This is a genomic window from Pseudomonas sp. (assembly GCF_035554175.1).
In the GTDB taxonomy this organism is placed as follows: domain Bacteria; phylum Pseudomonadota; class Gammaproteobacteria; order Pseudomonadales; family Pseudomonadaceae; genus Aquipseudomonas.
Map to the genome: position 1 here is coordinate 1 of NZ_DATMIV010000030.1, position 227515 is coordinate 227515.

General features: G+C 60.3%; 209 protein-coding genes, 2 tRNA genes, 1 rRNA gene, 4 pseudogenes and 1 riboswitch (1 of these 217 cut by a window edge). Of the genes and pseudogenes, 110 read left to right on the forward strand and 106 right to left on the reverse strand.

What is annotated here, in order from left to right:
• From rrf to VNV36_RS13665, 4 genes are all read left to right on the forward strand, one after another.
• A 5S ribosomal RNA gene (gene rrf, locus VNV36_RS13650) occupies positions 1–87 on the forward strand; the annotation flags it as partial.
• 147 nt (positions 88–234) lie between these two features.
• Positions 235–894, forward strand: a complete 660-nt coding sequence (locus tag VNV36_RS13655; RefSeq protein ID WP_325718237.1) for a paraquat-inducible protein A — start codon at positions 235–237, stop codon at positions 892–894.
• Positions 881–1504: a paraquat-inducible protein A gene (locus VNV36_RS13660; RefSeq protein WP_325718238.1), complete on the forward strand. Its 624-nt coding sequence runs from the start codon at positions 881–883 to the stop codon at positions 1502–1504. The genes VNV36_RS13655 and VNV36_RS13660 overlap by 14 nt, the downstream gene beginning before the upstream one ends.
• Positions 1497–3800 carry a PqiB family protein gene (locus tag VNV36_RS13665; RefSeq protein WP_325718239.1) on the forward strand — a complete coding sequence of 768 codons (2304 nt, stop codon included), beginning with the start codon at positions 1497–1499 and terminating at the stop codon, positions 3798–3800. Before VNV36_RS13660 ends, VNV36_RS13665 begins: the two co-directional genes overlap by 8 nt.
• Positions 3801–3976: 176 nt before the next feature.
• Here VNV36_RS13665 and mksF read toward each other — a convergent pair whose 3' ends face one another.
• The 3 genes from mksF to mksB are packed head-to-tail and all read right to left on the reverse strand — an operon-like array spanning position 3977 to position 8785.
• Complete coding sequence (gene mksF / locus VNV36_RS13670) at positions 3977–6817, reverse strand: Mks condensin complex protein MksF (RefSeq protein WP_325718240.1); 2841 nt, start codon at positions 6815–6817, stop codon at positions 3977–3979.
• Positions 6814–7515 (reverse strand): Mks condensin complex protein MksE, encoded by a 702-nt coding sequence (mksE, locus tag VNV36_RS13675; protein WP_325718241.1) that lies wholly within the window; start codon positions 7513–7515, stop codon positions 6814–6816. The genes mksF and mksE overlap by 4 nt, the downstream gene beginning before the upstream one ends.
• Positions 7505–8785 (reverse strand): Mks condensin complex protein MksB, encoded by a 1281-nt coding sequence (mksB, locus tag VNV36_RS13680; protein ID WP_325718242.1) that lies wholly within the window; start codon positions 8783–8785, stop codon positions 7505–7507. Before mksB ends, mksE begins: the two co-directional genes overlap by 11 nt.
• 242 nt (positions 8786–9027) lie before the next feature.
• On the opposite strand from mksB, the gene VNV36_RS13685 reads away from it, so the two are divergent.
• Both VNV36_RS13685 and rimI read left to right on the forward strand, forming a co-directional pair.
• A complete protein-coding gene (locus VNV36_RS13685; protein ID WP_325718453.1) occupies positions 9028–9774 on the forward strand; it encodes an energy transducer TonB in 747 nt (248 codons plus the stop codon).
• A complete protein-coding gene (gene rimI, locus VNV36_RS13690) occupies positions 9767–10219 on the forward strand; it encodes a ribosomal protein S18-alanine N-acetyltransferase (RefSeq protein WP_039761243.1) in 453 nt (150 codons plus the stop codon). Before VNV36_RS13685 ends, rimI begins: the two co-directional genes overlap by 8 nt.
• A gap of 121 nt (positions 10220–10340) precedes the next feature.
• Here the strand turns inward: rimI and VNV36_RS13695 are convergent, their stop codons facing one another.
• Complete coding sequence (locus tag VNV36_RS13695) at positions 10341–10745, reverse strand: serine kinase/phosphatase (protein WP_325718243.1); 405 nt, start codon at positions 10743–10745, stop codon at positions 10341–10343.
• A gap of 140 nt (positions 10746–10885) precedes the next feature.
• Here VNV36_RS13695 and can point away from each other — a divergent pair, with 140 nt between their 5' ends.
• Positions 10886–11530, forward strand: coding sequence for a carbonate dehydratase (gene can, locus VNV36_RS13700; RefSeq protein WP_325718244.1), 645 nt, complete (start codon positions 10886–10888; stop codon positions 11528–11530).
• Positions 11531–11538: 8 nt separating this feature from the next.
• On the opposite strand, the gene VNV36_RS13705 is transcribed toward can, so the two are convergent.
• Both VNV36_RS13705 and VNV36_RS13710 read right to left on the reverse strand, forming a co-directional pair.
• On the reverse strand, positions 11539–12063 hold the full coding sequence (locus VNV36_RS13705) for an SET domain-containing protein (RefSeq protein ID WP_325718245.1): 525 nt from the start codon (positions 12061–12063) through the stop codon (positions 11539–11541).
• Positions 12064–12237: 174 nt separating this feature from the next.
• Complete coding sequence (locus tag VNV36_RS13710; RefSeq protein WP_325718246.1) at positions 12238–13425, reverse strand: hypothetical protein; 1188 nt, start codon at positions 13423–13425, stop codon at positions 12238–12240.
• 218 nt (positions 13426–13643) lie between these two features.
• On the opposite strand from VNV36_RS13710, the gene VNV36_RS13715 reads away from it, so the two are divergent.
• Positions 13644–13934, forward strand: coding sequence for a nucleotidyltransferase family protein (locus tag VNV36_RS13715; RefSeq protein ID WP_253495902.1), 291 nt, complete (start codon positions 13644–13646; stop codon positions 13932–13934).
• Positions 13935–13996: 62 nt separating this feature from the next.
• Here the strand turns inward: VNV36_RS13715 and VNV36_RS13720 are convergent, their stop codons facing one another.
• Positions 13997–15415, reverse strand: coding sequence for a short-chain fatty acid transporter (locus tag VNV36_RS13720; protein WP_325718247.1), 1419 nt, complete (start codon positions 15413–15415; stop codon positions 13997–13999).
• A 353-nt stretch (positions 15416–15768) separates the two neighbouring features.
• Here VNV36_RS13720 and VNV36_RS13725 point away from each other — a divergent pair, with 353 nt between their 5' ends.
• The 5 genes and pseudogenes from VNV36_RS13725 (at position 15769) to VNV36_RS13740 (ending at position 19988) form a co-directional block, all read left to right on the forward strand.
• Positions 15769–17082, forward strand: coding sequence for an MFS transporter (locus VNV36_RS13725; RefSeq protein ID WP_325718248.1), 1314 nt, complete (start codon positions 15769–15771; stop codon positions 17080–17082).
• Between the two features lie 204 nt (positions 17083–17286).
• A pseudogene (locus tag VNV36_RS25795) lies at positions 17287–17973 on the forward strand (PAS domain-containing protein); the annotation flags it as partial.
• Positions 17974–18075: 102 nt separating this feature from the next.
• Positions 18076–18513 (forward strand): annotated as a pseudogene (locus VNV36_RS25800) (methyl-accepting chemotaxis protein); the annotation flags it as partial.
• A gap of 169 nt (positions 18514–18682) precedes the next feature.
• Positions 18683–19282, forward strand: a complete 600-nt coding sequence (locus VNV36_RS13735) for a flavin reductase family protein (RefSeq protein WP_325718250.1) — start codon at positions 18683–18685, stop codon at positions 19280–19282.
• A gap of 73 nt (positions 19283–19355) precedes the next feature.
• Positions 19356–19988: a LysE family translocator gene (locus tag VNV36_RS13740; RefSeq protein WP_325718251.1), complete on the forward strand. Its 633-nt coding sequence runs from the start codon at positions 19356–19358 to the stop codon at positions 19986–19988.
• A gap of 10 nt (positions 19989–19998) precedes the next feature.
• Here VNV36_RS13740 and VNV36_RS13745 read toward each other — a convergent pair whose 3' ends face one another.
• The 5 genes from VNV36_RS13745 to VNV36_RS13765 form a co-directional block, all read right to left on the reverse strand.
• Positions 19999–20370: a helix-turn-helix domain-containing protein gene (locus tag VNV36_RS13745; RefSeq protein WP_325718252.1), complete on the reverse strand. Its 372-nt coding sequence runs from the start codon at positions 20368–20370 to the stop codon at positions 19999–20001.
• A 3-nt stretch (positions 20371–20373) separates the two neighbouring features.
• Entirely contained in the window at positions 20374–20676 is a 303-nt protein-coding gene (locus VNV36_RS13750; RefSeq protein ID WP_325718253.1) for a type II toxin-antitoxin system HigB family toxin, read from the reverse strand.
• A 248-nt stretch (positions 20677–20924) separates the two neighbouring features.
• A complete protein-coding gene (ggt, locus tag VNV36_RS13755; RefSeq protein WP_325718254.1) occupies positions 20925–22757 on the reverse strand; it encodes a gamma-glutamyltransferase in 1833 nt (610 codons plus the stop codon).
• Between the two features lie 319 nt (positions 22758–23076).
• Positions 23077–23153: transfer RNA gene (locus VNV36_RS13760), tRNA-Met, on the reverse strand.
• Between the two features lie 115 nt (positions 23154–23268).
• On the reverse strand, positions 23269–25326 hold the full coding sequence (locus VNV36_RS13765) for a methyl-accepting chemotaxis protein (protein WP_325718255.1): 2058 nt from the start codon (positions 25324–25326) through the stop codon (positions 23269–23271).
• Between the two features lie 431 nt (positions 25327–25757).
• Between VNV36_RS13765 and VNV36_RS13770 the strand changes: the two genes are divergently transcribed.
• A complete protein-coding gene (locus VNV36_RS13770) occupies positions 25758–26975 on the forward strand; it encodes an MFS transporter (RefSeq protein ID WP_325718256.1) in 1218 nt (405 codons plus the stop codon).
• A 187-nt stretch (positions 26976–27162) separates the two neighbouring features.
• Here the strand turns inward: VNV36_RS13770 and ychF are convergent, their stop codons facing one another.
• The 8 genes from ychF to VNV36_RS13810 form a co-directional block, all read right to left on the reverse strand.
• A complete protein-coding gene (gene ychF / locus VNV36_RS13775; RefSeq protein WP_016773202.1) occupies positions 27163–28263 on the reverse strand; it encodes a redox-regulated ATPase YchF in 1101 nt (366 codons plus the stop codon).
• 22 nt (positions 28264–28285) lie between these two features.
• Positions 28286–28870, reverse strand: coding sequence for an aminoacyl-tRNA hydrolase (gene pth, locus VNV36_RS13780; RefSeq protein WP_126366351.1), 585 nt, complete (start codon positions 28868–28870; stop codon positions 28286–28288).
• Between the two features lie 171 nt (positions 28871–29041).
• A complete protein-coding gene (locus VNV36_RS13785) occupies positions 29042–29644 on the reverse strand; it encodes a 50S ribosomal protein L25/general stress protein Ctc (RefSeq protein ID WP_325718257.1) in 603 nt (200 codons plus the stop codon).
• A 141-nt stretch (positions 29645–29785) separates the two neighbouring features.
• The gene (locus VNV36_RS13790; protein ID WP_003171603.1) at positions 29786–30727 is read right to left on the reverse strand and encodes a ribose-phosphate pyrophosphokinase; all 942 of its coding nucleotides are present in this window, start codon (positions 30725–30727) and stop codon (positions 29786–29788) included.
• A 45-nt stretch (positions 30728–30772) separates the two neighbouring features.
• Positions 30773–30847: transfer RNA gene (locus tag VNV36_RS13795), tRNA-Gln, on the reverse strand.
• A 37-nt stretch (positions 30848–30884) separates the two neighbouring features.
• Positions 30885–31736, reverse strand: coding sequence for a 4-(cytidine 5'-diphospho)-2-C-methyl-D-erythritol kinase (gene ispE / locus VNV36_RS13800; protein ID WP_325718258.1), 852 nt, complete (start codon positions 31734–31736; stop codon positions 30885–30887).
• A 3-nt stretch (positions 31737–31739) separates the two neighbouring features.
• Positions 31740–32357 (reverse strand): lipoprotein insertase outer membrane protein LolB, encoded by a 618-nt coding sequence (gene lolB / locus VNV36_RS13805; protein WP_325718259.1) that lies wholly within the window; start codon positions 32355–32357, stop codon positions 31740–31742.
• Between the two features lie 3 nt (positions 32358–32360).
• The gene (locus VNV36_RS13810; protein ID WP_325718260.1) at positions 32361–34085 is read right to left on the reverse strand and encodes a tetratricopeptide repeat protein; all 1725 of its coding nucleotides are present in this window, start codon (positions 34083–34085) and stop codon (positions 32361–32363) included.
• 182 nt (positions 34086–34267) lie between these two features.
• On the opposite strand from VNV36_RS13810, the gene hemA reads away from it, so the two are divergent.
• The 6 genes from hemA to VNV36_RS13840 all read left to right on the forward strand — a co-directional run bounded on the left by hemA (position 34268) and on the right by VNV36_RS13840 (position 39625).
• Entirely contained in the window at positions 34268–35554 is a 1287-nt protein-coding gene (gene hemA / locus VNV36_RS13815) for a glutamyl-tRNA reductase (RefSeq protein ID WP_325718261.1), read from the forward strand.
• The gene (gene prfA, locus VNV36_RS13820; protein WP_325718262.1) at positions 35551–36633 is read left to right on the forward strand and encodes a peptide chain release factor 1; all 1083 of its coding nucleotides are present in this window, start codon (positions 35551–35553) and stop codon (positions 36631–36633) included. The genes hemA and prfA overlap by 4 nt, the downstream gene beginning before the upstream one ends.
• Positions 36634–37464: a peptide chain release factor N(5)-glutamine methyltransferase gene (gene prmC, locus VNV36_RS13825; RefSeq protein WP_325718263.1), complete on the forward strand. Its 831-nt coding sequence runs from the start codon at positions 36634–36636 to the stop codon at positions 37462–37464.
• Entirely contained in the window at positions 37458–38213 is a 756-nt protein-coding gene (locus VNV36_RS13830; protein ID WP_325718264.1) for a molybdopterin-synthase adenylyltransferase MoeB, read from the forward strand. Before prmC ends, VNV36_RS13830 begins: the two co-directional genes overlap by 7 nt.
• Entirely contained in the window at positions 38206–38997 is a 792-nt protein-coding gene (gene murI / locus VNV36_RS13835; RefSeq protein WP_325718265.1) for a glutamate racemase, read from the forward strand. Before VNV36_RS13830 ends, murI begins: the two co-directional genes overlap by 8 nt.
• Before the next feature lie 109 nt (positions 38998–39106).
• Positions 39107–39625, forward strand: coding sequence for an acyloxyacyl hydrolase (locus VNV36_RS13840; protein ID WP_024014291.1), 519 nt, complete (start codon positions 39107–39109; stop codon positions 39623–39625).
• Positions 39626–39718: 93 nt separating this feature from the next.
• Here VNV36_RS13840 and VNV36_RS13845 read toward each other — a convergent pair whose 3' ends face one another.
• The 12 genes from VNV36_RS13845 to VNV36_RS13900 all read right to left on the reverse strand — a co-directional run bounded on the left by VNV36_RS13845 (position 39719) and on the right by VNV36_RS13900 (position 49828).
• Positions 39719–40024, reverse strand: a complete 306-nt coding sequence (locus tag VNV36_RS13845) for a YkgJ family cysteine cluster protein (RefSeq protein WP_024014290.1) — start codon at positions 40022–40024, stop codon at positions 39719–39721.
• Positions 40025–40076: 52 nt separating this feature from the next.
• Positions 40077–40568, reverse strand: a complete 492-nt coding sequence (locus VNV36_RS13850) for a DUF2878 domain-containing protein (protein ID WP_325718266.1) — start codon at positions 40566–40568, stop codon at positions 40077–40079.
• Positions 40561–41826, reverse strand: a complete 1266-nt coding sequence (locus VNV36_RS13855) for a class I SAM-dependent methyltransferase (protein ID WP_325718267.1) — start codon at positions 41824–41826, stop codon at positions 40561–40563. Before VNV36_RS13855 ends, VNV36_RS13850 begins: the two co-directional genes overlap by 8 nt.
• A complete protein-coding gene (locus VNV36_RS13860; protein ID WP_325718268.1) occupies positions 41813–42628 on the reverse strand; it encodes a DUF1365 domain-containing protein in 816 nt (271 codons plus the stop codon). The genes VNV36_RS13855 and VNV36_RS13860 overlap by 14 nt, the downstream gene beginning before the upstream one ends.
• Positions 42625–43872, reverse strand: coding sequence for an NAD(P)/FAD-dependent oxidoreductase (locus VNV36_RS13865; RefSeq protein WP_325718269.1), 1248 nt, complete (start codon positions 43870–43872; stop codon positions 42625–42627). Before VNV36_RS13865 ends, VNV36_RS13860 begins: the two co-directional genes overlap by 4 nt.
• A complete protein-coding gene (locus VNV36_RS13870) occupies positions 43869–44651 on the reverse strand; it encodes an SDR family NAD(P)-dependent oxidoreductase (RefSeq protein ID WP_325718270.1) in 783 nt (260 codons plus the stop codon). The genes VNV36_RS13865 and VNV36_RS13870 overlap by 4 nt, the downstream gene beginning before the upstream one ends.
• Complete coding sequence (locus tag VNV36_RS13875) at positions 44648–45070, reverse strand: nuclear transport factor 2 family protein (RefSeq protein ID WP_325718271.1); 423 nt, start codon at positions 45068–45070, stop codon at positions 44648–44650. Before VNV36_RS13875 ends, VNV36_RS13870 begins: the two co-directional genes overlap by 4 nt.
• Positions 45063–46508 (reverse strand): deoxyribodipyrimidine photo-lyase, encoded by a 1446-nt coding sequence (gene phrB, locus VNV36_RS13880; protein ID WP_325718272.1) that lies wholly within the window; start codon positions 46506–46508, stop codon positions 45063–45065. The genes VNV36_RS13875 and phrB overlap by 8 nt, the downstream gene beginning before the upstream one ends.
• Positions 46509–46524: 16 nt before the next feature.
• Positions 46525–47466: a MerR family transcriptional regulator gene (locus VNV36_RS13885; protein WP_325718273.1), complete on the reverse strand. Its 942-nt coding sequence runs from the start codon at positions 47464–47466 to the stop codon at positions 46525–46527.
• Positions 47466–48428: a YbgA family protein gene (locus tag VNV36_RS13890; RefSeq protein WP_325718274.1), complete on the reverse strand. Its 963-nt coding sequence runs from the start codon at positions 48426–48428 to the stop codon at positions 47466–47468. The genes VNV36_RS13885 and VNV36_RS13890 overlap by 1 nt, the downstream gene beginning before the upstream one ends.
• 201 nt (positions 48429–48629) lie before the next feature.
• Positions 48630–48845 carry a TIGR02450 family Trp-rich protein gene (locus VNV36_RS13895; RefSeq protein WP_325718275.1) on the reverse strand — a complete coding sequence of 72 codons (216 nt, stop codon included), beginning with the start codon at positions 48843–48845 and terminating at the stop codon, positions 48630–48632.
• Positions 48842–49828 carry an NAD(P)/FAD-dependent oxidoreductase gene (locus tag VNV36_RS13900; protein ID WP_325718276.1) on the reverse strand — a complete coding sequence of 329 codons (987 nt, stop codon included), beginning with the start codon at positions 49826–49828 and terminating at the stop codon, positions 48842–48844. The genes VNV36_RS13895 and VNV36_RS13900 overlap by 4 nt, the downstream gene beginning before the upstream one ends.
• A 197-nt stretch (positions 49829–50025) precedes the next feature.
• Here VNV36_RS13900 and VNV36_RS13905 point away from each other — a divergent pair, with 197 nt between their 5' ends.
• Together VNV36_RS13905 and hemH are read left to right on the forward strand one after the other, a co-directional pair.
• The gene (locus VNV36_RS13905; protein WP_325718277.1) at positions 50026–50928 is read left to right on the forward strand and encodes a TIGR01777 family oxidoreductase; all 903 of its coding nucleotides are present in this window, start codon (positions 50026–50028) and stop codon (positions 50926–50928) included.
• Between the two features lie 13 nt (positions 50929–50941).
• Positions 50942–51967: a ferrochelatase gene (gene hemH / locus VNV36_RS13910; protein ID WP_325718278.1), complete on the forward strand. Its 1026-nt coding sequence runs from the start codon at positions 50942–50944 to the stop codon at positions 51965–51967.
• Positions 51968–52161: 194 nt separating this feature from the next.
• Here the strand turns inward: hemH and VNV36_RS13915 are convergent, their stop codons facing one another.
• Both VNV36_RS13915 and upp read right to left on the reverse strand, forming a co-directional pair.
• Positions 52162–53436, reverse strand: coding sequence for a uracil-xanthine permease family protein (locus VNV36_RS13915; RefSeq protein ID WP_325718279.1), 1275 nt, complete (start codon positions 53434–53436; stop codon positions 52162–52164).
• Between the two features lie 2 nt (positions 53437–53438).
• Positions 53439–54077 carry a uracil phosphoribosyltransferase gene (upp, locus tag VNV36_RS13920; RefSeq protein WP_325718280.1) on the reverse strand — a complete coding sequence of 213 codons (639 nt, stop codon included), beginning with the start codon at positions 54075–54077 and terminating at the stop codon, positions 53439–53441.
• Positions 54078–54241: 164 nt separating this feature from the next.
• Between upp and VNV36_RS13925 the strand changes: the two genes are divergently transcribed.
• The 3 genes from VNV36_RS13925 to VNV36_RS13935 all read left to right on the forward strand — a co-directional run bounded on the left by VNV36_RS13925 (position 54242) and on the right by VNV36_RS13935 (position 55765).
• Positions 54242–54799, forward strand: coding sequence for a hypoxanthine-guanine phosphoribosyltransferase (locus tag VNV36_RS13925; protein ID WP_016773231.1), 558 nt, complete (start codon positions 54242–54244; stop codon positions 54797–54799).
• Positions 54800–54934: 135 nt separating this feature from the next.
• Positions 54935–55414, forward strand: a complete 480-nt coding sequence (locus tag VNV36_RS13930; RefSeq protein ID WP_325718281.1) for a hypothetical protein — start codon at positions 54935–54937, stop codon at positions 55412–55414.
• A gap of 63 nt (positions 55415–55477) precedes the next feature.
• On the forward strand, positions 55478–55765 hold the full coding sequence (locus tag VNV36_RS13935; RefSeq protein ID WP_325718282.1) for a PA4642 family protein: 288 nt from the start codon (positions 55478–55480) through the stop codon (positions 55763–55765).
• 149 nt (positions 55766–55914) lie between these two features.
• On the opposite strand, the gene mqo is transcribed toward VNV36_RS13935, so the two are convergent.
• The gene (gene mqo / locus VNV36_RS13940; RefSeq protein ID WP_325718283.1) at positions 55915–57423 is read right to left on the reverse strand and encodes a malate dehydrogenase (quinone); all 1509 of its coding nucleotides are present in this window, start codon (positions 57421–57423) and stop codon (positions 55915–55917) included.
• 703 nt (positions 57424–58126) lie between these two features.
• The gene (locus VNV36_RS13945) at positions 58127–58360 is read right to left on the reverse strand and encodes a hypothetical protein (RefSeq protein WP_325718284.1); all 234 of its coding nucleotides are present in this window, start codon (positions 58358–58360) and stop codon (positions 58127–58129) included.
• Between the two features lie 205 nt (positions 58361–58565).
• Between VNV36_RS13945 and VNV36_RS13950 the strand changes: the two genes are divergently transcribed.
• Positions 58566–59150, forward strand: a complete 585-nt coding sequence (locus VNV36_RS13950; protein ID WP_042609724.1) for a YajG family lipoprotein — start codon at positions 58566–58568, stop codon at positions 59148–59150.
• 188 nt (positions 59151–59338) lie between these two features.
• Here VNV36_RS13950 and VNV36_RS13955 read toward each other — a convergent pair whose 3' ends face one another.
• On the reverse strand, positions 59339–59545 hold the full coding sequence (locus VNV36_RS13955) for a hypothetical protein (RefSeq protein WP_016770662.1): 207 nt from the start codon (positions 59543–59545) through the stop codon (positions 59339–59341).
• A 193-nt stretch (positions 59546–59738) separates the two neighbouring features.
• Between VNV36_RS13955 and VNV36_RS13960 the strand changes: the two genes are divergently transcribed.
• Complete coding sequence (locus tag VNV36_RS13960; protein WP_325718285.1) at positions 59739–60017, forward strand: hypothetical protein; 279 nt, start codon at positions 59739–59741, stop codon at positions 60015–60017.
• Positions 60018–60116: 99 nt separating this feature from the next.
• Here VNV36_RS13960 and VNV36_RS13965 read toward each other — a convergent pair whose 3' ends face one another.
• Positions 60117–61280, reverse strand: coding sequence for a 1-acyl-sn-glycerol-3-phosphate acyltransferase (locus VNV36_RS13965; protein WP_325718286.1), 1164 nt, complete (start codon positions 61278–61280; stop codon positions 60117–60119).
• A 141-nt stretch (positions 61281–61421) separates the two neighbouring features.
• On the opposite strand from VNV36_RS13965, the gene VNV36_RS13970 reads away from it, so the two are divergent.
• From VNV36_RS13970 to VNV36_RS13980, 3 genes are read left to right on the forward strand one after another with little or no spacing between them, the layout of a single operon-like run.
• Entirely contained in the window at positions 61422–61604 is a 183-nt protein-coding gene (locus tag VNV36_RS13970) for a CPXCG motif-containing cysteine-rich protein (protein ID WP_325718287.1), read from the forward strand.
• Between the two features lie 9 nt (positions 61605–61613).
• Positions 61614–61874 carry a putative signal transducing protein gene (locus VNV36_RS13975; RefSeq protein WP_042609728.1) on the forward strand — a complete coding sequence of 87 codons (261 nt, stop codon included), beginning with the start codon at positions 61614–61616 and terminating at the stop codon, positions 61872–61874.
• A gap of 35 nt (positions 61875–61909) precedes the next feature.
• Positions 61910–62533: an SOS response-associated peptidase gene (locus tag VNV36_RS13980; protein ID WP_325718288.1), complete on the forward strand. Its 624-nt coding sequence runs from the start codon at positions 61910–61912 to the stop codon at positions 62531–62533.
• A 99-nt stretch (positions 62534–62632) separates the two neighbouring features.
• On the opposite strand, the gene VNV36_RS25920 is transcribed toward VNV36_RS13980, so the two are convergent.
• Positions 62633–64774 (reverse strand): methyl-accepting chemotaxis protein, encoded by a 2142-nt coding sequence (locus VNV36_RS25920; protein ID WP_325718289.1) that lies wholly within the window; start codon positions 64772–64774, stop codon positions 62633–62635.
• A 250-nt stretch (positions 64775–65024) separates the two neighbouring features.
• On the opposite strand from VNV36_RS25920, the gene VNV36_RS13990 reads away from it, so the two are divergent.
• Complete coding sequence (locus VNV36_RS13990) at positions 65025–65843, forward strand: M48 family metallopeptidase (RefSeq protein WP_325718290.1); 819 nt, start codon at positions 65025–65027, stop codon at positions 65841–65843.
• Between the two features lie 110 nt (positions 65844–65953).
• On the opposite strand, the gene VNV36_RS13995 is transcribed toward VNV36_RS13990, so the two are convergent.
• From VNV36_RS13995 to VNV36_RS14005, 3 genes are all read right to left on the reverse strand, one after another.
• Entirely contained in the window at positions 65954–66538 is a 585-nt protein-coding gene (locus VNV36_RS13995) for a TMEM165/GDT1 family protein (RefSeq protein WP_325718291.1), read from the reverse strand.
• A gap of 88 nt (positions 66539–66626) precedes the next feature.
• Positions 66627–66751, reverse strand: a riboswitch (yybP-ykoY riboswitch).
• A gap of 39 nt (positions 66752–66790) precedes the next feature.
• Positions 66791–67789: a methyltransferase gene (locus tag VNV36_RS14000; RefSeq protein ID WP_325718292.1), complete on the reverse strand. Its 999-nt coding sequence runs from the start codon at positions 67787–67789 to the stop codon at positions 66791–66793.
• Between the two features lie 32 nt (positions 67790–67821).
• Entirely contained in the window at positions 67822–68787 is a 966-nt protein-coding gene (locus VNV36_RS14005; RefSeq protein WP_325718293.1) for a 2-hydroxyacid dehydrogenase, read from the reverse strand.
• Positions 68788–69059: 272 nt separating this feature from the next.
• Here VNV36_RS14005 and VNV36_RS14010 point away from each other — a divergent pair, with 272 nt between their 5' ends.
• From VNV36_RS14010 to VNV36_RS14030, 5 genes are all read left to right on the forward strand, one after another.
• Positions 69060–69689: a LysE family translocator gene (locus VNV36_RS14010; protein ID WP_325718294.1), complete on the forward strand. Its 630-nt coding sequence runs from the start codon at positions 69060–69062 to the stop codon at positions 69687–69689.
• Between the two features lie 256 nt (positions 69690–69945).
• The gene (locus tag VNV36_RS14015; protein ID WP_325718295.1) at positions 69946–71628 is read left to right on the forward strand and encodes a fatty acid--CoA ligase; all 1683 of its coding nucleotides are present in this window, start codon (positions 69946–69948) and stop codon (positions 71626–71628) included.
• Between the two features lie 337 nt (positions 71629–71965).
• The gene (locus tag VNV36_RS14020) at positions 71966–73855 is read left to right on the forward strand and encodes a DUF1302 domain-containing protein (protein ID WP_325718296.1); all 1890 of its coding nucleotides are present in this window, start codon (positions 71966–71968) and stop codon (positions 73853–73855) included.
• A 27-nt stretch (positions 73856–73882) separates the two neighbouring features.
• Positions 73883–75247, forward strand: coding sequence for a DUF1329 domain-containing protein (locus VNV36_RS14025; protein WP_325718297.1), 1365 nt, complete (start codon positions 73883–73885; stop codon positions 75245–75247).
• Between the two features lie 285 nt (positions 75248–75532).
• The gene (locus VNV36_RS14030) at positions 75533–78268 is read left to right on the forward strand and encodes a winged helix-turn-helix domain-containing protein (protein WP_325718298.1); all 2736 of its coding nucleotides are present in this window, start codon (positions 75533–75535) and stop codon (positions 78266–78268) included.
• A 51-nt stretch (positions 78269–78319) separates the two neighbouring features.
• Here the strand turns inward: VNV36_RS14030 and VNV36_RS14035 are convergent, their stop codons facing one another.
• Genes VNV36_RS14035 through VNV36_RS14045 form a run of 3 tightly spaced genes read right to left on the reverse strand, consistent with a single transcriptional unit; the run spans position 78320 to position 81767 of the window.
• Positions 78320–79129, reverse strand: coding sequence for a PP2C family serine/threonine-protein phosphatase (locus tag VNV36_RS14035; protein ID WP_325718299.1), 810 nt, complete (start codon positions 79127–79129; stop codon positions 78320–78322).
• Between the two features lie 3 nt (positions 79130–79132).
• Positions 79133–79807, reverse strand: a complete 675-nt coding sequence (locus VNV36_RS14040) for a vWA domain-containing protein (RefSeq protein ID WP_325718300.1) — start codon at positions 79805–79807, stop codon at positions 79133–79135.
• A 25-nt stretch (positions 79808–79832) separates the two neighbouring features.
• The gene (locus tag VNV36_RS14045; protein ID WP_325718301.1) at positions 79833–81767 is read right to left on the reverse strand and encodes a protein kinase domain-containing protein; all 1935 of its coding nucleotides are present in this window, start codon (positions 81765–81767) and stop codon (positions 79833–79835) included.
• A gap of 105 nt (positions 81768–81872) precedes the next feature.
• On the opposite strand from VNV36_RS14045, the gene VNV36_RS14050 reads away from it, so the two are divergent.
• The 5 genes and pseudogenes from VNV36_RS14050 (at position 81873) to VNV36_RS14070 (ending at position 85502) form a co-directional block, all read left to right on the forward strand.
• Entirely contained in the window at positions 81873–82517 is a 645-nt protein-coding gene (locus VNV36_RS14050) for an MBL fold metallo-hydrolase (RefSeq protein WP_325718302.1), read from the forward strand.
• 117 nt (positions 82518–82634) lie between these two features.
• Positions 82635–83369 (forward strand): YiaD family glycine zipper/OmpA-like lipoprotein, encoded by a 735-nt coding sequence (locus VNV36_RS14055; protein WP_186530452.1) that lies wholly within the window; start codon positions 82635–82637, stop codon positions 83367–83369.
• A 286-nt stretch (positions 83370–83655) separates the two neighbouring features.
• Positions 83656–84617, forward strand: a pseudogene (locus VNV36_RS14060) (IS110 family transposase).
• Between the two features lie 94 nt (positions 84618–84711).
• A complete protein-coding gene (locus tag VNV36_RS14065) occupies positions 84712–85053 on the forward strand; it encodes a zinc ribbon domain-containing protein YjdM (protein ID WP_016986200.1) in 342 nt (113 codons plus the stop codon).
• Positions 85054–85244: 191 nt separating this feature from the next.
• Positions 85245–85502 carry a PA4570 family protein gene (locus VNV36_RS14070; protein WP_016773118.1) on the forward strand — a complete coding sequence of 86 codons (258 nt, stop codon included), beginning with the start codon at positions 85245–85247 and terminating at the stop codon, positions 85500–85502.
• 130 nt (positions 85503–85632) lie between these two features.
• Here VNV36_RS14070 and bamJ read toward each other — a convergent pair whose 3' ends face one another.
• The 3 genes from bamJ to VNV36_RS14085 form a co-directional block, all read right to left on the reverse strand.
• Positions 85633–86250, reverse strand: coding sequence for a BamJ family beta-barrel-assembly machinery protein (bamJ, locus tag VNV36_RS14075; RefSeq protein WP_016773117.1), 618 nt, complete (start codon positions 86248–86250; stop codon positions 85633–85635).
• Between the two features lie 125 nt (positions 86251–86375).
• Positions 86376–86681, reverse strand: coding sequence for a DUF6482 family protein (locus VNV36_RS14080; RefSeq protein WP_325718303.1), 306 nt, complete (start codon positions 86679–86681; stop codon positions 86376–86378).
• Between the two features lie 133 nt (positions 86682–86814).
• Entirely contained in the window at positions 86815–87303 is a 489-nt protein-coding gene (locus VNV36_RS14085) for a TIGR00645 family protein (protein WP_016773116.1), read from the reverse strand.
• Between the two features lie 160 nt (positions 87304–87463).
• Here VNV36_RS14085 and VNV36_RS14090 point away from each other — a divergent pair, with 160 nt between their 5' ends.
• Positions 87464–89293: a hypothetical protein gene (locus VNV36_RS14090; RefSeq protein ID WP_325718304.1), complete on the forward strand. Its 1830-nt coding sequence runs from the start codon at positions 87464–87466 to the stop codon at positions 89291–89293.
• Here VNV36_RS14090 and VNV36_RS14095 read toward each other — a convergent pair.
• Both VNV36_RS14095 and VNV36_RS14100 read right to left on the reverse strand, forming a co-directional pair.
• Positions 89290–89610 (reverse strand): PA4575 family protein, encoded by a 321-nt coding sequence (locus tag VNV36_RS14095; protein ID WP_325718305.1) that lies wholly within the window; start codon positions 89608–89610, stop codon positions 89290–89292. The two genes, VNV36_RS14090 and VNV36_RS14095, sit on opposite strands and share 4 nt — an antisense overlap.
• 324 nt (positions 89611–89934) lie before the next feature.
• Complete coding sequence (locus VNV36_RS14100; RefSeq protein WP_325718306.1) at positions 89935–92373, reverse strand: Lon protease family protein; 2439 nt, start codon at positions 92371–92373, stop codon at positions 89935–89937.
• A gap of 301 nt (positions 92374–92674) precedes the next feature.
• On the opposite strand from VNV36_RS14100, the gene VNV36_RS14105 reads away from it, so the two are divergent.
• From VNV36_RS14105 to VNV36_RS14120, 4 genes are all read left to right on the forward strand, one after another.
• Positions 92675–93163 (forward strand): DUF3015 domain-containing protein, encoded by a 489-nt coding sequence (locus VNV36_RS14105; protein ID WP_016773112.1) that lies wholly within the window; start codon positions 92675–92677, stop codon positions 93161–93163.
• A gap of 193 nt (positions 93164–93356) precedes the next feature.
• Complete coding sequence (locus VNV36_RS14110) at positions 93357–95210, forward strand: Lnb N-terminal periplasmic domain-containing protein (RefSeq protein WP_325718307.1); 1854 nt, start codon at positions 93357–93359, stop codon at positions 95208–95210.
• A 155-nt stretch (positions 95211–95365) separates the two neighbouring features.
• The gene (locus tag VNV36_RS14115) at positions 95366–95722 is read left to right on the forward strand and encodes a hypothetical protein (RefSeq protein ID WP_325718308.1); all 357 of its coding nucleotides are present in this window, start codon (positions 95366–95368) and stop codon (positions 95720–95722) included.
• A gap of 69 nt (positions 95723–95791) precedes the next feature.
• Positions 95792–96286, forward strand: coding sequence for a GreA/GreB family elongation factor (locus tag VNV36_RS14120; RefSeq protein WP_325718309.1), 495 nt, complete (start codon positions 95792–95794; stop codon positions 96284–96286).
• On the opposite strand, the gene gdhA is transcribed toward VNV36_RS14120, so the two are convergent.
• Together gdhA and ettA are read right to left on the reverse strand one after the other, a co-directional pair.
• A complete protein-coding gene (gene gdhA, locus VNV36_RS14125; protein WP_325718310.1) occupies positions 96283–97620 on the reverse strand; it encodes an NADP-specific glutamate dehydrogenase in 1338 nt (445 codons plus the stop codon). The two genes, VNV36_RS14120 and gdhA, sit on opposite strands and share 4 nt — an antisense overlap.
• 351 nt (positions 97621–97971) lie before the next feature.
• On the reverse strand, positions 97972–99636 hold the full coding sequence (gene ettA / locus VNV36_RS14130) for an energy-dependent translational throttle protein EttA (protein WP_325718311.1): 1665 nt from the start codon (positions 99634–99636) through the stop codon (positions 97972–97974).
• A gap of 286 nt (positions 99637–99922) precedes the next feature.
• Here ettA and morA point away from each other — a divergent pair, with 286 nt between their 5' ends.
• The 5 genes from morA to VNV36_RS14155 all read left to right on the forward strand — a co-directional run bounded on the left by morA (position 99923) and on the right by VNV36_RS14155 (position 108354).
• Positions 99923–103771 (forward strand): cyclic di-GMP receptor MorA, encoded by a 3849-nt coding sequence (morA, locus tag VNV36_RS14135; RefSeq protein ID WP_325718312.1) that lies wholly within the window; start codon positions 99923–99925, stop codon positions 103769–103771.
• A 253-nt stretch (positions 103772–104024) separates the two neighbouring features.
• Positions 104025–105278 carry a serine hydroxymethyltransferase gene (gene glyA / locus VNV36_RS14140; RefSeq protein WP_325718313.1) on the forward strand — a complete coding sequence of 418 codons (1254 nt, stop codon included), beginning with the start codon at positions 104025–104027 and terminating at the stop codon, positions 105276–105278.
• 284 nt (positions 105279–105562) lie between these two features.
• On the forward strand, positions 105563–106876 hold the full coding sequence (locus VNV36_RS14145) for a C4-dicarboxylate transporter DctA (RefSeq protein ID WP_325718314.1): 1314 nt from the start codon (positions 105563–105565) through the stop codon (positions 106874–106876).
• A gap of 49 nt (positions 106877–106925) precedes the next feature.
• Entirely contained in the window at positions 106926–107630 is a 705-nt protein-coding gene (locus VNV36_RS14150) for a FadR/GntR family transcriptional regulator (protein ID WP_325718315.1), read from the forward strand.
• A 19-nt stretch (positions 107631–107649) separates the two neighbouring features.
• A complete protein-coding gene (locus tag VNV36_RS14155) occupies positions 107650–108354 on the forward strand; it encodes a GntR family transcriptional regulator (RefSeq protein WP_325718316.1) in 705 nt (234 codons plus the stop codon).
• A gap of 116 nt (positions 108355–108470) precedes the next feature.
• Here the strand turns inward: VNV36_RS14155 and yjiA are convergent, their stop codons facing one another.
• From yjiA to VNV36_RS14170, 3 genes are all read right to left on the reverse strand, one after another.
• Positions 108471–109442: a GTPase gene (gene yjiA, locus VNV36_RS14160; RefSeq protein WP_325718317.1), complete on the reverse strand. Its 972-nt coding sequence runs from the start codon at positions 109440–109442 to the stop codon at positions 108471–108473.
• 155 nt (positions 109443–109597) lie between these two features.
• Entirely contained in the window at positions 109598–109795 is a 198-nt protein-coding gene (locus VNV36_RS14165) for a YbdD/YjiX family protein (RefSeq protein ID WP_003228401.1), read from the reverse strand.
• A 15-nt stretch (positions 109796–109810) separates the two neighbouring features.
• Positions 109811–111877 (reverse strand): carbon starvation CstA family protein, encoded by a 2067-nt coding sequence (locus VNV36_RS14170; protein WP_325718318.1) that lies wholly within the window; start codon positions 111875–111877, stop codon positions 109811–109813.
• 159 nt (positions 111878–112036) lie between these two features.
• On the opposite strand from VNV36_RS14170, the gene VNV36_RS14175 reads away from it, so the two are divergent.
• The gene (locus VNV36_RS14175; RefSeq protein WP_325718319.1) at positions 112037–112405 is read left to right on the forward strand and encodes a PilZ domain-containing protein; all 369 of its coding nucleotides are present in this window, start codon (positions 112037–112039) and stop codon (positions 112403–112405) included.
• A 99-nt stretch (positions 112406–112504) separates the two neighbouring features.
• Here VNV36_RS14175 and radA read toward each other — a convergent pair whose 3' ends face one another.
• From radA to katB, 3 genes are read right to left on the reverse strand one after another with little or no spacing between them, the layout of a single operon-like run.
• Positions 112505–113872: a DNA repair protein RadA gene (gene radA, locus VNV36_RS14180; protein WP_134787373.1), complete on the reverse strand. Its 1368-nt coding sequence runs from the start codon at positions 113870–113872 to the stop codon at positions 112505–112507.
• 47 nt (positions 113873–113919) lie between these two features.
• Positions 113920–114465 carry an ankyrin repeat domain-containing protein gene (locus VNV36_RS14185; protein ID WP_325718320.1) on the reverse strand — a complete coding sequence of 182 codons (546 nt, stop codon included), beginning with the start codon at positions 114463–114465 and terminating at the stop codon, positions 113920–113922.
• A 59-nt stretch (positions 114466–114524) separates the two neighbouring features.
• Positions 114525–116066 (reverse strand): catalase KatB, encoded by a 1542-nt coding sequence (gene katB, locus VNV36_RS14190; RefSeq protein WP_325718321.1) that lies wholly within the window; start codon positions 116064–116066, stop codon positions 114525–114527.
• 285 nt (positions 116067–116351) lie between these two features.
• Here katB and mscL point away from each other — a divergent pair, with 285 nt between their 5' ends.
• The gene (gene mscL, locus VNV36_RS14195) at positions 116352–116765 is read left to right on the forward strand and encodes a large-conductance mechanosensitive channel protein MscL (protein ID WP_325718322.1); all 414 of its coding nucleotides are present in this window, start codon (positions 116352–116354) and stop codon (positions 116763–116765) included.
• A gap of 44 nt (positions 116766–116809) precedes the next feature.
• Here the strand turns inward: mscL and VNV36_RS14200 are convergent, their stop codons facing one another.
• Positions 116810–117586: a ferredoxin--NADP reductase gene (locus VNV36_RS14200; RefSeq protein WP_325718323.1), complete on the reverse strand. Its 777-nt coding sequence runs from the start codon at positions 117584–117586 to the stop codon at positions 116810–116812.
• Between the two features lie 311 nt (positions 117587–117897).
• Between VNV36_RS14200 and VNV36_RS14205 the strand changes: the two genes are divergently transcribed.
• On the forward strand, positions 117898–118608 hold the full coding sequence (locus VNV36_RS14205; protein ID WP_325718324.1) for an autoinducer binding domain-containing protein: 711 nt from the start codon (positions 117898–117900) through the stop codon (positions 118606–118608).
• Positions 118609–118782: 174 nt separating this feature from the next.
• Entirely contained in the window at positions 118783–119907 is a 1125-nt protein-coding gene (locus VNV36_RS14210; protein WP_325718325.1) for a methyltransferase, read from the forward strand.
• 70 nt (positions 119908–119977) lie between these two features.
• Here the strand turns inward: VNV36_RS14210 and VNV36_RS14215 are convergent, their stop codons facing one another.
• From VNV36_RS14215 to VNV36_RS14225, 3 genes are all read right to left on the reverse strand, one after another.
• The gene (locus VNV36_RS14215) at positions 119978–120145 is read right to left on the reverse strand and encodes a DUF2474 domain-containing protein (RefSeq protein WP_325718326.1); all 168 of its coding nucleotides are present in this window, start codon (positions 120143–120145) and stop codon (positions 119978–119980) included.
• 84 nt (positions 120146–120229) lie between these two features.
• Complete coding sequence (cydB, locus tag VNV36_RS14220; RefSeq protein ID WP_325718327.1) at positions 120230–121237, reverse strand: cytochrome d ubiquinol oxidase subunit II; 1008 nt, start codon at positions 121235–121237, stop codon at positions 120230–120232.
• Positions 121238–121240: 3 nt separating this feature from the next.
• Positions 121241–122686 carry a cytochrome ubiquinol oxidase subunit I gene (locus VNV36_RS14225; protein ID WP_325718328.1) on the reverse strand — a complete coding sequence of 482 codons (1446 nt, stop codon included), beginning with the start codon at positions 122684–122686 and terminating at the stop codon, positions 121241–121243.
• A 516-nt stretch (positions 122687–123202) separates the two neighbouring features.
• On the opposite strand from VNV36_RS14225, the gene VNV36_RS14230 reads away from it, so the two are divergent.
• The 3 genes and pseudogenes from VNV36_RS14230 to VNV36_RS14240 all read left to right on the forward strand — a co-directional run bounded on the left by VNV36_RS14230 (position 123203) and on the right by VNV36_RS14240 (position 125116).
• The gene (locus tag VNV36_RS14230) at positions 123203–124438 is read left to right on the forward strand and encodes an MFS transporter (RefSeq protein ID WP_325718329.1); all 1236 of its coding nucleotides are present in this window, start codon (positions 123203–123205) and stop codon (positions 124436–124438) included.
• Between the two features lie 98 nt (positions 124439–124536).
• A pseudogene (locus tag VNV36_RS14235) lies at positions 124537–124814 on the forward strand (type II toxin-antitoxin system RelE/ParE family toxin).
• A 14-nt stretch (positions 124815–124828) separates the two neighbouring features.
• Complete coding sequence (locus VNV36_RS14240; RefSeq protein ID WP_325718330.1) at positions 124829–125116, forward strand: HigA family addiction module antitoxin; 288 nt, start codon at positions 124829–124831, stop codon at positions 125114–125116.
• Positions 125117–125120: 4 nt separating this feature from the next.
• Here the strand turns inward: VNV36_RS14240 and VNV36_RS14245 are convergent, their stop codons facing one another.
• Entirely contained in the window at positions 125121–125672 is a 552-nt protein-coding gene (locus VNV36_RS14245; protein ID WP_325718331.1) for a DJ-1 family glyoxalase III, read from the reverse strand.
• A gap of 67 nt (positions 125673–125739) precedes the next feature.
• Positions 125740–126189: a DUF4879 domain-containing protein gene (locus VNV36_RS14250; protein ID WP_325718332.1), complete on the reverse strand. Its 450-nt coding sequence runs from the start codon at positions 126187–126189 to the stop codon at positions 125740–125742.
• 223 nt (positions 126190–126412) lie between these two features.
• On the opposite strand from VNV36_RS14250, the gene VNV36_RS14255 reads away from it, so the two are divergent.
• From VNV36_RS14255 to VNV36_RS14270, 4 genes are all read left to right on the forward strand, one after another.
• A complete protein-coding gene (locus VNV36_RS14255) occupies positions 126413–127708 on the forward strand; it encodes an NCS2 family permease (RefSeq protein ID WP_325718333.1) in 1296 nt (431 codons plus the stop codon).
• Positions 127705–128784 carry a tRNA (uridine(54)-C5)-methyltransferase TrmA gene (trmA, locus tag VNV36_RS14260; RefSeq protein WP_325718334.1) on the forward strand — a complete coding sequence of 360 codons (1080 nt, stop codon included), beginning with the start codon at positions 127705–127707 and terminating at the stop codon, positions 128782–128784. Before VNV36_RS14255 ends, trmA begins: the two co-directional genes overlap by 4 nt.
• Before the next feature lie 265 nt (positions 128785–129049).
• Entirely contained in the window at positions 129050–129490 is a 441-nt protein-coding gene (gene aroQ / locus VNV36_RS14265) for a type II 3-dehydroquinate dehydratase (protein ID WP_325718335.1), read from the forward strand.
• 5 nt (positions 129491–129495) lie between these two features.
• The gene (locus tag VNV36_RS14270) at positions 129496–130350 is read left to right on the forward strand and encodes a shikimate dehydrogenase (RefSeq protein ID WP_325718336.1); all 855 of its coding nucleotides are present in this window, start codon (positions 129496–129498) and stop codon (positions 130348–130350) included.
• 118 nt (positions 130351–130468) lie between these two features.
• On the opposite strand, the gene VNV36_RS14275 is transcribed toward VNV36_RS14270, so the two are convergent.
• Together VNV36_RS14275 and quiC are read right to left on the reverse strand one after the other, a co-directional pair.
• Entirely contained in the window at positions 130469–131146 is a 678-nt protein-coding gene (locus VNV36_RS14275; protein WP_325718337.1) for a TetR/AcrR family transcriptional regulator, read from the reverse strand.
• Between the two features lie 102 nt (positions 131147–131248).
• Positions 131249–133150 (reverse strand): 3-dehydroshikimate dehydratase QuiC, encoded by a 1902-nt coding sequence (quiC, locus tag VNV36_RS14280; RefSeq protein ID WP_325718338.1) that lies wholly within the window; start codon positions 133148–133150, stop codon positions 131249–131251.
• Between the two features lie 360 nt (positions 133151–133510).
• Here quiC and VNV36_RS14285 point away from each other — a divergent pair, with 360 nt between their 5' ends.
• Positions 133511–134848 (forward strand): MFS transporter, encoded by a 1338-nt coding sequence (locus VNV36_RS14285; RefSeq protein ID WP_325718339.1) that lies wholly within the window; start codon positions 133511–133513, stop codon positions 134846–134848.
• A 126-nt stretch (positions 134849–134974) separates the two neighbouring features.
• On the opposite strand, the gene VNV36_RS14290 is transcribed toward VNV36_RS14285, so the two are convergent.
• Entirely contained in the window at positions 134975–135853 is an 879-nt protein-coding gene (locus tag VNV36_RS14290) for a DMT family transporter (RefSeq protein ID WP_325718340.1), read from the reverse strand.
• 390 nt (positions 135854–136243) lie between these two features.
• Here VNV36_RS14290 and ypfJ point away from each other — a divergent pair, with 390 nt between their 5' ends.
• Both ypfJ and VNV36_RS14300 read left to right on the forward strand, forming a co-directional pair.
• Entirely contained in the window at positions 136244–137128 is an 885-nt protein-coding gene (gene ypfJ / locus VNV36_RS14295) for a KPN_02809 family neutral zinc metallopeptidase (protein WP_325718341.1), read from the forward strand.
• Positions 137129–138082, forward strand: a complete 954-nt coding sequence (locus tag VNV36_RS14300) for an alpha/beta fold hydrolase (RefSeq protein ID WP_325718342.1) — start codon at positions 137129–137131, stop codon at positions 138080–138082.
• Between the two features lie 142 nt (positions 138083–138224).
• Here the strand turns inward: VNV36_RS14300 and VNV36_RS14305 are convergent, their stop codons facing one another.
• The 3 genes from VNV36_RS14305 to VNV36_RS14315 form a co-directional block, all read right to left on the reverse strand.
• Complete coding sequence (locus VNV36_RS14305) at positions 138225–138818, reverse strand: HAD family hydrolase (RefSeq protein WP_325718343.1); 594 nt, start codon at positions 138816–138818, stop codon at positions 138225–138227.
• Positions 138815–139684 carry an acyl-CoA thioesterase II gene (gene tesB / locus VNV36_RS14310; RefSeq protein ID WP_042610543.1) on the reverse strand — a complete coding sequence of 290 codons (870 nt, stop codon included), beginning with the start codon at positions 139682–139684 and terminating at the stop codon, positions 138815–138817. The genes VNV36_RS14305 and tesB overlap by 4 nt, the downstream gene beginning before the upstream one ends.
• A 110-nt stretch (positions 139685–139794) precedes the next feature.
• A complete protein-coding gene (locus VNV36_RS14315; protein ID WP_325718344.1) occupies positions 139795–140364 on the reverse strand; it encodes a GNAT family N-acetyltransferase in 570 nt (189 codons plus the stop codon).
• Between the two features lie 82 nt (positions 140365–140446).
• On the opposite strand from VNV36_RS14315, the gene VNV36_RS14320 reads away from it, so the two are divergent.
• Complete coding sequence (locus tag VNV36_RS14320) at positions 140447–141367, forward strand: histone deacetylase family protein (RefSeq protein WP_325718345.1); 921 nt, start codon at positions 140447–140449, stop codon at positions 141365–141367.
• 294 nt (positions 141368–141661) lie between these two features.
• A complete protein-coding gene (locus tag VNV36_RS14325) occupies positions 141662–142906 on the forward strand; it encodes a TIGR03862 family flavoprotein (RefSeq protein WP_325718346.1) in 1245 nt (414 codons plus the stop codon).
• Positions 142907–143055: 149 nt separating this feature from the next.
• On the opposite strand, the gene rhlE1 is transcribed toward VNV36_RS14325, so the two are convergent.
• Entirely contained in the window at positions 143056–144396 is a 1341-nt protein-coding gene (rhlE1, locus tag VNV36_RS14330; protein WP_325718347.1) for an RNA helicase RhlE1, read from the reverse strand.
• A 52-nt stretch (positions 144397–144448) separates the two neighbouring features.
• Positions 144449–145384 carry a drug/metabolite exporter YedA gene (yedA, locus tag VNV36_RS14335; protein ID WP_325718348.1) on the reverse strand — a complete coding sequence of 312 codons (936 nt, stop codon included), beginning with the start codon at positions 145382–145384 and terminating at the stop codon, positions 144449–144451.
• 162 nt (positions 145385–145546) lie between these two features.
• Between yedA and VNV36_RS14340 the strand changes: the two genes are divergently transcribed.
• Positions 145547–145999 carry an Lrp/AsnC family transcriptional regulator gene (locus tag VNV36_RS14340; RefSeq protein WP_325718349.1) on the forward strand — a complete coding sequence of 151 codons (453 nt, stop codon included), beginning with the start codon at positions 145547–145549 and terminating at the stop codon, positions 145997–145999.
• Between the two features lie 136 nt (positions 146000–146135).
• On the opposite strand, the gene VNV36_RS14345 is transcribed toward VNV36_RS14340, so the two are convergent.
• The 3 genes from VNV36_RS14345 to VNV36_RS14355 form a co-directional block, all read right to left on the reverse strand.
• On the reverse strand, positions 146136–146741 hold the full coding sequence (locus tag VNV36_RS14345; RefSeq protein ID WP_325718350.1) for a 3'-5' exonuclease: 606 nt from the start codon (positions 146739–146741) through the stop codon (positions 146136–146138).
• 22 nt (positions 146742–146763) lie between these two features.
• Positions 146764–147243, reverse strand: coding sequence for a LabA-like NYN domain-containing protein (locus VNV36_RS14350; protein ID WP_325718351.1), 480 nt, complete (start codon positions 147241–147243; stop codon positions 146764–146766).
• A 204-nt stretch (positions 147244–147447) separates the two neighbouring features.
• On the reverse strand, positions 147448–148206 hold the full coding sequence (locus tag VNV36_RS14355; protein ID WP_325718454.1) for a DUF2076 domain-containing protein: 759 nt from the start codon (positions 148204–148206) through the stop codon (positions 147448–147450).
• Between the two features lie 177 nt (positions 148207–148383).
• Here VNV36_RS14355 and VNV36_RS14360 point away from each other — a divergent pair, with 177 nt between their 5' ends.
• The 3 genes from VNV36_RS14360 to VNV36_RS14370 all read left to right on the forward strand — a co-directional run bounded on the left by VNV36_RS14360 (position 148384) and on the right by VNV36_RS14370 (position 151201).
• Complete coding sequence (locus tag VNV36_RS14360) at positions 148384–149058, forward strand: YciC family protein (RefSeq protein WP_039761773.1); 675 nt, start codon at positions 148384–148386, stop codon at positions 149056–149058.
• Between the two features lie 75 nt (positions 149059–149133).
• A complete protein-coding gene (locus tag VNV36_RS14365; protein ID WP_325718352.1) occupies positions 149134–150213 on the forward strand; it encodes an endonuclease/exonuclease/phosphatase family protein in 1080 nt (359 codons plus the stop codon).
• 52 nt (positions 150214–150265) lie between these two features.
• Positions 150266–151201: a WaaS/CpsH family glycosyltransferase gene (locus tag VNV36_RS14370; protein ID WP_325718353.1), complete on the forward strand. Its 936-nt coding sequence runs from the start codon at positions 150266–150268 to the stop codon at positions 151199–151201.
• Here the strand turns inward: VNV36_RS14370 and VNV36_RS14375 are convergent.
• From VNV36_RS14375 to hrpB, 3 genes are all read right to left on the reverse strand, one after another.
• On the reverse strand, positions 151198–151623 hold the full coding sequence (locus VNV36_RS14375; protein WP_325718354.1) for a hypothetical protein: 426 nt from the start codon (positions 151621–151623) through the stop codon (positions 151198–151200). The genes VNV36_RS14370 and VNV36_RS14375 overlap by 4 nt on opposite strands.
• Before the next feature lie 13 nt (positions 151624–151636).
• On the reverse strand, positions 151637–152209 hold the full coding sequence (locus VNV36_RS14380) for a hypothetical protein (RefSeq protein WP_325718355.1): 573 nt from the start codon (positions 152207–152209) through the stop codon (positions 151637–151639).
• Between the two features lie 129 nt (positions 152210–152338).
• The gene (hrpB, locus tag VNV36_RS14385; RefSeq protein WP_325718356.1) at positions 152339–154858 is read right to left on the reverse strand and encodes an ATP-dependent helicase HrpB; all 2520 of its coding nucleotides are present in this window, start codon (positions 154856–154858) and stop codon (positions 152339–152341) included.
• A 365-nt stretch (positions 154859–155223) separates the two neighbouring features.
• On the opposite strand from hrpB, the gene pmcY reads away from it, so the two are divergent.
• Together pmcY and VNV36_RS14395 are read left to right on the forward strand one after the other, a co-directional pair.
• Positions 155224–155643 carry a periplasmic Zn2+ metallochaperone PmcY gene (pmcY, locus tag VNV36_RS14390; protein WP_325718357.1) on the forward strand — a complete coding sequence of 140 codons (420 nt, stop codon included), beginning with the start codon at positions 155224–155226 and terminating at the stop codon, positions 155641–155643.
• Between the two features lie 12 nt (positions 155644–155655).
• Positions 155656–156552, forward strand: a complete 897-nt coding sequence (locus tag VNV36_RS14395; RefSeq protein ID WP_325718358.1) for a cation diffusion facilitator family transporter — start codon at positions 155656–155658, stop codon at positions 156550–156552.
• Here VNV36_RS14395 and VNV36_RS14400 read toward each other — a convergent pair.
• Positions 156546–157478 carry a DUF6515 family protein gene (locus VNV36_RS14400; protein ID WP_325718359.1) on the reverse strand — a complete coding sequence of 311 codons (933 nt, stop codon included), beginning with the start codon at positions 157476–157478 and terminating at the stop codon, positions 156546–156548. The two genes, VNV36_RS14395 and VNV36_RS14400, sit on opposite strands and share 7 nt — an antisense overlap.
• A 451-nt stretch (positions 157479–157929) precedes the next feature.
• Here VNV36_RS14400 and VNV36_RS14405 point away from each other — a divergent pair, with 451 nt between their 5' ends.
• Both VNV36_RS14405 and VNV36_RS14410 read left to right on the forward strand, forming a co-directional pair.
• Positions 157930–158409 (forward strand): Lrp/AsnC family transcriptional regulator, encoded by a 480-nt coding sequence (locus VNV36_RS14405; protein WP_007909658.1) that lies wholly within the window; start codon positions 157930–157932, stop codon positions 158407–158409.
• 166 nt (positions 158410–158575) lie between these two features.
• On the forward strand, positions 158576–158785 hold the full coding sequence (locus VNV36_RS14410) for a DUF2788 domain-containing protein (RefSeq protein WP_325718360.1): 210 nt from the start codon (positions 158576–158578) through the stop codon (positions 158783–158785).
• Here the strand turns inward: VNV36_RS14410 and VNV36_RS14415 are convergent.
• From VNV36_RS14415 to VNV36_RS14430, 4 genes are all read right to left on the reverse strand, one after another.
• Entirely contained in the window at positions 158780–159415 is a 636-nt protein-coding gene (locus VNV36_RS14415; RefSeq protein WP_325718361.1) for a pseudouridine synthase, read from the reverse strand. The genes VNV36_RS14410 and VNV36_RS14415 overlap by 6 nt on opposite strands.
• Before the next feature lie 72 nt (positions 159416–159487).
• A complete protein-coding gene (gene amn, locus VNV36_RS14420; protein ID WP_325718455.1) occupies positions 159488–160987 on the reverse strand; it encodes an AMP nucleosidase in 1500 nt (499 codons plus the stop codon).
• 171 nt (positions 160988–161158) lie between these two features.
• A complete protein-coding gene (locus VNV36_RS14425) occupies positions 161159–162808 on the reverse strand; it encodes an acyl-CoA dehydrogenase family protein (protein ID WP_325718362.1) in 1650 nt (549 codons plus the stop codon).
• A 95-nt stretch (positions 162809–162903) separates the two neighbouring features.
• Positions 162904–165255, reverse strand: a complete 2352-nt coding sequence (locus tag VNV36_RS14430; RefSeq protein ID WP_325718363.1) for a 7TM diverse intracellular signaling domain-containing protein — start codon at positions 165253–165255, stop codon at positions 162904–162906.
• A gap of 280 nt (positions 165256–165535) precedes the next feature.
• Between VNV36_RS14430 and VNV36_RS14435 the strand changes: the two genes are divergently transcribed.
• The 4 genes from VNV36_RS14435 (at position 165536) to VNV36_RS14450 (ending at position 169055) form a co-directional block, all read left to right on the forward strand.
• A complete protein-coding gene (locus VNV36_RS14435; protein ID WP_325718364.1) occupies positions 165536–166333 on the forward strand; it encodes a hydroxymethylpyrimidine/phosphomethylpyrimidine kinase in 798 nt (265 codons plus the stop codon).
• 18 nt (positions 166334–166351) lie between these two features.
• Positions 166352–166975, forward strand: coding sequence for a thiamine phosphate synthase (thiE, locus tag VNV36_RS14440; protein WP_325718365.1), 624 nt, complete (start codon positions 166352–166354; stop codon positions 166973–166975).
• A gap of 17 nt (positions 166976–166992) precedes the next feature.
• Complete coding sequence (hemL, locus tag VNV36_RS14445) at positions 166993–168276, forward strand: glutamate-1-semialdehyde 2,1-aminomutase (protein ID WP_325718366.1); 1284 nt, start codon at positions 166993–166995, stop codon at positions 168274–168276.
• Between the two features lie 224 nt (positions 168277–168500).
• The gene (locus VNV36_RS14450; protein WP_325718367.1) at positions 168501–169055 is read left to right on the forward strand and encodes a tetratricopeptide repeat protein; all 555 of its coding nucleotides are present in this window, start codon (positions 168501–168503) and stop codon (positions 169053–169055) included.
• A 111-nt stretch (positions 169056–169166) separates the two neighbouring features.
• On the opposite strand, the gene VNV36_RS14455 is transcribed toward VNV36_RS14450, so the two are convergent.
• Positions 169167–169496, reverse strand: a complete 330-nt coding sequence (locus VNV36_RS14455) for a DUF1820 family protein (protein WP_003185742.1) — start codon at positions 169494–169496, stop codon at positions 169167–169169.
• A gap of 133 nt (positions 169497–169629) precedes the next feature.
• Between VNV36_RS14455 and miaB the strand changes: the two genes are divergently transcribed.
• The 5 genes from miaB (at position 169630) to lnt (ending at position 175014) form a co-directional block, all read left to right on the forward strand.
• Positions 169630–170958: a tRNA (N6-isopentenyl adenosine(37)-C2)-methylthiotransferase MiaB gene (miaB, locus tag VNV36_RS14460; RefSeq protein ID WP_007960557.1), complete on the forward strand. Its 1329-nt coding sequence runs from the start codon at positions 169630–169632 to the stop codon at positions 170956–170958.
• Positions 170959–171136: 178 nt separating this feature from the next.
• Entirely contained in the window at positions 171137–172135 is a 999-nt protein-coding gene (locus VNV36_RS14465) for a PhoH family protein (RefSeq protein ID WP_325718368.1), read from the forward strand.
• Positions 172128–172622 (forward strand): rRNA maturation RNase YbeY, encoded by a 495-nt coding sequence (gene ybeY / locus VNV36_RS14470; RefSeq protein ID WP_325718369.1) that lies wholly within the window; start codon positions 172128–172130, stop codon positions 172620–172622. Before VNV36_RS14465 ends, ybeY begins: the two co-directional genes overlap by 8 nt.
• Positions 172623–172627: 5 nt before the next feature.
• Positions 172628–173467 (forward strand): CorC family transporter, encoded by an 840-nt coding sequence (locus VNV36_RS14475; protein ID WP_007909641.1) that lies wholly within the window; start codon positions 172628–172630, stop codon positions 173465–173467.
• 23 nt (positions 173468–173490) lie between these two features.
• On the forward strand, positions 173491–175014 hold the full coding sequence (gene lnt / locus VNV36_RS14480) for an apolipoprotein N-acyltransferase (protein WP_325718370.1): 1524 nt from the start codon (positions 173491–173493) through the stop codon (positions 175012–175014).
• A gap of 87 nt (positions 175015–175101) precedes the next feature.
• Here the strand turns inward: lnt and VNV36_RS14485 are convergent, their stop codons facing one another.
• Entirely contained in the window at positions 175102–175863 is a 762-nt protein-coding gene (locus tag VNV36_RS14485; protein ID WP_325718371.1) for a YdcF family protein, read from the reverse strand.
• Between the two features lie 104 nt (positions 175864–175967).
• On the reverse strand, positions 175968–176291 hold the full coding sequence (locus VNV36_RS14490; RefSeq protein ID WP_325718372.1) for a hypothetical protein: 324 nt from the start codon (positions 176289–176291) through the stop codon (positions 175968–175970).
• Between the two features lie 255 nt (positions 176292–176546).
• On the opposite strand from VNV36_RS14490, the gene leuS reads away from it, so the two are divergent.
• The 5 genes from leuS to VNV36_RS14515 all read left to right on the forward strand — a co-directional run bounded on the left by leuS (position 176547) and on the right by VNV36_RS14515 (position 182607).
• Entirely contained in the window at positions 176547–179153 is a 2607-nt protein-coding gene (leuS, locus tag VNV36_RS14495; protein WP_325718373.1) for a leucine--tRNA ligase, read from the forward strand.
• An 88-nt stretch (positions 179154–179241) separates the two neighbouring features.
• On the forward strand, positions 179242–179847 hold the full coding sequence (locus VNV36_RS14500) for an LPS-assembly lipoprotein LptE (protein WP_325718374.1): 606 nt from the start codon (positions 179242–179244) through the stop codon (positions 179845–179847).
• Between the two features lie 39 nt (positions 179848–179886).
• Entirely contained in the window at positions 179887–180924 is a 1038-nt protein-coding gene (gene holA / locus VNV36_RS14505; RefSeq protein ID WP_325718375.1) for a DNA polymerase III subunit delta, read from the forward strand.
• Positions 180925–181058: 134 nt separating this feature from the next.
• Entirely contained in the window at positions 181059–181223 is a 165-nt protein-coding gene (arfA, locus tag VNV36_RS14510; RefSeq protein WP_016773035.1) for an alternative ribosome rescue factor ArfA, read from the forward strand.
• 61 nt (positions 181224–181284) lie between these two features.
• The gene (locus VNV36_RS14515) at positions 181285–182607 is read left to right on the forward strand and encodes a lytic murein transglycosylase (protein ID WP_325718376.1); all 1323 of its coding nucleotides are present in this window, start codon (positions 181285–181287) and stop codon (positions 182605–182607) included.
• Positions 182608–182707: 100 nt separating this feature from the next.
• On the opposite strand, the gene VNV36_RS14520 is transcribed toward VNV36_RS14515, so the two are convergent.
• The 13 genes from VNV36_RS14520 to VNV36_RS14580 all read right to left on the reverse strand — a co-directional run bounded on the left by VNV36_RS14520 (position 182708) and on the right by VNV36_RS14580 (position 195289).
• On the reverse strand, positions 182708–183655 hold the full coding sequence (locus tag VNV36_RS14520; protein ID WP_325718377.1) for a S66 peptidase family protein: 948 nt from the start codon (positions 183653–183655) through the stop codon (positions 182708–182710).
• Between the two features lie 171 nt (positions 183656–183826).
• Positions 183827–184825, reverse strand: coding sequence for a lipoyl synthase (lipA, locus tag VNV36_RS14525; RefSeq protein ID WP_325718456.1), 999 nt, complete (start codon positions 184823–184825; stop codon positions 183827–183829).
• A gap of 25 nt (positions 184826–184850) precedes the next feature.
• On the reverse strand, positions 184851–185498 hold the full coding sequence (gene lipB / locus VNV36_RS14530; RefSeq protein ID WP_325718378.1) for a lipoyl(octanoyl) transferase LipB: 648 nt from the start codon (positions 185496–185498) through the stop codon (positions 184851–184853).
• Positions 185498–185773, reverse strand: coding sequence for a DUF493 domain-containing protein (locus VNV36_RS14535; RefSeq protein ID WP_064589396.1), 276 nt, complete (start codon positions 185771–185773; stop codon positions 185498–185500). The genes lipB and VNV36_RS14535 overlap by 1 nt, the downstream gene beginning before the upstream one ends.
• An 85-nt stretch (positions 185774–185858) precedes the next feature.
• Complete coding sequence (locus VNV36_RS14540; protein WP_325718379.1) at positions 185859–187016, reverse strand: D-alanyl-D-alanine carboxypeptidase family protein; 1158 nt, start codon at positions 187014–187016, stop codon at positions 185859–185861.
• Positions 187017–187204: 188 nt separating this feature from the next.
• Positions 187205–188215 carry a septal ring lytic transglycosylase RlpA family protein gene (locus tag VNV36_RS14545; protein ID WP_325718380.1) on the reverse strand — a complete coding sequence of 337 codons (1011 nt, stop codon included), beginning with the start codon at positions 188213–188215 and terminating at the stop codon, positions 187205–187207.
• On the reverse strand, positions 188215–189225 hold the full coding sequence (gene mltB / locus VNV36_RS14550) for a lytic murein transglycosylase B (RefSeq protein WP_325718381.1): 1011 nt from the start codon (positions 189223–189225) through the stop codon (positions 188215–188217). Before mltB ends, VNV36_RS14545 begins: the two co-directional genes overlap by 1 nt.
• 17 nt (positions 189226–189242) lie before the next feature.
• Positions 189243–190346: a rod shape-determining protein RodA gene (gene rodA, locus VNV36_RS14555; protein WP_051600793.1), complete on the reverse strand. Its 1104-nt coding sequence runs from the start codon at positions 190344–190346 to the stop codon at positions 189243–189245.
• A gap of 31 nt (positions 190347–190377) precedes the next feature.
• Positions 190378–192273, reverse strand: a complete 1896-nt coding sequence (gene mrdA / locus VNV36_RS14560; RefSeq protein ID WP_325718382.1) for a penicillin-binding protein 2 — start codon at positions 192271–192273, stop codon at positions 190378–190380.
• A gap of 10 nt (positions 192274–192283) precedes the next feature.
• Complete coding sequence (gene rlmH, locus VNV36_RS14565) at positions 192284–192751, reverse strand: 23S rRNA (pseudouridine(1915)-N(3))-methyltransferase RlmH (protein WP_011063671.1); 468 nt, start codon at positions 192749–192751, stop codon at positions 192284–192286.
• A gap of 9 nt (positions 192752–192760) precedes the next feature.
• On the reverse strand, positions 192761–193255 hold the full coding sequence (gene rsfS / locus VNV36_RS14570) for a ribosome silencing factor (protein WP_325718383.1): 495 nt from the start codon (positions 193253–193255) through the stop codon (positions 192761–192763).
• A 71-nt stretch (positions 193256–193326) separates the two neighbouring features.
• Positions 193327–194049, reverse strand: a complete 723-nt coding sequence (gene nadD / locus VNV36_RS14575; RefSeq protein WP_414705516.1) for a nicotinate-nucleotide adenylyltransferase — start codon at positions 194047–194049, stop codon at positions 193327–193329.
• The gene (locus VNV36_RS14580; protein ID WP_325718385.1) at positions 194018–195289 is read right to left on the reverse strand and encodes a glutamate-5-semialdehyde dehydrogenase; all 1272 of its coding nucleotides are present in this window, start codon (positions 195287–195289) and stop codon (positions 194018–194020) included. Before VNV36_RS14580 ends, nadD begins: the two co-directional genes overlap by 32 nt.
• A 178-nt stretch (positions 195290–195467) precedes the next feature.
• Between VNV36_RS14580 and VNV36_RS14585 the strand changes: the two genes are divergently transcribed.
• The 5 genes from VNV36_RS14585 to VNV36_RS14605 all read left to right on the forward strand — a co-directional run bounded on the left by VNV36_RS14585 (position 195468) and on the right by VNV36_RS14605 (position 205570).
• The gene (locus VNV36_RS14585) at positions 195468–196163 is read left to right on the forward strand and encodes a DNA-3-methyladenine glycosylase (protein WP_325718386.1); all 696 of its coding nucleotides are present in this window, start codon (positions 195468–195470) and stop codon (positions 196161–196163) included.
• A 134-nt stretch (positions 196164–196297) separates the two neighbouring features.
• Positions 196298–197614, forward strand: coding sequence for a bifunctional DedA family/phosphatase PAP2 family protein (locus VNV36_RS14590; protein ID WP_325718387.1), 1317 nt, complete (start codon positions 196298–196300; stop codon positions 197612–197614).
• Positions 197615–198161: 547 nt separating this feature from the next.
• A complete protein-coding gene (locus tag VNV36_RS14595) occupies positions 198162–199937 on the forward strand; it encodes a hypothetical protein (protein ID WP_325718388.1) in 1776 nt (591 codons plus the stop codon).
• Between the two features lie 71 nt (positions 199938–200008).
• The gene (locus VNV36_RS14600) at positions 200009–203494 is read left to right on the forward strand and encodes a calcium-binding protein (protein ID WP_325718389.1); all 3486 of its coding nucleotides are present in this window, start codon (positions 200009–200011) and stop codon (positions 203492–203494) included.
• A gap of 327 nt (positions 203495–203821) precedes the next feature.
• A complete protein-coding gene (locus VNV36_RS14605) occupies positions 203822–205570 on the forward strand; it encodes a hypothetical protein (RefSeq protein ID WP_325718390.1) in 1749 nt (582 codons plus the stop codon).
• 69 nt (positions 205571–205639) lie between these two features.
• On the opposite strand, the gene VNV36_RS14610 is transcribed toward VNV36_RS14605, so the two are convergent.
• From VNV36_RS14610 to VNV36_RS14620, 3 genes are read right to left on the reverse strand one after another with little or no spacing between them, the layout of a single operon-like run.
• The gene (locus VNV36_RS14610; RefSeq protein WP_325718391.1) at positions 205640–206230 is read right to left on the reverse strand and encodes an LON peptidase substrate-binding domain-containing protein; all 591 of its coding nucleotides are present in this window, start codon (positions 206228–206230) and stop codon (positions 205640–205642) included.
• Positions 206231–206240: 10 nt separating this feature from the next.
• Positions 206241–206957 carry an LrgB family protein gene (locus VNV36_RS14615; RefSeq protein ID WP_325718392.1) on the reverse strand — a complete coding sequence of 239 codons (717 nt, stop codon included), beginning with the start codon at positions 206955–206957 and terminating at the stop codon, positions 206241–206243.
• Positions 206957–207319, reverse strand: coding sequence for a CidA/LrgA family protein (locus tag VNV36_RS14620; protein WP_325718393.1), 363 nt, complete (start codon positions 207317–207319; stop codon positions 206957–206959). Before VNV36_RS14620 ends, VNV36_RS14615 begins: the two co-directional genes overlap by 1 nt.
• Positions 207320–207512: 193 nt before the next feature.
• Between VNV36_RS14620 and VNV36_RS14625 the strand changes: the two genes are divergently transcribed.
• The 3 genes from VNV36_RS14625 to VNV36_RS14635 all read left to right on the forward strand — a co-directional run bounded on the left by VNV36_RS14625 (position 207513) and on the right by VNV36_RS14635 (position 210467).
• Entirely contained in the window at positions 207513–207968 is a 456-nt protein-coding gene (locus VNV36_RS14625; RefSeq protein ID WP_325718394.1) for a MaoC family dehydratase, read from the forward strand.
• Positions 207969–208070: 102 nt separating this feature from the next.
• Positions 208071–209798: a C13 family peptidase gene (locus VNV36_RS14630; protein WP_325718395.1), complete on the forward strand. Its 1728-nt coding sequence runs from the start codon at positions 208071–208073 to the stop codon at positions 209796–209798.
• A 27-nt stretch (positions 209799–209825) separates the two neighbouring features.
• Positions 209826–210467, forward strand: a complete 642-nt coding sequence (locus VNV36_RS14635; protein ID WP_325718396.1) for an oxidoreductase — start codon at positions 209826–209828, stop codon at positions 210465–210467.
• Positions 210468–210567: 100 nt separating this feature from the next.
• Here the strand turns inward: VNV36_RS14635 and VNV36_RS14640 are convergent, their stop codons facing one another.
• From VNV36_RS14640 to VNV36_RS14655, 4 genes are all read right to left on the reverse strand, one after another.
• Complete coding sequence (locus VNV36_RS14640) at positions 210568–210852, reverse strand: YceK/YidQ family lipoprotein (RefSeq protein ID WP_325718397.1); 285 nt, start codon at positions 210850–210852, stop codon at positions 210568–210570.
• Complete coding sequence (gene ubiX, locus VNV36_RS14645; protein WP_325718398.1) at positions 210845–211492, reverse strand: flavin prenyltransferase UbiX; 648 nt, start codon at positions 211490–211492, stop codon at positions 210845–210847. The genes VNV36_RS14640 and ubiX overlap by 8 nt, the downstream gene beginning before the upstream one ends.
• Positions 211489–212838 carry a UDP-N-acetylmuramate:L-alanyl-gamma-D-glutamyl-meso-diaminopimelate ligase gene (mpl, locus tag VNV36_RS14650; RefSeq protein ID WP_325718399.1) on the reverse strand — a complete coding sequence of 450 codons (1350 nt, stop codon included), beginning with the start codon at positions 212836–212838 and terminating at the stop codon, positions 211489–211491. Before mpl ends, ubiX begins: the two co-directional genes overlap by 4 nt.
• Before the next feature lie 226 nt (positions 212839–213064).
• Positions 213065–214975, reverse strand: a complete 1911-nt coding sequence (locus VNV36_RS14655) for a sigma-54-dependent Fis family transcriptional regulator (protein WP_325718400.1) — start codon at positions 214973–214975, stop codon at positions 213065–213067.
• A 402-nt stretch (positions 214976–215377) separates the two neighbouring features.
• Here VNV36_RS14655 and exaC point away from each other — a divergent pair, with 402 nt between their 5' ends.
• The 13 genes from exaC to darG form a co-directional block, all read left to right on the forward strand.
• The gene (gene exaC / locus VNV36_RS14660; RefSeq protein WP_325718401.1) at positions 215378–216898 is read left to right on the forward strand and encodes an acetaldehyde dehydrogenase ExaC; all 1521 of its coding nucleotides are present in this window, start codon (positions 215378–215380) and stop codon (positions 216896–216898) included.
• A 192-nt stretch (positions 216899–217090) separates the two neighbouring features.
• Complete coding sequence (gene eat / locus VNV36_RS14665; RefSeq protein WP_325718402.1) at positions 217091–218542, forward strand: ethanolamine permease; 1452 nt, start codon at positions 217091–217093, stop codon at positions 218540–218542.
• Positions 218543–218594: 52 nt separating this feature from the next.
• The gene (locus VNV36_RS14670; protein WP_325718403.1) at positions 218595–219989 is read left to right on the forward strand and encodes an ethanolamine ammonia-lyase subunit EutB; all 1395 of its coding nucleotides are present in this window, start codon (positions 218595–218597) and stop codon (positions 219987–219989) included.
• 5 nt (positions 219990–219994) lie between these two features.
• On the forward strand, positions 219995–220819 hold the full coding sequence (gene eutC, locus VNV36_RS14675) for an ethanolamine ammonia-lyase subunit EutC (protein ID WP_325718404.1): 825 nt from the start codon (positions 219995–219997) through the stop codon (positions 220817–220819).
• Between the two features lie 115 nt (positions 220820–220934).
• The gene (locus VNV36_RS14680) at positions 220935–221396 is read left to right on the forward strand and encodes a GNAT family N-acetyltransferase (RefSeq protein ID WP_007958617.1); all 462 of its coding nucleotides are present in this window, start codon (positions 220935–220937) and stop codon (positions 221394–221396) included.
• Between the two features lie 268 nt (positions 221397–221664).
• Positions 221665–222315 carry a DedA family protein gene (locus tag VNV36_RS14685; protein ID WP_325718405.1) on the forward strand — a complete coding sequence of 217 codons (651 nt, stop codon included), beginning with the start codon at positions 221665–221667 and terminating at the stop codon, positions 222313–222315.
• Between the two features lie 4 nt (positions 222316–222319).
• Entirely contained in the window at positions 222320–223132 is an 813-nt protein-coding gene (locus tag VNV36_RS14690) for a M90 family metallopeptidase (RefSeq protein ID WP_325718406.1), read from the forward strand.
• Between the two features lie 112 nt (positions 223133–223244).
• Positions 223245–223772, forward strand: coding sequence for an inorganic diphosphatase (ppa, locus tag VNV36_RS14695; protein ID WP_008052339.1), 528 nt, complete (start codon positions 223245–223247; stop codon positions 223770–223772).
• Positions 223773–223990: 218 nt separating this feature from the next.
• Positions 223991–224737: a S24 family peptidase gene (locus tag VNV36_RS14700; protein ID WP_325718407.1), complete on the forward strand. Its 747-nt coding sequence runs from the start codon at positions 223991–223993 to the stop codon at positions 224735–224737.
• A 495-nt stretch (positions 224738–225232) separates the two neighbouring features.
• Positions 225233–225577, forward strand: coding sequence for a hypothetical protein (locus tag VNV36_RS14705; protein WP_325718408.1), 345 nt, complete (start codon positions 225233–225235; stop codon positions 225575–225577).
• 177 nt (positions 225578–225754) lie between these two features.
• A complete protein-coding gene (locus VNV36_RS14710) occupies positions 225755–226330 on the forward strand; it encodes a DarT ssDNA thymidine ADP-ribosyltransferase family protein (protein WP_325718409.1) in 576 nt (191 codons plus the stop codon).
• The gene (gene darT, locus VNV36_RS14715) at positions 226331–226975 is read left to right on the forward strand and encodes a type II toxin-antitoxin system toxin DNA ADP-ribosyl transferase DarT (RefSeq protein WP_325718410.1); all 645 of its coding nucleotides are present in this window, start codon (positions 226331–226333) and stop codon (positions 226973–226975) included.
• Positions 226972–227515, forward strand: partial view of a type II toxin-antitoxin system antitoxin DNA ADP-ribosyl glycohydrolase DarG gene (gene darG, locus VNV36_RS14720; protein ID WP_325718411.1) — the 5' portion only. Its footprint extends 542 nt past the window's final position; 544 of the gene's 1086 nt are visible here — the first part of the coding sequence; its start codon is at positions 226972–226974; its stop codon lies beyond the right edge, outside the window. Before darT ends, darG begins: the two co-directional genes overlap by 4 nt.

Genomic DNA, 227515 nt, shown 5'->3' on the forward strand with positions numbered 1-227515 from the left:
TGATCCCATCCCGAACTCAGCAGTGAAACGATGCATCGCCGATGGTAGTGTGGGGTTTCCCCATGTGAGAGTAGGTCATCGTCAAGATTAAATTCCGAAACCCCAATTGCGAAAGCAGTTGGGGTTTTGTTTTGCCTGCGAAAAAGTTTTCCTCGCCATCGAGAACAAAATTGCACAGTTATTTTCGAATCAGAACACTAGAATAGCCCCATCTTTTTCGGAGCCAGAGCCTGTATGTCAGAATCGGTTGACGCCCCTGGGCTGTCAGATTTACCGCTGGAAGACCTGATGGCCTGCCACGAGTGCGACCTGCTGATGCGCAAACCGACACTTGCCCATGGTGAGAAGGCCCTCTGTCCGCGCTGCGGTTATGAGCTGTACGCTCACCGCCATAATGTGGTGCAGCGCAGCCTCGCCCTGGTAATTGCCGCGTTATTACTTTACGTACCGGCAAACTTTTTACCCATCATGCAACTCGATATCCTCGGGCAAACTTCGCAGGATACGGTCTGGAGTGGTGTGGTCGGTCTGTTCAATACCGATATGCAAGGTGTGTCGATTGTCGTCTTCCTCTGCAGCATGGCCATACCGTTGCTCAAATTGCTGTGCCAGCTGTTTGTATTACTGACGATTCGCTTCAATGTCGGCCGCAATTACGGTTTGCTGCTCTATCGTATTTACCACCACCTCAGAGACTGGGGCATGCTCGAGGTTTACCTCATGGGCGTCCTCGTCGCGATCGTGAAACTGGCCGATATGGCGGCCATCACAGTCGGGCTGGGGCTGGCGTGCTTCATCGGCTTGTTGTTGGTACAAGTCTGGCTGGAAGTGGTGATGTCACCGCATCAGATCTGGCAGGCATTATCAGGAGAGGATGCCCATGCGGGCGATTGATGCGGGCATTCTGGTGTGTACCGAATGCCATGAATTGAACAGGCAGGAAGCTGACGTCGATGAGCAGAGCTGCAGCCGCTGCGGTGCACAGGTGCATGCCCGCCGGCCCAACAGCTTGACCCGGACCTGGGCGCTGCTGATCACGGCGGCGATCATCTATATTCCGGCCAATGTCTTGCCGATCATGACGGTCAGTTCGCTGGGCCAGGGTGATCCAAGCACCATCATGTCCGGGGTGATTCAACTGGTGCAGCACGGCATGATTCCGATCGCGGCCGTGGTGTTCATCGCCAGTATTCTGGTGCCTACTTTCAAACTGGTCGGCATTGCGCTGCTGCTGTTTTCGGTGCAACGACGGCAGCCACTGTCGGCGCGTCAACGGATATGGATGTACCGCTTCATCGAGTTCATTGGCCGCTGGTCGATGCTCGATATTTTCGTGATTGCCATCCTCGTGGCGGTCGTCAACTTCGGCCGGATAGCCAGTGTCGAAGCCAATCTGGGCGCCGTCGCCTTCGCCTCTGTGGTGATTTTGACGATGCTCGCTGCAGTAACTTTCGATCCCCGACTGATTTGGGATAACACGGAGTCGGACGACGACCATGACTGATTTGCCCGTAGCGAAAACCCGACCGGCCTCGAACTGGTCGGCCATTTGGGTACTGCCTCTGATTGCGCTGATCATCGGCGGCTGGCTCGGCTGGCGTGCCTGGTCGGAAACCGGCATCGAGATTCAGGTGCGCTTTGAAAGTGGTGAAGGCATCCAGGCCAACAAGACCGAAGTTGTCTACAAGGGCATGTCGGTCGGTAAGGTCAAGACGCTCAAGCTCGACGATGAAGGCAACTCCAAAGGCGTGATCGCCACCATTGAGATGAACAAGGACGTCGAGCAGTACCTGAAGACCAGCACACGTTTCTGGCTGGTCAAACCGAGCGTGACCCTGGCCGGTATCACCGGTCTGGAAACCTTGGTTTCGGGCAACTATGTTGCGATCAGTCCCGGTGAAGGCGAGCCTGTACGCAAGTTCAAGGCACTGGCCGAAGAGCCGCCGCTGTCCGACGCCAAGCCCGGTCTGCACCTGACCATCAAGGCTGATCGCCTCGGCTCGTTGAATCGCGGCAGCCCGGTGTTCTACAAGCAGATCAAGGTCGGCCAGGTCAAAAGCTACGTGCTTTCCGAGGATCAGAGCACAGTCGAGCTCAAGGTATTCATCGAGCCGACTTACGCCAAACTGGTGCGCAAACACACACGTTTCTGGAATGCCAGCGGCATCAGCATCGACGCCAACCTGTCGGGGGTGAAAGTGCGCAGCGAATCCCTGGCCAGCATCGTCGCCGGGGGTATCGCGTTCGCGACGCCGGAGAATCGCAAGGACAGCCCGGCGACCGATCCGAGCCTGCCGTTCCGTCTCTACGAAGATTTCGACGCCGCCGCTGCCGGGATCCGGGTCAAGGTCAAACTCAGCGATTTCGAAGGCCTGCAGGCCGGTCGTACGCCGGTGATGTACAAAGGCATTCAGGTCGGCAACCTGAAAGCGCTGAAGGTTGATCCGGACCTCAACAGCGCAACGGCCGAGCTGACCCTGGATCCGTTGGCCGAAGACTATCTGGTTGAGGGCACGCAGTTCTGGGTGGTCAAACCGTCGATTTCCCTCGCTGGTATCACCGGCCTGGAAGCGCTGGTCAAAGGTAATTACATCGCTGTGCGCCCGGGTGACAAAGGCGCCGCGCCGAAACGCGAGTTCGAGGCACGGCCAAAAGCGCCGCCGCTGGATCTGCGTTCGCCGGGCCTGCATCTGGTGTTGTTTACCGATTCCCTGGGCTCGATCGATGTCGGCAGCCCGATTCTGTACAAGCAGGTCAAGGTCGGTTCGGTGCAGAGCTACCAGTTCTCCAGAACCAGGAAGCAACTGGTCATCGGCGTGCACATCGAGAAGGAGTACGAAAATCTGGTCAATGCCTCGACGCGCTTCTGGAATGTCAGCGGCATTACCCTCACGGGTGGCTTGACCGGCGGAATTCAGGTGAAGAGTGAATCCCTGCAAACCCTGATGGCCGGCGGTATCGCATTCGAAACGCCGCAAGCCAACGCGCCGTTGAAAAAGCGCATCCCACGCTTCCGTCTGTTCGCCGATCACGATGAGGCGAACAAGAAAGGCACCGTGGTGACGATCAAGGTTGATCGCGCCGACGGTTTGAGCAGCGGCACGCCGGTGCGCTTCAAGGGGCTGGATGTCGGCAAGATCGAAAGCGTGGATCTGACCGACGACATGCAGTCTGTGATCCTCACCGCTCGCATCACCGAAGTGCCGGAGAAGATCGCCCGAGTCGGCAGTCAGTTCTGGGTGGTCAAGCCGGAACTGGGCCTGATCAAGACGCAAAACCTAGAGACACTGGTCACCGGTAAATACATCGAAGTCCAACCCGCGTCGAAAAACCTTGGGCCACAGAAGAACTTTGTTGCCGTGGCTGACGCTCCGGAAGTCGCCAAGCAGGAAGCCGGTTTGAGTCTGGTATTGAGCGCGGCGCGCCGCGGCTCGCTGAAGCCCGGCGTGCCAGTTACCTACCGTGAAATCACCGTGGGCAAAGTCACCGGTTATGAGTTGGGCCAGACTGCCGACCGCGTGCTGGTGCACATCCTGATCGAGCCGAAATACGCGCCGCTGGTGCGCAGCGGCAGCCGCTTCTGGAACACCAGTGGTGTCGGCTTCGATTATGGTTTGTTCAAGGGGGTGACCGTGAGAACCGAGTCGCTGGAAACGCTGATTCAGGGGGGCATTGCCTTCGCCACGCCCGATGGCGAGCGCATGGGCAATCCGGCGCGGGCCGAGCAGACATTCCCGTTGTTCGACAAGTTCGAGGATGAATGGCTGACGTGGGCGCCGAAGATTCAGCTTGGTAAATAGCGGCGTCTGTTGAGATGCCTTCGCGAGCAGGCTCGCTCCCACAGGAGCGCATTCCCACTGTAGGAGTGAGCCTGCTCGCGAAGGGGCCAGGCAAATCAACACAAAATCCAAGCCATAAAAAAGGGCCGCGATCCCATCAGATCGCGGCCCTTTCTTTTGCCTTCAACTAAATCCGATCAAACCGCATCCAGCTCCGGCTCATCTGCCTGCACATTCAGCGTGGCCTTCACCACATCATGGCGACGGATGTACTTCCAGTCCGCTTCATCGATGTAGATCCCCGCCGGGCCGCTACCACCCTCCAGGTCGATCGCGACACTGGCGCAGACCTGCGGCTTCACACTCGCCAGAATCGGCACGAAGCCCAGTTGCAGGCTGGTTTCCAGCAAGGCCGCCTGGTTCTTCTCGTCGATGTCCGCCGCCTCGTCGAGGTAGTACGGCAAGCGCACGCGGCCGGCCAGATCGCGATCCATCAGGTGCAGCAACAAGTACATGTTGGTCAGCGCCTTGATGGTCATGGTGGTGCCGTTGGACGCCGCGCCGTCGATGTCGGTGTGGATGACTGGCTGACCGTTGACCTTGGTGATCTCGAAGGCCAGTTCGAACAAGTCTTTGAGGCCGAGCTGGTTGTGGTTGGCCGCTACCAGCCGCGCCAGGTATTCCTTGGCTTCTTCGTTTTTGTTGTCCTGCTCGGCGCTCTGGCTCAGGTCGAACACCGACAGGGTTTCGCCTTCTTCGTACTGCCCGGCGCTGTGGATGATCTGGTCGATGTGCTTGAGCGCTTCCTTGTTCGGCGCAAGGACGATGCGAAAGCTCTGCAGGTTGGAGACCTGACGCTTGTTGATCTCGCGGTTGAACAGCGCCAGTTGATGCTCGAGGCTGTCGTAGTCGCTGCGGATATTGCGCAGGGTGCGGGCGATGTCGGTGACCGCCGCCCGGCGCGCCTTGCCCAACGTCAGGGCTTCATCGGTGCGGTGCGCGTAAGCGTTGATCAGCAGCGACAGGCGACGTTCCATGTCGTCTTCGCTATCGAACTTGGCCACGCCTTTGAGACGCACCTGCGCGTACAGCGCTTCGATCTGGCCGTCGGCGCGCAGCAAACCTTGCCAACTGTCCTGATAGTCGTTGAGCAGCGGCAACAGGTTGTCCATCGAATCGTCGACCGGATCCATGAACGGCGTGCCGAACGGTAGATCCGCCGGCAGCAACTGACGGCGGCGCAGGGCGTCGTCGAGGGTGCGTTGCTTGGCTTCCATATCGGCGATCTGGCGACCGACCAGTTGCAGTTTGGCCGACAGTTGCTGGACGCGCTCGGTGAAGGCGTCGCTGGAACGTTTGAGCTCATCCTGCGCGGCTTCCATTTGCGCCAGCTGCTCGAGCTTGTCGCCTTCTTCGGCACTCAGGGTCTGGGTGCGACGGAAATCTTCCAGAGCTTTCTGCGCGTCCAGCACCTGCTGATACAGCGCTTCGGTCTGGGTCTTGCTCGCGGCGCGGTCGGCGGCCACGGCTTGCTGGGTTTTCAGTTGCTTGAGCTCTTTTTCCAGGCGCTCTTTCTGATCGCGCAGGGCGGCGCGGTCGGCCAGTGCTTGCAGGGCTGGTGGCTCGATGTGCGAAATGTCGATCGACAGGCCCGGCACTTCGAAACGCTCGCCCTTGAAGCCGTCGAGGATCAGCTCCACCGATTTGACCCACTGGCCGTCCTCGTCGAGGGTGATGCCGTGTTCGCCCAGCGGCAGGCTGAACAGCGCGCTGTTGAACAGACGCATCAGGCGCTCGACGTCCTGTTGCGAGAACTCTTCGCGCAGGCGGGCGTAGCTGTTGTTGTCGGCGTGATCGAGTTGCTGCTTCACCGACTTCAGGCGTTTTTCCAGATCGCGCAGACGCTCTTCCAGATCCTCGGCACTGAACTGACGCGACTGCGCCAGTGCACCGGCCAGTTCGTCGTGGGCGTCCTTGGCGGCGAGCAATTGTTGCTCGAGCACTTTGACGTCATCGACCAGAGCGAAGCGATTCTTCAGTACCGAGAGCTCGCCGAGCCAGCGCTGGATACCGGAAATTTCCCGCTCCAGACGCATCAGTTCCTGAGTGCCACCGCGCTGATCGTTCTGCAGATCGTCCTGCTCGCGACGATAGTGTTCGGCCTGAATGGTCAGCTCTTCTTTACGCGCAGTCGCGTAATCCGACCAGGTGCCGAGCAACGAATCGAGCAGCGGCGACAGGCGATGCAATTTGCCGCGCAGCACGTCACGCTCTTTCACGCCGTTGGCCAAGGCCTCGACCAATGGACCGGCGGCGACCAGCGAGTTGTAATCCTGCTCCATGCGCCGCACATCGCGGAAAGCTTCTTCGCACGCGGCGATGTAATCGACGCTGCCGGAACGCAGGCTGTGTTCGAAGGCATCGAGGAACAGTTGCTTGAGCTTGGCCGCAGTGATTTCGCGCATGTGCAGCAGGTTGATGAACAGCGCCCGGAAGGTCTTCAGGCTCTGCTCGCTGGTAGAGCGCAGCGGGATCAGGGTCAGGTCGAGCGGAATTGAAGTATGACCGCCGACGAGCAGACGGCGCAGTTCGTCCGGCTTGAGTTCGTAGGCCTTCAGGCCTTCTTTCTCAAGGTTGCTGAACAGTTCTTTCTGGCGCAGGCAGGTGTCGTTTTGCTGGTAGTGCGCCAGATCCAGTTTGCCGGCATAGGCGAAGAACTGGTGACCGAAACCACCGCCCGGGCCGCGGCCGACCACGCCGATCACGTGCGGGCCGTGGGGCAGATTGACTTCGACGAGGATGTAGCTGGTGTCGGAGGCGAAGTAGAAACGCCGCGATTGTTCGAGGCTGTACTTGCCGAAACTCATGTCCGACATGCGCGCAAGAATCGGGAACTGCAGAGCGTTGATCGACGCTGATTTACCGAGGTTGTTCGCGCCGTAGACCGACAGCGGTTCTTCCAGCGGAAACAGGCCGAGGCTGTAACCGGCGGTGTTCAAAAGGGCAAAGCGGCGGATGCCGTAGCGTTCCTGGCTCATGCGTCGGACTCCTGTTCTTCGGCAATGGCGCGGGCCAGTGCGTCTTCTTCGCTTTCTTCTTCAAACTCGCTCAAATCCAATGGATCGTCGGTGGCGAGGAATTTCGCTTCGGCTTCTGCGTCGATCAGCACCGGTGCCGGCAGCGGCAAGACGCTGTGCACGCTGGCCGCCAGATCGCGGTCCTGCTGCACTGACAGGCACACGTCGAGGAAACGATGCATTGGTGGCAGGAAGCGATAAACACCGTTCTCTTCGCCGGCAAAACCGAGCTGGGTCATGCGGCGCATGATCTTTTCTTCGAGTTCTTCGACAGTCTGCACTTCGGCCTGAATGAACAGGTCGCGGTATTTATCCAGCAGCGAGGGCAATTCTTCGCGGCCGAGGCTGCCGCCATCGAGCACGGCAATCGGGTCGCGGCCCTGATCGGCCAGGTGCTCGACCAGGATGAAGGTGAACAGCGCCAGACGCTGGGCGGTCTTGTTCACCGCGGCGGCGGCCATGTCCGGTACGAAGTAGTAGAAACCACGGGTGTCGCAGACCAGTTCAAAGCCCAGCGCCTTGAACAGCGTGCGGTACTGGTCCTGGAAATTCGACAGTTGGGCGTACAGCTCCGGGTCACGGCGGCTGACGTGGTAACCCTTGAACAACTCGCGGAAAATCGGCGCCAGTTGCGACAGTTCGGAAAGATCAAGATGCATTGGGGATGCTCGCAGAATCCTCGGCGGCGGGGTCGCGGGCCGAGAGCAGGGCGAAGGAGCGCAGGCTGACCTGATGCTCGTGAGTGTGGTATTCGCGGCGTTCCAGACGCTCGCGCTTGAAGCGTTTTTCCCGCGACAGGCGCGAGAACCAGTAAAGCAATTCGTCGGTCGCGCCGTCCGGTTCCTGCTCCAGCAACCAGGTCATCAGATCCGGCATCGGCAGGGATTCTTCGCAGCGGTCGACCATCTCGCGCACGGTACGTGGCGCGCGTGGAGCGTCGCCAGCCTTCTGGGTTTTGTGCGCCTTGGGGAAGCGCGCCGGCTTCGGCTCGAAGCGCGCCAGGGCGTAAACGTAGGCTTCGACCTGACTGGCGCTGCCGAGGAAGGTGCTTTGCGGACGGGTAAACAGCGGCATCGCCGCCTGCGGCACCGCGTCGATGCCTTTACGGCGAATCGCCGCCAGCGCCAGTGCGGCGCCACGGGTCACGGCGTTGTGTCGGCGTGCTTCTTCGCGCAACGGCAGCAGCAGTTCGCGGGCATGGCGCAGGGTCAGTTGCGCGCTGGTCTGCATTTCGAGGATGCGCGCGTGGGTGCGCAGGAGCATATCGTCATCGACCAGATGGCCGAGGCGCTGCTGTTCGCTGAGCATTTTCAGCAGCACGGTTTCGACCTTGCGTACGCCTTGTTCGAAGGCGCCGTCGGCGTTGACCAGATCGATCATCGGTTCGACGTATTCGTCCCAGGTCGCCAGCACTTCGGCGTAACGCTGACGCAGCGGAATCTGCCGGTCGCTGGTCTTGGCGCGCTCGGCGACGGCCACCAGTGCCTGTTCGTCGTTGTCGAGTTTCTTCAGTACGTCGCGCACGCGCATATCGAGCAAACGCAACTGGCGGGCCAGATCGTTGCCGTCACGAACCTCGAACGCGTCCTGGATGTAACCGGCCAGGCGTTCAAGGTGACGCAGGTAGGCTTCGATTTCCAGGCACAGGCCCAAGCGGTGTTCGCGACGCAGGTAGGCGAGGAAGTCGTGGATCTGCGCGTTGAGCTCGAAACGGTTCGGGCTTTTCGCCACGGGCACCAGGATATCGAGGCGGATCCACACGTCGAGCAGGCTGGTGATGTCCTGCGGCGTGCTGTCGAGTTGTTGGGCGGCCAGTTGCGTGCGCAGTTCGTTGAGGCTCAGGGTGCCTTGGTCGAAGTGCTCGCACAGTGGCTCCAGAAGTGCCCAGTGTTCAGCGAGGGCGCGCAAGACGCGCTTGGGTTCGATCATCGGAATGGCCGGCTGGTTGGCGATTAAAAGCGGCGATTGTACTGCATCGCAGGCGTGTCGATTCACTCTCGGGACGGGCTGTCGCATTCTTTGCATCAGGCGCAGTGGCCCGGCGCATCGCAGGCTATCGATCAACAGCAAGCGATCTTGAGCGAAGGGCGGTAGAATCAGCGCACTTTCCGTTATCCACAAGTGGCCGACCTTTGCTTATCGAGTCCCGCCGCCGCGCCTATTTGAACGCCATGCAGGTGGTCAACTGGCTGCCGCGTACCGAACTGCCTTTCGCCGCACCGTCGCGGCCCGAGCTGCTGGAGATGCCCGAGCCTGAGGTCGAGGTGCCGGTTGCGCCGGTGCCTCAGGCCCAGGCGCCGGTGCAGCCGGCCGCGCGCCCGGCCGAGCGGCCGAAAATCGAAGTGCCGCGTCCGTCGCTGGCCAGCACCCGCAATGGCGCGAAGCCGGTGGAAGAGGTCGACGACACGCCTGTGGTCGCCAGGCCAACGCCCGTGCCGCCGCCGCGGTTCGCCCTGCAGTTGCTGCGTGCCGGGCGGTGCCTGCTGCTGGTCGAGTTACCCACGGGCGAAGCGTTCCAAAGCCGCGATCCGGCTTACCTGTTGCTCAAGGACATGTTGCGCGCTGCCGGTCTGCCGGACGCGCCGCAGATCGTCGGCGAGCCGGTGCGCTGGCCTTGGCTCAATCGCGGCACGCTGGATCAAGGCCCGGAGGCGGCGCGCGACTTCGTCCAGGGTTTTCTCTCGGTACAAATGGAAGCGGCGCCGTGCGCCTGTCTTTGGCTGATCGGCCTGCCGGCGGTGAAATTTGCCGGGGAAGCGGGCGCCGAAGCGTTCAATCGTCAATGGCAGATCGAGGGGCTCGGCCTGGCCTGGGCCATTCCCGGTCTGGAACTGTTAATGGAAGAGCCACAGCGCAAGGCTGCTGTGTGGCAAGCCATGCGTCAGCTCATGGCGCGCTGGAAACAATCCGATGAGTGAGGCTGTAACCTTTCGCCCGATGACCGAAGCAGATCTGGACGCTGTGTTGAAGATCGAATACGCCGCGTACAGCCATCCGTGGACTCGGGGAATTTTTCTCGATGGCCTGGGCAAGTACCAGATCTGGCTGATGTTTGAAGGCCAGCAGCAGGTTGGCCACGGCGTGGTGCAGATCATTCTCGATGAGGCTCACCTGCTCAATATCACCGTGAAACCGGAAAATCAGGGACGTGGTTTGGGGCTGACCCTGCTCGAGCATTTGATGTCGCGTGCGTACGCGGCCGAGGCTCGGGAATGTTTCCTCGAAGTGCGTGACAGCAACACGGCGGCGTTCAAGTTATATGAACGGTATGGCTTCAATGAGATTGGCCGGCGTCGGGATTACTACCCGGCGGTGGGTGGGCGTGAGGATGCTGTGGTGATGGCTTGCACCCTTGTTGATTGAGGCCTTGCAGGAGCTGCCGAAGGCTGCGATCTTTTGATTTTGCTTTGGGTCCTGCAAAAACAAGATCAAAAGATCGCAGCCTTCGGCAGCTCCTACAAGAGGTGATTTTCAACTCAGCAGATCAGCGCTTGCCATCCAGCGGATCCAGATCTGCCAGTTCCGCCTCATCCAGCCCGTCACCGCCGCCGATGTCATTCTCACTGACCTCGCTCAAATCCCAATCCGCCGGATCGCCCTCGCCGAGTTCATCGGCATCGCGCGCACCATCCTCGCGAATCAGCGTTTCCGGGCTCAGGTCATCGTCAGTCGGCTGATGGTCATCCACCGAAGCCCCGGTCATCCCGGCTTCGCGCACCCGCTCCTCAGGCATCAGTTGCTCACGTTTACGCTCGGGCAGCTCATCACCGATCTTCGCGCTGGGCTCTTCGTCGTCAAAATCCAGCTCGTGCACCGAGCCCATGCGGTCTTCGTTATCGTCGATGGGTTCCGGTTGCACCGCATCATAAGGGCGTCGTGAATCAGTCATGGCAATTCCTCGTACTGTGGGCCTTACTGAGTGGACTCATCGGGCGCGCGAGAATTCCAACGGAATCACTTTGCGCTGGCGGCGTGACCCCGACCGGCGGTTGTCTGTCATACCAGCGCATCTTTCTTGAGGCCTTACCTATGCACGATCTACAAGACCTGATTGACAACAACGAGCGTTGGGCTGACGCGATCACCAAGGAAGACCCGGATTTCTTCGCCAAACTGGCGCGCCAGCAGACCCCGGAATACCTGTGGATCGGCTGCTCCGACGCGCGCGTCCCGGCCAATGAAATCGTCGGCATGCTGCCGGGCGATCTGTTTGTGCACCGCAACGTCGCCAATGTCGTGCTGCACACTGATCTCAACTGCCTGTCAGTGATCCAGTACGCGGTCGACGTGCTCAAGGTTAAACATATCCTCGTCACTGGCCATTACGGCTGCGGCGGCGTGCGTGCGTCGATGCAGGACCGTCAGTTCGGCCTGATCGACGGCTGGCTGCGTTCGATCCGCGATCTGTACTACGAAAAACGCGAAGAACTGGCCAAGTTGCCGACCGAGGAAGAACAGGTCGATCGCCTGTGCGAACTCAACGTGATCCAGCAAGTGGCCAACGTTGCGCACACCAGCATCGTCCAGAACGCCTGGCACCGCGGGCAGAGCCTGTCGATCCACGGTTGCATCTACGGCATCAAGGACGGCCGCTGGAAAAGTCTGAACACGACCATCAGTGGTTTCGAGCAGCTGCCGCCGCAATATCGCTTGCGCCCGGTCGGCGCGCCGTAACCGCTGCTTCAGCGCTGGCCCGGTTGACGCCAGCGCTGCAGGAACCGCTGACCTTCCAGCGTGGGTAGTTCATCGTATCCGGTGATCCACCCACGGCAGCGCGGTGAGCCGCAGTCGCAGGCGAACTGGCGCAGCAGTTTGTCTTCGGTCGAGGCGTAATCAATGCTCAGGCGTTCGCCACTGTGGATATCTTTCAGCGCCCACAGCCACAACTCGCTCATGTCCAGAAACACGTTCGGATCGCAGGCGTGTTCGAGCACCCCGCAAAAGCGCGGATCGTAAACGTGGATGCCGGTCTGCAGCTGACGGCTCTGTCGACTGCGATAGGGCAACAATTGCCCGGAAACCCGGCACATTCTGCTGATACGCAGAAACTCCCGGCGCGCGACCACGGCCGTGGCGATGCCTTGGTCGTCGTGAATGATCTGAAAGTCGTCGCAGGACGGAAAGCCCAGACGCACGGGAAGTCCGGCGAAAGGGTAGATGCCTTCGGTGTCGCGTGGCAGGTGCCGGCCCATGGCTTGATTGTTCATAACGATCCTTGTTGGTGGGAATTATCTCCGAGTTGTGCCCATGCTCGCTTGGCGACGCATGATTGGATCCAAGCGTCGCGCAATTGAACCGGCCGGTCTACTGTAAAACCTGACAGTCGAGATCATCGTTTTCCCGCGTCAGCATTGGCTGACACGGGACATACACAGTGCTGATTACAGCGTCGGCTCGGGCACGGCGGCCGTTGGCAAAGGCGCTTTCAGCTGCTGCAGCTGCGTCCTTACCGATGGCGTGGCGCACTTGGCAGCCGCCTGTTCAGCGGTGAAATCGCGGATCGAGGTGTAGAACAATTCACAGGTTTTGATTTTTTGCGTCACTTGCCAGGTCTGCGTACAGCTGTTCAACGTGGCCTGCGCATCGCTTCCCGGTTTGCTGCCCATCCCGGCCTGCCAGCAGGCGGCGCTCAGATCCTGGCCCATGACTTTCAGGCCGGCGGCGTCAGCCTTTGCCTGGGCATCGGCGCCGGTGTAGCTCTTCGGGTCGGCGGCGTACCAGATATAGCTCGGATGGTTGGAACCGAGCACCGGCACATTCACCCCCGCGCTCGGGCTGATGCTCGCCAGGCCCAGCACAGCCACCGTAGGTCCGTATTGCTCCTTGATCCAGTTGCGCACTGGCGCACCAAACGCGACCATCGGCAGCGTCGTGCCGCTGGCGGTCTGGCTGAACTGCTTGACCAGGGTGGTCTGATAATCCTTGAAGTAGTCATAGACATCTTCCAGATCACCGCCGGCATTGGACGGCGCGGCGATCGGCGCGATGTCGATGATGGTCTGGTAGGCCGGTGTCTGCGCGGCGGGGATGCCGTTGTCGGTCAGCAAGGTTGCCCAGCGATCGGTGGTGTTGGAGCGCAGGTAATCCTGCGCCTGGGTCAGCGAATAATCCGGCGGGAAGTGCAGCAGCTCGACGCTTTTGCGATTTTCCAGGGCCATGCCCAGCGGCAGGAACAGATACCAGCTGTAGGCCCACTTGCCATCGGCATTGAGCCTGCTGGCGCCGGCATAGGCCAGATCCCCGGCGTCGAGCAACGCTGCCAGCGGCTTGTCGTAGCCCTCGGGCACACCGGTGATCTCGGCATAGAGCTGATCGTTATCGGTTTTCACCACCACCTTGGCATCGGCATAGCCGTCGCGTTGCACGCTCTGGCTCAGGTAATGGGCGACGGTCTGCTCCAGCGTCCAGTTACGGAAGCAGATCACGCTGCAATTGTTGGGGTAGGCGAAGAGTCGCGTGACGCGCTCGGTGCTGCCCAGTTTCACGTCGACATCGGCGTGGGCGGCGGCGCTTAGCGTGAGCGCGGTGAGGGCCAGTGCGGTGGGGGTAAGTCCAGCGAGTTTGAACATGCTCAGATCCTTTTCAGCGTGGATTCCCCGCGAGTGTGGGGGCGCCTCATAGTGGATCAGCGGCGTTTGACAGAAAAGCGGTTGAGTGTGGATTCTTGCCTGAGTGCTGTATTACCCAAGCAGCGCACATATTGTTACGGCTGTGCCAACAAGCACGCTGCCTGGTGCGCGTCCGCACCGCTAGACTGCAGCGACAATGAATTTTCCACGGATGAGCCATGAAGCCTTCTACTGCTCTCGACATGCAAAGGTCCGCTGTCCGCGAAGTGATCGGGCGCTTTCGTGTGGCCAACCCGCGTGTATTTGGTTCTGCATTGCTGGGGACGGATCTGGACGGTAGCGATCTCGATCTGCTGGTTGACCCGCTGCCCGGCACGACGCTTTTTGATCTGGGCGGACTTCAGGTTGAGCTTGAAGACCTGTTGGGCGTTGCGGTCGAGGTGCTGACCCCCGGCGACCTGCCAGTGAAATTTCGTCAGCAGGTGCTTGATCAGGCGCGCCCCTTCTAATACAGCGATCAACTCTACGTTTTACAAGCACCTGCCCCTTGAGCAGGTGCTTTCTTATCACCCTACGGCATCACCGGCGGCGTATACGCCAGTGTCGTCCCCAGCGCCCACAGCAACAGCAGCACCAGTGGTGTGTGCACCAGCAGTTGCACGAACGAGAAGCCGATCAGGTCCCGCGCCTTCAGGCCGAGCACACCGAGCAGCGGCAGCATGTAGAACGGGTTGATCAGGTTCGGCAACGCTTCCGCCGCGTTGTAGATCTGCACCGCCCAGCCGAGGTGGTATTGCAGGTCGTTGGCAACTTGCATCACGTAGGGCGCTTCGATGATCCACTTGCCGCCGCCGGACGGGATGAAGAAACCGAGAATCGCCGAGTACACGCCCATCAACAGCGCATAGGTGTCATGCGACGCGATGCTGACGAAGAAGGTCGAGATGTGATGTGCGAGGGTTTGCGCATCGGCGCCTTTGACCGTGGTCATCAGCGCGGCGATCGAGCCATACAGCGGAAACTGGATCAACACACCGGTGGTGGTCGGCACCGCGCGGGCCACAGCGTCTAGGAAGCTGCGCGGGCGCCAGTGCAGAAGGGCGCCGAGCATGATGAACAGAAAGTTGTAGGTGTTCAGGCCGGAAATGGCGGTGATCGCCGGTTTGCTCGAAAATTCGTGGAACAGCCACCCCGCTGCCAGCAGCACCAGCACGATGATCAGCAAAGGGCTGTGTTCCAGCCATTCGCCGGGACGGGTGCGCGGTTGCAGCGGCGGCAGATTGAAAGCCGGGTCGATGCCGCAGGCCTTGGCGTCGCGTGCCGAATTCGGTCCGGGCGCGGTGGCGTAGGCGATGATGATCGAGATCACGATCAGTGCCAGCAGCATGACCCCGGACTGCCAGAGGAAAATGGTTTCGGTGAACGGGATCACGCCGGTGATCGACAGGATCGACGGCGGCAGGCTGGCGGGGTTGGCCTGCAACTGGGCGGCCGACGATGACAAACCCAGCGCCCACACCGCGCCGAGGCCCAGATACGCCGCAGCACCGGCCGCGCGGTAATCCATTTTCAGATCGGTGCGGCGGGCGAGGGCGCGCACCAGCAGCCCGCCGAACACCAGTGACAGACCCCAATTGAGCAAGGATGCGACCATCGAAATCAACGCCACCCAGGCCACGGCGGAGCGGCCGTTTTTCGGAATCCGCGCAAGCTTGTCGATCAGTTTGACTGCGGGTGGTGAGCTGGCGACGACGTAACCGCCGATCACCACGAACGCCATCTGCATGGTGAACGGGATCAGGCTCCAGAAGCCGTCGCCGAAGGCCATGGCCGCAGCGGTGGGTTTGGCGCCCATGGCCAGCGTGGCCAGCGCGACGATGATCACGGCCAATGCGGCGAAGACCCAGGAGTCGGGAAACCAGCGTTCGGCAAAACTGGAACAGCGCAGGGCAAAACGTGCGGAGCGGCTATCTTCGATATCAACGGCCACGGGATGTACCTCGGATTTTTTATGGTTATTTTGATCCGTGGGAGCAGTCGCCCAGCTCGACAGCCGCAGAGAGCCCCATGTGGGAGCGAGCCTGCTCGCGAAGACGTCGGCACATTCAACATCAGGGTTGTCTGAACTGGTGCATTCGCGAGCAGGCTCGCTCCCACAGGGAGTTCTCTGAAGCTTGTCGGTGTTGGCGTGCTCCCTTGGACAGGCCCTAACAGTAAATCAAGCGCCGCCCTTTTGTTGAGCAGGTTTTCGCAAACCGGGACTATGGTCTAACGGGTTGTCGTTCCGCCCATTTGCGTAGACCATGAGCGCCTTGGTTTTTGCCGATCCCTGAGTTCTTTGTCATGACTGCCAACTCCACAGCCCGACCGGCGCCGTTCAGCCGTTCCGACTACAAGACCCTCGGCCTTGCGGCGCTCGGCGGGGCGCTGGAAATCTACGATTTCATCATTTTCGTGTTCTTCGCACTGACCCTGAGCCAACTGTTTTTCCCCCCGGAAATGCCCGAGTGGCTGCGCCTGCTGCAGAGCTTCGGCATCTTCGTCACCGGTTATCTGGCACGGCCACTGGGCGGGATTCTGATGGCGCATTTCGCCGACCGCTTGGGCCGCAAGAAAGTCTTCAGCCTGAGCATCCTGATGATGGCGCTGCCGTGCCTGTTGATCGGGATCATGCCGACCTACTCACAGATCGGCTATTTCGCCCCGTTGTTGTTGCTGGCGCTGCGCATCCTGCAAGGCGCGGCGGTGGGCGGCGAAGTGCCGAGTGCCTGGGTATTCGTCGCCGAGCATGCGCCGACCGGCCATCGCGGTTACGCCCTCGGCTTTCTTCAGGCCGGCCTGACCTTCGGTTACTTGATCGGCGCACTCACTGCGACCTTCCTTGCACAGGTGTTCACTCCCGCCGAAATCCTCGATTACGCCTGGCGCTATCCGTTTCTGCTGGGTGGCGTGTTCGGTGTGGTGGGTGTTTATCTGCGTCGCTGGCTCAGCGAAACCCCGGTGTTCATGGCGATGGAGGCGCAGCGCGAGGCGTGGGTAGAGCTGCCGTTGCGCACGGTGTTGCGCGAACATCGTCTGGCCATGCTGCCGGCCATGCTGCTCACCTGCGTGCTGACCTCGGCGGTAGTGGTGTTCGTCGTCATCACGCCGACCATGATGCAGAAAACCTTCGGCATGACCGCCAGCCACACCTTCGGCCTCAGCGCCTTGGGCATCGTGTTCCTGAATATGGGCTGCGTGATCGCCGGGTTGCTGGTCGATCGCATCGGCGCCTGGCGCACGGTCATGCTCTACAGCCTGTTGCTGCCGGTGGGCATTGGCGTGTTGTATGGCTGTCTGATCATGGGCGCGGGCTCGATCGGCGTTGCCTATGCCGTGGCCGGTCTGGCCTGTGGGGTAGTGGGTGCGGTGCCTTCGGTAATGGTTGGGCTGTTTCCGGCGCGTATTCGCGTGTCAGGCATTTCCTTCACCTACAACATTGCCTACGCCGCCTGGGCAAGTATCACACCGCTGGTGCTGATAGGTCTGATGCCATGGAGCCCATGGATCTGCGTGATGTTCTGCGCGGTGATGGGGACGGTGGGCTTTTTGACGGCGGCGTATTTCGGCACTCGCATGCCTCGCACGGGACCGTGTCAGGCGGCAGGCGCTGCCTGAGCCGAAAGCACTGAACTATTTTCGGTTGACGGGTCTCGAGGTCGCCTTCAGAAAAACTCCCCAATGCCGATGGCAAGGTGTATCCGCTTACTACCTTGCCATCGGTGCTTCCCCATGTTCAATAAACGCTTGAAGCAAGAGCTGGCCGCTCTTCGTGAAGAACTCTCCAGCCTTGTACAAGTGAAGGAAAGCCTGGAAAGCGAGATGCTGGTGTTGACCCTGGAACCCGACGGGCGTATTCGATCGGTCAATCAGAACTTCCTCAATGAAATGTTCTACAGGAGCCAGGACCTGATTGGCCGGGCGATTGAAGACATCGTGCCGGCCCACGTCAAAACCGACGAATTCCACCTGCGCTTCAAAAAATCGATGAACCGTGGCGAGCATTTCGCCGGCGCCGTGCGCCTGTTGCGCGGCAACGGCGACGAAGCGTGGCTGCGTTCAATCGTGCAGCCAGTGCGCGCGTCCGATGGCCGGATCCGACACATTTCGCTCTACGCCAGCGACCTGACCCGCACCATCGAGGCTTCCCGCGAGCATGAAAACCTGATCGGCGCGCTGGTCCGCTCTACCGCCGTGATCGAGTTCGACCTCAACGGCAACGTGCTCAACGCCAATGATCGTTTCCTCAATGGCATGGGGTACAGCCTGGCGCAGATCAAAGGCAAACATCACCGTACGTTCTGCACGCCAGAGGAATACAACAGCGCCGAGTACCAGAACTTCTGGCGTCGCTTGAACAACGGCGAATTTGTCGCCGACCGTTTCAAGCGGATCGACAGCCATGGTCGTACGGTGTGGCTGGAGGCGTCCTACAACCCGGTGGTCGATGCCAACGACAAACTGTACAAAGTGGTGAAGTTCGCCACGGTGATTACCGATCAGGTCAACCGCGAGCAAGCGGTGGCCGACGCGGCCAACATCGCCTACAGCACCTCCCAGCAAACCGACAGCACCGCCCAGCGCGGCACGACCGTTGTGACCGAAGCGGTCAACGTCATGCGCGACCTGTCGCGTCATATGCAAACCGCCGGCGAAGGTATCGAAGCGCTGAACGACCAGTCGCTGGTGATCGGCAGCATCGTCAAAACCATCAGCGGCATTGCCGAACAGACAAACCTGCTGGCGCTCAATGCTGCGATCGAAGCTGCCCGGGCCGGCGAGCAGGGCCGCGGTTTTGCCGTGGTCGCCGACGAAGTCCGGCAACTGGCTTCGCGCACCAGCCAGGCGACGGATGAAATCGTCAGCGTGGTGCGGCAGAACCAGGACATGGCGCGCAACGCCGTGGCGCTGATGACCGACGGCAAGCTGCAAGCTGAACAAGGCCTGGCGCTGGCGGCAGAGGCGGGGACGGTGATTGTCGAGATCCAGGACGGTGCACAGAAAGTCGTGGATGCGGTAGGCCAGTTTGCCAATCAGCTATCCCACTGACCTGCACGCCGATCCCTGTAGGAGCTGACGAGTGAAACGAGGCTGCGATCTTTTGATTTTTCTTCAAGATTAAAAGATCGCAGCCTTCGGCAGCTCCTACAATTTTTCACCAGCAGATCTTTCGGGGCTGGCGCTACAATCGGCTCCTTTTCTTCCGGAGCAGATTCCCATGAGCGACTCCCACCGCCGTCCGGTGCCCCTGAACAAAGCCTACCGCCTGCTCAACCACGGGCCGACCGTACTGGTCAGCGCCGCCCATGACGGCCAGCGCAACATCATGGCAGCCGCCTGGGCGATGCCCCTGGATTTCGAACCACCGAAAGTCGCCGTCGTCCTTGATAAATCCACCTGGACACGCCAGTTGCTCGAAGCCTCCGGCACCTTTGTGCTGAACGTGCCTTGCGTCAATCAGGCCGATATCGTGCAAACCGTCGGCAACACGTCCGGCCTGGAAATCACCCGCAACCAGGGCCAGGACAAATTTCAGGCGTATGGCCTGCACACCTTCGCGGGCGAACACATTGAAGCGCCGCTGCTGGAAGGCTGTGTCGCCTGGCTCGAATGCCGCCTGCTGCCGGAGCCGCGCAATCATGAGCAATACGACCTGTTTCTCGCCGAAGTCATCGCCGCCCAGGCCGACGCGCGCGTGTTCAGCGATGGGCGCTGGCATTTCGAAGGGCACGATGGTTTGCGCACCTTGCACCACGTTGCGGGTGGGCATTTCCTGACGATTGGCGATGGGGTGGATGGCAAGACGCTTGCGGTTTAACTGACGTTGATGGAAAACCGTCAGCGGATGTAGCAAGGTAGACGTCTTATTTCACCTGACAGGCGCAACGCTCATGGACGTTTCTGTTGCCGGTTATCTTGCCCCGTTGCTGTCGCTGGCGCTGTTGTGGACGGTGGCGGTGGTCACGCCCGGGCCAAATTTCTTCAACATCGCGCAACTCGCGGCCAGTCACTCGCGCCGACATGGCGTGGTGGCCGCGCTGGGCGTGGCCACCGGTACGGTGCTGTGGGGCCTTGCCGGCGGCTTGGGAATCAAGACGCTGTTCAGCGCCGCGCCGACTCTCTATCTAGGCTTCAAGATTGCCGGCGGTTGCTACCTGATTTATCTGGGGCTGAAGCAATTCAAGCGCAAGGCTGCGATTGTCCCCGGTACGCCGGCTGCGCCCCGGCAGACTTATTTCGGCGTCTATGCTCGCGGTTTCCTCGGCAACATGACCAACCCGAAATCGGCACTGTTCGTCGCCACGATCTTCGCCACTGCCATGCCGGTCCACGTACCACCGCTGCTGCTGGCGCTGGCCGTGCTGACCATGGCCACGCTGTCGTTCAGTTGGTATTGCAGCGTCGCCCTGTTCTTCGCAAGCCGCCGGGTTGCTGGTGTCTATGAGCGGTCACGCCAGTGGCTGGATCGGTTGGCGGGTGGGTGCTATTTGTTGTTTGGGGTGCATCTGGTGGCGAATCGCTGAGTCTCCAGCCTCAACAGTGTTTCATCGGTTTGATCAGGCTTTCGGCAGGAATCCCAAATAACTCATGAAGCTTCCAGATCATAGGCAAGGTCAGTGCTCGCTTGCCGTTCAATACCTCATAGACCCTGTTCGTTCGACCGATAGCCGGAGCCAGATCAGCAGCCGACAGACCTGATTGTTCCATGCGGAATTTGATGGCATCGATCGGATTCGGCAAATCCAGCGGAAAGTTTTTGGATTCGTAGGCCTCGATGAGGGTAATCATGATGTCGAAGTAGTCACCTTCAGGGGTGCCCGGTTCTGGCTCGTTGTCGAAGAGCGCAGATATATTTTTGAGCGCGGCTCGGTAGTCTTCTTCGTTATGGATAGGACGTATGTTCATGGGTTACTCCATTTCGACGGTATCAGCATCGATCGCATCGTACTGCTTGTGAGTACCGACGAATTTTATATAAATCGCGCCGTAGCGATAGGCCACAGCTACGATCAGGCGAAAGTCGTTGCCCTTGATGTTGAACACAACTCTCCGACTTTTTAGAATGCTTGCAGAAGCAAAATGTGCCTTGATCTCCGAAGGAGTTGTCCAGCTCGCTTTTCTCGCTTCATCAACCCACGCCAACAACGGTTGTTCTGACTCGGGATACCGTTTCCAAAAATTTTTGAGCTGACTGACAGCAATAATTTTCATGACGTGATCCTAGTCCCGCTGTGGGACTGATGCAAGGCTGTTGGCGTTTGGTGGACATACGGTTCAAATATGTTTGCGTTCATATATGCCAGCAGACCCCGAAAATGGTCTTTCTTAAGGTCACTAACTGTATCTACGCCAGCTATTTTTCGGGGTAGGAAAAGGCGACGAGGGGCATATGAACAGCGCCTATCGCCGACAAAAAAGGCTTACCTCCCGGTAAGCCTTTTCTCCCCACTTCGTAATACTCAATCCCCCAACGCTTCTCCCTCACGCCGAGGATCGGCACCCCCTGTCAACATCGATTTGCCCTGCGCATCCTTCACCCGCACGATGGCTTGGGTGCCGCTGGTCATGTCGATTTCGCTGACCGTGTGGCCCTTGTCCTTGAGTGCCTGAATCAGCGCCGGGCTGAACTGTCCCTGTTCCAGTTCGGTCGGGCCGTTGCGGCTGCCGAAGTTGGGCAGGTTGATGGCGCTTTGTGCGTCGAGGTTCCAGTCGAGCAGACCGACGGTGGTTTTGGCCACGTATTCGATGATCTGCGAGCCACCGGGCGAGCCGACCGTGGCGACGAATTCGCCGCTGTCGCGATCAAAGATCAGTGTCGGCGCCATCGACGAGCGAGGGCGTTTGCCTGGTTCGACGCGGTTGGCGACCTTCTGGCCGTTCTCTTCGGGGATGAACGAGAAGTCGGTCATCTGGTTGTTCAGCAGAAAACCCTGAACCATCAGGTGCGAGCCGAACGCGGCTTCGATGGTGGTGGTCATCGACACCGCGCCGCCGAGGTCATCCACCGCCACCACTTGCGAGGTCGAGATGCGCAATGGCGAACGATCTGGCGCATACGCGACTTGCACGCCCGGCGGTATTCCCGGTTTGGCGCTGCCCATGCTGCGTTCGCCGATCAGGCTGGCGCGGCTGGCCAGGTAGGCCGCATCGAGCAGTCCTTCTACCGGCACCGGGACGAAGTCGCTGTCGGCCACGTATTGCGCACGGTCGGCATAGGCCAGACGTTCGGCCTCGGCGATCAGATGCACCGCTAGCGGCGCCGGTTCAAAGCCGGCCGGCTTATTGGTTTTCACTGGTTTGAGCGGGGTCAGCGACAGGCGTGGATCGCGAGTCTCCAGCGCTTGCAACGTGCCGAGAACCTGCGCCACGGCGATCCCCCCCGACGACGGTGGAGGCATGCCGCAGACCTGCCAGCGTTTGTAATCGGTACACAGCGGCGCGCGCTCCTTGGCCTGATAACGCTGTAAATCGTTCAGCGACAGGCTGCCGGGGTTGGCGTGGTTCTGCACCTTGGCAACGATCTCTTCGGCAATCGGGCCTTTGTACAGGGCGTCGGCACCTTCGTTGGCGATGCGTTTGAAAACTGCGGCCAGCTGCGGATTCTGCAGGCGCGTACCCACGGCTTTGACGCTGCCATCGTCATTGAGAAAATACGCCGCCATGTCTGGCGACTGGTGTATCACCGGGTCGGCAGCCAGCAGCGAATGCAGGCGCGGGGAAATCGCAAAGCCCTGCTCGGCCAGTTTGATCGCCGGATCAAACAGCTTCGCCCATGGCAGGCGACCGTGTTGCCGATGCGCCAGCTCCAGCGCGCGCAACACCCCGGGCGTACCGACCGAGCGTCCGCCGATTTGCGCTTGCGTGAAGGCCATCGGTTTACCGTCGGTATTCAAGAACAGCTTCTCATTGGCCCCGGCCGGCGCGGTTTCGCGGCCGTCATAGGTGCGCACCTGCTTGCCGTCCCACAACACAATCATCGCGCCGCCACCGATCCCGGACGACTGCGGCTCAACCAGCGTCAATACCGCCTGCATGGAAATCGCCGCATCGATCGCCGAACCACCCTGACGCAACATCTCCCGCCCGGCTGCGGCCGCGAGCGGATTGGCAGCGGCAGCCATGTGTTTAGCGGCGTGACGGGTTTGCAGATCGGTGCGGTAACCGGAAGCGGCTTCCGGTGCCAGCGGCAAGGAAGAAGAGGGTGGGGCGTTGCATGCGGTTAGGGTCAGCGCGCTGACAAGCAGTGTCAGGGCGGGCAGGCGAAAGCGGCTCAAGGGCTGGGTTGTAAACACGTGGGTTCTCCGTCCGTGGGGGGGGAAGTCCTGGGGGACTTTATCGAGCGGGCGGGCGGGGTGCAAACCGGGTGGGGATTTGATGCTTGGTCAATCGTCCTCGACGGTACGTTCTAAACCCGATTGGTTGCGACGGATTCAGTCTAATCAAAGGCGTATGTGGTTGTAGTTCTTCGCTCCGGCTGGGGTACTTTTGGTGCATTTCTCCTACACTGGTGAAGATGGCATCCATGATCCAGGACAGGAAGGAGCAATGCAGGCGAGGTTTTATTCAAGCATAAAAAAACGGCCTACCTTTCGGTAAGCCGTTTTTAGTACTTGGTGGCTACACAGGGACTTGAACCCCGGACCCCAGCATTATGAATGCTATGCTCTAACCAACTGAGCTATGTAGCCAAGTGGCGCGCATTATTCCCCTGAATTGGCAAAGCGTCAAGCGTAAATCAAAAATATTTCTTCCTGTTTTCAACCGCTTATCCTCCGGCCCCGAAAATCGGGGCCGGGGAGGGCGTCAGCGCAGCTGGAATCTGGCGGTATTGGCGCTCAGGGCCTGGCTGCCCTGACTCAGGGTGTCCGCCGCGAGGTTCACCGCCCGTGCACCTTCGAGCAAACGCACCGCCGCTTGATCGACCTGCTGGATACTGCCGCTGACCTCATCCGCCGTACTCGCCTGCTCTTCGACCGCCGTGGCGATCTGCGCGAGGGTGTCGGTGACGTTCTGCACGGCGCTGGCGATTTCCCCCAGACGTGCGCCCAGACCGGTGACCGCTTCGGCATCCGATTGCGCTTGTCCACAGGCTGCTTCCATCAAGCTCACGGCTTCGTTGACCGTGGCGCGCAGGCTGTCGACGGTGCCGGCGATTTGTGCGGTGGACGATTGCGTGCGTTGCGACAGACTGCGCACCTCATCGGCGACCACGGCAAAGCCGCGCCCCTGTTCACCAGCGCGGGCCGCTTCGATGGCGGCGTTGAGCGCGAGCAGGTTGGTTTGTTCGGCGACGCCGCGAATGGTGTCGACTACCAGTTGGATCTGCTGGCCTTGCTCACTGACCCGACCGAGCGCTGCGGCGGTATCGTTCAGGCGTTGATTGAGTTGCTGAATGCTGGCGGTGGTGCGCTGGCTGTCGCGGCTGCTGTCGGCAGCGATGCGCCGGGTGTGCTGGGCGCTGCCGGAGGCCTGTTCGCAACTCTGTGCTACGCCTTGCGAAGTGGCGGCCAATTGCGTGGCGGCAGCGGCGATCTGGCTGATCTGCAATTGTTGCGCTTCGACTTCGCCGAGGGCGCCGCTGGAGTGTTCGTTGAGGCTGCGCACAGCATTGCTCAGTTGCGAGGTCTCGTGGTCGACGCCGAGCATGCTGCTGCGCAGTTGCACCACGGCGACGTTGAGTGCGGTACTGATCGCCGCCAGCTCATCGCGCCCCACTATCGGCACTTGCAGACTCAGGTTGCCGTCACGCAAGGCTTCGGCGAGCAGGGTGATGCCGCTGGCGCTGCGACGTATCGACGCTTGCAGGCAGACGAACAGGTACAGCGCTGCCAGCAGCAAGCAGCCGAAGATCGCGGCGACGACGATGAACTGGCGGATCGCCGAGGCGTAATAGGCATCGAGCCGCTGATCCAGCGCCACCAGCGATTGCTGACGCAGTGCAGCGAGGTCGGTGAGCAGCGCATCGAGGCTGCGTTCAAAGTCTTCCGCTTTCAGATTGATGCTGCCGCCGAATACGCCGTCATCGAGGACTTTCAAGCCACTGTCGAGGTGTTTCAGGCTGTCGTGGTATTGACCGGCCCAGGCTTGCAGCTCGACTGGCAGACGCGCCTCCAGCAGGCCAGCGGTTTTCACCAGTTGCTCGCGGGCATCGCCAATGCGGCTGCGCAGGTCGCGCAATTGCAAGCGACTCTGCAAGGTGAACTGTCCGGAGACGACCGAAGCCTGTCCGACCGCGGCGAGGCGACCGATCCGCTCGATCAGGTTCGGCGCGTGTTGTGTGGCGATCTGCGTCAGCAGGTAGGTTTCCAGCCACGGTGCCAGGGTCAGGCGATTGTCCATGACGATCTGCTCGCGCAAGGCTTGCAGCGCGGCCAGGGCATTGGTGAAACGATCGTAACCGTCGGGCCACCAGCCAACACCGCTCAGGCTTTTCGAATCGAGGCCGTTGAGTGCGGCTTGCAGCGCCTGGTAACGCGCGAGGGTTGCGCCCTCGGCACCTTCCCGGTTCAGCGCATTGCCAAGGTCGGTGGTCGCTTGCTGCACCGCCGGTTGCACGCCGTCGAACGCGGCCATGGCGGCGAGTGTGGCCGGTGTCGGCTGGCGGTTCGTTTCGGTGGCGCGCCAACGGGCGGCGCGGTCGCGTTGAGCGGCGAGCAGGTTGTCCAGCGCATCCAGCGCGAGCAATTGACGTACCCCGGCACGTTCGCCGGAGATCAGATTGAGTTTCTCGCGATAGTCATGGCCGATCATCAACAGGCTGCCGGCCAACGGCAGAATGAACAGCAGAAACAACAACTGGAATTTACCCGCGAAGCCAAACCGCCCCAGCAATTTGATCCCCGGTGAAAGGAAAGCCTGCATGCCTCATGACTCCTCTGGACACCACGCACCATTGGCGTGCATCGCGAACGCTTCGGACGCGATCCGTGCCCGCTAAAAGGCCTCGAAAGTTCCCTCATGCCCGCTCTGTAGGCCGGCTCTGTAGCGAAACTTCCCATTGTCGAGCGCCTTTGTAAGGCGTTCGTGTTCAAGGGCGGAAACAAGGCAAGATTCAGACCATGGCGTTGCGCTATCACCTTCGCTGCCAACGATCCTCTGTAGGAGGTGCCGAAGGCTGCGATCTTTTGATCTTGTTCTAAAAGATAAAAAGATCGCAGCCTTCGGCAGCTCCTACAGGGGTGATCAGTCGCCAATAACTTAGTTAGCTGGCTAAGGGGATGGCGCTGACGCACCGAAAAATGGCACATTGACGCACCTGCCTGCGGGCACCCATCTGCTGTCCGGAATTTTCCATGGCTATCAGCAACGTTCAGACCGCCGCTGCCTCGGCGACCGCTGCTCCCCAAAGCAGTCCTCTGGTGATGCGCATCATCGGCGCGGTGGCGCTGGCGCATTTGATCAACGACCTGATCCAGTCGGTGCTGCCTTCGATCTACCCGATGCTCAAGGCCAACTATGGCCTGACGTTTACTCAGGTCGGCCTGATCACCTTGACCTTTCAGCTGACCGCATCGCTGTTGCAGCCATGGGTCGGCTATCACACCGATCGACACCCGAAACCATGGCTGTTGCCGGCGGGCACGGTGTGTACCTTGATCGGCATTCTGATGATGTCGGTGGTGGGCAGCTTCCCGTTGATTCTGCTGGCAGCGGCGTTGATCGGTATCGGCTCGTCGACCTTTCACCCGGAAGCGTCGCGTGTGGCGCGGCTGGCTTCGGGCGGGCGTTTTGGCCTGGCGCAATCGACGTTCCAGGTCGGCGGCAATGCCGGCTCCGCGTTCGGCCCGCTGCTGGCGGCCGCGATCATCATCCCGTTCGGGCAAGGTAACGTGGCGTGGTTCGGCCTGTTCGCGGTGTTTGCGCTGTTCGTGCTGTACCGCATCAGCCGCTGGTACGCCAATCACCTGAACCTGTTCAAGCTCAAGGCCGGCCAGGCGCCAACTCACGGCTTGTCGAAGGGCAGGGTGACCAGCGCTCTGGTGGTGCTGGGTTTGCTGGTGTTCTCCAAGTATTTCTACATGGCCAGTTTCACCAGTTACTTCACCTTCTACCTGATCGAGAAATTCGACCTGTCGGTGGCCAGTTCGCAGCTGCACCTGTTCCTGTTTCTCGGCGCGGTGGCGGCGGGGACGTTCTTCGGCGGGCCGATTGGCGACAAGATCGGGCGTAAGGCAGTGATCTGGTTTTCGATCCTTGGCGTTGCGCCATTCACCTTGATCCTGCCGCATGTCGATCTGTTCTGGACCAGTATTCTGAGCGTGGTGATCGGCTTCATTCTGGCCTCGGCGTTCTCGGCGATCGTGGTGTACGCGCAGGAATTGGTGCCGGGCAACGTCGGGATGATTGCCGGGATTTTCTTCGGTCTGATGTTTGGATTTGGCGGGATTGGTGCGGCGCTGCTCGGCCATCTGGCGGATGTGCACGGGATTGAGTATGTGTATTTCCTGTGCTCGTTCCTGCCGTTGTTTGGCGCGTTGGCGATCTTTTTGCCGCGTACCAAAAAGGCCTGACGCGACACCATTCCCCCCTGTGGGAGCGAGCCTGCTCGCGAAGAGGGCGTTTCAGTCGATAGATATTCAGCTGACACACCGCTTTCGCGAGCAGGCTCGCTCCCACAAGGGAATTGCGTACAGCCATAAATTCCATCAGGCACAAAAAAGCCGCGTATCAAACGCGGCTTTTTCTTGGGCGTAACGCTTACACGTTGAAGCGGAAGTGCATCACGTCGCCATCCTTGACGATGTAATCCTTACCTTCCAGGCGCCATTTGCCGGCTTCTTTGGCACCGGCTTCGCCCTTGTACTGGATGAAGTCGTTGTAGGCGATGACCTCGGCGCGGATGAAGCCTTTCTCGAAGTCAGTGTGGATTACACCAGCGGCTTGAGGGGCGGTGGCACCGACTTTGACGGTCCAGGCGCGGACTTCTTCGACACCGGCGGTGAAGTAGGTCTGCAGGTGGAGCATTTCGTAGCCGGCGCGGATCACGCGATTCAGGCCCGGCTCTTCCAGGCCCAGGGCCTCGAGGAACATGTCCTTCTCTTCGCCGTCATCGAGCTCGGCGATTTCCGCTTCGATCTTGTTGCAGACCGGAACGACCATGGCGCCTTCTTCCTCGGCGATGGCCTTGACCACGTCCAGGTGCGGGTTGTTCTCGAAACCGTCTTCAGCGACGTTGGCGATGTACATGACCGGTTTGGTGGTCAGCAGGTGGAAGCCCTTGATCACGGCTTTCTCGTCTGCGCTCATGTTTTTCATCAGGCTGCGCGCCGGTTTGGCTTCGGTGAAGTGCGCGATCAGTTGCTCGAGCAGAGCTTTTTGAACCACGGCGTCCTTGTCACCGCCCTTGGCGTTGCGCGCGACTTTCTGCAGTTGCTTCTCGCAGCTGTCGAGGTCGGCGAAGATCAGTTCCAGGTCGATGATTTCGATGTCGCGTTTCGGGTCAACGCTATTGGAGACGTGGATCACGTTGTCGTCTTCGAAGCAGCGCACGACGTGAGCGATGGCGTCGGTTTCGCGAATGTTGGCGAGGAACTTGTTGCCCAGGCCTTCACCTTTCGAAGCGCCGGCGACGAGGCCGGCAATGTCGACGAATTCCATGGTGGTCGGCAGGATGCGCTTCGGGTTGACGATGGCCGCCAATGCTTCCAGGCGCGGATCCGGCATCGGCACGATGCCGCTGTTCGGCTCGATGGTGCAGAAGGGGAAGTTCTCGGCCGCGATACCGGATTTGGTCAGGGCGTTGAACAGGGTGGACTTGCCGACGTTAGGCAGGCCGACGATGCCGCAATTGAATCCCATGGTGTTTCCCCTCGGGTAAAAGTCAGGCCTTCTGGCTGTGCAGGTTTTTCATCGCACGGTTCCATTCACCGGCGAGGATATCCGGCAGCACGCCGAGGGCAAAGTCGATGCTGGCATCGAGTTTTTCCTGTTCGGCGCGTGGCGCACGACCCAGGACGAAATTTGAAACCATACTGGCAACGCCCGGGTGGCCGATGCCAAGCCGCAGGCGGTAGAACGTGTTCTGATTGCCCAATTGCGCAATGATGTCGCGCAACCCGTTGTGACCGCCATGGCCGCCGCCCTGCTTGAGCTTGGCAACGCCCGGAGGCAGATCGAGTTCGTCATGCGCCACGAGGATTTCTTCAGGCTGGATGCGGAAGAAACCGGCGAGTGCCGCCACGGCCTGGCCGCTGCGGTTCATGTAGGTGGTGGGAATCAGCAGACGAACATCCTGACCCTGATGCGAGTAGCGCCCGGTCAGGCCGAAATATTTGCGATCGGCAACAAGGTTCACACCTTGCGCGGCCGCGATGCGCTCAACAAAAAGGGCCCCTGCGTTATGCCGGGTCTGGTCGTATTCAGCGCCTGGATTTCCCAGGCCAACGATCAGTTTGATGGCAGTCACGATAGGGGCCCTTCCTTTGAGTGGTGGATAACATCGCCGCGATCAGGGACAGCGGCGAAAGTGGACGAAAAATGCTCATTTACCATGGATGTAAACTCCGCGTTCTCGCCCGCTTTCTCGCTACGTTCCAGTCCGCGATGTTACTTGCTCACTCAGGCATGACAGAGTGAATTACTCTGCTGCGCCTTCTTCGGTAGCTTCTGGAGCAACACGTGGAGCGTGGACGTTGGCAACAGCCTTGTCATCGCCGTGTGCCAGAGCCACGAATTCAACGCCTTTCGGAGCTTTGAGGTCCGACAGGTGAATGATCGAACCGATTTCAGCGTCAGCCAGATCGACTTCGATGAACTCAGGCAGATCTTTTGGCAGGCAGGTCACTTCGATTTCAGCAACAACGTGCGAAATCTCGCCGCCTTTCTTCACTGGAGCAGCTTCGTTGATGAAGTGCACAGGAACGATGGCGGTCAGTTTCTGGCCGGCAACAACGCGTACGAAGTCAGCGTGCATCACGTGGCCTTTGGCCGGGTGACGCTGCAGGGCCTTGATGATGACGTTCTGCTTGGTGCCACCAACGTTCAGCTCGATGATGTGGCTGTAAGCCGCTTCGTTTTCGAGCAGTTTGGCAACTTCTTTGGCCAGCATGCTGATGGATTCAGGGGCTTTGTCGCCACCGTAAACTACAGCTGGAACCAGGCTTGCGAGACGACGCAGGCGGCGGCTCGCACCTTTCCCCAGGTCGGAACGCACTTCAGCATTCAGAGTAAAATCGTTCATTTTGTATCTCCAAAATAGCCATGACCGAGTGGCGTTTGCGACCAGCGCCGAACACGGTATGGGCAAAAAAGCCCCGCCCCGACAGGAATGCCGGGGCGGGGCGCTTTTCGTCAACGAGACATTTCGCGAAGGGCAAAGCCCTTAACGGAACATCGCGCTGATCGATTCTTCATTGCTGATGCGGCGAACCGCTTCGGCAACAACCGGTGCGATATCCAGTTGACGGATACGTGCACAGGCTTGTGCTGCAGCGGACAGCGGGATGGTGTTAGTGACCACCAGCTCGTCCAGCACGGAATTTTCGATATTCTCGATGGCCCGGCCCGACAGCACAGGGTGTGTGCAGTAGGCAAAGACCTTGGCTGCGCCATGCTCTTTCAAGGCCTTGGCCGCGTGGCACAGGGTGCCGGCGGTATCGACCATGTCATCGACGAGAATACAGGTGCGCCCTTCGACATCACCGATGATATGCATCACTTCAGAGTGATTGGCTTTCTCACGGCGTTTGTCGATGATCCCGAGATCGACGCCCAGCGACTTGGCAACAGCCCGTGCACGCACGACACCACCAATGTCCGGGGAAACGATCATCAGGTTTTCGAAGCGCTGATCTTCAATGTCATCCACCAGAACCGGGGAGCCGTAGATGTTATCTACCGGGATATCGAAGAAGCCCTGAATCTGGTCAGCATGCAAGTCGACCGTGAGAACACGGTCGATGCCGACTACGGTAAGCATGTCAGCGACGACTTTCGCGCTGATGGCCACACGTGCGGAACGCGGACGGCGATCCTGACGGGCATAACCAAAATAAGGAATAACAGCAGTGATACGAGTAGCCGAGGAGCGGCGGAAGGCATCAGCCATCACTACCAGTTCCATCAGGTTATCGTTGGTCGGAGCGCAAGTCGGCTGAATAATGAAAACGTCTTTACCGCGAACGTTTTCATTGATCTCGGCTGTAATTTCGCCGTCGGAAAACTTGCCGACAGAGATGTCACCGAGAGGGATATGCAGCTGACGTACGACACGCCGAGCCAGATCGGGGTTAGCATTCCCCGTAAAGACCATCATCTTGGACACGCGCAGTACCTAGAGGCTGAGGGTAACCTGGATGAGTAGAGAAAATGGCAGGGGCGGCTGGATTCGAACCAACGCATGGCAGGATCAAAACCTGCTGCCTTACCGCTTGGCGACGCCCCTGTATCTGTTGCTTTCAAGTGCCGGGCACTTGATTCCTTTAGAGCAGACTTTGCAGCTTGCGGTGCAACATCGAAACGTTGCTTCCTTTTGCTACAAACCCTGTAAGGGTCTCTGTCAGAAGGGCCGAGACTTTATCAGCTTCGGCTTTGCTTGGGAAGCCCCCAAACACACAACTTCCAGTTCCGGTGAGCTTTGCTTCGGTAAATTTACCTAACAAATCCAATGCGTTACGAACTTCCGGATAACGCCTTGCAACCACCGGCAAGCAGTCATTTCGACTGTTTCCCTCGGGAACGGGGCGCACTTTAATGGGCGGGGTGTTACGTGTCAACAAAGGATCGGAAAAAATTTCTGCCGTACTAACAGAGACTTGCGGCACGAGCACCAGATACCACGGTTCTTCAGGGTCGACCGGGGTCAGTTTCTCGCCGACACCCTCGGCAAACGCCGCGTGGCCACGGACGAAAACCGGTACGTCGGCACCCAGCGACAAGCCCAGTTCGGCCAGACGATCTTCCTCCCAGTCCAGTTGCCAGAGATGGTTGAGACCGAGCAAGGTCGTCGCCGCATTCGAACTGCCGCCACCGATGCCGCCGCCCATGGGCAGCACTTTGTCGATCCAGATGTCGATGCCGAGCGTGCAGCCGGATTGCTGTTGCAACATTTTCGCGGCGCGCACGATCAGGTTGCTGTCGTGGGGCACGCCGGCGAACTCGGTGTGCAACTGGATCACCCCGTCATCGCGCACGGCGAAGGTGATTTCATCGCCGTAATCGACGAACTGAAACAGCGTCTGCAACTCGTGGTAGCCGTCTGCACGGCGACCGAGAATATGCAGCATCAGATTCAGTTTGGCCGGCGAGGGCAGGGTCAGGCGTGCAGCGGTCATGCTTTATTGCCCCAGCTTGCGCGGTTGCCAGGTCTTGATCACCAGCGTCACGTCGAGGTCGGTGCCGTGCAGCTTGATGCGCTCGGGCAGCCAGTAACCATTCTGTTCGGTGTAGGCGGTGTATTCGACTTTCCAGCCATCCTGCTCAAGGCTGGCCAAACGACTGTCAGCGTCCAGGTTCAAGCGACTTTTGCTCTCGGGGGCCGGCAGACCACGGACCCACCAGGCCAGATTCGATACCGGCAATTTCCAGCCCAGCTGTTCTTCGAGCAGTGCTTCCGGCGACTGCGATTCATAGCGGCCCTGGTTGGCCACTTCCAGCGAAACTTTGCCCGGGCGCCCGGTCAGGCGTGCCGCGCCACGACCCAGCGGACCGGACAGGCGAATGTCGTAATAGTCCTGACGCTGCAGCCAGAACAGCGTGCCGCTGCCGGAATCCTTCGGTGCGCGGATGCCGATCTTGCCGTCGATCTGCCAGCCATCGAGGCCGGTCAGCTGTTGTTTGTTCGCCGCCCACTGGGCCGGGCTGCCGTGGCCCTCGACCGATTCGCGGGCGCCGAAACCCGCGCAACCGGCGAGCAGGGCGATGAAGCTGAAAACAATAACGTGGCGCAAAAACATGGGTTAAAGAGTCTCGGATCCGGTCAGGCGCTTGATGGTGCTGCGCAGAATGGTGCTGTCGGGCTGATCCTTGAGGAACTTGCCCCACACTTGTTTGGCTTCGCGTTGATTGCCTTTGGCCCAGAGCACTTCGCCCAGATGCGCGGCCACTTCGTGGTCAGGGAAACGCTCGAGCGCCTGACGCAGGTATTTCTCCGCGTCGTCCAGATTGCCCAGGCGGTAGTTGACCCAGCCGAGGCTGTCGAGAACGGCCGGGTCTTCCGGGTTGATCTGGTGCGCCTGCTCAATCAGCGTTTTCGCTTCAGCATAGCGAGTGGTGCGGTCGGACAAGGTATAGCCCAGCGCGTTGAGCGCCATGGCGTTGTCCGGGTCGCGCTTGATGATCAGGCGCAGGTCTTTTTCCATCTGTGCCAGGTCGTTGCGTTTCTCCGCGAGCATGGCGCGGGTGTAGAGCAGATTGAGATCGTCCGGGTATTTCTGCAGGGCTTGCTGCAAGACTTTCCAGGCCTTGTCGTCCTGTTTGTTGGCCGACAGGGTTTCCGATTCGATCAGATACAACTGAATGGCGTAATCCGGCTGCTCGTCACGCTCGGCCGCCAGTTTGCTCTGCGCTTCGGCGGCCTTGCCGTTGCTCATGAGAATATCGGCCTGACGCAGTTGCGCCGGCAGATAGTCGTTGCCGGGGCCGACCTGTGCGTACTCGATGAGCGCGCCTTGCGGATCGTTGCGCTCTTCGGCGATGCGCCCCAGGTTCAGGTGCGCCGAATCGACGTGGCTTTCGCGGGCGATCAGGTCTTCCAGATAGCCCTTGGCTTCTTCCCAGGCCTTGGCTTCCAGGCACACCAGCGCCAGTGAGTAACGCAGTTCATCGTCTTCCGGGTATTGCTGAACAAGGGTGGAGAACTCGACCTTGGCGTCGTCCATCCGGTCCTGTTCGACCAGCAGGCGCGCATAAGTCAGGCGCAGACGCTTGTCTTCCGGATACTTTTTGATGTTTTTCTGCAGCAGCGGCAGCGCTTCGTCGCCACGGTTGAGCAATTGAAGCAGGCGCGCACGCAGCAAAATCGGCGCGATCTCGCCGTCTTCCGGCGGATGGTCTTCAAGCAGGGTCAGCGCACCTTGGTTGTCGCCATCCTGCTGTAACAGCAGGGCCTTGCCGAAAATCAGCTGGTTGTTGTTCGGATGACGCTGCAGCAGACGGTCGAAGCTTTTCATCAGACCGTTGCGGGTTTCCTGATCGGTGTCGGCAGCCGACAGCGCGAGGAAGTCGAAATGGGTGTCGCCCTTGCCCTGCAGGACTTTCTCCATGTAGACCATGGAGTCGTCGTAACGCCCGGCCCGGGCCAGTTGCACGGCGGCGGCGCGTTGCGCTTCGAGATCGTCCGGGGCGTTGCGGGCCCAGATCAACGCGGTGTCGAGGGCCGGTTGATCGGCGCCCAGGTACTCGGCGATGCGAAAGGCACGCTCGGAAACGCCCGGATCCTGGGTGTTGATGGCCTGGGTCACGTAGTTGTCCAGGGCAATGTCGAAACGATTGCGCTGGCCGGCGAGTTCGGCGCTCAGCAGACTGAACACGGTTTCCTCGCTGAACGAGCTGTAAACCTTGGGCTTTTCAGGCGCGGGCGTGGTGTCCTCGACCGGCGGGGTGCCGTCCGGCGCAACGGGCGCCATGGCCTGGCAGCCGCTGAGGAAGACAAAAGCGAGGAGCAACGCGGAAGATCTATTCATATAGGAAGAGGACGACTAACCTGCGGTCGGATCATCATGACACAAGCCTTCGGCCAAACATAACCGAGACTCAATTGTGGCCATTATAGGGGCTGACGATTGGGACAATAGTCAGCGGTAGTTGTTCTGAATCTTTCGAAGTAGGACAATTGCCGGCTTCACGTCACCACCAGCGACCTTGAATGGCCTTCCTTGCACTCGGTATTAACCACAAGACTGCTTCAGTAGACGTCCGCGAGCGCGTGGCCTTTACCCCTGAGCAGCTGGTTGAGGCCTTGCAGCAGCTCTGCCGACTGACCGCCAGCCGCGAAGCCGCGATCCTCTCCACCTGCAACCGCAGTGAGCTTTATATAGAACAGGATCAGCTCTCGGCGGATGTCGTGCTGCGCTGGCTGGCCGACTATCACCATCTGAGCCTGGACGAGCTGCGCGCCAGTGCCTATGTGCATGAAGATGATGCGGCCGTTCGTCACATGATGCGTGTCGCCTCCGGGCTTGACTCGCTGGTGTTGGGCGAACCGCAGATTCTCGGCCAGATGAAATCGGCCTACGCCGTGGCCCGTGAGGCAGGCACCATCGGGCCGCTGCTGGGACGCTTGTTTCAAGCGACGTTCAATGCCGCCAAGCAGGTGCGCACCGATACCGCCATTGGCGAGAACCCGGTGTCGGTGGCGTTTGCCGCGGTCAGCCTGGCCAAACAGATTTTCAGCGATCTGCAACGCAGCCAGGCGTTGCTGATCGGCGCCGGCGAGACCATCACATTGGTCGCCCGCCATTTGCATGAGCTGGGGGTCAAGCGCATCGTCGTCGCCAACCGTACACTGGAGCGCGCCAGTCAGTTGGCCGAGCAGTTCGGCGCCCACGCGGTGCTGCTCTCGGACATCCCTGCGGAGCTGGTGCGCAGCGATATCGTCATCAGCTCGACCGCCAGCCAGCTGCCGATTCTCGGCAAGGGCGCTGTGGAAAGTGCGCTGAAGCTGCGCAAGCACAAGCCGATCTTCATGGTCGACATCGCCGTACCGCGGGACATCGAGCCGGAGGTCGGCGAACTCGACGATGTTTACCTGTACAGCGTCGACGATCTCCACGAAGTGGTCGCCGAGAACCTCAAAAGCCGCCAGGGCGCTGCGCAAGCGGCGGAGGAAATGGTTGCGGTCGGCGCCGACGATTTCATGGTGCGCCTGCGTGAACTGGCGGCGGTCGATGTGCTCAAGGCCTATCGTCAACAGAGCGAACGCCTGCGTGATGAAGAATTGCAGAAGGCCCTGCGTCTGCTGGCCAACGGCGGCAACGCCGAAGACGTGCTCGGGCAACTGGCCCGTGGTCTGACCAACAAACTCTTGCATGCGCCCAGCGTGCAGTTGAAAAAGCTGTCTGCCGAAGGCCGCCTCGATGCGCTGGCCATGGCCCAGGAACTCTTCGCCCTCGAGGGCTCACCGGATAGTTTTTCGGATAAAAAACCGCAATGAAAGCGTCACTGCTCAACAAGCTGGACATTCTCCAGGACCGTTTCGAGGAACTGACCGCGCTGCTCGGCGACGGCGAAGTCATTGCCGATCAGGCCAGATTCCGTGCGTATTCCAAGGAATACGCCGAACTCGAGCCTGTGGTGGCCGCCTATAAAAAGCTGCTCAGCGTGCAAAGCGATCTTGAAGGCGCCCAGGCCCTGCTCAAGGACAGCGACCCGGACATGCGCGAAATGGCCGTGGAAGAAGTTCGCGAAGCCAAGGAATTGCTGGTCACGCTGGAATCCGATCTGCAACGCATGCTGCTGCCTAAAGATCCGAACGACGGCCGCAACGTCTTTCTCGAGATCCGCGCCGGCACGGGCGGCGACGAAGCGGCGATCTTTTCCGGCGACTTGTTCCGCATGTATTCGCGGTATGCCGAGCGCCGCGGCTGGCGCGTCGAAATCCTTTCGGAAAACGAAGGCGAACACGGTGGCTATAAAGAAGTCATCGCCCGGATTGAAGGCGACAACGTCTACGGCAAGCTGAAATTCGAGTCTGGCGCGCACCGTGTCCAGCGTGTTCCTGCCACCGAATCCCAGGGCCGTATCCACACTTCGGCCTGCACCGTGGCAGTCTTGCCCGAGCCGGACGAGCGCGAAGCCATCGAGATCAACCCGGCGGATCTGCGCGTCGACACGTACCGCTCCTCCGGCGCTGGTGGCCAGCACGTCAACACCACCGACTCGGCGATCCGCATCACCCACATACCGACTGGCACCGTCGTCGAATGCCAGGAAGAGCGCTCCCAGCACAAGAACCGTGCCCGGGCGATGGCGTGGCTGTCGGCGAAACTCAACGATCAGCAAAACGCAGCGGCGGCCAACGCCATCGCCAGCGAGCGTAAATTGCTGGTCGGTTCCGGCGATCGCTCCGAGCGCATCCGCACCTACAACTACGCGCAGGGCCGGGTCACCGACCATCGCGTCAACCTGACCCTGTATTCGCTCGATGAAATTCTTGCCGGGGGCGTCGAAGCCGTGATCGAGCCATTGCTGGCCGAATATCAGGCTGATCAACTCGCAGCGATAGGTGAATAAATGACCATCATCGCCAGCCTGTTGCGCGCCGCGGATCTACCGGATTCACCGACGGCGCGTCTGGACGCTGAACTGCTGCTGGCCGCCGCGCTGGGCAAGTCGCGCAGTTTTCTCCACACCTGGCCGGAGCGCATCGTGCCGAGCGAGGCTGCGCTGACCTTTGCCGAGTACCTGCAACGTCGACGCAGCGGTGAGCCGGTGGCCTATATCCTCGGCCAACAAGGCTTCTGGAAACTCGATCTGGAAGTCGCACCGCACACGCTGATTCCGCGCCCCGACACTGAACTGCTGGTGGAGGCGGCGCTGGAGTTGCTGCCGCCAGCCCCGGCCAAGGTTCTCGATCTGGGCACTGGCAGCGGCGCTATTGCCCTGGCTCTGGCCAGCGAACGCCCGGCGTGGAAAGTCACTGCCGTGGATCGCGTACTTGAAGCCGTGGCCCTGGCCGAGCGCAATCGCCAGCGTCTGCACCTGAACAACGCCACGGTGTTGAGCAGCCATTGGTTCAGCGCACTTGCAGGCCAGCGCTTTCAACTGATCATCAGCAATCCGCCTTACATTGCCGCTGCCGATCCGCATCTGGTCGAGGGCGACGTGCGCTTCGAACCGGCCAGTGCGCTGGTCGCTGGTGAGGACGGCCTCGATGATTTGCGCCTGATTGTTGCGCAAGCCCCCGATCATCTGGAAAGCGGTGGTTGGCTGATGCTCGAGCACGGCTATGATCAGGCCGAAGCCGTGCGTGATCTGCTGCTGACCCGTGGCTTTGAAGAAGTCCACAGCCGCACCGACTTGGGCGGTCATCAACGCATCAGTCTGGGGCGTTTGCCGTGCTGAATGATCAGGAATTGCTGCGCTACAGCCGGCAGATTCTGCTGCAACACGTCGACATCGACGGGCAACTGAAGCTCAAGGCCAGCCGCGTGCTGATCGTCGGCCTCGGCGGTCTGGGCGCGCCGGTGGCGCTGTATCTGGCGGCAGCGGGCGTCGGCGAGCTGCACCTGGCGGATTTCGATACGGTCGACCTGACCAACCTGCAACGCCAGATCATTCACGACACCGACAGCATCGGCCTGAGCAAGGTCGACTCGGCGCTCAAGCGTCTGGGCGCCATCAATCCGGAGATTGAACTGATCGCCTACCGTCAGGCGCTGGACGAGGATTCGCTCGCGGCAGCCGTGGCGGCGGTGGATCTGGTGCTCGATTGCTCGGACAACTTCTCCACCCGTGAGGCGGTCAATGCTGCGTGCGTCGCCGCGCGCAAACCATTGGTCAGCGGCGCGGCGATTCGTCTGGAAGGGCAGTTGTCGGTGTTCGATTCACGGCGCGCCGAAAGTCCTTGTTATCACTGTCTGTACGGCCACGGCAGCGAAGCCGAACTGACGTGCAGTGAGGCCGGCGTGGTCGGGCCACTGGTCGGTCTGGTCGGTAGTCTGCAGGCGCTGGAAGCGTTGAAGGTGCTGGTGGGGTTTGGCGAACCGCTGGTGGGGCGTTTGTTGCTGATCGACGCCCTGGGTTCGCGTTTTCGCGAATTGCGCGTCAAGCGTGATCCTGGCTGCAGCGTCTGTGGTGCGCAGCATGCGTGAAGCGCCGATCGGCGTATTCGATTCCGGTGTCGGCGGTTTGTCGGTGCTCGCAGAAATCCAGCGTTTGTTGCCCAATGAATCGCTGTTGTACCTCGGCGACTGCGGGCACATTCCCTATGGCGAGAAGACCCCGGAATTCATCCGCCAGCGCTGCAGCGTGATGGCCGGGTTTTTCCGCGAACAGGGCGCCAAGGCTTTGGTGCTTGCGTGCAATACCGCGACCGTGGCGGGCGTCGCCGATCTGCGCCGCGATTTTCCCGACTGGCCGATTGTCGGCATGGAACCGGCGGTCAAACCCGCCGCAGCGGCCACGCGCAGCGGCGTGGTCGGCGTCCTTGCCACCACCGGGACTTTACAGAGCGCCAAGTTCGCTGCATTGCTCGATCGCTTTGCGGCCGACGTAAAAGTCATCACTCAGCCATGTCCGGGACTGGTCGAGCTGATTGAAAACGGTGATCTGCACAGCCCCGAATTGCGCACCTTGTTGCAAGGTTATGTCACACCGTTACTGGCTCAACGCTGTGACACGATCATTTTGGGCTGTACGCACTATCCCTTCCTCAAGCCGCTGTTAAGGTCGATGATCGGCACAGATATCAGCCTGATCGACACAGGCGCTGCTGTCGCGCGGCAGTTGCAACGTTTACTTGGCGAACGTGATTTGCTGGCGCAGGGCCCGAGTCTTCCGGTGAAATTCTGGACCAGCGCTGATGCGCAGTCCTTCAGAAAAATCCTGCCTCTGCTGGGCCAAACGGCATCGAATGTGCAAAACTTCGATTTGTAAAAAAAATGTGAAATAACTCGAAATACGCTGAACTTCTGACCAAGCGCGGATTTCTATAGCGACAGCAGCAACTAAAACCAAACGATCGTTCCGGAAAAGGAAGTTTCAAGTGAAGCGACTATTCTGCTTGGCCGCGATTGCGGCCGCACTGATGGGGCAAAGCATTTCTGCACAAGCCGCTGGCGTTGAATTCGCCGTCGGCGGTACCAGCGATTCGACAATGACGTATCGCTTAGGCATGAATTTCGACTGGGACAAGAGCTGGCTGCAGAGCGACGTGGGTCGCCTGACCGGCTACTGGAGCGGTGCTTACACGTATTGGGAAGGTGACAAGACTTCCAGCAACAACAGCCTGTCGTTCTCGCCTGTATTCGTTTACGAGTTTGCCGGCCAGTCGGTCAAACCGTACGTTGAAGCAGGTATCGGCGCGGCGTTCTTCTCTAACACCGAATACGAAAGCAACAAACTGGGGGGCTCCTTCCAGTTTGAAGACCGCATCGGTTTCGGCCTGCGCTTCAACGGCGGCCATGAAGTGGGCATCCGCGCAACGCACTACTCCAACGCCGGCCTGTCCAGCGATAACGACGGTGTAGAAAGCTACGCACTGCATTACACAATGCCGTTGTAAAACAGATCAAAAGATCGCAGCCTTCGGCAGCTCCTACATGGGAATGATGTCTCCTGTAGGAGCTGCCGAAGGCTGCGATCTTTTGCTTTTGAATCAGCGGTACGCGGTGGCAATACCCCGGCGCTCTTCGATGCACTCCGGCGCGCCCATTTCAAACTCGCGGCAGATCAACGGTCGCCGTTCGTAGATCGTGCACATCATGCTGTCGCGATCCAGCGCCGCGCACCAGCCGTCGTCCAGACGCAGCATCACTTCGCCGCCCCATTCATCGGTATCGATAAAGCGATCAGGCACGCCGGTGTCGGTGATCAGCATCACTTCCAGCTGACAACAGCACGCCGCGCAGGTCGAGCAGGTCACCGCCGGTTCAGCGATTTGCGTGTGGGGGATGGTTTTCATGGCGGCAGTGTAAGGCAGTGATCGCTGTGGGTGTGAACGCGCTGACGGACGCTCACAGCACCAAGCGTCGTGCCATCAAGTGCAGCAGCGGAAACAGCAGTGCCCAGAGCAAACCGATGACCATCAACGTCGGCACTTCGCCGTAGGGGAATTGCACCCCGGCCAGCCGGCCACCGCCGTAATACGATAATGCGCCGCCCACCGCACCAAGCGCACTGGCCAGCCACCAGGGCCGGGCGCTCCAGGCCAGGCAGTGGCGCAACGTGCTCCCGAGCAGTGCCCACAGCAGCATCAACCACAACGGAATCAGTGGCGCCGCATCTTCAAAGCGGAACACCCCGAGGTAACGCAAGACGCTGTCCACCGCCGTGCCGACGATCACAACGCACAAAATCAACCGACCCTCGGCCGACCAACTGCTGATCCAGCGCAGATGAATCACCAGTGCCGCCAGTGCCAGCAACAGCCACAGACTGTTGCCGCCCAGCACACAGGCCAGCCAGCCGAGCTGAAACAGCACGGCATTGGCGACACGCTCACGCATCGAAGCGCCCGAGCAGTGGCGCAGGGATTGCCGCCGGTTTCGCCAGCAACAATTGCGCGGTGCCGATACTGCGCTCGAGAAACCCGCCCTCGCAGTAGCACAGGTAGAACTCCCACAGGCGCAGGAAGTAATCGTCGTAGCCCAATTCGTTCAAGCGTCCGTGCGCCAGGCGGAAGTTCTCGTGCCACAGGCGCAACGTCCTGGCGTAGTGCAGGCCGAAATCTTCCATGTGCAGCAGATTCATATCGGTTTCGCGGCTGACCACATCGAGCATCTTGTGCACCGAGGGCAGGGCGCCGCCGGGGAAGATATAGCGCTGAATGAAATCGACGCTGCGTTTGGCCTGTTCATAACGTTGCTCGCGAATGGTGATCGCCTGCAGCAGCATCAGGCCGTTGCTCTTGAGCAGGTGCGCGCACTGCTTGAAATAGGTCGGCAGGAAACGATGGCCGACCGCTTCGATCATTTCGATCGACACCAGTTTGTCGTATTCGCCACTGAGGTCGCGGTAATCCTTGAGCAACAGGGTCACGCGATCCTGCAAGCCCAGTTGTTCAATACGCTTTGCCGTGAAGGCGTACTGCTCTTTCGACAGCGTTGTGGTGGTCACGCGGCAACCGTAATGCTGCGCTGCGTACAGCGCCATGCTGCCCCAGCCGGTGCCGATTTCCAGCAGATGGTCGCTGGGCTTGAGCGCGAGTTTCTGGCAGATCCGCTGCAGTTTGTTCAGTTGTGCCTGCTCCAGCGTGTCGCTTGGCGTGAGGAACTGGCCGGCGGAATACATCATGGTCGGGTCGAGAAACTGTTCGAACAGCTCATTGCCGAGGTCGTAATGCGCGGCGATGTTGCGCTGCGAGCCCTTGCGCGTGTTGCGATTGAGCCAGTGCAGGCCATGCACGAAGGGCCGGCCGAGACGCGCCAGACCGCCCTCCATGGCATCGAGCACCTCGAGGTTGCTGACGAACACGCGGACTACAGCGGTCAGGTCAGGTGAGCTCCAATAACCGTGGATAAACGCCTCGCCTGCACCAATCGAACCGTTGCCGGCGACCATGCCCCACAGGGCCGGATCGAGCACATGGACTTCGCCGAGCAAGGCGCTGCCCGGTGTGCCGAAAAGCAGGTGTTCGCCATCCTCGACAACCATTAATTGTCCGTGTTTGAGCTGCGCCAACTGGCGCAACACGCCACGGCGCAGCAGCGAGCCGGTCAAACCGTTGGTACTGAAGCGACCGAGCGGCAGGCTAGAGGATTTCATGGTGCGGCTCCTTCGGAGGCACAGTGGCGGTTTGAAAGCTGCCGTCGGCAGCCTGATGAGCGAAGATCGGCGCGCGCTTGAGCAGCAGGCGCAACGCTTGCCAGTAGATGGCCAACGCAGTTTTTGCGGTCATCCACGGGAAGCGCCGCAGATAGCGGTGCAGGCTGCGCCGATCGAGCGGTTCGCGGCGCAGATTGAGCGTGGCGTCGAACAGTTTTTCGCTGCCCTGCCAGTCGGCCATGTGCACGCCAAGGGTTTGCGCGGCAGGGCTGAAGCTCATGCGATATTCGAGATCGCGCGGCAGAAACGGCGAGACGTGAAACGCCTTGGCCACAGCAAAATGCTGATGGAAATCCACCAGGCTGGTCGGCGCCTGCGCCGGCAGCACATAGTGATAACGCTCGCGCCACGGCGTATTGGTGACTTCGCAGACGATCGCCGCCAGTTGTCCGTCGGCTTCATGGCAATAAAAGAAACTCACCGGATTGAACGACAGCCCCCAACTGCGGGGCTGGGTCAGCAGGCACACCGCGCCTTGTGGCTCATGGCCGATGGCCGCGCCGACCAGCCGGCGCACCGCGTCGATCAGGCGCATGCCGTTGCCGGTGAAGGCTTTCAGGTAATCGGTTTCGCGAAACGCAAACGGTGCGAAGCGGCTGCGCCCTGCCAGCGGCGAAAGGGCCAGCACTGCGTCCTGCTCGTTCAAGTCGAGATAAAGCAGGCCGATGCGATAGCGGAATTCATGTCGGCGCGGCGAAAAGCGTCGGTGGCCGATGACGCCGCTGTACAGAGCACTGTTCACAGGGTTTCACCAAACGCAGCGGCCACGCGCAAGCCGCTGACCACGCCATCTTCATGAAAACCGTTGGCCCAGTACGCGCCGCAATAATGGGTGTGCTGCTCGCCATCGAGTTCACCCCAACGGTTTTGCGCAGCCGCTGCGGCAAGGGTGTATTGCGGATGGGCGTAGGTGTAGCGGGCCAGCACTTTGTCGGGGCTGATGCCGGCGGTTTGATTGAGGCTCACGCAAAACGTGGTATCGCTTTCGATGCCTTGCAGGATGTTCATGTTGTAGGTGACCGCCGCGCGGATGTGACCGGCGCCGCCGAGTCGATAGTTCCAGCTGGCCCAGGCCAGTTTGCGCGTCGGCAGCAGCCGCGTGTCGGTGTGCAGCACCACGTCGTTGTCGGCGTAGGGCAGGGCGCCAAGAATCGAGCGCTCGGCCTCGCTCGGATTGGCCAGCAGTTTCAGGGCCTGATCGCTGTGGCAGGCAAACACCACTTTGTCGAAATGCTGGAGGCCGGCCGGGCTGTGGATAACCACCCCGTGCTGGTTGCGCTCCACGCGGCTGACCCGGCAATTGAGACGAATCCTGTCCCGGAATGCTGCGGTCAGCGGTGCGATATAAGCACTGGAGCCGCCTTCGATGACCTGCCACTGCGGGCGATCGTTGACCGAGAGCAGGCCGTGGTTTTTGAAGAAGCGCAGGAAGAACTGCAGTGGAAAATTGAGCATTTCCGCCATCGGCATCGACCAGATCGCCGCGCCCATCGGCACGATGTAATGCAGGATGAAGCGCTCACCGTAGCCGCCGGCCTTGAGGTAATCGTCAAGCGTAGTGTCAGCGGCAATGCTCAGTTCCAGCAGGTCGCGCTGGGCTTCTTTGTTGAAGCGCAGGATGTCGCGCAGCATGCCCCAGAACCCCGGCGACAGCAGATTGCTGCGCTGGGCAAACAGACTGTTGAGATTGTTGCCGTTGTACTCCACGCCGGTGTCCGGGTCGGTCACCGAAAAGCTCATCTCGGTCGGCTTGAAGGCTACGCCGAGCTGGTTGAGCAAGCGAATGAAGTTCGGGTAGGTCCAGTCATTGAACACGATGAAACCGGTGTCGATCGCGAACGATTGCCCTGCAACCGTCACTGGCACAGTGTGGGTGTGGCCGCCGACCCAGTCGCTGGCCTCGAAGACGGTGATGTCGTGGCGGCGGTTCAGCAGATAGGCGCAGGTGAGCCCGGCGATACCGCTGCCAATCACGGCGATTTTCATATCGGGTCCCGCAGCGGTGGAGTTTTGCGCACCATGCGTTTACCGATGGCAAGCTGGGCGCGCGCGGGCAGTTTCGAAAGCGGCCACAACGCCGCCATGAACAGCCCCGGGAAGGCGATTTCCAGCGGCCGATCCTTGAGTTTGGCGAAGATGTGCCGCGCTGCTTTGTCCGCCGGCCAGCTCAGCGGCATCGGGAAATCGTTCCGCTCGGTCAGCGGCGTTTCGACAAAGCCCGGGCTGATGATCGTCACCTCAATGCCTTCGTCCGCCAGATCGATGCGCAACGATTCGAACAGATAACGCAACCCGGCTTTCGACGCACCGTAGGCCTCGGCTCGCGGCAGGGGCAGGTAGGTCACGGAGCTGGCCATGCCGACAAGATGCGGCGCGGTGCCTTTGCGCAGCAGGGGCAGGGCGGCTTCGATGCAGTAGCTGCTGGCGAGCAGGTTGGTGCGTACCACGTGCTCGATGATCGACGAATCGAACTGGCGCGCATCGACATATTCACAGGTGCCGGCGTTGAGAATCACGCTGTCCAGCGCGCCCCAGGCTGCGGCAATCTGCTCACCGATTTCGCGAACGGTCTGACTGTTGGTCAAATCCCCGGGTACCACCAGCACCTGGCCCGGATAGCGCTGGGACAGGACCTTAAGCGGCGCGACCGAGCGCGAACTGACGGCCAGGTGTGCGCCGCTTTTCAGAATGTCCTCACACAAGGCTGCACCGATGCCACTGCTGGCGCCCGTCAACCAATAGCGACGTGGAGGTGTACGACTCATCCCATTCTCCTTTTCAGCCAGGCGATCACCCGGCCCAATATTGGCAAGTGTTCATACAGCAGCGCCCCGGCATCGAAATAATCCCGGTGGCGATAAACCTTGTCGCGCCAGAGCAGGTGCGAACAGCCGCCCACCCGGATTTCCCGGCCACTGGCCAGGCGCGGGTGGCGGTAACTCATGACCCAGCGCAAGTAACCTTCGCCTTCGCCGATCTGGTCATAACCATGAAAATCGAAGCGCAGCTCGCTGACATTGGCGTACAGCTCAGTGAAGTAGTCGTGCAGTTGCGGCAATCCCTGAACCTCGTGCAGCGGATCGGTGAAATGAATGTCACGGCTGTACAGCTCGCCCAGGCGATGCAGGTTGTCTTTGTTCAACCCGGAAAACTGCCGGGCGAAACTGCGCAGGAATTCACTCATCACTGGCTCCCACAGGCTGACGTGACGGCAGGTTCTTGAACGCCGTCAGCGCACGCTCGCGTGAGGCGCTGAGGTTGACGATCGGCGCCGGATAATCCGCCACGCCGAACAGGCCGCCAGCGCTGGCCGGGTTGTGCACTTGCTTCTTGTCGAGCCCGGCCAGTTCCGGCAACCAGTGCTTGATGAACACGCCCTCGGCATCGAACTTTTCCGACTGGCTCAGCGGGTTGAAAATGCGGAAATACGGCGCCGAGTCGGTGCCGGTCGACGAGCTCCACTGCCAGCCACCATTGTTCGCCGCCAGATCCCCATCAATCAGATGGCGCATGAAAAAACGTTCGCCTTCGCGCCAGTCGATCAGCAGGTTTTTGGTCAGGAACATCGCCACGACCATGCGCAGGCGATTGTGCATCCAGCCGGTTTCGAGCATTTGGCGCATAGCCGCGTCGATGATTGGCAGGCCGGTGCGCGCCTCTTGCCAGGCCTTGAGGTCCTCCGGCGCATTGCGCCAGGCCAGCGCTTCGGTCTCCGGGCGGAAGGCACGGTGTCGCGAGACGCGCGGATAGCCGACCAGAATGTGTTTGTAGAATTCGCGCCACAGCAGTTCGTTGATCCAGGTCACCGCGCCCACCTTGCCGCTTTCAAACTCGCCCTGATTGCTTTGCAACGCGGCGTGCAGGCACTGGCGCGGCGAAATCACCCCGGCGGCGAGATACGCCGACAGCTGACTGGTGCCGGGTTTGGCCGGGAAGTCGCGTTCGCTGCGGTAATAGTCGATGTGCGCATCGGTGAAGGTGTCGAGCCGGCGCCGGGCTTCTTGCTCACCGGCTGGCCACAATGTACGCAGGGATTCGCTGGGTGTGACGAAGCCTTTGACCGCTTCGGGAATTGCATCACTTTCGATATTCAGCGCAGCCTGCTTGCCCGGTGCTTGAACCAGCGGCGGCATCGAGCGGTGCAGGCGTTCGTAGCAGACTTTGCGGAACTGGCTGAACACCTGAAAGTAATTGCCGGTCCTGGTCAGCACGGTGCCGGGCTTGAACAGCAACTGGTCAAGATAGCTGTGGAATTCGATGCCTTCGGCCTGCAACGTTTCGGCGACAGCCGCATCACGACGGTTTTCGTGAACGCCGTATTCCTCGTTGACGTGCACCGCCCCGATCCGCAATTGCCGGCACAGCTTGAGCAGTTCTGCCGGCGCCTGATCCCAGTGCGGGGCGTTGCGAATCAACAATGGAATGTTCAGCGCGCCGAGGCTTTTGCTCAGCTCGCGCAGGTTGCGCAACCAGAAATCCACCTTGCACGGCGCATCGTCGTGTTCCAGCCATTGCTGCGGGCTCAACAGGTACAGCGCCACCGTCGGGCCGCGCGCTGCGGCAGCGGCGAGGGCGGTGTTGTCGTGTTGGCGCAAGTCGCTGCGCAGCCAGATCAGTTGCATGTCATGGAACCCATCGTCAAATCAAACCACGCTCAAGCAGCGCCTGGTGCGCTGCCAGCGGATCTTCAGCCAGGAACAAATCAGCGGTTTGGGAAGCGCGTGCGGACAACTCGGCGTGGTGGATATGCACCGTGGGCCCGGCAATCAACGTTGGGCAACTGACATTCGCCAGCAGTTTCGGTAACTGCGCCACTTGCATGGCTTTGCTGGAATACAGCAGCACGCCCCGGGCTTGCAGATGTTCCACAGTCAGCGCCAGTTCGCCGGCCGGCAGCGGCCAGTCGAACACCTGCACCGGGCAATCGGCACTGCTGATCAGCCACGCGCACAGCCACAGATGAGGCTCCAGTGGCAGGTCGGAATGATTGATCAGCAGCAACGGCGCCGAATGCAACTGGCGGTTGTTATGGTAGATGCGCGCGCCGAATTTACTGCGCAGCCAGGAAAAGAAGAACGTGCGCTCCATTTGGGCGCCGAACTGGCCTTGCCAGCGCTGTTCGAGTTCGGCCAGCAGCGGCATCAGCAATTGTTCGCACAGGGTGCGTGGCGGGTAGAGCGCGATGGCTTGGTTGACGCTGTCGTCCAGCGTGCGTTCATTGAGCGCGGTGACCGCCGAGAGCAATGTCTGGTGCAAACGCTGCCAGTCGTTTTCCAGGGTTTCGCTGAACGCTTGCGGGGTGTCGAGCAATGGCTTGACCTGACCGACGGCCACGCCTCGGTTGAGCCAGGTGAGAATGGTCATGATCCGCTGCACATGTTCAGCGCTATAGAGTCGGTGACCTTTGGGCGTGCGCTGTGGCACCACCAGCCCGTAGCGGCGTTCCCACGCACGCAGGGTGATGGCGTTGACGCCGGTCTGCCGCGCGACTTCGCGTATGGGCAACCAGCCTTCGTCGAGGGCTTTCTTGAAGTCGGCGCCGAGGTCTTCCTGGGCGCTGCTGTCGGTTTTATCGTTCATTAGATCGCATTTCGCAGACTGAGGTTTTCCGGGTGCGGTTGCAGATAAACCTGCTGCGCGATGTACGGATCCGGATGGAGTCGAAAGTGGTGCTTGAGCAACGTCAACGGCACCACCAAGGGCACGATGCCCTGACGGTACTGGCCGATGACCTGCTGCATTTCCTGTTTGTCTTCGGCGCTCAGCGATTGTTTCAAATATCCGCTGAGGTGCAGCAGCACGTTGCAATGGGTGCCGCGCGTTGCGCATTTCTTCAACGCGGCCATCAGTTCGCTGAAATAGCGCGGGCCGAGCTCGGCGGGATCGCTGTCGGCCATGTTGCCAAGCATTTTTCCCAGGGTTTTGTATTGCAGCGGGTTGTGCGCCATCAGCAGGTATTTGTAGCGCGAGTGAAATTCAGTGAGGGCGCGTCGGCTCAGGCCCTGAGCGAGCACTTGTTGCCAGGCGCTGTAGGCGAGCACGCGGGTGATGAAGTTTTCGCGCAACACCGGATCGTTCAGGCGTCCGGCTTCTTCCACCGGCAAATCCGGATGTTGCGCGCAGAATGCCTGCGCATAGATACCGCGACCGCCGCCGTTCACCGGCGCGCCGTTGGTGTGATAGACCTTGACCCGTTCCAGCCCGCAGGACGGCGACTGTTGCATGAAGATGTAGCCACACAGATCCTGCAGCTCGCCGGCCATTTTTTCGCCGTACGCGGCCAGCGGCCGGGTGACATTGATCGACGGATTGACGGTGCCCACCGCCTCGGGCTGCTGCGGGTCGCCAACCAGACGAATCGGCTCGCGGGGAATACCCATACCGATGGCGACTTCCGGGCACAGCGGTACGAAGTCGAAATATTCGGCGAGAGTGCGGCTGCACAGTCGTGATTCCTTGTGCCCACCGTTGTAGCGCACTTCTTCGCCCAACAGGCAGGCGCTGATGGCGATCTTCGGCTTGGACAGGGAAGCAGTAGACATGAGCACCTCGAATCTATACCTGTACAGAGTGTTATCTCTGTACAACTTTCGCTCAGCATAGATCGATGGATGTACAAGTCAAATGGTTTGTATAAGTTTTTTCTGTGTAGGAGTGAGCCTGCTCGCGATAGCGATGTGTCAGGTGGAAATGTTTTAACTGATACACCGCTATCGCGAGCAGGCTCACTCCTACAGGGAAATTTATTTCCAGCCCAGTATCCAGTGTTCGTTGTTCTGAAGCGTGCGCCAATCCAGTCGCTCGGTGCGCTGAGTCAGCACCGCCTGCAACTCGACTTCGAGCACCTTGCCCTCTTCATCGCGGATCAGTTCGGTGACCAGAAAATGCTTCTCGCGGTTTTGCGGCCGTGCTGCTGTCCATTTCGATAGCAGCAATTTGCGTGGATTGATGCGATTCATTGCAGGTGTTCGTGCAAGCGACGTGCAGCCTCCTGACCGCTGAGCCAGGCACCTTCGACGCGACCCGACAGACACCAGTCGCCGCAGACGTACAAACCCAGATCGGCGTCGGCCAGCGTGGTCCATTCGTGGCCGGTGGCCGGGCGGGCGTAGAGCCAGCGATGGGCGAGGCTGAAGGTCGGCGCAGGCATGGCGCTGTGCAGCAGTTCGGCGAAGGCACCGTGCAGATGCTCAATCACCGCTTCCTTGGACAGGTCGATGTGTTGCCGGCTCCACGCGCTGGTGGCATGCAACACCCAAGTGTCGAGCGTGGTGTCGCGCCCGGGTTTGCTGCGGTTGCGCGCCAGCCAGTCGAGCGGGCTGTCCTGCACGAAGCAACCTTCGATCGGCGTGTCCAGCGGGGTTTCGAAGGCGAGGGCGACGGCCCAGGTCGGTTCCATTTTCACCCCGGCAGCGACGCCAGCGAGTTTCGGTGCGGCTGCCAGCAGTGCGGTGGCTTGCGGTGCCGGCGTGGCGATGACTACGTGGCTGAAGGGGCCGTGGGTGTAGCCTTCTGCGTCTTGCAGATGCCAATGTTCCTCGCCGCGATACACCTCGGTGATACGGCAGGCAAACTGCACGTCGAGGCCATCGAGCAGACCACGGGTGATAGCGCTCATGCGCGGTGTACCGACCCAGCGGGTCTGCTCGTCCGGCGACATGTTCAGTTGCCCGCCCTGGAAGGTGTACAGCTGCGGCGTCCACTCGGCGGCCCAGCCGAGGCTTTGCCAGCGTTGCACTTCGGTGACGAAGCGGCGGTCGCGAGCGGTGAAGTATTGCGCGCCCATATCCAGCGAGCCAGCGTCGCTGCGCTTGCTCGACATGCGCCCGCCGCTGCCGCGGCTTTTATCGAACAATTGAACGGTATGCCCGGTCTCAGTCAGAGCCTGAGCGGCGGAGAGCCCGGCGATGCCGGTGCCGATGATTGCGATAGGTACAGTCATAGGGGCCTCGTTTACCTTTCTGTACAGACTACGCCGTGGATGAAACCTGTACAATTATGTTTTTTGGTATAACTTCTAGCGTTCTCGTTCTGACAGCTTGGCCTATTGTTAAACCATAGAGCCTGCCCGAGAGAAAAGATCCCTGCCTATAAAAATAGACTAGCGATCCGGGTTAAACGCCACGCGAGGAAGATGTCATGCACATATTGCTGACCGGCGGTACTGGTTTGATCGGACGTCAGCTCTGCCGGCACTGGCTGGAGCAGGGGCATCGCCTGACGGTATGGAGTCGCCGCACGGAAAAAGTCGCGCAGATCTGTGGTGCCCAGGTACGCGCAATTGCGCGTCTGGAAGAGCTCGACGAAGAGCCGCTGGACGCGATCGTCAATCTCGCCGGGGCGCCGATTGCCGATCGCCCCTGGACGCATCGACGCAAAGCGTTGCTGTGGAGCAGCCGCATCACGCTGACAGAAACGCTGTTAGCGTGGCTGGAAACTCGTGCGCAGAAACCGTCGCTACTGATTTCCGGCTCGGCGATCGGCTGGTACGGCGACGGTGGCGAACGTGAGTTGACAGAGGAGTCGCCGCCCGGCATCGACGACTTTGCCAGTCATTTGTGCATCGCCTGGGAAGAAACCGCGCTACGCGCCGAGAACCTCGGCATCCGCGTGGTGCTGGTGCGAACCGGTCTGGTGCTGTCGGCCGAGGGCGGCTTTTTGTCGCGGCTGTTGCTGCCGTTCAAGCTCGGGCTGGGTGGGCCTTTGGGCAATGGCCGGCAGTGGATGCCGTGGATTCACATCGACGATCAAATCGCCCTGATTGATTTTCTTCTGCACCGCAATCAGGCGAGCGGTCCTTATAATGCCTGCGCGCCGAAACCTGTGCGCAACCGCGAATTTGCCAAAACCCTGGGCAGCGTGCTGCACCGCCCGGCGTTCATGCCGATGCCGACCCTGGCGCTCAAGGTCATGCTCGGCGAGCTGTCCCTGTTATTGCTCGGCGGCCAGCGCGCCACGCCGACACGCTTGCTGGAAGCGGGTTTCACCTTCCGCTTTACGGATTTACGCGCGGCTCTGGATGATCTCTCCAGCCGCCTCTGAAATAGGACGTTGCATGACCGATCACGCTTTGCTTCTGGTCAATCTGGGTTCGCCGGCTTCCACTTCGGTAGCCGATGTGCGCCGCTACCTCAATCAATTTCTGATGGACCCGTACGTGATCGACCTGCCATGGCCGCTGCGGCGGTTGTTGGTGTCGCTGATCCTGATCAAGCGTCCTGAACAATCAGCACATGCCTACGCGTCGATCTGGTGGGAGGAGGGCTCGCCGCTGGTGGTGCTCAGCCGCCGCCTGCAGGAGCAGATGACCCGAACGTGGAAACACGGCCCGGTGGATCTGGCGATGCGTTATGGCGAGCCGTCGATCGAAACCTGTCTGCTGCGGCTGGTGCAGGCCGGGCACAAAAAGATCACCTTGGCGCCGCTGTATCCGCAGTTTGCCGACAGCACCACGACCACGGTGATTGAAGAAGCCCGGCGCGTGCTGCGCGAGAAGAAACTCGATGTGCAGTTGTCGATCCTGCAACCGTTCTACGATCAGCCGGAATACATCGAAGCATTGGTCGCCAGCGCTCGACCGCATTTGCAGCAGGACTACGATCATCTGTTGCTGAGCTTTCACGGCTTGCCGGAGCGGCATCTGACCAAACTTGATCCGACCGGCAAGCACTGCCTCAAGGGCGCCGATTGCTGCCAGACCGCCTCGCCGGCGGTATTGGCGACCTGTTATCGCGCGCAGTGCTTTCGCACCGCCGCCGCCTTCGCCAAAAGCATGGGCCTGGCGGACGGCAAATGGTCGGTGTCGTTTCAGTCGCGTCTGGGCCGGGCGAAATGGATCGAGCCGTACACCGAAGCGCGGCTGGATGAACTGGCCAAAAGCGGAGTGAAAAAGATTCTGGTGATGTGCCCGGCGTTCGTCGCTGACTGCATCGAGACACTGGAAGAGATCGGCGATCGCGGCAGGGAACAGTTCCGCGAAGCAGGGGGCGAGGAGCTGGTACTGGTGCCGTGCCTGAACGACGACCCGCAATGGGCCAAGGCGTTGGCGACGCTCTGCGAGCGCGCGCCGCTGGCCCTCTGAAACAGCCAGATATCAAAGAGCACAAACAAATTGTGGCGAGGGAGCTTGCTCCCGCTGGGCCGCGAAGCGATCCCAAAACCTGCTGATGCGGTTTCACAGGAAAATCGCATTTGCCGGATTTACGACTGCTGCGCAGCCGAGCGGGACGGTGCGACGATTCGACAAGCTCCCTCGCCACAGGTGTGAGCCGATCTTTAGATCAGCGGCTCATCCGCCTTTTTGTTCTTCCAGCCATCATTGCCCGGCAGGAGCAGGTTCAGCGCAATCGCCACCACCGCGCACAGTGCGATGCCTTTGAGACCGAAGTCATCCGGGCCGGTGCCGGTGCCGACCAGCACGCCGCCAATGCCGAACACCAGCGTCACCGAGACGATCACCAGATTGCGTGCTTCGCCCAGGTCGATCTTGTGGCGGATCAGGGTGTTCATGCCCACCGCGGCAATCGAGCCGAACAACAGGCACAGAATCCCGCCCATCACCGGTACCGGAATGCTCTGCAGCAGCGCGCCGAACTTGCCGATGAACGCCAGGGTGATAGCGAAGATGGCCGCCCAGGTCATGATTTTCGGGTTGTAGTTTTTGGTCAGCATCACTGCACCAGTCACTTCGGCGTAAGTGGTGTTGGGCGGGCCACCGAACAGGCCGGCGGCGGTCGTCGCGATGCCGTCGCCGAACAGGGTGCGATGCAAACCGGGCTTCTTCAGGTAGTCGCGACCCGTCACGCTGCCGACCGCAATCACACCGCCGATGTGCTCGATGGCCGGAGCCAGCGCCACCGGCACAATGAACAGAATCGCCTGCCAGTTGAACTCCGGCGCGGTGAAGTGCGGCAGGGCGAGCCATGGCGCCGCAGCAATTTTCGCCGTGTCGACCACGCCGAAATAGAACGACATGGCGAAGCCGACCAGCACGCCGGAAATGATCGGCACCAGACGGAAAATGCCCTTGCCGAACACCGCCACGATCAGCGTGGTCAGCAGCGCCGGCATGGAAATCATCATCGCGGTCTGGTAGTGAATGAGTTCAGTGCCGTCGCCAGCCTTGCCCATTGCCATGTTCGCGGCAATCGGCGCCATGGCCAGGCCGATGGAAATGATCACCGGACCGATCACCACCGGTGGTAGCAGCCGGTCAATGAACCCGGTGCCTTTGATCTTCACGGCAAGGCCCAGAAAGGTGTAGACGAAACCGGCCGCCATCACTCCACCCATGGTCGCGGCGAGGCCGAACTGGCCCTTGGCGAGAATGATCGGGGTGATGAAAGCGAAGCTCGACGCCAGGAACACCGGCACCTGCCGCCCGGTGACGATCTGGAACAGAATCGTCCCCAGACCCGCGGTAAACAGTGCCACGTTCGGGTCCAGGCCCGTGATCAGTGGCATCAGCACCAGCGCGCCGAACGCCACGAACAGCATCTGCGCGCCGGACAGTACCGTGCGCCAGAGCGGATCGTTGAACTCTTGCTGCATGGTTACGCGTCCTTCTGCTTGGTGCCGAAGATCTTGTCACCGGCGTCGCCAAGCCCAGGAATGATGTAACCGTGCTCGTTCAGGCGTTCATCGATGGACGCGGTGTAGATGGTCACGTCCGGGTGCGCCTGTTCTACGGCAGCGATGCCTTCCGGCGCGGCGACCAGCACCATGGCGCGGATGTCGCGGCAACCGGCCTTTTTCAGCAGTTCGATGGTCGCCACCATCGAACTGCCGGTGGCGAGCATCGGGTCGATGATCATGGCCAGGCGTTCGTCGATTTCCGGAACCAGTTTCTCCAGATAGGTGTGCGCTTGCAGGGTTTCTTCGTTGCGGGCAACGCCCACCGCGGACACCTTGGCCCCCGGGATCAGGCTCAGGACGCCTTCAAGCATGCCGATACCGGCACGCAGGATCGGCACGACGGTGATTTTCTTGCCGGCGATCTTCTCCACCGACACGGTGCCGCACCAGCCGGCAATGTCGTAGGATTCGAGCGGCAAATCTTTGGTGGCTTCATAGGTCAACAGGGCGCCGACTTCCTGAGCGAGCTCGCGGAAATTCTTGGTGCTGATGTCAGCGCGGCGCATCAGGCCGAGTTTATGACGGATCAGCGGATGGCGGATCTCGAGGATGGGCATGGGAAAGGCTCCGGCGGCGGGCAAAAAAACCGGCCTAGATTAATCTATCCGAGGGTGATGTCCTATAGGACATTCTGTACGTTAGTCCATAAGAGCTTGATTCGACCGGGCGGGATGCGTACCTTTGCCCGCTTTTCCAATTCCGCCAACCCCTGGAGAGCGCCATGTCCGCTGATCTCGAGCATATCCGTCAAATCATGCGAGAGGCTGACTGCCTGTACACCGAGTCTGAAGTCGAGGCGGCCATCGCTCGCGTCGGTGCACAAATCAACGAACAACTGGCTGACAGCAATCCGGTGGTGTTCTGCGTGATGAACGGCGGCCTGATCTTCTCCGGCAAACTGCTGACTCACCTGCAATTCCCGCTGGAAGCGTCTTACCTGCACGCCACCCGTTATCGCAACGAAACCAGCGGCGGCGACCTGTTCTGGAAGGCCAAGCCGGAAGTCTCGTTCATCGACCGCGACGTGCTGATCATCGACGACATCCTCGACGAAGGTCACACCCTGGGCGCGATCATCGACTTCTGCAAACACGCCGGCGCGCGCAAAGTGCACACCGCCGTGCTGATCGACAAGGATCACGACCGCAAGGCCCGCCCTGACCTGAAAGCCGATTTCGTTGGCCTGCCGTGCATCGACCGCTACATCTTCGGTTACGGCATGGACTACAAAGGCTACTGGCGCAACGCCAACGGGATTTACGCCGTTAAAGGCATGTAAGCAAGATCAAAAGATCGCAGCCTTCGGCAGCTCCTACATGGGATTGATGTACACCCTGTAGGAGCTGCGGAACGCTGCGGTCTTTTGCTTTTAATCCCATGCTAGAGTGCTCGGCCCCGCCCTCCGGAGCCTGTCATGCGCCTTTTGATCCGCCGCCTCGCCGCCCTGTTGCTGAGCTTCAGCCTGCCGCTATCCGCCGCGCCGATGCACAGCCAATTCCTGCCGCCCGACGATCTGACCCTGCGCGACGCCGAGCCCGAGCAGCAGCAACTGATGCAGGTCAGCGAGTATTCGGTGGTGGTCGGTGCGCAACGCCAATCCAATCAGCAGCCGATTCCAGTCACCTCGTCCTTGCTGATCCGCCTCAAGGGCAAGTCGCTGAACAAAGGTGCGACCATCGCGCAGGTACTGGTCAGTTTCGATGGCGAAAGCAAGAGCCTGAAGAAGCCGGTCTACGATGACAAAAGCAAAACCCTGACGCTGTTTTACCCGCTGGCGCAATACCGGGTGGTGATGGATCTGCTGCGCAATGACACGGTGTATGTGCAGTTCCTCAGTTACGCCAACGGCCACATCTGGGCGGATTTGCATACCGGGGTGATTCGTCCGCGTTGAGCCGGGCGACCGGGCAGGGGTAAACTGCCCGCCCCGTGTCATGTCTGCGAGCTGGAGTCGGCAATGCGTAAAGATAAGAAACAAGTGATTGGTGACGAGATCGGCGATGAGCAGATCAAGCTGTTCCTCGATTTTGAACCGGTCGACGCCACTTCGCCGTCGCTGCACAAACTGATCAAGGCTTATCGCGGCTTGCGCATTGATGATTTCGAGCGCTTTCTGGGCTTCTTCGTCGCTGCTGGTTATGACCTTGATGGCAAGGACGAGCAGGGCCAGACCTTCGTTGACCAGATCAAGGATCAGCGTAATGCCGCCGAGTACATCGAGTTGATCGAGAAGGCGCGCGGTTAAGGTCAAAAGACAAGATCAAAAGATCGCAGCCTTCGGCAGCTCCTACACGGGATTGATGTATACCCTTTAGGAGCTGCCGAAGGCTGCGATCTTTTGATTCTGGCAGGCAAAAAAAACGCCCCGAATGGGGCGTTTTTTATGCAAGGAGATCAAGCAAAGCTTGGCGTCTCGCTGCTTTCTTCAACCAGTTCCAGAGCAATGTTGTTCTGCGCGTTGATCTTGCGATACAGCGCCGCATCGGTTTCCAGAACCTTTTCACGGGCCGGGAAGATTTCCGCCAGTTTGGCTGCCCACTCGCCGGACGCCTTGGCCGGGAAGCACTTCTCGATCAGTTCCAGCATGATCGACACCGTCACCGACGCACCTGGCGAAGCGCCGAGCAGAGCGGCGAGGGAGCCGTCCTTCGCTGCAACCAGTTCGGTACCGAACTGCAGAACGCCACCCTTCTTCGGATCTTTCTTGATGATCTGCACCCGTTGGCCGGCCACTTCCAGGCGCCAGTCTTCGGCTTTCGCCTGCGGGTAGAAACGGCGCAGGGACTCCAGACGCTGTTCCATCGATTGCATCACTTCACTGACCAGGTACTTGGTCAGGTCCATGTTGTTTTTCGCCACCGCCAGCATCGGCCCGATGTTGCTGGCGCGCACCGACATTGGCAGATCCATGAAAGAGCCGTGCTTGAGGAACTTGGTGGTGAAACCGGCGTATGGCCCGAACAGCAGGGATTTCTTGCCGTCGACGACGCGGGTGTCGAGGTGCGGCACCGACATCGGTGGCGAACCCACGGCCGCCTGGCTGTAGACCTTGGCCTGGTGCTGCTTGACCACTTCCGGGTTATCGCATCGCAGCCACTGGCCACTGATCGGGAAGCCGCCGAAGCCTTTGCTTTCTTCAATCCCCGAAGCCTGCAGCAATGGCAGCGCCGCGCCACCGGCACCGAGGAAGACGAATTTGGCGTCGACTTCGCGAGTGTTGCCGTTGTTGACGTCCTTGATGCTGACGGTCCAGCCGGCGCCGTTACGCTTGAGGCCGGTGACGCGCTTGCAGTATTTGACCTGAGTGTCCGGAGCGCTGCTCAAGTGCTTGAGCAACTGGTTGGTCAGGGCGCCGAAGTTGACGTCGGTGCCGTTCATCACGCGGGTCGCGGCGAGGACTTCGTCGGGCGAGCGGCCCGGCATCATCAGCGGCATCCACTCGGCCATCTTGCCTTTGTCTTCGGTGTATTCCATGTCGGCGAACGCGTGGTGCCTGCTCAACACGTTGAAGCGTTCCTTGAGGAACGACACACCACTCTCGCCCTGAACGAAACTCAGGTGCGGCACCGGGCTGATGAAGGATTTGCACGAGCCGAACGTGCCTTTTTTGGTCAGGTACGACCAGAACTGCTTCGACACCTCGAACTGGGTGTTGATGTGCACGGCTTTCTTGATGTCGACGCTGCCGTCGGCGGCCTGCGGCGTGTAGTTCAGCTCACACAGCCCGGCGTGACCGGTACCGGCGTTGTTCCATGGATTGGAACTCTCCGCAGCACCGGAATCCATCAGCTCGACGACTTCCAGCTTGATCGCGGGGTCGAGCTCTTTGAGCAGCACGGCCAGGGTGGCACTCATGATGCCGGCCCCTACCAGAACTACGTCGACTGCTTCGTTATGCGCCATTTAACGCGTCTCCCAAATCTGCAGCACCAAATTGTCGGCATGGCTGCCAGGCGTTCCAGGGCAGGTCAGTGGGCCCGGGCTATCCGTGGTCAGGTTGGCCATGTCCGGATCTTCGCAATTTTTCGCAACTTCGACGGATGCATGCGGCCTGGTTTCAAGCGTTCAATGAACGCATTTTCGCGCAGGGCTGGCAATTCGACTTATGGTCGAGACATCCGTTTTCGTGCAACCAAATCCGTAGCGGACAGGCTTCAGGCTCCGGTATTCGAGGTATACCCGGTCCCGTGTCGTTGGGCTGTATCAGACGCTAATGGTGCATGTTCAGACGCAAAACTATTCATTTGCTCGCCACACTCTTGTGAAGTTGTGAAAACCCGTTTTTTTCACGCTCTTTTGAAGACGTGAACCTCAAAAAGGGCTGCCTTGGCCTGGCACCTGCCCGCGGGGGCAAAACAACGCGGTGGCCGAGCGGATGACAGCTCTGCAGATTCGCGAAAAGCGGAGTTTTGCCGGAAGAACAGGCAAGCGCGCCAACTTCACTCGATCTGTGTGGGCGGCTCTCTGTGGGCGATTTTGATGTCGATGCATGCGCATTGACGCTGTTGCGGGGCCCGATCAGGAGACGTCCTTATAATCGGGGGGAGATTGTAGCGAAGAAATGCGCGCAGTTGCTCGTGTTTAATGACTTTTATTAGGCATCCGGTCAGATGCTCAACAGCGCCTGTGCCCGTGGATGCGCCTGCGGCGCAATGACGCGGGCGCTGGCAGGCAATGGCTGGTGCAACCAGGTCAGGCGGATTTCGTCGATTTCCACCCAACCGTCACCCATCGGCTGCAGGCTGCACTGCTTGAAAGCCTGGCAGTGGCCGTTGCGGTCGAGCAAAGCAAAACTGCGATGCAGCGGGCGCGGGGCGAACAGCGAGATCAGATAACGCATGGCAGAGTTCCTTGAAGGAGGACTGCTTTGAAGCTTGCCTGCGAGCCGTGACGTCGCGGTGTATGGACGGTGAAGAATGTGTGACAGGAACCGCTTTGGGCGGGGTTTGTCAGACATTTGAGTATTCACTGTGCGGCGCTGGTTACGCGCAGTGGCCCACCGCTATACTGCCGGCCTGTTTGTGCCTGATTCTGGAGAGAAGAGCATGTTGCAACGCCTGTTGTTCGGTTTGATCACTGTCGCCGGTTTGACCCTGGCCGGCTGCGCCCACAGCCCGCAACAACTGAATCCGGAGCCGAAGCTGACCACGCAACTGCCAGCGGTCGGTCGTGGGCAGCCTGTAGTGGTGCGTGTCGTCGATGGCCGTCCGTCGCCAACCCTCGGTACCCGCGGCGGTCTGTACCCGGAAACCAGCGCCATCACCGTGCAGCGCGAGCAGATTCTGCCCAAGCTGCAGGCCCAGGCCGAAGCCGCCGTGCGTCTGCTCGGCTTCACCCCGACCACCAGCGCACCCAACGCGCCGCAGTTGACCGTGACTTTGGCCGAGCTGAAATACCAGTCGCCGAAAGAAGGCATGTACGTGACTGAAGCGACCATCGGCGCGACCTTCCGCTCTGACGTGCAGAACGCCAACCGCCGTTACAGCGGCCGTTATGGCGCTTCGCTGGACCAGCGCTTTGGCATGGCGCCGAACCAGGAAACCAACACCAAACTGGTCAGCGATGTGTTGAGTGATGCGCTGACGCGTCTGTTCAAGGATCCGACGGTGGGGCAGGTACTCGCCGAGTAAGCCTTTCAGCGGATGTGAAAAAGCCCGGGGCCAGTGATGGCTCCGGGCTTTTTCATGTCTATCGAATTCATACACCTAAACCCGTCTCCGTAGGAGCTGCCGAAGGCTGCGATCTTTTGATCTTGTTTTTGAAAATCAAAGTCAAAAGATCGCAGCCTGCGGCAGCTCCTACAGGACGGCGGTGTTGTTCAGGCAGCCTGGGAGTAGAAGTCGAGAACGCTTACGCCCGTCAGCAAATCGGTCTCGGGCAAATCCGCATGCTGATGCCCACCCAGCGCGCAATACACCAGCCAGTGTCGATCCTGCACATTGAAGGCGAGACTGCCGACCAGACTTTGCTGATCGTCGTAAGGGGTGATGAGGTACAGGCGATCCTGGTTTTCCGCGTGCAGCATTTGGCAATCCATTCGGGTTTCGAGGCGCGCAGGGTGAAGCATCCACATGACGATGCCATGACACAGGACAGCCATCGGTCGATTGCCAGGTTATTTATCGCAAAGACCGGGGCAGGGTGGGGCGGTTTCGGTAGAATCCGCGCCGCAGTCGTCGGTCTGGCGTCTGCCACACCGGTTTAGTTCGAGGTCTGTGATGTCGCTGCACTTGATGACGCTGTTTACCGCCCATCCCGCCAAATTGATCAACCTGTTGGCCTTGTTTCTGGCCTTCCCGGGCAGTTGGCTGTTGCACGCAACCCGCCGTCGTGAGCAGCGTGCGCAGGCCAGTCTGGCAGCCCAGCGCCAAGCGCAGCCGGATGTCGAGCCGATGCTCGACTGGGCAACGTTGCGCATGAACCGGTTTTTCTATCGTTTTGGTTTTGCCTGCCTCGGCCTGGCCCTGCTGGTGTCCTGGATCAGCACCCGCTTCTAAAAGCAGAAGATCGCAGCCTTCGGCAGCTCCTACAGGATGTACATCATTCCCATGCAGGAGCTGCCGAAGGCTGCGATCTTTTGATCTTGCTCTGAAAAATTACAACGGCAACCCAGCCTTGACTCGATACTGATTGCGCACCGGCGTCGCGTATTGCAGCACCAGGTACGGACGATGCTCGGCAGGGCAGGCATCCAGTCGGCTCTGCCACTCGTCCTGCGCCTTGGCCAGTTCGTCGGCCGGGAACACTTCGGCCGCAGTTGGCACGTTCAGTTGCGGATCGGCATCGGCCCACTGCGCGTACGCCAGGTAATGTACCGGGAACAGCCGATAGCCGCCGAGGATCTGCTTGTCCATTTCGATCGCCAATTGCTTGGTGTCTTCGAACAACTCGGTGATCGGCGCGGCAAAGTTCACGTGCACGCGGCCCTTGTAGCCGGTGATGCCCTTGGCGATGCTCACGTCATCCTCGCCCGGCGCTTTGGTGTAGGTGCCGGTGGTGGCGCGGATATACAACTCGCGGGCCTTGGCCTGATCGCACGGATCGTATTCGTAGCTGATCGACACCGGGCTGACGTTCAGCGAGCGGATCACCTCACCAAACGGCTCGTCCTTGCGGCTCATGTGGAACATCTTCAGGATCGCCGACTCGGTACGGTCGTCGCCATCCTTCGCCCGGCCTTCGGCCTGAGCGATCCAGATCGACGCGCAGTCGTTGCGGATCGAGTGGTTGATGTACGCTGACAACAGCTGATACGCGGCCATTTTCTCGCGTCGGCCGGTGATCGAACGGTGGACGATGAAGCTCTTGTTCAGGCGCATCAGGTCGCTGACAAACGGCTTCTGCAGCAGGTTGTCGCCGATGGCGATACGCGGCGTCGGCAGGCCGGCGTGGTACACCGCGTAGTTGACGAAGGCCGGATCCATGACGATATCGCGGTGGTTGGCGATGAACAGGTAGGCGCTGCCGGATTTGAATTGCTCGACACCGGTGTACGTCACGCCGTCGGTGGCGCGCTCGATGGTGTGGTCGACGTAAAACTCGACCTTGTCCTGTAAGGTAGCCACCGAGGTCACGTCGGCAAACTCGCGACGCAGCCGATGGGCCAGAAGAGGTTTGAGCATCCAGCCGAAGGCACCGGCAAAACGCGGGAAGCGGAAGTGGGTGAGGATATCTAGAAACGCCTTGTCGCCGAGCAGCCTTGCCAGTACCGCAGGTACTTCGCTGTCGTCGTAAGGTCGGATGGCATCGAATTCGCCCATCATGCTCTCTTGTTGGAAACGGCTAGGGTAAGTAAAGGGTTTGATCGAAAACCCGCGGGGCACGGTCTGAAAAGTAGTCAGACAAAAATAGCCCTGCAAATAGACCGGCGATTATACGCACAAGTCACCTGGGAGACCGCGATGCTGGAAAATGCACGGTATGAATGTCCGTATTGCGGTGAGGAAGTCGAGACCACGCTGGATTTGTCCGGCGGTGATCAAACCTATATCGAAGACTGCCAGGTGTGCTGTCGACCGATTACCTTTGTCCTGCAGGTGCATGGAGACGAATGGCATCTGGAAGTCTTCAGCGAAAACGAGTGAGGGCCGCGTATGCAGCGCATCTATGAACCGGCAAACCTGATGGAAGGCGAGATGCTCAAGGGCATGCTCGCCAATGAAGGTATCGAGGCGCACCTGATCGGACGCGACCTGGTGGGCGGCACCGGCGAATTGCCGATATTCGGCCTGCTCGGGCTGTCGGTCGATAACGATCAGGCCGAATACGCCCGCGAGCTGATCACCGCGTACAATGCCGCGCTGCCGCTGCCCGGCGACGAACCGGAAAGTTTCCCCGGGACGCTGGTCTGTTAGGCTGACGTTGGTTTTATTCAGAGTCGTGTTGCCCCATGTGTGGACGTTATGCCCTGTTTCGCTGGAACCGCGAGTTCGCGGCCCTGCCAGGTTTTCCCGCCGATCAGCAGGCGCAGTGGAACATTTCCCCCAATGATTCGGTGTTGATGCTGCGTGCCGACGAAGACGGCCAGCACACCCTGGCCCGCGCACGCTGGGGCCTGACGCCGCCGTGGCTGACCGATATGTCGCGCACTCCGGCGCATGCCCGCGCCGAAACCGTAGCGGAGCAGCCGATGTTTCGTGAGGCCTTGCGCGTGCGTCGCTGCCTGCTGCCGGCCAACGGGTTCTACGAATGGCGCGGCACCCAGCGCAAGCGGCCTTACTGGTTGACACCGGGGGAGGGCTCTTCGCTGTTTTTCGCGGCGATCTGGGAAGCGTATCCGGTGCAGGAGCAAGTCTGGTTGAGTACGGCGGTGATCACGCAACCGGCGGCCAGTCAGCGCAGACCGTTGATTCTTGATGAGGCGGGGCAGGCGGCCTGGCTTGATCCCGAAACGCCGCTGCATGTGTTGCAGGGTTTGCTCGCCAGCGAGCCGACGGCGCTGCGCGAGCGGGTGTTGGCAAATCTGGTGAATGATCCGAAATTGAATGGGCCGGAATGCCTGACCCCGGCTTGATGTGAAAAGCGAAAAGATCGCAGTCTTCGGCAGCTCCTACAGGAAAACGCACATCCCGATGTAGGAGCCGCCGAAGGCTGCGATCTTTTGATCTTGTCCCTAGACCTTGAACTGATTGATCAACCGCCGCTGCTGTTCCGCCAGTTTGGTCAGGCTCGCACTCGCAGAACTGGACTCATCCGCACCGCCCGCCACTTCATTGGCCACCTGACCGATATTGATCACATTGCGGTTGATGTCATCGGCCACCGCGCTCTGCTCCTCGGCCGCACTGGCAATCTGCGTGTTCATGTCGTTGATCACCGACACGGCCTGGGTAATCGTCTCCAGCGCCTCGGCCGCTTTCGCCGCGTGTTGCACGCTTTCATCGGTGCGGTTCTGGCTGTCTTCCATGACCCGCACTACATCGCGAGTGCCTTGTTGCAACTGCTGGATCATCGCCTGAATTTCTTCAGTGGCCTTCTGGGTTTTCTGCGCCAGATTGCGCACTTCGTCGGCGACCACGGCAAAACCGCGACCCTGCTCACCGGCGCGGGCGGCTTCGATCGCCGCGTTCAGGGCCAGCAGATTGGTCTGCTCGGCGATGCCGCGAATGGCCGTGAGAATCGCATTGATATTTTCGCTGTCCTTGGCCAGCGTCTGCACCACGTCGACCGCTTTGCCGATTTCCACGGCCAGCACGCCAATCGAATTCGAGGTATCGCGCACGATCTGCATGCCCTGGCTGGCGGCCTGATCGGCGTGGCTTGCCGCTTGTGCCGCTTGCGTGGCGTTGCGCGCCACATCCTGGGCAGTGGCGGTCATTTCCTGCACCGCTGTCGCCACTTGATCGATCTCGGCCATTTGTTTCTGCACACCGATGTTGGTGCGGATGGCGATGTCGGCGGTGTGTTCCGAAGAATCGCTGACGCTCTGCACCGATGTCACCACTTGCGTGATCATCGCCTGCAACTTGGCGAGGAAGGTATTGAAACCCTTGGCAATCGAGCCCAGTTCGTCGCTGCGATCACTGCTCAAACGACGGGTCAGATCGCCTTCGCCCTTGGCGATGTCATCGAGCATGGCGACCATTTGCTTGAGTGGCCGGGCAATGCCGTGACCCACCAGCCAGATCACCAGCAGGCCGATGCCAGCGATGATCAGACCGACCATGGCCATGCCGAAGGTGTCGGATTTGCGCTGGGCATCGAGGTCGGCCTGCAGGTTTTGCAGATCGGCCATCACCGCGTTGAGCGGCAGTTGCAGCATCAGCGTCCAGCGCGCATCGGTCTGGCCGATGCCGAATGGCAGGTACAACTCGATGCGGCCCTTGGCCTGGTTGACGGTATAGGTCACTTCATCGCGCTTGAGATTGGTCAGTTTGCTGGCCTGTTCGGCGTCGAGGATGTCGCTGACTTTTTCACCGAATTTGCTCGAGTCCTTGGTGTAGGCAACGATTCGCCCGTTGCCGCCGACCAGGGCCATTTCACCGGCGCCGCTATAAAGCTTCTGGTTGGCAGCGAGGAGCATGTCCTGAATGAAGTTGACCGACAGGTCGGCGCCGACGATGCCCTGGAACGCGCCGTTGACCATGATCGGTTCAATAAAGGAGGCGAGCATGACGATCTTGTCACCGACCTTGTAAGGCGCCGGGTCGATCACGCAGGGTTTTTTCGTTTCTTTCGAGCACAGGTAGTACTCGCTGGCGCGGACACCGGTGGACAGGGTTTTCTGATCGTCGACGTCGGCCAGTTTGTCCACGCCCAGGCTGCCATCGGTATTGCGGAACCACCACGGCAGGAAGCGACCGTTGGCAGGATCGATGCCGACTACAGAGCTGCCGACGTAGGCCGCGTCATTGTGATCCAGTGCGTTTTTTTCCCAGCCGATGTAGGTGCCGAGAATTTTCGGATTCTTTTCGACGTTTTCCTTGATCAGGCTGATCAACTGTTCGCGGCTGACGTTCAGGCGCGGCTGGCCATCGGCGTCCAGCGTACCGAGCAGGGCGTTGACCCGCACCAGACCGCCGGCAATCAGCAACGGCGCCTCGAGCTCGCGCTGGATCTGGCTGACTTGCGTTTGCGCCAGCGAGGTCAGGCGCTGTTCGATGACTTGCTCGAACTGCGCCTGGGTGCGCTGTTGCACCATTTCTTGAGTGCGGGCGCCGGAGAACAGCGCGTACAGCACCAGTGCCGCGACCACGCTGAGAACAATGGCGCCGGCCAGGGCGGCGACGGAAAACTGGATCGACTTGAACTTCATGGGAGCTCCGCACGCAAGAGGACAATCTGCGAGGGATTTATCGGCGGCCCCGGCAGCGCCATGAGCGGCGTTGGTCGGAATGGCCGCTGGATGTCGCAAATGGCTTGCTGCACGGCGGAATCAATGTGCCCGAGGAATTTCCGTCAAGACTTGCGGCCTTAGCTGAATGTACGCGCAACACGTCCGTTGTATCTGGCGCCGATACAATTAGCCGCCTAGGATACGCCTCAGGTTTTCAGGGAGCTTTTGAATGAACAAGACATTGGTTACAAGTGCACTGAGCGCAGCGCTGTTGCTGGCCGGTTGTCAGTCGGTCAACACCACCAGCGGCGGGGCCGTGGGTGTGGAGCGCAAGCAGTACATGTTCAGCATGCTGTCCTCGCAAGAGGTCGACCAGATGTACGCGCAGTCGTATCAGAAGACCGTCGGCGAGGCGTCGAGCAAGGGCGTGCTGGACAAGACCAGTCCGCAAGCCAAGCGCGTGCAGGCGATTGCCAACCGTTTGATCGCCCAGGCGCCAACCTTCCGCCCGGATGCGGCGCAGTGGCAATGGGAAGTCAATCTGATCAAGAGCGATGAGCTCAACGCCAACTGCGGCCCCGGCGGCAAGATCATTTTCTACACCGGGCTGATCGACAGCCTGAAACTCACCGACGATGAAATCGCTGCGGTCATGGGCCATGAAATCGCCCACGCCCTGCGCGAGCACGGTCGTGAGGCGATGTCCAAGGCTTATGGCATGGAGATGGCCAAGCAGGGCGCCGGCGCCTTGTTCGGCCTGGGTCAGGACAGCCTGGCGCTGGCCGACACCGTGGCCAACTACGGCATGACCTTGCCCAACAGCCGCGCCAACGAAAACGAAGCTGACCTGATCGGCCTGGAACTGGCTGCCCGTGCCGGCTACAACCCGAATGCGGCGCTCACGCTCTGGGACAAGATGAGCAAGGCTTCCGAAGGCGCGCCACCGGAATTCATGAGCACTCACCCGGCATCGAGCAGCCGGATCGCCGCGTTGCAGGCGGCGATTCCGAAGGTAATGCCGTTGTACGAAAAAGCGCCGAAATCCTGAATAAAGCAGCTGCAAGCTTCAAGTGACAAGCTGCAAGTCAAAGCAGATTCGCTTGGCTTGCAGCTTGAAGCTTGCAGCTAGAAGCTAGAAGCTAGAAGCTTGCAGCGGCTTCAAACCCATCCACTGCTCTGCATCGCTTTATAAACCGCAACAATCGCCAGAATCATGAACGCCGAAGCCGCCAGTCGGCGGATCAGGGTCAGTGGCAGTTTGTCCGCGGCAAAGTTACCCGCCAGTACCACCGGCACGTTGGCAATCAACATGCCCACGGTGGTGCCGATAATCACCAGCCACAACTCCGGATATTGCGCGGCCAGCATCACTGTGGCGATCTGGGTCTTGTCACCTATTTCGGCGAGGAAGAACGCAATCAGCGTGGTCAGGAATGGCCCGAACTTGCGCGCTGTGCTGGCTTCATCGTCATCCATTTTGTCCGGGACCAGGGTCCACAGCGCTGTGGCGGCGAAGCTCGCGGCGAGGATCCAGTGCAGGACCGAGTCGGAGAAGAAACTGCCGAACCAGGCGCCCACCGCACCGGCTGCTGCGTGGTTGGCCAGGGTCGCAGCGACAATACCGGCAATGATCGGCCAGGGTTTGCGAAAGCGAGCGGCAAGAATCAGCGCGAGCAGTTGCGTCTTGTCGCCGATTTCGGCCAAGGCAACGATAGCGGTGGGAACGAGTAACGAGTCCAGCATCAGGGATTTCCTAAGGGGCGGGTCGACACGGCTATGACACGTACAGCCTTCCCGCCCCGGGTAAGGTGTGCGTGTCATAGGTCTTGTCAAACCCTGCGATCCGTCTGCTGCGGACGCTGGGGTCGCATACGCCATGATCTGAGGATCAAGTATGTTGACGTATGCCGGACGAGCATGGCGCTCGTGGGAGACTACTCCCCTAGGACGGAGCGGATTCTGCCTTCGCAAAACCGATAGAGCAAGAACAAATTTTCAGCCGCGCTTGGCTCGGTAGATGCGGAAACCATTGCCCTCGGCCTTGATTGCACAGACTCCCAAGTGCTCCTCGATCAGCGGTTGATACTTGAGGAAGCTGTTGGCCACGAGACGAAGTTCGCCGCCGTTTTTCAGATGTTTCGCCGCTTTTCGCAGCAGGTTCTCTGTGGCGAAATAATCGGTGTGCACGCCGACATGGAACGGCGGATTGCTCAGAATCGCGCTCAAACCCATCGGCGCGGCGTCGATGCCATCACCGGTCAGCACTTCCGCTTCAAGGCCGTTGGCGGCCAGGGTGAGGCGGCTGCTGGCGGCGGCGAAGGCATCGACGTCCAGCAAGGTCACCTGATTGTGCGGATAGCGACGTTTGACCGCAGCTCCCAGCACGCCGGCGCCGCAACCGAAATCGAGCAGATGGCCGCTCGGCAGCTTGTCCAGATGCTCCAGCAGCAGAGCACTGCCGCGGTCCAGTCGACCGTGGCTGAACACGCCCGGCAGGCTGATGACTTTCAACGGGCCTTCAGCCAGTGGCAGTTCATAAGTCTGTGCGAGGCTTTCCAGCGATTGGGTTTCAGGCGCGGTGGCCACAGTGACCTGCCAGAGCTGACAGTGGCGGGCGCTGTCGAGTTTGCGCGGCTTGCCGAACGGGTTGAGCTGCTTGGACGCGCCTTCGATGCCACTGCGTTTTTCTCCGACCAGAAACACCTCGCGCCCGGCCAGACGCGAAGCCACCGCGTTGAGAATGTAATCGGTCAGGTCCTTGGACTTGGGCAGGAACACCACGGCGCTGTCGAAGCCGCGCTCCGGCACATTCACGCCGAACTGGCTGCGGCCCTCGAAGCGCGCGTCCAGTGCCGCTTGGTCGCCAGCGTGCCAGCACCAGCCGAACGCATTGGGCAGGCGCCCGAGCAAATCATCGGCGGGCAACCCGGCCAATAGCAGCGAACCCTGGAATAACTCGGCCTGACGAAGCAGTACTTCACTGCGCGGATCCATAACTGCTCCTTGAAAAAAAGTGCCGCAGTTTATCAACTGACGACCCGCAGCGCCTCACCGCCGAAGAACGCCCGGGCGTTTTCGCTCAGTTGGCCGACGATACGCTGGCGCGCTTCGCGGCTGCCCCAGGCGTTGTGCGGGGTGACGATCAGGCGTGGAATATCGGCGGCGAGCAACGGATTGCCCCGGGTCGGTGGCTCGACACTCAGCACGTCGGTCGCCGCGCCGCCGAGGTGACCGCTGCGCAGCGCATCGGCCAGCGCCTGTTCATCGATCAGGCCGCCACGGGCGGTGTTGACCACGAAGGCACCGGGCTTCATCGCGGCCAATTCACGGGCGCCGATGAAATGTAGGGTGTGCTCGTTAAGCGGGCAGTGCAGAGTCAGGGCGTCGATCTGCGGCAGCAGTTGCTCAAGTGGCAAACGATCCGGCCGAGCCGGGCGCCCGGGAATCTGCCCGAGCAACACGCGCATGCCGAACGCTTCGGCCAACCGCGCCACGGCACCACCGAGTTCGCCATGACCGAGCAGGCCGAGAATTTTTCCTTGCAGTTCGACGATCGGGTAGTCGAGCAGGCAGAACTGCTGCGCCTGCTGCCAGCGGCCTTCGCCCACGGCTTTCTGGTAATCAGCCAGGCGCGTGGCAAGGTTGAGTAGCAGCATGATCGTGTGTTGCGCCACCGACGGCGTGCCGTAGGCCTGGCAGTTGCACACGGTAATGCCATGGGCGCGGGCGGCAGCGAGGTCGACGTTGTTGGTGCCGGTGGCGCTGATCAGGATCAGTTTCAACTGCGGGTTGGCGGCCATGGCGGCGGCGTCGATCACGACTTTGTTGGTGATCGCCACACTGGCGCCTTGCAAGTGTTCCCTGACCTGTTCCGGCAAGGTCTGGGCGAACAGCTGCAGCTCGCTGAAGCAATCGCGCAACGGAGCGAGGTCGAGGTCACCGAGATCCAGCGAGGGGTGATCGAGGAATACGGCTCGGCGCGGGTTCGTCATCAACTGTACCTTTTGTGCTTGGGACGGAAGGCGTAATCTGCCGAGCCTACCAGATGAAACAACTGGTTACTCGACACCATAGGCCGGTGTAATACCTGTGGCGAGGGAGCTTGCTCCCGCTGGGCTGCGAAGCAGACCCAATTGAAGTTGTATCAGCGCTATCGGGTGTACCGGTTTTACGACTCTGCGCACCCGAGCGGGAGCAAGCTCCCTCGCCACAAATGGGTGGTGACTGCCGATTGGATGTTTACCCCTGAAAAATAGGAGCCCCCATGTACTGGACCGAATTCCTGACCGTTGCACTGATCCATCTGCTGGCCGTCGCCAGCCCCGGCCCGGACTTTGCCGTGGTGGTGCGCGAGAGCGTGACCCATGGGCGCCGCGCCGGTACCTGGACTGCGTTGGGCGTGGGCTCGGCGATTTTCCTGCATGTCGGTTATTCGCTGCTCGGCATCGGTCTGATCGTGTCGCAGTCGATCGTGCTGTTCAACGCACTGAAGTGGGCGGCAGCGGCCTATTTGCTATACATCGGTTTCAAGGCCCTGCGCGCGCAACCGGCAAAAACGGTCACCGATGATCTGCACAAAGAAGCCGGCGTACGCACCGCGCGTGGTGCCTTCACTTCAGGCTTCGTCACCAACGGCTTGAATCCGAAAGCCACACTGTTCTTTCTGTCGCTGTTCACCGTAGTGATCAACCCGCACACGCCATTGGCGGTGCAGGCGGGTTACGGGGTTTATCTGGCTGGCGCGACGGCTGTCTGGTTCTGTCTGGTGGCCATGCTGTTCAGCCAACAGCGAGTGCGCGCCGGTTTCGCCCGCATGGGCCACTGGTTCGACCGCACCATGGGCGCAGTGCTGATCGCTCTTGGCGTGAAGATCGCGTTTACCGAGATGCACTGACCGGGCCGCATTGTGCTCTTGTAGGAGCTGACGAGTGCAACGAGGCTGCGAGCTTTTGATCTTGTCTTTCCCAAGCAAAATCAAAAGATCGCAGCCTCGTTGCACTCGTCAGCTCCTACGGGGGCCTCGGATGCTGGCGCAAAGCTAGCATTTGTACGGTTCTGCAAATCATTCCTTTGGCTGATTTGACTGTCATGCAGGCGCACTAGAGTACGAATCTCTCCGCCAACACCGTGCAGTCAGAAAAGGGATTCTTATGTTGCAGACTCGGGTCATTCCACCGGCCGACGGGGCCTACCAGTATCCATTGCTGATCAAACGGCTGCTGATGTCCGGCGCCCGTTACGAGAAAACCCGCGAAATCATCTACCGCGACCAGCTGCGCTACAGCTATCCGACCCTGATCGAACGCGTTGCACGGTTGGCCAACGTTTTGAGCGCTGCCGGTGTGAAGGCTGGTGACACGGTGGCGGTGATGGACTGGGACAGCCACCGTTACCTGGAATGCATGTTCGCCATTCCGATGATCGGCGCGGTGATCCACACGATCAACGTACGGCTGTCGCCGGAGCAGATCCTCTACACCATGAACCACGCAGAGGATCGTTTCGTACTGGTCAACAGCGAGTTCGTCGGGCTGTATCAGGCCATCGCGCCGCAACTGACCACGGTCGAGAAAACCCTGCTGCTGACCGATCTCCCCGAGAAAACCGCAGAGCTGCCGAATCTGGTTGGCGAATACGAACAACTGCTGGCCGCTGCGAGTCCGCAGTACGACTTCGCGGACTTCGACGAAAACTCGGTCGCCACCACGTTCTACACCACCGGGACTACCGGCAACCCGAAAGGCGTGTATTTCACCCATCGGCAACTGGTGCTGCACACCATCGGCGTGGCGACGATCATGGGCTCTATCGACAGCGTACGCCTGCTCGGCACCAACGATGTGTACATGCCAATCACGCCGATGTTCCACGTTCACGCCTGGGGATTGCCGTACGTGGCGACCATGCTCGGGCTCAAACAGGTCTATCCGGGGCGTTATGACCCGGAATATCTGGTGGAGTTGTGGCGCAAGGAGAAGGTCACCTTTTCCCATTGCGTGCCGACCATTTTGCAGATGCTGCTCAACGCCAAAGCCGCGCAGGGTGCCGACTTCGGTGGCTGGAAAATCGTCATCGGCGGCAGCGCGCTCAACCGCAGTCTTTACGAAAACGCCAAGGCGCGCGGTATTCAGCTGACGGCCGCGTACGGCATGTCGGAAACCGGGCCGCTCGTCTCATGCGCGCATCTGAACGACGAACTGATGGCTGGCAGCGAAGACGAGCGCACAACTTACCGGATCAAGGCCGGCGTTCCCGGGCCACTGGTCGAAGCGGCGATTGTCGACAGCGAGGGCAACTTCCTCGCGGCCGACGGCGAAACCCAGGGTGAACTGGTGCTGCGCGCGCCGTGGCTGACCGAAGGCTATTTCAACGAGCCGCAAAAGGGCGCCGAGCTCTGGGCCGGCGGCTGGCTGCACACCGGTGACGTCGCCACACTCGACAGCATGGGCGTGATCGATATTCGTGACCGCATCAAGGACGTGATCAAGACCGGCGGCGAGTGGATCTCCTCGCTGGACCTCGAAGACCTGATCAGCCGGCATGCGGCGGTACGCGAAGTAGCAGTGGTGGGCATCGCCGATCCGCAGTGGGGCGAGCGCCCGTTTGCCTTGCTGGTGGTGCGCGAAGGGCAGACGATCGGCGCACGGGAACTGAAGGAACACCTCAAGCCGTTCGTCGAGCTGGGGCACCTGAGCAAGTGGGCGATCCCCAGTCAGATTGCCCTTGTTACCGAAATTCCCAAGACCAGCGTCGGCAAGCTCGACAAGAAGCGCATCCGCCTCGACATCACTGAATGGCAGGCCAACAACAGCACCTTCCTTTCGACACTTTGAGTGTCTGCTGGCGCGCCGAAAGCGGCGCGCCAGACCCCCCAAGCAAGCGCTTGGCTTGTGAAATCGAAAAAATCAGCCATCCTTGCCGTGCCGACTTGTGTCGGACTGGCGAAAGGACTGTTCCAGAGTGGTTGGCGGCTGCAAATCACACTTTAGAGGGATCTAGCACCACCACCCGCTGGCTATAGTCCGCTCAAGGACTTTTTGGAAACGCAGCACCCGCACTGATCGGGGCTGGCAACTCTGGAGCGATTTCGGGCAGCCCTGGCGCCCGGTCCTTCACAGCGTTTTCAGAAGTACTCACTGCCATAACAATAAAGCACATGGAGTAGCGTCGATGACCTCAGTAAACCAGTTCTGGCGCCGGGCGAAACTGCCTCTGGCGGTCAGTCTTGCCTCCTCGCTCGCCGGGCCTGCATTCGGCGTCAGTTTCAACGTCGGTGAAATCGAAGGCCAGTTCGACTCGTCCCTGTCGATCGGTGCCAGTTGGTCTACTCAGAGCCCGAACAAGAACCTCATCGGCGTCAACAACGGCGGCCATGGCCTGTCGCAGACCTCCGATGACGGTCACGCCAACTTCAAGAGCGGCGAAACCTTTTCGAAAATCTTCAAGGGCATCCATGACCTTGAACTGAAATACGGCGACACCGGCGTGTTCGTCCGTGGTAAATACTGGTACGACTTCGAACTGAAGGACGAGAGCCGTCAGTTCAAGGACATCAGCGACAGCAACCGCAAAGAGGGCGCCAAGTCCTCCGGCGGGCAGATCCTCGATGCGTTCGTCTACCACAACTACGCGATTGCCGATCAGCCGGGTTCCGTGCGTCTGGGCAAGCAGGTGGTGAGCTGGGGTGAAAGTACCTTCATCGGCGGCGGCATCAACTCGATCAACCCGATCGACGTGTCGGCGTTCCGTCGTCCGGGCGCCGAAATCAAGGAAGGCCTGATTCCGGTCAACATGTTCTACGTGTCCCAGAGCCTCACCGATAACCTCTCGGCCGAAGCGTTCTACCAACTGGAATGGGACCAGACTGTCGTCGACAACTGCGGCACGTTCTTCTCTCAGCCGGACATCGTGGCTGATGGTTGCGACAGCAATTTGCGCGTCCTGAACAAGCGTTCGCAAATCCCGGCCATCGCTTTGGGGCCGTTGGCGGCCAACGGTGTCAACGTCAACGACGAAGGCGTGCTGGTGCGCCGTGGTCCGGACCGTGACGCGCGCGACAGCGGTCAGTGGGGCGCATCCCTCAAGTACATGTTCGAGCCACTCGATACCGAGTTCGGCGCCTACTTCATGAACTACCACAGCCGTGCGCCGATCTTCAGCGCCACCGGTGCACCGCAATCGGTGTACAACACCGCCGCTGCGCTGCCGGGACCGTTCGCCGCGCTCGCACCGCTGCTGGTCGCGGGCAATTCGAATTACTTCATCGAATACCCGGAAGACATTCGTCTCTACGGCCTGAGCTTCTCCACCACCCTGCCTACCGGTACGGCGTGGAGCGGTGAGATCAGCTACCGTCCGAACGCGCCGGTGCAACTGAATTCGACCGACATCCTGTTTGCCGGCGTGCGACCACTGGGCGGCGCGCTGACCAACGCTTCGCTGCTCACCGGCGTGCCGGGTCAGGATCTGCACGGTTACGAGCGCAAGGAAATCACCCAGCTGCAAACGACCTTCACGCACTTCTTCGATCAGGTCATGGGCGCCAGCCGCATGACGCTCGTCGGTGAAGTGGGGGCGACCTATGTCGGCGGGCTGGAAAGCCGTTCCGACAAGCGTTATGGCCGCGATCCGGTATATGGCCCGGGTGAGCTGCCGGCCACAGGTGGTATCAACACCTGCGCCAACATCCTCAACGCCAGCACCATCAACGGCGCCGGACCGGGTTCGCCGCAGAACAACCGCAGCCGCAATTGCGACAACGATGGTTTCACCACCTCGATGTCGTGGGGCTATCGCGGTCGCGCCATCTGGGAATACAACGACGTGTTCGCCGGTGTGAACCTCAAGCCGAACGTGGCCTGGTCCCACGACGTCAGCGGTTACTCGCCAGGCCCTGGCGGCAACTTCGAGGAAGGTCGCAAAGCGGTCAGCCTGGGCGTTGATGCCGAATACCAGAACACCTACACCGCGAGCCTGGCCTACACCAACTTCTTCGACGGCAAGTACACCACCGTGGATGATCGCGACTTCGTGGCGCTCAGCTTCGGCGTGAACTTCTAAGCACAGCATTTGAGGACGAACGAATTTATGAAAATAACAAAGAGTCTGTTCCACGCCGGTGTTCTGGGCCTGTCGCTGCTGGCGACCAGCGTCATGGCGGCGGTGCCTGCTGCCGAAGCGGATAAACTGGGCAAGAGCCTGACGCCGATGGGCGCGGAAATGGCCGGTAATGCCGACGGTTCGATCCCGGCCTGGAAACCGCTGCCGAAGAATGCCGGCAGCGTTGACAGCAAAGGCTTCCTGTCCAACCCGTATGCCAGTGAGCAGCCGCTATTCACCATCACCGCCAAGGATGCCGACAAGTACAAGGACAAGCTTGCCCCGGGCCAGTACGCGATGTTCAAGCGCTACCCGGAAACCTTCAAGATGCCGGTTTATCCATCCCATCGCGGCGCCACCGTGCCGGATGAGGTGTTCGCGGCCATCAAGAAAAACGCCACCAGCACCAATCTGGTGTCCGGCGGCAACGGCCTGGAAAACTTCGATACCGCCGTGCCGTTCCCGATCCCGAAATCCGGTGTGGAAGTGATCTGGAACCACATCACCCGCTATCGCGGCGGCAGCGTGACCCGTCTGGTGACCCAAGCCACGCCGCAACCGAACGGCTCGTACAGCCTGGTGTATTTCCAGGATCAGTTCGTGTTCCGCGACAAGATGAAGGACTACGATCCGGCGAACCCGGGCAACATCCTGTTCTACTTCAAGCAGAAAGTGACCGCGCCGGCGCGTCTGGCCGGTGGCGTGCTGCTGGTGCACGAGACCCTCGACCAGGTGAAGGAGCCACGTTCGGCGTGGGTCTACAACGCCGGTCAGCGTCGAGTGCGCCGTGCACCGCAAGTGTCGTATGACGGCCCGGGTACCGCCGCCGACGGCCTGCGTACTTCCGACAACCTCGACATGTACAACGGCGCGCCGGATCGTTACGACTGGAAGCTCGAAGGCAAGAAAGAGATGTACATCGCCTCCGACAGCTACAAGCTCGACGATCCGAAGCTGAAGTATTCGGACATCATCAAGGCCGGCCACATCAACCAGGATCTGGCGCGTTATGAATTGCGTCGCGTCTGGCACGTGACGGCGACCCTGAAGGAAGGTCAGCGTCACATCTATGCCAAGCGTGATTTCTACATCGACGAAGACACCTGGCAGGCTGCCGTGATCGATCACTATGACGGTCGTGGTCAGCTGTGGCGCGTGGCTGAGGCGCATGCCGAGAACTACTATGACAAGCAAGTGCCTTGGTACGCCCTGGAAACCCTCTACGACCTGCAGTCCGGCCGTTATCTGGCACTGGGCATGAAGAACGAAGAGAAGCAGGCGTATGACTTCGGCTTCACTGCCACCACCAGCGACTTCACCCCGGCCGCGCTGCGTCAGGACGGTGTTCGCTAACGGCTGTAACCCGAGGCCGCATCCTCGTGAAAACGCCCCGACCGGTTCGGGGCGTTTTTTTGGCTTTCAGAATCGCTTTTCGTAGGAGCTGCCGAAGGCTGCGATCTTTTGATCTTGAAACAACATCAAAAGATCGCAGCCTTCGGCAGCTCCTACAGGGGAAGGGCGCAGGCGGTTATAGGCTTTTTGTAGCCATTTGTAGCAACGACCTTCATTACCTCTTCGTTTAAGGCTAGGCTGCGGACATCTGCAACGCCGCCAATCGCCTTCGAACAAGAGCCGGCCATGACTGATCTGTCCCCACTTCCGGGTCCCGCAAGCATTACTGTCGCAGCACTGGACGGGCGCTTTTTCCGCCCGCCGCTGCCTGATGGTCATGTTCTGCGGCCGCGCCTTTGCCAGCGTCTGCAGGCCGGGCTCGGTGGTCGGTTGCTGCTGGTCAGCGCCCCGGCCGGGTTCGGCAAGAGTTCGCTGGCGGTGGAGTTCTGTCAGAGCCTGCCGGCACACTGGCAAAGTCTGTGGCTGGGTTTGAGCCCGCGTGACAGCGATCCCGGGCGTTTTCTTGAACGCCTGCTTGAGGGGTTGCAGGACGACTTCCCGGCCTTGGGCGCCGGCGCCCTCGGCTTGTTGAAAATGCGTCAGCGTCATCAGCCGTTCGCGTTCGAAGAGTGGCTCGACGGCCTGCTCGATGAGCTGGCGCTGCATCTCGATCCTGCTGCGCCGTTGCTGCTGGTACTCGACGACTACCACCTCGCCCAAGGGCCGGTGCTGGATCGTTGCCTGCAATTTTTCCTCAATCATCTGCCAGATGGCTTGCTGGTGATGGTCACCAGCCGTCAGCGCCCGGACTGGCATCTGGCGCGTCTGCGCCTGTCGCGGCAGTTGCTCGAGCTGCACGAACAGGATTTGCGCCTGACCCACGACGAAGCCCTGACCCTGCTCGACCGTCACAGCAGTTCATTGCGCGGTGAAGCGCTGGAAAACCTGATCCAGCGCAGCGAGGGCTGGGTCGCCGGCCTGCGTTTCTGGCTGCTGGCAGTGGCCGAGGCGGGCAACGATGCCGCATTGCCGCAAGCGCTGAACGGCGGGGAAGGGCTGATCCGCGATTATCTGCTTGAAGAAGTCATCGATTGCCTGCCTACCGAAGTGCAATCCTTTCTCTACGAAACTGCCCCGCAGGAACGCTTTTGCAGCGAGCTGTGTGACGCTGTCCGCGAGGCCCATGACAGCGCCGAGATCCTGCGCTTTCTGCTCGCCCATCAGGTGTTTCTGGTGCCGCTGGACGAGCACGGCCACTGGTATCGCTATCACCATTTGTTCTCGGATCTGTTGCGCAGCCGGCCGATCGCCCAGGCGATGGTGCCCAACGCCACCCTGCATTTGCGCGCCTGTCGCTGGTTCAATGCGCAGGGTTTGCTCGACGAAGCGGTGGAGCAGGCCTTGCGCGCCGGGCATCTCGATGTAGCGGCGAACCTGGTGCAGAACCTGTCCGAGGAACAACTGCTCGCCGAGCAGAACGTCGGCATGCTGCTGCGCTGGAAAATGGACTTGCCCGACAGCCTGCTGATCAGCACGCCTCGGCTGATTGTTCTCTATAGCTGGGCGCTGGGACTGGCCTGTCAGCTCGATGCGGCCGAAGAGCTGGCCAGTCATCTGAGCCGCTTTCTGCCGGCACCTTCGGCCACGGCGCAGAAATCGATGCTGGCGCAATGGCTGGCACTGAGCGGGATCATCGCTCGCGGGCGCGGCCACCGCGAACTGACCCTGCGTTATTGCAGCGAAGCGCTGGAGAGCCTGCCGGCCAAGCGTTACGGCCAGCGGCTGATGTGCCTGTCGACCTTGTCCAATCTGGCGATCGCCGATGGTGATCTGTGGCGCGCCCGTGGGCTGAACCGTGAATCTCTCGAATTGGCGCAGCGGGTCGGCAATCCATTATTCGAAGCGTTGGCGCATTACGACAGGGCGCGGGTTCTGCAATCGCGAGGCGAGATTCTGCGTGCGCTGGATGAGGTGCATCAGGGGCTGGAACGCTTGCGTGGCCTGTCGCCGCAACGACTGTACGCCGTACGAGCGCGGCTGACGTTGTACGAAGGTTTTCTGCTGGCGATGCGTTTGCAGCCTCAGGCCGCACGCGTACGTCTGCTCGCCGGGATTGGTGAAGCACGCGCCTGTCGCGACATCAGCGTGCTGATCGGTCACTGCGTGGTCGCTCGCCTGGACGGTGCCAGCGGCCAATTCGCCAAGGCCTTCGCCGAACTCGCCGAAGCCGAACGCCTGATGCACATCTGGGACGTTCCACCGATCTACTATCTGGCGATGATCACTCTGGTCAAATGTGAACTGTGGTTGGCCCAGGGCCGCATCGATCTTGCCGAGGCGTGGCTCGCACGATTGGGCCAGACGTACACCGGCGAAAATGCTGCGGCACCACCGGAATTCCATCCGCAGCTGCCGCTGCATGTGGAACTGCAACAGGCGCTCCTCGATTTGATTCAGGGGCAGCCGATGCTCGCCGAGGGGCGGTTGAACGTGTTGCATGAGAATGGTCAGCGGACAGGGCGACAGTTGCTCAGTGTGATGGCGTTGACGCAGAAGGTGGCGCTTCTGCTGTCGACTGGACGAGAGCCCGAAGCGCGCAAAACCTTGAATCTGGCGCTTGAAGCCGCTGCCGGCGGCGCCTATCAACCTTTCGATGCACTGCTCAAAAGCCATTCCGACTGGTTGCGAGGGCAGTTGCAGACCATCACTTGCAACGTCGTCAGCCAGCAATTGCTCACGCACTTTCCAACAGCAGCGCCGCGCGCGACCGTGGAAAGCTCAGCTACCGAACAACTCAGCAGTCGTGAATTGGCGGTACTGCGGCTGATCGCGCAGGGCTGCTCCAATCAGGAAATCAGCGAGCAGTTGTTCATATCCCTGCATACCGTGAAAACCCATGCCAGCCATATCAACAGCAAGTTGGGGGTTGAGCGTCGTACACAAGCGGTAGCCAGGGCTAAAGCGATGGGTGTGTTGCAGTAATTTCGGGTAACGCCTCTGGAGCAAGGTTCACCCTGAACCAGAGGTTGAGGCCTAGATGGCTGCCACAGGATCGATGCCGCTTATGAAATGCTCCCGCTTCAGAATCGATATCAGACCCAAGGCACAGTCGTCGGACGTTTTGCGGGCGATGGATGTCTGCAGGTTTTCGTTCAACACAGCCTTGAATTTTTTTCCGGGCAGTGTTGCGTTCCAATCCAGCAATGTCCGGACTGCCTGTGCAGGCGCTGCGCTGGATTTCTGATAAAGGCTTTCTGCGGTGCCGTCGGACATGATCGCAAAACCCATTGGCGTTTCGACCTTTGCGCGATACAGCCTGAGTTTCGGTATCGCTTTTGGATCGGTCAGAAACCAGGTGGTATTGGCGAACTCACCATTTTCCGGGACGGAAAGCGTTTGCAGTCGACCGTCCGCGTCAACGCTGGCAATCACCCCGTCACCCAAATGACCTGCGATGTAACGACCTTGTGAATAGGCGACAAACAGCAGCGTGCACGCCAGGTCATCATTCTTGCACCCCAGTTTGGCGGATTTGCGTCTGAATGCATCGAGGCAGCGGTGAACCAGACGCTGAGCCGCCTTCGTGTTGTGCTTATCCATGTTCAGCCAGAGACTTTCGAAATTCTTGCACAGGTAAGCGAGTGTGGCAGTGACCGCGACTTGGGCACCGACCTCCGACCGGGCTCTTGAGCCTGCGCCGTCGGCCAGCGCAACGCAGGTCACGCCATTGGACGTCCTTGCAGCGACGTAGTCCTGGCAAGGCGTCGACGTTTTTGCGTGCGAGCGCCCTGTCACCGATGCGAACGCCGTCTTGCAAGTAAAATCTGCCGAGAGGTCTGCCATGAGTCAGACCTGGCCCCAGGCTTCGATACCTTTGAGGTCCAATGACACCGCATCACCCGGCGTGGACTGAGATGCGCGTGAAACGCTGTTGCTCAGCCAGGCAAAGAACTCGTTGAAGCGCAGCCCTCTAAGGCGCAATGGGGGGCGTGAGGGCGAAAAGCGAGCCAGCGACTGCACATTGGCAGCTTCACCGATTGCGATCGGGAATACCGTCAATTTGCGCTCACTGATCATGCTGGCGACACGTGTGGCTGCTTCGCCAATATCATCAGTCGGTTCACCGTCGGTCATGAGGACCATCCATGGCTGGAAATAATCGACTCCCGCCTGCTGATAATCTTCCTTGCGCGCTTCCAGCAGGTCGAGCGCGATGCTGACCGCATGGCCCATCGGTGTCATCCCAGAGGCCACAAGTGGTGGCACGTCCTGACGGCTGATAGAACCGAAGTCCATGACTTTTTGCGCTGTTCCACCGAACGTCACAATGCAGATTTCAGCAGCGTACTGCGCTATCTCATCATCACGGATTGCCTGAAAGAATTGTTGAACGCCTGAATGCAGTTCGGCGATGGGCTCGCCTTCCATTGATCCGCTGACATCCAGAACGAGGCAAACGGGCACGCGAGTAGTGGGGTTTTCAGCGAGCTCTTCCTGACTGAGTAGATAGTTGTCTGGCATGGAAAATGTCCTTATGAGATGAGCGTTATAGAAAACGCTTCAAGAGTCGTTTGAACCAGCGCACCAGAGGGCTTTGCTGTTTACCCAAGTGAGCTGGAGTGGGATGGCGAGGTTGCGGCCGTACGCGGGCCGGTTGCTGCTGCGGTGTTATCGGAGCGGGACGGGCAGCAGCGGGGGCGGGCGCAGGCTTGGGTGAAGGGGCTGGCCGAGGCGAGGGTGTCGGAGTTTTCGGTGTTGGAGGCGAAGTCGGTCGAGGCATGGCAGGCGCCGGAGGCGGCGCTCCACGCTGACCTGCTTGTTCGATTTTCTTTTGGCTTTCGATAGCCAGTTTTTTGAGTTTCGCGGCTTTTTGGCAGTCGGAGCAAATCGTCGGTTTGCCCACAGACTTCATTTTTTCAAACCATTTCCTGGAAACCCTGTGGCTTTTTTTGCAGCTGCCGCAGATGTCGTCGATGGGATCAGTGATATGAAATTCGGCAGGGAACAAGTCATCGCTATGTTTGCCTCTGCGCAGATCTGCGCCGTACTGCGTCAACAGCTTGAGCCAGTCACTGATAGGGCGTCGCTGATTATCTTCGAAAGTGTTGCTGAATGCCTGCTTGAGCGGATACGGCAAATGGCTCCAGATGTGCTGCCATACTCCCACCGGCGTAACGCTTGCTTTGCCGATACCACTACCTTTTTTGAACCGGTAGGGGAAATTCATGTTTTTGATGTTGTCGGCAGCCGTTCCCCCTCCCTGTTGGGAATAGGGTGGCTTACCGGGCAAGAGAATCATGAACAGCATAGTGGCGATGGCAAACAACTCGTGATTCTTGGTCCTCAGGTAGTCGCCATATTTTTCGTCCTGGATTTCCGGTGCAGTGAATGGCACCGTACCCACCTCACAGGGAAAATGACCAATCTGGAAGCTGTCTGTATCGACCATCCAGACCTTGTTGCTGTCAGCCGTCACGAGCAGGTTCATCGGGTTGATATCGCCAACAATGATGTTCAGCGAATGCAGATACTGCACCTGTTTCAGAAACGCGATCGCAATATTCACCAGGTCACGGCGCGTCCACTTCGTAAAGTTCTGCAGCAAAACCTGTTTGACGAACACCGAGCTTTGCAGGGTTTTCCCCTCTGCCCGGGGCATGACATAGCCGACGAACTCTTGTTGCGCATTGAACACCAGCTCGGTCGGCCAACAAATGCCGGGTTCATCAATTTTGCGCGTCACCATCAGGCGGACTTTTTCGAGCCGCCGGATAGTCAGCTTGTGCGAGTGATAGATCTTGCAGACTTCGGATGTGCCCGCCACAGCATGGATTGTTCCTTCACCACCGGAACTGATGGGCTTGCCCAATGCCAATTGGCGCTGACTTGAAGTCTTGACTATCGAGCCCTCAGTGACAGGGGCACCTTTGTTCCGGATCAGCCGGTCAGCAATGCTCAGTGGTTTATCGGGGAGGTCGAACGGCTTGGTTGATCGTACTGGCGCGACTGGCACTGCGGGTGCTACCGGGGCGGCCGGCGCGGGGCCCGTCCAGCGTTGCGCTCTGGCTGCAAGCGCTTTGCAGTGGGCAAGTTGTGACTCATCGCATGTCAGTAACAGCAAGTCATAATGTCGGCACAGATTGACGACCTCACCCGGCTCTTGCTCCGGCGCGGATGGCGTGCGCTTGAGCGCGAATATCGATTGCCCGTTGAAAGCATATTCGGCCAGCAGATCGTCAGGGTGCAGCGCCATACCTTTGGGGAGGGTACGGTGCGTTCTGGACTCGCCACTGAAATAACGAAAAAACTGTCGGGCGTTCTGGTGAACTTGCTCGGTCCCTTGAGTCAACGATTGAAGTTTGACAAGGTCGCAATGGGCTATAAAAGGTAAACCGCTTTTCGCGCGAATACGGTTAAAAATATCCGGATCGCGGAAAAGGACACTTTTATCGACGAGCACGTGTTCCATCGAAGGGGGCATTGGCATCCTGCCGTCTTGATTCAAAAATAGGCGCAGCGCGAGGATAACCTATCAAATTTGCGGATCTCAACCGCAGTACAACGCATTGCAATCAGGATCTGAACCATGCACGCCTCGAACACCTCGCTTATCCGCGAAACCTTCCCCGTCGGCCCGCTGCAGTGCAACTGCACGATCATCGGCGATCCGATCAGCAAAAAAGCCATCGTCGTCGATCCGGGCGGCAACCCTGACCTGATCATGGCGCGCCTCGGTGCCCATGGGCTGAAAGTCGTCAGCATCATCCACACCCATGCCCATCTTGATCACTTTCTCGCCTCCGGGCAGATGAAAGAAAAAACCGGGGCAACCCTGCATTTGCACAAGGAAGACCAGTTCCTCTGGGACAACCTCGAAATGCAATGCCAGATGTTCGGCGTGCCATACACACCCGTGCCATCGCCGGACCGCTGGTTGAGTGACGATGAAGAACTGGCCTGCGGCTGCGGCGTGGCACTGCACACACCGGGTCACACGCCCGGTTCCATGAGCTTCTGGTTTTCCGAGGCTAAGCTGTTGATAGCGGGCGACACGTTGTTTCGTCGCGGCGTAGGGCGCACGGATTTGTGGGGTGGCGACCAGGCGAGCATCGTGCGTTCGATCAGGCAGCGGCTATATACGCTGGACGAGGATGCGACCGTGGTGACCGGGCATGGCCCGGATACACGATTGGGCGATGAAATGCGCGAGAACCCTTTCGTACGGGCCTAAATATTTTGTCACGAGTGCCCGGCGGAATTTTTGTGCATTGTCATGATCCAACGCCCGCGCAGGTCCATTAACTCAGTGGCTGCTGCACCACAGAATGCGAAAAACCAGGAGCTCTCCATGTTCACCACGCGTCGTTTGATTATTGTCGCTACTGCCGTGGCCTTGCTGTCCGGCTGCGCCTCGCCTAACCCGTATGACAATCAGGGCCAGGCCGACGGTGGCTCGCAAGGCATGAGCAAAACCGCCAAATACGGTGGCCTCGGTGCGCTGGCCGGTGCACTCGCCGGTGCCGCCATCGGCCATGACAACCGTGGCAAAGGCGCTTTGATCGGTGCGGCGGTCGTCGGTGCATCCGCGGCCGGCTACGGCTACTATGCCGACCAGCAGGAAAAGAAGCTGCGCGCGAGCATGGCCAACACCGGTGTTGAAGTGCAGCGTCAGGGCGATCAGATCAAGCTGATCATGCCGGGCAACATCACCTTCGCCACCGATTCGGCGAATATTGCCTCAAGCTTTTACCAACCGTTGAACAACCTGGCCAACTCGCTGAAAGAGTTCAACCAGAACCAGATCGAAATCGTCGGCTACACCGACAGTACCGGTAGCCGCCAGCACAACATGGACCTGTCCCAGCGTCGTGCGCAGAGCGTGGCCACCTACCTGACCTCGCAAGGTGTCAGCGGCGCCAATCTGTCGGCCCGTGGCGCCGGACCGGACAATCCGATTGCCAGCAACGGTGATGTCAATGGCCGCGCGCAGAACCGCCGCGTCGAAGTCAACCTGAAGGCGATTCCGGGTCAGCAATATGGTGGTCAGCAGCAACAGCCGGGCACGGTTCAGCAGTATCCGTAAGCAAGTGCCTGAGTGAAGAAATGCCCGGTCCTGTGATCGGGCATTTTTGTGTGCCCTGTACGGACCATTTCGCGAGCAGGCTCGCTTGTATGTTTAGACTTGAAGGGGTGGGCGGGACTACAGACTCGATTCTGACTCTGACCAGTACAGACCGTGGGAGACTTCTCCTCCCGCCCCTTCTACCCAAAGCGCCGATAAGGAATTCATCGGTAAACCGACGATAGAGACAAGCCAGCGCAACGGTAGACCCCAACAAGCTCTTAAACCCTAGCTCCGAGGATTCGTCATGACAATCCTTACTTCGCAGACGGTTGTTGGTATCGATATCGCCAAGGCCGAAGTCGTTGTCTATCGTGCTGACCTGGAAACAATTGAGTCGGTCAAAAACGATCGAGCCTCCCTCAAACGTTGGCTCAAAACTTTGCCCGCGCAAAGCGCTATCGCGGTCGAAGCCACCAACATCTACCATCTAGAAACGGTTGATCTGGCTTATGCAATGGGGCATCAGGTCTATGTCGTGGATGCTTATCGAGTTAGCCACTATCGTCGCGGGGTCGGTCAACGAGCCAAAAATGACCCTTGCGATGCACGCGTGCTCGCTCGCTACCTGACCAATGAGCAGAGCAAACTTCGGCTTTGGAATCCGCCTCCCAAGGCCTACACCGTGCTTAAAAGCCTGCTGCACCGACGCGCGACTCTAATCCAGAACCATACGGGTCTGATGTTGAGCTGGGCCGATGAGCCCTTGCTGAAAAAAGAGCGTGCCGTGCAGCAGAAGGCATTCGAGAAATCGGATCAGGTCATTCAGAAACTTCTGCGCAAGGTCAGCAAAGAAGCGGGCATTGAAGACAATATTGACCGCTGCAAAGCGATCGAAGGCGTCGGAGAGCTGACTGCAACCGGGTTGGCAACGACCTACATGCGCGGTGACTTTGCCAATAGCGATGCCTTCATCGCTTTTTTGGGCATGGATCTGTCGGTGGACGATTCTGGAAAAAAAAATGGTCCGAGATTCCTGACCAAAAAAGGAGACCCAGAGATCCGCAGGTTGACCTACAACGCCGCTATGGCGGCGTGCCGCTCAACCAAGTGGAAACCATTTTACGAGTCACATCTAGCCAGAGGCTTCTCGAAAACACAGGCGTTGGTAGCTCTTGCTCGCAAGCTCTGTCGAGTGGCGTTCGCCCTGATGAAGAACCAGAGCGAATATCGCTTAACCTGAAATTGCGGGGTTGCTACGCAACATAGAATCTCCCACAGTTGTTTCTGCGCTATGCCCTTCGCAGCCTAAAACCCTATACAATGTGCGCCCTTTTGCCCTCCTGATACCCAAGGAACCTTAGTGAGCACGTTGCCACCCTGCCCGAAATGCAATTCCGAATACACCTACGAAGACGGCACCCAACTGGTGTGCCCTGAGTGCGCCCACGAGTGGTCTGCCAGCGGCGAAGCCGAAGTGGCGTCCGATGATGCCGTGAAGAAAGATTCGGTCGGCAACGTCCTGCAGGACGGCGACACCATCACCGTGATCAAGGACCTGAAAGTCAAAGGCACCTCGCTGGTCGTCAAGGTTGGCACCAAGGTCAAGAACATCCGCCTGTGCGATGGCGATCACGACATCGACTGCAAGATCGACGGCATCGGCCCGATGAAGCTCAAATCCGAATTCGTCAGAAAAGTCTGAGCTTTGTGTCATCCATCCTGCGCCAGCCGTGGGATGGAGCGTTGCCCTCCCACGTTTCAGCTCCAATGAGTCCTCAGGTTGCGCCTTCGCAAGCGGCTCGCTCCCACAGAAAAAATCACCATCCGCCAATAGGCACTTGCTATTTGATGAATAAGAATTATTCTCATTGAAACCTTTCAAGGAGATAAGACATGACTTATTTGATCGACGCCTGGCTGGATCGCCCACACCCTTACCTCAGAATCCTCCATCGGGAAACCGGCGAAGTCTGTGCGGTGCTTGAAGAAGAAGCCTTGCATGAGCTGCAGGATCAAGGCGATCTGGACGTCAGCAGCCTCAACTCCAGCGAGCCGCTGGTGCTCAAGGAGCTGGTGCGCAATCTGTTCCTGTTCTGCTACGCCCGGGCGTTGCGCCCGACCAATGAACTGCACAACAAGATCGAAATATGAAACGCGGTCAAAACTGTAGGAGTGAGCCTGCTCGCGATAGCGGTGTGTCAGATAGCCAATCAACAACTGACACACCGCGTTCGCGAGCAGGCTCACTCCTACATTGGCCTGCCATCAAGCAGGCTCGGAATTACAGAACGTCCAGCAGCTCGACGTCGAATACCAGAACACTGTGCGGCGGGATGCTGCCGACGCCTTGTGCGCCGTAAGCCAGTTCGCTCGGCACGTACAGACGCCATTTGCTGCCGGCATTCATCAGTTGCAGGGCTTCGGTCCAGCCTGCAATTACACCGCCGACCGGGAATTCTGCCGGCTGACCGCGCTCGTAGGAGCTGTCGAACACAGTGCCGTCGATCAGTGTGCCGTGGTAGTGCGTACGCACCTGGTCTTCACGGGTCGGCTTGGCGCCGTCGCCCTGAGTCAGCACTTCGAACTGCAGGCCGGAAGCCAGCGTGGTGATTCCGTCACGCTTGGCATTTTCGGCGAGGAAGGCCAGGCCTTCGCCAGCCGCGGCTTCAGCCTTGGCAGCCGCTTCGGCCTGCATGATTTCGCGGATCACCTTGAAGCTGGCGGACATTTCTTCCTGACCCACACGGCTTGGCTTGCCGGCGAAAGCGTCGGTCAAACCGGCCAGGATCGCGTCCAGGCTGACACCCGGTGGCGGGTTGTCGCGCAGCTGGTCGCCGAGTTGACGGCCGATACCGTAGCTGACGCGGGTTTCGTCGGTGGACAGATTGACTTCGGACATGACACTGCTCCGCTCTGGGGGCTTTTCGCAAAGGTAATAATTGTTACGGTACCTTCCGAAATGCCCTACGTAAAAAGGGCGAGCAGACTAGCACAGATGCCCGGAATTGATCAGGCCCACACGACCTACAGCGCAGAGCGCCAGGCGAGCTGCACTTTCAGGCTGTCGCCGGCACTGCTACCCAGGCCGCACATCTCATCATGAACCGAGGTGTGCACCAGGTTGAACGGCAGCACCGGAAAGTTATGCAGCAAGTCCCGCGCATGCTCCACCGAACGCACTGTCAGCATCTTGCCCTTGAGGTCACTCAACGGATACGCCGCCCCATGCATCCGTGCTTCGAGCAGATAGATTCCGCCCTCCATGGAGATCAGATTCAACTCATCGACTTTTTTGGCGATGGCAAAGGCATTCAACTCTTGCAGGTTCATGAACGCACCTCATGCTGTGGCGAGTCAGGACCTCTACAGGGATATGCCCGCAAGAGCCAAAGCACAAGCCACAAACGGCACCGCCCGTCTGTTTCGCAACAGACGGGCGGTTTTTTTTGCCTTGAACGGTCGATCAGTGTTTGGTGACCTTGTCCAGGTAACCCATGGCAAACGCGGAGACCACGAAGGTCATGTGAATGATCACGTACCACATCAAGTGCTCGGGATCGACATTCTTGGCGTCCATGAAAATGCGCAGCAAGTGGATCGAGGAGATCGCCACAATCGACGCCGCGACTTTCATTTTCAGCGATGACGAGTCCATCGTGCCAAGCCAGCTGAGCTTCTCTTTGCCTTCGTCGATGTCCAATTGCGAGACGAAGTTCTCGTAACCGGAAATCATCACCATCACCAGCAGACCGCCCACCAGCGCCATGTCGATCAGCGACAGCAACACCAGAATCAGGTCAGATTCGGCCATCGCGAAGACGTTGGGCAGGATATGGATGATTTCCTGGAAGAACTTCAATGCCAGTGCCAGCAGACCCAGGGACAGGCCGATGTAGATCGGCGCCAGCAGCCAGCGGGTGGCGTACATTGCATTTTCAATAAAGCGTTCCATTGAATCTCACACAAGGGGCTGGAAATGGCGGCGAGTATAACAGCCCGCTGTGACAGCCAGAAACCGTCGGAAAATCCGCCACCTGCGTGTGTGTGACAAAGTTTTTCTGCTAGTGTCCAAAGCATTGACAGCCCAGTGACAGTGGAAAGGACACGTGGAAATGGATGTGCGATCAGCCTTGACGACTGCCGGAATCTGCCTTGCCTTGCTCATGGGTGGCTGCTCGCCCGGCGATGAAAAGCACGTCGCCAACCTCGACGAAAAGACTGCCACCTTCGAACTGTCACTGGACGCGATCAGCGACCCGAAACTCAAGGACGCCGTCACCGAGCTCGGCGGTTCGCTGCTGTTGCTCGAACGGGCCCGACTCAAGCTCGACGACATCGCACCGCATACCGAATACGGCGCCGACGCCCTCGCCGTGCTCAAGCACTACCCTGACCCGCAGGCGCTGGTCGATACCTTCATCAACGGCCTGTTCGTGCTGCACAAGGATGCCAGCTCCGATTACCTCACCGACCTGCAACCGGTGTTTCCCTTCAACCTGAACATTCCCGGCGGCTTCCTGTTCCCACATGGCATCGAATGGCGTTCGGTGACGCTGAGCAACAAACGCGTGATCGCCTGGCAGCCGGAGTGGTCGGAAACCGATCCGGGCATTCAGCTCAGCCCTTCCAGTTCCAACGTGACCAACCCAGATGACCTGACGGTGACCTACCCGTTCATCGACGGCCTCAACGTGGACAAGAAAAGTCTGCCGCAACCGGTCAGCCTGCAAGGCCAGATCGAAGTCATCGCACCACGTCGCCTGTACAGCTTCGACCTCACCCGCAAAGACGTCGGCCAGACGCGCAGCAATGACAATCTCAGCGTCAAACTGCTCAAGCTGGAAAAGAACTACGCCGAGGTCGAAGTCAGCAACAGCCTGCCATTGGCTGCAGAAGTCGCCGAGACCCGCATCAATCCGCTGATCGTCCAGGCCCGCGACGCCAGCGGCCAATACCTGGTGCGCGCCGGCTCGATCAACGAAAGCCCCGAGCAGGTCGCGTTTTATCAAAAACAACTGGCGCAGCTGCAAAAGCAGCAGAGCTGGAGCGATACGCTGGAAAAACAGCTCAGCGATGACCAGCAAGCTTTTGAAAAAGACCATCCGCGTCGCTACAACAAGGTGTATTTCCACGGCCCGATCGACACACTGGAAGTCAGCGTGCTCGACTTCTCCTCGGCCACGGTCACACGCAAACAGCTGGATCTGCCGGTACGCACGTTCAATCCGCACACCACGGCAACAGCCGTTCAGCCGCTGGATCTGCCGGTTGTGGTTTATGACGATCTGGCCGCGAGCTGGCTCAAAGGTGCGGATCTGACCGAAGCACAACTGAAGGCCGGCGTGCGCATCCATCAATCGGTGGAAGAGCCGAGCGCGGCGCGCATCGAGTTTTCCCACCGCCGCACTTTCAATGACGAATTGCTTGGCGATGAGCTCAATCCCGGCGTCAGCCCGGTGACCTTTTTCACTGAAAAGCGCGGCGGCAAACTCGACGAGCCAATCGAACTGCCGCCCGAGGCGTACCAGGTCGATCCGCTGCAAGCGACGATTACTTATGATCTGAACCTGTTTCCGGAAACACCGGCGATTGCCGTGGGCTCGATGCCGTTGTTTCTGGCGACGGTGGCCAAGCAATCCTACGACGCGCAGTCATTGCCCAAAGGCCTGGCGATCAGAGACAACACGCTGGTGGTCGACCTGAAAACGTTCCCGCCCAACGAGTGGCGTTTCTTCGTCAAGGACGACAGCGGCCACTATCTCAAGCCGATTCTATCGGTCAGCCACGATGCGAGCGCAGAAGGCCCGGCGCTGCTTGGCGTGCATTATTTTTATGGTCACCCGACCCGCGTGGAAGCCTATCAGCGCACCGACCTTACCACCGTGCAGTACGGCTTCGAGGTCAAGCTCGACAGGGCGCCGATGGACGAGACGGCGCCTTAACCGTTGAGGCTGCGCCCACGGCCGCCGTTGATCTGCCGTAACTGAGCTTGCAGGTGCAGGCTCCAGATCTGCGGATCGTCGGCCAGCTCGTAGCCATGCAAAGTCAGACTTTCCACAATCGTATCGAGAATCGACTCGGCCGCTACCGGTCCGTGAAACGGGCCCTGGGCTTTGATCGCGGAAGGTTGTTCGCCGGCCATGCCGGCAGCAAAGAGCAATGTCCACATGCCGGTGTCGCCGGCCAGCGGTTTGACCGCGCATTCGATCCGGGTCACCAGACCCAGGCATTGACGGGTGAGACAGAGGTTGCGCGACATGGCGGCGACCCTCGGTAAAGCCGGTATTCAGTCCCACGGGGGGACTGGCTCGATCCAGTGATACTGTCGATATCCTTGACCTGAGAATAGAAGAAAAGTGTCCCGCGCAAGCCAAATGGAACCAGAAGGCGCCGAATGGTCATTGTGTGAATATTGGCGTCAGACTCGTGACACGTTCCCCGAGGATCCATGCAGAAGCTAATTTGAAAAACAACTGTGGGAGCGAGCCTGCTCGCGAAGACGATGGATCAGCCAACTCATTTCATCGACTGATGCACCGCTTTCGCGAGCAGGCTCGCTCCCACAGGGTCTGGCGTGAACTGATCAGGCCGGTTTGGCTTCGGCGAGGGCCTCCTGCGCCAGCTCCTTCTCGGCCTCTTTCAAGTCTTCTTCGCTGATCATCTCGGCAATATCGCGCAGGCGCTCTACCACTCGCGCATTGATGCTGCCTTCGGGGAATTCGCCATCGGCATTCGGCTCGCCCGCCGGCTCGCCTACCAGCAGGCTCAGCGCCTCGTCGGCCTGACGCACTGCGTAGACATGGAACTGCCCGGCGCGCACGGCCGCCAGCACTTTCTCATCAAGCATCAGCGTGGCGACGTTGGCCTGGGGAATGATTGCGCCCTGCTCCCCGGTCAGGCCGCGGGCTTCGCAGAGGCGGAAGAAGCCTTCGATCTTCTCGTTGACCCCGCCGACCGCCTGCACTTCGCCGAACTGGTTGATCGAACCGGTGATGGCAAAGCATTGCTTGAGCGGGGTTTTCGACAACGCCGAGATCAGCGTGCACGCCTCACCCAGCGATGCACTGTCGCCATCGACATAACCGTAGGATTGCTCGAGGGCGATGCTCGCAGAAATCGCCAGCGGGAATTCCTGCGCGTAACGACTGCCCAGATACCCGGTGAGGATCATCACACCCTTGGAGTGGATCGGCTGACCGAGGTTGACTTCACGCTCGATGTCGACGATGCCGCTGCCGCCCGGGTACACCGTGGCGGAAATCCGCGCCGGCACACCGAACGCCGAGTCGCCGACTTCCAGCACCGTCAGCCCGTTGCATTTGCCGACTGCCGCGCCGTCCGTGTCGATGAGGATGATCCCGGCGAGCATGTCATCGAGAATCCGCGCCGAGACGCGCCCGGTGCGGGTGGCCTTGGCTTTCAGGGCACGTTCGATGTGACCGGCATCGGTCATTTCATCGCCGGCCAGATGCCGGATGAAATCCGCCTCGCTGACCAGTTGGAACAAATCACCAATGCGCGCCGACAAGCGCCCCTGATGTTCGGCCAGCCGTGCGCTGTAAGTGGCCAGTCGCGCGACCGCGTCGGCGGTCAGCGGCGCCATGCCTTCTTCCGAAGTCCGGGTTTTCAAGAGTTGGGCGAACTGCTCCAGGCTCTCGTCGACCATCGGAATGTCTTCATCGAAGTCCACCAGGACGCGGAACATTTCCTGGAAGTCCGGATCGAGATCCTGCAGCGTGTAATACAACTGCCGCGCGCCAATGATGATGACTTTGACCTGCAAGGGAATGTGCTGCGGGTTGAGGGTCACGGTGGCGAAGCGGCCCATCTCGCCCAGTGGCGACTCCATTTTCAGCTTGCGCGATTGCAGGGCGCGTTTGAGCGCATCCCACACGAACGGCTCGCCGAGCATTTTCTCCGCTTCAAGAATCAGAAAACCGCCATTGGCGCGATGCAGCGCACCCGGACGCAACTGCCGATAGGTGGTGTAGAGCGCGCCCTGATCGGTGGTGTATTCGATGCGACCAAACAGGTTTTCGTAAGTCGGATGCGGCTCGAACACCACCGGCGCGCCGCCGCTGGCCGGATGCCCGACCACCAGGCTTGGCGCGTATTGTTCTTCCAGCAGTTTGCGCGCGACGGCGTCGGTCTTGCTGTCGTCGACCAGTTGCTCGACCACGGTTTTCAGCAGATTGACCTGCATCGCTTGCAGATAACCGCAGACGGCGGCGTTTTCCGCGTATTTCTCCGACAGCGGCGCCAGCAACGGTTGCAGGGCAAGGGTGATGGTTTCTTCGTTGAGCTGGCGCAGCTGGTTGTTCGATTCGCGCTTCCACTGCGGCAGGCTGGCGAGTTCTTCGTTCAAGCGCTCTTCGAGGCCGGAGATGTCATTGTGAAAACGCTCGCGCTCGGCTTCCGGCAACTGGGCGAATTCGGCTTCGTCCAGGGCCTTGCCGTCGAGCATCGGCGTGAAGGCGATGTTGCTGCTGTCGCGGTACAGGGCGACGTCTTTTTCCAGGGCCAGGCGCTCGATGATGTCCAGGGCTTTGTCGTAGCGCTGGTTGAAGGCGCGGTCGATGGCGCTTTTTTTCTGCTGGTAGGACGGGTGCTCGAACACCGCCGGAAACGTCGCCAGCAGGTTGTCGATCAAGCCGTTGATGTCACCGATGAACGAGGCCGCCGTGCCCGATGGCAGCTCCAGTGCGCGCGGTTCGCGCGGCTCATCGAAGTTGTTGACGTAGACCCAGTCCGCCGGGGTCTGCAGGCGCTTGCCTTCGGCCTTCAGGTAGCGTTTGACGAACGAGAAGCGACCGGTGCCCGGCTCGCCCATGACGAATACGTTGTAACCGGGGCGTGGCATGGCCACACCGAACTGCAAGGCTTCGACCGCGCGTTCCTGGCCGAGCACACCGCGAAAGGGCTCCAGATCATTGGTGGTAGTGAAGCTGAACTGTTCAGCGGAAAACGGACGAGTCAGCGCTTCAGGCGCAAGACGCAGGCTGGCAGCAACAGGATCAGGCATCGGGCTTCCTTAACAATCAGGCGGGGCAGGTAGCGGCATTCTGGCGCTGCCCGTGCCCTACTGGCAAGGCGCGCCACATGACAAAGCATAGACAAGCGCTCGGCTGGCCGATGCGTCCCGATAAATCAGAGGTTTATTCCAAATATTTTGCAAAAAGTCACGGAACCGCTGGAACGTGCCTAAACTCCAAACTGCGCGGCTGGAACTAATACCGGCCCACTGACACTTTCGCATCTGTCCTCGGGCAGACGCGAAGGGCCAGAACCCTGTCCATTGGTATGCACATAAAGAGAACAAAGCTATGAAACGGATTCTTCTCGGTACTCTCTTCACCGCTGTATCCATCAACGCAATGGCGCAAGCCCCGGGCGGCCCGGATTGCGGTTGGGGCAACATGCTGTTCGAAGGTCAGCGTGGCACCCCGGCGCACTTCCTTGCTTCCACCACCAACGGCACTTCCGGTAATGCCACCTTCGGTATGACCTCCGGCACCAACGGTTGCTCGACCAACGCGTCGCTGACCTACGGCGGCAAATCCTGGTTCGCCATGAATGGCATGATGAACGAGCTGTCCGAAGACATGGCCAAAGGCAACGGCGAAGCGCTGACGACTTATGCCGTGGTACTGGGCGTCGCACCGGAAGATCGCGCGCACTTCGCGCAAGTGACCCACGAGCACTTCCAGCAGATCTTCAGCAAGGCTGACGTGACCGCTGAAGACGTGCATACCAACACCCTGGCAGTACTGAAATCGGACCCACGTCTGGCCAAGTACGCAACTCAGGCTTAAGCTCGACCCCGCCCGCTTCTTCAGGGAAGCGGGTTTTTTATTTTTTGCCGAATGACGCGCTGCAGGAGCTGACGAGTGCATCGAGGCTGCGATCTTTTGATCTTCGAAAGCAAAGATCGCAGCCTCGTTGCACTCGTCAGCTTCTACAGTTCGATGGTATTGAATTTTTTCTTTTCGACTTAAGTTGCCGACTATGCTCAAACGCCTTGCCTGGCTGGCGCTCTGTGTCTGCGCCCCGCTATCCGCCGCGCCTCACATCGATCCTCAACGTTTGCAGCAACTGGCCAACGACCGCTTCTGGATTTCCCTGGGCCATTACGAAACCGCCAAGCTCGGCGGCTGGCGCAGCTATGTCAGCGACAAGAAATTCTTTCTCGCGCCCGACGGCAACGAACATCCGGACCGCGAACTGGCCGCCACCGTCCAGGCGCTGTACGCCCCGGCCAGCCTGGGTGAGCAACATGCGCAATGTGTTTATCCGGCGCGCACGCGCTGGCTCAAAGCACAACTGAACCTCACCGACCTGCCCACCCCGGAATGCGCTGAATACAAAAAATGGTTCAAGGACGTCTCGCCGCACAGTGCGGTGATGATTTTCCCGGCGGCGTATCTCAACAGTCCTTCGTCGATGTTCGGCCACACCTTGCTGCGCATCGATCAGGCGGACGTGCAGGCCGACAAGACCTCGCTGCTCAGCTACGCGATCAACTTCGGCGCCTACATCGAAGGCTCGGACAACAGCATCCTGTATGCCTGGAAAGGACTGATGGGCGGCTACCCGGGGCTGTTCGCGCTGGTACCGTATCAGGAAAAACTTTCGGAATACCGCAGCCTGGAAAACCGCGACCTGTGGGAATACCGGCTCAACCTGACCCAGGAAGAAACCGCGCGCATGGTCGAGCATGTGTGGGAGCTCAAGCAGATCCAGTTCGACTATTTCTTTTTTGACGAAAACTGCTCGTATCGCCTGCTGGAATTACTGCAGGTGGCGCGGCCAGGCCTGCGCCTGACCGAACAATTTCCGCTGACCGCGATCCCTACCGACACCGTCAAAGCGGTGAAAGAGGCCGGGCTGGTCGAACACATCGAATACCGCCCGTCCCGCGAACGTGAACTGCTCAGCCGCGCCGAGCCGTTGAGCGATGACGAACAGCAATGGGTGCTGAAAGTCAGTGCCGATCAGCAGGTGTTGCAGGAGCCAACGTTCAAGGCGCTGCCGCGTGCGCGTCAGGCATTGATCGTCGATGCCGCCTATCGCCTCGAACGCTACCGTGCCAACGGTCAGGAGCGCGACCCGAAACGCGCGCAGCGCAGCTTCGAACTGCTGCGGGCGATCAACAAGAATCCCGCGCCGGAGCTGGAAATTCCGCAACCGGGCCTGCCCGAAGACGGCCACGAATCACGCACCTGGCAGGCCGGTCTCGGAACTCGCGGCGATCGCGCGTTCGGCGAATACGGCCTGCGCATGGCCTACCACGACCTCAACGACAACGCCGAAAGCTTTCCCCTCGGCGCGCAGATCGAGATCCTGCAACTGAAGCTGCGCCAGTACGAAGGCAATGACTGGCAATTGCAACAACTGGACCTGGCAACGATTCGTTCGTTGACCCCGCGCAACGAGCTGCTGCAACCGTTGTCGTGGCAAGTCACCGGTGGCCTTGAGCGCGTGCCGGGCAAGCATGACGACGAAACGCTGGTCAGCCATGTCAACGGTGGCGGTGGCGGGACGTGGCAACTGGGCGAAGACGTGCTCGGCTTCGCCCTCGGCACCGTGCGGGTGGAGCACAACAATGACTTCGCCGAATTCGTCTCCCCTGCGGGTGGATTCAACACCGGTGTGCTGTGGAAAAATCCGCTGGGCAACCTGAGCCTGGAAGCCAAGGGCGATTACTTCTTCAACGGTGAAGTCCGCCGCAGTCTGAGCCTGAATCAGCAGTGGGAGCTGTCACGCAACCTCGGTTTGCGCTTGAGCGCGCAGCGCGAATTCAGCCAGCTCGCCAGCCCGGAAACGGAAGTCATGCTAGAAGTGAAGTGGTATCACTACTGAAAAGATCGCAGCCTTCGGCAGCTCCTACATTTGCAATGCATTCCCCCTGTAGGAGCTGCCGAAGGCCGCGATCTTTTGATCTTTCTTTCACACCATATCGACCAATCCCCTTCTAGACTTCCCCTATCAGCCGAAATCCGGCGCGGGAGAGTGCGATGTGGCGGTGCGTGGGGTTGTTGGGCGTTGTATTGGCGCTGGGCGGTTGCCAGACCACCCATGAAGACTTGATCGCCAAGGGTTATCCACCGGCCTTCGCCGACGGTTTCGATGACGGTTGCGTCAGCGGCCGGCAAGCGGCGGGGTCGATCAGCGGCGAGTTTCGCAAGAACGTGCCGCGCTATCTCAAGGACAAACAATACGCCGAAGGCTGGGTCGATGGCTTCCGCCAGTGTCAGGCGATGTTGGAAAACAGGGATCGCGAACAATATCGCAGTCAGCATTGGGACGAACGCGAGCGGGCCTGGCAGCAACAGAAAGACCAGGACGCCGGGCGGGCTTATCGCTCGCCATAGTCGCTTGCAGACATCCATTGAAACCAAATGCCGGCAACCATGGCCCAAATCCTTTAGGAGGAGGACATCATGAGTCGCGCATTCGTCAACGAAGACAACGCTGCAGCGCAGGCCGATCAGCCGGTTGAACGTCAGGTCAGCACGCAGCCCAATTACGTCACCCCGCAAGGTCTGGCGCAGCTGCAGGCGAAAGTCGCCGAACTGCAAAGCCTGCATGCCGAGCAAACGGCCAAGGGCGAACAGGCCGACAAACAGCGGCAGGCGGATCTGCAACGGGATCTGCGTTATTTCACCCAACGCCTGAGCACGGCCCAAGTGGCTGTCGCTGCGACTTCAACCGCCAAGGTGCAGATCGGCAGCTGGGTTACATTTGCCGATGAGCACGACGCTGAACAACGTGTGCAACTGGTCGGCGAAGATCAGGCCGATGCCAGTCAAGGCCTGATCAACTGGGCTTCACCGCTGGGCCGGGCCCTGCTCGGCGCCCGGCTCAACGACGAAGTGTTGTGGCAGCGTCCGGCCGGCGATCAACTGATCGAAGTGGTTCGCATAGAACCGGCTTAAACCACGCCTTGCGCCAGCATCGCATCGGCGACTTTGACGAAGCCTGCGATGTTCGCGCCTTTGACGTAATTGACCTGACCGTTCTCTTCGCCGTAATGCACGCAAGCGTGGTGGATCGACTGCATGATCGCGTGCAACTTGCTGTCCACTTCGCCCGCCGTCCACAGCAGGCGCATGGCGTTCTGCGACATCTCCAGACCGCTCACGGCCACGCCGCCGGCATTCGAGGCTTTGCCCGGCGCAAAGAGAATGCCGGCCTCGATAAAGATATCCACAGCCTCCAGCGTGGTCGGCATGTTCGCGCCTTCAGCCACACACACGCAGCCATTGCCCAGCAGCGTGCGCGCGGCCGCGGCGTCGAGTTCGTTCTGCGTGGCGCAAGGCAGCGCGATGTCGCAGGTCAGCGACCACGGGTGCTGGGCGGCGCGGAATTCCAGGCCATGGGCGCTCGCCAGCTCGCTGATGCGCCCGCGTTTGACGTTTTTGAGTTCCAGCAGCGCCAGCCACTGTTCTTCAGTCAATCCTGCCTCGCAATACAGCGTGCCTTCGGAATCGGACAGGGAAATCACCTTGCCGCCCAAGTCCATCACTTTGCGCGCCGCATACTGCGCGACGTTGCCGGAACCGGAAATTGCCACACGCTTGCCTTCCACGGTCTGCCCGCGACGCTTGAGCATTTCCTCAGCGAAGTACACGCAGCCAAAACCGGTGGCTTCCGGGCGAATCAGGCTGCCGCCGTAGGTCATGCCTTTGCCGGTCAGGACGCTGGTGAACTGGTTGCTCAGGCGTTTGTACTGGCCGAACAGGAAACCGATTTCCCGCGCACCGACACCGATATCACCCGCCGGCACATCTACGTCGGCGCCAATGTGGCGGTACAACTCGCTCATGAACGACTGGCAGAAACGCATGACTTCAGCGTCGCTCTTGCCCTTCGGATCGAAGTCCGAACCGCCCTTGCCGCCGCCCATGGGCAGGGAGGTCAGCGAATTTTTGAAGGTCTGCTCGAAGGCGAGGAACTTCAGCACCCCGAGGTTGACCGAAGGATGAAAGCGCAAGCCGCCCTTGTACGGGCCGATGGCGCTGTTCATCTGGATGCGGAAACCGCGATTGACCTGGATCTTGCCCTGATCATCGACCCACGACACGCGAAACACCACTGCCCGCTCCGGCTCGCAGATACGCTCGAGAATTCCCGAGGTCAGGTAATGCGGATGGGCTTCGAGAAATGGCCACAGACTGCGCAGGACTTCTTCGACGGCCTGGTGAAATTCGGGCTGGTCCGGGTCGCGTTTTTTCAGGCGCGCAAGGAAGGATTCGACGGATTCGATCATGGGCAAAGTCTCGGCAGATTTATTGTCGTTGGAGGAGATTGGGCCGGACTGTAACAAACGAGTTGCGCACAGGAACAGTTCAAAATGTCGCAGATATGAAATTAAATGGTGCACAGGACATAAATTCCAGGCGTTTTTGGTCCGTTTTTGCACCTGAGTAGGGAGTACAGATCCGAGAGTTGCACCAACAGTTACATCGTCTTCGCGAGCAGGCTCGCTCCCACAGGGAAACATGTCTCAAATGTGGGAGCGAGCCTGCTCGCGAATCGCCGCGCCTCGGCTCACCTGGAAAAACCAGGGCAAAAAAAAACGGAGCCCGAAGGCTCCGCTTTTTCATGCAACCAACCCGAATCAGGCCAGTTTCTTGTGACGTACCCGGTGTGGCTGTGCCGCTGCTTCGCCGAGGCGTTTCTTGCGATCGGCTTCGTACTCGGTGTAGTTGCCTTCGAAGAACACCGCTTGCGAGTCGTCTTCGTACGCCAGGATGTGCGTGGCGACACGGTCAAGGAACCACCGATCGTGGGAGATCACAATCGCCGCGCCAGGGAAGTCCAGCAGCGCTTCTTCCAGCGAACGCAAGGTTTCCACGTCGAGGTCGTTGGACGGTTCGTCGAGCAGAAGGACGTTGCCGCCCTCCTTCAGGGTCAGCGCCAGGTGCAGACGACCGCGTTCACCACCGGACAGATCCTTGACGAACTTCTGCTGATCGCCGCCCTTGAAGTTGAAGCGACCAACGTAGGTGCGCGACGGGATCTCGTAGTTGCCGATGCGGATCTGGTCGGAACCGTCGGAGATCTGCTGGAACACGGTCTTGCTGCCGTCGAGGTCTTCGCGGCTCTGATCGACGCAGGCCAGTTGCACGGTTTCACCGATTTCGATAGTGCCCGAATCCGGTGTTTCCTTGCCCATGAGCATGCGGAACAGCGTCGACTTACCGGCACCGTTACCGCCGATCACGCCGACGATGGCGCCCTTGGGCATGGAGAACGACAGATTGTCGATCAGCACGCGATCGCCGTAGCCCTTGGTGACGTTCTTGAACTCGATGACCTTGTCGCCCAGGCGCGGACCGGCCGGGATGTAGATCTCGTTGGTTTCCGAACGCTTCTGGAATTCCTGCGACTGCATCTCTTCGAAGCGTTGCAGACGGGCCTTGGATTTCGACTGGCGGGCCTTGGCGCCTTTGCGCACCCACTCCAGTTCTTCCTTCATGGCTTTTTCATGGGCCGACTGCTGCTTGGATTCCTGGGCCAGACGATCGGATTTGGCTTCCAGCCAGCCCGAGTAGTTGCCCTCGTAAGGAATGCCCGCGCCGCGGTCGAGTTCCAGAATCCAGCCGGCGACGTTGTCGAGGAAGTAACGGTCGTGCGTGATCGCAACCACAGTGCCCGGGAAGTCGTGAAGGAAATGCTCCAGCCACGCCACCGAATCGGCGTCCAGGTGGTTGGTCGGTTCGTCGAGCAGCAGCATGTCCGGGGCGGACAGCAGCAGACGGCACAGGGCGACACGACGTTTTTCACCACCGGACAGATGTTCTACTTTCGCGTCCCAGGCCGGCAGGCGCAGCGCATCGGCGGCGACTTCCAGTTGACGCTCAAGGTTGTGGCCGTCGCTGGCCTGCAGGATCGCTTCGAGCTTGGCCTGTTCAGCGGCGAGCTTGTCAAAGTCGGCGTCCGGATCGGCGTAGGCGGCGTAGACCTCGTCCAGGCGCGCTTGCGCATCCTTGATCACGCTGACCGCTTCCTCGACCACTTCACGCACGGTCTTGGCGGGGTCGAGCTGCGGCTCTTGCGGCAGGTAACCGATGTTCAGGTCCGGCATCGGACGGGCTTCGCCTTCGAACTCGGTGTCGACGCCGGCCATGATTTTCAGCAGCGTGGATTTACCCGAACCGTTGAGGCCGAGCACGCCGATCTTGGCGCCGGGGAAGAAGGACAGCGAAATGTTCTTGAGGATTTCCCGCTTCGGCGGAACAACTTTGCCCAGCCGATGCATAGTGAAGACGTATTGAGCCATGGAGAACCTTGGGTCAGTGACAGATGAATGATTGGAGCGCAGGCGATGCCTGGCCAGACTGTGCGCGTCGTTCACTTGATCACGATCAATGCGTGCGCGCTGGAAAAAGTCTGATTGTAGGGGCTGGAACGCCCCCGTCTAACCGGCAAAGCTACCTTAATGACGAAGGGCAGTCCAGCCGCGAGGGGCTGGCACTTCGCCACGAGTCAAGGCATGCTAGCCGCCCTTCGGGCGTCCGGCTTATAGTGCATGTCGCGCCAGTCCAGCCAAATCGCAGGATCACAGCTTGACCAATGTCACTCCGCCAGCCTCTGTGAGCAGCACCCCAACGGCGCCCGGCTCGCCCCTGCGCGGGACATTGAAGGGAGCGCTGGCCACCCTCGTGCTGTTATTGCTGGCCTTGCTGTTCTGGCAACTGCTCGACCAATTGCGCGAAACCCAGAAAAATCAACGCCAGTACACCATCGATTACACCGCCGACCTCGCCTCCCAGGTCAGCCTGAACATGGCGCTGAACGCGCAGATCGCCCTCAACCTGCTACCGATCGTCGAACAACCGCAAACCGCCGACGAACAGCAGATGCTGCTGCGCAAATTGCAGCGCTCGCTGCCCGACCTGCGCAGCATGGCCTTGCTCTCGCCCTCCGGCCGCATTATCAGTGACAGCGCCCCCGACAGCTCCGACGCCGATTACCTGACCGAACTGGTACGTCGCAGCCGCGCCCAGGCGCATTACTTCAGCAACGCCGATGACGGTTCGGTCGTGCATCTGTTGCTGCACCAGGCCAGCGGCAGCAGTCGTGGTTACTGGGCCTTGCGCCTGACGCCGACGTTCTTCGATACGCTCACCAAACAGGACGCAACCAGCCTGCGTCCATTGTGGCTGGTGGAAAACCGCCTCAACCATCAGATCATCAGCCGCGACGCTGGGCTGCCCTCGGCCAAGGCTGGCGTGCTGACTCCCGATGATGTGGCCAACACGGTGCTGACCGTGCCGCTGAGCAGCAGCGACTGGCAACTGCGCGGGCTGTTCGACCGCCAGCGCGTACTGGAAGAATTGCTGCCGGCGTTCATCGGCAAATGCCTGCTCGGCCTGGCGTTCTCGATGCTGCCGGTGATCGCCCTGCTGAACATGCGCCGTCGCCAGCGCCAGGTACATGAAGGCCGGCGCCGTTACCAGGATATTTTCGAAGGCACCGGCGTGGCCTTGTGCGTGCTTGACCTGTCCGGGCTAAAGCAGATGTTCGACAAGGCGCAGGTCCAGACCAGCGACCAGCTCAAGGCCTGGCTCGACCAGCCGCAGCAGCGCCAGCAGTTGCTGCAGGAAATGCGCGTCACCGAGGTCAATCAGGTGGCGCTGCAACTGCTCGATGTACATTCCTGCGAGGATGCCTGGCAGCTGCTGATAGACGGCCAGCGCCACCCGCAGTGCGCGATCGGCCAGGCAATCCTCGAGGCAGTCCTGCAGCAGCAGAAGCAGCTGGAACTGGAAATCAGACTGCCCAACAGCAGCGGTCGTGACCAGCACCTGTGGATGGTGCTGCGCCTGCCAAGCGAGCAGCACGACTATAAAGCGGTGATCCTCAGCATCAACGACATCACCAGCCGCAAACTGATCGAGCTGTCGCTGCTGGAACGTGAAGGCTTCTGGTCCGATGTGGTGCGCACCGTACCCGATCATCTGTATGTGCAGGACGTGATCAGCCAGCGGATGATTTTCAGCAACCACCACCTCGGCCAGACTCTCGGTTACAACCGCACCGAACTGCACCAGATGGGCGAGTACTTCTGGGAAATCCTCCTGCACCCGGAAGATGCCGACTATTACCATCGCTCACGGCAGTTGCAGCGCCACGCCGGTTACAGCCAGTTGCTGCAATGCCAGTTGCGCTTCCGCCATCGCGACGGCAAGTGGCGGCGCTTCGACATTCGCGAACAGGCCCTGGCGCGGGACAAGCACGATCAGGTTACGCGGATCATCGGCGTGGCCAAGGACATCACCGAACAGATCGAGGCCAGCGAATCGCTGCGTGACAGTGAGCAGCGTTACCGCATGCTCGCCGAAAGCATCAGCGACGTGATTTTCTCCACCGACAGCAAGCTCTCCTTGAACTACGTCAGCCCCTCGGTGCAGGCCGTGCTCGGTTACAACGCCGAGTGGATCTTCCAGAACGGCTGGCAATCGACGATCGCCAACCCCGGGCAACTGAACGGTATCTACGCGTTGATGGACCGGGTCAGTAAAGCGCTGGATAAACCCGACCAATTGGCACTGTTGCGCAGTCAGGTGCAAACGCAGCTGTTCCTCTTCGACTGCCTGCGCGCCGACGGCCGCAAGATTCCGATTGAACTGCGTCTGGTGCTGGTGTGGGACGAACACGGTGCGTTTGAAGGCGTGCTCGGTGTCGGTCGCGACATCAGTCAGCAGCGTCGTGCCGAGAAAGACCTGCGCATGGCCGCCACGGTATTCGAACACTCGACCTCGGCAATCCTGATCACCGACCCGGCCGGTTACATCGTTCAGGCCAACGAAGCCTTCAGCCGGGTCAGCGGTTACACCGTCGGCGAGGTTCTCGACCAGTTGCCGAACATGCTCACCGTCGACGAGCAGCAGGACGCGCACCTGCGTTACGTGCTCAAGCAATTGCACGAGCACAGCACCTGGGAAGGCGAAGTGTGGATGAAGCGCCGTAACGGCGAGCACTATCCGGCGTGGGTCGGCATTACCGCCGTGCTCGACGACGAGGGCGATCTGGCCAGTTACGTATGTTTCTTCAGCGACATCAGCGAGCGCAAGGCCAGCGAACAGCGCATCCACCGCCTCGCCTACTACGACGCCCTCACCCACCTGCCGAACCGCACGCTGTTTCAGGATCGTCTGCACACCGCGCTGCAAGCGGCGGAACGGCAGAAGTCGTGGGTGGTGCTGATGTTCCTCGACCTCGACCGTTTCAAACCGATCAACGACTCCCTGGGCCACGCCGCCGGCGACCGCATGCTCAAGGACATGGCCACGCGTTTGCTGGCCTGCGTCGACGACGACGACACCGTGGCGCGCATGGGCGGCGACGAATTCACCTTGCTCTTGCAGCATCGCTCCAGCCGTGAACTGGCGCTGAACCGGGCGATTCATGTGGCCGAGCAGATCCTCGCCAGCCTGGTGCGGCCGTTTGTGCTTGAGGGCCGCGAGTTCTTCGTTACCGCCAGTATCGGCATCGCCCTGAGCCCGCAGGACGGCAACGAACTCAGCCAGTTGATGAAGAACGCCGACACCGCGATGTACCACGCCAAGGAACGCGGCAAGAACAACTTCCAGTTCTATCAGGCCGACATGAACGCCAGTGCGCTGGAACGCCTGGAGCTGGAAAGCGACCTGCGCCATGCCCTGGAACAGAACGAATTCGTCCTGTATTACCAACCTCAGTTCAGCGGCGATGGCAAACGTTTGACCGGCGCCGAAGCCCTGCTGCGCTGGCGCCATCCGCGTCGCGGGCTGGTGCCGCCGGGGGATTTCATTCCGGTATTGGAAGAGCTCGGTCTGGTGGTGGACGTTGGCGACTGGGTGATCGGCGAGGCCTGTCGGCAGCTGAAAACCTGGCACCAGCAACGGGTGCGGGTGCCGAAGGTTTCGGTGAACATCTCGGCACGGCAGTTCTCCGACGGGCAACTGGGCACGCGGATCGCCACGATCCTGCGCGAAACCGGGCTGCCGCCGGCCTGCCTGGAACTGGAACTGACCGAAAGCATCCTGATGCGCGAAGTCAGCGAAGCGATGCAGATTCTTGCCGGGCTGAAAAACCTCGGTCTGAGCATTGCGGTCGATGACTTCGGCACCGGTTATTCATCGCTGAACTACCTCAAGCAATTTCCGATCGACGTGCTGAAGATCGACCGTACCTTCGTTGACGGCCTGCCGTCCGGCGAGCAGGACGCGCAGATTGCCCGGGCGATCATCGCCATGGCCCACAGCCTCAATCTGGCGGTGATCGCCGAGGGTGTGGAAACCCATGAGCAACTGGACTTCCTGCGTGAGCATGGCTGCGACGAGGTGCAGGGTTATCTGTTCGGGCGGCCGATGCCGGCGGGGCGGTTTGAAGCGCAGTTCAGTAATGACGCGCTCTTCATGTTCGACTGAAGAACTGCGGCGCGCCCGAAAAGATCGCAGCCTTCGGCAGCTCCTACAGGGATTGATGCAAGTCACAAGATTCAGGTTAAGCTCCGATTACTGTAGGAGCTGCCGAAGGCTGCGATCTTTGGAGGCCGGCACAAACGCCACCTGTCTGCGCATGAACGCCACTTGTCTGCGACATGATGTCGTTTCATATGTCATCCAAAAGCGGTTGAGTTAGAATGCCCCCCTTTTCTGCCCCCGATCCTTGAGGACCGCCATGTTCAGCCGTGATTTGACTATTGCCAAGTACGACGCCGACCTTTTTGCCGCCATGGAGCAAGAAGCTCAGCGTCAGGAAGAACACATTGAGCTGATCGCTTCGGAAAACTACACCAGCCCAGCGGTGATGGAAGCTCAAGGCTCGGTCCTGACCAACAAGTACGCCGAAGGCTATCCGGGCAAGCGTTACTACGGCGGTTGCGAATACGTTGACGTGGTTGAACAACTGGCCATCGACCGTGCCAAGGAACTGTTCGGCGCCGATTACGCCAACGTTCAGCCGCACGCAGGTTCCCAAGCCAACGCTGCGGTTTACCTGGCTCTGCTGTCGGCTGGCGACACCATTCTGGGCATGAGCCTGGCTCACGGCGGTCACCTGACCCACGGCGCCAGCGTTTCCTCCTCGGGCAAGCTGTACAACGCCATCCAGTACGGCATCGATGCCAACGGCCTGATCGACTACGACGAAGTCGAGCGCCTGGCGGTCGAGCACAAGCCGAAAATGATCGTCGCCGGTTTCTCTGCCTACTCGCAGATCCTCGACTTCCCGCGCTTCCGTGAAATCGCTGACAAGGTTGGCGCCTACCTGTTCGTCGACATGGCCCACGTCGCTGGTCTGGTTGCCGCCGGTGTCTACCCGAACCCGGTGCCGTTCGCCGATGTGGTGACCACCACTACCCACAAGACCCTGCGCGGTCCACGTGGCGGTCTGATCCTGGCCCGTGCCAACGCCGACATTGAGAAAAAGCTCAACTCCGCAGTATTCCCGGGCGCCCAGGGTGGCCCGCTGGAGCACGTGATCGCCGCCAAGGCGATCTGCTTCAAGGAAGCGCTGCAGCCTGAGTTCAAGGCCTACCAGCAACAAGTGGTGAAGAACGCCAAGGCCATGGCCGAAGTGTTCATCGCGCGCGGTTTCGACGTGGTCTCAGGCGGTACTGAAAACCACCTGTTCCTGCTGTCGCTGATCAAGCAGGACATCTCCGGCAAAGACGCCGACGCCGCACTGGGCAAAGCATTCATCACCGTGAACAAGAACTCCGTGCCTAACGATCCACGCTCGCCGTTCGTCACCTCCGGCCTGCGCTTCGGTACTCCGGCCGTGACCACTCGCGGCTTCAAAGAGGCCGAGTGCAAAGAGCTGGCCGGCTGGATCTGCGACATCCTGGCTGACCTGAACAACGAAGCGGTGATCGACGCCGTGCGTGAGAAAGTCAAAGCCATCTGCAAGAAACTGCCGGTATACGGCGCTTAAGTGCGACGCTAGACCCGCAGCAAGAAAACCGGCCAAGTGATTGGCCGGTTTTTTTTCGTCTGTTGAAAAGATCAAAAGATCGCAGCCTTCGGCAGCTCCTACACCCGGCTGTGGCCGCTGGTCAGACCGGTCATGCCAATTTCACGCTTCCCCCTTGTAATCAGGAAAAATTCAAGCCTAGACTGCGCCTGCACTGGACATACCGGTAAGACCACAATAATTAAGTCCTGAATCCGATACGCCAAGCGTGCGGCCGCCAGGACACCGACCCAGGATTTCCTCCCATGCTCAAATGGTGCTCGCGTTCAATCTTCCTTCAAGTGGTTCTCGGACTGATGCTCGGCATTGTCTGCGGGCTGACCCTCCCCGAATACTCCACCCAGCTCAAACCCCTCGGCGATGCCTTCATCAAACTGATCAAGATGCTGATCGGTCTGATCGTGTTCTGCGTGGTGGTCAGCGGCATCAGCGGTGCAGGCGACTTGAAGAAGGTCGGGCGTATCGGCCTCAAATCAGTTATCTATTTCGAAGTGCTGACCACCATAGCCCTGGTGATCGGCCTGGTGTTCGCCTTCACCACAGGCATCGGCAGCGGGGCGAATATTCATCTGGAGCAACTCTCCACCGCCGACATGGGCGACCTCGCCGAGCGCGGCCAGCACATGCACACCACCACACAGTTTCTGATGGATCTGATTCCGACCTCGGTGATCGGTGCGTTCGCTGACAACAACATTCTGCAAGTGCTGTTGTTCTCGGTGCTGTTTGGCAGTGCGCTGAATCTGGTCGGCGAAGCGGCCTCCGGGATCTCGCGGTTGATCAACGAACTGAGCCATGTGATCTTCCGCATCATGGGCATGATCGTACGTTTGGCGCCGATCGGCGTGTTCGGCGCCATCGCCTTCACCACCAGCAAATACGGCCTCGATTCACTGCAGCATCTGGGCAGTCTGGTCGGTTTGTTCTATCTGACCTGCATCGCTTTTGTCAGCGTGATTCTTGGTTTGGTCATGCGCGCTTCAGGCCTGCGCATGTGGCCGCTGCTCAAGTATTTGCGTGAAGAACTGCTGATCGTCATGGGCACCGCCTCTTCCGACGCCGTGCTGCCACAGATCATGCGCAAGCTCGAACACCTCGGCATCGGCAGCTCCACCGTCGGCCTGGTGATTCCGACCGGGTATTCGTTCAACCTTGACGGCTTTTCCATCTACCTGACCCTGGCCATTGTGTTCATCGCCAACGCCACCGGCACGCCGCTGGCCATGACCGACTTGCTGACGATTCTGCTGGTGTCGCTGATCACCTCCAAAGGTGCCCACGGCATTCCCGGTTCGGCGCTGGTGATTCTTGCGGCAACGCTGACGGCGATCCCGGCGATTCCCGTGGTCGGTCTGGTGCTGGTACTGGCGGTGGACTGGTTCATGGGCATCGGCCGGGCGCTGACCAATCTGATCGGCAACTGCGTCGCCACCGTGGCCATTGCCCGCTGGGAAAAGGACATCGACGTGCAGCGCGCGAACAAGGTGCTCAACGGCGAGCAGGGCTATAACTTTCAACCACGAAAATCCGTCGCCCAAGCCGCGGCCAAAGAATTTTGAATGAGTGCCGTGCCTGCCAGACCGCAGGCACGGCGCAGGGAGCCAATACATGATTACAACTTCAACCGTCGTCAACTCAGTGGTGGAAAAACTCCGCGCCGCGCTGGCCCGAGGGCAGTGGCGCTCCGGCGACATGCTGCCGGGTCAGCGCGAACTGGCCGAGCAACTGGGCATCAGTCGCCCTAGCCTGCGCGAGGCGGTGATCGTGCTGGAAACCCTCGGCCTCGTCCGCTCGATGCCGGGCAAAGGCGTGGTGGTGCTCGACGCGCAATCGAGCGACAACCAGAGCCATGACAGCGCGGTGGCGGGCGCCAGTCTCGAAGACGTTCTGCAACTGCGCTACACCCTGGAGCCGTTCATTGTCGGCCTGGTCGCACAATCGATCAGCAGCAAGGAAGTCGGCCAGTTGCGCCTGACCCTGATGGACATGCGCGAAGCCCTCGAGGCCGGTGACAGCGAAGCCGGGGTCAGCGCCTACATCGCCTTCCACGAAGAGCTGTTCACGCTGACCTCCAATCCGATCTTCCAGAGCGTAGTGCAGCAGACCAGCAACGCCCTCAGGCAAAGCGCCGAGGTGTTACGCAACTCTCCGCAACATCTGGCCGAGCGCCTGGAAGAAAACGAAGCCGTGGTCCGCGCGATCCGCGGCAAGAACAGCGCCCAGGCCAGCGCCGAAATGCGCCGGCACATTCTGCGCGAAGGTCAGCGCATGGGCATCGAGCTGAATATTCCGGAAGACAACTTGCCCAGCTGATTCGCCCTGGAGATCGGCCATGAACAGTTTTGCTGCAGCGTCGCGAACGCACTCGACAGCCCTGCCCTTCTCTCGCCTGCGCATGCCGGTGGAGGATCTGTATCGGCGACTGTTCGACGCGATTCTCGAGCAGCGTATCAATCAGAACAGCCGATTCACCGAGGACAGTCTGAGGGAGATGTTCAGTGTCAGCCGTGCCGATGTGCGGCGGGTGCTGATGCAGTTGTCCCATGAACAGATCGTGGTGTTGCGTGCCAATCATCGACCGCGAGTGGCGGCGCCGGATCGGGAGCTGATCCGGCAGACCCTGCATGCGCGGCGCCTGGCTGAGCGCACGTTGGTGCGGTTGGCGTGTCAGCGTGCGCAGGCAGATGATTTGCAGCGCTTGCGTAAACTTGTCGAGCACGAGAAGCGCGCCGTCAATGAGGATCGACGCGGGCCGGCGATTCGTTGGTCCGGGGAGTTTCATCTACAGTTGGCGCGGACGGCGGGGAATGCGCCGCTGGCGCATTTTCTTGCCAGTCTGGTGCCGCTGATGTCGCTGGCGATTGCGCGAAGTGAGTGCCAGACGCATAGCTGTTGCGCATGGCAGGAGCATTTGGCGCTGGTTGAGGCGGTGGAACGAGGCGATGTTTCCAGCGCAGGCATGCTGATGAATCAGCATCTGGATCATCTTGAGCAGACGCTGCTGGGTTCAGACCTTGAGCATTGTGCTGTCGGTTAGATCGCCTTCGCGAGCAAGCTCGCTCCCACAGTTGAGCGCATTTCTCTGGACGGAATACGGTCTCCTGTGGGAGCGAGCTTGCTCGCGAAGAGGCCATCACTGACAACCAAGATCCATCAGGCAGAAACCACCTTGGCAAACCCCGCCCGAATCTTCTCTTCCGGCAGGTCATCGGCAATAAACACGATCACACTTTCCCGCGATTCGCCCTCGGCCCATTCGGTGTCCCAGTCGAAGCCATAGAGCTTGAGCACACCCTGAAACACCAGGCGCCGATCCTCGCCGGCAATGTTCAGCACGCCTTTGTAACGCAGCAATTGCTTGCCGTGTTCTTCCAGCAGTTGATTCATGAACTCGCTGAGCTGATCGATATCCAGCGCCTGATCGGTGCGCAGCACCAGACTGGAAATGCGGTCAAGGGACGGCGCCTTGCCCACCGGGCGCAGACTCAAACCGCCGCCAAGATCGGCATTCAGGTTGAAGCCGCGCACATCCAGCAGTTCCGCCAGATCGATATTGCCATGCTCGACCACGCGGATCGGCGCGCGACGGTTGATCCGCGTCAGGCGCTCGCTCAGCGCGTCGAACGTCGCTTCGTCAACCAGGTCGGTTTTGCTCACCAGCAAGCGGTCGGCAAAACCGATCTGCGCCTGGGCGATGGTCTGGGTCAGGTGCACGTCGGCGTGGGCGGCGTCCACCAGGGTGATGATGCCGTCGAGCAGGTAGCGCTCGCGCAGTTCTTCGTCAATGAAAAAGGTCTGCGCCACAGGCGCCGGATCGGCCAGACCGGTGCACTCGATCACCAGACGGTCGAAGGCGATCTCGCCGCTGTCCAGGCGCGCGAGCAGCAGGTACAGCGCTTTGGTCAGATCGGTGTGAATGGTGCAGCAGACGCAGCCGTTGGCCAGGGTCATGACTTGCACCGGCTCGTCACCCAGCAGCTGAGTGTCAATGCCGGCGTCGCTGAATTCGTTCTCGATCACGGCGATTTTCAGGCCGTGCTCGGCTTTCAATAAATGACGCAGCAAGGTGGTCTTGCCAGCGCCGAGGAAACCGCTGAGTACCGTTACAGGTATGGGAGAAGACAAATCGATCCCCTTCACAAAATCAATGAACAACACAAAACAACTGTGGGAGCGAGCCTGCTCGCGAAAGCGGTCTGCCAGTCTCATTCATCAACTGACACGCCACTTCGCGAGCAGGCTCGCTCCCACAGGGATTACCTCAACCGAAGGCTGTCAGCTCAACAGCACTTCGGCCCACCCTTGCCACCGTAACGAGCTTCCTGACGTTCCCGGAAGAACATCTCGTAGCTCATCACCGGTTTGTCCGGGTGTTTGGTTTGCATGTGCTCGACGTAGGTGTCGTAGTCGGGCATGCCGACCATCAAGCGCGCGGCCTGACCGAGGTATTTACCGAGGCGACTCAGGTCATTGAACATCGTGCAATCCTCTGGTTACGCATCCGGCAAGGCCTGGAATGGCGATTCTTTATCCGTACGCTCTTTTTTGCCCCAGGCGGCGATGCCGACCTTGAGCGCATAGAACAGGATGCTGAAGACCACGAACAGGAACAGCGCTGTGAGCGTTGCGTTGGTGTAGGCGTTGAAGATCACGTGCTGCATCTGCTCGACGCTTTTTGCCGGCGCCAGCACCTGACCATTGGCCAGCGCATCGCTGTACTTCTTCGCCAGCGAGAGGAAGCCGATCGCCGGGTTGGCGTCAAACAGCTTGATGAAGCCAGCCGTGGTGGTGCAGATCAACAGCCATGTGGCCGGCAACAGGGTGACCCAGATGTAGCGCTGGCGCTTCATTTTGATCAGAACCACGGTGCCGAGCATCAGCGCGATACCGGCGAGCATCTGGTTGGAGATGCCGAACAGTGGCCACAAGGTGTTGATGCCGCCCAGTGGATCGATCACGCCCTGATACAGCAGCCAGCCCCACATCGCCACACAACCGGCGGTGGCGATCAGGTTGGCGGTCCACGACTCGGTACGTTTCAGCGCCGGCACGAAAGAGCCGAGCAGATCCTGCAGCATGAAGCGCCCGGCACGGGTGCCGGCGTCCACAGCGGTGAGGATGAACAGCGCTTCGAACAGGATCGCGAAGTGGTACCAGAACGCCATGGTGTTTTCACCCGGCAGGACACTGTGCAGGATCTGCGCGATACCGACCGCCAGCGTCGGTGCACCACCGGCACGGGCCAGAATGGTGGTTTCGCCGATGTCATGGGCAACGGCTTGCAGCGCTTCAGGCGTGATCGCAAAGCCCCAACTGCTGACCATCTGCGCGACCGAAGCGACGTCACCGCCAACCACTGCGGCCGGGCTGTTCATCGCGAAGTACACGCCCGGCTCGATCACCGATGCGGCAACCATGGCCATGATCGCCACGAACGACTCCATCAGCATGCCGCCGTAACCGATGTAACGGGCGTTGGTTTCGTTATCCAAGAGCTTCGGCGTGGTACCCGACGAGATCAGCGCGTGGAAACCCGACACTGCACCGCAGGCGATGGTGATAAACAGGAACGGAAACAGACCGCCCTTCCACACCGGCCCGGTGCCGTCGACGAACTGAGTCAGTGCCGGCATTTTCAGCTCGGGCATGGTGATCAGGATGCCGATCGCCAGGGCGATGATGGTGCCGATCTTGAGGAAGGTCGACAGGTAGTCACGCGGCGCGAGAATCAGCCACACCGGCAGAACCGCAGCGACGAAACCGTAACCGATGAGCATCCAGGTGATCTGCACGCCGGTGAAGGTGAACGCTTTGGCCCACACCGGATCCGCAGCGATCTGCCCGCCGAGCCAGATCGAACCGAGCAGCAGCAATACGCCGATTACCGAAATTTCGCCGATGCGGCCCGGGCGGATGTAGCGCATGTAGATGCCCATGAACATCGCGATCGGGATGGTCGCCATCACGGTAAAGATGCCCCACGGGCTTTCGGCCAGCGCCTTGACCACGATCAGGGCCAGCACCGCGAGGATGATGATCATGATCAGGAAGCAGCCGAACAGTGCGATGGTTCCGGGAATCCGGCCCATTTCTTCGCGCACCATGTCGCCCAGGGAACGACCGTTGCGCCGGGTCGACATGAACAGAACCATGAAGTCCTGCACCGCGCCCGCCAGCACCACACCGGCAATCAGCCAGAGCGTGCCGGGCAGATACCCCATCTGCGCCGCGAGCACCGGACCGACCAGCGGCCCCGCGCCAGCGATGGCCGCGAAGTGGTGACCGAAAAGAATGTGTTTGTTGGTCGGCACATAGTCCAGACCATCGTTGTTGAGCACGGCGGGGGTGGCCCGACGCGGATCCAGTTGCATCACGTGGTTGGCGATGAACAGACTGTAGTAACGGTACGCAACCAGATAAATGGCCACGGCGGCGACCACAATCCACAAGGCGTTGATCGCCTCGCCTCGGCGCAATGCCACTACGCCCAGGGCGCACGCTCCTACGATTGCCAGCACAAGCCAGGGTAAGTGGCGCAGCAGGCTATTATTATTTTTCATTTTATTATTCCAGCCAGGGTGGACAAGAAAGACAGCCACCCCGAGTTTAGCGCTTACGGCGCCAAAGGCCATACCCCGACATTGGTCTAGACGCTTTAGCGATTGGCTGGTGTCCGCATTCGCGGTCTATAGTCAGCGAACCTTCATGAGGATTGCGCCATGAGCGAGCACCCCGCCAATCGACGTCGCTTCAAACGTATTGCGTTCGATGCCCGAACCGAGCTGAGCCAGGGCGAGTACATCTGGCCGGTCAAGTTGATCGACCTGTCGCTCAAGGGCCTGCTGATCGAGCGACCGGAGCCGTGGCTTGGGGATAAAGAGCAAGACTTCCTAGTCGACATTCATTTGAGCGAAGACGTCGATATCGAAATGGACGTGCATCTGGCCCACGAGGAAAACGGCCACTTGGGGTTCATCTGCCGGCACATCAGCCTGGAATCGATCCAGCGCCTGCGCCGGTTGATCGAACTGAATCTGGCGGATGAGGCCGAGCTGGAGCGCGAACTGGGTGCGCTGATCGAAATCTGACTTGCCCCCTGTAGGAGCTGCCGAAGGCTGCGATCTTTTGATCTTGAAACAAAATCAAAAGATCGCAGCCTTCGGCAGCTCCTACACAGGGGATTGTGGTTATTCGAAGAGTGCGTCGAGGGCTTGTTCGAGGCGGGTCACGGCAATGATCTGCAACCCCGTCGGCGCTTCCTTCGGTGCGTTACCCTTTGGCACGATCGCGCGCTTGAAGCCGTGCTTGGCGGCTTCCTTCAAGCGCTCCTGGCCGCTCGGCACCGGGCGCACTTCGCCGGACAGACCGACTTCGCCGAACACCAGCAGATCATGCGGCAGCGGCCGGTTGCGCAAACTCGACATCACCGCCGCCATCAACGCCAGGTCAGACGCCGTCTCCAGCACCTTGACGCCACCGACCACGTTGAGGAACACGTCCTGATCGTGAGTCGGAATGCCGCCATGACGGTGCAGCACTGCGAGCAGCATTGCCAGACGGTTCTGATCCAGCCCCAGCGTCACCCGTCGCGGATTGGCCAAATGGCTGTCATCGACCAGCGCCTGCACCTCGACCAGCATCGGCCGCGTGCCCTCCCACGTCGCCATGACCACGCTGCCCGGGACTTCTTCCTGAGCACGCGTAAGAAAGATTGCCGACGGGTTGGAGACTTCTTTCAAACCCTTGTCGGTCATGCCAAACACGCCCAGTTCGTTGACCGCACCGAAACGGTTTTTCACCGCGCGCAGCAGACGCAGGCGGCCATCCGACTCGCCTTCGAAATACAACACGGTGTCGACCATGTGTTCCAAAACGCGCGGACCGGCCAGCGCGCCCTCTTTGGTGACGTGGCCAACGAGGAAGATCGCCGTGCCGCTCTGCTTGGCGTAACGCACCAGCAGCGCCGCACTCTCGCGCACTTGAGACACGCCGCCCGGCGCCGATTGCAGTTGCTCGGTGAAAATGGTCTGGATCGAGTCGATCACCATCACCTTGGGCTTTTCCTGACGGGCGGTGGCGATGATGGTTTCGATGCAGGTTTCGGTCATGACCCGCAGTTGATCCTGCGGCAGCCCGAGCCGGCGCGCACGCATCGCCACTTGCTGCTGGGATTCCTCACCGGTGACGTACAGCGCCGGCATGCTCTTGGCCAGATTGCACAAGGTCTGCAGCAGAATGGTCGACTTGCCGATCCCCGGATCCCCGCCGATCAGCACCACCGAACCGTCCACCAGACCGCCGCCGAGCACGCGATCAAGCTCACCGGACGCGGTGGAAAAACGTGGAATTTCTTCGATGCTGACTTCGGCCAGGGTCTTGATCTGTGCCTGCTGCCCGGCCCAACCGGTGCGCCCGGTAGGCGCCGTGGCACCGCCACTTTCGATCATGGTTTCGGTCAGGGTGTTCCAGGCACCGCATTCGCCGCACTGCCCTGCCCACTTGGGAAAGGTTGCGCCGCACTCGGTGCAGCCGTACATGCGCTTGGCCTTGGCCATCAGAACCCCCGAAGCAAAAGACGCGATGATAACGCAGCCACCGCCAATCAGCGCGGCGCAGCAGTGCGGATTTCGCCACTGGCCAGACGCGCGGCACTATTGCCCAGCGGGTCCTCGGCGTTGAGGTCGGCGCCCTTGGCCTGCAAGGCATCGAGCAATTCCAGACGCTTGAACAACCCGGCATACATCGCCGCTGTCTGCCCGGCGCCGTTACGCTGGTCGGGGCTGCAATCGGTGGCCATCAGGCGTCGCGCAATCTGCAGCTCGCCCTTGAAAATCGCCCCCATCAACGCCGTGTTGCCGCGTTGATCCTGGGCACAGGCGTCCGCGCCCGCTGCCAACAGTCGCTCAACCGCCGGCGCCTGACCGTGGTAGGCGGCCAGAATCAGCGCGGTGTAACCCTTACTGTCACGAGTGTCGAGCGAATAGCCAGACTCGATAAACGTCTCAAGCATCGGCACATCGCCCCGACGTGCGGCGTCGAAATAGTACGCCTGCAACTGAGCCTTGATCGCCTCAGGGCTTTGCTCGACCGGTGCCGCCCACGCTGTGAACGACAGACACCCGGCCAACCATAAAAGACCAATACGCATTGGCAGTCTCCTTGAACGCACGCGAGGCAGGACTCGCCCTCGCGTGCGCCGCATCGCTATCAGTCGGTCAGTTTCGCCGCCAGTGCTTTCACGCGGCTGAGGTCGCCCTTGGCCACTTCGGTCACACCGCTACCGTACTCAGGGTCGGCCTTGTACAGGAACGACAGGATGATGTGTTTGCTCTCGTCATCGGTGGTGGCCAGCGAGCCGCCGAAGCTGTCGATCAGGTCGCGACGTTCCTGCTTGCTGTACGAGCGATACAGATCACCGGCCTGCTTGAAGTTCTGCTCACGCTGGATCTTCGCCTGCTGGGTGCTGCCCGACAGCGCCGACTGGCTGTAACGCGCCGCTGGCGTCTCTTCACGCGGCTGCAAACGACTTGGCTGGTAGTTGACGCCGGACTGGCTGGCCCCGAAGTTCATCGCGCCATCCTGATTGCCATTGTTAACCGCGGTTTTCGGCGCGTTGATCGGCAATTGCAAAGCGTTGGCACCGAGGCGATACATCTGTGTATCGGCATAGGAGAACACACGCCCCTGTAACAAGCGATCTTCCGAAGGTTCGATACCCGGAACTACATTGGCCGGTGCCATGGCCACTTGTTCGGTTTCCTGGAATACATTGGCCGGATTACGGTTCAAGATCATTTGTCCAACTTTGCGCTCGGGAATACCCGGCCAGATCTTGGTTGCATCCAATGGGTCGAAATCAAACTTGGACAAATCTTGTGGTTTTAGAACTTGCACGTACAAGTCCCACTTCGGAAAGTTGCCTTTATTGATATTGCTGACCAAGTCATTGGTCATATGGCTGTAATCTTGCCCCTGAACTTTACCTACCTGTTTTGGCCGCAGGTTATTAATACCCTGCAAGCTCTTCCAGTGAAACTTCACATAGTGAACTTCATTCTTTGCATTGATCAGCTTATAGGCATGCACGCCATTGCCATCCATCTCGCGATAACTGGCTGGGGTGCCGTAGTTGGAATACAACTCGGTCAGCGTGCGGGTGGCTTCCGGTACATGGGAGAAGAAATCGAAGCGGCGCGAATCGTCGTCGAGATTGGTACGCGGATCGGGCTTGAAGGCGTGCACCATGTCCGGGAATTTGATCGCATCGCGGATGAAGAAGGTCGGGAAGTTGTTGCCGACCAGGTCCCAGTTGCCGTCAGCGGTGTAGAACTTGGTGGCGAAACCGCGCGGATCACGCAGGGTCTCCGGGGAATGGTTGCCGTGAACCACCGCCGAGAACCGCACGAATACCGGGGTGCTCTGGCCGGCGGCAAAGACCTTGGCCTTGCTCAGGTCGCTGAGGTCGTTGGTCACGGTGAAGGTGCCATGGGCGCCGGTACCGCGTGCGTGCACGACACGCTCGGGAATGCGTTCGCGGTCGAAACGCTGCAGCTTCTGGATCAGTTGCACATCCTGCAGCAGTACCGGGCCGTTGGCGCCGGCTGTTTGCGAGTTCTGATTGTCACCGACTGCGGCGCCGTTATCACGGGTCAGCGGAGCGGCGTTGACCGTAAAGGTCAGGAGGCTGGCGGTGAGAACACCGAGGGTACGGCGATGGGGAAAAGCCCCCGATCCAAGTGTGGAAGTCATATCAGGTTCCTCTGGTTTTATTGGGCGCATCCAGGTGCGCCACACCAAGGCTAGAGGCCTGTGCCGTCGAACATAAATAGAAAGAACGGAACACCATGATTGAAGAAATTGGCTTTCCCGTCAGCGGGTTAGCGCGTATTTCGCGCGCGATTGCTGGCACTTTGCAAACTAATCGTATATTGATGTGTCGATAAAAACGGGCTTTGTAAGAAGGTGTTGCGCGCAGGAGGCGTTTCACTGATTTACACTGCGTTCACCAAACTCATCTGTAACAAGGAAATAACTATGGGCGTGCTTAACGAGTTCAAGGCCTTCGCGGTCAAAGGCAATGTGGTCGATATGGCCGTCGGTATCATCATCGGCGCGGCCTTCGGCAAGATCGTTTCGTCGTTTGTCGGCGACGTGATCATGCCACCGATTGGCCTGCTGATCGGTGGGGTGGACTTCAGTGATCTGGCGGTCACGCTCAAAGCCGCCCAGGGCGATGCCCCGGCGGTGGTGCTGGCTTACGGCAAGTTCCTGCAGACCGTACTCGACTTCGTGATCGTCGCCTTCGCCATCTTCATGGGCGTCAAGGCCATCAACCGCCTCAAGCGCGAAGAAGCCGTGGCGCCCACCGCACCGCCGATCCCGAGCAAGGAAGAGCAATTGCTGGGCGAAATTCGCGACCTGCTCAAGGCGCAGAACGAGCGCCCCTGAGTCATTCGGCACGAAGAGAACGGCACCCATGGTGCCGTTTTTTGTTACCAGTAGTTCTCCACGGCAACCTGCCCCGGCCGCCGCGCAAGGCTCAGGCGCATGTCGCGCTGTTTCAGCAAGGCACGGGTGTCGTCGATCATCTGCGGGTTACCGCACAGCATGACGCGTGAATGCTCTGGCGAGAGCTGCGCGCCGGCCGTACGTTCCAGTTCGCCGTTTTCGATCAGCGTAGTGATGCGCCCCTGCAGCGAGCCGGGATGCGCTTCACGGGTCACGACGGGGATGAACTGCAACTTGTGCGCATGCTCGCTGAGGTATTCGCGATGCGCCAACCCGGCGATCAGCTCCTGATACGCCAGTTCCCGGGCCTCGCGCACACTGTAGACCAGAATGATGCGCTCGAATTTCTCCCAGACCTCGAAGTCCTGAAGGATCGACAGGAACGGCGCGACCCCGGTGCCTGTGGACAATAACCATAAATCGCGACCATCGACGAACCGGTCCAGGGTCAGATAGCCGAACGCCTGGCGCTCCACCATCAAGGTGTCGCCCACCTGTAGTCGGCTCAACTCACTGGTGAATTCGCCGTCAGGTACGACGATGGAAAAGAACTCGAGAAACTCATCGAATGGCGACGACACCATAGAATACGCCCGCCAGACGGTGCCACCGTCGGCCTTGGTGACACCCAGGCGGGCGAACTGCCCTGCGCGGAAACGAAAGCCGGGATCGCGGGTTGTGCGCAGCGTGAACAGGTTTGACGTCACCGGTTGCACATCGAGCAAAGTCTGGAGGGTGTACTTCTCGGCACTGGCAGTCATAGGAAACTCCTTGAAACGGTAGGTCTCAGTGTCCCGCAAAATCGGCCTGTCAAACACTCGTGTCTGGTAGTGACATTTGCGGTTCACCTCTGCCCATCGCATTTGCCGTCGAAGACGGCTCTAGAGTAATAACTTTAAGATGCCAATCAAAATATAACAGCATGTATTGCTAAGAACGCTTTATGAAAAAGCTCCAAGTATCAATCTCGAAATAATGTAAGGCGTTTCGCAGGAAAGATCCTACACTTCGATTCGTGCCGCACCTTTTGGATCCAAACGGCGCCCCAATATAGTAATGGAGACAAATGTTCATGGAAACGTGGAAGGAATCACAACTTAAACAGCTGACTTTTGCCAGAGGAATAGAGACGGCCTACCCGATAATGCTGAGATTCGCGGAAAATCTGGGCTTCAACTTCTGCGCAATAGCAGTCACCTCACAGCACCCTGAGGTGCATCTCAATGCCTTGCAAATCAATAATTACCCGAAACAATGGAACGTACAGTACAACAAAGAAAACTTCCGAAACATCGATCCAATAGTAGCTCATTGCAATCAGTCAATATTGCCGATCGTCTGGGAGGAGAGAGTCTTTGTCGAGACGCCAACGATTTGGCAAGCGCTGAAACAGAACGGTCTGCAGCATGGCTGGTCGCAAGCCTTTCATGACCAGGCCAGCGGTTTGTGCAGCATCATCAGTCTGGCCCGCACTCACTGCCCGATCAGTCCGCTCGAACTGTACGAGCATTATGGTTATATCTTTTACGCCAACAAGCACTTCAGCGAATTGTATGCCCGCACCGTAACCACACCGGCCAAACCCTGCGGGCCCAAGCTATCGTCCAGGGAACTGGAAATTCTGAAACTGTCCGCGATGGGCAAGACCGCGCATGACATTTCGAGAATCCTCAGCCTGAGCGAACGCACCGTTAACTACCACGTGCAGAACGTGATTGAAAAACTCAATGTCTGCAACAAGATATCCGCAGTAATCGCGGCGGCCCGCGCGGGAATCATCTGAACGGCCGAGCGCATCCCGATTCAATCCTGCGAGAATTTACGCGCAAAAAAACGTACCATTGCAGCCTTCTCCGAGTGACGACGCACACCGCTGCATCGCAGTCCACTCGGTCGGGTTCTGCTGCACGACACATCGGCAGCGGGACGCCTGCTGAATATCCTGAGTCCCCGCCCCATGCCTTTGCTCGAAACACCTTTCGCCCGGCTCGACCTGATCCGCCAGCCCGTACAGCAGAACGAACCGCTGCAAGCCTTCGACGCGGCGGACGAATACCTGCTCAATCATCTGGCTGCCCAACAACCGCAGAACAACACGCGCGTACTGATCCTCAACGACAGTTTCGGTGCATTGGCCATCAGTTTGCTGGGCAAGGTCACTGTCAGCAGCAGCGGCGATTCCTTTCTGGGGTTCGCAGGGCTGGAAAAGAACCTGCTGCGCAATGGCCAGGCGTTCGACGCCATTCGCCCGATCCCGGCCAGTGAACCTTTGCCCGGGCCGTTCGATCGGGTATTGATCCGCGTACCGAAAACCTTGGCGCTGCTTGAAGAACAACTGATTCGCCTGCACGGGCAACTCGCACCGGGCGCGCAAGTAATTGCGGCAGCCATGGTCAAGCACCTGCCGCGTGCCGCTGGCGACCTGCTCGAGCGCTACATCGGCCCGGTACAAGCTTCGCTCGCTGTAAAAAAGGCCCGATTACTGATCGCCACGCCGCAAGCGAAAGCCCCAGCCACTTCACCCTACCCGACCCGCTATCGCCTGGACGAGCCGGCAATCGAGTTGCTCAATCACGCCAACGTATTCTGCCGCGAGGGTCTGGATATCGGCACTCGCGCATTCCTGCCGCACCTGCCGAAAAACCTTGGCAACGCCCGGGTCGCCGACCTTGGCTGCGGCAACGGTGTACTGGCGATTGCCAACGCTCTGCAGAACCCGGACGCGCATTACACGCTGGTCGACGAATCGTTCATGGCCGTGCAATCGGCTGCCGAGAACTGGCGCGCCGCACTGGGTGATCGTGAAGTGGTCGTGCGCGCCGACGATGGTCTGGCCGGGCAGCCCCCCCAATCGCTGGACGTGGTGCTGTGCAATCCACCGTTCCATCAGCAACAGGTGGTCGGCGATTTTCTCGCCTGGCGGATGTTCCAGCAGGCGCGCGAAGCGCTGGTGGTCGGCGGGGCGTTGTACATCGTCGGCAATCGTCATCTGGGCTATCACAGCAAACTGGCGCGCTTGTTTCGCGGTGTCGAGCAAGTGGCGGCGACGCCGAAGTTCGTCATCCTCAAGGCCCGCAAGTAAATTCAAGGCATAAAAACCCTCCGCGAGGAGGGTTGGACCGCGGTGTCCGAAGACGCCGGGACAGAGTGCTTCAGTGGGTGGTCAGGCCGGCGGCATTCATGAACAGGCGCATCAGGCTGGCGGCGATGAACAGCACACCGACACTGCCTCCCCAGATCATGGCCAGCCAGGCGAGCCGCTGCCACAGCGGCTTTTTTTCCGCCTCTTCAATCTCGTGCAGGGAATGTTTGCCGGTCATTGCATCGGTCTCCGTTAAGCGAAGGCGTCACTGGGGATGCCTTCGCGAGCAGGCTCGCTCCCACAAGGGAAGCCCAGCATTGAATTAGTGGTAACCGTCCTCATGGGTAACCTTGCCGCGGAACACGTAGTAACTCCAGAAGGTGTAACCCAGGATGAACGGGATGATGAACAGCGTGCCCACCAGCATGAAGCCCTGACTTTGCGGCGGCGCGGCGGCGTCCCAGATCGAGATCGACGGCGGCACGATGTTCGGCCACAGGCTGATGCCCAGGCCGCTGTAACCGAGGAAGATCAGCACCAGGGTCAGCAGGAACGGCGTGTAGTTGGCGTTACGTGCCACTGCGCGGATCAGGCCATACAGGGTGACGAGTACCAGAATCGGCACCGGCATGAACCACAACAGGTTGGGCATGCTGAACCAGCGTGAAGCGATTTCCGGGTGCGACAGCGGCGTCCACAGGCTGACGATGCCAATAACAGCCAGCAGGACGAACGCCAGCGGTCGCGCCAGATCATGCATTTGTTCCTGCAGCTTGCCTTCGGTTTTCATGATCAACCAAGTGCAGCCGAGCAAGGCATACGCCACCACCAGCGCCGCGCCGCAGAACAGCGTGAACGGCGTCAACCAGTCCAGTGAACCGCCGGCGAACTGGCGGTTGACCACCGGCAGGCCGTCGATGAACGCGCCGAGCGCGACGCCCTGAAAGAACGTCGCCGCGATCGAACCACCGATAAATGCCTTGTCCCACAAGTGGCGTTTTTCATCTTTGGCCTTGAAACGGAATTCGAAGGCCACGCCGCGAAAAATCAGGCCCATCAGCATGAAGATCAGCGGCAGGTACAGCGCCGACAACACCACCGAATAGGCCAGCGGGAAGGCGCCAAACAACGCCGCGCCACCCAGCACCAGCCAGGTTTCGTTGCCGTCCCAGACTGGCGCAACCGTGTTCATCATCACGTCGCGGTCGGTCTTGCCGGGCACGAACGGGAAAAGAATCCCGATACCCAGATCGAAACCGTCCATGACCACGTACATCATGATGCCGAAGATGATGATCACGGCCCAGATCAGCGGAAGATCAATACCCATGAGTCAAATCTCCTTGGTCAAGCGAGTGTTGTCTTCGTGCTCGCCCTCGGCCGGATCGTCGGCTGCGGACAGCGGACGCGCCGGGGTGCGTTTCTTGCCTGGACCACCGTCCGGCGTTTCGCTGCCTTCGCTGATTTTCGGCCCCTTGCGCACCAGACGCATCATGTAGCCGAGCCCGGCACCGAACAGGGCGAAATAGATCACCACGAACATGATCAGGGTGATGCTCATCTGCATGAAACTGTGATTGGACGAAGCATCTGCCGTGCGCATCAAGCCGTACACCACCCATGGCTGACGGCCGATTTCCGTGGTGAACCAACCGGCGAGAATCGCGATCAGCCCGGACGGCCCCATCCACAAGGCCAGGTGCAGGAACGGCCGCGAGGTATAGAGCGAGTCGCGCTTGCGCAGCCACAGACTCCACAGACCGGTGAAAATCATCAGCAAACCGAGGCCAACCATGACCCGGAACGACCAGAACACGATGGTCGAATTCGGCCGATCTTCGGGCGGAAATTCCTTGAGCGCCGGTACCTGCTTGTCCAGCGAGTGGGTGAGGATCAAGCTGCCGAGGTACGGAATCTCCACGGCGAATTTGGTGCGCTCTTCTTTCATGTCCGGCCAGCCGAACAGAATCAATGGTGTCGCTTCGTCGCCATGGTTTTCCCAGTGGCCTTCGATCGCGGCAATTTTCGCCGGCTGATGCTTGAGCGTATTGAGGCCGTGGAAGTCGCCGATGACCGCTTGAATCGGCGCGACGATCAGCGCCATCCACATCGCCATCGAAAGCATCGTGCGGATCGCCGGGTTGTCCCTGCCGCGCAGCAGATGCCAGGCCGCCGACGAACCGACGAAGAATGCCGTGGCGACGAACGCGGCAGTGGCCATGTGCATCAGGCGATAGGGGAATGAGGGGTTGAAGACGATTGCCAGCCAGTCGGTCGGAATGACCTGACCGTTGACGATTTCGAAGCCTTGCGGGGTCTGCATCCAGCTGTTGGACGCGAGAATCCAGAAGGTCGAAATCAGCGTGCCGATCGCCACCATCACCGTCGAGAAGAAGTGCAGACCGCGCCCGACCTTGTTCCAGCCAAAGAGCATCACGCCGAGGAAACCGGCTTCGAGGAAGAATGCCGTGAGCACCTCATAGGTCAGCAACGGCCCGGTGACCGCACCTGCGAAGTCGGAGAAGCGACTCCAGTTGGTGCCGAACTGATAAGCCATGACCAGGCCCGAGACCACGCCCATGCCGAAGTTGACGGCAAAAATCTTCGACCAGAAATGGTAAAGGTCACGGTAGGTGTCGTTGCGGGTCTTCAGCCACAGGCCTTCGAGCACCGCCAGGTAACTCGCCAGGCCGATGGTGATGGCCGGGAACAGGATGTGGAACGAGATGGTGAACGCGAACTGAATTCGGGCGAGATCGAGAGCCTCTAAACCGAACATATGGCTTCCTCTGTCAGGTAGTACGGGTGGCAGACCCGGAGGCCTGCACCACTGCCCCCACGGATATGGAGTGCGGCGAATTCGGATTCGTTCTTTTTTTACAACCATCGCAACGCAGGGAGTCTGGCCAACTGGCCGTCAGATCAGTTCCGGTCGGGGTCTTGATCTGGATCAAGCAACGTTGAAAGAGTAGTCCCATTTTTGCCAATGAACGGCGTGGTCGTTTGCCGCGTGACAAGTTGTCTCATTCGCGCAGCGCGGTTCTGGCATGAATGAGTTGTGGCGAGGAAGCCTGCTCCCGCTCGGCGACGCAGTCGTCGTAAAACCTGCAACCCTGGCTCGTCGGGAGACCTGCCGGGGAGCGCTTCGCACTCCAGCGGGAGCAAGCTGCCTCGCCAGATTGTTGGTGAAAACTGAAAAGATCGTTACCCGGCTAACTGAATTTTTTCTCATAGCAACTTCCTGTTACAGACTGGTGATAATCTCGGGGTTCCCTTGCCCAAGACCTGCCTTCAGATGCCCATTCAAGAGCCCCTGCTGTTACGTCACCATCGTCCGTTCATGGCCTTCTGGCTGGCGCGGATCTTCACCGCCAGCGGTTTCCAGATGCTCACTGTGGCGATCGGCTGGAATCTGTATCAACTGACCGGCAACGTGCTCGATCTGGGCCTGGTCGGGCTGGTCGAGTTTGCCCCACGCGTGCTGTTCATGCTGCATACCGGACATGTCGCCGACCGTTATGACCGGCGCAAGGTCGCGGCGCTCTGTCAGTCGTTGCAGGCATTGATTGCCTTGGCGCTGGCCATCGGCAGCGCCACCGACAATGTCACTCGGGAGATGATTTTCATCCTCGCCTTTCTCCTGGGTGCGGCGCGTTCGTTCGAAATGCCGACGACTCAGGCGCTGCTGCCGAGCATCGTCCCCAGCGCGCTGTTCCCGCGCGCCGTCGCTGCCGCGCAATCGGCGCAGCAGTCGGCGACCATCGTCGCCCCGGCCCTTGGCGGCTTGCTTTACGCCTTCAGCAGCGTCTGGGTCTACGGCCCGACCGTGCTGCTGTATGTGATCGCCTGCTCGCTGATGCTCAACCTGCCGGCGCGCCAGACGCCGCTGAACAAAGGCAAGGCCACGCTGGACTCGTTGCTGGCCGGGATCCGCTTCATCCGCAGCCGCCCGGACATCCTCGGTGCGATTTCATTGGACCTGTTTGCGGTGTTGCTTGGCGGCGCCACCGCGTTGCTGCCGGTGTTCGCCAAGGACATTCTGCTGACCGGCCCGTGGGGCCTGGGCCTGTTGCGCTCGGCACCGGCGGTGGGCGCCTTGCTGATGTCACTGTTTCTGGCGCGATTTGCCGTGGAACGCAACGTCGGTCGGGTGATGTTCACGGCGGTTGGCGTATTCGGCGTCGCCACCATCGCCTTCGGCCTGTCGACTTCGTTCTGGTTCTCGCTGGCGGTACTGGTGGTACTCGGCGCAGCAGACATGATCAGCATGGTCATCCGTGCCTCGTTCGTGCAACTGGAAACCCCGGACGACATGCGCGGCCGGGTCAGCGCGGTGAACGGCCTGTTCATCGGCGCTTCGAACCAGTTGGGCGAATTCGAATCCGGCCTCACCGCCCACTGGTTCGGCACAGTGCCGGCGGTGGTGATGGGCGGGATCGGTACGCTGGTGGTGACGGGGACGTGGGTCAAACTGTTCCCGACCCTGGCGAATCGAGACCGGATGCATGTTTCGGCGGAGGAGAAGGTCTGAGTTTTTTGGAAAAACTCACCTGCAAGCACATATCAAGCGACAACGTGCGGTACATAGCTACCGCACTGGGTGTAATGTATCGCCTTACACTCGCAGCCATGATCAAATCCTTTCAGCACAAAGGCCTTCGTGGTTTCTATGAAACAGGTACGACTCGTGGAATTCGTACCGACCATGCAAATCGGCTGTCGCGCATGATGCAGTTCATGGATCGAGCGACGCTTCCCGGGACTTGGACTTGCCCGGCTGGCGCCTGCATCCCTTGAAAGGTGAGCTGAGCGAATATTGGTCGCTCAGCGTTTCAGGCAACTGGCGAGTGATCTTTCGTTTTGTCGGTTCGGATATCGAACTGGTCGATTATCTGGACTACCACTGACAGGAGGCAGGCTCATGCCCATGCACAACCCGCCACACCCTGGTGAAACCCTGCTGCTGGATGTCTTGCCCGAGCTTGGCATCAGCGTGAGCGAATTAGCCCGGCACCTTGGCTTTGCACGCCCGCACCTTTCGCGCGTACTGCACGGACACGCGCCAATCAGCCCTGATCTGGCAGTACGACTTGAGCGTGCAGGGATCGGCAAGGCGCGCGTGTGGCTAGGCGTTCACACCGACTATGATCTTTGGCAAGCGGAGCACCGTGAACAACCAATGATAGAACCCCTCGCAGCCCACGGCTGACCCTTCAGGCCATCAGCTCCGCCGCCACCCTCCCCCGCAGCGCCTTGCCACCAAGCTGCTCGACCAGCGCCAAGGCAAATTCCAGCGCCGCGCCCGAGCCTTGGGCGGTGATGCAATTGCCGTCGACCACCACCGGCTGGTCAACAAACGTACAGCCCGATAACTGGTGGCTGGCGCCCGGCAAACAGGTCATGCGTCGTTGACGCAGTACGCCTGCTGCTTGCAGGGCGACGGCAGGGGCTTCGCCGATGGCGGCGAACAGTCGCCCGGCGCTGGCTTGATCCTTGAGCAATTGCTGTAAAGGCTGATGCGCCGCCAGATGTTGTGAACCGACAGCACCGCCCGGCAGCACGATCAGGTCGAAGGTCTGCGCCAGCACATCGACCAGCATGCCATCAGCGGTCAGTCGGGTGCCGCGCGCGCAGGTCAGCATGCGCCGGCCTTCGATGCTCGCGGCGACCACTTCAATGCCGGCGCGGCGCAGTACGTCAATCAGGGTCACGCTTTGCAAATCGTCGATGCCCTCGGCGAGGGCAATCAGGGCTCTGGAAGTCATGGACGCTTTCCGCTGAGTAGTCTGTAAAGCGTAGTCAGCTTTGTCCCACCCTGTTCGAAGACAGCCGTTACTTGATGTAAAGCTGCGCCGTGAGCGTGTTGCGCGGGGCGTTGATTGAAGTGTTGCTGAAGCTGAACGTGCCTTCCTGCTTGCCCGCCAGTTCGAAGGTATACAGCGAGCCGACGGTTTTGCTGCCGGGGCTGCATTCGGTGAGGTTGCCGTTATCGAAGGCACACACCGGCGCCCGGGTGCCGTCGACTTCGAAGCCGTCCAGGGTGGCGTGCGGCTGGTTCTGGCCGTAGCCGATTTCCAGCACATAGACTTTGATGCTCGGCCCGTTGTGATTGCATTGGGTTTGCGGCTGGTTATCGGCAATATCTTCCAGGCCGCAGGCCGGCGACTGCACCTTGATCACTTTCACTTGACTCAACGGTGCCGCCGAAGCGGCCAGCGCCGCAGGCGCCGCGATCATCAGTGCTGCTATCCAACCCGAAACCCGTAACCAGCACCTGCTCATGCGTTGACCACCCGAAATAAAATCAGCGCGCAGTATGGCGCAGTTGTCCGCTGCGCAAAACTTCGCCGACGATCGACACCAACATCCGCCAAATTCCTCACGCGGCTGGTATGATGCGCGGCTTTTTCCGGCCCACCACAATTTTCCAGGCGCTTGCGACGGTCTGTGCTTTGCTGTTGAGGTCGATACATTCACGGCGCCACGCGCGCCACGGGGAGCAGACATGCTGGAAAGGCTGTTTCAACTCAAGGCACACAACACCAACGTGCGCACCGAAATTCTGGCGGGCGTCACGACTTTCCTGGCCATGGCTTACATTCTGTTCGTCAACCCGAGCATCCTCGGCGAGACCGGCATGGACAAAGGCGCGATCTTCGTCGCCACCTGTCTGGCGGCCGCGATCGGTTCGACCGTGATGGGCCTGATCGCCAACTACCCGATCGCCCTCGCCCCGGGCATGGGCCTGAATGCCTTCTTCACCTACACCGTGGTCTTGCACATGGGCCACACCTGGCAGGTGGCGCTGGGTGCGGTGTTCATCTCCGCCGTGCTGTTTTTCCTGCTGTCGATCTTCCGCATCCGTGAATGGATCATCAACGCCATCCCACTGCCTTTGCGCTCGGCGATCGCCGCCGGTATCGGTCTGTTCCTGGCGCTGATCGCCCTGCACAACGCCGGTATCGTGGTCGGCAACCCGGCGACCATGGTTGGCTTGGGCGACCTGACCAAACCGGCACCGATTCTCGCCACCGTCGGTTTCGCGGTGATCGTCGCCCTCGAAGCGCTGAAAGTGCGCGGCGCGGTGCTGATCGGCATTCTGGCGGTGACCATCGCCTCGATCGCACTGAACGTCACCAAGTTCGGCGGCATCCTCTCGATGCCACCGTCGCTGGCCCCGACCTTCCTGCAGCTGGACATCAAGGGCGCGCTGGACATCGGTCTGGTCAGCGTTATTTTCGCCTTCCTGTTCGTCGACCTGTTCGACAACTCCGGCACCCTGATCGGCGTCGCCAAGCGCGCCGGCCTGATGGGCAAGGACGGCCACATGCCAAAAATGGGGCGGGCGCTGATCGCCGACAGCACCGCCGCCATGGCCGGTTCGCTGCTCGGCACCTCGACCACCACCAGTTACATCGAATCCGCTGCCGGCGTCAGCGCCGGTGGCCGCACCGGCCTGACCGCCATCGTCGTGGCGATCCTGTTCCTGCTGGCGCTGTTCTTCTCGCCACTGGCGGCCAGCGTTCCGGCCTTCGCTACGGCGCCGGCGCTGCTGTTCGTCGCCGTGCTGATGACGTCGGGCCTGGCGGAAATTGACTGGGACGATATCACCGTGGCTGCGCCGGTCGTGATTACCGCGCTGGCCATGCCGTTTACCTATTCGATCGCCAACGGCATCGCCTTCGGTTTCATCGCCTGGACCGCCATCAAGCTGCTGTCCGGCCGTGCCCGTGAACTGAACCCGGCGCTGGTGATTCTGTCGATTCTGTTTGTGATCAAGTTGGGTTGGTTCAACGCATGACTTTCGACTCCCAAGCCTACGCCGAACAACTCGATGCCAAGGTCGCGCGCCTGCGTGACCTGCTGGCGCCATTCAATGCACCCGAGCCGACGGTGTTCGACTCGCCGCTGCAGAACTTCCGCCTGCGCGCCGAATTCCGCCTGTGGCGCGAGGGCGGCGAGCGGCATTACGCGATGTTCTCCCAGGACGACAAACGCACGCCGATCCTCATCGAAGAATTCCCGATTGCCAGCCTGCGCATCAACCAGTTGATGCCGCAGTTGAAGGCGGCGTGGCAGGCCAGCTCGGCGCTGAGCCACAAGTTGTTCCAGGTCGAATTCCTGACCACGCTGGCCGGCGATGCGATGATAACCCTGTGCTATCACCGTCCACTGGATGAGCATTGGCACGCGGCAGCGACCCAGCTGTCGGCGGATCTCGGTGTGAGCATCATTGGCCGCTCCAAGGGCAAGCGCGAAGTGCTCGGCCAGGATTATGTCGTCGAGAAACTCGAAGTCGGCGGTCGCACCTTCAGCTATCGCCAGCCGGAAGGCGCGTTCACCCAGCCCAACGGCACGGTGAACCAGAAGATGCTGAACTGGGCGTACGCCGCGCTGGGCGACCGCAGCGATGATCTGCTAGAGCTCTATTGCGGTAACGGCAACTTCACTCTGCCGCTGGCCACCCGCGTGCGCAAAGTGCTCGCCACCGAAATCAGCAAGACGTCGGTCAACGCAGCCTTGAGCAACCTCAGCGAAAACGTTGTGGATAACGTCACTCTGGTGCGCCTGTCCGCCGAAGAACTGACGGAAGCGCTCAACGAAGTGCGCCCGTTCCGCCGCCTGCACGGCATCGATCTGAAGAGCTACGAATTCGGCAGCGTCTTCGTCGATCCACCGCGCGCCGGCATGGATCCGGACACCTGCGAACTGACACGGCGCTTCGACAATATCCTCTACATCTCCTGTAACCCGGAAACTCTCGCGGCCAACATCGCTCAGTTGCATGACACCCACCGCATCACCCAATGCGCGATGTTTGACCAGTTCCCGTGGACGCATCACATGGAATCCGGTGTGTTGCTGACCCGATGCTGAGTGGATGCCAGGAATGGATAAGCCGTCGTGATTGACGGCTTTTTTGTGGGCTCTAAAAGATCGCGGCCTTCGGCAGCTCCTACAGGTAACCGCGTTCCCCCATAGGAGCTGCCGAGGCTGCGATCTTGTGATCTGTGCGATCACCGAACATAAAACGCCTTGGTCATTTCTGTTCAATTGACCGATGTAACCATCTAGTACATTTTATCTCCACAGGCTGAAACCCTCTCGGCCCATGCCAAAAACAATAAGTGGAGTTACCCCCATGCCCCCTATCGTTCTGGTGCTCAACGGCCCGAACCTGAACCTGCTCGGCACTCGCGAGCCGGCAACTTATGGTCATGAAACCCTGGCGGATATTTCGGCGTTATGTGGTCGCGCGGCTGACGAGTTCGGTCTGGCCGTGGAGTTTCGCCAGACCAATCATGAAGGCGAGCTGCTCGACTGGATTCACGCGGCGCGCGGTCGTTGCGCCGGGATCGTGATCAACCCGGCTGCGTGGACGCACACCTCGGTGGCGATTCGCGATGCCCTGGCGGCCAGTGAGCTGCCGGTGATCGAGGTGCACCTGTCCAACGTGCATGCCCGAGAGCCATTCCGTCATCATTCGTTCGTCTCAGGCATCGCCACGGCGGTGATGTGCGGGTTCGGCAGCCATGGCTATCGATTGGCGCTGGAACATTTCAGTCAGCGATTGCAGGGGTGAAAGCCATGTCGCGTTCCAAGGTGATACTCGCCGGGCTGATCGGCGCCGGCATTCAGGCTTCGCGCACTCCGGCACTGCATGAGCACGAAGGTGATGCACAGGGTCTGCGTTATCTGTATCAGCTCATTGATCTCGATCAATTGCGCCTCGACAGCACTGCTCTGCCAGAGCTGCTCAAGGCAGCAGAGCATATGAATTACACGGGGCTGAACATCACCTTCCCATGCAAGCAGGCAATCATCCCGCTGCTCGATGAATTGTCGCCGGAAGCCCGAGGTATCGGCGCGGTGAACACGGTGGTGCTAAAGGACGGCAAGCGCCTCGGCCACAACACCGATTGCCTGGGTTTCGCCGAAGGGTTTCGCCGAGGTCTGACAGACGTTGGCCGCGAACGTGTAGTCCAAATGGGCGCTGGCGGCGCCGGCGCGGCAGTGGCCCACGCGCTGCTCAGCGAAGGCGTACGGCAACTGACGATTTTTGACGTCGACCGCGAGCGCGCCGAAAGCCTGGCAAACAATCTCAATCAACATTTCGGCGCCGCTCGCGCGCAGGCCGGGCGGGATTTGCAGAACGCGCTGGCGCAGGCCGACGGTTTGGTGAACACCACGCCGATGGGCATGGCCAAGCTGCCGGGCTCACCGGTGCCGGCCGAGCTGCTGCGCAAGGCAATGTGGGTCGCGGAGATCGTGTATTTTCCGCTGGAAACCGAACTGCTGCGCGATGCCCGCGCTTTGGGTTGCCGTACGCTGGACGGCGGCAACATGGCGGTGTTTCAGGCCGTGAAAGCGTTTGAATTGTTCAGCGGCGTGGTGCCGGATGCGCAGCGGATGCTGGCGCATTTTCAGAGCATGAATGGTTAAACAACCCGGCAACCGTTGTGGGAGCGAGCCTGCTCGCGAAGGCGTCGGATCAGTCAATGAACATGGCGACTGACAGACCGCTTTCGCGAGCAGGCTCACTCCTACAAGGGAGATCGAGTCAGGCCTGCAGGTAGCGCAACACCGATTCGCAGATCATCTCGCGATGGCGCTGTTTGATGGTTTCGTCCGGCAGGTCGATCTGGAAGATTTCCCCCAGGGTGTGACGGTTCGACACGCGATAGAAGCAGAACGAACTGATCAGCAGGTGCACGTCCAGCGCATCGATCCCACGCCGAAACAGGCCCTCGTCCGCGCCACGTTGCAGGATCCCGCCCAAGGTATCGAGGATGGTGTTGTTCAGCGCCTTGATCGCATCGGAACGCTTCACGTACTCGGCGTTGTGGATGTTTTCGATGCTGACGATGCGCACAAAATCGACGTTGCGGTCGTGGTGATCGAAGGTGAACTCCACCAGTCGACGGATCGCCAGTTCAGGTGGCAGCTCATCCAGATGCAGGCGGTTTTCCGTGCTGCGGATATCGCCATAGAGCTTTTCCAGCACCTCGACGTACAACTGCTCCTTACTGCCGAAGTAGTAATAGATCATGCGCTTGGAGGTGTGGATGCGCTCGGCGATCGCGTCGACGCGCGCGCCGGACAGGCCCTGCTGGACGAACTCGACGATCGCCTCCTGCAGGATGTTTTCGCGGGTCTTTTCCGGGTTGTTCTTGCGACTCTTGCGCGGCACTGCGTCGGACTCGACAGCAGTGGCGGAAAGTTCTGGATTCATGGTCATCGCGGGCTCACGGCCATCACTGCACAAGCTGGCGATTATGGGCCGCGCGGGACAGTGAAGGAAGCCGCGCAGCCGCTGTTTAATCCCGCGTTTACGAATTCCCTACAACTTAGCCTGGCGCACCGCGCCGCTGCGTGATTTGGCCATCGCCGCCAGCCGCACCGCGACGTTGGCCGCGCCATAACCGGCATAGCCGTTCTTGCGCTGGATGATCTCAAAGAAGAAACGCCCTTCGAACGGCTCGGTGTAGACGTGAAACAACTCGCCGCCTTGGGCGTCACGGTCGTAGAGCACGTTGTAATAAGCCAGTTCGCTAAGGAATTCATCGTCGAAATCGAAACGTGCCGCCAGGTCATCGTAGTAGTTCAGCGGGATGTCCAGCAGCGGCACGCCGGCCTCTTTGGCGCGACTGACCTGAGCAAAGATGTCGTCACAATCGAAGGCGATGTGGTGCACACCGGAGCCGCGATAACTCGACAACGCGTGGGAGATCGCGGTGTTGCGGTTCTCGGAAATATTCAGCGGCAGCCGGATCGAACTGTCGCGGCTGCGCAGTGCGCGGCTCTTCACCAGACCGTACGGATCGGGCAGCACCACTTCGTCGTCGGCCTCGAAATCCAGCAGGCTTTTGTAGAACAGCACCCAGCTGTCCAGGCTGTCCGCCGGCAGCGCCATGGCCATGTGATCGATACGCTTGAGGCCGCCGCCGGTCTGCGCGCCCGGCAACAGATTGAAATCGGTGCCGTACACGTCGGCATCCTCATCGACCAGATAAATCAGGCTACCGTCCGGTGCGCGCACCGCCGCCAGCTCCAGTTCATTGGGGCCTACCAGCCCGCGATAGGGCTGACCTTTGTAAGCGACCGCGCGGGCCAGGGCACTGGCGCTGTCCTTGACCCGCACGGCAGTGGCGCACAGCGACGGGCCATGGGCTTCGAAAAAACTGTGAGCAAACGAATACGGTTCGGAGTTGAGGATCAGGTTGATATCGCCCTGACGCAACAGGCTTACGCTTTTCGAGCGATGCTGCCCGGCCTTGACGAAACCGAGGCGTTGCAGCCAGTGGCCAAGTTTCGCCCCCAGCGCTTCATCGACGGCAAACTCGAGAAATTCGATGCCGTTGTATTCACTGGCCGGCGGCGTCTCGAACAGGATGTCGCGATTGACCACGGGCGTCGCCTCCTGCTCGAGACGCTGACGGGTTTTCTCCTCCAGATACAGCAGCGAACGCAAACCGTCGGCGGCATTGGCCCTGGGCGGAGCGGCGCGGAAACCGTCGTTGAAGATCTCCAGCGAAAGCGGCCCGGTGTAGCCACTCTTGATGATCGGCGCAAGGAATCCCGGCAGATCGAATTCGCCCTGCCCCGGGAAGCAGCGGAAGTGCCGACTCCACTCCAGCACATCCATGGCCAGAATCGGTGCGTCAGCCATTTGCACAAAGAAGATCTTGTCGCCGGGAATATCGGCAATCGCGCTGGGATCTCCCTTCAGCGACAAGGTGTGGAAGCTGTCGAGCAGCACGCCCAGGCTCGGGTGATCGGCCTGACGGACGATGTCCCAGACCTGTTTATAAGTGTTGACGTGCCGCCCCCACGCCAACGCTTCGTAACCGATGCGCAAGCCACGGGCACCGGCGCGCTCGGCCAGCAGGCGCAGATCATCGACGAGGATTTGTTGATCGCCCAGGCTGTCGGCGGAGGCGTTGCTGCAGACCAGCACCAGATCAGTGCCGAGCTCCTGCATCAGCTCGAACTTGTGCTCGGCGCGCTCCAGGTTGCGCGCCAGGCGATCCCGGCGGCATCCTTCAAAGTCACGAAACGGCTGAAACAGGGTGATGGCGATGCCAAGATCGGCGCACATCTGCCTGATTTCGCGGGGGCTGCCGTCGTAGTACAAAAGGTCGTTTTCGAAAATCTCCACCCCGTCGAAACCGGCGGCAGCAATGGCTTCGAGCTTGTCCGGCAGGGTGCCGCTCAAGGAAACGGTGGCAATGGAACGCTGCATGTTTCAACTCCCGGACTGCGCCGCTTTATCTTTATGTAGGAGCTGCCGAAGGCTGCGATCGTTTGATCTTGATTACCAAAACAGCAAAATCAAAAGATCGCAGCCTTCGGCAGCTCCTACCGGGGAATGGGTTTTTATAGTGAGGGAAATTATTGGCTGCATCCCCGCGCGCAGCAATTTAAAGTGTACTACCCGGTTAGTTTTGCGTGCGATTATCGAACACTAAGGCGATTTGGCGAATTGACGATTTTTTGTTCACTGCCCAACATCGGTTGCACATCGAGTCCGGCCACTAACCACCGGGCAAGGTGTTCGACAGTAATGAACACCAAATAACAAATCCAAAAACGGGTGGAACACATGATTCCTTCACAGACTTCCCGCATGGCTCCGGCCATGAGCACTGCCACGGGTGGCATCGGCGACAAGATCCGCGGCGCCATGGCGGTCGGCAAGACCCGCTGGGGCATGCTGGCGCTGGTATTTTTTGCCACCACCCTGAACTACATCGACCGCGCCGCGCTCGGCGTCATGCAGCCGATCCTCGCCAAGGAAATGAGCTGGACGGCGATGGATTACGCCAACATCAACTTCTGGTTCCAGGTCGGCTACGCGATCGGTTTTGTCCTGCAGGGACGGCTGATCGACCGGGTCGGCGTCAAGCGCGTGTTCTTCTGCGCCGTACTGCTCTGGAGCCTGGCCACCGGCGCCCATGGCCTGGCGACCTCGGCAGTCGGTTTCATGGTCTGCCGCTTCATTCTCGGTCTGACCGAGGCGGCCAACTACCCGGCCTGCGTGAAAACCACGCGCCTGTGGTTCCCCGCCGGTGAACGTGCCGTCGCCACCGGCATCTTCAACGCCGGCACCAACGTCGGCGCGATGTTCACGCCCATGCTGCTGCCGCTGATCCTGCATGCCTGGGGCTGGCAGGCGGCGTTCCTGTGCATGGCGGCACTCGGCGGTATCTGGTTGTTGTGCTGGGGTCTGAAATACTTCAACCCGGAAGATCATCCACGGGTGAAGCAGTCGGAGCTCGAATACATCCAGCAGGAAGTCGAACCCGAGCAGGCCCGCGTGCCGTTCAGCAAGATCCTGCGGATGCGCGGCACCTGGGCCTTCGCCCTCGCCTACTCGCTCACCGCGCCGGTGTTCTGGTTCTATCTGTACTGGCTCCCGCCGTTTCTCAATCAGCAATACAACCTGGGCATCAACGTGACGCAGATGGGCATTCCGCTGATCATCATTTACGTCACGGCTGATTTCGGCAGTGTCGGGGGCGGGATTCTGTCTTCGTTCCTGATCGGTCGCGGGATGAACTCGATCAAGGCGCGGCTGCTGTCGATGTTGCTGTTTGCCTGCTGCATCATTGGCGTGGTCATGGCCGCCGGATCGGCCAATCTGTGGGTGGCGGTGGCGGCGATTTCTCTGGCGATCGGCGCGCACCAGGCCTGGACCGCGAACATCTGGAGCCTGGTGATGGACTACACGCCCAAGCACATGATGAGCACGGTGTTCGGCTTCGGCGGCATGTGCGCAGCCATCGGCGGAATGTTCATGACCCAGATCGTCGGCCACATCCTCACCGTCACCAACAACAACTACACGGTGCTGTTCACACTGATTCCGGCGATGTACTTCCTCGCGCTGACGTGGATGTACTTCATGGCCCCGCGCAAGATTCCGACTGTCACCGAATAACCTGCCTGCATCACTCCCGTAGGAGCTGACGAGTGAAACGAGGCTGCGATCTTTTGATCTTGTTTTTAAAGATCAACAGATCGCAGCCTCGTTTCACTCGTCAGCTCCTACGGGATTTGCGTTTCTTCAGCGGCGACTCTGCTGCCACGCTGCCGCCAGGCCGCTGCAGCAAATCACCGCAATGCCGATCACCGTCAATCCGCTCGGCGTGTGACTGAACAGCAGCCAGCCCAACAACCCGGCAAAGACGATCTGGCAATAGCCGAATGGCGCCAGCAAGGCCGGTGCCGCGAGCCGGAACGCCTGGGTGAGAAACAGGTGCGCGGTCATCCCGCAACTGCCCAGCGCCAGCATCAGCACGGCGTGAGTCAGGGTCGGCACTTGCCAGAAGAACGGCACCAGCGCACTCATCACCAGGGTGTTGCACAGGCCGGCGAAGAAGTTGCTGGTGGTCGGGCTATCCACTTCGGCGAGTTTGCGCGTCAGCAATTGATAGAAGCAGAAAAACAGTGCTGAACAGAACGGCAGCAGGATCGCCGGGGTGAACAGTTCGCCGCCCGGGTGGACGATGATCAGCACGCCGACGAAACCGCAGATCACCGCAACCCATTGCCCGCGCGTCACCCGCTCTTTAAGCAGCGGCACCGATAGCGCGGTAACCAATACCGGTGCAAGGAAGTTGACCGCCGTGGCTTCCGCCAGCGGGATGTACAGCAGCGCGGTGGTGAAAAACAGGCTGGTGCCGAGCAGGCACAGCGCGCGCGCCAGTTGCCACAATGGTTTTTTGGTACGCAGGACGCGCAACCCGGACTGCGGCAGAAAAATCCCCGCCATCAACAAGGTGTGCACCACATAACGCGCCCATACCACCATCACGATCGGATAAAAACCGGACAGGTATTTCGACAATGCGTCGTGACTGGAAAACAGGAACGTCGCCACGACAATCAACAGGATCCCCTTGAAGGGCTGGTTGACACCGGAGAGCGGAGTGCTGACGGTCATTGGCAATCTCTGAGAAAAATACGCAGGCGAACGTTTGCGCTGGCAGTAGTCGATTTGGCAATCATAGTCGGCTGAGCTTTCAACAACCGCACAGGACGCAATCTTCTGCGCCGACAAACCGCCGTTGATCCGATGTGAGAGGCAAGATTCCCGCCATGTCGGCGCAGCGAGTCCGCAACATCACAGACTGCTGTCGCGACAGTGCGTTCACGAATGTGCCTGGACAAATTTTTCTGGCAATTGAATTCGCCGCCCGGCCGACCGTCAATAACTAGCCCGCCCAGCGAGGGCGCGTGTGAATGGACGGATGATCGGACTGGCGCCACACTCACACAGCAGCAACACTCATCACCATCAGCCACTTCACCCGCAATAAAAGAGGATTCCCACATGCTATGGAAAAAAGGCCGACGCAGTGACAACGTCGTCGACGCCCGGGGTGATGACGCAGGCGGTGGCGGCGGCATGCGCTTCGGAGGTGGCAAGGGCCTGAGCCTGACCGCGGTCGTGCTGATCGTCGGCATCGGCTGGCTCACCGGCCAGGATCCGCTGCAGATCCTCGGTCAGCTGACCGGGCAGATGGAGCAACCGGCAGCCACTTCGCAAACCCGTCAGGCGCCGCCGGCCAACGATGAGCAGGCCGAGTTCGTCCGTTCGATCCTCGGCGATACCGAAGACACCTGGGGCCCGATCTTTCAGCAGGTCGGACGCCAATACAAAGATCCGACGCTGGTGCTGTTCAGCAACCGGGTCAATTCTGCGTGCGGCATGGCCACCTCTGCCACCGGGCCGTTCTATTGCCCGGCCGACCAGAAGGTCTATCTGGACATGGCGTTCTTCCAGGAAATGTCGCAACGCTTCAAAGCCGCCGGCGATTTTGCCCAGGCGTACGTGATCGCCCACGAAGTCGGCCACCATGTGCAGACCCTGCTCGGCGTCTCGGCGAAGATGCAGACGGCGCGTCAGCAAGGTCGGCAAATGGAGGGCGATGGCGGCCTGCTGGTCCGCCAGGAATTGCAGGCCGACTGCCTCGCGGGCGTCTGGGCCTATAACGCGCAGAAGCGCCTGAACTGGCTGGAACCGGGCGACATCGAAGAAGCCTTGAACGCCGCCAACGCCATCGGCGATGATCGCTTGCAGCAACAGGGTCAGGGCCGTGTGGTGCCGGACTCGTTTACCCACGGTACCTCAGCGCAAAGGGTGCGCTGGTTCAAAACCGGATTCGCGCAAGGCCAGGTAAGCCAGTGCGACACCTTCGCGGCGAAAACCCTGTAAATGCATAAATGGCTTGTGGCGTTACTGTTTATCGCCGGCACCGCGCAAGCGGCCGGCGTCGACGCGATCAGCCCCGGTCGCTTGCAGCTCAAGGCCGGGGAAATGGCGGTGGGCATCGGCCCGGCGCCGGAAAAGATCGAGCGTGTGCTGATCGTCATTCATGGTCGCTTGCGCAACGCCGAGACCTATCGCAAAAGCGCCGAAAGCGCTACCGAACTCGCCGGACAAACCGCACACACGCTGGTGATAGCCCCGCAGTTTCTCAATGAAAGCGACGTGACTCTGTATTCATTGCCGCCCACAGTACTGCGCTGGCAAGGCAACGAGTGGATGGGCGGCGGCTTGTCCACAGGGCCCAATCCGCTGAGCGCCTATGCCGCGCTGGACGAGATCGTAGCGCGGCTCAGCGATCGCAAACAGTTTCCGGACGTGAAGCAGATCGTGATCTTCGGCCACTCGGGTGGTGGGCAAGTGGTGCAGCGTTATGCCCTGCTCGCCAAGGAGCAGCCGGCGCTCAAGGCCAACGGCATTCGCTTGCGCTATGTGGTGGCCAATCCTTCCTCTTATGCGTACTTCAACGAGCAGCGGCCGGTGGCGTTCGACCATGCGCAATGTCCGGGCTTCAATCGGTGGAAGTACGGCTTGGCGGACATGCCGGTGTATGCCGGTGGGCAAACGCCGTTGCAGGTGGAAAGCCGTTATGTCAAACGCGAGGTGATTTATCTGCTCGGGCAGCAGGATGTCGATCCCGAGCATCCGGCACTGGACAAGAGCTGCGCGGCCGAAGCGCAAGGGGCGTACCGGTTGATGCGCGGGAAGCTTTATTTCGGCTATTTGCTGCGCCGCCATCCCGAGGGGGTCAATCAAAGGCTGATTGAAGTGCCTGGGGTTGGGCATGACGGGGATGGGATGTTGACGTCGGCGGAGGGTCAGAAAGCTTTGTTTGATCAGTGAGTTTTTTGCTGAATCGACCGGCCCCTTCGCGAGCAAGCTCGCTCCGACATTGGATCTTCGGTGCACACATATTTTGTGCATGTCATAGAGCTATGTGGGAGCGAGCTTGCTCGCGAAGGGGCCGGCTCAGGCGACGAAGGTGTCAGGCAAACAGCATCCGCCGCAACTCGACACAATCCCTTGCATGCCAATCGGTCAATTCCGGCCAGGGGTTATCCGGCAAGTTCACCAATACCGTCCGCGCCCCCGCCGCGCGGCCGCAATCCAGATCGAACCGGTAATCACCGACCATCACCATGTCACTGGCCGGCACGTTCCAGGCCTCGGCCAGTTTCAACAAACCGCCGGGATGCGGCTTGGGCGGCGCTTCATCGCGACCCAGCACATCCTCAACCGCGAAGCAGTCGGCGAGGCCGATCGCCTCCAGCGTGACATGCGCCAACTCCCGCGCATTACGGGTGAGGATGCCGAGGCGATAGCCACGCGCGTGCAGGTCACGCACCAGCTCCACCGCACCGGTGGCCGGGGTCGAACCCAGCGCAAGATCACGTTCGTGCTCGAGCAGCCAGGCGTGCTTGGCCGCCGCTTCATCCGCCGGCAGAGCGGCGAGATGGCTGAGGATGTCGTCCTCCGGTGCAATCGCCAGCGCCACGCGAATCGCCGCGAAGTCATGCACGGCGACGGTCAGCGTGCCGTCCATGTCGAACACCCAGTGACGAACGTCGGTGAGACTCATGCCCAATCCTTGCGATGGCGGATCAGGCCTTCTTGGGTCACCGAAGCGACCAGTTGCCCGGCGCGGTTGAACACGCTGCCACGGGAAAAGCCCCGGGAATTGCCGGCCCATGGACTGTCCATCGCATAGAGCAACCAGTCATCGGCACGCAGGTCATTGTGGAACCACAGCGCGTGATCGAGGCTGGCGACCTGCATGTCTTTCTGCCACACCGACTTGCCGTGGGGCAGCATCGAAGTGGTCAGCAGACCGAAGTCAGAGGCGTAGGCCAGCAGGTATTTGTGCAGCGCCGGGATGTCGGCCAACGCGCCGTCGGCGCGGAACCACACGTACTTCACCGGATCGGCCGGTTGCGGGTTGTACGGGTCTTTTTCGGTGACCGGGCGCACTTCGATCGGTTTCGGGCACAGCAGTTTTTCGCGCATGTGCTCGGGGATCAGGTGCGCGCGCTGCTGGGTCAGCTCCAGCTCGGACGGCAGGTTTTCCGGGCCGACCACCACGGGCATCTGGCCCTGATGCTCGAAGCCCTGTTCGTCGTACTGGAACGACGCGCTGCAGGTGAAGATCGGGTGGCCCTTCTGAATCGCCGTGACACGGCGGGTGCTGAAGCTGCCGCCATCGCGCACGCGATCAACCGAATACACCACCGGTAACTTGGCATCGCCCGGGCGCAGGAAATAACCGTGCAGCGAATGCACATGACGCGCTTCTTCCACCGTCTGACTGGCCGCCGACAGCGACTGGCCGAGCACCTGACCGCCGAACAGCTGGCGGAAGCCCAGATCCTGGCTGCGGCCACGGAACAGGTTTTCTTCGATCGGCTCCAGGGTCAGCAAATCGACCAGATCTTCCAGCACTTGGCTCATTCAGACTCTCCTCACACAAAGCAATGGCCGCGCAGTCTGGGCTGCGGCGGACGATTCAGGTTCTGGCACGGGCCAATACGATGGCGGCCATTGTAAACGTCCGTGTCGGCTTATTCATGCAAGGTTTGCAGCCATTGTTCGCGACTGATGCGATACAGAACGTGTCGCCGCAACGGGTGATCGAGCGCAAGCTTGGGGTGATCGAAATCATCCTGCGGGTCGTGATGCATGCCGATCGCCTGCATGACCTTTTCCGACGGGGCATTTTGCTCGGCAGTGAAGGAGACGATTTCTTCCAGCTTCAACCGATCGAATCCGGCGCGCAGAGCGGTCCATGCCGCTTCACTGGCGTAACCCAGGCCCCAATGTTCCCTGGCCAGGCGCCAGCCGATTTCCACTGCAGGAGTGAATGGCGCATCGAAGCAGACTACGCCGAGCCCGGTGAAACCGATGAATTCGCCGCTGTCCTTGCGTTCCAGCGCCCACAGGCCAAAACCATGCTCGGCAAAATGCCCGCGCACGCGGCCGATCAGCGCAGCGCTTTCCAGCCGGCTCAATGGCGCCGGAAAGTAGCGCATCACCTGCGGATCGGCGCACATCGCCGCGAATGCCGGCAAATCTTCGTCCTGCCACTGACGCATCAACAATCGCGCGCTTTGCAGCTCCAGTATCGGCTCCATCGTCCCCTCCATTTCCATGCCGTTGAGTCTACATCGCTGGTAGGATCCTTCACTTGTTCCTACGTTCTGCGCGAACCAAGCCATGCCTTTGCCGTTGATCTATCACGAAGACTACAGCCCCGAATTTCCGGCGGATCACCGTTTCCCCATGGACAAGTTTCGTTTGTTGCGCGATCACCTGGTCGACAGCGGCCTGACCCGCGACGCCGACCTGCTGCGCCCGCAGATCTGTCCCAACGACATACTCGCCCTCGCCCATGACCGCAGCTATATCGAACGCTACATGAGCGGCGAGTTGTCCCGCGAAGACCAACGGCGCCTCGGCCTGCCGTGGAACGAGGCACTGGCGCGGCGTACCGTGCGGGCGGTGGGCGGCTCGATCCTGGCGGCGGAAAAAGCCCTCGAACATGGTTTGGCCTGTCATCTGGCCGGCGGCACCCATCACGCCCATTACGATTACCCCGCCGGATTCTGCATCTTCAATGATCTGGCGATCATCAGCCAGTACCTGCTGCAGAGCGGTCGGGCCAATCGCGTGCTGATCTTCGATTGCGATGTGCATCAAGGCGACGGCACAGCGCGGATTCTCCATGACACTCCGCAAGCGATTACCGTTTCACTGCACTGCGAGAAGAACTTTCCCGCACGCAAAGCCGAAAGCGACTGGGACATCCCGCTGCCCAAGGGCATGGGCGATGCCGATTATTTAAAGGTCGTCGATGACACGCTCAACTACCTGCTGCCGCTGTATCAACCGGATCTGGTGCTCTACGACGCCGGCGTCGATGTGCACAAAGACGATGCCCTCGGTTATCTGCAACTGACCGACGAGGGCGTAGCCGAGCGCGATGAACGGGTGATGCGGCATTGCCTGGGCCGCGACATTCCGCTGGTCGGAGTGATCGGCGGCGGCTACAGCAAGGATCGCCACGCCCTCGCCCGGCGCCACGGCATCCTCCATCACAGCGCACAACGGGTCTGGGATTCACACGGCTGTCACTGAGTTGTGCTGCCTTACCCACAATGGCTGTGGAACTGCCTGTGGATAACCTGCGCGAAAGGGACTGCAGGCCATGCTGGGCGTGGCGTACAGCGCACTGTTTATTTTTTAACCAGTCTCGAAATACACCGCAGCCCCTGTGGGAGCGAGCCTGCTCGCGAAAGCTTCAGCACACACAACATCTAATTGACTGACAGACCGCGTTCGCGAGCAGGCTCGCTCCCACATGGGGTCTCCCACAGGGTTCAGCGCTGTTAGAATGCGCGCCCTTGTCCCGCCATTTCGCAGCGCATGCCCATGACCCAGAGTTCCGCCCCCGTCAATGCTCACGTCGCCATCATCGGCGGTGGCCCCGCCGGCCTGATGGCCGCCGAAGTGCTGAGCCAGGCCGGAATCCGCGTCGATCTTTACGACGGAATGCCCTCGGTCGGGCGCAAATTCCTGCTGGCCGGGGTCGGCGGCATGAACATCACCCACTCCGAAGCCTACCCGGCATTTCTCGCGCGCTATGCCGAACGCGCGCCGCACATCGCCCCGCTGCTGCGCGCGTTCGATGCCGATGCGCTGTGCCAATGGATTCATGGGCTGGGCATCGAAACCTTCGTCGGCAGCTCCGGTCGCGTGTTCCCCACCGACATGAAAGCCGCGCCGCTGCTGCGCGCCTGGCTCAAGCGCCTGCGCGACAGCGGCGTGGTTATCCACACCCGCCATCGTTGGCTCGGCTGGGATGAACACGGTGCCCTGCGCATCGCCAGCCCGGAAGGCGAAATCAGTCTGAAACCCGACGCCACCCTGCTTGCCTTGGGGGGCGGCAGTTGGTCACGCCTGGGCTCCGACGGAGCGTGGATGTTGCCGCTGGAACAACGTGGCGTGAGCCTCGCGCCGTTGCAGCCGAGCAACTGCGGCTTCGAGGTGCAGGCCTGGAGCGAACTGATGACGAGCAAATTCGCCGGCGCACCGCTGAAAAACATCGCCATCGGCTTGAATGACGATGCGCCGCGCCTGGGCGAATGTGTGATCACCGCGACCGGGGTTGAGGGCAGTCTGATCTACGCGCTGTCGGCGCCGATTCGCGAGGCGATCAATCAATACGGTGCAGCGGTTATCCACATTGATCTGCTGCCCGGCCGCCCTGTGGATAAATTGCAGGCGGCATTGAGCAAGCCACGTGGTTCGCGCTCGATGGCCAAGCATCTGCACAGTCAGGTCGGGATTGACGGAGTGAAAGCGGCGTTGTTGCGCGAGTTGACCGACGCCGGAACCTTCGCCGATCCGGCGCTACTGGCGCAAGCGATCAAAGCGTTGCCGTTGACTCTGGTGAAAACCCGCCCGCTGGATGAGGCGATCAGCAGTGCCGGTGGCGTTAGGTTCGAATCGATGGATGAGCAACTGATGCTCAAGACGTTGCCGGGGGTGTTTTGCGCAGGCGAGATGCTTGACTGGGAAGCGCCGACGGGTGGGTATTTGTTGACCGGGTGTTTTGCCAGCGGGCGGGCGGCGGGGTTTGGAATGCTGCAATGGCTTCAGCACGAGACCCTGTAGGAGCTGACGAGTGAAACGAGGCTGCGATCTTTCGATCTTCCAAATCCAGATCAAAAGATCGCAGCGTGCCGCAGCTCCTACAGGAAAACCCATTCCCAATGTGGGAGCGAGCCTGCTCGCGAAGGCGCCATTACAGACGCCACATCACATCAAGGCTTGCGCTTGCGCGGCCCGGTGTTGAACACCGGCACCTTGCGCACTGGCTTGATCGATGGCTCCGGCGCCTGCGTCTCGCCGCTGTCGACCCATTTGCCCAGATTGCGTTTACCGCCACCACCGCCCGACGCCTTCGGCTTCTTGGGTTTCTTCGGCTTCTTGATCACCTGGCCGCTGGCATCGGTATCCGGCACGCGGTGCTCAGGTTCGAAATCCGGCTCGTTCTGGCGCTTCAAGGTCTGGCGCGTCAGCATCTCGATCGCCGACAACATGTTCACCTCATCGGCACACACCAGCGAAATCGCCTCACCGGTGGCACCCGCGCGGCCGGTACGACCGATGCGGTGAATGTAGTCCTCGGCCACGATCGGCAGATCGAAGTTGACCACCAGCGGCAGATCTTCAATGTCCAGACCCCGGGCGGCAACATCCGTCGCCACCAGAATCTGCACTTCACTGAGTTTGAAACGATCCAGTGCGCGCTGACGGGTTGCCTGCGGTTTGTCGCCATGGATGCCGTCAGCGTTCACACCCAGGCCCTGGAGTTTTTCTACCAGCGCATCGACACCGTTACGGGTCTTGGCGAACACCAGCACCTGCTTCCACTTGTTCTTGCGCATCAGGTGCACGAACAGTTCGGCCTTGCGCTTCTTGTCCACCGTAACGATCCATTGTTTGACGGTGTTGGCAGCAACATTGCGCGGGCTGACTTCAACGCTCAGCGGATCGTTGAGCATCTGCCCGGCGAGCAGGCGGATGTCATCGGAAAAAGTCGCGGAAAACAGCAGGGTCTGGCGCTTTTTCGGCAGCATGCGATAAATATTCGCCAGTTCTTCGGAGAAGCCCAGGTCGAGCATTCGATCGGCTTCATCCAGCACCAGAGTTTGCAGCTGGTTCAGTTTCAGCGCGTTCTGCCGGAACAGGTCGATCAAGCGACCGGGCGTGGCGACCAGCACATCGACGCCGCCGCGCAGCTTCATCATCTGCGGGTTGATGCTGACGCCGCCGTAAACCGCATAAGTGCGCAGCGGCAAGTTTTCCGCGTACTGTCGCACGGCTTCATGAACCTGCTCGGCCAGCTCGCGGGTCGGCACCAGAATCAGCGCACGCGCCGCGTTGGCGGTGACTTTCGGCCCTTCCATGGCCAGCAACTGCAACAGCGGCAAGGCGAAACCGGCGGTCTTGCCGGTGCCGGTCTGGGCCGCTGCCATCAGGTCGCGACCGGCCAGCACGGCGGGAATGGCTTGCGCCTGCACCGGCGTCGGGGTCTGGTAGCCGAGCGTCTCGAGGGAGCGCAGCAAGGGTTCGATCAGGCCAAGGGAGGCGAAAGTCATGGGAGTACCGTAGGAAAAAATGACGCGGGGATGCAATGCCGCGCAGTTTACCCTAATTCGTACGCGCTTCCGTCGGAACGGCTCTCGCCTCCGTCACCGGCGGCCGCGCCTGCCGCCGCCACTGCGGCAGGCTGATCAGCAGCACGGCGCTGATGATTACCAGCATTGCCAGCGCTTCTTCGATGCCAATGGTCTCGCCGACAAACACCACGCCGAGCAATACCGCCACCGCCGGATTGACGTAGGCATAACTGGTCGCCGCCGCCGGGCGTACATGCTTGAGCAGATACATGTAGGCGTTGAAAGCAATGATCGAACCGAAACCGATCAGATAGGCCAGCGCCAGCCAGCCTTCGAGCGGCGGCATGGCCTGCAGGTGCTCGCCGCTCATCGCGCTGCCGATCAGCAGGACAACGCCGCCGACAAGCATCTCCACCGCGCTGGCCATCGCTCCCGCCGGCAGCGGCAGATGCTTGCTCCACACCGAACCGAACGCCCAGCTCGCTGCCGCGAAGATCAGCAACATCGCGCCGAGCGGACTCGATTGCAGGTTGGAGCCCATGTTGAGCATGGCGATGCCGATAATCCCCAGTGCGACCCCGGCCCATTCGAGACGGGTATTACGCGCGCCCCAGAAATAGCCGAACAACAAGGTGAACAACGGCACCGTCGCCACGGCCAGTGCCGCAACGCCCGAGGCCACACCGGTGTGCTCGGCCACGCTGACCGCGCCATTACCGAAACTGAGCAGCAAAATGCCGACGAGCCCCGCCGCTTTCCACTGCGCCCAAGTGGGGGCCGGAGCACCGCGCCAGCGCAGCCAGGCGTACATCAAGCTGCCAGCAATGACGAAGCGCACTCCGGCAAGCAACAGCGGCGGCCAATACTCCACACCAATGCGGATCACCAGGTAGGTCGAGCCCCAAATCACATACAACGCAAAAAACGCGGCGATCAACGGCAGGGAAAAACGGCGCAAGGCAGGCATGGGCAGCTCGACAGTCAGATTCGGTGGTCGGGTTATTCTAGAAAGGCTGTCGCGCAAAAATAAGTTACAAAACCTGTTTATCGCGCCGGTACACTTTGGAAATCACGGACATTGGACGGATAACCCGTGATTTCGAAAGTCTGGCCCTTTCAGGAGTCTGCCTTGGACAAATACGACCGCATGCTGCTCAGCGCCCTGTTGGAAAACGGCCGTGCGTCCTACGCCGATCTGGCGCGCAAGGTGAACCTCTCCGCCCCAGCCGTGGCCGAGCGCGTGGCCAAGCTCGAGGCGTCCGGAGTGATCACCGGGTATCAGGCCAAAATCGATCTGGCGAAAATCGGTCTGCCGGTCCAGTGCGTGATCGAATTGCGCCTGAACCAGCATGGCAACCAGAAGACTTACGACGAGTTGATCAAGATCCCACAGATCACCGAATGTCATCGGGTCACGGGCGACCCGTGCGTGATCATGCAGGCAGCGGTGGGCTCGATGCCGGAGCTGGAAGAGTTGATCAACCGCGTGGCGAAGTTCGGCTTCAGCAAGACCTCGATCGTACTGTCGAGCGCCGTCGAAAAGCGTGTGCCCTTGGGGCATATCGAAGGCAACGGCAAATAGTTCGGGTCAACACTAATCTACTGTAGGAGTGAGCCTGCTCGCGATGGCGGTGTATAAGCAGGCGTCAATGTTGAGCGAAGAACCGCTTTCGCGAGCAGGCTCGCTCCCACAGAGGGCTTTGCGTCGGGATTGGGGATCAGCGATAACGCTGCAAATGTTCGCCGACTTTCGCCGCCGGGACTTTCTGCAATTTGCACAGCAGGTCGTGATTCAACTCGCGCACCCCATGCTTGCCGCGCAACTCGTCGGCCAGATGCGCTATCAGGTTGGCCGCCATCTCGGCATCGGCCATGGCCCGGTGAGCCTGGCCGGTATGCGGCAATCGCGCAAAAGTGGTCAGCGTGCCGAGCTTGTGATTCGGCGCCGCCGGCATCAAGCGGCGCGCCAGCAACAACGAGCAGGCAAAGTTCTGCAACCGTGTTCTTTTGATTCGGCCCAGTTCGAAATCCCAGAATTTCTGGTCGAACGAAGCGTTATGCGCCAGCAGCGGCGTGCAGCCGACGAATTCGTTGACCTCTTCCATCACTCGCTCCGCCGGGGGCGCGGTGCGTAGCATGGCATTGCTGATGCCGGTCAGTTGTTCGATGAACGCCGGGACGCGGACACCGGCGTTCATCAGGCTCTGATAACGCTCGACGATGCGGCCGTTTTCCAGCATGACCACGGCGATTTCCGTCGCCCGGCAGCTGCTGTTCGGCGAGAGGCCGGTGGTTTCAAAGTCGATGACTGCAATGCGTTCCAAACCGGGTTCAACTCCGTTCAAATCAAGTCTTGAGCAGCAGCGCGCCTTCGATCGGCACGTAACGGCTGGCCGCGCGGATCAGCGAATTGGCGGTCAGGCCGGGCACGCCATAGGCCACCGCTTGCACCCCGTGTTTGCTGATGATGCGTTCGAGCAGCATGTCGAAATCGCCGTCACCGGAGGCCAGCACGACTTCGTCGACATGGTCGGCGGCGTCCATGATGTCGAGGGTGATGCCCACGTCCCAGTCGCCCTTGGCCGAGCCGTCGCTGCGCTGGATGTAGGGTTTGAGCTTCACGGTGAAACCGAGGTTGCGCAGGATCTGCTGAAACTGTTGCTGCTTGCTGTCGCCACGGTCGATCGCGTAGGCATAGGCCTCGACGATCTGCCCATCCTTACTGATGTCCGCCCACAGTGCGGCGTAGTTGAAATGACAACCATAGGCCTGACGCACGGTGTAGTAGAGGTTCTGCACATCGGCGAACACTGCGATTTTTTTCACCGGAGTTCCTGTGAGCGCGCAAGCGCACGAAGCGGGATCAGGCGATCAGGCCCGAAAAAGGCGCTCAGTATGCCAGTAAAAGGCAGTGTGGCGAGGGAGCTTGCTCCCGCAGGGGCGAGTGGCGGCCCTTCTTTACAAGAAGGCCTGCTGCGCAGTCCAGCGGGAGCAAGCTCCCTCGCCACAGGGGCGGGTGATAGCCGTTGGTCAGACGAAGGAGTCGTCGTCATCGAAGAACGACGAATTGTCACTGCTGTAATCGGCGTCGGTGAAGCCGCCCTGGTCGTTGCCGTAGGTGTCGTTACCAGCCACGTGCTGCTCACCACCCCAGTCGTTGTTGCTCTGATCGGCGACCTGAGCCGGTTCTTCCTTGATCACCTCGACGATTTCCTCCGGCTGCTGATTGTGGTGGAACAGGCTGCTGATGCCCTGCGCCAGCATCACACCACCGGCCACTCCGGCTGCGGTTTTCAGGGCGCCGCCGAGAAAGCTGTTGCCCGCCGCCGGGGATGCCTGTTGCGCAAAGCTGGACGACGCGGCGCCGACATTCTGTTGTGGCGCGGGAGCCTGGAAGCTCTGCTGCGGCGCGGGTTCGCGCCAGCCGCCGGTGGACGACGGTGCTGCGCTCTGGCCAGGCGCCGGACGCGCACTGCCGCCACCAAAAATGCTCGACAGAAACCCACCGCCACTCGATGCCGGCGCTGCACTCTGCGCCTTGGCCGATTGCAGTTCTGCCTGCAAACGCTGGACTTGCTGGGTCAGTTGCTTGTTCTGCTCATCGAGGCTCTTGAGCGCGGCCTCTTGCACCAGAATCGCCTGGGTCATGAAATAGCCTGCCGCCGGTTGGCGTGTCAGGTGTTCCTTGATCCGCGCCTCGGCCTGGGCGTCGCGCGGGGCTGCCTCCGTTTCGGCTTGTTGCAGCCGGGAAAACAGACCATCGATCAGGGTTTGCTCTTCGCTGTTCATGGCGACCTCGTAGATTGCCGGTAATAACATGCCCTCGCCCACCGCGGGCGTGGTGCTCTCCTGTAATGGAGACAGTGACAAAACGTTTCAATGACCTTTACCGAATGTTTACGTTTGTGCCGCCCCGCATTGCATCGGTTAAAGTGAGCCACTGTTTCCGACCTGCGATACCGACTGATGAATGCCCTCGAAGTACTGCGCGACTCTTTGTATTTTTTCAAACGCCATCTGGGCAGCATTGTGCAGTTGTGCCTGCCGTTGGTGATTGTCGAAGCATTTCTGCAACAGGCGGTCGATCACGCCACCGGGCCGGACACCTTTGCCGGAGTCAGCATCATCGTCGGTCTGCTGGTGTACCCGCTGTACACCGCCGCACTGATCCTGTTTCTCGATGCGCGCAGCCGGGGCGAAGCGCCGCGCAACCGCGACCTGCTGGCGATGGCGGCGACGCTGTGGCCGCGCTTCGCCGTACTGACCGCGCTCAACACTTTGCTGATCCTTCTGGGCCTGTCGCTGTACTTCCTGCCGGGCCTGATGCTGATGGTCATGCTCGCCTTTGCCGAGTATCTGCTGGTGCTGCGCGGCCTCGGGCCGTTGCAGGCGATGAAGGAAAGTCTGCGCCTGACTCGCGGGCACTTCTGGCGCATCCTGCTGTGCATTCTCTGTGTGATGACACCGTTGTGGTTGCTCAAGGGCGCGACGCTGGCGGTCTACCCAGAGCCGCAGAATCCGCTGATTGCCGGGCTGATCGACAGTGCTCACAGCTTCCTGCAACTGTTCACCAGCGTAGTGCTGTTCCGCCTGTTCATGCTGATCAGCGAATTGCCTGACAAACGTAACGGAGCGGTCTGACCGCGCCGTGCTTGGGCTTCGCCGCTGCCGTCAGGTATGCTCGGGGCCACTTTCTGTAACGCTATAAGCCGAGCCATGACCCGTCTGCTGCGCTACACCCTGTCACTCGTTGCCCTTGTCGTCGTCCTGCTCGGCGCATTGTTGTTCAGCCTGACCTGGCGCCCGGACGCCCGCGAAACCCTGGCGGTCAGTTGCAGCGCCACGGCACCGACACTGGTGCCCGGCCAGGCGCTGAAAGTCATGACCTGGAACGTGCAGTTCCTCGCCGGCAAGCGCTACGTGTTCTGGAATGATCTGGCTCAGGGCGACGACGACGCGCCGACGCTTGAAGACATGGCCTTCAGCCTTGATGAAGTGGCGCGGGTGATCCGCGACGAACAACCCGATGTGGTGCTGTTGCAGGAACTCGACGACGGCGCCAAGGCCAGCGACTACCAGAACCAGCTCAAACTGTTGCAGGAGCGTGTCGCCGACCTGTACCCGTGCAGCACCAGCGCGTTTGACTGGAAAGCCGACTTCGTTCCCGAACCGCATATCTACGGCAGTGTCGGCCGCCAACTGGCCACGTTGAGTCGTTATCGCATCGAACACGCCGAGCGCCTGCAGCTTCCGGTAACTCCGAGCAACTTCATCAGCCGCCAGTTCCAGCCCAGGGACGCTTTGCTCACAGTCAAACTGCCGCTCAGCGATGGCGGGCAACTGAGCGTGTTCAACACCCATCTGCAGCGCGCCAGCCAGCCGGACGGCACCTTGCAGGCGCAGGTAGCCGCCGTGGCCAAAGTCCTCGACAAATATGAAAGCCAGGGCCTGCCCTGGCTGATCGGTGGCGATTTCAATCTGTTGCCGCTGGGCCAGTACCGGCGCCTGCCCGCCGAACGACGCACACCCTACTCTGCCGACAGCGAACTGCATCTGCTGTGGGACAAGTACCCGATGATCCCGACCAACAACGAGGCCGGCGGCATCGACCGGGCCAAATGGCTGACGCATTACCCCAACGACCCCGGCCTCAATGGCCCGGATCGCACCGTCGATTATCTGTTCTACAGTCCAAGGCTAAAGCGCGTGGAAGCGCAGGTACGGCAGGACGACACCTTGCGCATCTCCGACCATTTGCCGGTGATTGCGCGGTTCCTGCTGCCAGCGGCACCCTGACCCGATCGGTAAATCAACGCCCGACCGCGCCCCATTCAAGACATGGAAAAGCATGAAGATCTTATTGGTATGCAAGGACATCGGCGGCTACGCGCGAAAACTGGCGGAGCACTTGGGCAGCGCTGATGAAGTTTGCTTCATCGATACCGCTGCGCTGGCAAAACCCTTCGACCGGGCGCCGAAGATCTGGCGGCGCCGGCTCAATCGCTGGTCGCAGTTGCGCCAGTTCAGCAAGGTTGTGGTGGCTGGCAGACCCTTCGACGTTGCTCTGATCATCAACCCGGCGCAAATCGATCCCAAGCAGCTGGCAATAGCTCTGAGCGCGAGCGAGCGCAAGATTGCCTACCTCTACGACAGTTTCAGTCGCTGGCCCATTAGCCGTGAGGCGTTGGCGGTGTACGACGAAGTGTTTTCCTTCGACCCGGAGAATGCCGAGCAATACGGCCTGAAAAAACTGCACAACTTCATTTACGACGACTACGTCGCCGATGGCGATGCCGGCGAATATTCAGCATTGGTGGTGATGGCGGGGAAAGATCGAGTGCCTGCACTGGAAGGCTTGGCCAGAGCATTCGATCAATTGGGTGTGACCGATTACAAGTTTCTGGTGCAGTGCAAACCGATTGCCGGCGCCCATCCGGGAATCACCTTTTTCGAGCAACGGATGTCACTCGAATCGGTTGGCGAACTGGTGAAACGCTCGCGGATCATTCTCGACATTTCCAAGCCCGGCCAGGCCGGTTTGAGCTTCCGTTTTTTCGAAGCCATGGCCGCGCGCAAGAAAGTCATAACCACCAACAGGCACGTGCAGGATTACGACTTCTATAACCCGGCGAACATACTGGTGATCGATGAGACTGAGCCGGTGATTCCGGCCTGGTTTATCTCTACTCCGTACGTCGACATCCCTGAGCAGATCTATCGCAAATACACTTTACAAGGCTGGATCGAGACTGTTTTCGCATCAAACAGTCATCGATCGCTTTAGAGCCCCGGTGGAACGTAACCCGGGACATAGCGGACGTTGGCGCATTTGCCATGCAGTATCCGCCCGTCCTCGATCAGGAACTGGGCGATTTTCTTCTGCTGATTGATCTTCGCCTGTAACTTGCAGGTAGAACTATGGCCGACCTGTTGGTAGTGCTCGGTGTACACCATGCCATTGCCGGTATGGGTCATCGAAGTGCCGGCCGCTTCGGTGGAGGTCCAGCTCGCAGACTTGTGCCACGTCAGCACGGCCAAGGGCTCGCCGTTCGGACCGGTTTCCTTTTGCATCGAATCAGGAGTGCCGAACAGATCCAGTGCTTCCTGGAGATCGCGGCCTTCCCAGCGGCTCTGCGCGATCGTGGAACAGCCGCTCAAGAGCAACCCTGCCAACAAGGTTGCCAGCAATAAACGTGTGTAAGTCATTGGATGCCCCGGCTTATTTTTTAAGTTCGAGCAGGCTGTCGATGTTGTCCATCATCTGGCTCTTTTGCTGAATTGGTGCGAGCTTGAAAAACATCTGCTGCAGCATTTCGATCATTTGCAGATACTCCATCTTGCCCACGGCGGCCATGTCGTTTTTGGCGCGACTGCCCGGCGCGCAGGCAAACTTCAGCGCTTGCTGGACCCAGAACTCTTTCGGGGTCTGCCATTGGCTGGCAACTTTCAGATGACGCATGGTGTAAGCGAGACGCTCGATGGACTGGCCATTGATAAAACGTACCTTGCCCGTAGAGCACTGGGCTTCGAGGTTGTAGACGTCGATCATCGGTTTGCCTGGTTCTTCATAAACCAGGGTCACCGCGACCATGGTCGCGCCTTTGGTTTTCTGCGAAGGCACCACCGACGTCGCATCCGCAACGTACATGATGTTTTTTTGCGCCACGCCGTTACCGTAGATAATCCACCAGTCGCCAATCGGATTGGGCTCTTCGGCCATGGCCGAACTGGAGGCGGCCAGCAGCGCAGCCGACAAGAAGATCAACTTCTTGAACTTGAAGAATGAGGTCATGGGCAGTTCCGTTCCTTGGGCGCAAGTTGCAGGCAGCAACACCTGTTATTGTTCAGGCGGCGATTTTGCGAGCCTGCACAATCAAGGGCAATTAGCACGGATGGGCTAATGGCGCGCTGCCACTGCGGGTCAGGTGCCCCGTGGTTTCGCCCGCGCCGTGGCTTCGGCGACCAAGGGGTCGTCCGGCCAATAATGCTTCGGATAACGCCCCTTCAAATCCTTCTTCACCTCGGCATAGGTGCTGCGCCAGAAGTTGGCCAGATCCTGAGTGACCTGCACCGGGCGCCGCGCTGGCGACAGCAGATGCAGCTTGACCACTTGCCGTCCGCCGGCAATCCGTGGCGTATCGGCCAGACCAAACAGCTCCTGCAGACGCACCGCGAGAATCGGCGGGTATTCGCTGTAATCCAGACGAATCGAAGACCCCGACGGCACGCTCAAATGATGCGGCGCCAGCTCATCGAGTTTCTGTGGCAGCGGCCACGGCAGCAGGTTGCGCACGATGCTCGACAGATCGAGGTTGGCGAAATGGCTGAGCCGCGAGACCTTGCCCAGATACGGCAGCAACCAGTCTTCCAGCGTATTCAGTAGCGCTGCGTCGCTGACATCCGGCCACTGGCTGTCGCCCTGAGTGCTCAGATCGAGCTGGCGCAACAGCGCCACCCGCGCCTGCCACTGGCGCAGTTCCGGCGTCCACGGCAGCAACTCCAGCCCCTTGCGCCGGACCAGATTGACCAAGGCCTGACTGCGCGCGTTTTCATCAAGACCCGTCAACGGTTCACGGCTGAGAACCAGCTCGCCGACCTTGCGCTGGCGCTCGGCGCGCAGCACGCCTTCGCGCTCGTCCCAATCCAGTTGATCGACGCTACGCACCTGCTCGGCGAGCACCGAATCGAACAGCGCCGGATCGAAATCCGCCGCCAGATAAATGCGTTCTTCGCGCTGGCCCTGACGGCTGCCGAGGTCGGCAATGACGATCCACTCGTGCTTCATCAGGCTGTCGGCCTCGGCGAACAGCGCCGCGCGTCCATTGGCCAAACGGTATTCGGCCCCGCCGGGACGCCGTTGCTGAGCGACGCGATCAGGGTAGGCCAGTGCCAATAACGCGCCGAGCCAGCGCGGATGATCGGGATCGCTGACCGGCTCGCTCGGTTTGCCGCGCAAGTAACCGCGATACTGTCGGGCCAATTGCCGGGCGCGTTGCACCCCGCCCTGCGCCCCACGACCGGCGCGCTCTTCGCCTGAAAGCAGCACCAGCCGGCTGTGCAGATCCGCGCCGGCGCCGCGCAAGATATCGCGCTCGCCGAGCAGTGCTGCCACCTCGCAGGCCATCGCCGCCAACCCTAGCGCCTGACCGCGCAACAGCAGATGCGCAATGCGCGGATGTGCCGGTAATTCAGCCATGGCCTGGCCGTGGGCGGTCAGCGTTTCGCCGTGCAGTGCGCCGAGCCGTTGCAGCAAATCCTGCGCCTGTGCGTAAGCGGCGGCTGGCGGCACGTCCAGCCAGACCAGTTCACCCGGACTCACGCCCCAGCGCCCCAGCTGCACGGCCAGACCGGCCAGATCCGCGGAGAGGATTTCGGCGCTGCCATAAGCGCCCAGTTGTTCATGCTGATCCTGCGACCACAGGCGATAACACACACCCGGCTCCAATCGCCCGGCACGGCCGGCACGCTGGGTAGCGCTGGCTTTGGATATTCGTTGGGTGTCGAGGCGGGTCATGCCGCTGCCCGGGTCGAAACGCGGCACCCGCGCCAGTCCGGCATCGATGACCACGCGCACGCCATTGATGGTGAGGCTGGTCTCGGCGATGTTGGTCGCCAGCACCACTTTGCGCTGCCCGGGCGGCGCCGGATCGATCGCCGCGCGTTGCGCATTGAGGTCGAGCTCACCGTGCAACGGGCACAGCAACACGTCTTTGCGTTCGCCGATGGCTTCAGCCAGTTTTTGATGCACACGGCGGATCTCTGCCTGCCCCGGCAGAAACACCAACAGGCTGCCGGTCTCATCGTGCAGCGCTTCGAGCACCGTCTGCGTAACGCGCTGATCGATGTATTCGCCCGGCTGAAACGGCCGGCCCCAGCGCATAGTCACCGGATACATGCGCCCTTCGCTGCGCAGGATCGGCGCGTCATCGAGCAAGCCTGCGAGCCGCTCGCCTTCGAGGGTGGCCGACATCAGCAAAATCTTCAGCGGCTGTTCAGCGCGAAACAGCTCGCGACCGTTCAGACTGAGAGCCAGCGCCAGATCGGCGTCGAGACTGCGCTCATGAAATTCGTCGAAGATCAGCAGGCCTACGCCTTCCAGCGCCGGATCGTCCTGCAAACGCCGGGTGAGAATGCCTTCGGTGACTACTTCAATGCGCGTTTTGGGGCCGACCTTGCTGTCGAGGCGGATGCGATAACCGACGGTTTCACCGACCTGCTCGCCCAGCTCACTGGCCAGACGCTCCGCCGCCGCCCGCGCGGCCAGACGCCGTGGCTCGAGCATGACGATGGTCTGCCCGGCCAGCCAGGCTTCATTGAGCAAGGCCAAGGGCACGCGGGTGGTTTTACCGGCGCCGGGCGGTGCTTCGAGCACGGCTTCGTGGCGAGACGCGAGGGCTTCACGCAGAGCGGGTAAAACATCGTCGATCGGCAAAGAAATCATGCTGGCTCCCCAGGGCGTGCCCACAGTAAATTGCGAGTCGCGTTAAAGCTGTGAGCGTGCCAGGCAAGGCGCGGGACGCAGGTAAGGGTCGTTTCCTTGCCAAGTCCCGCAACGCAGCATGGCGCGCTCACAGCTTTAGCCCGCAGGGCCGAACCCCGATAGAGTTCATAAGCCTTCACGCGGTGTCGACCTGGAGAAAACAACTTCAATCCTCAACGTATTTCCGTAGGGGTGAGACGAGGCCGCAATTTACTGTGGGCACGCCCTGCCAAGCCGCGAGTATAACGACGAACTGTCTGACGTTCGTCAGGGTCTTAACTTCACAAGACGAAGCTTCGTTATTTGATGACTCAGGAGACATTTCCATGCGCTTACCCTCTCGCCTGATCGGCGGTGTTCTGGTCGCCACGCTGCTCACGCAACTCTCGGCGTGCGGTTCGATTTTCTACCCGGACCGGCGCGGCCAGATCGACGGCAAGATCGACCCGGCGATTGCCGCGCTCGATGCCGTGGGCCTGTTGTTCTACATCATTCCCGGGCTTATCGCGTTTGCCGTCGACTTTGCTACCGGCGCGATCTATTTCGAACCGGGCCACACCGCGCAGATCGATCCGGCCAAGCTCAAGCAAGCCATCGGCCCGGATGGCCAGGTCGATAATCACAAGTTGCAGGCAATCCTCGAAAGCGAACTGGGCAAGGACTTTCCTCTCGATGATCCACGCCTGATTCAGCACAAGGGCAGCACTCAGCAACTGGCGATGTTCGGCCTGCAACCCGCCGCTTAAAAAGGAAGCTCAATGACATCCAGCCCCGAACACGCCCGCCTGCTGCGGCTGGCGACCCGCGCCTCGGTGGCGGTGGCGTGTACGTTGATCATCGCCAAGGCCATCGCCTGGTGGTTCAGCGGCTCGGTGAGCATGCTCGCCGGCCTTACCGACTCGGCGCTGGATGGCGTCACCTCGATGCTCAATCTGTTGGCGGTGCATTACGCCTTGCGCCCGGCGGATGACGATCACCGCTATGGCCACGGCAAAGCCGAATCGCTGGCGGGGATGGCACAGGCGCTGTTCATCGGTGGCAGTGCGGTGTTGATCGCGTTTCAGGCTTATACGCGGCTGAAAACGCCCGAGCCGCTCGGCGCGCCATGGCTGAGCATCGGCGTGATCGTGTTTTCCCTGCTGCTCACCGCGGCACTGCTGCTGTTGCAGCATCGGGTGATCAAGCAGACCGGCTCCAACGCCGTGCGCGCCGACTCGCTGCACTACCGCTCGGACCTGCTGCTCAACGCCAGCATTCTGCTTGCGTTGGTGTTGGCCGGGTTCGGTTATGCGCAACTGGATGCGTGGTTCGGCCTGGGGATCGCCGCGTATATTTTCTGGAGCGCGATTCAGATCGCTCGGGAAAGTTTTTCGGTGTTGATGGACGAGGAACTGCCGACCGATGTCAGCCAGCACATGCTCGAACTGGCGTGCAGCGTGCCGGGCGTGTTAGGCGCGCATGACCTGCGTACGCGGATTTCCGGCAACCACTGGTTTGTGCAATTGCATCTGGAATTGCCTGGCGAACTGACCCTGTCAGTCGCCCATGGCATCAGCGATCAAGCGGCGGCGGCGATTCACAAGGCTTATCCCAAAGCCGAAGTGCTGGTGCACGCCGACCCACAGGAAGTGGTGCTCGCCGCCCGCACTCAATAATTGACTTGGTAACCACGACTGCTCAAGCAGTTGCCCTGCGCCTGGCGGTACGCCTGAACCACTTCGGCTGCAGGTTGATAAGTTACGGTGCGCGGGTCGAAACCGCTTTGCTGCACGGCGTACTGATAGCACTGGTACCCGTCCTGCTGCACTTGCTGCGGCGACTGGCCGTTGGCCGGGTACGCTTCGACGTCATAGCCCTGCGCTTGCGGTTGCGGCTGTTGCGGCGGCTCGACCACCACGTAATCCTGCGTCGCCTCCTGATAGGCGTAATAAGAGCCAGCGGCGAGGAACAGCAGCGAACCACCGATCCAGACTTCACGGGCGTAATCCGGCAGATATTGAATGCGGATCCCGCGCGGTGGCTGCACGACGATGTAGCGCGGGCCTTGCGGGCGATACCAGTAGCCGCCGGAATAGAAGTAATCCTGACCGCGGTACGGCACGCGGTAATCGCGATCCGGGAAGCGGTCGATCACATGCCCCGGGCGATATTGCGGGCCGGGGCCCCAGCCATTGCCATGACCGTTCGGCCGTCCCGGCCAGCGGTTGTCATCGGGACGCGGCCGCGTCTGCCATTGCTGATTGTGATAACCGTTCTGCGGGCGCTCGTCGCGGTAGTAACCCTGACGCGGTTCCTGAGTCTGGCGCACGGCGTCGGGACGCGGCTGGATCGGCAGGTTGTTACCGGGCTGGCGAGGCGGCTCTGGCCGATCATCGGCACGGTTGCGGTTCTGCCACTGACCGTCGTTGCCATGAGGCTGGCCGTTGTGCTCGAACTGACGGCTGTTGTCGCCACGAATGATCTCGTTGTTCTGCGGTCCATTGCCGGGTCCACGATTCTGCGGCTCATCAGCCAGCGCTTGCGCACCGACACCCACACACAGCAAACCAACACCGGCCAGACGCCAGATGCGCGAATTCATGCTTTTCCTCATTGTGGGAGCCTGTCGTTGGAAGAGCCTGTTGCTAAGACTCGCAACAGGCCCAGCGGGTTCTGCAACAGGTTATCAGGCGCGCAACTTATTTATTGAGGCGCCAAGATGAAATCGCAGGCAAGAAAAAAGGGAGACCCGTCGGCCTCCCTTCTGGAGAACTTCGTCCTGGCTCGACGCTTTTGACGTCGGCTCACCTCACGCCGTCTTCTGGACAGTGTGCAGCTCGGGGGCCGGCACATCCCCGGTGGGGGTGGCGACCGCGGCGGGCCTGATTGGGCGGGCCGCTGTGGACTGTGTTACCGAGCAGTGATTCTGGTGATAAGAATAGGCTCGAAGCCGCGACAGATGATTGCGAAAATTGCTCAATTAAACACTGCTTGCGCAATTTTTAACCCTGGATAGATAATCCGCCGCAATAGTTACGACCAAGGACAGATTGATGAGCAAACTCGACCGTTATGACCTGAGTATTTTGGCGGAATTGCAGCGCGACGCCCGTATCTCCAACCAGGAACTGGCCGAGCGCATCGGTCTGTCGCCCTCGCCCTGCTCGCGGCGGGTCAAGCAGCTGGAAGACGACGGCTATATTTCGCGTCAGGTGGCGTTGCTCGATCGCAAGATGCTCGGCTTGAGCCTGACGGCCTACGTGCTGATCGGCATGGACCGGCACACGCCGGAGCGCTTCGAAAATTTCGAAGCGGCGATTCGCACGTTGCCGCAGGTGCTGGAGTGCAGCCTGGTGACGGGCGTGGACGCCGATTACCAGCTGAAGGTGGTGGTGCCGGATATGGATCACTACCAGAAGTTGTTGCTGGGGCACCTGACGCGGATCGAAGGGGTGACGAGTGTGCGTTCGAGTTTTGTGTTGAATCAGGTTTTGAACAGTACGGAATTGCCATTGACTCATTTGCGTAGCTGAAATCGCTTTCGCGAGCAGGCTCGCCCCCACAGGGAATGCGTCCAAAGTGGGAGCGAGCCTGCTCGCGAAGGGGCCAGCACAGGCGACGCAGATCAATGCCTCGCCATCCGCTCTTGGCGTATACTCGCCGCCGCCCTTTCAGCCCTGTCCGCGCCGGAGATCGCCAATGGATCCAGCACTGTTCGAAGAGTGGATGATGACCGCTCTGGTCAGCATCCTGATCATTTTCATGGGCTTCATCGTCTGGGATCTGGCGAAGAAGTCCAAGGCCGGGCGTTTCGGCTCGTTCATTCTGTTTTTCGTGCTGGGCCTGGGCGTGGCCGCGTTCATCATCAAAAGCGTGGTGATCGGCCTGATCGAATCCGGCGCCTTATAAGCGCGCGGGCACTTGCTGCCACTGGCCCTGATCGAGGCCGTCGATGGTCCAGTCGCCAATCCTGACCCGCACCAGACGCAACGTCGGCAGCCCGACCGCTGCGGTCATGCGCCGCACCTGCCGATTGCGCCCTTCGCGAATCACCAGTTCCAGCCAGCTCGTCGGCACGCTTTTGCGAAACCGTACCGGCGGATTGCGCGGCCACAAATCGGGTTCATCCAGTTGCCGCGCTTCGGCGGGCAGGGTCATGCCGTCATTCAGCTCCACGCCGTCGCGCAGGCGCTGCAACTGCTCGGCAGTCGGTTCGCCTTCCACCTGCACCCAATAGGTCTTCGCCAGTTTGTGTTTCGGATCGGCAATCCGCGCCTGCAACTGGCCGTCGTTGGTCAGCAACAACAGCCCTTCACTGTCGCGATCCAGACGCCCGGCCGGATAGATACCCGGCACATCGATGTAATCCTTGAGCGTCGCCCGCCCTTCACCGTCGCTGAACTGCGTCAGCACGTCGAAGGGTTTGTTGAACAGGATGAGCTTTGGTTCGGCCGGCGGCGCTTTTGCGACACGGCGTGGCGAGGGCGATTGCGCTTTCACACCGGGACGGCGCGAAGATGGACGGGGCGGACGGGACATAAGAGAGAGAACATTTAGCGATCGGGGCTGACAATGCTAGTGCCCCGACCGCCAAATGACCACGATTTACCGTTATCGGAACGGCGGCTCATCGAAGCTGCGCAGTTTGCGCGAGTGCAGCGAGTTGAGTTCGGTGCGCAGCAGATCCACTGCCTCGATGCCGATCTTCAAATGCTGGCTGACCGCACGCTCATAGAAGGCGTTGGCCGAACCCGGCAATTTGATTTCGCTGTGCAGCGGTTTGTCCGAGACGCAGAGCAGCGTGCCGTATGGCACCCGCAGGCGATAACCCTGCGCGGCGATGGTGCCGCTTTCCATGTCCACTGCCACGGCGCGGGACAGGTTGATCAGCGGCCGTTCCTGAGCCCAGCGCAATTCCCAGTTGCGGTCGTCGTAGGTCAGCACGGTGCCGGTGCGCAGGCGTTTCTTGAGATCGTCGCCCTTCTCACCGGTGACATTCGCTGCCGCCTGCTGAAGCGCCAGCTGCACTTCGGCCAGTGCCGGGATCGGAATGTTCGGCGGCACCACGCGGTCAAGAATGCCGTCGCGACGCATGTAGGCGTGGGCCAGCACGTAGTCGCCAATGGTCTGCGACTGCCGCAGGCCGCCGCAGTGACCGATCATCAGCCAGCAATGCGGACGCAGTACGGCCAAGTGGTCGGTGATGTTCTTGGCATTGGACGGGCCGACGCCGATGTTCACCAGGGTCACCCCGTGGCCGTCGTTGGCGATCAGGTGATAGGCCGGCATCTGGTAACGGTGCCAGACCACACCGGCGGCGATCGCCGAGGCTTCGCCGTGATCCATGCCCTTCTCGATGATCACATTGCCCGGCAGCACCATACGCACGAAACGCGGATCGCGGCGCAATTGCTCCAGGCCATGGACGATGAACTGGTCGACGTAGCGGTGATAGTTGGTCAGCAGAATCCACGGTTGCACATGACGCCAGTCGCTGCCGGTGTAATGCACCAGCCGGCGCAGGGAGAAGTCCACGCGCGCGGCATCAAACAGCGCCAGTGGCAGCGGATCGGTGTTTTCCCAGTCGTAGAGGCCGTCGGCGATGCCATCGGTAGCGGCGGACAGGTCGGTACTCGGGAACACCCGCGCCAGCACCGCCGCGGTAACGCCGGAACCGGCCAGTTCATCACCCTGCTCGACCACATACGGATACGGAATATTCTGCTGGCTGACGCCGACTTCGACAGTCACGGTGAAGTCGTGCATCAACGGCGTCAGTTGTTCGAGCAGGTATTTGCGAAACGCCGAAGGGTGAGTGACGGTAACGCTGTAAGTGCCCGGCAATTGCACCTTGGCGTAGGCGCGGGTGGTTTGCGGCACTTCGCCCTGGCAGTGATAGGTCAGACGCAGTTCGGGATAACGAAACAGGGCACGCTGTTCGGCGTCGGGCTCGACGCGATCCTTGAGGTAACGCTTGAGGGCTGAGTTCAACGCAGTGGTGGCCCGCTCATGCAGCTCGGCCAGACGATCCACAGCTTGTTCAGCGGTTTGAACGACAATAAACGCTTCGGTCACGATCAGCTTCCTGTGTTCTGACTTGCAGAGCTTCATCTTGCCTGCATCGTGGTCGCACGGGAACAGTGGCATGTTGGCAACCGCACAATATATGGGCCACCGCCGATCCTTGTAGGAGCTGCCGAAGGCTGCGATCTTTTGATCTTGCTGTTTATAAGATCAAAAGATCGCAGCCTGCGGCAGCTCCTACAGGGGGATTGTGTTGATTCAGAAAACTTGTGGGGTCGAGCGGGCGACGATGGCTTCGACATCCAGCCCGCGGGGCAATGCGCCGTAGACGCGGCCTCCACCGCTGAGGCGGCTTGCGATGAACGCATCACTGACCGCCGAGTTGCCCGCCTCCAGCAATAGTCTGGCCTGCAAACCAAGGGCAATGTCTTCCGTCAACTGCCGCGCCCGATACTGAATATCACTGGTGTCCTTGAATTGCGCCTGCAACCGCTGGATATGCGCGGCCAGGCGCTTGTCGCCGTGGCCGTCACCCAATTCGCTGAACAGCACATCGAGCACGCCCGGCTCTTTCGACAGTGCGCGCAGCACATCCAGACATTGCACATTCCCCGAACCTTCCCATGTCGAGTTCACCGGCGCTTCGCGGTACAGACGCGGCAAAATACTGTCCTCGACATAGCCGGCGCCGCCCATGCATTCGGCGGCTTCGTTGATCATCCCCGGTGCGCGTTTGCAGATCCAGTATTTGCCCACCGCCGTCACCAGCCGCGCAAATTGCGCTTCGTGGCGATCATCCAGGTGATCGAGTGCCTTGCCCATACGCAAACTCAGGGCAAGCGCCGCTTCGCTTTCCAGCGCCAGATCGGCCAGCACGTTCTGCATCAACGGCTGCTCGCTGAGCAATTTGCCGCCGACCGTGCGGTGCGCACAATGATGGCTGGCCTGAGTCAGCGCCTGGCGCATCAGCGAACTGGAACCGACCATGCAATCGAAACGGGTCATCGCCACCATTTCGATAATGGTCGGCACGCCGCGCCCTTCTTCGCCGACCATCCACGCCAGCGCACCACGGAATTCCACCTCGCTTGAAGCGTTGGACTGGTTGCCAAGTTTGTTTTTCAGACGCTGGATGTAGAACTGATTGCGTGTGTCGTCAGGGCGATGGCGTGGCAGCAGGAAGCAGCTCAAGCCCTTGTCGGTCTGCGCGAGGGTGAGGAAGGCGTCGCACATCGGCGCCGAACAGAACCACTTGTGCCCCACCAGTTCATACGCCTGGCCCGGGCCGCTGGCGCCAACCGGATAGGCCTTGGTGGTGTTGGCACGGACATCGGTGCCGCCCTGCTTCTCGGTCATCGCCATGCCGATGGTCACCCCGGCCTTGTGCGCCATGCCGACGTTGCGCGGGTCGTATTCGGTAGCGAGGACTTTCGGCAGCCATTGTTCGGCCAGGTCCGGTTGTAAACGCAGGGCCGGCACGCTGGCGAAAGTCATGGTCAACGGGCAACCGCTGCCGGCCTCGGCCTGGCTGTGCAGATAAGTCATCGAAGCGCGGGCGACATGCGCGCCGTCCTGAGGGTGAGCCCACGGCAGCGAGGTCAGGCCGTGTTCGATCGCGGTGCGCATCAGCTCGTGGTAAGCCGGGTGAAACTCGACCAGATCGATGCGATGGCCGTACCGGTCATGGCTGGCGAACAGCGGTTTGTTCTGGTTGGCGAGAAACCCCGCCTCCATCAGCGGCCCGCCGGCAAGTGCGCCATAGGCATCGATCCGCGACTCGGCCCAACCGGCGCCAAAGCGGCGCGACCACTCCTGCAACGGCAGGTCGATGCGATACAGATTGGTGCCGTCCAGCGATGGCGGCTGATTGGTGACTTCGTGGGTTTCGGCGAACTGATGCAGGTTCATGACGCAGCTCCTTGTTCAGCAATGGCACCAGTTAAGCACTGGTGCTTTTTTGAACAAAGTGTCATACGCGCCGTTTTTGCGGCGCTTTTACCCTGTCAGCAACTGAGCACGCGGCGCTGCAACGCAGCCTGCAGATCCTCGAATTTCACCGGTTTGGGCAGATAGTCGATTGCCGCGCCCGGCGCGCATTGCTCGCGATCCGCGCCCAGCGCCAACATGAATACCGGCAGGTGCGCACAGCCCGGCAATGCATGGATCTGGCAGCACAACGATGCGCCTTCGTGGCTGGGCAGCTGGCAATCGATCAGCACCGCATCGAAGCTTTCCCGTTGCAGGCAGTCCAGCGCGGCGGCGCCGTTGTCAGCGCTGCGCACGCGAAAACCGAGCTTGAGCAACATGCCGCGCATCACCAGTTGGTTGACGCTGTTGTCATCCACCAACAGCACCGTGCAATCCTGCGGCGCACGAATGCAATCGCGGGGCGGCTGATCCGCAGGCGCTTCGATCACCGGCAGTTCGAATTCGACATCGAGCTGGAAGCGGCTGCCGCGTCCGGGCTCGGAGCGATGGGTGAGTTTGCCGCCGAGCAGTTCAACCAATTGCCGGCAGATCGCCAGACCCACACCGAGGCCGCCGTATTCGCGGGTCATCGAACCGTCGAGCTGAAAGAAGCGCTGATACAGCGTGGCTTCGCCCAGATCGGTGAAACCGATGCCGGTGTCGATCACTGCAAACGACAACGCCATGCGGTTATCCGTCGACGGGCGCCCGGTGACGCGCAGCGCCAGGCCGCCGACACGGGTGAACTTGATCGCGTTGTCGAGCAGGCATTCCAAGCACTGCGCCAGTTTCGCGCTGTCGCCGTGCAGGCGATCCGGCAGGGTCGGCTGCACCTCGACCTTGAAATCCAGCGACTTGCTCGCCGCGTTGCCGTCGAACTGCACGCGCAGGGCCTCGACTACCGCGCGCAGGCTGAATGTGCCCGGCGTGGCCTTGAGCTTGCCGGCCTGCAATTCGGTCAGGGTGAGAATGCCGTTGACCATGCGCATCATATCGCGGGCGGACCCGGCGGCGGTCTGCTGATACTGCTCGAGCTCGGGATCGAGATTGACGGTCTGCATCAATTCCAGCGAGCCGATCACCCCGTTCATCGGCGTGCGCAGTTCATGGGTCAGGGTGGCGAGGAATTCGTCCTTGAGCTTGTTGCTATGGGCCAGTTGCTGGTTGAGCGCTTCGAGTTTCTGCCCGGCGTCGTACAGGGTCTGCGCCTGTTGTTCGCGCATGGCGTTGATGCGATCGGCCAGCGCCAGCGACAGCAGCGCGACCTCGATGGCCGAGCCGATCTGGCTGGCGTACATGGTCAGGAACACGTTGGGCAGCAGGCCCAGCACCATCAGCGTGTTGACGATGCCACCGAGCAAGAATGCCGACCAGGCGATGATGAAATAGCGCGCCACACGCAAGCCGCGCCACCAGGCGAGAATCCCGGCGGCAAAGATCACCACGGTGAAGATCAGCGCCAGCGTGGTCGCCAGGCGCAGAGCCAGGGCGTAACTGGTCAGCAGCGACAGACCGATCACCAGCGCACTGAAGGCAATCAGGCCGATCAGCAAACGATCCAGCCAAGGGCTGTGGGTTTTGGTCTGCAGAAAGCTGCGGGCGAACTGGCTGCCGAATAGACCGGCGCAGCCGATGAAGAACGGCGTCGCCGCGTTGGCCCACCAGGGGTTGTCCGGCCAGAAATACTCGACCGCCGCGCCGTTCACCGACAATTGATAGAGGCCGAACGATCCGATATAGAAGATGTAATAGAGGTAACTGGTGTCGCGCACGCTCAGGTAAATGAACAGGTTGTAGACCAGCATCCCCAGCAGCACGCCATAAATGATGCCAAGCACATACAGGCGCACCGGCTGATCTTCGAGGTAGGCGGTGCTCGACCACAGTGTCACCGGCGCCTGGATCGATCCTTGGCTGGCCAGTCGCAGGTACAGGGTCTGTTGTTGATCCGGTTTGAACGGCAGGTCGAACAGATAGTTGTTCTGGCGGATCTCGCGACTGGCGAAAGGCAAGGCATCGCCGGTCTGGCGCACCAATCGATATTCTCCACTGGCCTCAGGCAGATACAGATCGAGATGATCGAGCGGCGGATACGCCAGTTCCAGCAGCCAGGTACGCTGGGCGGTCGGATTGCTCGGGCGGTAATGCAGATCGATCTTCAGCCAGAACGCCGAACGCGAGTAGCCGGCATTGAGCGTGGCTTTATCGTGAGTTTTGAATTGACCGGCGGCGGCCTGAGCGCGGACGTCAGCAATGCTCGCTTGACCGCTCGGGTCTTCGAACACTTGCATCGATCGGCCCAGTGGCAGGCTTTGGGTGAATTCGTCGAATTCGACAGCGCTCGCCATGAGGGGCAAGCAGAACAACAACATCAGCAAATAGCGCATTGAAGCCCCAGCGTGGCTCGTCCGGTTGTGTCAGGAAGCCCCCCATTCCTTTTGAGCAGACGTAAAACCGGTATTACCTGTGATTGGTTTGGATCCAGACTAGCATAGCCGTTGATGGCCATTGAGCACCATGGAAATTTTTCCTACAACGGCTCTAGAACGGGCGTTCCAGGGCAAAGCGCCGAGCTAGAGCTGTTGGATTGGTCAGGAAGATCAAAAGATCGCAGCCTCCGGCAGCTCCTGCACCCGCAAATCAGCTTTGGTGGTAAGCTCGCGCACCATGAATATCTACAGCTCCCGCCCCGTTGTCCTCTGTCTCTCCGGCCACGACCCCAGTGGTGGCGCCGGCTTGCAGGCAGATATCGAAGCCTTGCTCGCGCAGGGTTGCCATGCGGCTCCGGCCGTCACCGCCCTGACCGTGCAAGACACTGTCAACGTCACCGACTTCCGCGTCCTCGACCGTGAATGGGTTCTGGCCCAGGCCAATGCCGTGCTCAACGACTCCGAAGTCGCCGCGGTGAAACTGGGCATGCTCGGTTCGCTGGAGATGGTCGACACGGTGGTCGAACTGCTTTCGGCGCACCCCCAACTGCCGATGGTCTGCGACCCGGTGCTGCGTGCCGGCGGCGGCGGACGTCTGGGCAAGGACGAGGTCGGCTATGCGATGCGCGAGCGTCTGCTGCCGCTGTCGATCATTGCCACGCCCAACCTCCCCGAAGCGCGCATCCTCGCCGAACTGCCTGAAGGCAGCGCCGACGAATGTGCGGAAAAACTCCTGCCATTCGTCAAAAACCTGCTGATCACCGGCGGCCACGGCGACGAAACTGAAATCCACAACCGTTTGTATAGCCGCGACGGTCTGCGTGAAACCTTTTACTGCCAGCGTCTGCCAGGCAGTTACCACGGTTCCGGTTGCACACTCGCCAGTGCGTTGGCCGGCCGTCTGGCACAGGGTGAACATCTCGCCAGTGCGGTACGCAGTGCTCTGGATTACACCTGGCGGACCCTGCGCGATGCCGAACAACTGGGCAAAGGCCAGTTCGTCCCGCGTCGCCTGCCGCTGGATTTCTGCTCGTAACATCGTGAGGTCTGCCCGATGAAACTACGTGGCCTGTACGCCATTACCGACAGCCAATTGCTGGCCGGCAAGTTTCTGTCTTACGTGGAGGCGGCGCTCGATGGCGGCGTCACCCTGCTGCAATACCGCGACAAGAGCAGCGACGAGGCGCGCCGCCTGCGCGAGGCCGAAGCGCTGCGCAATCTGTGCGAGCGCTACAAAACCCAACTGATCATCAACGACGACGCCGAGCTGGCCGCGCGCCTCAACGTCGGCGTGCACCTCGGCCAGACCGACGGCCCGCTGTCGCCGACCCGCGCCCTGCTCGGCTCCAAAGCGATCATCGGCTCGACCTGCCACGGGCAGATCGCCCTGGCCGAACAAGCCGCCAAAGAAGGCGCAAGTTACGTCGCCTTCGGCCGCTTCTTCAATTCCACCACCAAACCCGGTGCGCCGAGTTGCAGCCTCGACTTGCTCGACGAAGCCAAACGCACGCTGCACTTGCCGGTCTGCGCCATTGGCGGCATCAACCTCGACAACGCCGCGCCTTTGGTTGCGCACGGCGTCGATCTGTTGGCCGTAGTCCATGGCCTGTTCGGCGCCGACAGCAGCGCCGAAGTGACCCGCCGCGCCCGTGCGTTCAACGAATTGTTCAAATCCTGAAGATTGAGAGCCCGATCATGTCTCGTTCCGAAACCCTGTTTGCCAATGCTCAGAAACATATCCCCGGCGGCGTCAACTCGCCGGTTCGCGCGTTCAAGAGCGTGGGTGGCACCCCGCTGTTCTTCAAACACGCCGAGGGCGCCTACGTCACTGACGAAGATGACAAGCGCTATGTCGATTACGTCGGCTCGTGGGGTCCGATGATCCTCGGCCACAGCCATCCGGACGTGCTCGACGCGGTGCGCAATCAGCTGCAACACGGCTTGTCGTACGGCGCGCCGACGTCCATGGAAACCGAGATGGCCGATCTGGTCTGCTCGCTGGTGCCGTCGATGGACATGGTGCGCATGGTCAGCTCCGGTACCGAAGCGACCATGAGTGCGATTCGTCTGGCCCGTGGTTTCACCGGGCGCGACAGCATCATCAAATTTGAAGGCTGCTACCACGGCCACTCCGACAGCCTGCTGGTCAAGGCCGGTTCCGGGGCATTGACCCAAGGCGTACCGAGTTCGGCCGGTGTGCCGGCAGCGTTCGCCAAACACACCCTGACCCTGCCGTTCAACGACATCGATGCGGTGGAAACGATGCTTGCCGAAGTGGGCGAAGAAGTCGCCTGCATCATCGTTGAGCCGGTGGCTGGCAACATGAATTGCGTGCCGCCGGCGCCGGGCTTTCTCGAAGGCCTGCGTTCGCTGTGCGACAAGCACGGCGTGGTGCTGATTTTCGACGAAGTGATGACCGGTTTCCGTGTCGCACTCGGCGGGGCCCAGGCGCACTACGGCGTGACGCCGGACCTGACCACGTTTGGCAAGATCATCGGCGGCGGCATGCCGGTGGGCTGCTTCGGTGGCAAGCGCGAAATCATGCAACGCATTGCGCCACTTGGTCCGGTTTACCAGGCGGGCACACTGTCGGGTAACCCGCTGGCAATGGCTGCCGGCCTGACGACTTTGCGCCTGATCAGTCGTCTGGGCTTCCACGCCGAGCTGACCGACTACACCACGCGTCTGCTCGACGGCCTGCAACAACGCGCCGACGCAGCGGGCATTCCGTTCGTGACCACCCAGGCCGGGGGCATGTTCGGTCTGTACTTCAGCGGCGCCGATGAGATCGTCACCTTCGACGACGTGATGGCCAGCGATGCGGCACTGTTCGGTCGGTTCTTCCACCTGATGCTCGAAGGTGGCGTGTACCTGGCACCGAGCGCCTTCGAAGCCGGTTTCACCTCCATCGCTCACGGCGAGGCCGAGTTGCAACTGACGCTGGACGCTGCCGAGCGCGCCTTCGCCGCACTGAAATAATCGCCGCACCGCTGACGTTGGCTATGGCCAGCGTCAGCTTTCACCTACATCGCCACGGTTTTTCCGACGTGTCTGCGAAAATCCTCCCTGAATCGGGCGATATAGTCCCCACGCAGCAGAAAAACGAGTAAAGACTTTGTAAGGTTGGCCCTGCTTATTTCATAATGCGCGCTTATTGGATCCCTCGACGGGTCCGCGTGCCCTTCAGAGGTAAGTCGATTCCCATGAACCGCACCGGCCGCACCCTTGCATTGGGCTGCCTGTTGCTCCTTCAGCCCCTGCTCGCGCATGCACAAGCAGGCGGCAACTCGTTGTTGATCCCGGCGATGGGTCGTTGCACCCTCAATACTCAGCCGCAAGACGTCACGCAGGCACTGGCCGCCTGCCAGAAAGCGGCGGACGAAGGGGATGCGCAAGCGCAATACGAGTTGGGTGAGTTCTACTACGACGGCAAAAACACGCCGCGCGACCTCAATCAAGCCCTGAGCTACTTCGAAAAGGCCTCGTTGCAAGGCCACGCTCAGGCGCAATTCAAGCTCGGCAGCATGTTCTTCCACGGTGAGGGCGTGCAGGCCAACAATATCCAGGCCTACATCGTATTGAAGATGGCGGCGGTCAACGGTGCCGAAGAGGCGCTGGACACGGCTGACGAAGTCTCGGAAAAAATGTCCCGCGAAGATCTCGAAACGGCAACGCAAGTGCTCGGGCAGATCTTCCGCAAATACCTGATGGAACTGCAGAGCGCCGATGGGCGTACGCCTTTCTCACCTCTTCCCTGATTTTTGCGCCGACATCTCTGGCCTCTTCGCGAGCAGGCTCGCTCCCACACTGGAATGCGTTCCCCTGTGGGAGCGAGCCTGCTCGCGAATGAGGCGACGCGGTCTTGAAGCTTACTTCTCAGGCATCGGCATCGGAAACGGCATGACGTTGCCGACCGCGCCACGGGCTTCGCTGATTTTCGGGGTGCCCAGACGCTCCACCTCATCGATGCGCACGATCGAATGCATTGGCACGAAGCTGCGCACCACGCCTTCGAATTGCGCCTTGAGCTTTTCTTCGCTCGGGTCGACGACCACCTGCGTGCGCTCGCCAAAGACGAACTCTTCGACTTCCAGGAAACCCCACAGATCACTTTGATAGATCTGCTTGGCGTACATTTCGAACACCTGGCCCTGGTTGAGGAAAATCACCTTGTAGATTGGAGCTTCGCGTTTGGTCATGGCGGGCGGATAACATCGGGGATAAAAATGAGGGCGCGAACTATAGCATAGCCACCGGACGCACAGCGGTAGGAACCTGAGGGCTTGTTCCTTATAATGCGCGGTTCTTTGAATCACGTGACGACACTAATCCATGGCCAAGAAGCTTTACATCGAAACCCACGGTTGCCAGATGAACGAGTACGACAGCTCGCGCATGGTCGATCTGCTGGGCGAACATCAGGCCCTGGAAGTCACCGCACGCGCGGAAGACGCCGACGTGATTCTGCTCAACACCTGCTCGATCCGCGAGCGCGCCCAGGATCGCGTGTATTCGCAGCTGGGCCGCTGGCGCGAACTGAAGCTGGCCAACCCGGACATGGTCATCGCCGTCGGCGGTTGCGTGGCCAGTCAGGAAGGTGCGGCGATCCGCGATCGCGCGCCGTACGTTGACGTGGTGTTCGGCCCGCAGACCCTGCACCGTCTGCCGGAAATGATCGATGCCGCACGCAGCAGCAAGCTGCCGCAAGTCGACGTATCGTTCCCGGAAATCGAGAAGTTCGACCACCTGCCCGAACCGCGCATCGACGGGCCGAGCGCTTACGTGTCGGTCATGGAAGGTTGCAGCAAGTACTGCACGTTCTGCGTGGTGCCGTACACCCGTGGTGAAGAGGTCAGCCGGCCCTTCGACGACGTGATCGCCGAAATCATTCACCTGGCAGAAAACGGCGTGCGTGAAGTCACCCTGCTCGGGCAGAACGTCAATGGCTATCGCGGCCTGACCCACGACGGTCGCCTCGCCGATCTGGCTGAACTGATTCGCGTAGTCGCCGCCGTCGATGGCATCGACCGCATTCGCTACACCACTTCGCACCCGCTGGAGTTCTCCGACAGCCTGATCCAGGCCCATGCCGAAGTGCCGGAGCTGGTCAAACACCTGCACTTGCCGGTGCAGTCGGGTTCCGACCGGATCCTCGCGGCGATGAAACGCAATCACACGGCGCTGGAATACAAATCCAAGCTGCGCAAACTGCGCGCAGCGGTGCCGGGCATCTGCATCAGTTCGGACTTCATCGTCGGCTTCCCCGGCGAAACCGAGAAAGACTTCGAACAGACCATGAAACTGATCGCCGATGTCGGTTTCGATTTCTCCTACTCGTTCGTTTATAGCCAGCGTCCGGGCACACCGGCTGCCGATCTGGCGGATGACACCCCGGAAGAATTGAAGAAAGAGCGGCTCAATGCGCTGCAACATCGCTTGAATCAGCAGGGTTTTGAAATCAGCCGACAAATGGTCGGTTCGATCCAGCGCATTCTGGTGACCGATTATTCGAAGAAAGACCCGGGGGAATTGCAGGGCCGCACCGAGAATAACCGTATCGTCAACTTCCGCTGCGACAATCCAACGCTGATCGGCCAGTTCGCCGATGTCCACATCGACGCCGCGCAACCGCACTCGCTGCGCGGTTCGCTGATTCAATAAATGCAAAAGATCGCAGCCTTCGGCAGCTCCTAACATGGATCGCATTCCCCTGTAGGAGCTGCCGGAGGCTGCGATCTTGACGGTCCCGACGCCAAGAATATTTAAGAGCTTTCGCACCCACGCCACTGGCGTTATCCTTGATTTCACCTCAATTGCCCCAGGGCGGCTAAATACGACCTTGAACGCACCCATCGAACCACATCGTTTTCTCCTCGAGCCGTTTGAGGCTCGCCGCTTCGCCAATCTGTGCGGGCAATTCGACGAGCATTTGCGCTTGATCGAACAGCGCCTGGCCATCGAGATCCGCAACCGCGGAAACCAGTTCGAACTGATCGGCGATCCCAAACTCACCACGTCTGCGGAAAACCTCCTGCGCCGCCTGTACCGGGAAACCAAGGGCACCGAGCTGTCGCCCGACCTGGTGCATCTGTTCATCCAGGAATCGGCCGGTGATGATCTGGACAATCCCGCCCCCGCCGAACCGACCGTCGCCCTGCGCACCAAAAAAGGCATGATTCGCCCTCGCGGCCTGAATCAGCAGCGCTACGTGAAGGAGATCCTCGGCAACGACATCAATTTCGGCATCGGCCCGGCCGGTACCGGCAAGACCTATCTGGCCGTGGCCTGTGCCGTGGATGCGCTGGAACGCGAGCAGATTCGCCGCATCCTGCTGGTGCGTCCGGCGGTCGAAGCGGGCGAAAAGCTCGGCTTCCTGCCCGGCGACCTGTCGCAGAAGATCGACCCGTACCTGCGCCCGCTCTATGACGCGCTGTACGAGATGCTCGGCTTCGAATACGTCGCCAAGCTGATCGAAAAACAGGTGATCGAAGTGGCACCGCTGGCTTACATGCGCGGTCGCACGCTGAACAACAGCTTCATCATTCTCGACGAGAGCCAGAACACCACTGTCGAGCAGATGAAGATGTTCCTCACGCGGATCGGCTTCGGCTCCACCGCTGTGATTACCGGTGACATCACCCAGGTCGACCTGCCGCGCGGCACCAAATCCGGCCTGCATCATGTGATCGAAGTGCTCAAAGACGTCCCGGGCATCAGCTTCACCCACTTCCAGCCCAAAGACGTCGTGCGCCACCCGTTGGTGCAGCGGATTGTCGAGGCCTACGAGCGCTTCGAGACCCGCGCCGAAGCCGCCAGGGAAACCTTGCGCGATGCTTGAACTGGATCTGCAGATTGCCACCGAGGCAAGCGCTCCGAGTGAAGCCGAATTCCGCCAGTGGTGCGACCTGGCCCTGCGCCAGCGCAGCGCCGACTCGGAAATGACCATTCGTCTGGTCGACGAGGAAGAAGGCCGCGAACTCAATCACACCTGGCGCCACAAGGATTATGCGACCAACGTGTTGTCATTCCCGGCCGAAGTGCCCGACGAGTTTCTCGACATCCCGCTGCTCGGCGATCTGGTGATCTGCGTGGCAGTGGTCGAACGCGAAGCCGCTGAACAGGGCAAGGAACTAAAAGCACACTGGGCACATCTGGTCATTCACGGCTGCTTGCATCTGCTCGGTTACGACCATATAGATGACGACGAAGCCGAGGAAATGGAAGCACTGGAACGCGAGTTGCTTGCCGAACTGGGTTATCCCGATCCGTACGCGGACGACGAAACCGAACACTCCCCCATCGTTACAACAAAGGATTCAGAGTAATCGCTATGAGCGAAGATCGATCGAGCAACGGGCAGAAGTCATGGCTGGGTAAACTCACCCAGGCTTTTGCCCACGAGCCGAAGAACCGCCAGGAGCTCCTTGAGCTGCTGCGCGATGCACATCAGAACAAACTGCTGGACAGCGAAGCGCTGGCCATCGTCGAAGGCGCCATTCAGGTGGCTGACCTGCAAGTACGCGACATCATGGTGCCGCGCTCGCAGATGATCAGTATCAAGGCGACCCAGACACCCCGCGAATTTCTCCCCGCCGTGGTCGACTCGGCCCACTCGCGCTATCCGGTCATCGGCGAAAGCCATGACGACGTGATGGGCGTGCTGCTGGCCAAGGACCTGCTGCCGCTGATCCTCAAGGAGAATGGCGACAGCTTCAACATCAAGGACCTGCTGCGCCCGGCCACTTTCGTGCCGGAGTCCAAGCGTCTGAACGTGTTGCTGCGTGAGTTCCGCGCCAACCACAACCACATGGCCATCGTCATCGACGAATACGGCGGTGTGGCCGGTCTGGTGACCATCGAAGACGTGCTCGAGCAGATCGTCGGCGACATCGAAGATGAACACGACGTCGAAGAAGACAGCTACATCAAGCCGCTGCCCAGCGGTGACTTCCTGATCAAGGCCCTGACGCCGATCGAAAACTTCAACGAGTTCTTCGACAGCGAGTTCTCCGACGACGAGTTTGACACCGTTGGTGGCCTGGTGATGAGCGCGTTCGGCCACTTGCCAAAACGCAACGAAATCACTGAAATCGGCGCCTATCGTTTCCGCATCCTGAACGCCGACAGTCGTCGGATTCACCTGCTGCGGCTGACGCCAATCGCTCGGTAATCATTAAGGCATTAAGGATAGAAATGCGCTGGACAACCCGCCCCGGCTGGCCCGGTAACCTGCTGGCCGTGGCGGCCGGTGCAATAACCACGTTCGCTCTGGCCCCGTTCAACATCTGGCCGCTGGCGTTGCTGGCGGTCGGTCTGTTCTATGCCGGTTTGCGTGAGCTGAGCCCGCGTCAGGCGCTGGGCCGTGGCTGGTGCTTCGGTTTCGGCCTGTTCGGCGCCGGCACCAGCTGGATCTACTACAGCATTCACCACTTCGGCGGCGCTTCGGTGTTGCTCGCCGGATTCCTCATGCTGCTGTTCACCGCGGCGATCGCCTGGTTCTTCGCCCTGCCCGCCTGGTTGTGGGCGCGCTGGCTGCGCCGTAACGAAGCACCGCTGGCCGATGCTCTGGCCTTTGCTGCGTTGTGGGTCGGACAGGAAGCATTTCGCGGCTGGTTCCTCACTGGTTTCCCGTGGTTGTACTCCGGTTACAGCCAGCTCGACGGCCCGCTGGCCGGGCTCGCACCGGTAGGCGGCATGTGGCTGGTGTCGTTTGTTCTGGCATTGACGGCGGCGCTGATCTACAACGCGCCGCGCCTGCTGCAGGCTCGCCGTAAAGGTTTTATCGCTGCCGGTTTGTTGCTGCTGGTCGGCCCTTGGGTAGCCGGCATCGCCCTTAAAGGTCACGCCTGGACCAGCCCGTCCGGCGCACCGCTGACGGTCGCCGCGATTCAGGGCAACGTCGCGCAGAGCATGAAATGGGATCCGGCCGAGCTCAACGCACAACTGGCGCTGTATCGCGATCTGAGTTTTCGCTCCAAACCGGTCGACCTGCTGATCTGGCCGGAAACCGCCGTACCGGTCCTGAAGGAGTCCGCCGAGGGCTACCTGACCATGATGGGCACGTTCGCCGCCGAACGTAAATCGGCGCTGATCACTGGCGTGCCGATCCGTCAGACCGTGCATCACGAACGCCGGTTCTTCAACGGCATCACCGTGGTCGGTGAAGGCGATGGCACTTACCTCAAGCAGAAACTGGTGCCATTCGGCGAATACGTGCCGTTGCAGGACATACTCCGCGGCTTGATCGCGTTCTTCGATCTGCCGATGTCCGACTTCGCTCGCGGCCCTTCCGATCAGGCGCTGTTGCAGGCCAAGGGTTACCAGATCGCGCCGTTCATCTGCTACGAAGTGGTGTACCCGGAATTCGCCGCTGGCCTGTCGGCACGCAGCGATCTGTTGCTGACCATCAGCAATGACACCTGGTTCGGCACTTCCATCGGGCCGCTGCAGCATCTGCAAATGGCGCAGATGCGCGCGCTGGAGGCCGGACGCTGGATGATCCGCGCTACCAACAACGGCGTGACCGGCCTGATCAACCCGTTCGGGCAGATCACCGAACAGATTCCGCAATTCGAACAAGGTGTGCTGTACGGCGAAGTAGTGCCGATGCACGACCTGACGCCTTACTTGCAATGGCGTTCGTGGCCGTTGATCGTGCTGTGCCTGCTGCTGTTTGGCTGGGCATTGATGGCCAACCGGATGTCAAAAACCCTCTAAACGCAAAAGATCGCAGCCTTCGGCAGCTCCTACAGAAAGAACCTCAACCCCCTGTAGGAGCTGCCGAAGGCTGCGATCTTTTGATCTTCAGCGGTAAAACAACGAATACCCCACCTGCCCCACCGCTTCATTCATCAACTGGCCGCTCTGCCAGATCGACTTGAATTCCGGCAGCCAGCCGCCAAAGGGCCGCGCATTATCGGTGCCCAAAAAGCCCACCGGCGCTGGCACCACGTCAAAACCCGCCTGCTGAAAACTCCACACCGCACGCGGCATGTGCCACGCCTGTGTCACCACAACGACCCGCTTGATCCCCTGGGGCAAGAGAATATCCGCCGTGAACCGGGCGTTTTCCCACGTGGTGCGGCTCGCGCCTTCCTGCCAGCGCACCGTTACGTCGAAGTCATCACGCAACGAATCGGCCATCAACTTCGCTTCGGTCGGTGGCGTGCCGTAATGCAGGCCGCCGCTGGTCAGGATCGGCAATCCCGAGGCCTTGGCCAGGCGCGCTGCATAACGCTGGCGCTCAAGCCCAATGCCGGTCGGCTGATCGTCGCCCCAGGCGAGGTCGCCGCGTTCACGTCCGGAGCCCAGCACCACAATCGCATCGGCACGCTGTGCCAGGGTCGGCCATTCCTGGCGAGCCAACGGCGGCTCACGTTCCAGCGCCTTGGCGCCCCATTGCACCGCCACCGGCAGACTCATCAGCCACAGGCCACCAAAACCAAGGGCGAAACACACGCCGGCCAGGCGCGGCCGCGAGCGGCGCAACCACCAGGCGGCCAACAACAGCAGTAAAAGAATGCCGGGCGGCAGTAGAAGTTGTTTGATGAAATATCGAAAAGGCATCGGGCATCTCCAAAGATGCCCGAAGCCTAAAAGTGTTGATCAAGGGTTACAACCAACAGGCGCGATTGCGCAGCAAAAGATCCGTTTCATGACCTGCCATGCGCTTACTTGGCCTGCACAGAGCGAACCTTGCCGGTGTCTCTGCGCGGCGCCTTGTCCGTGAGCCAGATGACCTTGGCCGACTGTGCTGCATCGAGTTGCTTCACTGCTTCTGACAGGCATCCCTGCGTTTCACGTTCACTGCGATCCAGATAGGCCTTGACCAGTTTGAACTCGGCGGGGCTCAAGCCACGCAATTCCAGTTCCAGGGGGCGCTCGTCGCGCAGCCGGTCAGCGGTTTTCACGGCGTCCAGCGCCATGCCCAGACGATCGATCAACCTTTCGTACAACTCGGGTTTCGTTACGTGTTTTTTCCGTTGCTCCACCATCCCTCACCTCATTGAAGATAAGACTCACTCCCCAATTAGAGCTTAGCTTCGCTGCACGAACCGGCTACACGCCGCGACCAACGGCCCTCGCCACCCAGAGGCTCTGGCAAACAGCTGTAATCAGGGTTTCCCTAGGCCAAGCGCGGTCATGTATGCTACGGCGCTTCCTGTCATTCCACTTCCAGCGCACCCGGGCCATCCCGAATGCCGCCGTCGAAGAGGATTAGGCCACCCCTATCCAGTACAAAAGTAGCCATGCACGAACAATATCAGCCACGTGAGATCGAAGCCGCCGCCCAGTCGTTCTGGGATGAGCAAAAGTCCTTTGAAGTCAGTGAACAGCCAGGCAAGGAAACCTACTACTGCCTGTCGATGTTCCCTTACCCCAGCGGCAAGCTGCACATGGGCCACGTGCGCAACTACACCATCGGCGACGTGATCTCGCGCTACCAGCGCATGCAGGGCAAGAACGTTCTGCAACCGATGGGTTGGGATGCGTTCGGCATGCCGGCGGAAAACGCCGCGATGAAGAACAACGTGGCGCCCGCCAAGTGGACCTACGAAAACATCGCCTACATGAAGTCGCAACTGCGCAGTCTCGGCCTCGCGGTGGACTGGTCCCGTGAAGTGACCACCTGCAAGCCGGACTACTACCGCTGGGAACAATGGCTGTTCACTCGCCTGTTCGAAAAGGGCGTGATCTACCGCAAGAACGGCACCGTGAACTGGGATCCGGTCGACCAGACCGTACTGGCCAACGAACAGGTGATCGACGGACGCGGCTGGCGCTCCGGCGCGCTGATCGAAAAGCGCGAAATCCCGATGTACTACTTCAAGATCACCGCCTACGCCGACGAGTTGCTGGAAAGCCTCGACGAACTGACTGGCTGGCCTGAGCAGGTCAAGACCATGCAGCGCAACTGGATCGGCAAGTCCCGTGGCATGGAAGTACAGTTCCCGTACAACGTCGATTCGATCGGCGAAGCCGGCACCCTGAAAGTCTTCACCACCCGCCCGGACACCCTGATGGGCGCAACCTACGTCGCCGTCGCCGCCGAGCATCCGCTGGCCACCCTGGCCGCGCAGAACAACCCTGAACTGCAAGCGTTCATCGCTGAATGCAAGGGCGGCAGCGTCGCTGAAGCCGACGTCGCCACCCAGGAAAAGAAAGGCCTGCCGACCGGCCTGTTCGTCGAGCACCCGCTGACTGGCGAAAAACTGCCGGTGTGGGTCGCCAACTACGTACTGATGCACTACGGCGACGGCGCGGTCATGGCCGTCCCGGCGCACGATGAGCGCGACTTCGAATTCGCCCACAAGTACAACCTGCCGGTGAAAACGGTCGTGCGTACCAGCTCCGGTGACACCAACCCGGCCCCATGGCAAGACGCCTACGGCGAGCACGGCACGCTGATCAATTCCGGTGAGTTCGACGGCCTAGACTTCGCCGGCGCGTTCGACGCCATGGAAGTCGCCCTGATCAAGAAAAACCTCGGCGCTTCGCGTACCCAGTTCCGTCTGCGCGACTGGGGCATCAGCCGCCAGCGCTACTGGGGCTGCCCGATCCCGATCATCCACTGCGCCGCGTGCGGTGACGTGCCGGTGCCGGAAGATCAACTGCCTGTCGTGCTGCCGGAAGACGTGGTGCCGGACGGCGCCGGTTCGCCGCTGGCACGCATGCCCGAGTTCTATGAGTGCAGCTGCCCGAAATGCGGTGCGCCTGCCAAGCGTGAAACCGACACCATGGACACTTTCGTCGAGTCGTCGTGGTACTACGCCCGCTACGCGTCGCCGCACTTCGAAGGTGGTCTGGTGGAGAAATCCGCAGCCGACCATTGGCTGCCTGTGGATCAATACATCGGTGGCATCGAACACGCCATTCTTCACCTTCTTTATGCACGCTTCTTCCACAAGCTGATGCGTGACGAAGGTCTGGTCAGCTCCAACGAGCCATTCAAGAACCTGCTGACCCAGGGCATGGTGATCGCCGAGACTTACTATCGTCGTGAAGCCAACGGCGCCTACACCTGGTTCAACCCGGCCGACGTAGAACTGGAGCGTGACAGCAAAGCCAAGGTCATCAGCGCGAAGCTGAAATCCGACGGCCTGCCGGTGGAAATCGGCGGCACCGAGAAGATGGCCAAGTCGAAGAACAACGGCGTCGACCCACAGTCGATGATCGACCAGTTCGGCGCCGACACCTGCCGCCTGTTCATGATGTTCGCCTCGCCGCCTGACATGAGCGCGGAATGGTCGGACTCCGGCGTTGAAGGCTCGCATCGGTTCCTCAAGCGCGTCTGGCGCCTGGCGCAAGCCCACGTCAGTCAAGGCTTGCCGGGCAAACTGGACGTTGCCGGGCTGAGCGACGAGCAAAAAAACGTACGCCGCGCCATCCACCTGGCCATCAAGCAGGCCAGTCACGATGTCGGTCAGAACCACAAATTCAACACCGCCATTGCCCAAGTGATGACGCTGATGAACGTGCTGGAAAAAGCTGCGCAAAGCACCGGGCAGGATCGTGCGCTGCTGCAAGAAGGCCTGGAAGCAGTCACCCTGCTGCTGGCGCCGATCACTCCGCACATCAGCCACGAACTGTGGAAGCAGCTGGGTCACGCCGATGCCGTGATCGATGCGGGCTGGCCGGCTGTCGACGAGAGTGCCCTGGTGCAGGACAACCTGACCTTGGTCATTCAGGTCAACGGCAAGCTGCGCGGGCAGATCGAAATGCCGGCCAGCGCCACCCGCGAAGAAATCGAAGCCGCCGCGCGCATCAACGACAACGTGCTGCGCTTCGTCGATGGCCTGACCATTCGCAAAGTGATCGTGGTGCCGGGCAAACTGGTCAACATCGTCGCCAGCTAAATTGGATCGGGTGCCGGGTTCGCCTGGCACCCAGTAAAACCTTTCGGGCCGCAGAGGCGGCTCACCTGGTTTCAAGGGGAGCAATACAATGATCAAACGCAACCTGCTGGTGATGGGCCTCGCCGTTCTGCTGAGCGCCTGCGGTTTCCAGTTGCGTGGTACCGGCAGCAACGAGCTGTCGATCAAGGAGCTCGACCTGAGCGCGCGCAACGCCTACGGCGAAACCGTGACGCAACTGCGTCAGGTGCTGGAGTCCAGCGGCGTCAAGGTCTACAGCGGTGCGCCCTACAAGCTGTTCCTGGCTGACGAGCAGGAAAGCCAGCGCATCCTCAGCTATGCCGGGGCCGGTCGTACCGGTGAATATCAAGTCAGCACCGTGCTGAGCTATGACATCCGCGGCGAGAACAATCTGTCACTGCTCAGCGACAAGCTGGAAGTGCAGAAAGTCTTTATTCACGACGGCAACAACCTTGTCGGTTCCGATCAGGAAGCCAACGACGCGCGTCGTGAAACCCGCCGGGAGCTGGTTCAGCGCATGATGCTGCGCCTGTCACAACTGACGCCAGGTCAGTTGCAGCAGCTGCAGCAGACCGCCAATGACCGCGCCAAGGCTGAGGCTGATGCGCTGGAAGCGGCGCAAAAGGCTGAAGCGGAAACCCCGCGTCAGTCGCCGCTCGAAATTCCGCAGCAGTAAGACGGTCGGGGCGCTCAGGCGCCCCGCTGTCCTTTCCTTATGAAGCTCGCTCCCGCTCAACTCGGCAAACACCTGCAAGGCGCCCTCGCGCCGGTCTACGTCATCAGCGGCGATGATCCGCTGCTGTGTCAGGAAGCTGCCGACGCCATCCGCACTGCTGCACGCCAGCAAGGTTTTGACGAACGTCAGGTATTCGCTGCCGACGCCAATTTCGATTGGGGCTCGCTGCTGCTGGCCGGCGCGAGCATGTCGCTGTTCGCCGAAAAACGCCTGCTGGAACTGCGCCTGCCCTCAGGCAAGCCCGGTGACAAAGGCGCCGCAGCATTGATCGAATATTGCTCGCGCCCCGCCGAAGACACGCTGCTGCTGATCAGCCTGCCCAAGCTCGACGGCAGTGCGCAGAAAACCAAGTGGGGCAAGGCGTTGGTCGAAGGTCAGCAGACCCAGTTCGTGCAGATCTGGCCGGTGGATGCCAATCAGTTGCCGAGCTGGATTCGCCAACGTTTGTCTCAGGCAGGCCTCTCGGCCAGCCAGGACGCCGTCGAATTGATTGCAGCGCGTGTCGAGGGCAACCTGCTCGCCGCCGCGCAGGAAATCGAAAAACTCAAACTGATGGCCGAAGGCGGGCAGATCACCGTCGAAACCGTACAGGCCGCCGTGGCCGACAGTGCACGGTTTGACGTGTTCGGCCTGACCGATGCGGTGCTCAACGGCGAACCGGCGCACGCGTTGCGCATGCTCGAAGGTCTGCGCGGCGAAGGCGTCGAGCCGCCAGTGATCCTCTGGGCGTTGGCGCGGGAGTTGCGCCTGCTGGCCAATATCTCGCTGCAATACAGCCAGGGCACGCCGCTGGACAAGTGCTTCAGCCAGTCGAAGCCGCCGGTCTGGGACAAGCGCAAACCGTTGATGAGTAAAGCGCTGCAACGCTACTCGGCGTCTCGCTGGGCACAGCTGTTGCTCGAAGCCCAGCGCATCGATGCGCAGATCAAGGGTCAGGCGGCAGGTTCGCCGTGGATGAGCCTGAGTCGGCTGGCTCTGTTGATGTCAGGCCAACGCCTGTCTTTGCCTGCCGAGTAAGATCAAAAGATCGCGCCTTTGGCAGCTCCTGCAGGGATCGGTGCAGGAGCTGCCGAAGGCTGCGATCTTTTGACTTTTCTTTAGCATGAGCAGATTATCTGCGGCGCAAAACCCACGCACTCGAGAGAACCCTCATGAGCAAAAAACCAGCAAAACACGGCCCCAACAAGGCCAAATCCATCGTCGCCCAGCCCTTGTTCCGCAGCCGTCAGGAACGACCAGCCAAGGGCAAAGGCAGCTACCGTCGCGAAGCCTTCCGGTCTGACAACCGGGAGGCTTTTTACTTTCTGGCTGCCTGAAGCGCACCACCCCCCGCTCATGTTAAGGTCTGCACCTGACTCGTTTCCCCTGGAACTGTGCATGCCCCCAAGTCTTTCCCGTCGTTGGCCCGTTCGCCAATTGATCGCTGCCTCCAGCTTCATTCTGCTTGTCGCCTGCGCGGAAAAACCCACCGCCGCCGATGCACAACCGCTTCAAGCCGCTCCCGTGCCCACGGCCCCAGCGATTATCCCGCCGGTAGTGCCGTCCGCTGATCCGCTCGATATTCAACCGACCCAGACCTTTGCCGAATGGCAGGCCGGTTTCCGCAAGGATGCCCTCGCCGCCGGGATTCGCCCTGAGCTGTTCGATCAGGCATTTGCCAATGTCAGCTTCGATGCCAGCGTGATTCGCGCTGATCGCAGTCAGCCAGAATTTTCCCGCCCGGTGTGGGAATACCTCGATGGCGCGCTATCGCCGCTGCGCGTGCGCAAAGGTCAGGCGTTGATCAACCAGTACGCCGACATCCTGCAAAGTATCGAACAGCGTTACGGCGTCGACCGTCAGGCGCTGGTGTCGGTGTGGGGCATGGAAAGCAACTTCGGGCAGTTCCAGGGCAGCAAGTCGGTGATCAACTCACTGGCCACCCTTGCCTATGAAGGGCGTCGCCCGGGTTTCGCTCACGCACAATTGATCGCTGCCCTGCAGATTCTGCAACAGGGTGATATCACCCCGGAAAAAATGCTTGGCTCGTGGGCCGGTGCGATGGGGCAGACCCAGTTCATTCCGACGACCTACAACACTCATGCCGTGGATTTTGACGGTGACGGTCGCCGCGACATCTGGGGCAGCCCGGCCGATGCGCTGGCCTCGACGGCCCACTACCTGCAGAGCTCGGGTTGGCAGCGTGGCCAGCCGTGGGGTTTCGAAGTGCAACTGCCCAGCGGTTTCGATTTCACTCTGGCGGATGGTGCGATTCGCAAGAGCGTTGCCCAATGGCGGCAACTGGGGGTGAACCTGGCCAATGGCGCGCAGGTGCCAGCCGGATCAGAGCAACTGCCTGCGGCGCTGCTGCTGCCCGCCGGCTATCGCGGCCCGGCGTTTCTGATCCTCGACAACTTCCGGGCGATCCTCAAGTACAACAACTCGTCTTCCTATGCGCTGGCGGTGAGTCTGTTGTCCGAGCGTTTCCAGGGCGCTGGCCTGATCAGTGGCAATTGGCCAAAAGACGACTTGCCGCTGAGCCGTACCGAACGCATCGAACTGCAAACGCTGTTGAGCGCGCGTAACTACGATGCCGGCACGGCTGACGGGATTATCGGCGCCAACACCCGCAAAGCGATTCGCAGCGCACAGCAAGCGCTGGGGTGGCCGGCGGATGGTTATCCGACGCACAAGTTGCTTGAGAGCCTGCGTAGCCAATAGAACAAATCAAAAGATCGCAGCCTTCGGCAGCTCCTACAGGACGCTCGTCAATCCCATGTAGGAGCTGCCGAAGGCTGCGATCTTTTTTGCCTCACCCGAATTATCGGATGACCACATCCTGCTCCAGCATCAACTCCTGCTTCCCCGCATCCAGCCGCACCAGCGCGCCCAACGGCAGCGTCAGGTTCGGATCACAATGGCCACTGCGCCAGCCCGACAACACTGGAATCCGCAACGGCTCAAACGTCTGCTTGAGCAAGCGATTCAACGCGTCGACATCCACTCCAGCGATATCACCGACCAGCACACCTCGCAGTCTGGCCAACTTGCCGGCCAGACGCATCTGGGTCAGCAGACGGTCGATGCGGTACAGCGGCTCGTTGATGTCCTCGATGAACAGAATCACTCCTTCGACAGCAATCTCGTAGGGCGTACCCAAGGTCGCTGCGATCATCGCCAGATTGCCGCCGAGCAAACGCCCGTGGGCAATGCCAGGCTCGACGGTCGCCAGCGGATACGCCGCCGGATGGCTCAGCACACTCCCCGTCTTCATTTGCCCGCGCAGCATGGCGAAAAACGAAGTGACCGTCGGCGGCTCTTTGTCACCAAGCAGGTCGGCATTGAGCAGCGGCCCGTGAAAGGTCACAAAACCGGCGTAACGACTGATCGCCAGGTGCAGCGCAGTGATATCGCTGTAGCCGACGAAAGGCTTGGCGTGACGACTCAGCAGGTCGTAGTCGATACGGTCCAGCAGACGCGGCGTGCCGTAGCCACCGCGCAGGCAAATAATTGCGTCGACTTCAGGATCAGCGAACGCCGCGTGCAGATCGCGCAGGCGTACATCGTCGCTGCCGGCCAGATAGCCGACCTTCTCGTAAACGCCGGGAAAGACCTTCAGTGCATAGCCGCGAGCGCGCATCCACTGCATCGCCTTATCAGTGTCCAGAGTACCTGGGCCGGCCGGTGCAATGACGCCGATCAGCCCTTCCGAGGGCAGTGCGGGCACCGCCCGATGCGGGCAAAGCGTATGGGTCGGTCGAACGGTCATCCTTGGGTCTCCCTGTGAACTGATGCTCACACAGTAGTCAGGAACGGCGACAAACAGAAGAGGGTCTGACACGCCGCGCATTGAAGGAAAAATCAGCAGCGAATGTAAGCCGGGCAAAAAAATGCCCGCCGGGTGCTGAACCCCGGCGGGCATTCTTGCTTCAGCGCTGAATCAGGAGCCCAGCAGCTCGGCCTTGACCAGTTTCGCCTGCTCGTCCGCGTGGTACGAAGAACGTACCAGCGGGCCCGACGCAACGTTCTTGAAACCCATCTTGTAACCTTCCTCGGCAAACCAGGCGAAGGTGTCCGGGTGCACGAAACGCTGCACCGGCAAGTGGCTGCGCGACGGTTGCAGGTACTGACCGAGAGTCAGCATATCGATGTCGTGTTCACGCATGCGCTTCATGACTTCGATGACCTCGTCATCGGTCTCGCCCAGCCCCAGCATCAGGCCGGACTTGGTCGGAATGTGCGGCATCATCTGCTTGAAGCGTTGCAGCAGGGTCAGCGACCACTGGTAGTCCGAACCCGGACGCGCTGCCTTGTACAGGCGCGGCACGGTTTCCAGGTTGTGGTTGAACACATCCGGCGGCTCGGCCGCGGTGATTTGCAGCGCGATGTCCATGCGGCCACGGTAGTCCGGAACCAGGGTTTCGAGCTGCACGTTCGGCGACAGTTTGCGGATTTCGCGAATGCAGTCGGCAAAGTGCTGGGCACCGCCGTCACGCAGGTCGTCGCGGTCTACCGAGGTGATCACCACGTATTTGAGCTTGAGGTCGGCGATGGCGATGGCCAGGCTTTCCGGCTCGTTGACGTCCAGTGGCTTCGGACGACCGTGGCCAACGTCGCAGAACGGGCAGCGCCGGGTGCAGATGTCGCCCATGATCATGAACGTCGCGGTGCCGCCGGAGAAGCATTCGCCGAGGTTCGGGCAGGATGCTTCTTCACAGACGCTGTGCAACTTGTGTTTACGCAGCAGGCTTTTGATGCGGTCGACTTCCGGCGATACCGGGATGCGCACGCGGATCCAGTCAGGTTTCTTCGGCAGTTCGGTGGTCGGGATGATCTTGACCGGGATGCGTGCAACCTTCTCGGCGCCGCGCAGCTTGACGCCGGCTTCAACCTTGGGACGCGGGGCCGGGCGCTCGGTCACGTCGAGCGTCGGGATCATGGTTTGCACTGCATCAGTAGTCATATCAGTCGATTCCGCCCGTGAGGGTCGTCTGCTCAGCATAGTCGAGGTGTTTGACGAGCTGCGCGCGCAGCCGGGCACTTACCTCGGCAAATTCAATCGATCCTGCGTGATCGCTCAGCTGGGTCATCGCCAGCCCGGCGTAGCCGCAGGGATTAATCCGTCGAAACGGTTCCAGGTTCATATCCACGTTCAGGGCCAGGCCATGAAAGGAACAACCGTGGCGAATGCGCAAACCCAGAGAAGCGATTTTCGCTCCATCGACATACACGCCGGGAGCATCTGGCTTGGCGGCGGCGGTGACGCCGTAGCTGGCCAGCAGTTCGATCAGGCAGGCTTCCATGCGGCTGACCAGATCGCGCACGCCGAAACCCAGCTTGCGCACATCCAGTAACAGATAAGCCACCAATTGCCCGGGGCCATGATAAGTCACTTGGCCGCCACGATCGACCTGCACTACCGGAATATCTCCCGGCAGCAACAGGTGTTCGGCCTTGCCCGCCTGCCCCTGGGTGAACACCGGTGGGTGCTCGACGAGCCAGATTTCGTCGGCGGCATTGCTGCCACGTTCGTTGGTAAAGCGTTGCATGGCATGCCAGACCGGCTCGTAAGCCATCTGGCCCAGCTCGCGAAAGCCCAGCGTGCCGTGCATCACAACACCATGTGCACGAAGCCGGTCGCCCGCAATTCGCTGTTGATGTTGTACAGCTGATCCTGATCGGTGGCGACGATGTGCAACTGAATGGTGGTGTATTTACCGTTGCTGCTCGAGCGCTCGTCGATGCGCTCATCATTGATGGTCGCGTGTTTCAGAACGATCTCGATGATCTTGTCCTTGTTGCCAACACCCGTATCGCTGATCACCTTTATCGGATAATCAGTCTGGGGAAATTCGATCTTTGGCGCCTTTACTTCGGTATCGGTCATGGCGTAACGGCCTCTAGAGTACAAGCCGTGGTAACGCACATGGCCCCGCACCGGATCGGGGCGGGGCCATGCAGGTCAACACAAATCAGTTGAACAAGCCGTAGAAGAATAGGCGGATGCTATCCCACATGCGGCGGAAGATACCACCCTCCTCGACGCCATCCAGAGCGATCAGGTCGGCGCTGTGCACCACCTTGTCGTCCAGTTTGACTTCGACTTTACCGATCACATCGCCCTTGGCGATTGGCGCGACCAGTTGCGGGTTCATGGTCATGCTGGCAGCGAGCTTCTTCAACTGGCCCTTCGGCAGGGTCATGGTCAGGTCCTGTGCCAGGCCGGCCTTGACCTGGCTGGTAGTGCCTTTCCATACCGGCGCCTGCGCCAGTTCAGTGCCCTTCTGGTAGAAGGTCTGGGTTTCGAAGAAGCGGAAACCGTAGGTCAGCAGCTTCTGCGTTTCAGCGGCACGGGCCACTTCGCTGTTGGTGCCGAACACCACGGCGATCAGGCGCTGGCCGTCACGTACCGCCGAGGACACCATGCAGTAGCCGGCTTCATCGGTGTGGCCGGTTTTCAGACCGTCAACGGTCTTGTCGCGCCACAGCAGCAGGTTGCGGTTAGGCTGCTTGATGCCGTTCCAGAAGAACTCTTTCTGCGAGTAGATCGCATAGTGAGCCGGGTCTTCGTGGATGATCGCGCGGGCCAGGATCGCCATGTCGTGCGCCGACGAATAGTGCTCAGGGTTCGGCAGACCGGTCGGGTTCATGAAGTGGGTGTTGGTCATGCCCAGTTCGGTGACGGTCTTGTTCATCAGGTCGGCGAACGCGTCTTCGCTGCCGGCGATGTGCTCGGCCAGAGCGACGCTGGCGTCGTTACCGGACTGGATGATAATGCCGTGCAGCAGGTCGCTGACAGTCACCTGCGAGCCGACCTTGATGAACATCCGCGAACCGCCGGTGCGCCAGGCGTTTTCGCTGACGGTCACCGGGTCGTTTTCACCGATCTGGCCGCGACGGATTTCCAGGGTCGCGATGTACGCGGTCATCAGCTTGGTCAGGCTGGCCGGTGGCAGACGCTGGTCGCCGTTGTTTTCGACCAGCACGTTGCCGCTGCTGGCATCCATCAGAACGTAGGCCTTGGCGGCCAGTTGTGGTGGCGACGGCATCATCTCGGCCGCAAAAGCGGCTGGCGAGAGGAGCAGCGGGACTAGCAGACACAGGCGTTTGGCAAAGGTGGTGATGTTCATCCGTCTCTCGAAATCGCTAATGGAAACTGCCCTTGCGGACAAAATTTAATCAGATGACTTTCTAACGAGCCATCGCGTGTTCAGTTGCTCACTCCGGTCACCCTTGCCGGGCTTTTGTTCTTCGACGAGCCAACAACCTGGTTCACCCCCCGAATACCGCAAGTGAACCGTCAATCAAGGTCTACGTATTACTCGGTGACCACGCTGGGCGAACCCAGATTGGCCAGACGCACACTGTTCTGCACCTGGGCGATCTCACCCGGCGAGCCGATCGGCCCCAGGCGTACCCGGTGCAGGGTCTGCTGATTGCGCACGATCGAACTGATGAACACCGGAGCGCTCACCATCCCGCTGAGCTTCGACCTCAGCAGTTCGGCAGCGTCCGGGTTGGCGAACGCGCCCACCTGCAGATACTGGCCAGACGCTGGTGCAGAAGCGTTTTTTTTTGCATCGATCTGCACCGGCACCACGGCCGCCGCGTGTTGCTGCGGTGGCGGCGTCCACTGTTCGACGGTGCCGGCCGATGCGGTGATCACCGGGGCGCTATTCTGCGCCACTTGCGGCTCGTTGAGCATCAGTGGCGCCGGACGGCCCTTGGCGGCCCACCATTGCTGCGGATCGATGCCTTCGACCTTGACCCGTGCGGTGCCGGTTTCGGCATAACCGAGCTTCTTCGCCGCCGCGTAGGACAAATCGATGATGCGATCGGAGTAGAACGGCCCACGGTCGTTGACGCGCAGGATCACGGTCTTGTTGTTGTCCAGGTTGGTCACCCGAACGTAACTTGGCAGTGGCAAAGTCTTGTGCGCGGCACTCATGCCGTACAGGTCATACACTTCGCCGTTGGCGGTGTTCTGGCCATGGAACTTGGTGCCATACCAGGACGCCGTGCCCGAAGCCACGTAGGTCTTGGATTCCTGCAACGGAAAGTAGGTCTTGCCCAGCACGGTGTACGGGTTGGCCTTGTACGGGCCGGTGTGCAGGGTCGGCGTTGCATCGGGGATGCGCGAAACGTCGACGTCCCACCACGGCGCGCCGTCTTTGTGCGCGCGGTTGATGTCCAGGCCCGGTTGGGCGCGGACAGCGGTGGACGGTGTTTTCTGCGTCGGCGTGCGGCTGGTCGTACAGCTGGCGACCAGGACTGCCAACGCAGCGAAAGCCACCAGCTTCAGGGGTTTATGGTTAGGCAATGCCTGCATTACTTGACGCCCCGTGCTTGTACCAGCTGTTCAGACAGTTGATGTACGGCCATGGCGTACATCACGCTGCGGTTATAACGCGTGATCGCGTAGAAATTCTGCAGGCCCATCCAGTATTCAGGGCCGTTGTCGCCTTCGAGGCGAAATGCGGTAACCGGCATATCATCGCGCAGCGCATCATGACTTGACCAGCCCAGCGCCCGCAACTCTGCGACCGTTTTAACCGGTTCGATGCCAGTGGTCAGGCCTTCATCGACCTGCTCGCCGCGTACATCGGCGCGGCTGACCACAGGCTCCCCGGCGACCCAGCCATGACGCTTGAAGTAGCTGGCGACGCTGCCAATGGCATCGTCCGGGTTGTTCCAGATATTGATGTGGCCGTCACCGTCGAAATCCACCGCATAAGCACGAAAGCTGCTCGGCATGAACTGCGGCAGGCCCATGGCCCCGGCGTACGAGCCTTTCAGGGTCAGCGGATCGACCTGCTCTTCACGGGCCAGCAGCAGGAACTCACGCAACTCCTTGCGGAAAAATTCGGCCCGGGGAGGATAGTCGAAACCCAGGGTCGACAAAGCATCGATTACCCGGAAATTGCCGGTATTACGTCCGAAAAAGGTCTCGACGCCGATGATCGACACGATGACTTGTGCCGGCACGCCGTATTCCTGCTCGGCACGGGCCAGGGTCGCCTCGTGCTGACGCCAGAAGTCCACACCGCGGGCGATGCGCGCGTCGGTAATGAACATCGGGCGATATTCGTTCCACTGTTTGACCCGTTCGGCGGGTCTGGAGATGGCGTCGAGAATCGACTGCTTGCGCTCTGCCTCGCGAAACACACCCATCAGTTGTTCTCCGGCGAAACCGTAGTCGCGGGTCATTTCGCCGACGAATTCGGCCACCTGCGGCGAGCCTTCATAATCGCCGGCCAGCGCTTCCTGCACACTCCCCAGCAAGCCCATCAGGCCAACCAGCGGCGCGCATCGAGTCGCCCAGCCACGCATTACTTGCATTGCACTGTTCACCTTATTCAAACCTGTGCGATCCACTTGCGATGGGTATGGATCGACATCAAAACCCCAAACGCTGACAGCAGCGTCACCAGCGAAGTTCCTCCGTAGCTAATGAACGGCAACGGCACCCCCACGACCGGCAACAGGCCACTGACCATACCGATGTTGACGAAAACGTAAACAAAAAAAGTCATGGTCAACGCGCCGGCGAGCAATTTGCCGAACAACGTCTGCGCCTGGGCGGTGATCACCAGCCCTCGGCCGATCAACAGCAGATAGATCAGCAACAGCGCACAGATACCCACCAGACCGAACTCTTCGCCGAGCACGGCAATAATGAAGTCAGTGTGGCTTTCCGGCAGGAAGTCCAGATGCGACTGGGTGCCGAGCAGCCAGCCTTTGCCGAACACGCCGCCAGAACCGATCGCGGCTTTCGACTGAATGATGTTCCAGCCGGTGCCGAGCGGATCGCTTTCCGGATCGAGGAAGGTCAGCACGCGCTGCTTCTGATAGTCGTGCATGACGAAAAACCACATCGCCACCGACACCGGCACGGCTGCCGCAAGCACGCTGAGAATCCAGCGCCAGCGCAAGCCGCCCATGAACAGGACGAAGGCGCCACCGGCCAGAATCAGCAACGAGGTGCCCAGATCCGGCTGGCGCACGATCAGAATGAACGGCACGCCGATCAGCATCAGGCTGATGCCGACGTGCTTGAGCTGCGGCGGCAAGGTGCGCTTGGACAGATACCAGGCGATGGTCGCCGGCATGAGGATTTTCATGAACTCCGAAGGCTGGAAGCGAATCACCCCGGGGATATTGATCCAGCGCGTTGCGCCCATGGCGTTGTGACCCATGATGTCGACGACGATCAGCAACACCACACCGATCACATAACCGAGCGGCACCCAGCGGGCCATGAAACGCGGCTCGAACTGGGCAATGACGATCATCGCCACCAGGCCGATGCCGAACGATGTGGCCTGCTTGCCAAGCAGATCCCAGCTCTTGCCACTGGCCGAATACAACACGAACAGGCTGCCGGCGGCGAGGATCAGCAACAGGATCAACAGCGGACCATCGATATGCAGGCGTTGCAGCAACGTCGCGCGGCGACGCATCACATCCTCGCTGGAGAGCATGCGATCGAAGTTATTCATCACGGGCCGTGGCCTCCGCAGTGATTGGGCTGGCGTACTCGGCTTTCAGATGGCCGTTCTGGTCGAGCAACCAGGCGTCCATGACCTGGCGCACCACGGGCGCGGCAACACCGGAACCGGACTCACCGTTCTCGACCATCACCGATACGACGATTTTCGGATCATCGGCCGGGGCGAAACCGACGAACAAGGCGTGGTCGCGATGGCGCTCCTGGACTTTGGAGCGGTCGTATTTTTCGCCCTGCTTGATTGCCACCACCTGCGCGGTACCGGACTTGCCGGCGATGCGGTATTGCGCGCCGATCGCCGCTTTGCGCGCAGTACCACGGGCACCGTGCATCACCTGCTGCATGCCGTGGTTGACCTTGTTCCAGTCGGACGGGTCGCGCAGGACGATGTTCGGCATCGGGTTGTCATCCACCGGCTTCACCCCGTCGAGGGACTTGGCCAGATGCGGACGATTCCAGATGCCTTTGTTGGCCACCAGCGCAGTGGCCTGGGCCAGCTGCAGTGGCGTCGATTGCATGTAGCCCTGGCCGATCCCCAGAATCAGGGTCTCGCCGGGGAACCACGCCTGTTTGCGGGTCGCACGCTTCCATTCGCGGGACGGCATCAGCCCGGGGGATTCTTCGAACATGTCCAGCGAGACCTTCTGGCCGATGCCGAACTTGTTCATGTAGGTCGACAGCCGATCGATCCCGAGCTTGTGCGCCAGGTCATAGAAGTAGGTGTCGTTGGACCGCATGATCGCCGTGTCGAGGTCGACGAAACCGTCACCGGTGCGGTTCCAGTTGCGATATTTGTGATCGTAGTTCGGCAGCATGTAGTAACCGGGGTCGAACACCCGGCTGGAGGCCGTGACCACGCCGGCGTCGAGACCGGCAATCGCCACCGCCGGTTTGATCGTCGAGCCCGGCGGGTACAGACCGCGCAGCACCCGGTTGAACAGTGGCCGGTCGATGGAATCGCGCAACTCGGCGTAGGCCTTGAAGCTGATGCCGGTGACGAACAGATTGGGGTCGAAACTCGGCTGACTGACCATCGCCAGCACTTCGCCGGTTTTCGGATCGAGCGCCACCACCGCACCCCGACGCCCACCCAGTGCGGCCTCGGCGGCTTCCTGCAATTTGATGTCGAGGCTCAGGACAATGTCCTTGCCGGGAATCGGATCGGTGCGCTTGAGCACGCGCAGAACGCGTCCACGGGCGTTGGTCTCGACTTCCTCGTAACCGACCTGACCGTGCAACTCCGGCTCGTAGAAGCGCTCGATGCCGGTCTTGCCGATGTGGTGGGTGCCGCTATAGTTGACCGGATCGAGGCTTTTCAGCTCCTTCTCGTTGATCCGCCCCATGTAGCCCACCGAGTGGGCAAAGTGCGCGCCCTGCGGATAATGCCGGACCAGTTGCGCAACCACTTCCACGCCGGGCAGACGGAACTGGTTCACCGCGATCCGCGCGATCTGTTCTTCGCTCAGCTCGAACAGGATCGGCACCGGCTCGAACGGCCGGCGCCCCTGACGCATGCGTTTCTCGAAGATCACCCGGTCCTCGGGCGTCAGCTCCAGCACCTCGACGATAACGTCCAGCACTTGCTGCCAGTCGCCGGAGCGCTCGCGAGTCATGCTCAGGCTGAAACTCGGCCGGTTGTCGGCAACGACCACGCCGTTGCGGTCGAAAATCAGCCCGCGGGTCGGCGGAATCGGCTGCACGTGGACGCGGTTGTTTTCCGACAGGGTCGAGTGGTACTCGTACTGGATCACCTGCAGGTAATACAGACGAGCGATCAGCACACCGATCAGCATCACGATCACAATCGCACCGAACACGACGCGGCTGCGCACCAGACGGGCGTCCTTTTCGTGGTCCTTGATGCGGATCGGCTGAGACATGAGGGCAGGCTTACTTGTGGTAAGGGTGACCGGACAACACGGTCCAGGCACGGTACAACTGTTCGCCGATCAGAATCCGCACCAGCGGGTGCGGCAAGGTCAGCGGCGACAACGACCAGCGCTGATCGGCGCGGGCACAGACTTCCGGCGCCAGCCCTTCCGGGCCACCGACCATGAAGTTGACCGTGCGCGAATCCAAGCGCCAGCGGTCGAGTTCGACCGCCAGTTGCTCGGTGCTCCAGGGCTTGCCGTGAACTTCCAGCGTGACGATCCGCTCGTTGTGCCCGACCTTGGCCAGCATGGCTTCGCCTTCCTGGCGGATGAAACGGGCCACGTCGGCATTCTTGCCACGGGTATTGAGCGGAATTTCCACCAGTTCCAGCGCCAGTTCGGAGGGAAGACGCTTGGCATATTCATGCCAGCCTTCTTCCACCCACTTGGGCATGCGTGAACCGACGGCGATCAGGCGCAGTCGCACAGCAATCCCTTAGAACTGGTCTTTGTTGAGCTTGGTGAAATGCTCGTGGGTGTTTTCCGGGCTGTGGTGCTTGGCATCGGCCGCGCGGCTTTGCTCGGCACCGGCCCACAGGCGCTCCAGATCGTAGAACTGACGCGCCGAGGCGGTCATCATGTGCACGATCACCAGATCGAGGTCGAGCAGCACCCAGTCGCTGTCGCCCTTGCCTTCTTCGCCCAGCGGCCTGGCGCCCTGCTTTTTCACTTCTTCGCGAACCTTGTCCAGCATCGCGTTGATCTGGCGATTGGAGGTACCGGTGGCGATGATCATGTAGTCAGTGATGCTCTGCTTGTCGCGCACATCGATGATCTGGATGTCCTGGGCCTTGACGTCTTCCAGCGCGGCGACGGCAATCTTGACCAGTTCGTCGCCCTTGAGCGGCTCGTTGGTGTTGACCGCTTCAGGCAGTGGCGCGCTCTTGAACGTGCCTTTGCGCTTTACTTTCGGTAGATCTTTGTCAGTCATATAAAACTCGTTTTGCTCATGTATTCGGCGGCTTGGGATACGGTGATTCGTATCAGTGAAGCACGCCTTGTTCAGTTCGACGCACGGTACAGACCGTGCGCATCGATGTAGGCCAGGACCGCGTCGGGCACCAGGAAACGTACCGACTTACCGCTGGCCAGCAGTTGACGGATCTGGGTGGCGGAAACCGCGAGCGGTGTCTGCCAGACGAATGCAATCTGTCCGCTCGGCCCTTTCAGGGCCAGCGGGTCGCTCACCGAACGCGCTGCCAGCAGGTTGCGCAAGGCATCCGGCGGTTCGCTGTCGGCGTCCGGGCGCTGTAGCACCAGGATGTGGCAATGCTGGAGCAACTCTTCCCAGCGGTGCCAAGTGGGCAGGCCGCAAAATGCGTCCCAGCCCAAAAGCAGAAAAACCTGGGTCTCGGCGGCCATTTCGGCGCGCAGCGACTCCAGGGTATCGATGGTCCAGGACGGTTTGTCCCGCCGCAATTCGCGGGCGTCCACTACCAGCGGCGGCAATCCGGCCACTGCGCACTCGACCATCGCCAACCGATCCTGCGCCGACACCTGCGGTGTATCGCGATGTGGCGGTCGAGCACTGGGCATCATGCGCAGTTCGTCGAGCGCCAGCGCTTCGGCAACTTCCAGCGCGCCACGCAAATGGCCGATGTGCACCGGGTCGAACGTACCACCCAGCACGCCAATGCGCGGCGGGCGCGGCTCGCTGCCGGTGTGCGGCGCTGTCAGGTCGAGGTCGGTCAATTCAGACCGTCGCCTGGCCGCGCAACTGGCCATCGCCGACTACGATGTACTTCTCGCAGGTCAGCCCCTCGAGCCCTACCGGGCCGCGGGCGTGCAGCTTATCAGTAGAAATGCCGATCTCGGCACCCAATCCGTATTCAAATCCATCGGCAAAGCAGGTCGGCGTGTTGATCATCACCGACGCCGAATCGACTTCGGCCACGAACCGTCGGGTGTCGGCAAGGTTTTCGCTGACGATCGAGTCGGTGTGATGGGAGCCGTAATGGTTGATGTGTTCGATCGCCTGATCCAGGCCGTCGACCACGCGGATCGACAGGATCGGCGCCAGGTACTCGGTGTGCCAGTCATCCTCGGTGGCCGCTACAGCCTCGATGATCGCCCGGGTGCGCTCGCAGCCACGCAGCTCGACGCCTTTTTCGCGGAACTGCGCGGCCACTGCCGGCAGGAAATCTTTGGCAACAGCCTGACCGACCAGCAGGGTTTCCATCGCGCCGCAGATGCCATAACGGTAAGTCTTGGCGTTGAAGGCGATGCGCTGCGCTTTCGCCAGGTCTGCGTGTTCGCTGACGTAAACGTGACAGATGCCGTCCAGATGCTTGATCACCGGCACGCGGGCATCGCGACTGATGCGTTCGATCAGGCCACGGCCGCCACGGGGCACAATGACGTCAACGTATTCGGGCATGCTGATCAGCGCGCCGACGGCGGCGCGATCGGTGGTTTCCACCACTTGCACGACGGCGGCCGGCAGTTCGGCCTCGGCCAGACCGCGCTGAATGCACGCAGCAATCGCCCGGTTGGAATGAATCGCCTCGGAGCCACCGCGCAGAATCGTCGCGTTGCCGGACTTCAGGCACAGGCTGGCAGCATCGATGGTCACATTCGGGCGGGATTCGTAGATGATCCCGATCACACCCAGCGGCACGCGCATCTTGCCGACCTGAATGCCCGACGGACGGAAGTTCATGTCGCGGATCGCACCGACCGGATCCGGGAGTGCCGCGACCTGACGCAAACCGGTGATCATGCCGTCGATACGCCCCGGAGTCAGTTCGAGACGTTCCAGCAAGGCGGGCTCCAGGCCGTTGGCACGACCGGCGGCCAGATCCTGCGCATTGGCTGCGGCAAGCTCGGCGCGGGCAGCGTCCAGGGCACTGGCGGCAGCCTGCAGGGCGCGGTTTTTCTGCGCAGTGCTGGCGCGACCGATGACCCGGGAGGCAGCGCGGGCGGCGCGACCCAATCGGGTCATGTAGTCAAGAACGGACTCAGTCATGGTCTGCTGGGGTCTTGGCAAAGAGGAAAGCGGCAGATTATAGCTGTCGCGTCCCGGGACTAACAGCGGTGACGGGCGGATGGTCGAAATCAGCTGCAATGGGGCCATCGTTCAGACGTAATTAAGCTGAGCGTTGCTATCATCACGACCTCTTGAGTCTGGACAACCCTTGCCCATCATGACCAACGTGCCTCTGCAACCTGATCCCACGTGCCTGCCCGTGGGCCTGCCGGACAATTTTTTCGACCGTGATGCCCAGGTTCTGGCGCAGGACCTGCTCGGCAAAGTCATCCGCCACCGGGTCGGCGACCTGTGGCTCAGCGCGCGAATCATCGAAACCGAAGCGTATTACTGCGCGGAAAAAGGCAGCCACTCCTCCCTCGGCTACACAGAAAAACGTAAGGCGTTGTTTCTGGATGGCGGGCACATCTATATGTACTACGCCCGGGGTGGCGATTCACTGAACTTCAGCGCACAAGGACCGGGCAATGCGGTGCTGATCAAATCCGCGTATCCGTGGATCGATGAGGTCAGCGGTCCGGCGAGTCTCGCGCAGATGCTGTTGAACAATCCCGATGCCCAGGGCCGGCCGCGTCCGACGCAGAAGTTGTGCGCCGGGCAGACATTGTTGTGCAAGGCCCTGGGTTTGAAAGTACCGATGTGGGACGCCAAGCGTTTTGATCATGAATTGTTGCTGGTCGAGGACACTGGACCTGCGCCCACGCACATCATTCAAACCACCCGACTGGGCATTCCGCTGGGCCGGGACGAGCACTTGATGTACCGCTTCGTTGATGCCACGTATGCGCAATGGTGCACGCGGAACCCGCTGCGACGGGGTCAGGTCGAAGGCCGGGATTACGTCTTGCTGTAAATGCCTGCTTGTGCAGGAGCTGCCGAAGGCTGCGATCTGTTGATCCTGCTTGTCTGCTTTTGAGAGACAAGATCAAAAGATCGCAGCCTTCGGCAGCTCCTACAGGGATCATCAATAGTCTGGAGTTTTTCTGTATGGGCCCATGGCTCGATAGCATCACCGGGTGGCTGGGCGCCAACCCCCAATGGCTGGCCGCTGCGGTTTTCATCATTGCGTGCGTGGAATGCCTGGCGATCGCCGGGCTGATCGTGCCCGGCACGGTACTGCTGTTTGCCGTAGCGGTGCTGGCCGGCAGCGGCGCACTGTCGTTGAGCGAAACGCTGCTGCTGGGCTTTCTCGGCGGCATCCTCGGCGATTTGATTTCGTACTTCCTCGGCCGCCACTTCCACCAGAACATCCGCCGTCTGCCCGGGCTGCGCCACCACCCGGAATGGATGGCCGGCGCCGAGTCGTATTTCCAGCGCTATGGCATCGCCAGCCTGCTGGTCGGACGCTTCATCGGCCCGCTGCGACCCATGCTGCCGATGGTCGCCGGCATGTGCGACATGCCCTTCCCGCGCTTCTTCGCCGTCAGCCTGCTCGCCGCAGCAGGCTGGAGCTTGGCGTATCTGCTGCCGGGCTGGGCCACAGGCGCCGCGTTCCGCCTGCCATTGCCTGAAGGCTTCTGGATGCAAGCCGGGATTGTCGCCGCCAGTATTGCCGTGATGGTCGGCCTGAGCGTCAACAGCAGCCTGCGCCGCCATCGCCGTGCCACTGTCTGGATCAGCAGCATGAGCCTGTTGATTCTGATCGGCCTGTTCGCCGGTTTTCCGTACCTGAGCGCCCTCGACAATGGCGTGATGACGCTGGTGCAGGAGCATCGCCAGCCAGCGCTGGATGAGATCGCGGTCGTGCTGACCCTGATTGGCGAGTTCCGCAACATGTTGCTGTTCAGTGCCCTGCTCGTCGTGCTGCTGTTGCTGTGCAAACAATGGCGTCAGGCGCTGTTCGCCGGCGCCACGCTACTGGTCACCGCCCTGGCGAACACCGGGACCAAATACTTTTTTGCCCGCGTACGGCCGGACGTGCTCAGCGATCCATTGACCACCTACAGCATGCCCAGCGGCCACGCGTCGGGCGCATTCGCGTTGTTCCTGACGCTGGGTGTGCTGGCCGGTCGTGGTCAGCCGCCGCGCATGCGCCTGACCTGGTTGTTGATCGCCTGCATCCCGGCCATGGCGATCGCGCTGTCGCGGGTGTATCTGGGAGCACACTGGCCGACCGACATCCTTGCCGGCGCAATGCTCGCCACGTGCGTCTGCGCCGCCATGCTGTGGCTGAGCCAGCGGCAGATTTCGCTCAACCCGATGCCGTTCAGGATCTGGTGGCTGATCCTGCCGTCGATGCTGGCCCTGTTCGGTTTCTTCGTGCTGCGCCACCTGCCGCATACGCTGTTGCGATACGCCTACTGATAAAGCCATTACAAGCATTGTTCATTGCACGCCGCTCTTTAGGAATATTCCGACAAGAGCGGCGTTAATTGCCTACTCCTGATTACTCCCTCCCGGTTAACTTTCTTAGTTAAAACCAGACCATTCCCTGCTCGAAACAAATACAAAATCCAAGTTACACAATCAAGTTCTCCTTTGCCCAACAGAGCCTTTCATATTGTTGAAAAGCCGTTAGATTGCTTTAACCGAGCCGCAACTTGACATTCAACTTAACGCTCACAAAGACAAACATTGCACCTGTCTGAACAATGTTTTTAATCTCTAATCAGTTTCGAGCACCCCCATGAGTCCCAAACTACCTCGCAAACCACCCGTGACAACTTCGCATCAGACCGAATCGGTTACTCCCCCGCCACGTCAACCGGATGGTGCTGCCCCAGGGTTATTCCACAGGCCTGTTCCCGGCGAGACGACAGCCCCGAACAGCGCTGTCGCCCCGCAAATCGTCGCGGAGCATTCACGGACACCTGCGGTTGAAATCTTCCAGATGCCGACACCAGGCACACATATGCTGCAGCCCCATGGCTCGGGGCATGATTACTGGTTGCCCGACAATTTTCTGCGGGGCATGAAGCCAGCAGACGACGACGGATTTCGCTGGATCGTTGGCAGACGATTTGTCGACGTCGAACTCGAAGGCATCGTCAAGACCACTCACGTGGGCCAGGATGATTCGGGCATCTGGCACAGCAAACGGTTGACCGAGCGCGTTCCCTCCGGCCCGCGCCTGTATAAAAATGCCGACAGCCCGACCTGGCGGCTGACGGAGCAGCCTGCTCCGAAACGCCCCATCGTGACCGCGAGCGAACAGCCCGGCGGCGCTCCCGCCGCCAAACGTCCACGCCCGACTCCGGTGGCTATGCCCATCGACCCAAGCCGCTACCGCACGTCGATGCGTTCGCCGGATGCCCAAGGCTATTACGAAATTCAGCCGCTTTTGAGATCGAGCGACGACGACCCGCAATTTGCCTTCAAAGACGCCCACGGCAATCTGATGCGGGTCGAACCTCCGGTGGGCGGATTCAACGCACAACCGACTCACCTCAAGCACTGGACCGACCGTGAAATCTGGCAGTTGTATGGTTTACAGGGGCAGGACATCACGCGCTTTCGCGTAGAAGCCCAAACCGCCGGCAAGCCACCGCAATGGGCCGAACCGACGAGCACGGGCAACCCGGTCACTGACTTGCTGCGAGGCTCCTTGCGTTGGCTGCAACCGACCATGACCTTGAAGGAGCGCGAGACGTTTCTGCAGTCCTGGAACCTGCTGCCCGATCAACTGACCCGCCTGCAACGGGACATGCAAAACGATCTGGCGATCCCGGCATGGGCGCAGACACACAAGCGCCTGCTCGAGGACATCGACAATCCGCAACGCCTCGAACAGTTCGCCAGCGACGCGGTCCAGCAGCTCAACCTCAAGCGCAATGCCCGTCACGACTGGTACCACGCCGAGGACAGCCTGACCCCCGAGGTCCGCGAAGCGCTGCTGAGCAAACTTGGTTATCTGCGTAACAAGAACAACTGCCTGTACCGTACCGACATTCCCGCACTGTTTCGCGGTGACGAGCGTACGCCGTTCGAACTGGCGAATGATGGCACCATGCTGCCCCGCTACCATCACGAACCGGGCGCCACCACGCACAAGCCGATCAGCGCGACCTTCAGTCTCAACGAAGGCCAGATGTACGCCAGAGCACCGGACCCCGAGTACCTGCTCTACAACAGCCAGACCCACAAATATCCGGGCCGCGACCCTGATGCCAGCGGCGCGGAAAGCGACGCGAGCGACGCCAGTGATTCGTCGAACCGTGCAACGTCCGACTGGTCCGACCCGGACAGCCCGGTGGCGTGGGACCATGAGCGGCGCTATGAACCCATACGCACGCAGCAGACGGAAATGTTCGTGTACGTCCTGGACACACGCAATCTGGAAGTCGTCCCCCACGAAGAAAACATGATGTTCAACGCCACGGCCCGCGACACACCGCCGACCTGGTTTCCCTCCGACGACTTCGAGGGCCTGATTTCAGTCACCCGCAAAGGACTTGATGCCGAGCGCATCTGGCTGTTGAACAGCGCCCAGACCAAAGGCGCCAAAGTCACCGACATCAGCGAAATGGCCGGAGCCAGTGCCGAGCGCATCGAAGCGGACACCCATGCCGGACGCGCCAACAAGTTCGAATACGACCAGCTGATCGACAGGGTCGAGGCAGCTGCCTTGCCAATACTCAAGCTGTCGGGCAACAAAAACGAGTTCGGCTATGACGTCGTCTGGCCCTGAGATATCGACAGTGTCAGCCAGGCACCGGATAGAAAAACGGAATTTCTTATCCAACCTTAAAGGATTAAACCGTGTCAAAAATCATCGTTCCTTCCTCACAGATTGCCAACGTGCGGCTGCTACAGGTCACACCTGTCGATGCCTCGGCCAATGCCCATGCACCCTCTCCAGGCAACCTCAACCCCTTGCCACCACCGGCGCTGGAGACACCTGCTGACGCCTCCCAGAGAAAATCCCTCAAGTCGCTCGACAAACGCTTCGGTCCCTTGCGCATTGGTGAGTACATGGCCAGCCGGGTCGAGCTGCAGGCGCTGGGTGCGACGATCAACGGGCAACCCATCAGCCCGGCAAATGCAGACATGAAAGTCCCCGATCAGGACTTTTTGGACGGGCTCAATTTCGACTCGGCGAAAGTCGAATCCCGATTGCAGTCCGTCGATGTTCCGGACAGCGGCGTGGTGGCGATGCTGTTTTATGAGATCGCCTGCAAGCGCTCCGTGGATGCCGGGCCACTGTTCGTCAGTGATACGCCCATTGAGACGGGCAGCAGCATGGATCGCCTCAATCAACTGGGCAAGGCTGCACAGAAGCTGGGTATTCATCGGGCCGACGCGTTCGAAAACTCGCGCAGCTGGGTCAACAGGGGCAAAAGCTATTTGTTCAGCGGCGCCGGTGTAGGCATGCAAGCCTTCGGCATTTACAGCGGCTACATGGCCATGGCTGACGCGATCAAGAAAGGCGACGCTCTGGAAGCGATCTTCCAGGGTGGGTCCATTGCCGCCGAACTGGGCTCGCTGGTCATAGAACAAGGCCTGAGCAAGACCGGCCAGGCGATGCTGACCAACGGCGGCAAGCTGTTCAAATATTTCCCCCTGACCTCGGTGGGTAAATACATGAGTCGGGGGGCCGGAATGTTCGCCAGCGCGATTACCCTGCCATTCGACATTATCGATGCGGTCAAGTCGTTCAACGCGGCCGCAGCCGCATCGGGCAAGGAGGCGCAGGATCATTACGTCAGTGGTGCCTTGAGTGTCACGGGCGCGGGTATCAGCCTGGTGCTGGGCGTCGCCGCGCTGGCCGGCTTCGGCAGTGTGGCCGGGCCCGTCGGTCTCGCCGCTGCAGCGTTGCTGATCGCCGGATCGTTGATTTATCAGGCGGCGCGGGTCGTTGACGATATCGATGATTACATCGAACTGACCGTGCTCGAACGCATGCGCTCGGGCTGGTTCGCCTTCACCAGACAGGAGCTGGACAAGGAGGTGATGGATCGCTTCAAGCTGTCCAAAGGTTATCGCGACCATGAAAAACAGCTCGAACTGTCGGCCAGGGACATGCTTGAAGGCGCCTATAAAAACTCCATCGAACACGTAGTCAATGGTGCCTTCCGCGCCGAGCTGCAGTCCATCGAACTGTGGAACTACCAGTGGGACGAAAGCGCGGGAGAGAAGCCGTTCAAACTCGACAGTCAGGCCGTGATCGTCGGCGCAGACGACGTGATCGATGCCGGCAAAGGCTTGCCTGCCGATCTGAAGGGCAAGGTCAGCGGCACCGCTGGCGAAGGCAAGGGGGTTTTCTGGCGTCTGGGCGATGGCCATGACCGCGTCGTCGGCGTCAAGGCGCAGCCCAACCTGTTCACCTACCGCGACGGTCACAAGGCGCTGACCGGGGGCGACAAGAACGATGCGTTCTATCACGAAGTCACGGTTCAGGAACTGGATCGGTCGAGCAAACCGGCGCACATCAATGTGCTGGACGGCGGCGCCGGTGCCGATACGGTAGCGTTCGAAGGCGGCCGCCCGACCACCGATACGCGCCACGTCGGCCATGACATCAATCTGCAGACCGGCAAAATCGCCCTGCGGGGTCTGGATCCGGAGGCCGAGGGTATCGAAGTCGCGCACCTGACCTCGTTCGAGAACGTCTCGACCCTGCGCAAAGGCACCAGTCATGTCACCGGCACCGCCGACGCCAATCAGATCTTCGCCAACGGCTACGATCGCATCAGCACCACAGGCGGCAACGACACCATTGCCATCTACGGCCCGGAGTGTGAGGTAGACGGCGGCAGCGGCGATGATCGCTATTACATCGCCAATACCAACGCACGCACGACGATCATCGAGGACGGCGAACATTCGAGCGTGGTCGAGTTCGGCTGGCCGTGTGAGTTGATTCAGCGCTGGCAGATCATCGGCACCTCGCTGGTGGTCAGCTCGTTGCGCGGCAAGGATGGCGGCGATCCCGACCATGTGCTGACCCTGACGAACGTCTACACCGAGATCGACGGCAAGCGTCAGCTGAAAAACGCTCGATGGTCGTTCCGTACCCAGGACGGGTATGAACTGCTGGCGCTGCTACCCGCAGAGCCGGGTGAAGCGCAGAGTCAGGACATCGAAGTCGCCGTGACCGTCAAGGGGCAACCGGCACCCGCTCCGGTCATCATCAATGACGGCACCGTAACGCTCGACAGCCAGAGTCCGCATCGACACTTTGTGGCACGCACGCCGCGCAGGGTCGAGTTCGTTGCCGCGCGTAACGCCACCGCCCCGTCACGCAGCGTTTTCCTGGACTACAAAGACAGCGAAATTGTCGATGTGGTGCTCAGCTATGACGTTGAAGTGCGTCAAGGGGTTTCGGGGAATACCCACCTGACTTACAAAGATATTTGTCTGTCGCTTCTGTTGCCGTCCAAGGTTGTCGCCTTCAAGGGGGTGATTCGGACAATCGCGGCGGCCACGGGCTACACGGGACGGAACAGCCTGAAAGTCACCACACCACTACTGGCGCAAGACATCGCGCTGGTCATGCAGGATGAAGTGTCGTACCGCTTGCAAGTGCCGGATCTGGATTTCGAAGAGGACGCCAAAAATCCCGGCACGCGAATGTACAGCAGTCGAAGCTGGCTGAAACGGCGCAACGGCAAATACCTGTTCACCCGGCCGCTGATCAGTGAAAAACCAGCGTTGACTGCCCGAACGAGCAAAGTTGTCATCGAGCCACGCGCGCACACCGGCATTTATCTGCTTGAGGGTCAGAGCGCGACTTACGATGTTTACCTGGCCAGCAATTGCATCGTGCGCCTGTCCACCCCGGGTGCGGCAGCGAAAACGTCCAATGCGTCCACCTGGAACCTGTTTACCCGGACGCTGACCGAAACCGTCACGCGGGAGGATATCCAGCTCGAAAGCAATCGTTTGCGAATTGCCAGTGTCACCGTCGAACTGCCGGATATCGAAGCTGACACGCCTGTGGATTCCGTCAGTGTGGTGACGTCGGCGGGCAACATCTACGAAATCTCGCTGCTGTTCGAAGTGCTGCAGCTGTATGTCATCGACGCGCGTGGTTACGCCAGCGTCGAGGCATTGCTGGCTGATATCGGGCAGCACAGACAGCGCAACGAACTGGCAGCACGAGTGTACGTGACGCACATCGGTTACGGGCCAGACACCACCGGTACGGTGGTTTACCACTCAGTGCGGCAGTACTGGGGGCTGATGAACGATCCACAGACGCGCATCAGCCCTGAAGATCTGCGGCTCATCCCCCACAAACCCTGAATGCGCCCTGCCCTGTTTGAAAGGGCAGGGCACCAGCGCGGGTGCAAGCCGGCGCTGGCACACGATCACTGCAGCCAATGGAAAGGCTGATTCAGCAAAAGGAATTTAACCATGCGACAAAAACCCGGGCCCTTGCGTCCCTCACCGCCAACAGATACACCCACCCCTCAGACGCCTCGCCCTGGTTCCCCTGAGCGGCCTGTCGACCTGGATTTGCCTTGGCCCGGCCGCCTCAGGCCGGACAGTCCGAACCCGTCGGCGGACGTTGACGCCCGTGTTCCTCACGGCGGCAGCCCGACAAAACAACCCCGTATCACGATTACGCAGATGCCCGATACGCAGGCGCCCAGGCTTCACGCCACGACCTCGCCCTTGAGCCGATACCTGCAGAGCGTCGACGGAGTGTCGAGCCACAACGCTGACGGGCTGAGGACCTACAAAGGTCGGCAGTTCGCAGACATCGCCAACAATGACGGATCTGCCGCCGGAACGGTAATGGTGACGTTCCATGACTTGATCAAGGCCTACCGGGCGAAGCTGCCCAGTGAACGGGAGCCATCTGGACCACCGCTGTATCGAGTGCCCGGCACCAACGTCTGGCGTTTGACCAAGCCTGTCGAGTACTACCCTTCCAGTCGCTACACCCTGGAGGAGTTTGCCACGTATTTTTCTGCTTATGTTGCTCCGGTGCCAAATGCACAAGGCTATTACCCGGTACACGAATGGGTACATGTTCCGGGAGGGGAGCGGATGATTTCAAACAGGTATGTCGGCTTTGCCTTCAAGGACAAGGACGGCAAGCTGGTTAAAGTCGACCCGAGCGAAGCTCGCGGAGATCCATCCCTACCCTTGAAACTTGCACACTGGACCGATGCCGAGATCTGGGACGTCTACAGGCTCCACGGTGCAGAAGTCGTGGCGTTCCGTGCCGAAGCCCAGGCCAGTGGCAGAGCGCCGGACTGGGCAACGCGCGCAAAGAATCAGGATCATCATGAATTTCTCCTGGACTCCATGAGATGGTCTCACCCGCATAAATCCCGCAGCGAATGCGCCGAACTTCTGCGCACCTACAATTTGAGCGTCGCGCAGCAACAGCGTTTGCGCGCGGACATGGAAAACGGCTTCCCCGAATGGGCCGAACAGCACAAACGCTTGACGCACAATACGCTGGACGAGCGAAGGTTCGAGCACATTGCCCAGGAGCTGGGGCCGTTCTGCCTGCGCCTGAGGCAGGAAGGCGAGCGTTATAGCGGTTATGATTTACCTCCTGTTAAACAGCGCTATGAAGAAAGCTTCCTGAACAGTTACCTGGAACACGCCGGCTACAAGCGCAACAAGCACGACTTTCTTTATCGAACGGACATCCCGGCCATGTTCCGCGCCGATTTGCGCACGCCTTTTGAACTGGCCAGGGACGAGCGCCTGGTCACGCTGGCGGGTAACCACGACGAATCCACGACCAAGTCGTCCTTCAGCACGACATTCAGTGCATACAATGCCTTGTCATACACAGGCTTTGATTACTACTCCAATCCTCGGCATTACAACACTCAGGCCAATCGCTATCCCGGGCATGTGTCTGACGATGAACCATCAATGGCTAATGCCTACAGTTCGGGTAACGAGTCCGACACATCATTCGAGATGGATAACTCGCGTGACTACCCATTGCTTCGGCGCAACCAGAGACATAGCTTCATTTATGTCATCGACACCCGTGGCGTAGAGGTCGTCCCCCGGGTGGAAAACCTGTTCCTGAACAATAGGGATTTTGACGGAGATGTAATGGAAGGGCGCATATCGACGCCCAAGCGAGGTATCAGTGCAGAAAGAATCTGGCTGTTGAATTCGGACATGACCATGGCGGCAAACGTCGAAGATATTTTCTTGCAGGCGGGCGGTGACGTCGACGTGATCGAGGAAGCGACGTGGGCGGGCGGTAACCAGAGCCGTGCCTATGACCGACTGATCAATCAAGTAGCGTTCTCCGGTGGCGTCGTGCTGCATTTGCCCAAAGGCAACCACACCTACTCCAACGATGTGAGCTGGCCTGTGCCCGAACATTATCGAACCTGACATCAGGCGCCGCTCATTACCGTGAACGGCGCCTTTTTACAGCGGTAGCAGTTTATTCAGGCTTTACAACTAGGCAAACAACTCACCCTGCAACTCATCCAGCAAGGCCTGGATCGCATCCAGTCGTTGTTGCGGATCATCGAGTTGCAACAGATCAATCTTGTCCTCTTCAGCGAAGGGCAACAGATAGGCGAGCTGATTGGCCAGCGACTGTTGCCCGGCGGCTTCGGTGCCCATGTTCAGCGCTTCAACCATCGGGTGCTCGGCCAATGCCTTGAGCAGCGCCACCAGATCCGCGTCCTCATCCTGCAACGGCTGCTCGGGCTCGTCGTCGAGCCACTCGACGTCGGCCAGAATCAACTGATCGCGCTGCACTTCGGTGCGCAGCACGCTGAAGCGCCGCCCGCCCTGCACGCGAATGCCGAGCAGGCCGTTGTCCTGTTGCTGGAAATCGGTGATTCGCGCCTCGCAACCCACCAGAGCGAAACCTTCCGGCGCCACGCCGACTTCGCTGCCTTCGAGGATGCACACCACACCGAAGCCGACGCCCTGTTTCATGCAGCGACCGATCATGTCGAGGTAGCGCGCCTCGAAGATCTGCAAGTCAAGGTTGCAACCGGGGAACAACACCGTGTTCAGCGGGAAAAGCGGCAGACTCATAGACATTTCCTTACACCACCATCGACACCGCCAACGGCAGGAACACCGCCGTGGCCACGCCCATCAGACTCATCGCCAGCGCGGCAAACGCGCCGCACTCATCGTTTTCCTGCATCGCTACCGCCGTGCCGACCGCGTGGGCGGTCATGCCCAGCGCCATGCCACGTGCCTCGGGGCTGTGCACACCGAGTCGGGTCAGCAAGGCCGGGCCGAAGATCGCGCCGATCACTCCGGTGATCAACACGAATACGGCAGCCAGGGCCGCCACGCCACCGATCTGCTCGGCGACCAGCATGGCGATCGGCGAGGTTACCGACTTCGGCGCCATGGTCATCAGGATCATGTGATCGGCACCGAACCACCAGCCCAGCGCTACGCCCATGCCTGTCGCCACCACCCCGCCTATCACCAGCGTAGTAAAAATCGGCCAGAACAATTGGCGGATGCGCCGCAGATTCAGGTACAGCGGCACCGCCAGCGCCACCGTGGCCGGCCCCAGCAGAATGCTGAGGATCTCGGTGCTCTTGCGGTACTCGGCGTAGCTCAGGCCGCAGCCGACCAGCACACCGATGACCAACAACATGGAGACCAGCACCGGTTGCAGAAAGATCCAGCGGGTTTTCTCGAACGTCGCCAGCACCAGTTGATAAGCGCCCAGGGTGATGCCGATGCCGAACAGCGGATGATGAATCACCGAGACCCACGCGCCTTGCCAGTCGAAGAGCATCAGCACTCCTCCGCCGACGGTGCGTGACGTTTGATCAGGCGTTGCATCAGCACGCCAGCAAAGGCCATCGACAGGATCAGCGACAGCACCAGCGCGCCGACAATCGCCCAGAAATCCGCGGCAATCGCCGTGGCATACACCATCACCCCCACCGCCGGTGGCACCAGCAGCAGCGGCAGATAGCGCAGCAGACTGCCCGCTGCCTGGTTCAGCGGCTCGCCGACTTCGCCGCGAACAATCAGGAACCCCAGCAACAGCAGCAGCCCGATGATCGGCCCCGGCAATATCGGCAGCAACAGGTGATTGAGCGCCGTGCCGAGCAATTGAAACAGCACCAGCATGGTCAGGCCACGTAGCAACATCTGACATCTCCGTCTGACTTTTCAACCCGCAAATCGCCCGCATTATAAGCATGCCTGCGCTATGGATCGGCATTCGCCAAAAGCATGGTCGGTTGACCTGAGCAAATCGCCATGATGATCTACAGTGGTTCGCAGGCCGGTCAAATCCGCCACCAGAAAAACTATAAAACCGATGAACCCAAGGAGAGTCTCAATGCCCTATGTTCCCGTTGCAGAGCTCAAAGATTATGTCGGCAAGGAACTCGGACGTTCCGAATGGCTCACCATCGATCAGGAGCGCATCAACCTGTTCGCCGAAGCCACCGGTGATTTTCAGTTCATTCACGTCGACCCGGTCAAAGCCGCGCAGACACCGTTCGGCAGCACCATTGCCCACGGTTTCCTGTCGCTGTCGCTGATGCCAAAACTGATGGAAGACATCCTGGTGCTGCCGGAAGGCGTGAAGATGGTCGTCAACTATGGCCTGGACAGCGTGCGTTTCATCCAGCCGGTCAAGGTCGATTCGAAAGTCCGATTGAAGGTCGATCTGGGCGAAGTCACCGAGAAAAAACCCGGTCAGTGGCTGCTCAAGGCCACCGCGACACTGGAGATAGAGGGCTCGGACAAACCGGCCTACATCGCCGAGCCTTTGTCACTGTGCTTCGTCTGATCATCCCGGATGCGAAGCAGCGCACGCTGTTTCGCGTCACGTCTCTATATATGCGGTGCATAGCTGCGGCATACTCGGTCGCCTAATTGCCCGGATCCCGCTATGCGCTCAATCGCTCGACTTGCACCCCTTGCCCTGACCTTGATGCTCACCGCTTGCGGCGACGGCGAATCGCTGTTGCCGCCGGATGCGCGCCTGCCGGACGGTGGACGCTATCGCGGTGAACTGGTCGACGGCTTGCTGCAGGGTCAGGGCCGCGTCGACTACCCCAACGGCAGCTGGTACGCCGGGCAGTTCGACAAGGGTCAGTGGCACGGGCAAGGCGAATGGCATGGCAGCAACGGCGAGGTCTATCGCGGCCAGTTCCAGCAAGGCTTGTTTGATGGCCAGGGCAGCCTGAGCACCAGCGCCAGCAGCTACACCGGCGGTTTCAAACAGGGCCGGCGCGACGGCGAAGGCACGCTGAAAGAAAACGGCATGTCCTATCGCGGCGAATTCAAGGCAGACCAGTATTCGGGACTCGGCCGCCTGGAAATGGACGACGGCAGTTCGTATCAGGGCCAGTTCGCCCACGGCAAACCCAACGGCGAAGGCCAGCGCGGCGATGCCAGCGGCAATTCGTTCAGCGGCCGTTTCGTCAACGGTCAGCTGGAGGGCAACGGCACCTACAACAGCGCTGACGGCGATATCTACGTCGGCGGTTTCAAGAACAATCAACTGCACGGCAAGGGCCGCTACGAAAATGCCGACGGTGACGTCTGGCTCGGCCAGTTCAAGGAAGGCGCGCTGACCGGCAAGGGCGAATTGATCGGCGCCGACGGCAGCCACTACATCGGTGTGTTCAACGACTGGCGCTTCACCGGTCAGGGCCGCTTGAACCTGTCAGACGGCAGCTTCTACATCGGCGGCTTCGACAACGACAGTTATTCGGGACGCGGCACGCTGGTGCTGACCGATGGCAGCGTGCTCAGCGGCACCTGGATCAACGGCCAGCGCGTCCGCGACGCCGACGGCAAATTGTTGCCCGACACCCTCGAGCTCGGTTTGCTCGCTCAGGGTCGTCTGCTCGACGATGCACTGGCGGCAATCCCCGCCTCGACCCCGGCGGTCGAACTGTACACCCTGACCCTTGGCGGCGATGGCAAGCAAAGCGTGTTTCTGCGCGAATCCGACTACGTCGCCAACATGCTCAACACGCGCTTCGGCGCCTTCGGCCAGATTCGCCTGGTCAACCATCGCGATCATCTCGGCGATCGGCCGATGGCCACCCGCGAAAACCTGCGCCGCGCCGCGCAAGCCCTCGCCGAACGCAGTGGCCCGGAAGATCTGCTGTTCATCTACTTGACCAGTCACGGTACCGCCGAGCACGAACTGGTGCTTGATCAGCCGCGCATGGAACTGGCCGATCTGCCCGCCGATGAACTTGCTGCAGTGCTCGCGCCGTTGAAGCATCGCGACAAGGTCATCGTGATTTCCTCGTGCTATTCCGGCGGCTTCATCCCGGCGCTGAAAGACGAACGCACATTGATCATGACCGCTTCGCGCGCGGATCGGGTGTCGTTCGGCTGCTCGGAAGAAGCCAATTTCACTTACTTTGGCGACGCACTGTTCGCCCAGGCATTGAATCAGACCGACGACCTGGAACAGGCTTTCAAACTGGCCAAAGCCACCGTCGCCGAACGTGAACTGGCCGACGGTTTCGAAGCCTCGGAGCCACAGATCTGGGCGCCGAAAACCGTGCTGTCGCACTGGCAACTGCTGCGTAAACAGCAAGCGCGCAAGGCACTGCAAAACACGGCATTGAACGACGGGGCGACAAAAGGCAACTAAGCTGAACAGTATCAAGGGAGAGACACTATGTACTTGACGCCTCAGCACGTATTGCTTGCCGGAGCCACCGGATTGACCGGTGAACATCTGCTCGACCGTTTACTCAACGAGCCTACGATCACCCGTGTCCTCGCCCCTTCGCGCCGGCCGCTGGCCGAGCATCCGCATCTGGAAAACCCGGTCGGTGATCCACAGGCCTTTTTGCCGCAGCTCAGCGGCCGGGTCGATATCGCCTACTGCTGCCTCGGCACTACGATCAAACAGGCCGGCTCCGAAGAAGCCTTTCGTGCGGTGGATCTGGACATGGTCGTGGCGTTTGCCAAACGCGCGCGGGAGATGGGCGCACGGCACCTGATCGTGATCAGCGCGATCGGCGCCGATCCGGATTCCTCGGTGTTCTACAACCGGGTCAAAGGCGAAATGGAACAGGCTCTGCGCGCTCAGGACTGGCCGCAACTGACCATCTGCCGACCTTCGCTGTTGTTGGGCGAACGCGTCGAACCGCGGCTGGTCGAGCAACTGGCCGGGCCGCTATCCAAGCTGATTCCGGGGAAATACCACGGCATCGAAGCGTGCCAGTTGGCCCGGGCGATGTGGCGCCTGGCGCTGGAAGAGCAGGATGGGGTGCGGGTGATCGAGTCGGATGAGCTGCGCAAGTTAGGCAAATAGCTCCGGGACTTTCAGAACCAAAAGATCGCAGCCTTCGGCAGCTCCTACAGAAGACCCCATTCCCCTGTAGGAGCTGCCGAAGGCTGCGATCTTTTGACCTTTACAATCCACCAGTCGCCTGGAATCCGACGCCAATCACGGTGAGCAATGACAACGGCAACAACAGCGTATCAAGCAACGCACTGGCCGGCAGGTCCACGCCCGGATAGCTCGGCGCCTCGGCACCGAACCGGTCCTTGGCACAGCAGCCGCCATTCAACGCATACCAATCCAGCCGCGTCCCCGAGTACACCACCGGCGCGCCCGGTTTCGCCGCATCCAGCGTGCGCGCCGTGGCACATCCGCCCAGTTGCAGCGCCAGCACAATGACCAGCAGCTTATTCATCGCTGCTCAGATGATGTTCGCCCCAGCGCGGCAGCATGTCCTGCTGGATGCCGAGCAGATTGAGAATCCGCGCTACGACGAAGTCGATGAGGTCGTCGATGGTCTGCGGCTGGTGATAGAAACCCGGCGAGGCCGGCAGAATCGTCACGCCCAGGTTCGACAGCTTGAGCATGTGCTCCAGATGAATGCTCGAGTACGGCGCCTCGCGTGGCACCAGAATCAACTGGCGGCGCTCTTTCAGCGTGACGTCGGCCGCACGTTCGATCAGGTTGTTGCAAGCGCCGGTGGCAATCGCCGAGAGCGTCCCGGTCGAACACGGCACCACCACCATCGCCGCGGGCGCCCCGGAGCCGGAAGCCACCGGCGACATCCAGTCTTCCTTGCCGTACACACGAATCTGTCCGGCAGCCGCGCCGGTGTATTCGGTGAGAAAGGCCTGCATCATCTGTGGTTTGTTCGGCAGGGACACGTCGGTCTCGGTGGCCATCACCAGTTGCGCAGCCTTGGAGATCAGGAAGTGCACTTCGCGATCTTCGCGCACCAGACAATCGAGCAGGCGCAAGCCGTACTGCGCGCCCGAGGCGCCGGTCATCGCCAGGGTGATGCGTTCCGGGCCGCCCGCCTGGGGAAAACTGTTCATTGCAGCGCCTCGGCGAGCTTGCCGTGCAGGCCGCCGAAGCCGCCGTTGCTCATGATCACCACGTGGGTGCCGGGCTGCGCCTGGCTCTTCACGCGCTCGATGATGCCTTCCAGAGAATCGCTGACAATCGACGGCACCGTGCACAACGCGGCGGTGGCGCCGAGATCCCAACCGAGGTTGGCCGGCGCGTACCAGATCACCTGATCGGCATCGACGACGCTGTCGGGCAGACCATCACGGTGCGCGCCGAGCTTCATTGAATTGGAGCGCGGCTCGATGATCGCGATCAGCGGCGCGTCGCCGATGCGCTTGCGCAGGCCGTCGAGGGTGGTAGCGATGGCGGTCGGGTGATGGGCGAAGTCGTCGTAAATGGTGATGCCGCGTACTTCGGCAACTTTCTCCATACGGCGTTTGACGTTCTTGAACGCGCTCAGAGCGGCAATGCCCAACGCTGGCACCACGCCGACATGCCGCGCGGCCGCCAGAGCAGCCAAGGCATTGGCGACGTTGTGCTGACCGGTCAGCTCCCATTCGACGGTGCCTTGGGACACGCCTTCGAACATCACTTCGAAGGCCGAACCGTCCTCACTGAGCAACTTGACCTGCCACTGACCGCCGACACCGGTGGTTTGCACCGGCGTCCAGCAGCCCATTTCGATGACGCGCTGCAACGCGGGCTCGGTAGTCGGATGAATGACCAGGCCTTCGCTCGGTATGGTGCGAACCAAATGATGGAACTGCCGCTCGATTGCCGGCAGATCGGGGAATATGTCAGCGTGATCGAACTCGAGATTATTGAGGATCGCAGTACGCGGGCGGTAGTGGACGAACTTCGAACGCTTGTCGAAAAAGGCGCTGTCGTATTCGTCGGCCTCGATCACGAAGAACGGCGTGCCGCCCAGGCGCGCGGACACCGAGAAATTCTGCGGCACACCACCGATAAGGAAACCCGGGCTCATACCGGCATGTTCCAGCACCCAGGCGAGCATGCTGCTGGTGGTGGTCTTGCCATGCGTACCGGCGACCGCCAGGACCCAACGACCCTGCAGGACATGGTCAGCCAGCCATTGCGGGCCGGAGACGTACGGCAGGCCTTTGTTCAGCACATATTCCACCGCCGGGTTGCCACGGGACATGGCATTACCGATCACCACCAGATCCGGCGCCGGATCAAGCTGCGCCGGGTCATAGCCCTGCGTCAGCTCAATGCCCTGGGCCTCGAGCTGCGTGCTCATCGGCGGATAAACGTTGGCGTCGGAGCCCGTGACGTGATGGCCCAGCTCTTTGGCCAACACTGCCATCGAGCCCATGAAAGTCCCGCAGATACCCAGAATATGAATGTGCATAGTCGACCTCGTAAAACATGGCCGCAGGTTAGCGTAGGGAGGGGGAAATGGCACTCTTTAGCTTTGTCGACCTGACCCTTGTGGCGAGGGAGCTTGCTCCCGTTCGACAGCGCAGCAGTCGTAAATCCTGCACATGCGGTGCATCTATCTGAACCGAGTCGGCTGGTTTTGGGGCCGCTTCGCCGCCCAGCGGGAGCAAGCTCCCTCGCCACAGGATGTGTGCAAGTCAGGCAGTTCGGGCGATACCGTGTTTGCGCAGCTTCCTGTACAGCGTGTTGCGACTGACCCCCAACTGCTCAGCAGTATGAGTCATATGCCACCGCGCCTGCTCCAGCGCATTGAGCAATGCGAGACGCTCGGCGTCGTCCAGTGGCTGGGCGGCAATCTGCGCCGCCGCTACCGCCGGGCGTGCCTGACGAATCATCACCGGCAAATTCTCAACCCCGATCCGCCCGCCATCACACAACGCCGCCAACGTGCGCAGGACATTGCGCAACTGCCGCACATTGCCCGGCCAAGTGAAGGCCAGCAATGCCTGCCGCGCCGGTTCGTCGAGCAGGATGGTTTCACTGCCCGCCTCCTCTGCCAGCAGAAAATCCAGCAGTTGCGATTTGTCACTGCGCTCGCGCAATGCTGGCAATGCCACTTCCAGGCCATTCAAGCGGTAATACAGATCCTCACGAAAACTGCCATCCTCGACCCGTTCGAGCAGATTGCGGTGTGTCGCACTGATGATCCGCACATCCACCGCGTGCGCCTCACCGCCAATCGGCACTACCTGCCGGTCCTCCAGCACTCGCAGCAAGCGGGTCTGCAAGGCCAGCGGCATGTCGCCGATTTCATCGAGGAACAACGTACCGCCATCAGCCTGCTGCAACTTGCCGCGCATGCCATCCTTGCGTGCCCCGGTAAAACTGCCGCCGCGATAGCCGAACAGTTCGCTCTCGATCAGGCTTTCCGGAATGGCCGCGCAATTGAGCGCGACGAAGGCTTTACTGCCACGCTGGCTGGCCTGATGCACGGCTTTGGCGAACGCTTCCTTGCCCGAGCCGGTTTCGCCATTGATCAACAACGGCACGTCACGCTCGAACACGCGCAGGGCTTTGCGAAAGTCCGCTTGCAACGCTTGGTCGCCGAGACAAATGCCGGACAGGCGTGGCGCTGTCGCGGCGATTGGCGTTGGAATAATCGCTGCAGGTTTGCGCGATTCGCCGCGCAACACGGCAAACAGGTGCCGCCCGTCACGGGTGCGCAGCGGCCAACTGGCGCTGGCATTGGCGCTGGCACGGCCAAGCAGTTCATCCAGCGCGCAATCGAAAAACATCTCTACCGGTTTGCCGAGCAAACCACCGCGAATCTGCCCGAGCAGGTTCAGCGCGCTCTGGTTGACCGCACTGATCCGCCCTTCGCCGTCAAACGCCAGCAGCCCTTCGCTGAACAGGCCGACGGACTCGGCCTGCAAGTGAAAACGCAACAACCATTGATTGTCGAAACAGCGCAGGAAGTAGCAGCTTTCGATCATCTTCGCCGACAGATTGACCAGCGCCATGGTGTGAAACTGGCTCTGGCGCGAGACGTCCGGCCGCGCCGAGGATACGTCGAGTACCGCCAGCAATTCGCCGTGCGGGTCGAACACCGGACTCGCCGAACAGGTCAGCCCGGTGTGACGGCCGCGAAAATGTTCGTCTTGATGAATGGTCAACGCCTGGCGCTCGACCAGGCAGGTGCCGATGCCGTTGGTGCCTTCGCAGGCTTCGCTCCAGTCGGCACCGAGCCAGAGCCCGGCGCGCTCGAAAATCCGACGCTCGGCCGGCGCGGTGACGCAATTGAGGATCACCCCGCGCGCATCGGTCAGCAATACCGCGTGGCCGGCGCCGGACAGTTGTTGATGCAGGCTGCTCATTTCCGTGCCGGCGATCTGCAGCACTTGCTGCAGACGCTCGCGGCTTTCCAGCACTCGGTCGTGCTCAAGCACCGTCGGCGCCATGGTCACTGAAGGATCGAGGTGGTAGTCCTCAAGGCAACGCAGCCACGAGCGAGCGATCGACGGATCGGCACCCGGGCCGTGCACGTGCGGTTTGCCCTGGGTGACGGTGAGAACCTGACGGGCATGGCGACTCAAATGGTTGTCGTGCATTTCTTATTGTTCTCCCCGAGAGGTCGACGCATTCCCGGGTAGGAGCTGCCGAAGGCTGCGATCTTTTGATCTTGATCTTGATCTTGATCTTGAAAAACAAAATCAAAAGATCGCAGCCTGCGGCAGCTCCTACAGGGGTTGCTGTTGGCTGAGGATCCTCCAGCGGCTCCGGCATTGCAATGCTGGCAAGACCGCCCGGTCACGGTATGTACCGAAAGCGCTACAAATTGTCACGTCAGCTGTACCGAAACCAGCACAGCAGCACTCCATTCGTCCGACATAAACCGGCCAAGCCCTTGATTTGCCTGACCTGCGCGGCAGTGGCCCGGCCCTTGCTCTACGCTTATAGCAAGCGCACTTGCGCGTTTCTCTAATAAGTACAAAGCCAAGGAGAACATCATCATGCGTTACGCTCACCCCGGTACTGAAGGCGCTAAAGTCTCGTTCAAGAGCAAGTACGGTAACTACATCGGCGGCGAGTTCGTCGCGCCTGTCAAAGGTCAGTATTTCACCAACACCTCGCCAGTCAACGGCCAGCCAATTGCAGAATTCCCCCGCTCCACCGCCGAAGACATCGACAAGGCCCTGGACGCCGCCCACGCCGCCGCCGATGCCTGGGGCGCCACTTCCGTGCAGGCGCGCTCGCTGATCCTGCTGAAAATCGCCGACCGCATCGAAGCCAACCTCGAACTGCTGGCAATCACCGAGACCTGGGACAACGGCAAAGCCATCCGCGAAACCCTCAACGCCGATATCCCGCTGGCCGCCGACCACTTCCGCTACTTCGCCGGTTGCCTGCGCGCCCAGGAAGGCAGCGCCGCGGAAATCGACGGCAACACTGTGGCCTATCACATCCACGAACCGCTGGGCGTGGTCGGCCAGATCATCCCGTGGAACTTCCCGCTGCTGATGGCCGCATGGAAACTCGCGCCAGCGCTGGCCGCCGGTAACTGCGTGGTGCTCAAGCCGGCCGAGCAAACCCCGCTGGGCATCTGCGTGCTGATGGAACTGATCGGCGACCTGTTGCCGCCGGGCGTGCTCAACGTCGTGCAAGGTTTCGGCAAAGAGGCCGGCGAAGCGCTGGCGACCAGCAAGCGCATCGCCAAGATCGCCTTTACCGGCTCGACCCCGGTCGGCTCGCACATCATGAAATGCGCGGCGGAAAACATCATTCCATCGACCGTCGAACTGGGCGGCAAGTCGCCGAACATCTTCTTCGAAGACATCATGCAGGCCGAACCGAGCTTCATTGAAAAAGCCGCAGAAGGGCTGGTGCTGGCGTTCTTCAACCAGGGCGAAGTGTGCACCTGCCCGTCCCGCGCGCTGGTACAGGAATCGATCTACGACGAATTCATGCAGGCGGTGATGAAGAAAGTCAGCCAGATCAAACGCGGCGATCCGCTGGACACCGAGACCATGGTTGGCGCCCAAGCGTCGGAGCAGCAATTCGACAAGATCCTCTCGTATCTGGAAATCGCCAAAGGCGAAGGCGCAGAGCTGCTGACCGGCGGCAAGGTGGAAAAACTCGAGGGCAGCCTGGCCACCGGTTATTACATCCAGCCGACCCTGCTCAAGGGCACCAACAAGATGCGCGTGTTCCAGGAAGAAATCTTCGGCCCGGTGGTGAGCATCACCACGTTCAAGGACGAAGCCGAAGCCCTGGCGATTGCCAACGATACCGAGTTCGGCCTCGGCGCCGGTCTCTGGACTCGCGATATCAACCGCGCCTACCGCATGGGCCGGGCAATCAAGGCCGGGCGCGTGTGGACCAACTGCTACCACCTGTACCCGGCGCATGCCGCGTTCGGTGGTTACAAGAAGTCCGGCGTCGGGCGTGAGACCCACAAGATGATGCTCGACCATTATCAGCAGACCAAGAATCTGCTGGTGAGCTACGACATCAATCCGTTGGGGTTCTTCTGATCCAGACGGGGTGAGGCAGGTGTTCCTGCTTCGCCCACTGGATTGTCTTCGCGAGCAGGCTCGCTCCCACAGGTGATTTAGGGTCGTACGCAATCCCCTGTGGGAGCGAGCCTGCTCGCGAAAGCGTTGTGCCATTCAACCCAATGGCTTGGCTGTAGCCGGGCCTATAAAACAATAAGAAAGGTGAACCCCATGCCAAGCGAATCCCCGGCTGGCGCTCCGGCGACCGGCTCCTCCGTCGACTTCGAAAAAGTCGGCTCCGACTACTTCCAACAACGCGAACTGAAAAAAGGCGCCGCCGGCTGGGTGCTGCTGGTCGGCCTCGGCGTCGCCTATGTGATCTCGGGCGACTACGCCGGCTGGAACTTCGGCCTTGCCCAGGGTGGCTGGGGCGGTATGTTTCTCGCCACGCTGCTGATGGCGACCATGTACCTGTGCATGTGTTTTTCCCTGGCTGAACTGTCCTCGATGATCCCCACCGCCGGCGGTGGTTACGGTTTCGCCCGCAGTGCTTTCGGGCCATGGGGCGGGTTTCTCACCGGCACCGCGATCCTCATCGAATACGCCATCGCTCCGGCTGCCATCGCGGTGTTTATCGGCGCTTACTGTGAATCATTGTTCGGCATTGGCGGCTGGATGATCTATCTGGCGTTCTACATCATCTTCATCGCCATCCATATTTTCGGTGTCGGTGAAGCGCTCAAACTGATGTTCATCATCACCGCCGTCGCCGCGTTGGCGCTGGGCGTGTTTCTGGTGGCGATGGTGCCGCACTTCAACGTCGCCAACCTGCTCGATATACCGGTGACCACTGCTGCCGGCGCAAGCCCGTTCCTGCCGTTCGGCTATGTCGGCGTGTGGGCCGCGATTCCTTACGCGATCTGGTTTTTCCTCGCTGTCGAAGGGGTGCCGCTGGCTGCCGAGGAAACCAGAAATCCCAAGCGCGACCTGCCACGTGGCCTGATCGGCGCGATGCTGGTGCTGCTGATGTTCGCCCTGCTGATTCTGATCGTTGGCCCCGGCGGCGCTGGCGCCAACTCGTTGCTGACCTCCGGCAACCCGCTGGTCGAAGCGCTGAGCAAAGCCTACGGCGGCTCGACCTGGATGAGCAGCTTCGTCAACCTCGTCGGTCTGGCCGGTTTGATCGCCAGTTTCTTCTCGATCATCTACGCCTACTCGCGGCAGATCTTCGCGCTGTCACGGGCCGGTTATCTGCCGCGCAAACTGTCGCAGACCAACAAAAGCAAGGCGCCGGTGCTGGCGCTGGTGATCCCCGGGATCATCGGTTTCGGTCTGTCGCTGACCGGCCAGGGCGACTTGCTGATTCTGGTCGCGGTGTTCGGCGCTACCATCTCCTATGTGCTGATGATGGCCGCGCACATCACCCTGCGCATCCGCCGCCCCAAAATGGATCGGCCGTATCGCACGCCGGGCGGCATTTTCACTTCCGGTGTGGCGCTGGTGCTGGCCTGCGTCGCCGTGGTGGCGGGCTTCCTCGTCGATCCACGGGTGGTCATCGGCGCAGCGATCATCTATGGAGTGCTAATTGCTTACTTTGCTTTCTACAGTCGGCATCACTTGGTAGCAGGCACGCCGGAAGAAGAATTCGCGGCGATCCAGAAAGCTGAACAAGCCTTGCACTGATTGTCGAAAACCACGGCGCAGGCTTGACCTGCGCCGTCACGGAGAACGCTGAATGGCCAGTTTTGCTCACACGGTCGGCGCGCAGACCTATCGCTTCGACAGCCTCAAAGACGTCATGGCCAAGGCCAGCCCGGCACGCTCGGGGGACTTCCTTGCCGAAATCGCCGCGCTCAACGACGGCGAACGGGTGGCCGCGCAAATGGCGCTGGCGGACATCCCCCTCACGCACTTTTTGCAGGAAGCGCTGATTCCTTATGAAACCGATGAAGTCACCCGACTGATCATCGACACCCACGATAAACAGGCCTTCGCCGTGGTCAGCCACCTCACCGTTGGCGGCTTTCGCGACTGGCTGCTCAGTGATGCGGCGGACGAAACCAGCCTGCGCGCCCTCGCCCCCGGCCTGACCCCGGAAATGGTCGCCGCCGTGTCGAAAATCATGCGCGTGCAGGATCTGGTGCTGGTCGCGCAGAAAATCCGCGTGGTGACAAAGTTTCGCGGCACCCTCGGTTTGCGCGGGCGCCTGTCGACCCGCCTGCAGCCCAACCACCCCACCGACGAACCATCCGGCATCGCCGCGAGCATTCTCGACGGCCTGCTGTACGGCAACGGCGATGCGATGATCGGCGTCAACCCGGCCACCGACAGCATCGCCTCGATCTGCGCGATGCTGGAAATGCTCGACGCGATCATCCAGCGCTACGACATTCCGACCCAGGCCTGCGTGCTGACCCACGTCACCACCTCGATCGAGGCAATCAACCGTGGCGTGCCTTTGGATCTGGTGTTCCAGTCAATTGCCGGCACTGAAGCGGCCAATGCCAGTTTCGGTATCAACCTCAACGTTTTGCAGGAAGGCTACGACGCCGGACTGAGCCTCAAGCGCGGAACCCTCGGGCAGAACCTGATGTATTTCGAGACCGGTCAGGGCAGCGCGTTGTCGGCCAACGCCCACCACGGTGTCGACCAGCAGACCTGCGAGACCAGAGCCTACGCCGTGGCGCGACATTTCAAGCCGTTTCTGGTGAACACCGTCGTAGGATTTATCGGCCCGGAATACCTCTACAACGGCAAGCAGATCATCCGCGCCGGCCTCGAAGACCACTTCTGCGGCAAGTTGCTTGGCGTGCCGATGGGCTGCGACATCTGCTACACCAACCACGCCGAAGCCGATCAGGACGACATGGACACCCTGCTGACCCTGCTCGGCGTCGCCGGGATCAATTTCATCATGGGCATCCCCGGCTCCGACGACATCATGCTCAATTACCAGACCACTTCGTTCCACGACGCCCTCTACGCCCGGCAGACCCTGGGCCTGAAACCGGCGCCGGAGTTCGAGCAATGGCTGGCCAACATGGGCATCTTCACTCAGGCGGACGGCAAGGTTCGCTTCGGCAACAACCTGCCGCCGGCCTTCCGCCAGGCCTTGGCGCACTTGGGATGAGTCTTATGGAAAAACCACCGGTCGATCCGCAAAACCCGTGGCTGGAACTACGCCGCCTGACACCGGCGCGGATTGCCCTGGGCCGCACCGGCACCAGCCTGCCGACGCGGGCGCAGCTGGATTTTCAGTTTGCCCACGCGCAGGCCCGCGATGCCGTGCATCTGGCCTTCGATCATGGCGAGATCAGCAGCCAACTCAGCCAGCGCGGCCGGGAAACGCTGCTGCTGCACAGTGCCGCGCCGGATCGGCACAACTACCTGCAACGCCCGGACCTAGGGCGCAAGCTCAGCGATGAATCGGCGCAAACCTTGCGCGATTACGCCAGCGCACATCCAGGCGGGATCGATCTGGTGATCGTGGTCGCTGATGGCCTGTCGGCGCTGGCGGTGCATCGGCACACGCTGCCGTTGCTGACGCGCATGGAAGAACAGATGAGCGGCGATGGCTGGTCGGTGGCGCCAGTGGTGCTGGTCGAGCAGGGGCGCGTGGCCATTGGTGACGAAATCGGCCAACTGCTGGGCGCGAAAATGGTGGTGATGCTGATCGGCGAGCGTCCGGGCCTGAGTTCGCCGGACAGCCTCGGGCTGTATTTCACCTACGCACCGAAGATCGGGCTGACCGACGCGTATCGCAATTGCATCTCCAATGTCCGGCTTGAGGGTTTGAGCTACGGCATGGCCGCGCATCGCTTGCTGTACCTGATGCGTGAAGCCTGTCGACGGCAGCTGTCGGGGGTCAACCTGAAGGATGAGGCACAGCTGCAGACACTGGAGTCGGACGAGGGCGTCAACATGAAAGGCAATTTCCTGCTTGATCCGCCCCCAGCCTGAACCGTTTCCGCATTGCCTTTGCAAGCGCATTTCAGGCAGGATCGACGCACGGCCGCCCGGGTTTCCCATCGCCGTCAGAGCAGTTGAAGACAGCCACTTGAAGACGAGACCTATCATGCGGATTATTCAAGCGACCCTCGAACATCTGGATTTGCTGACTCCTTTGTTCGTCAAATATCGCGAGTTCTACGGCTCCCTGCCCTACCCGGATTCCTCCCGGGCGTTCCTCGAAAAACGCCTGCGCCGCAAAGAGTCGGTGATCTATCTGGCCCTGGCCGACGATGACGACAAAAAACTCATGGGGTTCTGCCAGCTCTATCCGAGCTTCTCTTCTTTGTCGCTCAAACGCGTGTGGATTCTCAACGATATCTACGTAGCCGAAGACGCACGCCGGCAACTGGTCGCCGACAACCTGATCCGCACTGCGAAGAAAATGGCCAAGGAAACCCAGGCCGTGCGCATGCGCGTTTCTACCAGTGCCGATAATGAAGTCGCACAGAAAACCTACGAATCGATCGGTTTCAAGGAAGATACCGAGTTCAAGAACTACGTCCTGCCGATCAGCGACGAGCTCTGAACCCAAAAAATCGCAGCCTTTGCAGCTCCTGTATTGCGAATGCGTTCCCCTGTAGGAGCTGCCGAAGGCCGCGATCTTTAGAGCTCCCTGTATTGCTGACAATTGCTCACTTCGCGACACTCCCCGCTACAAAACCGACGCGCTTTTCATCGGTCAGACCGTATAATCCCGATCTTTCCGGCTTGTAAGAAAAACTACACCCCGCTGTAGGCTTACACGAAGTCATCCGCACAGGCCTGCCGAGTCGGGCCGTCATACAGGTGCCCCCATGGATTTCAACCCGCTCGACCTTATCCTGCATCTCGATGTGTACCTCGATTTGCTGGTGAACAACTATGGGCCATGGATCTACGCCATCCTGTTTCTGGTGATCTTCTGTGAAACCGGGCTGGTGGTGATGCCGTTCCTGCCGGGCGACTCGCTGCTGTTCATCGCCGGTGCCGTAGCAGCAGGTGGCGGTATGGATCCGGTGTTGCTCGGCGGCCTGCTGATGCTCGCGGCGATCATGGGCGACAGCACCAACTACGTGATCGGGCGCACCGCCGGGGAAAAGCTGTTCAGCAACCCGAACTCGAAAATCTTCCGACGTGACTACCTGCAAAAAACCCACGACTTCTACGACAAGCACGGTGGTAAAACCGTGACCATGGCGCGCTTCCTGCCGATCATCCGCACCTTCGCGCCGTTCGTCGCCGGCGTAGCGCGGATGCCGTACCCGCGTTTCTTCGGCTTCAGCGTGCTCGGCACCCTCCTCTGGGTCGGCGGTCTGGTCACTCTGGGTTACTTCTTCGGCAACGTGCCGTTCATCAAGAAAAACCTGTCACTGCTGGTGGTAGCAATCATCCTGCTATCGCTGGTGCCGATGATCATCGGTGTGGTGCGCAGCCGTTTCGGCGCCAGCAAAGTGCAATCGCACTGATCCGATGTGGTCACTGAGCGCCTGGCGTCGCCGACGCATCCTGGCCAGACACCCGATTGCCGACGACCTGTGGCAACGGGTGCGTCATCAGCTGTCTTTCCTCGACGGCATCAGCGCGGCTGAAGACCAATGGCTGCGCGAAGCCTGCGTGCTGTTTCTCGACGACAAACGCCTCACTGCCCTGCCCGGCGTCGATCTGCATCAGGAACAACGCCTGCTGCTCGCAGCCCAGGCGCAGTTGCCGCTGCTGCATCTCGGTGATCTCAACTGGTATCAGGGTTTTCACGAGATCGTGCTGTACCCCGACGACTTCCTCAGCCCGCAACGCCACCGCGATGCCAGCGGCGTCGAGCACGAGTGGGACGGCGAACACAGCGGTGAGGCCTGGCAGCAGGGGCCGGTGATTCTGGCCTGGCCCGGCGTGCAGGCCAGCGGCGGCTGGGAAGGCTACAACCTGGTGATTCACGAGCTGGCGCACAAGCTCGACATGCTCAACGGCGACGCCAACGGCCTGCCGCCGCTGCACACCGACATGCGCGTCAGCGAATGGGCCGAGGTGATGCAAGCCGCCTACGACGACCTCAACCGCCAGCTCGACCACGATGCCGACGCCGAAACCGCCATCGACCCCTATGCCGCCGAGAACCCGGCCGAGTTCTTCGCGGTGACCAGCGAATACTTCTTCAGCGCCCCGGATCTGCTCTACGAGGCTTATCCACAGGTGTATGCGCAGCTGCGACTTTTCTATCGTCAGGATCCGTTGGGCAGGTTACGGCAACTTCAGGCCACAGACCCGGTCTATCAGGCGCACGAGTAAGCTGTGCACGACTTTCGGTCCATGGCGCCGACGGCAGAATATGCCTATAATCGCCGCCACTTTTTGGTCAATCCGGCCAAGTGTTTTTGGTCAACTACGGGGGCAACGCCCAATGAGCTACAGCAAGATTCCGGCTGGCAAAGACCTGCCGAACGACATCTACGTCGCGATCGAGATCCCGGCCAACCACGCGCCGATCAAATACGAAATCGACAAAGACAGCGATTGCCTGTTCGTTGACCGTTTCATGGCCACCCCAATGTTCTACCCGGCCAACTACGGTTACATCCCGAACACCTTGGCCGACGACGGTGACCCCCTCGACGTGCTGGTCGTGACCCCTTACCCGGTAGCGCCAGGCTCGGTCATCCGCGCCCGTCCGGTCGGCATCCTGAACATGACCGACGACGGCGGCGGCGATGCCAAAGTCATCGCAGTGCCACACGACAAGCTGTCGCAGCTGTACGTCGACGTGAAGGAATACACTGACCTGCCACCACTGCTGATCCAGCAGATCGAGCACTTCTTCGCGAACTACAAAGATCTCGAAAAAGGCAAATGGGTCAAGATCGAAGGCTGGGCAGGTGCAGACGCCGCCCGCGACGCAATCACCAAGTCGGTTGCCGCCTACAAGGGCTAAGCAATCGACCCTCGCGTCAGGCTTGAAAAAAAACCCCGGAAATCCGGGGTTTTTTGTGTCTGCAGGCTTTAGCTAAACAAAGCGTTTAAATTCCTACATGCAGTTTTAATCTGTTTAATTTCCCACAAGAACGTCTTACATCCAGTCGCAAAATACAGGCTTTTTTTGAACGCCCGGTTTATTCAAACCGCTCTAGTCCGGCCGTAGACTCCGTGTTTATGAGAAAGAACACTAGCGGTCCACGATTCAAGGCACTCCTGGAAGCAGCGAACATCAGCACCACGGATTTCGCAAGGTTCTGGGGCACGGAAGCCCAAAACGTTCATAACTGGTACACCCGGGGCGTCCCGGCGTATCGCATGGAAGAAGTCTCACGCCTGTTGTCGGTCAATAGTGAATGGCTGAAAACCGGGGAAGGCGTCAAGGATGTCCCGCGCCTGCACCCACCCGCGAGCAACGGCGACACCTTCGATGCCCAGGCCATCTGCGGCGTCTACACCGTCATCAACCCCAGCGACATCGACCTGGCGTTCTTCAAGGAAACTCCGATCGCCAACGGCGACGGCAAAACCCACGTCATCCTCGACCCCGATCAATCCCTGCGCCTGCCCCGCGCCCACCTCGATCAACTCGACATCCAGTACGCCAATGCCATCTGCGCGCACATGATCGGCAACAGCATGGCCGAACGCATCGAAGATGGCTCCATCGTCGCCATCGACCGCGGCCTGACCCAAGTCGTCGACGGCGAAATCTACGCCGTCGAACACGACGGCATGCTGCGCATCAAATACCTGCACCGCATGCCCGGCAACGGCCTGCGCATGCGCAGCCACAACAGCGCCGAATACCCCGACGAAGTCTTCCGGCCGGCGCAGATCGAGGAGCAGCGGATTCATATATTGGGCTGGGTGTTCTGGTGGTCGACACTGGGCAAGCGCAGGCCGGTGGTGCCGTTTCTATGATTGTGCGCTAAAACCTGTGGGAGCGAGCCTGCTCGCGAACAGGCCCTGAAAGCCGGTACAAATCCAGAGTTTGTACCGTTTCAGTCGCTCTAAACCGCACTTGAGGCTGGGAATCCAAAGCAAAACTCAGTATCCTGCGCCCCACATTCGCGCACCGACCCGCTCAGCGGCCCGGATGACGCCCGACGCGGCAGACCAACGTCTGACCAAGTCCCACAGCCGGACGCAGATCCGGATGTACGTTTTGAAGGCTGACGCGGTTTACCAAAAATAAACCAAGCCAGTCCCCGAGAAGCCGGCCACAAGCCGGCTTTTTAATGCCTGTAAAAAGACTACGCCTCTCGCTTGGAAGGAATCGAACAAGCTGGGCACTACAGTTCCGAAGCGCTTCACAAGGAAGTTAAAACGTGCGATTCGCCCCTCGTTTCACACTGCTTGGACCGGTCATCCTGATCGCTGCGATGAGTTTTTATCTCAGGCTGCGTCGGTGCCATCGTGGCTTTGCCTGAGAAAACCACACTCAGAACTGACGAGTACAAAGCTCTAAGCGCTCGTTCGCTCACGCCAGCGATTACCCGAACCGCGCAATCAGCGCCTACCCGAGAATGGTGTGGCATCACGGTTTGGGCGTTGATCATTCCTGTTCCGCTCAAATTGCCCGTGTGTACTTCGTACTCCGAGCAGTCCTTTGGCAGCAACGAATCTGGAAATGAAATCGTTTTGCTCTATTCAAAACAAACGGTGCCGTCGCCGTTCTACGCCTGCGGCCCGTTCATGATGCTGGGGCCGATTGTGCATGGTTATCAGGGCAATGCACTTTGCGGCGCTTTTCCAAATTAGCCGGGCTCGCGGATAAATGAACACTAATTACCCCGTTATGCTTGCAGCTAAAAATGATGGCACACTAGAATCACAGCGATTGTTCTACCAACCCCCACGGATCGAGGGTTTCATCAACGCGGGGCGAGGCGGGAACTGAATCCAGTTCAGGTTGATGTACAGGTCAAGGAGACCACAATGTCGGACGCAAACATCAGGGAAAAATACTTCGTTTACCACCTCACCTCCGTTGAGAATCTTGATGGAATCTTCAAGGAGGGCCTAAAGCCTCGGGCCAGCCTGGAAAATTTCACCGACGTCGCAGACAGCGAAATCCTCAAAAAGCGCAAAGCGCTCAATCTTGATAGCTATGTTCCATTCCACTGGTTTGCTGCGAATCCTTTTGATGGACGTGTACAGCTCAGTCGGCCTAAAGAGAAATTTGTCCTCATCTCCGTCTTTCGATCATTTGCCAAACAAAACGACTGGAAAATTGTACCGCGTCACCCACTCGCTGATGATGCGATCCAACTGCTCGATTACAACGCAGGGTTTGAAGCAATTAATTGGGAGCTGATGAGTACTCGGGACTATCAGAACCCCGAATGCAAAAGCGTTTGCATGGCCGAATGCCTATCTCCGGAAGTGGTAAACCCGAAAAACTTTTCCAGGATTTATGCTCCCAACGATGAAGTCAGCTCGCTTTGTGAGGCTAAAATGCGCGTGGCAAAGCTTGCGACTCCCATCAGCGTGAATCCCGGAATGTTCTTATAAATGAACTACACCAGCCTGAATCCAGAGAAAGCTCTGATTTGGCGTATCGTCCATCGCGATAACCTGCCCTGGATTCTGGACAACGGTTTGCATTGCGCAACCTCGGAAGCACAGGCGCCTGAGTACGTGAATATCGGCAACGTCGACTTGATCGACAAGCGCCGTTCCCGTCAGGTGCCTATTGCACCCGAGGGCGTTCTGGCCGATTACGTGCCCTTCTATTTCACACCCTTCTCGGTGATGATGCAGAACATTCACTCCGGCTGGAGTGTTCAGCAACGCAGCAACGATGAGATCGTGATTCTGGTCTCAAGCCTGTATCGCGTTACAGAGCTTGGCCTGCCGTTTGTCTTCACCAACGCACATGCCTATCCGAGTTGGACAAACTATTACAGTGATCTGGCGAATCTCGACCAGATCGATTGGTCTATCCTTCAACGACGCGACTTCAAGCGCGACCCTGATGACCCTCGCAAAATGGAGCGTTATCAGGCTGAGGCGCTGATCCACCATCACTTACCGATTACGGGACTACTGGGCATCATGTGCCACACCGATGCAATGAAAGTACGCATAGAAGCAGACGTCGCAGCCAGAGGCCTGACATTGCCTGTCCATGCGCGTCCCAAATGGTATTTCCAATGATCAGATTCACCCAAGGCAACCTGCTGGAAGCCAAGACAGAAGCCCTCGTCAACACGGTGAATACCGTAGGCGTGATGGGCAAGGGCATCGCATTGATGTTCAAAGAGCGCTTTGCGCAGAATTACCGCGTGTATGCAGCGGCGTGTAAGGCCGGGGAAGTAGAAACCGGCAAAATGCATGTGACAGCCACCAACGAACTCGACGGCCCTCGCTGGATCGTGAATTTCCCCACCAAGCGCCACTGGCGGTCGCCGTCGCAAATGGCATGGATCACCGAGGGTTTGCATGACCTGCGGCGGTTCCTGCTTGAAAACGATGTGAAATCCGTTGCGGTTCCACCGTTAGGTGCTGGTAACGGCGGTTTGAAGTGGCCTGAAGTCCGTGAACAGATTGTCGAAGTGTTGGGAGATCTGGATGCTGATGTCTTGGTGTTCGAGCCGTCCAATCAGTATCTGAATGTCGCCAAACGCGCGGGCGTAGAAAAGCTCACGCCAGCCCGAGCGCTTATCGCCGAACTGATTCGTCGCTACTGGGTTTTAG

Excerpts from the sequence above, each read along its gene's own strand:
- VNV36_RS13655 (WP_325718237.1), top strand. The coding sequence starts at position 235 with ATGTCAGAATCGGTTGACGCCCCTGGGCTGTCAGATTTACCGCTGGAA.
- VNV36_RS13660 (WP_325718238.1), top strand. The coding sequence starts at position 881 with ATGCGGGCGATTGATGCGGGCATTCTGGTGTGTACCGAATGCCATGAA.
- VNV36_RS13665 (WP_325718239.1), top strand. The coding sequence starts at position 1,497 with ATGACTGATTTGCCCGTAGCGAAAACCCGACCGGCCTCGAACTGGTCG.
- mksF (WP_325718240.1), bottom strand. The coding sequence starts at position 6,817 with ATGAGCCAGGAACGCTACGGCATCCGCCGCTTTGCCCTTTTGAACACC.
- mksE (WP_325718241.1), bottom strand. The coding sequence starts at position 7,515 with ATGCATCTTGATCTTTCCGAACTGTCGCAACTGGCGCCGATTTTCCGC.
- mksB (WP_325718242.1), bottom strand. The coding sequence starts at position 8,785 with ATGATCGAACCCAAGCGCGTCTTGCGCGCCCTCGCTGAACACTGGGCA.
- VNV36_RS13685 (WP_325718453.1), top strand. The coding sequence starts at position 9,028 with ATGCAGGTGGTCAACTGGCTGCCGCGTACCGAACTGCCTTTCGCCGCA.
- rimI (WP_039761243.1), top strand. The coding sequence starts at position 9,767 with ATGAGTGAGGCTGTAACCTTTCGCCCGATGACCGAAGCAGATCTGGAC.
- VNV36_RS13695 (WP_325718243.1), bottom strand. The coding sequence starts at position 10,745 with ATGACTGATTCACGACGCCCTTATGATGCGGTGCAACCGGAACCCATC.
- can (WP_325718244.1), top strand. The coding sequence starts at position 10,886 with ATGCACGATCTACAAGACCTGATTGACAACAACGAGCGTTGGGCTGAC.
- VNV36_RS13705 (WP_325718245.1), bottom strand. The coding sequence starts at position 12,063 with ATGAACAATCAAGCCATGGGCCGGCACCTGCCACGCGACACCGAAGGC.
- VNV36_RS13710 (WP_325718246.1), bottom strand. The coding sequence starts at position 13,425 with ATGTTCAAACTCGCTGGACTTACCCCCACCGCACTGGCCCTCACCGCG.
- VNV36_RS13715 (WP_253495902.1), top strand. The coding sequence starts at position 13,644 with ATGAAGCCTTCTACTGCTCTCGACATGCAAAGGTCCGCTGTCCGCGAA.
- VNV36_RS13725 (WP_325718248.1), top strand. The coding sequence starts at position 15,769 with ATGACTGCCAACTCCACAGCCCGACCGGCGCCGTTCAGCCGTTCCGAC.
- VNV36_RS13735 (WP_325718250.1), top strand. The coding sequence starts at position 18,683 with ATGAGCGACTCCCACCGCCGTCCGGTGCCCCTGAACAAAGCCTACCGC.
- VNV36_RS13740 (WP_325718251.1), top strand. The coding sequence starts at position 19,356 with ATGGACGTTTCTGTTGCCGGTTATCTTGCCCCGTTGCTGTCGCTGGCG.
- VNV36_RS13745 (WP_325718252.1), bottom strand. The coding sequence starts at position 20,370 with ATGAACATACGTCCTATCCATAACGAAGAAGACTACCGAGCCGCGCTC.
- VNV36_RS13750 (WP_325718253.1), bottom strand. The coding sequence starts at position 20,676 with ATGAAAATTATTGCTGTCAGTCAGCTCAAAAATTTTTGGAAACGGTAT.
- VNV36_RS13765 (WP_325718255.1), bottom strand. The coding sequence starts at position 25,326 with ATGCAGGCTTTCCTTTCACCGGGGATCAAATTGCTGGGGCGGTTTGGC.
- VNV36_RS13770 (WP_325718256.1), top strand. The coding sequence starts at position 25,758 with ATGGCTATCAGCAACGTTCAGACCGCCGCTGCCTCGGCGACCGCTGCT.
- ychF (WP_016773202.1), bottom strand. The coding sequence starts at position 28,263 with ATGGGATTCAATTGCGGCATCGTCGGCCTGCCTAACGTCGGCAAGTCC.
- VNV36_RS13785 (WP_325718257.1), bottom strand. The coding sequence starts at position 29,644 with ATGAACGATTTTACTCTGAATGCTGAAGTGCGTTCCGACCTGGGGAAA.
- ispE (WP_325718258.1), bottom strand. The coding sequence starts at position 31,736 with ATGACCGCTGCACGCCTGACCCTGCCCTCGCCGGCCAAACTGAATCTG.
- lolB (WP_325718259.1), bottom strand. The coding sequence starts at position 32,357 with ATGTTTTTGCGCCACGTTATTGTTTTCAGCTTCATCGCCCTGCTCGCC.
- VNV36_RS13810 (WP_325718260.1), bottom strand. The coding sequence starts at position 34,085 with ATGAATAGATCTTCCGCGTTGCTCCTCGCTTTTGTCTTCCTCAGCGGC.
- hemA (WP_325718261.1), top strand. The coding sequence starts at position 34,268 with ATGGCCTTCCTTGCACTCGGTATTAACCACAAGACTGCTTCAGTAGAC.
- prfA (WP_325718262.1), top strand. The coding sequence starts at position 35,551 with ATGAAAGCGTCACTGCTCAACAAGCTGGACATTCTCCAGGACCGTTTC.
- prmC (WP_325718263.1), top strand. The coding sequence starts at position 36,634 with ATGACCATCATCGCCAGCCTGTTGCGCGCCGCGGATCTACCGGATTCA.
- murI (WP_325718265.1), top strand. The coding sequence starts at position 38,206 with ATGCGTGAAGCGCCGATCGGCGTATTCGATTCCGGTGTCGGCGGTTTG.
- VNV36_RS13845 (WP_024014290.1), bottom strand. The coding sequence starts at position 40,024 with ATGAAAACCATCCCCCACACGCAAATCGCTGAACCGGCGGTGACCTGC.
- VNV36_RS13850 (WP_325718266.1), bottom strand. The coding sequence starts at position 40,568 with ATGCGTGAGCGTGTCGCCAATGCCGTGCTGTTTCAGCTCGGCTGGCTG.
- VNV36_RS13855 (WP_325718267.1), bottom strand. The coding sequence starts at position 41,826 with ATGAAATCCTCTAGCCTGCCGCTCGGTCGCTTCAGTACCAACGGTTTG.
- VNV36_RS13865 (WP_325718269.1), bottom strand. The coding sequence starts at position 43,872 with ATGAAAATCGCCGTGATTGGCAGCGGTATCGCCGGGCTCACCTGCGCC.
- VNV36_RS13870 (WP_325718270.1), bottom strand. The coding sequence starts at position 44,651 with ATGAGTCGTACACCTCCACGTCGCTATTGGTTGACGGGCGCCAGCAGT.
- VNV36_RS13875 (WP_325718271.1), bottom strand. The coding sequence starts at position 45,070 with ATGAGTGAATTCCTGCGCAGTTTCGCCCGGCAGTTTTCCGGGTTGAAC.
- phrB (WP_325718272.1), bottom strand. The coding sequence starts at position 46,508 with ATGCAACTGATCTGGCTGCGCAGCGACTTGCGCCAACACGACAACACC.
- VNV36_RS13885 (WP_325718273.1), bottom strand. The coding sequence starts at position 47,466 with ATGAACGATAAAACCGACAGCAGCGCCCAGGAAGACCTCGGCGCCGAC.
- VNV36_RS13890 (WP_325718274.1), bottom strand. The coding sequence starts at position 48,428 with ATGTCTACTGCTTCCCTGTCCAAGCCGAAGATCGCCATCAGCGCCTGC.
- VNV36_RS13895 (WP_325718275.1), bottom strand. The coding sequence starts at position 48,845 with ATGAATCGCATCAATCCACGCAAATTGCTGCTATCGAAATGGACAGCA.
- VNV36_RS13900 (WP_325718276.1), bottom strand. The coding sequence starts at position 49,828 with ATGACTGTACCTATCGCAATCATCGGCACCGGCATCGCCGGGCTCTCC.
- VNV36_RS13905 (WP_325718277.1), top strand. The coding sequence starts at position 50,026 with ATGCACATATTGCTGACCGGCGGTACTGGTTTGATCGGACGTCAGCTC.
- hemH (WP_325718278.1), top strand. The coding sequence starts at position 50,942 with ATGACCGATCACGCTTTGCTTCTGGTCAATCTGGGTTCGCCGGCTTCC.
- VNV36_RS13915 (WP_325718279.1), bottom strand. The coding sequence starts at position 53,436 with ATGCAGCAAGAGTTCAACGATCCGCTCTGGCGCACGGTACTGTCCGGC.
- upp (WP_325718280.1), bottom strand. The coding sequence starts at position 54,077 with ATGCCCATCCTCGAGATCCGCCATCCGCTGATCCGTCATAAACTCGGC.
- VNV36_RS13925 (WP_016773231.1), top strand. The coding sequence starts at position 54,242 with ATGTCCGCTGATCTCGAGCATATCCGTCAAATCATGCGAGAGGCTGAC.
- VNV36_RS13930 (WP_325718281.1), top strand. The coding sequence starts at position 54,935 with ATGCGCCTTTTGATCCGCCGCCTCGCCGCCCTGTTGCTGAGCTTCAGC.
- VNV36_RS13935 (WP_325718282.1), top strand. The coding sequence starts at position 55,478 with ATGCGTAAAGATAAGAAACAAGTGATTGGTGACGAGATCGGCGATGAG.
- mqo (WP_325718283.1), bottom strand. The coding sequence starts at position 57,423 with ATGGCGCATAACGAAGCAGTCGACGTAGTTCTGGTAGGGGCCGGCATC.
- VNV36_RS13945 (WP_325718284.1), bottom strand. The coding sequence starts at position 58,360 with ATGCGTTATCTGATCTCGCTGTTCGCCCCGCGCCCGCTGCATCGCAGT.
- VNV36_RS13950 (WP_042609724.1), top strand. The coding sequence starts at position 58,566 with ATGTTGCAACGCCTGTTGTTCGGTTTGATCACTGTCGCCGGTTTGACC.
- VNV36_RS13955 (WP_016770662.1), bottom strand. The coding sequence starts at position 59,545 with ATGCTGCACGCGGAAAACCAGGATCGCCTGTACCTCATCACCCCTTAC.
- VNV36_RS13960 (WP_325718285.1), top strand. The coding sequence starts at position 59,739 with ATGTCGCTGCACTTGATGACGCTGTTTACCGCCCATCCCGCCAAATTG.
- VNV36_RS13965 (WP_325718286.1), bottom strand. The coding sequence starts at position 61,280 with ATGGGCGAATTCGATGCCATCCGACCTTACGACGACAGCGAAGTACCT.
- VNV36_RS13970 (WP_325718287.1), top strand. The coding sequence starts at position 61,422 with ATGCTGGAAAATGCACGGTATGAATGTCCGTATTGCGGTGAGGAAGTC.
- VNV36_RS13975 (WP_042609728.1), top strand. The coding sequence starts at position 61,614 with ATGCAGCGCATCTATGAACCGGCAAACCTGATGGAAGGCGAGATGCTC.
- VNV36_RS13980 (WP_325718288.1), top strand. The coding sequence starts at position 61,910 with ATGTGTGGACGTTATGCCCTGTTTCGCTGGAACCGCGAGTTCGCGGCC.
- VNV36_RS25920 (WP_325718289.1), bottom strand. The coding sequence starts at position 64,774 with ATGAAGTTCAAGTCGATCCAGTTTTCCGTCGCCGCCCTGGCCGGCGCC.
- VNV36_RS13990 (WP_325718290.1), top strand. The coding sequence starts at position 65,025 with ATGAACAAGACATTGGTTACAAGTGCACTGAGCGCAGCGCTGTTGCTG.
- VNV36_RS13995 (WP_325718291.1), bottom strand. The coding sequence starts at position 66,538 with ATGCTGGACTCGTTACTCGTTCCCACCGCTATCGTTGCCTTGGCCGAA.
- VNV36_RS14000 (WP_325718292.1), bottom strand. The coding sequence starts at position 67,789 with ATGGATCCGCGCAGTGAAGTACTGCTTCGTCAGGCCGAGTTATTCCAG.
- VNV36_RS14005 (WP_325718293.1), bottom strand. The coding sequence starts at position 68,787 with ATGACGAACCCGCGCCGAGCCGTATTCCTCGATCACCCCTCGCTGGAT.
- VNV36_RS14010 (WP_325718294.1), top strand. The coding sequence starts at position 69,060 with ATGTACTGGACCGAATTCCTGACCGTTGCACTGATCCATCTGCTGGCC.
- VNV36_RS14015 (WP_325718295.1), top strand. The coding sequence starts at position 69,946 with ATGTTGCAGACTCGGGTCATTCCACCGGCCGACGGGGCCTACCAGTAT.
- VNV36_RS14020 (WP_325718296.1), top strand. The coding sequence starts at position 71,966 with ATGACCTCAGTAAACCAGTTCTGGCGCCGGGCGAAACTGCCTCTGGCG.
- VNV36_RS14025 (WP_325718297.1), top strand. The coding sequence starts at position 73,883 with ATGAAAATAACAAAGAGTCTGTTCCACGCCGGTGTTCTGGGCCTGTCG.
- VNV36_RS14030 (WP_325718298.1), top strand. The coding sequence starts at position 75,533 with ATGACTGATCTGTCCCCACTTCCGGGTCCCGCAAGCATTACTGTCGCA.
- VNV36_RS14035 (WP_325718299.1), bottom strand. The coding sequence starts at position 79,129 with ATGGCAGACCTCTCGGCAGATTTTACTTGCAAGACGGCGTTCGCATCG.
- VNV36_RS14040 (WP_325718300.1), bottom strand. The coding sequence starts at position 79,807 with ATGCCAGACAACTATCTACTCAGTCAGGAAGAGCTCGCTGAAAACCCC.
- VNV36_RS14045 (WP_325718301.1), bottom strand. The coding sequence starts at position 81,767 with ATGCCCCCTTCGATGGAACACGTGCTCGTCGATAAAAGTGTCCTTTTC.
- VNV36_RS14050 (WP_325718302.1), top strand. The coding sequence starts at position 81,873 with ATGCACGCCTCGAACACCTCGCTTATCCGCGAAACCTTCCCCGTCGGC.
- VNV36_RS14055 (WP_186530452.1), top strand. The coding sequence starts at position 82,635 with ATGTTCACCACGCGTCGTTTGATTATTGTCGCTACTGCCGTGGCCTTG.
- VNV36_RS14070 (WP_016773118.1), top strand. The coding sequence starts at position 85,245 with ATGACTTATTTGATCGACGCCTGGCTGGATCGCCCACACCCTTACCTC.
- bamJ (WP_016773117.1), bottom strand. The coding sequence starts at position 86,250 with ATGTCCGAAGTCAATCTGTCCACCGACGAAACCCGCGTCAGCTACGGT.
- VNV36_RS14080 (WP_325718303.1), bottom strand. The coding sequence starts at position 86,681 with ATGAACCTGCAAGAGTTGAATGCCTTTGCCATCGCCAAAAAAGTCGAT.
- VNV36_RS14085 (WP_016773116.1), bottom strand. The coding sequence starts at position 87,303 with ATGGAACGCTTTATTGAAAATGCAATGTACGCCACCCGCTGGCTGCTG.
- VNV36_RS14090 (WP_325718304.1), top strand. The coding sequence starts at position 87,464 with ATGGATGTGCGATCAGCCTTGACGACTGCCGGAATCTGCCTTGCCTTG.
- VNV36_RS14095 (WP_325718305.1), bottom strand. The coding sequence starts at position 89,610 with ATGTCGCGCAACCTCTGTCTCACCCGTCAATGCCTGGGTCTGGTGACC.
- VNV36_RS14100 (WP_325718306.1), bottom strand. The coding sequence starts at position 92,373 with ATGCCTGATCCTGTTGCTGCCAGCCTGCGTCTTGCGCCTGAAGCGCTG.
- VNV36_RS14105 (WP_016773112.1), top strand. The coding sequence starts at position 92,675 with ATGAAACGGATTCTTCTCGGTACTCTCTTCACCGCTGTATCCATCAAC.
- VNV36_RS14110 (WP_325718307.1), top strand. The coding sequence starts at position 93,357 with ATGCTCAAACGCCTTGCCTGGCTGGCGCTCTGTGTCTGCGCCCCGCTA.
- VNV36_RS14115 (WP_325718308.1), top strand. The coding sequence starts at position 95,366 with ATGTGGCGGTGCGTGGGGTTGTTGGGCGTTGTATTGGCGCTGGGCGGT.
- VNV36_RS14120 (WP_325718309.1), top strand. The coding sequence starts at position 95,792 with ATGAGTCGCGCATTCGTCAACGAAGACAACGCTGCAGCGCAGGCCGAT.
- gdhA (WP_325718310.1), bottom strand. The coding sequence starts at position 97,620 with ATGATCGAATCCGTCGAATCCTTCCTTGCGCGCCTGAAAAAACGCGAC.
- ettA (WP_325718311.1), bottom strand. The coding sequence starts at position 99,636 with ATGGCTCAATACGTCTTCACTATGCATCGGCTGGGCAAAGTTGTTCCG.
- glyA (WP_325718313.1), top strand. The coding sequence starts at position 104,025 with ATGTTCAGCCGTGATTTGACTATTGCCAAGTACGACGCCGACCTTTTT.
- VNV36_RS14145 (WP_325718314.1), top strand. The coding sequence starts at position 105,563 with ATGCTCAAATGGTGCTCGCGTTCAATCTTCCTTCAAGTGGTTCTCGGA.
- VNV36_RS14150 (WP_325718315.1), top strand. The coding sequence starts at position 106,926 with ATGATTACAACTTCAACCGTCGTCAACTCAGTGGTGGAAAAACTCCGC.
- VNV36_RS14155 (WP_325718316.1), top strand. The coding sequence starts at position 107,650 with ATGAACAGTTTTGCTGCAGCGTCGCGAACGCACTCGACAGCCCTGCCC.
- VNV36_RS14165 (WP_003228401.1), bottom strand. The coding sequence starts at position 109,795 with ATGTTCAATGACCTGAGTCGCCTCGGTAAATACCTCGGTCAGGCCGCG.
- VNV36_RS14170 (WP_325718318.1), bottom strand. The coding sequence starts at position 111,877 with ATGAAAAATAATAATAGCCTGCTGCGCCACTTACCCTGGCTTGTGCTG.
- VNV36_RS14175 (WP_325718319.1), top strand. The coding sequence starts at position 112,037 with ATGAGCGAGCACCCCGCCAATCGACGTCGCTTCAAACGTATTGCGTTC.
- radA (WP_134787373.1), bottom strand. The coding sequence starts at position 113,872 with ATGGCCAAGGCCAAGCGCATGTACGGCTGCACCGAGTGCGGCGCAACC.
- VNV36_RS14185 (WP_325718320.1), bottom strand. The coding sequence starts at position 114,465 with ATGCGTATTGGTCTTTTATGGTTGGCCGGGTGTCTGTCGTTCACAGCG.
- katB (WP_325718321.1), bottom strand. The coding sequence starts at position 116,066 with ATGACTTCCACACTTGGATCGGGGGCTTTTCCCCATCGCCGTACCCTC.
- mscL (WP_325718322.1), top strand. The coding sequence starts at position 116,352 with ATGGGCGTGCTTAACGAGTTCAAGGCCTTCGCGGTCAAAGGCAATGTG.
- VNV36_RS14200 (WP_325718323.1), bottom strand. The coding sequence starts at position 117,586 with ATGACTGCCAGTGCCGAGAAGTACACCCTCCAGACTTTGCTCGATGTG.
- VNV36_RS14205 (WP_325718324.1), top strand. The coding sequence starts at position 117,898 with ATGGAAACGTGGAAGGAATCACAACTTAAACAGCTGACTTTTGCCAGA.
- VNV36_RS14210 (WP_325718325.1), top strand. The coding sequence starts at position 118,783 with ATGCCTTTGCTCGAAACACCTTTCGCCCGGCTCGACCTGATCCGCCAG.
- VNV36_RS14215 (WP_325718326.1), bottom strand. The coding sequence starts at position 120,145 with ATGACCGGCAAACATTCCCTGCACGAGATTGAAGAGGCGGAAAAAAAG.
- cydB (WP_325718327.1), bottom strand. The coding sequence starts at position 121,237 with ATGGGTATTGATCTTCCGCTGATCTGGGCCGTGATCATCATCTTCGGC.
- VNV36_RS14225 (WP_325718328.1), bottom strand. The coding sequence starts at position 122,686 with ATGTTCGGTTTAGAGGCTCTCGATCTCGCCCGAATTCAGTTCGCGTTC.
- VNV36_RS14230 (WP_325718329.1), top strand. The coding sequence starts at position 123,203 with ATGCCCATTCAAGAGCCCCTGCTGTTACGTCACCATCGTCCGTTCATG.
- VNV36_RS14240 (WP_325718330.1), top strand. The coding sequence starts at position 124,829 with ATGCCCATGCACAACCCGCCACACCCTGGTGAAACCCTGCTGCTGGAT.
- VNV36_RS14245 (WP_325718331.1), bottom strand. The coding sequence starts at position 125,672 with ATGACTTCCAGAGCCCTGATTGCCCTCGCCGAGGGCATCGACGATTTG.
- VNV36_RS14250 (WP_325718332.1), bottom strand. The coding sequence starts at position 126,189 with ATGAGCAGGTGCTGGTTACGGGTTTCGGGTTGGATAGCAGCACTGATG.
- VNV36_RS14255 (WP_325718333.1), top strand. The coding sequence starts at position 126,413 with ATGCTGGAAAGGCTGTTTCAACTCAAGGCACACAACACCAACGTGCGC.
- trmA (WP_325718334.1), top strand. The coding sequence starts at position 127,705 with ATGACTTTCGACTCCCAAGCCTACGCCGAACAACTCGATGCCAAGGTC.
- aroQ (WP_325718335.1), top strand. The coding sequence starts at position 129,050 with ATGCCCCCTATCGTTCTGGTGCTCAACGGCCCGAACCTGAACCTGCTC.
- VNV36_RS14270 (WP_325718336.1), top strand. The coding sequence starts at position 129,496 with ATGTCGCGTTCCAAGGTGATACTCGCCGGGCTGATCGGCGCCGGCATT.
- VNV36_RS14275 (WP_325718337.1), bottom strand. The coding sequence starts at position 131,146 with ATGACCATGAATCCAGAACTTTCCGCCACTGCTGTCGAGTCCGACGCA.
- quiC (WP_325718338.1), bottom strand. The coding sequence starts at position 133,150 with ATGCAGCGTTCCATTGCCACCGTTTCCTTGAGCGGCACCCTGCCGGAC.
- VNV36_RS14285 (WP_325718339.1), top strand. The coding sequence starts at position 133,511 with ATGATTCCTTCACAGACTTCCCGCATGGCTCCGGCCATGAGCACTGCC.
- VNV36_RS14290 (WP_325718340.1), bottom strand. The coding sequence starts at position 135,853 with ATGACCGTCAGCACTCCGCTCTCCGGTGTCAACCAGCCCTTCAAGGGG.
- ypfJ (WP_325718341.1), top strand. The coding sequence starts at position 136,244 with ATGCTATGGAAAAAAGGCCGACGCAGTGACAACGTCGTCGACGCCCGG.
- VNV36_RS14300 (WP_325718342.1), top strand. The coding sequence starts at position 137,129 with ATGCATAAATGGCTTGTGGCGTTACTGTTTATCGCCGGCACCGCGCAA.
- VNV36_RS14305 (WP_325718343.1), bottom strand. The coding sequence starts at position 138,818 with ATGAGTCTCACCGACGTTCGTCACTGGGTGTTCGACATGGACGGCACG.
- tesB (WP_042610543.1), bottom strand. The coding sequence starts at position 139,684 with ATGAGCCAAGTGCTGGAAGATCTGGTCGATTTGCTGACCCTGGAGCCG.
- VNV36_RS14315 (WP_325718344.1), bottom strand. The coding sequence starts at position 140,364 with ATGGAGCCGATACTGGAGCTGCAAAGCGCGCGATTGTTGATGCGTCAG.
- VNV36_RS14320 (WP_325718345.1), top strand. The coding sequence starts at position 140,447 with ATGCCTTTGCCGTTGATCTATCACGAAGACTACAGCCCCGAATTTCCG.
- VNV36_RS14325 (WP_325718346.1), top strand. The coding sequence starts at position 141,662 with ATGACCCAGAGTTCCGCCCCCGTCAATGCTCACGTCGCCATCATCGGC.
- rhlE1 (WP_325718347.1), bottom strand. The coding sequence starts at position 144,396 with ATGACTTTCGCCTCCCTTGGCCTGATCGAACCCTTGCTGCGCTCCCTC.
- yedA (WP_325718348.1), bottom strand. The coding sequence starts at position 145,384 with ATGCCTGCCTTGCGCCGTTTTTCCCTGCCGTTGATCGCCGCGTTTTTT.
- VNV36_RS14355 (WP_325718454.1), bottom strand. The coding sequence starts at position 148,206 with ATGAACAGCGAAGAGCAAACCCTGATCGATGGTCTGTTTTCCCGGCTG.
- VNV36_RS14360 (WP_039761773.1), top strand. The coding sequence starts at position 148,384 with ATGAATGCCCTCGAAGTACTGCGCGACTCTTTGTATTTTTTCAAACGC.
- VNV36_RS14365 (WP_325718352.1), top strand. The coding sequence starts at position 149,134 with ATGACCCGTCTGCTGCGCTACACCCTGTCACTCGTTGCCCTTGTCGTC.
- VNV36_RS14370 (WP_325718353.1), top strand. The coding sequence starts at position 150,266 with ATGAAGATCTTATTGGTATGCAAGGACATCGGCGGCTACGCGCGAAAA.
- VNV36_RS14375 (WP_325718354.1), bottom strand. The coding sequence starts at position 151,623 with ATGACTTACACACGTTTATTGCTGGCAACCTTGTTGGCAGGGTTGCTC.
- VNV36_RS14380 (WP_325718355.1), bottom strand. The coding sequence starts at position 152,209 with ATGACCTCATTCTTCAAGTTCAAGAAGTTGATCTTCTTGTCGGCTGCG.
- hrpB (WP_325718356.1), bottom strand. The coding sequence starts at position 154,858 with ATGATTTCTTTGCCGATCGACGATGTTTTACCCGCTCTGCGTGAAGCC.
- pmcY (WP_325718357.1), top strand. The coding sequence starts at position 155,224 with ATGCGCTTACCCTCTCGCCTGATCGGCGGTGTTCTGGTCGCCACGCTG.
- VNV36_RS14395 (WP_325718358.1), top strand. The coding sequence starts at position 155,656 with ATGACATCCAGCCCCGAACACGCCCGCCTGCTGCGGCTGGCGACCCGC.
- VNV36_RS14400 (WP_325718359.1), bottom strand. The coding sequence starts at position 157,478 with ATGAATTCGCGCATCTGGCGTCTGGCCGGTGTTGGTTTGCTGTGTGTG.
- VNV36_RS14405 (WP_007909658.1), top strand. The coding sequence starts at position 157,930 with ATGAGCAAACTCGACCGTTATGACCTGAGTATTTTGGCGGAATTGCAG.
- VNV36_RS14410 (WP_325718360.1), top strand. The coding sequence starts at position 158,576 with ATGGATCCAGCACTGTTCGAAGAGTGGATGATGACCGCTCTGGTCAGC.
- VNV36_RS14415 (WP_325718361.1), bottom strand. The coding sequence starts at position 159,415 with ATGTCCCGTCCGCCCCGTCCATCTTCGCGCCGTCCCGGTGTGAAAGCG.
- amn (WP_325718455.1), bottom strand. The coding sequence starts at position 160,987 with ATGAAGCTCTGCAAGTCAGAACACAGGAAGCTGATCGTGACCGAAGCG.
- VNV36_RS14425 (WP_325718362.1), bottom strand. The coding sequence starts at position 162,808 with ATGAACCTGCATCAGTTCGCCGAAACCCACGAAGTCACCAATCAGCCG.
- VNV36_RS14430 (WP_325718363.1), bottom strand. The coding sequence starts at position 165,255 with ATGCGCTATTTGCTGATGTTGTTGTTCTGCTTGCCCCTCATGGCGAGC.
- VNV36_RS14435 (WP_325718364.1), top strand. The coding sequence starts at position 165,536 with ATGAATATCTACAGCTCCCGCCCCGTTGTCCTCTGTCTCTCCGGCCAC.
- thiE (WP_325718365.1), top strand. The coding sequence starts at position 166,352 with ATGAAACTACGTGGCCTGTACGCCATTACCGACAGCCAATTGCTGGCC.
- hemL (WP_325718366.1), top strand. The coding sequence starts at position 166,993 with ATGTCTCGTTCCGAAACCCTGTTTGCCAATGCTCAGAAACATATCCCC.
- VNV36_RS14450 (WP_325718367.1), top strand. The coding sequence starts at position 168,501 with ATGAACCGCACCGGCCGCACCCTTGCATTGGGCTGCCTGTTGCTCCTT.
- VNV36_RS14455 (WP_003185742.1), bottom strand. The coding sequence starts at position 169,496 with ATGACCAAACGCGAAGCTCCAATCTACAAGGTGATTTTCCTCAACCAG.
- miaB (WP_007960557.1), top strand. The coding sequence starts at position 169,630 with ATGGCCAAGAAGCTTTACATCGAAACCCACGGTTGCCAGATGAACGAG.
- ybeY (WP_325718369.1), top strand. The coding sequence starts at position 172,128 with ATGCTTGAACTGGATCTGCAGATTGCCACCGAGGCAAGCGCTCCGAGT.
- VNV36_RS14475 (WP_007909641.1), top strand. The coding sequence starts at position 172,628 with ATGAGCGAAGATCGATCGAGCAACGGGCAGAAGTCATGGCTGGGTAAA.
- lnt (WP_325718370.1), top strand. The coding sequence starts at position 173,491 with ATGCGCTGGACAACCCGCCCCGGCTGGCCCGGTAACCTGCTGGCCGTG.
- VNV36_RS14485 (WP_325718371.1), bottom strand. The coding sequence starts at position 175,863 with ATGCCTTTTCGATATTTCATCAAACAACTTCTACTGCCGCCCGGCATT.
- VNV36_RS14490 (WP_325718372.1), bottom strand. The coding sequence starts at position 176,291 with ATGGTGGAGCAACGGAAAAAACACGTAACGAAACCCGAGTTGTACGAA.
- leuS (WP_325718373.1), top strand. The coding sequence starts at position 176,547 with ATGCACGAACAATATCAGCCACGTGAGATCGAAGCCGCCGCCCAGTCG.
- VNV36_RS14500 (WP_325718374.1), top strand. The coding sequence starts at position 179,242 with ATGATCAAACGCAACCTGCTGGTGATGGGCCTCGCCGTTCTGCTGAGC.
- holA (WP_325718375.1), top strand. The coding sequence starts at position 179,887 with ATGAAGCTCGCTCCCGCTCAACTCGGCAAACACCTGCAAGGCGCCCTC.
- arfA (WP_016773035.1), top strand. The coding sequence starts at position 181,059 with ATGAGCAAAAAACCAGCAAAACACGGCCCCAACAAGGCCAAATCCATC.
- VNV36_RS14515 (WP_325718376.1), top strand. The coding sequence starts at position 181,285 with ATGCCCCCAAGTCTTTCCCGTCGTTGGCCCGTTCGCCAATTGATCGCT.
- VNV36_RS14520 (WP_325718377.1), bottom strand. The coding sequence starts at position 183,655 with ATGACCGTTCGACCGACCCATACGCTTTGCCCGCATCGGGCGGTGCCC.
- lipA (WP_325718456.1), bottom strand. The coding sequence starts at position 184,825 with ATGATCCCGACGCTCGACGTGACCGAGCGCCCGGCCCCGCGTCCCAAG.
- lipB (WP_325718378.1), bottom strand. The coding sequence starts at position 185,498 with ATGCACGGCACGCTGGGCTTTCGCGAGCTGGGCCAGATGGCTTACGAG.
- VNV36_RS14535 (WP_064589396.1), bottom strand. The coding sequence starts at position 185,773 with ATGACCGATACCGAAGTAAAGGCGCCAAAGATCGAATTTCCCCAGACT.
- VNV36_RS14540 (WP_325718379.1), bottom strand. The coding sequence starts at position 187,016 with ATGAACATCACCACCTTTGCCAAACGCCTGTGTCTGCTAGTCCCGCTG.
- VNV36_RS14545 (WP_325718380.1), bottom strand. The coding sequence starts at position 188,215 with ATGCAGGCATTGCCTAACCATAAACCCCTGAAGCTGGTGGCTTTCGCT.
- mltB (WP_325718381.1), bottom strand. The coding sequence starts at position 189,225 with ATGCAAGTAATGCGTGGCTGGGCGACTCGATGCGCGCCGCTGGTTGGC.
- rodA (WP_051600793.1), bottom strand. The coding sequence starts at position 190,346 with ATGCGTCGCCGCGCGACGTTGCTGCAACGCCTGCATATCGATGGTCCG.
- mrdA (WP_325718382.1), bottom strand. The coding sequence starts at position 192,273 with ATGTCTCAGCCGATCCGCATCAAGGACCACGAAAAGGACGCCCGTCTG.
- rsfS (WP_325718383.1), bottom strand. The coding sequence starts at position 193,255 with ATGACTGACAAAGATCTACCGAAAGTAAAGCGCAAAGGCACGTTCAAG.
- nadD (WP_414705516.1), bottom strand. The coding sequence starts at position 194,049 with ATGGCCAGTTGCGCGGCCAGGCGACGGTCTGAATTGACCGACCTCGAC.
- VNV36_RS14580 (WP_325718385.1), bottom strand. The coding sequence starts at position 195,289 with ATGACTGAGTCCGTTCTTGACTACATGACCCGATTGGGTCGCGCCGCC.
- VNV36_RS14585 (WP_325718386.1), top strand. The coding sequence starts at position 195,468 with ATGACCAACGTGCCTCTGCAACCTGATCCCACGTGCCTGCCCGTGGGC.
- VNV36_RS14590 (WP_325718387.1), top strand. The coding sequence starts at position 196,298 with ATGGGCCCATGGCTCGATAGCATCACCGGGTGGCTGGGCGCCAACCCC.
- VNV36_RS14595 (WP_325718388.1), top strand. The coding sequence starts at position 198,162 with ATGCTGCAGCCCCATGGCTCGGGGCATGATTACTGGTTGCCCGACAAT.
- VNV36_RS14605 (WP_325718390.1), top strand. The coding sequence starts at position 203,822 with ATGCCCGATACGCAGGCGCCCAGGCTTCACGCCACGACCTCGCCCTTG.
- VNV36_RS14610 (WP_325718391.1), bottom strand. The coding sequence starts at position 206,230 with ATGAGTCTGCCGCTTTTCCCGCTGAACACGGTGTTGTTCCCCGGTTGC.
- VNV36_RS14615 (WP_325718392.1), bottom strand. The coding sequence starts at position 206,957 with ATGCTCTTCGACTGGCAAGGCGCGTGGGTCTCGGTGATTCATCATCCG.
- VNV36_RS14620 (WP_325718393.1), bottom strand. The coding sequence starts at position 207,319 with ATGTTGCTACGTGGCCTGACCATGCTGGTGCTGTTTCAATTGCTCGGC.
- VNV36_RS14625 (WP_325718394.1), top strand. The coding sequence starts at position 207,513 with ATGCCCTATGTTCCCGTTGCAGAGCTCAAAGATTATGTCGGCAAGGAA.
- VNV36_RS14630 (WP_325718395.1), top strand. The coding sequence starts at position 208,071 with ATGCGCTCAATCGCTCGACTTGCACCCCTTGCCCTGACCTTGATGCTC.
- VNV36_RS14635 (WP_325718396.1), top strand. The coding sequence starts at position 209,826 with ATGTACTTGACGCCTCAGCACGTATTGCTTGCCGGAGCCACCGGATTG.
- VNV36_RS14640 (WP_325718397.1), bottom strand. The coding sequence starts at position 210,852 with ATGAATAAGCTGCTGGTCATTGTGCTGGCGCTGCAACTGGGCGGATGT.
- ubiX (WP_325718398.1), bottom strand. The coding sequence starts at position 211,492 with ATGAACAGTTTTCCCCAGGCGGGCGGCCCGGAACGCATCACCCTGGCG.
- mpl (WP_325718399.1), bottom strand. The coding sequence starts at position 212,838 with ATGCACATTCATATTCTGGGTATCTGCGGGACTTTCATGGGCTCGATG.
- VNV36_RS14655 (WP_325718400.1), bottom strand. The coding sequence starts at position 214,975 with ATGCACGACAACCATTTGAGTCGCCATGCCCGTCAGGTTCTCACCGTC.
- exaC (WP_325718401.1), top strand. The coding sequence starts at position 215,378 with ATGCGTTACGCTCACCCCGGTACTGAAGGCGCTAAAGTCTCGTTCAAG.
- eat (WP_325718402.1), top strand. The coding sequence starts at position 217,091 with ATGCCAAGCGAATCCCCGGCTGGCGCTCCGGCGACCGGCTCCTCCGTC.
- VNV36_RS14670 (WP_325718403.1), top strand. The coding sequence starts at position 218,595 with ATGGCCAGTTTTGCTCACACGGTCGGCGCGCAGACCTATCGCTTCGAC.
- eutC (WP_325718404.1), top strand. The coding sequence starts at position 219,995 with ATGGAAAAACCACCGGTCGATCCGCAAAACCCGTGGCTGGAACTACGC.
- VNV36_RS14680 (WP_007958617.1), top strand. The coding sequence starts at position 220,935 with ATGCGGATTATTCAAGCGACCCTCGAACATCTGGATTTGCTGACTCCT.
- VNV36_RS14685 (WP_325718405.1), top strand. The coding sequence starts at position 221,665 with ATGGATTTCAACCCGCTCGACCTTATCCTGCATCTCGATGTGTACCTC.
- VNV36_RS14690 (WP_325718406.1), top strand. The coding sequence starts at position 222,320 with ATGTGGTCACTGAGCGCCTGGCGTCGCCGACGCATCCTGGCCAGACAC.
- ppa (WP_008052339.1), top strand. The coding sequence starts at position 223,245 with ATGAGCTACAGCAAGATTCCGGCTGGCAAAGACCTGCCGAACGACATC.
- VNV36_RS14700 (WP_325718407.1), top strand. The coding sequence starts at position 223,991 with ATGAGAAAGAACACTAGCGGTCCACGATTCAAGGCACTCCTGGAAGCA.
- VNV36_RS14710 (WP_325718409.1), top strand. The coding sequence starts at position 225,755 with ATGTCGGACGCAAACATCAGGGAAAAATACTTCGTTTACCACCTCACC.
- darT (WP_325718410.1), top strand. The coding sequence starts at position 226,331 with ATGAACTACACCAGCCTGAATCCAGAGAAAGCTCTGATTTGGCGTATC.